Source organism: Chitinophaga sp. 22308 (assembly GCF_052045305.1).
GTDB classification, from domain to species: domain Bacteria; phylum Bacteroidota; class Bacteroidia; order Chitinophagales; family Chitinophagaceae; genus Chitinophaga; species Chitinophaga varians_A.
Genome location: NZ_JBQEOP010000002.1, coordinates 115,343 through 346,028, shown reverse-complemented (window position 1 = coordinate 346,028; position 230,686 = coordinate 115,343). Strand labels below are relative to the sequence as shown.

Genomic DNA, 230,686 nt, shown 5'->3' with positions numbered 1-230,686 from the left:
CACAGTCCGCCCGTATCGACTGGACCGGCATTATCCTCCTGGCCGTTGGCGTGAGCGCACTGCAGACGGTACTGGAACGCGGTGAAACAGACGACTGGTTTGAAGCAGCGTACATCGTGTGGCTGAGCGCCATCGCACTATTCGGCATCGCCGTTTTCATCTGGTGGGAATTACGTGTAGCCCACCCCGTAGTAAACCTGCGCGTGTTAAAAAGCAGGAACCTCAGCGTAGGCGCCATCCTCACCTTTATATCGGGCACGGGTATGTTTGCCTCCGTATTTCTGACGCCGGTATTTGCACAGCGGCTGCTTTATTTCACGCCGTTGCAAACAGGGATGTTGCTACTGCCCGGTGCTTTCCTCGCCATTGGCGGACTGGTGATCAGCGCCCGCCTGTTACAGCGCGGCCTGTCGCCGTTGTATCTTATCCTCGCCGGCATGAGCATGTTCATCCTCTTCAGCTGGCAAATGTCACAGTTGAACCAGAACGCCACCTCCACCGCCATCAGCGGCTCGCTGATATGGCGCGCGCTGGGCATGGCGCTGATGACTGTGCCCCTCACCACGCTGGCGGTTTCCTCACTGGCACCTGCCGACATACCGCAGGGAGCGGCACTCAACAACATGATGCGGCAACTGGGCGGCTCCTTCGGCATTGCCCTGATCAACACGTACCTGGCCAAACGCAATGCACAGCACCGTTACGACCTGGTGAGCCACCTCGATCCGTCCAACCCCGCCGTATACAACCGCCTGCACGGCTATACGCAGTTTTTCCAAAGCAAGGGCGCCTCCGCGTCACATGCGCGGCAACAGGCCGTGCAGCTGCTCGATCATAGCATCACGCGGCAGGGAATGCTGCTCAGTTTCAGTGATGCGTTCCTGGTGATGGGACTGGTATTCCTGGTTTCACTACCGCTGCTGCTGGTGGCATCTAACCGGAAGAAGAACAGCCGTCCGGTAGTGGCGATGGACCACTAACGTTATCCTGTACGGATTTTCGCCGGTCATACAAATTCATTATTTTGACGCCCGTCCGGCATTAACGCCGGTACGAAAACATCAACAATGAATAACAACCGGATGAAAACCCTCTGGCTGCATGTAGCCGCCATAGCGCTTTTTGCGGGCCTTGCCCTGCTCTTTTGCAGTCCCGTGCTGGAGGGAAAAGCCCTGTTCCAGTCAGACATGATGCACCACCAGGGCATGCAAAAAGAAGCGCTGGACTTTTACAACAAGACCGGAGAAATACCGATGTGGACCAACAGCATGTTCGGCGGCATGCCTACCTACGTGATCTTCACCGGTCCGCCGGTGACCGCCATCTGGTATCTCAACAAGCTGTTCACGCTCTGGCTGCCCAACCCGGCAGACATGCTGTTTGTCAATATGCTGGGCATGTACCTGCTGCTGTGCGTGCTCGATTTCCGTTACTGGATAAGAATCCTCGGCGCCATTGCCTATGGCTTTGCCACGTTCAGCGTCATCAGCATGGAAACGGGGCATATCACCAAAGTGATGGCCATGGCCTATATGGCGCCTGTTTTAGCAGGCATCATTCTCACCTATCGCGGGAAGTGGATGGCCGGCGCGTGTTTAACAGCCACCGCCACCAGCCTGCTGATTTATAACAACCACCTGCAGATCACATATTACACATTGATCATGGTAGTGGGGCTGGTGATCAGTACGTTTGTTTTTGCCCTTCGGGCGAAACAATTGCCCGCATTTTTTAAGGCTTCGGCGCTGTTGGCAGTGGCAGCCATATTGGCGATACTGCCCAATATGGACAACCTGTTGATATTAAAGGAATACACGCATTATACCATCCGCGGCAGCGAATCTGAACTGAGCGGCAAAGCCAAAGGACAGTCCGGTTTAGATGTGGAGTACGCCTTCCAGTGGAGTTATGGCCCAGGTGAAACGTTTACCCTGCTCGTACCCGGCGTGGTAGGCAATTCCACCGCGGAAAAGCTGTCTGTCCATTCCAACACCTACAAAGCCCTGACAACGCTGGGCGTACCCGCCGTGCAGGCAGAACAGCTGGCCAACAGCCGCCGGTGGCCGTTGTACTGGGCAGGGCAACCCATGACGGCCGGACCGGTATACCTCGGCGTCATCATCTGTTTGCTGACGGTGTTATCGCTGATGATCATCCGTAGTCCGCATAAATGGTGGTGGGTAGCTGTAGCAGTCTTCGCCATCCTGATCAGCTGGGGCCATAACTTCGCAGCTTTCAATAACTTCCTGTTCTATCATCTCCCGTTATATAACAAATTCAGAGCGCCTACCATGGCGCTGGTGATTGTGCAGGTAAGCTTTGTAGTGCTGGCCTGCTGGGCATTGCAGGAGCTGACGGACAACAAGCTGCCCAAAGCGCAGCTGATACAGGCCTTGCAAAAATCGGCCGTCATTACCGGCGGACTTGTTATCGGCGTGGCTGTTTTCGGGCCGTTCATCTATTCTTTCAGTGGTCCTAATGATGCCACCATTCTGCAACAGTACACACAGATGCTGGGCAGTAAAGAGGCGGCCAGCACGTTGATGGCGGCGCTCAGGAAAGACCGCAGCAGCCTGCTTCTCCGCGATGGCATCCGTGCGCTGGCCCTCATCGCGATAGCGTACGGAGTGCTGTGGGCCTATCTCAAAGACAAGCTGAAAGCCGCGCCTGCGCTGATAGTGCTCACTGCCGTTGTGTTGTTTGATTTGTTCCAGGTAGATAAAAATTATCTGAACGAAGAGAGTTTTATGAATCCTGACCGGCTGGCGACCTATATTTCACCGACTGCTGCCGATGAAAAAATCCTTCAGGACAAAACCCCTTATTTCCGGGTGCTGAACGCCACTACCAATCCGTTCCTCGATGCCAATACCTCATACATGCATAAGTCCATTGGCGGGCAAAGTCCGGCTAAATTGTGGATTTACCAGGATTTGATTGAACATCAGATTGCCAAAAACAACCGGGCGGTGCTCAATATGCTGAACACCCGTTACATCATAGCCTCCGACCCGTCAACCGGTCAGCCGGTAGCGCAGTTCAACCCGCAGGCGTTGGGCAATGCCTGGTTTGTGAGCGGTATCCACTGGGCCGCCAATGCAGACGCAGAGATGAGCGCCATGGACCATTTTAATCCGGCGGATACAGCGGTGATTGACCGCCGTTTCCAGGCGCAGGTAGGCAATCTGGCGCCTGGAAAGGACAGCAGCGCCGGTATTGTACTGACGAAATACAGTCTGAACGATCTACATTTCAGCAGTCACAATGCCCATGACGGGCTGGCCGTTTTCTCCGACATCTATTATCCCGCTGGCTGGAAGGCTTATATTGATCAGCAGGAAACGGATATTATCCGGGTCAACTATGCCCTGCGCGGGTTGAAGGTGCCTGCAGGCAAACATGACATTACGTTTGAATTCCGTCCGAAAACGTTTATCACCGGCCGCAGGATTGCCGCTATTTCTTCGTGGGTGTTGCTGGCCATGGTGGCCGGAGGACTGCTGTGGGAAAGCTGGCGCCGTCTCCGCCGGTAAAAGGTATGGCCGGGGAGGTGTTCCCCGGCCTGTTGTAGTCAGATTACTACGTCAGGACTTGTTGGAAGCATTGTTTTCGGCCAGCTGTTGCCGCGCCTGTTCCAGTTCAGCGATGGTTTTCTCCAGTGCCGCCGTACGTTCCGCCAGCAGGGCTTCCAGCCGGGTGGCCCGGATTTGCAGCAATGCCCGCTCCTGCTTTTCCACTTTCAGCTTTTCCGCCGCCAGTTTACGGGCAGCGGCCAGGTAATACACCACCGGATATACAAAGATCCCCACTAATACGCCCCGGTAACTCAACCTGAAAAGTGCCCTTCCCAGTGGTTGCTGGCGGATAGGCGCCAGGGGGAAATCTTCAAATGGCGAGAGATAATAAAAAGCCACAGAGACCATGGCAGCGATGCATAGCGTGCCGGCCAGTTTCAGCCAGCGGGGCACGTAGTGGGTTTGTACCGCATAAGCGGCCACCAGCCAGACAAGGAAACACCATCCGAAAATAATGGTTTGGGAACCTGTCAGATTCACGGGGTCATGCCACTGTCCTTCCCGCAGGCGGGCGCCCAATACGGAATTGGCCAGCAGGAATGTAATAAACAGTCCGGGTACCCAAAACCATGCTGTAGCACGGGTTGGCGTGCTGTCGTATTCGGTGGTTTGCATTATCGGCAGGTGTTTGACAAAGGCAAAGATAAACCCTGCCCGTCTAAAAAAGTAGCAGTGGTAGACACCACCGCCGTTTAAATGGATTATGTATTTGTTGAGATGGCGAGGCAGATTGTAGAAACAGTGCCTCACGCTGGTTTTAACCTTTGGAACTACTGTTCGGTGCCCATCCAGGCAAAAGTCCAGAGCAGCACCATAAAGAACACGAAAACAATGATGAACCATTTAAAGGAGCCGTCATGATCATCGTAAAAAGGATCTTCCATTGCGGTAATGATTTGAGGGAAATCATATGGCAGTGGACTGATTATTGGTATACCATAAGTGTTGAGAAAAAAATAGTCATTTTTATAAACTATAAATGCTATTTCATATTCACTATAGTCAATTTAAGAATAACAAACAGCAGAATAACCCCATGAGATGTATTTTCCCATCCGAAACATTCAGAAATGGCAAAAGGAAAAGATCCCAGGTTTGAGGCAGTGCGCACACTGATAGAAGGAGGTCAGATCAAGGACCTCAGAGGTATCTATGATATTATTCCAATGACCACCGTAGGAACGGCGGTAGGTATCCACAAGTCCACCCTGTACAAAAAACTGATGAATCCCGGGTTATTAAAAATTGAAGAATGTATTTTGTTAGCTAAAGCATTTGGGTTGACGCCACAGGTTATTATGACACTGGCGCTTAACCAGATGCATAAAAAATCCTCCTGAGCTTCCTGTTCCCTTCCAGATTTACGGTTACCTCCATCCAGACGTGTGTTTTGGTGAATAAAAGTCAAAAACGTAAACACAATATACGATTTTATAAACAATCAACCCAATTTCATAAACAGTAAGGGCAATAAAAATCAGAACTCAGTTAATTTGAGAAACTGAGCATCCTGCATGGAAATTCCAGAATCAAAACGACATACACTTTCCGGATTGATCAAAAGGGGTATCGCTGAAGCCGCGCTTCCGGTAAAGGAAAGAAGCCTGGACCCGGGCATTTATAACTTCGAAACGTTGCTGACCTATGTTAAGCATACCGAACTAACCAAAGACGCCGGTTTCAACAAAGCCACCCTTTCTAAAAAACTGGCCCAGCCGCAGCTGATGAAAATCGCCGAGTGCATGAAACTGGCCGCTGTCCTCTATGTGACACCTCAGGAAGTAATGACGCTGGCATTGAATGAAATCAGCCAGCGCCCTCCCAAAAAAGCCAAAGCAAAGAAAGCAGCGGCCAAAAAATAATTTCAGATAATTTCCCGATCAGGTATTACCGCAGGCCTGGTTTTACAGGCCAGACAATGTTTTAGACATGATAGTGGTGGGTTTCACCTCTTCCTTAAATCCATCCAGCTCCAGTCTTGTCTTCCCCGTTTTTACAAACCCGTTCCGCTCATAAAACCGGATAGCCGTTTCGTTGACATTTACTACATACAGTACAATAGCTGATTTTTGTTTATCCCTGGCAATCGCCTCTATCTTCTCCATCGCCAGTTTACCCACGCCGGTGCCCTTGGCGGCAGCCAGCATATAGATACGCTCCAGTTCCATTGCGTTAGAATAAACGGACGCCTGACCGGCTTCTTTCAGTTGGTCATTGAGTTTGACGAAGCCGGCAGGCTCCCCGTCCGCATAGATCAGGTAATAAGCGGTGCCTGGCTCCAGGATGTCCTTCGTCAGGCGGTCCACAGAAAAAGAGCCGTTCAGATAGCGCTCCAGCGCCGCGGCAGTTTCCCATTGATTGGTGAAATGTTGTGTATAAGCCGTTGTGCATACGTGATGCAGCAGTTCTACGTCTTTCAGTTCAGCTACGATAAGATCGACAGTCATTTTGTTATTTTTTATTTGATTATTTTCTCATTGAGCCGCGGGCCAATCCAGGCGAACAGGCCTATATCATGTGAATCATCGTTACGGCGATCAGCATCATAATCAGTTCATCATTGATAGAAGCCCTGAGGATGCGGAGCGCTTTGCGCATGTGTTGTTCCACGGTATTTACAGAGATGTGCAGCCGTTCGGCCACTTCCTTGTTGGAGAGTTGTTCTTCGCGGCTGAGGAGGAAAACGGCGCGGCACTGGTCGGGCAGTTGCTGGATTTTACGGCGTAGCTTTATTTCCAGTTCCTTTAGTTCCAGTTTGTCCGGCCCAATGCCGGACGCAGGCATATAATGCTCCCTGAGAAGCGCTTCCTTCTTCAGTTGCAAAAGCTGTTGCCGGTGATAGTTATAGATACGGTTACGGGTGGCAATAAAGAGGTAGTTTTCCAGGACAGTATTTTCGGGTAACCGTGACTGTTGGCGGTAGAGTGACAAGAACACGTCCTGTACCAGTTCCTGTGATGCTTCCATATTCCCTGTCTTTTTACAGGCCAGGTTCACCAGCCTGATATAATGACGGGCATAGAGCTGGTCAAAGGCTTTTTCATCGCCGTTTTGCCAGGACCGGAGCAGGGCTGTATCGGTATTTTCCGCGTGTGGTTCGATGGCTATACGATTTTTATCAAATCTAATAATTATTCACTTGTGTTTTACCCCTGTTATCTCCCTGCTTATCCTGAAAAAAAATTTCCCGATGGGATAACGGCAACAGATTAAATTGGTGTTATTTATTGTAGCCAGTCGCATCATTACCGCTATGGATGAACAAAATTTGTATGTACTGTTACAGAAATATAGTCAGGGCGCCTGTACTGAAGAAGAGCTGACAATGCTGGAAGGCTGGTACGCCACGCTCGGGCAGGACTTGCCTGATGAAGTGATAGACCCGCAAAGCGAGGCAGCGAAGCAACTCACCCAGCGACAGCTGCTGGCATTAAGGGCCCGGTTGTCGGCCGCGCCCGTGGCACCGCCACTGAAGGCGGTGAAGCTACGTACCATGGGCAAATGGTGGCGTTATGCCGCTATCTGGGCCAGCGTACTGGTACTGGTTGGTGCAGGCTACTGGTGGTACAGCAACAGCGACCGTACCACTGTCAGTGTACGGCGCTACGCTGACGGACAAACGAATTTTGACCGTTACCTGACATTGCCTGACGGCAGCACAGTGGTGCTGCACCGTGGCAGCCGCCTCGTGGTGCCGGAGCATTTCAACGGCCTGTCAAGGGAAGTGACGCTGCTGGGGGAAGCCTATTTCGATATCCGGTCCGACAGCCTGAAGCCGTTTGTCATCAATACCGGTCAACTGAAAACAACTGTATTAGGCACCGCTTTTAACATCAGCGCTTACCCGGAACAGGCGGAAATAACGGTATCGGTTACACGAGGAAAAGTAAAAGTGGAAGACGGCACTAAAGTGCTGGCCGTATTAACACCCGACCAACAAATCGTTTACAATATAAAAAATGCCGCAGCGCGCCAGGAAGCCGTGAATGCGGCAGCCCGGGCCAACTGGACCACCAACGAGATGGTTTTTGAAAACGCTACTTTTGAAACTATCGCTAATACACTCAGTAAACGTTATGAAGTGAACATACAATTCAGTGATGACGCTTTAAAACAATGCCCTGTCCGTGTATCATTTGCAGGTACCGAATCACTCGAAGAAGTCCTCGATGTGATCTGCGGAGTCAGAAACGCCACGTATCAAATAGAAAACGGCCGCGACGTGCTCATAAAAGGCAAAGGCTGCTAAGACGACGATAAAACACATCATTCAAAACCAAAATTGATAACGGTAAAAAGTTAAAAGGACAAAGTACGCCCTGTTTGCTAAATCAATTTAGCATTAAAATCAGCCACCAGTGCGCCGTTACTGATTCTATGCATCACTAAAATCTACATCGCATGAAACCACATTGATCACCATCAAACAACACGTTCTGAAGTAAAAAAACTTTTATCAGCCTGAAAAAGCTGACAGTCGAAACAGCACATCCTGCTGTTAACGGCTACCTATTTCCTAACAATTTTAAAAGAATGCCCGTTATGCACAAGTTCTTAGCTGTGACCACACAGCTGACTGCCACACTCTTGCCCTGTATGTTCCGCCAAGTCCGGCACATGGCAAAAACCATCACCCTGGCGCTGCTCAGCATCCTGTTACTGTCGTCCGTCCTCTCTGCCTCTCCCGGCAGGGCGCAGGACATCTCTACCAAACAAATCACCCTGACACTCAAAAATGAAACACTCAAAAGCGCGCTCGGTAAAGTGGAAAGCCTGTCAGGCTTCCGCCTCGCCTATCCGCCGGAACAGGTCAACCTGTACAAAAATGTCAGTCTGCCTAAAGCCACCCGCAGCGTTAAAACAACACTGGAACTGCTGCTGACTGACACCTACCTGCACTTCCGGCAGTCAGACAACATCATCATCATTTTTCGCCCGTCAGAACAAAACAGCCACACCGCGGATACCACGGTACGTCCGGCCCCCCAGGGCGGCAACGGTGCGATGCGCACCATTATCGGCTCGGTTATGGAAAACAAAACCAACGTGGTACTCCCGGGCGTTTCTGTACAGGTAAAAGGCACCAGCAGAGGCACACAAACACAAAGCGACGGCACCTACAGCATACAGGTGCCCGCCAATATGAAAACACTGGTGTTCTCCTTCATCGGTTATGAAACCAGGGAAGTGGAAATATCCGCCTCCAATCAAACCGATGTGACCATGATGCCCTCCAGCCTCGGCCTGAAAGACGTAGTGGTAGTGGCTTACGGTCAACAGAAAAAAGCTACCGTTACCGGCGCCATCGCTTCCATCAGCACCAAGGAACTGGTGCAAAGCCCCGTGTCCAACCTCACCAACGCGCTGGCAGGACGCCTTCCCGGTCTTATCACCACCCAGCGCAGCGGCGAGCCCGGCGTAGATGCCAGCAACCTGTACATCCGCGGCGTAGGCACGCTTAACGGCGCCTCCCCCATCATCATGGTAGACGGTATCGAAAGACCCATGGACTACGTAGATCCGAACGATATCGAAACACTCACCATCCTGAAAGATGCCGCCGCCACCGCCGTACTGGGCATGCGCGGCGCCAACGGGGCCATTCTCATCACCACCAAAAGAGGCAAGGCCGGCGCGCCCTCTGTCAATTTCCGCGCATCCACAGGCATCACCGAAGCCACCCGCCTGCCGCAATATCTCGGTTCCTACGACTATGCGTCCCTGCTCAATGAAGCACTGAAAAATGACGGCGCCCAGCCAGCGTTCACACAGGCGCAGCTGGACGGCTATAAAAGCGGGAAACTGCCCAACACCGATTATTATAAGTTCATCATGAAACCGTCCACTGTAGCACAGGGCAACCTCAACGTCAGCGGCGGCAACAACATCGCGCGTTACTTCATCTCCGCCGGCTACAACGTGCAGGACGGCCTCTATGCCCACACCAAAGAAAACCAGGACGGCTACACCGGCAACAATAACATGAAACGGTACAACCTGCGCGCCAACGTAGACGTTGACATTACTCCTGACCTGGCCGCCCGTGTAGACATTGCCGGTATCATGACCGACCGCCGCGATGGCAACAACTCCGCCAGCACCATCATGAACCTGGCCAACCGCATGGCGCCCATCTATCCGATCGTGAACCCTGACGGCTCCCTCTGGGGAAACGGCACCTTTCAGTCCAACATCCTCGGGGAACTATCACAGAAAGGATACCGCCGCTGGTATAACAACACCGTACAGGGAACTTTTGCCCTTACCCGCAAACTGGACATCATCACCAAAAACCTGACAGCCAAAGTTTCTTTCTCGTACGACAACACCAATTCGCCCTCTGCCTCCTATACCCGCAACTACGCCGTATTTGAACCACTGTACGATGCACAGGGCAACATCACCAGCTATAAACAGTCCGGCCAGGACACCAAAATAGACCCTAACGGTTCCTTCAACGGCGGCGGCGCCAACCGCAGCACCTACCTCGAAGCCACCGCCAACTGGAACCGGCAGTTTGGCCGCCATGAAGCCACCGCCATGGTACTCTGGAACCGCCGCCTCAACGAAAACGGGTCATCCATCCCGAGAGCATACCAGTCACTGCTCTTTCGCGGCACCTACAACTACATGCAGAAATACCTGCTGGAATTCAGCGCCTCCTACCAGGGCTCTGAAAACTTCCCCAAAGAAAGCCGCTACGGCTTTTTCCCTTCCATCTCCGCCGGATGGGTATTGTCTGAAGAACCATTTATCAAAGACAATATTTCAGCTATCAGCTTCCTGAAAATACGTGGCTCCTATGGTGAGGTAGGCAACGACCAGGCAGGCAGCGACCGGTTCCTCTGGTTCACATCCTGGGGTGGTGGCAGCCAGTATTATTTTGGCACCAATGCCAGTCAGGCCAACGGATGGCAACAGGGAGCCATCGGCAACCCCGGTGTGACCTGGGAGCGCGGCCGTCAGGCTAATATGGCCATCGAAGCACGTTTCTGGAACAACCTGTTGGGTATCTCCCTCGATCTGTTCACCCAACGCAGAAGCAAAATCCTCATCCGACGCAACACCCTCTCTGATGTATTTGGTCAGGACATCAAAGCACAGAACATCGGTATTGTGGACAACAAAGGATTTGAACTGGAGCTGAGCCACGAAAACACCATCGGCCAGGTGCATTACTTCATCAAACCCAATGTCACTTTCGCCCGTAACAACATCGTGTACCAGGATGAAGTGGCACGGGCCTATCCCTGGATGAAACGCACCGGTCACCCTATAGGCACCAAATTCGGCCTTATCTCTGAAGGATTTTTTAAAGACCAGGCCGACATAGACAACAGCCCTTTCCAGAACTTCTCCGCCTATGGCCCGGGTGATTTCAAATACAAGAAACTTACCGGCAAAGAGTACGACTTCATCCAGTCAGACTTCGATGAAACAGCTATCGGTTACGCCCGTACGCCGGAGATCATGTTCGGCGCCACACTGGGAGCCGCCTACAAAGGTTTCGACGTGTCCCTGTTGTTCCAGGGTGCTGCCCATACCGATGTAATGCTCAACAACGAAGCGGTGTATGAATTTTTCCAGGGCGGTAAAGTAAAGCCCTTCCACCTGGGCCGCTGGACACCGGAAACAGCTGCCACCGCCACCTATCCGCGCCTGCACAGTAATACCAACGGCAACAACCACCGGGGCTCTTCCTTCTGGGTAAAGGACGCCAGTTATCTGCGCCTCAAAAATGCGGAGATAGGTTACCAGCTGCCTAAAACCTGGGTAAAACAGGTGGGCCTCTCCTATGTTCGTTTATACGCCAACAGTATGAACCTCTTCACCTGGGACAAACTGAAAGACTACCAGGTAGACCCTGAAATCGGTGATGGTAACGGCGCCATGTATCCTATTCAGCGCATCTGGAATTTCGGTATCGATGTAAGATTCTAAAAAATGAACGTTATGCAATATCCATCTCTCTATAAAAAAATCATGCTCTTCTGTGTAGTGGCCACCCTTACTTTCAGCGCCTGCAAAAAAGGGTTTCTTGACAGGGCCGCCACCACCCAGCAACAGGACAAAGACATCTTCACCAATTTCGCGATGACAGACCAGGTGGTCAACAACCTCTATTCCCGGTTGCGCGGCGCCTATACGTACCTCGGCGGTTATTCCATGTCATCCGGCACAGACGAGGCCAAAGACGCCTCCAACTGGATGGCTTCCATGAGCTTTAACAACGGCTCCTGGTCCGGCAACAATAACCCTATCGGCAATACGTGGCGCGATAACTATGTCGCCATCCGTCAGGCTAACGCCATCCTGGAAGGCATTGCGCAGTATAAAACCCCTGACGACGCCAACAATCCCGGCTCGCTGGAGAACCGCATCGGTGAAGTATATTTCCTGCGGGCTTATTACCTGGCAGAGCAGGTACGTCAGTTCGGCGGCGTGATCATCGTTACCAAAACGATCGACCAGAACGACCAGAAAGCCCTTAACCAGCCACGCAGCGCCTACGACGCCTGCATCAACCAGATACTGGCCGACTGCGATGAAGCGATGAAACGGTTGCCTGTCAGCTATTCCTCCACGCAGATAGGCCGTGTCACCAAAGGTACCTGCCTGGCGCTCAAAGCGCGCATGCTGCTGTACAGCGCCAGTCCGCTCTGGGCCATCGCCGGCAAAAACGGATTCCTCGCCGATATCAGCTCCAACAACACCGCCTCCGACCCGGAAAAATGGCGCAAAGCCGCGGCAGCAGCCAAAGCAGTGATAGACCTCCAGACACCGCAGGGAGGTGTCGCCTACCGGCTGGAAAACACGCTGGCAGACAGGCAGACCATGTTCACCAGTAACACCCTGCTAAGCCCGGAAGTCATCTGGGTGCGGATGAAAGAAACCAACCAGGACTATGACCGCTACATTTTCCCTTATGGCAGCAACGGCTGGTCCGGTTGCGCTCCTACACAGAACCTTGTGGACGACTACGAAATGGCCAATGGCCTGCCCATCAGCGATCCTGCCTCCGGCTACGATCCTGCCCAGCCCTATGCAGGCCGTGATCCAAGGTTCTATACTGATATCAGCTACAACGGCGCTCCCTGGAAAGGAAGGAAAATAGAAACGTTTGAAAGAGGGAAAGACGAACAAAGCACACAAACAGACCATAGCCGTACCGGTTACTACTGCCGCAAACTGGCCAACGAAAGCATTACCATCAACCAGGGCCCGGGCCGCGATGTGCATGGCATCTTTTTCCGGCTGGCGGAGTTTTATCTCAGTTATGCAGAAGCACTCAACGAATACGATCCCGGTAATGCCGATATCACCAAATACGTCAACCTGATACGTGCCCGCGCCGGTCAGCCACCACTGCCCGCCGGACTGACACAGGCCGATATGCGTAAACGCATCCGTAACGAAAGGAGAATAGAACTGAGCTTTGAGAACCACCGCTTCTGGGACGTGCGCCGCTGGAAGATCGCAGAGAACACCGAAAAAACCATCTGGGGCATGAAGCCCATCGCCGATGCCACCGCACCGGGCGGCTACCGCTATGAGCGCTTTAAAGTGGAAGACCGGCTGTGGCGTAATGCGATGTACGTTATCCCCATCACCACAGACGAAACCCTGCGTAACACACAGCTAAAACAAAATGAGGGCTGGTAACATGAAAACGATCCGATTACTGATACTCAGCACTGGCCTGTTCATCCATGCATGTGCCCACGACAACAGCACTCCGGCACCGGAAGCCGCAACGATAGCCGTCACCACCGATTCCATCACCCGTGGCGACTATACGCTGGTGTTCATCAACCAGTCGCCGGCTTTCGACAAACAGGTGAAAGAAAGGATGATCAATACTTTCTTCACCGTGTATCCTGTGCTGGCCAACGCTTACAACCCTAACACGCTGAAGAAGGTCACTTTTGTGATAGACCCAGGTTATACCGGCGTGGCGGCCACCAGTGGCGGCCACGTGGTCTACAATCCCGAATGGTTCCGGCAACACCCCGGCGACATCGACGTAGTGACACATGAAGTCATGCATATCGTACAGGCGTACCCGGGAGGAGCCGGCCCCGGCTGGCTTACCGAAGGCATCGCAGACTATGTGCGTTACCGTTATGGCCTCGACAATACCGGCGCAGGCTGGGCCATGCCCGACTACAACCCGTCACAACGGTACGACAACAGCTACCGCATTACCGCGCGTTTCCTCGTATGGCTCGAAAAAAATGTCAACGATAAACTGGTTAAAACACTGGACGCAAGCATGCGGGGCAAAACCTATTCCGCCGGCATCTGGCAAGCCCAGACAGGCAAAACATTAGATGACCTGTGGCAGGACTACGCCAGCCGGCCAACTTTATAAATACCTGGAAAAATGTCATCCCGATTCATCGGAATGTAATGATGCACGTTTTACAACGCCCCGGGCTTCACGCCCGGGGCTATTATTATCCGGAACGCATAAATGCCCGCTGCAGCAGACGAAATAATAATCCCCCGATAACAATTTTGTTTGTTATATTGATACAGCAGCTCCGCAAGTGCGGACGGAGAACCCTTTATGAAAAAAACATATTTCATCTTACACTTTTCGGTGTTCATCGCCGCTTTCACCGGAATACTCGGAAAACTTATTTCGCTCAACGAAGGACTGCTGGTCTGGTACAGGATATTTTTTTCGTTTGTCTGGCTGTTTCTGATTGTGAAGTTGTTTAAGGTGAGTACTGCCATTACCACCCGCGAGAAACTGGATATTGCTAAAGTAGGTTTGCTGATCACTATTCACTGGATATTCTTTTATGGCAGCATCAAGTACGGTAATATTTCCATTGGGGCGGTCTGTTACTGTCTGACCAGTTTCTTCACTGCGATCTTTTCGCCGCTGATCAACAGGAAGAAATTCGCAGCCACCGAGTTGGTATTAAGCCTCTTTACCTTGCTGGGCATCAGCCTTATTTTTCATTTCGATGTGTCTTACCAGCTGGGCATCGCGCTGGGCACTGTTTCATCAGCGTTTGCCGCGCTGTACACTATTTACAATGAGCGGCTGGTAAAGCAATATGACAGTAAACTGATCAACTATTACCAGATGATGGGCGGCTGTATCGGCTGGGGTGTTTTATTACCGGTCTATCTCCATTACTTCCCGGTGAAAAGCGTTTTTCCCGGTATGGAAGACACCGTATATCTGTTACTGTTATCCCTGATATGCACAGTTGGGCTATACATCATGTTTGCAGAGTCTCTAAAGCGCATCCCCGCATTTACCGTGAACCTGAGTTTCAATATGGAACCGATTTACGCGATCACCGTGGCATTCCTGTTCTTTGGAGAAGGCAAGCAGGTAAATGGTGCGTTTTATGCAGGACTATTGCTGGTAGGTATTTCCGTTGTTTTGCAAACCATGATTTCTATCAGGCAGAAACGGCGGAATGCCGGTGTTTTAGATTCAATTCAACACATTAAATCCCAGGGCTAGAAGCCCTGGGACTATTATGCCTGCATATGCTTCAATAATTTACGTCAGCGCATATGCCGCTACAATATTCGTCAGTTGCAGGTTTGCCTCTTCGAGTCCTGTTAATAATTCCACCGGCAGTACACCCGTTGTTGTTAATTGGTGGTAGTAATCTATTCCTTTGGTGAGTTGTTCACTGAATGTGCGCAAATACTTTTGTTGTTGCGCGAGCGTGTTGTGCCTCCGGGCTTTTTCCAGTTGTTCTGTCAGGTAGTCCAGGTACAGTTTCAGTTCTGTGATGAACATATGCGGTCTTGCGTTTCCTTCCAGGATATTCCAGCGGCCATAGATATGATCGGTCATTGTTTGCAGCGACACTTCCTTGTTGAAATACGCGATGCCCGGGCCGGGGCAGATATTAACAGCGTGACGGCCTTTCACGAAAGGTTGTTCATATTCGATAGCGGCCGCATTGCTAAGGCCTACACATAAACATTCCTTTTCCAGCACAGCTTCCAGTTGCTCCGTATAGACATCCTCCGGCAGTTGGAGTGATTGCAGCTGTGCCACCTTGAGGCGCTGGTACTGACGGGAGGCGGTGCAGACAGGCTTTTCCGTGAATTCGGTATTAAATGAGAGATGTTTCTCCGTACAGGGGCTGCCTGGTTTTCCGGCCTGAATGCGCGCCAGTCGCTCTTGTTCTGCCGTGCTGCCTTTGAGATAATGGAAGCGGGCGCCCAGCGGAGAATGGTGGCTAAGGATGAGGTCTGCTGTGGTGGCCTCGCACAGGCGTTGACGGGTGTCAGCGTCTACAGTGGTGGCTTCGGGCACCAGTAGGAAAGGTGTTCCCCAACCGGTGCTGTCCAGTCCGTAGTAGGTATGCAGCAGCTGGTCTTCTGCGGCCGTGCCGATGCCGCCTTGTGCCGAGATATGTAATGGAGGTGGAGAGGTAAAGGTGGCGAGCCCTTTGTTTTCCAGTGCAGGATTGTAAAGCGCAAATAAGGTGTCGATGAGTTCCTGTCTGCGCAGTTTGAATTCTTCCATAATAGGGCCCATCAGTGTGCCATCTGACGGGAAGGCATGCCCGCCGCAATTCAGCCCGGACTCAATTCTGAATTCGCTGGCCCAGATGCCTTTTTTAGCGAGGTATTTTCCCTGTATCAGGGCAGAACGAAAATCGCTGACTTTGACGATGATTTTTTTGCTGAAGTTACCTGTTGCATCTGCATTGAATTGCGGACATTTTTCAAGGTAGTTGTAGAGGCGGGGATTCATGCCGGCAGAAAATACGATGGAAGAACCGGCCAGGTCACTGTTGACATACCCTCTGAGTGCGGCTATGGCGTCGGAGCCATCTGCGATGGGTTGCCCGTTTTTATCGAAGTTGTCTTTGTCTGTTTTGGTCATGATGTTGACATCGATGCTGCCGGGCCTGACGGCGTTGCGCAGGCGGTCGGCCAGAGTGGCCCTTTCTCCGGCGTCTGTGGTACTGGTCATTTGCCGGTACGTTTGTTTCAGCGGATGCTGTTCGGGCAACATCTCAAAATAGCGGACTATTTCGGAGCCGGCCTCAAAGGCTTTGTTTTTGAGCTGCGCCACCTGCTCCTTCACGATGCGGTTCACCAAGTTGAGATAATCAGTAATACGCCGCGCCCGGTAGTCCGGCTCCGTTGCCGGAATAGGCCGGTACGTCTCTCCTATTGTGGGATAATAATGGCTCCGCATCATTTCAATAAGCCGGTCTTCTATGATGGAAATGACAGAAGAGATGCCAAACCGCGCTACTTTAACGGGGCTGTCGATCGTATAAGCCAGTCCCATCACAGGTATATGGAATGTGTGCATGTTGATGAAATTGTTTCAGGCAGCAATATTAGTAAAAAAGGACACAAATATCCTTTTTTAAATGTACCTTTGCACAATTCTTACCAACAACAGACCGGAGATATGTTACAGCTGACGAAAATATTCAGTTTTGAAACGGCGCATGCGCTGCATGAATACAATGGAAAATGCAAAAACATTCATGGGCATTCCTATAAGTTGCATGTGACGGTACGGGGCAAAAACCATAGTGAAGACTACCTGCCAGCACCGGGGATACTGGTGGATTTTAAAGTGATCAAGGAGCTGGTGCAGCAGACGATCGTGCAGCATTTTGATCACCGCCTGGTCCTGTCGGCCGCCTATATGCAGGCCCATCCGGGTTGCAGCACACAGGAGAACCTGTGGGTGTGGGACATGGAGCCGTCCGCGGAAAACATGGTGTTGTATATGCAGCGGGCGTTAAGAGCGGTATTGCCCGGAGAGGTAGTACTGGCAGGCCTGCGGTTGTATGAGACGAGTGATTCCTATGCGGAATGGGTGCCGGCGGTTTGACCGGTACCTTATTTCTTATTATCTTGCGATCGTCATGATTTGATATTATGTTGTCGAAAACTGCTGAATACGCCCTGAGAGCAACGATTTATATCGCACTGAAAGGGTCGGAAGATAATAAGCTGGGAATTGAGGAAATTGCCCGGGGCATTGATTCTCCCAAATCATTTACGGCCAAGATACTACAGCTGCTCACGCAAAACAACCGCGTGATCAGTTCCGTGCGTGGCCCTAACGGCGGCTTTTTCCTGACAGACCGCGCCCGTAAACTGCCGGTAAAGGCCATCCTCGAGGCCGTAGAAGAAGAAAGCGTGATCACCAAATGTGTACTGGGACTTAAAGAATGTTCCGAAACAAGGCCCTGCCCCATGCATACCCAATACAAGGCCATCAAAAAACAGCTGAAACAGATGTTCGAAAAAACAGCTATCCAGCAGCTGGTAGACGAATTCAATAAAGGGAACTACTTTATTGATAACCTGAAAGGCGTCCGTAAACCCTGTTAACCCCGTCATTTCCCACCTCATACATTTTCTCGTTTCCCGATAGCCCCCCGTGGCATATCATGGTCCACTTTATATGTCCACTATCATGTCTTTTCCTGATTTATATCAGGTCAACTTTTTGGGCTGGTAGATCGAAAGGTGATAATTTTGTCTTTAGATAAGAACACCAACATCCTTTATTTTAAGACAGCACAGCCAAAGTTCCACAGCAGTTGTTGTTCTATCAATATGAATTGCTTAATACCTACCTGTTATGCATGGCATCATCATTTTCCAGTCTAAGTACGGCGCTACGCGTCAATACGCTGAGTGGATCAGCAAAGCGTTACAAATACCGGCAGTGGAAGCAGATAAAGTCACGCCGGCACAATTGTCTACCGCAGATTTTTTGATACTGGGCACCAGCATATACATTGGGAAAATGCTGCTACGCCCGTGGTTGCTGCAACATGAAGCCCAGCTGTCAGGCAAGCCGCTATTCCTTTTTGTAGTATGCGCCACCAAACCGGAGGAGGTGGAAAAGCTCAACGGCTATGTGGCACAAAACGTGCCGGCACCTGTCCTTACCCGATGCCTCCGTTATTTCCTGCCCGGTAAAATCAAATTCAGCGACCTTTCTTTTGCTGATAAGCTGAAAGTCCGCGCCGGCAGCTTCATGGCCCGGCTTACGGGCCAACAATTTGATGTATCAGATTTCAATCGCCTTGACGAAAAGCTCTCTGCTCCTCTTGTGAGAGATGTTCAACAATTCCATCAGTACCATTCCTGATATCTGAAAAAAAGGGGCCGCTGTCGGTTTACTGCGGCCCCCTTACACATTTATAGCAAACTATTCAACTGCTCCTGTAATCCCGGGTCTGATGGCCGTTTGGCCCTGGCGGAAACAATTTTTCCGTCCGGCCCGATCAATATAAATCTGGGAATAGCGTTGATATTAAAGTTTTTGATGAAATCCGCATTAAAATCGTTGTCTGTGATGAGCTGTTCCCCTTTCAGTTGTTTTTCCTTCACAAAGTCCTGCCACTTTCCTTTATCTGACTGGCGGTCTACAGACAAGCTGATGAAGTGTATGTTTTTTCCTGCGAATTTTTCCTCGATAGCAGTAAGAGCCGGAATCTCTCTTTTGCAGGGGCCGCACCAGGTGGCCCATACATCGATGTAGACGTATCTCCCTTTCAGGCTGCTCAGCCTTACTTTTGCGCCATGGACGTTTTCGAATTCAAAGTCAGGTGCGGGCTGGTTATCGCCATATTTTTTAAAGTTGTCGTATGCTTCGCTGATTTTCTTTTTGTAGACATCATTAGTCACCTCCGCCATAAATTTTTTATACACGGAATCTATATTGCTGACATCATTGCTCATTTTAATAACGCTGGATGCCTGAAGATATTGATAGTACCCGCGGATAAAGGGGGACGTTATTTTAGTGTCCACCACGTTGGCTTTTAACGCGTTCAGTTCTGCACCGGCCATTAACTCTTTCTGGTAAGTGGCGTACGTAATGTTGGCAATCTTACCGTCGAGTACATCGCGATAAGCGGCCACGTTGCGGAACCAGTCTTCGTTATTCATGTCCCAACCTTCGTACATCAGCGAATCGAGTATATGCTGTTCCTGTTTTGTCAGTTTCTTCAGGTGCATTGCATCGTAGGCAGTTCTGAACTTTACCGCCCGCATGGTGTCTTCTGGCTCAGGCGGTGTTTCCAGCAACTGTTGAAACGCGATGCGTTTTACTGAATCCACGCCGTAGTTTATCCACCAGTCCTGCGTGATGGTCTTTATCCGGAAGTCCACCGCGACCTTTTGTAGTCCGATGAAATAAGGGTTGCCTGATTTTTCCACTATTTTAGCCGCGGCCTGTTGCCAGGCATTCATTTTCTGCCGGAATTCGGGCAGGTCCCACATGTAAAAAGAATAGAGATAATCTTCCCCGGACATGGGTACATATGCTTTCAGCTGGTTGGCTACTTCCCGGATGAGGTTATTCTCCGTGCTGCCTTTTCCTTTGAAGCGGTAGCTTTCACCTTCCCCGGTTATTTCAAGGGCATAGCCGGGTTCGAGGTATACCGGGCCTATCTCGTCCAACTGATAAATGCCTTTAGGCAATTTGCCGGTGGCAAACGAAAATTTTCCGGTTTTGTCCACCGGCACTTCCAGTGTTTCCATTCCGGGCTGTGAGAGTTTCAGGCTTGTTTCCTGACCGGGCGGCAGTTTACCGCTGACCGTTGACTGGCTGAACGCTGGAAAAGCCGCGGCGGTGGCGGCTATGCTCAGCACAGTGTTTTTTAACCAGGGTTTCATAAAATGGCGTTTTATTAGCTTGGGTTAGTTGATGATCATACCAGGATTAAATTTTCGTACTCTTACCGGTATCTGGAACGTATAGTGCCTGCTGTTAGGTTCGAGAACTGCAATCACCGCGCCTGTTTCCCTGTTCACTCTTTTGACGGCAGGCATTCTGCCTTCGTGGTCCAGTCGTTTCATGTCCATCCAGCGTTGGCCGCCGAAAGCGAGTTCCCTGCGGCGTTCTGCCAGTACGATGTCCAGGGCCTCTTCCTGGGTAGTAGCTGTGGAAGGTGTAAACGCATCCTTTTCAATGCGGGCTTTCCGAAGGAAATTTACAAATTCCATGGCAGCGGGAATATTCCCTTTTCTGGCTGCTACTTCGGCGCGGGTCAGGTATAATTCCGGGAAGGTAATGCCGAAGTTAGGAGCTCCGGGGGTGATTCCCCTCATCAGTCCGTCCGGCGATTCCTTTGCCAGGTAACTGTATCGCAGATCTCCTTCCCGAAACAAACTTTTCAGGGTGTCAGCATACAGCATCCCGCCGGGCACCATATAATCATAACTACCTCGTTGCCACAAAATTTCAGGATTAAAATCAGTCACAGGGAAATCCTCCCAGCTTTGAAAATTATTGTAGTCCAGCAGTTCGTGCCTCGCTTTAAGGGCGCTGTCGGCAAACCGGTCTGCTTCCCCATAGTTGCCAATATACAGATATATCCTTGATAGCATACCGCAGGCTGCATATTTAGTACAGCGAAAGCGGTTGATGTTTTGTTCCGGTAACATGGTAACAGCCAGTTGCAGATCATGGATGACAGAATCGAGTGTTGTTTGCAGCGAGGAGCGCTGCGGCACCTGCGTTGTCACATTCGTGTTGGTTACCAGCGGCAGGCCCGGATCATTTTTGGCGGTGACCGGATTGTATGCTTTGGCAAAAGCGGTCAGCATGGTAAAATAGGCTTCTGCCCTTGCAGCCATTCCTTCTCCCAATATTTGCCGGCGCTGCTGCTCATTGCTTTCGGTGGCCTTCATCACGTTGTTGATGATGACATTGGCCCGGTAAATAATTTCATAACCGCTCCCCCATATGGCCGGGCTGATCTGGTCGTTGGCATCAATATCTGATCGCCAGTAATAGCAATTAGCCTGCATATTTTTTTCCTGCTCGTTGTATACACCATAATAGTCGTCTGTACTATATAAAAGCGCCTCCGGAAAACTGAATATCATGGTTTGTGAATTCAGCAGTCCTTCAAAGTCTTTCAGTTTTTCCGGGATGATGACCCCTTTGGGTTTTACTTCCAGGAACTTATTGCAGGAGATGCATACTGTTATCAGTGCGAGGGTCCAAATTTTCTTCATCATCAACAGTATTAGAAGTTAGTGTAAAAAGAAAAACTATAAAATGGTTCCACCGGCAGGCTGCGGACGCCCGTCACCCGGTCTATGGCTTCAGGGTCGATATCATTTCCGCTGAAGGTATAACGAAACATATTCTGCGCCTGTAACCGGAGCTGAGTGCGGTTCAATCCATTCCGTTGCAGGAAAGCCGATTTGACGTTATAGGTCAGTATCAGATCGCGAAGCCGGACATAGTCGGCCTTCCGGACGAACTTGTGCGCATAGGTATAACCATAGATGGCTGTGTAGTTAAATTCGCCAGGCTGGTTGTATTTCGGGAAGCCGGGCATATCGGTATACGTTTCATCACCGGGCTTTCTCCAGTAGTTGGCCGCTCCCTGCAATGGATAACGGTAGGTGGTAGTAACGTCATAGGAAGAAGGGGGTTGTATTCTCATCACATGGCCTCCGTAGTACATGAAAAGAAAAGAGAGATCAAAGCTGCCCAGTGAAAATTGGTTGTTCAGCCCCACCGCGTACTTGGGTGTAGCAGTACCATTAAAAACCAGATCTTCAAAGCTTACATCTACGATGTTATCGTCTAACCTGTTCATGACTTTTTTCTCATTGAGGCGGTTATACACAAATGGCTGGCCCAGTTCATTAAGCCCCCCATAATGGTAGCTGAACAGGGGATTAACAGGATACCCTTCCCTTAGCTGCGTTCCTGCTATCAGATCTACAGAAGCCTCACTTTCAGCGGCCATTACCTTTAATACTTTGTTATGATTAAAAGAGGCGGTGAGTTGTGTTTGCCAGTTGAAATGCCGGCCTTTTATGTTAATACTGTTCACCATCAGTTCCAGGCCGCTGTTGCGGATTGATGCTGTATTGGCACGATATGAATTAAAGCCGGTGGTAGGATCGGCAGACATTTCACCAAAAACATCCCTCGTGCTTTTATTGTAGATGTCCACCGAGCCGGAGATACGGTTATCAAACAACGCATAGTCAATCCCCAGGTTGAAATTGCGGGTTGTTTCCCAACGGATGGACTGATTTTCCGGCGATAATACAAGATACTGCGGCACTGCCACAGCCGGCACTGCGTTGATCCCGGCACCCAGCAACAAAAAAGGGCCACTGATACTGGAAGGCACATTACCATTAAACCCGGTGGCCATACGTAGCTGAAGATGATTAAGCCAGGAAACCGGCTGCATGAAATTCTCCTCATGTATGCGCCAGCTGACGCCGGCCGACCATAACGGTTTGTTTTTATAGGCAGGATCAGCACCGAAGAGATTGGATTGATCTATACGGAAACTGCCCGTGGCGATGTATTTATGATGGTAGATATAGGTTGCCTGTGCGTAGTACGACATAAACCTTCTGTCGAGGCTGGTTTCCCCGAAAAAATCTTCCGGGAAAAAAGTAGATGCCATCGTGCCGGTTTCACTGAATTCCGGGGCCTTATTTCCTGTTAGCGATTGTATGTTGACAGGTTTACTGATCAGCGACTGTCCATCATATCCAAAGTAGGAGCTTTTTACGCCGGACTCTGTCCGTTTCCGTTGCTCTATACCGGCGATGGCCGAGATATTATGTTTACCGCCATCAAAGTCCCTGTTCACATTTAACTGGCCACGGACCGTATAGGAAACACCTCTTATGTGGTCCAGTGTATAGATGTCCCCATCCGGAATATCGATATACAGCGGCTTTCCGGTGACAGGCTCTTTCCTTGCCCTGGTGTTGATCAGTTTACGGACAACATAAGCATCATCTGTCTTTAATACGCCGGAAGTTGTCAGCTGATTTTCATAAGCCCCTCCCAGGTCCAGCGAAAGCCATTTGGTTAACACTGTATTGAGCCTGCCCTGCAGGCGTATGGCCGACAGGTTGATTTTGTTGGTAGTGGCAAACAATTCTCCATAAGGATAATACAGCTGATCGTAGAGGCCATAGGCTTTTATTTTCTCGTTTTGCGCTACGCTCCGGGAAAAAAAAGCTTCTCGCTGGGGGCCATAAACTGAAGCGACGGGATTTCCCTGTTCATCGGTAAAACGTTGATGCGGCAATACGTCCGTATAGGGTACTGTGTTACCGCTTTTGTTGGCGCTATTGTTATACACCGCGCGAAAATCGAATGAGAACCGGTCGGTAAACTTGTACGTATTGGCGAAATTCAGGACGAAACGCTGGTTGTCAGCACGTCTTTCCACAGGTGTTTCCCCCACATAGTTAATGCCCAGGAGATAGGTACTTTTTTCGTTACCGCCGCTCACGTCAAAGTCAACCTGCCGGGCATACCTTGTCTGGTAAAAGAGGCGTTTATAGTCTGCCATGTTATTGTAGCCGGTGATACCGGCAATCCGGCGGTCAGCCTCTTCGGCTGTCAGCGTGCCTTCCTTTACCTGAAAAAGCAATTCATACACCGGATCAATCGGTGCGCCTGCACGGACCTGCCGGCGGGAATAACCATCGATGTTTACCCTGTCTTTCATCAACTGAGCATACTCCTGTGAGCCTGCATAGTGCAGGTAACCAAAATCCGGTTTAGCCTGCATGGCATAGGTTGCACGCAGGCTGAAAACCGGTTTGCCGCTTTTGCCCCTCCTGGTTTCGATAACAATGACGCCATTGGATGCCTGTACACCGTAGATAGCCGCGGCGGCGGCATCGCGCAGCACCGACACCGATATGATGTCATTCGGATTGATAGTAGTGATATCTATTTCGGTCGGAAATCCGTCGACCACTATCAACGGGCGTTTTACCGCATCAAAGGTAGATACGCCACGGATAGACAGTTCGCGGGATATGCTGTTGTACACCAGTCCCGGCACTTTCCCTTCCAGGCTTTCCAGGAAGTTACCGGTAACGGCTGTACGTTGGTCATAATCCTTTGCAGACATGGCGGTGGCTGCTCCGGACAGTTGTGATTTTTCAATTTTCTGATAGCCGGTAGACACAATGGCGATTTCTTTCAGCAGGCTGGTAGAAGCCTGCATGGTGATAGGGTACCAGGCGCCATTTTTCGGGGAGATGTCAACATGCACGGGTTGCCAGCCGATGGCAGTGGCATCCAGGGCTGTTTCCGTCCTGTCTACACGGAGCGTAAAGTCGCCTTCATTGTTAGTGGCCGCTGCATAACGGCCGGCCCTGAGCGTAACACCGGCCAGTGGTTCGTTGTAGTTGCTCAATACCTTGCCCCGTATCTGCCGCATGGAGTCACCGGGCAGAGGGACATCGTCTTCAGGCTGCAACTGCGCTATATTACCGGAATGTTTATTTTTCCGCGCCACAATGGTATAGTGGTTTTTATCTACATACAAAAACAACAGGTCATGGGGATAGAGGATGGCTTTCAACACCTCTTCCACCGGTTTGTTTTTCAGGTCAGAAAGATCAACGGTCGTAGTTTTGTTGGCCAGCAGGGACGCTTCATATACGAAACGGGTGCCAAGAGCAGCCGAAACCTTGTCCAGCGCCTCGATCAGCGACATCTTTTTTTGCGCCGCGGCAGACCACGTGACCAGAGACAGCAACAGCAGGAAACTACAAACAAGTAGCATTTTTCTCATCGAAAGGGAATGGTTAACGTTTTTTCTACAATACTATTTTCCGGGCCTGAACAGCAGCGTACTGTCTTCTTTATGGATGTCTATCTCCACATCCAGCATATTGGACAATATATACAATAATGTTTCAGTATTCTTTAACGGCAGGACACCATTGATTTTCCGGTTGGCGACAGCCGTGTCCGTCAGCACCACCCTATACCCGTAGGTATCTTCCAGCACCTGGACGATCTCTTTGACGGCCGTATTATGCAAAACCATTTTATTGTCCATCCAGGCCGCCGCTGCGTCCGCGTCACCGGGATGTTTAATGAGCAGGCGCTCCTGCTGGTGGTATTCCGTTTCCTCCCCTGGTTGCATCACCAGGCCTTCCACCTTGTTGGCCCCCACTTTGACCGTTCCGTTTTTCAGGAACACGGTTGTAATACCGCGGCGGTCTTTTACATTAAAAGTGGTCCCCAGCACTTCAACGTCTACCTGTCCGATGTGTACCAGGAAACGTTCGCCGGCTTTCAGCGGAAGATTGTCTTTCTTCAGATGCTGCACCTCAAAGTAGGCCTCCCCATCGAGCCATACCTCACGCGGGCTGTTTTTACGCCAGTGCCGGGCATACCGCAGGCTGGAGTTGCCATTGAGCGTCACTACGGAGGCATCTTCGAGGATGATCTGTTTTTTTGTTCCGTAGGCGGCGTACACCGTTTGCGTGGCGTTATAACGGTAGAAGTAATAGCCTATGCCAGCACCCGCCAGCAGCAGGCATACAGCGGCAGCAGCCACCCATCTGCGCAGCCCGATACGGCGCGCCGGCGTGGTCGCTGCGGTGTCTATCGCCTGTGAAATACGCTCCCATACCTCCTGCTCCGTTCCCGGCCGGGCATTCACCCTTTCGGCAGACAACAGGTGGCGCAACAGGAACACCGCTTTCCTGAACTCCCCGATATTGGGTGGCCGCTGCTGTGTCCAATCGTCCCAAAAGCGCACGGCGACCGGGTCATCGCCCTTCACATAAGCGAGCAGGGAAGCATCTTCCAGGAAGTCGTTTTTATCAAATTGATGATAGTCCAATACCTTTCTCTTTTAATTTTTTGACATACCAGGCATATAGGACAGCCACAACGGTTGAAAACACCCCACGCTTTTGAAAGTTTTTTTAGGTGGTAGAGAAATGATCAGGCTTTATGCTGCGCCAGCAACACCAGCAGGGCAGACACGGATATGTTCAATATGCCCCGCAGCGCTTCAATGGCACGGGCATACAGTTTATAGGCCGCTTTGACAGTGATTCCCATGACAGCGGAAATGTCTTCGTATTCCATTTCTTCATAGAAGCGCAGGTAAATGATTTCCTTCTGACGGGCGCTCAGTTTCTCCAGTGCCTCCAGCAGCTGCTTCGATTGCAGCCCTGCCGCCTCTTTTTTCACATAAGCCGATTCGGCTGAGAATGTCAGCCGGAAATCGTGGTGCGCTTCGTAAGGTATCACTTTGCGGACACCTGCCGGCTTCAGCTTATTGTAAATACCGCCCCGCAGGGCTATCAACAGATACAGACGCGGGTCGCGCGCTTCCTGCAAAGTGCTGCGGTTTGTCCAGAGTTTCACGAACAGGTCCTGGATACAGTCTTTTACCAGCTCCTCCTGGTCATGCAACCGTACCCCGTACTCATACAGCACCGGGAAATAATGCCGGTAGAGGGCGGACAAAGCGTCTTTATCCCCTTCCAGGAAAGATTTCCACCATGTAATAGGTTGAGCTGCCAGTTCGTTCATGATAAGCGGGTCGTTGTTAAAAGCGTCTCATCGCAGCCGGCTTCCGCATTTGGCAGGAAATGGTTAAATGGACATGGCGAATTTACGTTATGGGAGGGAAAAAACACACTACCAATTCGCCAGCGAATCCAGCGCGTTCCGAAGCTCTATCTTTTCCTTCGAGTAAACCATTTTTTGTGCTGTTATTTTCTTTGAACTGCCCACTTTCAGCATCAGGTTATAATCGAACTGTTCTCTCAGGAGTGAAACGTAGTTTATATTAATAAATAACCGGGATGAAAATACATTACGCTCTTTTAAAGAAATACCGCATCGCCGCCAGCGCCACCATGCCCGTTCCCGCCAGCAACCCGGCAGCCGCCAGCCACAGCCCCCACAGATACGCTTCCGGTGGCACTTTAAATATGCCAGGCATCCCCTGCATGAATAACAGCACCTCATTAAAAACCAGGGCGATAATAAACAAGATCATCCCCAGTCCGGCCAGCACCTTCATAGTGGTAAAATAACCCGCGTACAGCAGTTGGGCAAAAATATACAGCGTCACGAAGCCGAGCATCACCAGGTGCAGGTACATGATGATCACCGGGCGGTTGGTACAAACGGCATTGCCGATGGCCGGGAAAATCGTCAGCAGTTGCGCAAAGGTTTTCAGCGCAAAGGCAATCAGGGCCAGCGCCCCGATGCGGCGGGCCAGAGGATTGACGCTATACAACTCTCCTTTTACGGAGCGCGCCAGCTCCGCAAAACGCGCCAGTACAATCAACAGCAGGGTGCTGCCAACACCGGCTGCGATCCGGATCCCTACCGGCGGCTGATGCCAGAGATAAGAGAGAAACATCGCAGGCAGAACGGCGGCACATAATACCACCGCAAAACGATAACGGATTTTTTCCGCTGTCGCCGGTCCGAGGTGATGACAGAAGAGGGCAAAAACCGCCAGTGTGAAAAATCCATTGTATTGCAGGTGCAGGTACGTATATACGGCATCGTGGTACAGGACAGTGTCCCGCTGATGGTGGGCCATCATATAAGCCAGGTAAAAAGGGCCTGCGGCCGATAGGGCCAGCGATACCAGTGAACCGGTGGCCAGCAGGGTGACAGACCGCTCTGTGCCGGCTTTCAGCAGGTCACGGATAAAAATCACTTCAAAAACCCAGCAACAGATGATAAACAACGTCGAAAAAATAATGGAGAAAAGGGCATACCCCTGGAAAGGAAAACTTATCAACATACCCACGGACGTAATCAGCACACCGGCCAGCAAGCGGGGATATATCCGTTTACCGCTGTAAGCGGGAGGCAACAGGCGGTAGGTCAACAGGGTAAATAAACAAAGCGTTATCCATCCGCCGAAGGCGAAATGGGTATGGGCAAACAGCCAATTGCCGAAATGCATCCCCGGCAGAGGGAACAGGGTATTTGTCCGCAACAGTACCCCCAATAATGCCACGATCATCAGATTGACCAGGGCGATAGCGATCCACCTCCGTTCCACCTCCCCCGTATTTGCACGCTTCATATGCCAGCAGTTTTTTGACGGAGCAAATGTACAATAAAGACAAAAGCATCTTTTATAAAATAAAAATTCAGGCGGCTGTAGTGCTACCGCCGCCTGAAACAATACTACTGTCCTTTGCCCAACAAGCGCTCCAGTTGGGCATCGAGGGCTTCCCGGCTGGCTTCACTATTGCCTACCAGCTTCACCACAATTTTCCCTTCCCGGTCTATCAGTATTTTGGTGGGGAAGGCTTTGACGTCATAAGCTTCCAGCACACCTTTATCTTTGCCGGTACTGGCGTCGTTGTTCAGCACATTGAGCCAGGTCATCTGATCGGCGTCCATAGCTTTGGTCCAGTTATCTTTCCATTTAGCAGTATCTCCCCTTTCGTTGGACACGCCAAGGATTTCAAATCCGGCATCTTTGTAACGGGCATACACTTCACGCAGGTGCGGATGACTCATACGGCAGGGATAACACCAGCTGCCCCAGAAATCAAGCAATACCACTTTGCCTTTAAGAGAAGCCAGGGTCACCAGGTTATCATGCCGGTCTTTGAGCGCGACCGGTGGGGCCAGCATACCAGGTGCGGTTTCACGGGCTTTGGCTAACCGCCGGCCATAAACGGTCCCTTCGGGAGATGCTTTTAACGCGGGCAACATCCCTTCGTACAGCGGGCCAATTACTGCAGGATCTATTTTAGTACGGGTATATTCGTTCAGCAGTTTCAGCATGATACCGGTATGCGGATGCTCCTGCATAAACCGCAGCTTAGCGGTCTCCCGCTCGGCGTCGTTCTGGTAGGAGGCCCTCGTTACTTCCGCAATGGCTGCACTGTCCTTACGGTTATGGGCCGCTTCCCGCTTCGCCCCGTATTCTTTTTCTCCTCGCTGGTAAATGGCCGTCAGGAGGGCTTCTATGGCCTGCCTGTCTGCTTCGGCCGCACCACCGGTAATATGCGTTTCCCGCAGCTCGCCATCAGACTTTGCAATCAGGCTGGCGGCATCGAGATAGAAGCTGTGCTCATAGGGCTTCAGCAGGCGTGTCTGCTGGTAGTATCGGGCATCTTTGTCGCTTACCTTCAGAAACAAAGTAGCTTCTTTCGGATAGTCCACTTTCCCCTGAAAACGATAGGTGTTTTGTTGTAGCCGGCAGCTGTCCAGTATGGTCTTTCCCCACTGTTCATAACGCAGGTAGATATACGAATTAACTGCCAGTGTGTTTTTAGCGAGCGTTCCATGGAGGGTGAACGACTGTGCCTGCACGGAAATGGTGCCTATCAACGCCGCACCGAAGATGAGTGTTTTTGCCATAATTTATTTTTTAGTCATCATTCCGCGGCATATCCGGGTTGAACTGTAAAACGGCCAAAGGTATCTGTAAAGTATAACGGGCGCCATGTGGCGGCAACGTGGCGATAGCTTCATTATTGGCATCGTACCGGTATACTGCCGGCATCCTGTTCTCTGCGTCGAGGCGGCGCATATCCATCCAGCGAAGCCCTTTATAGGCCAGCTCCAACCGTCGTTCACGCATTACGAAACCCATTACTTCCACCCCATCGGTGGACGATAACGGCTGATAGGCTTCTTTTTTAATACGGCATTTACGGATATCGTTTACCTGTGCCAGCGCCTCCGGCAATCTGCCGGCACGGGCGGCCGCTTCAGCGATGATCAGTTTCATCTCCTCCACACAGGTACCGAAATTGGCGACAGCGCCGCTTGGGTTAAAAGCCACCACACCACGTTTAGGATAGGTGTAATCACCCGTGTTCTCGTAAAACAATTTCAGCCGCAGATCGCTTACATCAAACATCTTCAGAAAAGCAACAGTAGGATATTCCTTCAGGGAAGCGTTAGTCGAGTAACGCGCATACAAATCAAACGGTCGTATCGCCATATTGGGAATAGCGGATTTATTAGCAATGGTATTGTAATCCAATATTGCAGGCGGATTGTCCCCCATCGCCAGCCGTGCGTATTTTGCCGCCGCTTCATAACGGCCGGTATACAGATACGCGCGCGCCAACACGCTGTTGGCAGCCGTTACCGCACCCCTGAAGTGGTTGGCGGTATTATTGGCGGGCAAATCAGGAATAGCCGCATTGATATCACCAATAATACGATCATATATTTCTGCTACAGTGCTGCGCGGCGGCGTGGCATCTGAAATATCCACAGAGGTGACGAAAGGTACGGCCAGGTCTTGGGCTGCGGTGGCCACATTGTAGGGCTTTGCATAGAGGTTCACCAGGTAAAGATATTCGAAAGCCCTTCCCAGCAAAGCTTCTGCTTTGATACGCCGCCGGTCGCGTTCAGTACCGTTACCGGCATTGTCGATGCCGACCAGCACGGCATTAAAACGATAAATATTGCCATAGTGCCTCCCCCAGAAAGCCGGCGGCACTTTGGTGTCTGTGGAATATTGGGCATTCCACAGATAAATCAGGTCTTCCACTCTGTCCGGTGTTTTCGGTATCGTGGTCACATCTACGTCGTCTCCCAGCAGGTTCAGTTCCCGCGCGCCACTGGCGGTAAGGTCCTGGCTGTTCAGAAACAAATCATAGTCGCTCACGTTGGTCAGAATGGTCTTGCCGACAGGTGCTATATCAAGGTATTTTTTGCAGGAGGTGGCAGTGGTAAACAGTACAGCCAGTCCGCAGATGATCCATTTGTTGCGCATACGTTACTGTTAAAACATTAGAAATTGGTGAACAGGCCGATGGTATACGTCGGCACCAGAAATCTTCTGGCATAGCTACCGGTGGCCACACTGTAATTGTATTTATTGAGCCCTATCGTAGTGATGTTGGAGGCCTGTAACTTTAGTTCGAAGTTGGTAAAGCCCATCCGTTGTATGGCCGGCAACCTGCGGAAATTATAAGAGACGGTGACATCTCGCAACACAAGATATGCACCGTTGACAACCCTGGTGTTAGCATAGTTATACACATAAGAATGATAAGCATTATACAACCAGTAAGGGTAAAGCCCCATTACGTCTGTATGCTGTTCATCCCCTTTCTCACGGAAATAATTCTCTGCCCCTTCCAATGGTCTGGTAGTGCTGACATAAGGCGCAGGTATCCTGGTTTTAAATCCACCATAATAATCGATCATACAATACACATAAAAATTACCGATGTCGAATCGGTTGCTGATACCGGCGGTAATGACAGGAATACCGGGACCGTTATATTCCAGGTCACTGAAGCCCTCATCGAGCGCCGCATAGCCGGGTGTTTTTATTTTTCCGGCGCCGTTGTACATCAGTGGCAGGCCGTTGGTGTCCAGGCCGGCATAACGATAGCTAAATACCGCCCCTGCAGGATACCCCACTACATAATTGTTGGTCAGGTAATTATAGGAATACAGTTTGTTATTCACATACAGATCTTGCACTTTATTGGTATTGCGGGCCAGCGCGATGCCGGTATTCCAGTTGAACCGTTTCCGGGTGATCCAGTCTGCATGCAGGTTCAGCTCTATGCCCTGATTACTGATAGATGCGGCATTCAGTTTGGCGCTGCTGGCGCCTTTGGTAGGGTCCAGCTGGGCATCGGCCAGCAGGTCCACGCTGTTACGCTGATAATAATCCAAACTGCCATAAATCTTCCCTAAAAAACGGAAGTCCAGGCCGGTATTGAAGTTTTTCGTCTGTTCCCAACGCAGGGCGGCGTTCTCCATAGAAGCGAGGTTCAGCGCGGTGGAAGTAGGTGAGGTTCGTAAATTGGTGGCATACTTCGCTACGATCTGCGGAATGCTTGCTTTGGACGTGTTGCCATTAAAACCATAAGCCACGCGGAGCTTCAGCGCATCCACCCATATTGCGCCTTTCATGAATGACTCCTGGTCGAGGTTCCACGCAGCACCTACTGACCAAAGCGGTTTGTAGCGGAAACGAGGGTCGGTGCCAAACAGGTTGGACTGGTCTACCCGCACACTACCGGTCAGTGAATATTTACCCCTGAAGGCATATACACCGTTGAAATACCCGGAAACATAACGGTCTTCCTGGTAGGCTTTTCCAAAAAGCTTCTCATATATTAACGTTGGGTTTCGCCCGGCAAAATTGGAGACCCAGTAGCCTGTCAATATCTTGTTATAATCCACCGGTTGTTGTAACAGTGTTTGGTCGTTGTACCCGAAAGTGGCACTCGTGGAAGATTCCGCTACTACCTTCCGGTTTTCTGCTCCCAGAATGACGTTAAACGAATGCTCGTCGTGAACGATTTTATTGTAGTCCAGCTGCGCCCTCAGCGTATAGCTGACGGCGCTGACATTCTGCTGGTTGATGTAGCCTCCCTTTGGCACATTGAAGAGAATGCCGGTGGGCGTTTGTTCCGCATAGGCATTGACGTACTGACGCGCTTCTGAGGATTTTTCACTGGCATAGTGTTTCAGATCGGAACGGGAATTTTCATAGATACCACCGAATTTGAAACTGAATCCATGACCAATGCGGTAATTAAAATTAGCGATCACCTTATTATTCACCGTCCTGTTCCTGTCATTGATTTCGTTCATATTGACCAGGGGATAGTTCATGTTATCATACAGTCCCTTTTTAATAATAGTATCATTAAAAACCGGATTCATATTAGACCCTACGAAGATGGCCGCAGGGCTTCCATCAGCATTCCGGAATCGTTCATAGCCGTACACGTCCATAAAATCTGGCACCGGCGCCAGCAGACTTTTTGTTTCCAGGTAATCAGTAGTGAGTTCCAGTGAAAGTTTTTTATTAAAATTATAATTGGCCCGACCGGACAGCAGGAACCGGCTGTCGCTGTTATTCATTTTGGTGAACCGGTTGGCCGTATAGTTGGCAGACACATAGTAGGTGGCCTGCTCAGTTCCACCGGAGAGGTTCAGGTCATATTGCTGGTTGACCGCCGAACGGAGAAACAGCCGGCTGTAATCAGCGGCATTGTTATAGGCGCCTAATGCGGCGAAACGTTCTTCCAGCTGGGCTTGTGTAATATAACCTGCTTTTTTATCGAGGAGAATATCGAACCCTGGCTGGTATACATTGTAGGAGGTGCGGTACGCTGACCAGTCTGCAGGAATGTCAGCGCCATCTTTATAGGAATCGCGCAGGTAATTCAGGACAGCAGTGCTGGGTGCCAGGCGGTAAGTATTATATTTTTCTTTTCCGGTAACGCCCAGGGTAGTACGAAAAGCAAATTTTGTGCGGCCCAGCTCCGCCTGTTTCCTTTCAATGATAATTACTCCGTTGGAAGCGCGAACGCCGTAGATAGTAGCGGAAGCTGCATCTTTCAGCACGGTCACGGATTTGATTTCATTGGGGTTGATGGCGTCCAGCGTTAATTCCGTAGGGTAACCATCCACTACGATCAGGGGTTGTTTGTTCGCCGAAATAGTGGACAGCCCCCTGATCTGGAACAGCGAGTTTCCTTCAAACTGAATATCCTTATTGATCAGCACACCTGGCAGCTTGTTCTGGATACCGGACAAAAAATCAGTGCTGATGCGGGACTCATATTCTTTGGTACCGATGGCCGCAATGGCGCCGGTGCTCTGTTCCGGGCGGATACGCTGGTAGGCGGTGCTCACTTCCACCATGCCCAGACTGTGGCGCCCCAACTTCAACACCACTTCAGACAGGGAGGCCAGATCTTCCGCTACAAAAGTGCGGGGTTCATAGCCTACGCAGGATACCCGCACGCTGGCCCTGGCAGCCACATTGGGGAGGTAGTAGGCGCCGTTGAGGGTGGTCATGACACCGCTGGTGCCTGCAGCAATGGTCACATAAGGCAAAGTGGTGCCCTGTTCATTTTTCACGATACCTTTCAGCATCACAGTGCGGTCCTGCTGGCGCGCTGCCGGTGATATTTGTTTTCTGAACACCACCACTGCGTTCGGCAGGGCTTTGTACCCTAGGTCTGTGTCGAGCAAGAGCTGTTCCAGCGCATCGCCCAGCGGCTTAGCGGTACAATGAATAGACATGTCTTCCCAGCCTGCCACGTCATCGGCCGGGAAAGAAATTTTGCATCCGGCCTGCTTTCCGGCCGCTGTCAATATAGATGACAGGGACTGGTGATCAAATGACAGGCTGATGGTTTTCTGTAAGATCTGGGCATGGCCCAGGTGTACATGCAAGGCAAATAATAGCAACAGGCATACTCTCCTCATGGTAATAAGGCTTGGTTGATTTTTGAATTCCGTAGTACGGATGATTATAGCGTTGTGATAGTTACAGTATTGCCTGTAACGGAATAGGTATATCCAAGGGTAGTACAGACGATATCCAGTATATCGTTCAGTGATTCTGTCCCATAAAATGCATCAGTAATAGTGACGCGTTTTTCTTTGTTCACTTGTCTCTCAAAAGTAAAGTTGACCTGGTAACGGGCAGACAGCCGCTGACAGATTGTTTCCAGGCTGGTTTCATTAAACAGCAGGTCTTTGGCCATCCACTCCACTTTGGGTGCGATGTTCTCTAAAGTAGCCGGTATGGCTGGCTGGCGGTCGCGGCATATCAGCTCCTGGTTTTTTGTCAGCACGGCCATGATCTTGTTTTCCCGCTCCACCCGTACTTTTCCGCTTGTCACAGTGATGGTCACCTGCCGGTCTTTTCCGGCTGTATTGATATTAAAGGCGGTACCTAACACATAGGTATATACGTTGGCACACCTGACAATAAAAGGCTGGCGGGCATTATGACGGACATCAAAATAAGCTTCACCTTTTAAGATGACGAGGCGCGCGGCCTGGTTAAAGGAATCTGACAGTTCCAGCGTACTTCCGGCGCGTAACAACACCACGGAACTGTCTGGCAGTACCAGGTGCCGGTCGTAGCTGACTGCCTCGTCCGGCGCCGGCGGCAATAACGTCTGGTGCGACGTGGCAGCTGCCACCGGTTGGCGGGTATTGGTTACAGGCAATGGATAAAAGTACCGGGCAAGCAGGCATGAAACGGCGATAACGGCAGCAGCAGCGGCCACCCGTCTCCAGCTGCGACGGCCGCCAGCAACAGGCTTAAGCCCTGTGCGTTGCTGAAATATGGCATACTGATCACCGAGATAGGCATCCTCCGTTACCTTCCAGTGAGGCGCCTCAGGCGCACCTCCCAGGCTTTCATACCATTGCTGCAAAGCTTCCAGTTCAGCTTCGCTGCACTGGCCGGCATGATATTTTTCAAGTAACTGATGAAGCTTCTCTTGTTCCATATATGGATATGACGTAGCTGGACAACGCTACCGTTACCCTTTGTTCAAATATTTTTTATTCTAATAAAAACGATGGTATGGATGGATGACGAATGCCAACAGCGTTGCCGTTACTCTCCGTATATATTTTTTTTCGCCGGTAGATTTTTAACAAAAGATTTTATCTTTATCCCGCCACCGTTGATGCTTTGATTTGAATTATTTGAATTATTACGAAACACATAAGGACGACCAATCATTATTGTCGCTTTGGGAAAGCGGAGACGAGGCCGCGTTTGCCTCTCTGTACCGCAGGTATTTCCCACAGCTGGTAACGACTGCCTATCAGAAAACCAAAGACCGCTACACAGCAGAAGAACTGGCACAGGAAAGCCTGCTGGCTTTCTACTACAAAAAAGAATACCGTCTCGACAATGTGGCTGCCTATCTTCAGGTGATACTGCGGCACAAGACGTACGATTATTTCCGCAAAGTGCTGGTACGGGAGCAACATACTTCCCTGGCCGCGCAGCAACAGCCTGCCACGGTGGAAGACACCACCCAACAGCTATATAAAAGCGACCTGCTAAAAGCGCTGCAAAACAAGGTACAGGCCCTCCCCGATCAATGCCGTACCGTTTTCCTGTTGAGCCGCAACAAACATATGTCCAACCACGAAATCGCCGATACATTGGGCATCTCCGTCAATACCGTAGAGCAACATATGCGGAAAGCGCTCAAAAGATTAAGAGAAGGAATTGTTATTTTATTGCTGATTTCGCTGCATCCATAAAAAATGTCGTAATATACTCCCCTGATTGTCACGAATGCCCCGCTACGAATCAATGCACGGAATGTAATTTTATATATTATTCGTTTTACCTTAAAAATGTAATCCCATGGCATCTGCACTGAATCCTTACCTGAATTTTTCAGGCAACTGCGAAGAAGCGTTTAATTTCTACAAATCTGTTTTTGGCGGCGAGTTCCTTGTCGTTATGCGTTTCAGCGACAGCCCTCCGGAGTATGCACCAGCGGAACACGAAAAAAACAAAGTCATGCATGTGGCCCTGCCAATCGGCAAAGGGTCTATACTAATGGGCAGCGACGTACCCGAACATATGGGCGGCACCGTTACCAACGGGACCAACTTTGCCATCGCCATCACGGCAGACAGTGAGGCGGACGCGGACAAATTGTACAGCAGCCTGTCTGCCGGCGGAAATGCCTCCATGCCAATGGCCAAACAGTTCTGGGGCTCCTACTTTGGTATGCTGACAGACAAATTCGGCGTCAGCTGGATGGTCAGCTACGACCCGCAGCGCGATTAATTCCGGCAAACAACCGCTATCATATATAAAGTACAAAGGGCCTCTCCGGCGGAGAAGGCCCTTCTTTTTTTGGGGATATACCGGCTGGTTTCCCACCCGAAAAAAAAAATTAAAAAAAGTTGAAATACTGCTGACATAGGGCTGTCATGCCAGGGAAATAGTTTTGTATCATCATCAACGACAAAACACACACCCATGAACAAACAAACTATCCGTGGAGTAGCCACCATCAGCTTCTACGCAGCAGACCATGAAGCCGCCAAACAATGGTATACCCAATTACTGGGCATGGCGCCTTATTTTGACGTGCCTGGCTATGCAGAATTCCGCATCGGCGACTACCAGCATGAACTGGGCATCATTGACAGCCGTTACGCTCCTCCCGGTGCCACCAACGGTCCTGCCGGCGCGGTGCTATACTGGCATACCGATGATCTGAAAGGCACGCTGGACAAGCTGATTGCCCTCGGTGCCACTGAATACCAGCCTATCACCGAAAGAGGCCATGGTTTCGTGACCGCCTCTGTTACAGACCCTTTCGGCAACATTCTGGGCATTATGTACAACCCCCACTATCTGAATATCCTGGAGAGCAAGACAGCGGCAGCTGCCGGCACCTGAGACTCCTTCAACATACCGGCAGAACGGTCATGTCCATTCTGTCGGTATGTAGTATTACAGTTTAAAAGCCCCATTTTTTCATGGCGGCCAGGTCCTGCTTTACGGATTCCAGCGGGGTGAGCGATTGATAAGATTCCTGCTCTACAATAAAATAGCGGGTACCACCGGATTTGCGGCCCAGGTCTATCACCTCCTTCACCGGGATAACGCCCTTCCCTAATACAGTGCTTTCAAAGGCGCTGCCCATCTCCCCTTTACCGGAAGCCTTGATTTCATCTTTAACATGCATCAGCTCAAAGCGGCCGGGGTACTTGCGCATAATGTCCAGCGCCACGCCGCCCGCATGGTACATGTTGCCAATATCCAGCTGCTGGGCCACCAGCGCCGGGTCTGTATTTTCCAGGATCAGGTCGAACAGTTTGTGCCCGTTCAGTTCCTGACTGAACTCAAAATCATGGTTGTGGTAACCGAACTTCATGCCTGACTTACGGCACAGTTCCCCGCTTTTATTGAAAACGTCCATATAGGCCTTGAAATCATCATAATTCTTTCGCAGGCTTTCATCCAGCCAGGGACTGACAACAAATTTCTGTCCTACCGTGGCCGCATCTTCCACCGTGTATTTCCAGGCATCGGTGAAGTCTTTGGTGGCCGGGTCCCAGTGGGTGCGCCCAAGCACGGTATGCCCGCTGGGCATGGAAAGACCGAGATCTGACAAGACCTTCTTAAACTCCGTAGGGGCATAACCGTAAAATTTACGGTTCACGTAATTGGCATGTTCCACATTCCGGTAACCCATGGCCGACAGTTGTTTAAGAGTACCCAGCGGGTCTTTTTTCATATCCTCGCGGATAGAATACAACTGGATACCCATTACTTCTTTTTTAGCGCCCGCAGCCAGCAGCGGCCGGGACAAGAGCGTGGCCCCCGCCAGTGCCAGGGTACCTTGCCGCAGGAAATTCCTTCTGGAAATGTTCATGTTAGTATTGTTTAACAGGATAATGACGTGGAAACAAAAAGTTGTCCTGCCTAAAATACTCAATTCAATCAATTTTTCATAAAAAACAGCCGGCGCATGGGATATCCCATACGCCGGCTGCCATTGCTTATGAATAGGTTGCCTACAGTACTAACATACCCAATAAGTCGGAGGGCAGGTTTTGTGTTGCGTAATTGGCAGGGTGCGGTTTTGATCTCCGATCACCATGGTTTGGCTGAGGGCCGCAATTTTGAGTTTAGCCAGTTTCAGTTTGGCTGCTGGTTTCTTTTTCATAATTTACCGGTTTGAGTGATTAGAAATACTAACAATATATACTAACCCAGACAGACATAAAATCCCGTTTTTACGGGATTTTCCCTGCAAACTTACCGCGTGAACGAAAGCGGGCGCAGGATTGTTAATCCATTAACTGTCTGTTACATCTTTTAAATTATGACAAAAAAATTCCGGGAATCCCGTATCTGGAGAACAGTACGCATCACAGTACAACGCCGGTTCAACCTGAACTCCGACAAAGCCGATGAAGGGGAAGTGATCACCAGTATCACCAAAAGTTCAGAGTTCAAAGGTGCTAATCTATGGACATTGATATTTGCCATCTTTATTGCTTCCATTGGGCTCAATGTCAATTCCACAGCGGTGATCATCGGCGCTATGCTTATCTCCCCGCTCATGGGCCCTATTATGGGCATTGGGTTAGGCATGGGCATCAGTGACTTCGACCTGTTGAAAAAAGGCAGCCGCAACCTGCTTATCGCCACTATGATCAGCATAGCCACTTCCACCCTTTACTTCCTGATTACGCCCCTGCACGACGCACAGTCCGAACTGCTGGCACGTACCACGCCTTCTGTATGGGATGTGTTCATTGCTTTCCTGGGGGGCCTGGCTGGTATAGTGGCCGCCACCCGACAGGAAAAAAGCAATGTGATACCCGGAGTGGCCATTGCGACCGCACTCATGCCTCCGCTGTGTACAGCAGGTTACGGACTGGCCAATGGCAACCTGTTGTATTTCGCCGGCGCGCTTTACCTCTATTTTATCAACAGCATCTTCATCTGCCTGAGCACTTTCCTGATCGTTCGTTTTCTTCGCTTCAGAAAACGTCATTTTGAAGATAAAAAGTACGAACGGAAAGTATCCCGTTATATTCTCCTGATTACTGTCATTACTGTTACTCCCAGCGTCTATCTGGCTTATCGTATTGTAGACAAAAGTATCTTTGAAAACAATGCCCGGAATTTTGTCCGGGACGCCTTCAACTTTAACAACACCCAGGTGGTCAGCCGCAATTTCATCTACCAGCCTAAACAGCGTGAAATCAACCTGCTGCTGATTGGTGCGGAACTGGCGGATACGGCCATTGCACGGATCCGCGCCATCATGCCACAATACCATCTGTACAATACACAACTGATAGTCAGGCAAGGGCTCAATGCAAAACAGGAGATCGATTTCTCCCAGATCAAGGCCAGTATACTGGAAGACGTGTTCCGGCAGGACAGCAGCCGCCAGGTCAATGTGCCCGTTACCACGCCGCCGCCCCCGCCTGATCTTACCGGTGAGCTTAAAGTCCTTTTTCCCAATTGTCAATATTATGCCGCCTCCCCCATGGTATTCCGCTGGTCCGACAGCAATAACACGGACACCTGTATGGTGGTAATGGCGGGCTTCTCCCGGAAAATAAAACCGGCCGAAAAAATTAAAGTGCAGAACTGGTTGAAAACACGGCTGTCGGTTGACTCCGTTAAATTGGTCATACAATAAAAACATATATTGCCGGCGGGTTTGCACCGCCAATCTGTTAAAAAAATATTTTTTCAGGCAGATGTCCAATTTGATATTTTTCATTTGTTAAGGGGTGTTCCAAAACAATATTCCTGACAATTAAAACAGACACATCATGGACGAATTTATGTTGATTTTCCGCCACGAGGATGGCAAAAAAATCGCTTCTCCCGAACAAATGCAGATATGGATGAAAGCCACCATGGATTGGATTGGCGGCATCGCTGCACAGAACAAATTTGTGCTCGGCAACGGGCTGCTGTTTGATGACGCCCGTGTGGTGCATCACAACAAAATGGTCACCAACGGGCCCTTTGGAGAAATCAAGGAAACGCTGGGTGGCTATATTATTGTAAAGGCCGAATCCGCCGATGAAGCGGCATCGTTTGCCAAAGACTGCCCTATATTAGGCGGTGAAGGCAATACGGTAGAAGTAAGAAAAATTATCAGGGGAGAAGATATGCATTAACTTTATGTAACAGCTCCTGCCCCTGTATGGCAGGAGCTTTCCTTTCCGTTATGCAGCAACAGGAATTGATACCACATTTGTTCAGGACAGAGTTCTCCAAGATATCTGCTGTCCTTTGTAAATATTTTGGTATTGAACATATCGAACTGGCCGAAGACATCGCCAGCGAAACTTTTCTGCTGGCCATGGAAACATGGTCCTACAAAGGTATTCCGGAAAACCCTACCGCCTGGCTGTACGTAGTGGCCAAAAACAAAGCGAGGAATTATTTTGCGCGGGCCCATATGTTCCGCGAGAAAATCCTGCCCGAACTGAAACAAACAGCTGCCGTGCCTGCTCCCGAACCGGACCTCTCCGATCAGAACATCAGCGACAGCCTGCTACAGATGCTGTTTGCCATCTGCCATCCGGTGATACCTGCCGAAGCACAGATAGGCCTTGCCCTGCGCATCCTCTGTGGCTTTGGCATCGATGAAATTGCCAACGCTTTTTTGTCGAATAAGGAAACGATCAACAAACGACTGTTCCGTGCGCGTGAAAAACTGCGGACAGAAAAAATCGCCGTCGAAATGCCGGCTACCGCCGAAATACCCCAACGGCTAAACGCCGTGCTCACCACCTTGTACCTGCTGTACAACGAAGGATACTATTCCGAAAGCCAGGACGCCGTGGTCAGGGAAGAGCTGTGCATCGAAGCCATACGCCTCACCAAACTGCTGCTGAACAATCCGCTCACCAATACACCGGCGGTGAACGCGCTGATGGCGCTGATGTGCTTCCATGCTTCCAGGCTGCCGGCCCGCAAAGATGAAAACGGCGCGCTCATACTCTACCAGGACCAGGACGAATCGTTATGGAACCGGGAACTGATCTCCGAAGGCGCCTACTATCTGCACGAAGCCTCACAAGGCAGCTCCTTGTCAAGGTACCACCTCGAAGCCACCATCGCCTGGTGGCATACCATCAAGGAAGACACGCCGGAAAAATGGGACAATATCCTGCACCTGTACAACCGGCTGCTGCAGCTGGAATACTCGCCCGTGGCAGCGCTCAACCGCACCTTCGCCCTCTCGAAGGTAAAAGGTAACGCCGCCGCCCTTCCGGAAGCGGAGAAATTGGGCCTCTCCGGCAACCCGTATTATCATACGTTGCTGGGAGAGCTATACCACGGCATCGACAACCAGCAGGCGCTGCAACACCTGCAACAGGCATTGCATCTCTCTAAAACACAACCCGAAAAACAGACTATTCAACAAAAAATAGATCATCTCCCGATAACATGATGTTCCACAAAAAACGAGAACAGGTGCTCGCGGTAGGCATTGCCGATCATGAGCTCTTCATCGTTAATCCGCACATCCTGATGGTTCAGGCTTGTCACATGTCGGAAATTAACCACCACTGACTTGCTGATCCGTACAAAGATGTCCTGTGGCAGCTGTTCCAGCAAGGCTTTCAGATTGACGCCTACCATCAGTTTGCGATCGGAAAGATGCAAAACACAGTAGTCTTTGATGCCTTCTATATACCGGCAATCGCTGAATACGACACGGTGCAGCCGCCTGTCGGCCCGTACAAACACGTGGTCCTGTTGCAGGGCGGCCACCTCCTGCTGTTGCAGCTTCCGCTGCCTTTTCATGTCCGCATAGTCCTGCGCTTTCTGCACCGCCTGCGCAAAACGCGCCGCATGTACAGGTTTCACGAGATAATCGATGGCATTCACATCGTAGCTGTTCAGGGCATATTCAGCATAAGCGGAAGTAAAAATCACCAGTGTGTCCTGCGGCAGCTGCCGCGCAAAGTCCAGCCCTGAGCCACCCGGCATTTCCACATCCAGAAACACCAGCTCCACCGGGTTCAGTTCCATAAAATCCGCGGCTTTGTCAGTCCCGGAGAAACAGCCCAGCAATTGCAGGGACACGTCCTGTGCCGCCAGTAACCGGATTTTCTCACGTGCCAGCGGTTCATCGTCTATGACAATACAGTTCATATATTAAAGGTTAAGGCTACTGTATATACACCGTCGTTATTTTCCGTGCGCAACGTATGCTCACCAGGATATAACAGCGACAGCCGGCGGCATACATTTTTCAGGCCTGCGCCGCCATCCGCCGCCGTATAACGCGAGACAGGATTAACGCAGATAAAATGCAGCTTACCGGCATCAACGGCAACATGCAAATGAATATAGGCGTCACCGTTATAATCGTTATGTTTAACAGCGTTCTCTACAAAAGGCATCAGCAGAAAAGGGTGCAGCAATATGTCCTGTGCGCCGTCATCCACTGTGATACGCACTTCCAGCACATCATGCCGCAGCTGTTCCAGGTACAGGAAATCCTTCATGAAGTCCAGCTCCTGCCGGAGACAAACCTTATCGCTGCCCGACAGGTACAACTGGTAGCGCAGCAACCGTGACAGCGAATGCACTACCGCCGAAGCCCGGTGCTGGTCCGCATAAATCAGCGTATCAAGGTTATTGAGCGTGTTAAAGAGAAAATGTGGCGACAGCTGTTTCTTCAGGCTTTCCAGCTCCGTCTCCAACGCCGCCGTGCGCTGGTAGCCGGCCTGTACCCATTGCCAGAACAGCGGTATGGCTGTAGAAGCCGCCACCAGCGATAACATCATCACAAAAAACACCAATATGTCCTGTACATCACAGGGCGTAAAAAATTTACCAGCCTTCAGCATTGGCGCCAGCAAAGGTTCTGTCCAGACAGTGACGCCAAACAATAGGGCAATCAACGCCAATACCAGCACCGCATAAGCGTAATACCGGAAGCGCAGCAGCAACCGGGGCACCAGCACATACTGGTTCACATATGGCGCCGCAAGGATAAAAACAGTCGCCAGTGCTTTCATCAGCGGCTGCCATTGCGGCTGATAGTCATTCATGCCAACAATCATATATACTACCGCCGCAGGTATCAAATGTTGCAACACCGAAGTAATTTTTTTCTGCTGCCCCGCTTGTATTTCCATCATTATATTACCGCCGCCGGTGAACAAAATACCTCATCCGCCACACCAACCGGCTCATTTAGTCTACCAATAATACGCGGCCCACCCACTCCTACCCCTACGCCGGTATTGTTGCACACAGATGTCTGTTGAACGTAACTATGACCGGCTTTCTATAATACCGGTCAATCGCCAACATGATCTTTCTTTCATTTGCAAAAAAACATATGAGAAACTATTGCTTAGGGCTAGGGCTCCTGCTGGCCGTGTGTGCCTGCAAAAAAAAGGACAAAGACGACGCCACTCCTTCCGTGCCATTCAAAACTGAAAAAGTAGAAAAACAGATCGCTGTTATTACTGAACAAAAGAAGATCCCGGGCATCGCCGTCGCATTGGTGGGCCCGGACGGCATCGTCTGGTCTAAAATAGCCGGCATGGCCAACATCGAAAAAAAAGAAGCCATCACAGCGAAGACCGTCTTCAAAGTGGGCTCACTGGCTAAACCATTCATTGGCCTGAGCATTATGCGCCTGGTGGAAAACGGCAAATTAAACCTCGATGCTGACGTCAACGATTATTTGCCTTTTAAACTGCAGAACCCTTTCAACCCAACCAAAAAAATTACGCTGCGGTTGTTGATGTCGCACACCTCCGGTATTATAGACGCTGTATACCGCGACATGCTATTGTCTGATTTCCTGGTGCCTGGGAAAGACCATCCGATGGCGCTGTCGGAATATGTGCAAAGCATGCTCGATCCTTCCGGAAAATTCTATAATACCAGGAGCTTCATCGACGACCGCGCCAAACCCGTCTTCGGGTATTCCAATCTGGGTGCCGCATTAGCTGCCTACATTGTAGAATTGACCGTAAAGGAAAGTTTCGACACCTGGTCGTACCGCCAGTTCATTGCTCCGCTGGGCACTACCGCACTGGTATGGCACCTGCGTGATTACGCTACACAGCCATTCGCCCTGCCTTATGACGCCGACCAGCAAACACACGGGGATTACAGCATGGTAGATTACTGTACCGGCGGTCTGCACGCCAGCCTGAACGACCTTAGCACTTTTGCCAGGATGCTGGTGAACTATGGCGCCAAAGATGGCAAACAGATTATTGCCGCCGGCACTCTGGAAGCGATGGGCAAAGTACAATTCCCGGAAGCAGAATCAGTGTACGGCCTTTTCTGGCAGCACCGGAAAGTGGGCAACCAGGATATTTACGGCCACGGCGGCGACGTATACGGCAGTCATGCCCAGTTATATGTCAACTACGCTACCAAACGGGCTGTGGTGATGATGATAAATGGAGACTTTAAAGATGATGACGACGGGGACTGGAACAAACTACGGGATATGATGTTTGAGCTCTAAGCAGAAAGCGGCCGTCTCATCATAAATAAGGCGGCCGCTTGTTTACTGCCACGTTATTTTTTATGCTTGTTCAGGTATTCCTGGAAATCGCTCCACGCCCCGCCATTATAAACCTTCCTGAACCCTCTTTCTTTCAACAGCTTCTCCGCCTTTACGCTGCGGAGGCCATGCGAGCAAACCGTGATATAGGTTTTAGCTGTATCCAGTTCAATATACCGCTGGCGGATTTCGCCAAGCGACATATTAACGGCCCCTTCTATATGCCCCATTTTAAACTCCTGCGCTGTTCTCACATCCAGTATGATTGCTCCTGCTGCCACTAACCCATCGAGCCCCTTGTCCAGGGTATAGAACCTGTAAACCCTGTACCCAATATATACCAGGAGCAATGCGACGGCAATGATCATCCATCTTTTCATATTTTACTCAAAATTTTTTTATCTATATAAAAAGTACCGAAAGGAATAAAACATGCCAGGATCACTTTCCAGGTAGTGTCTTTAAACTTCCATTTATATTCCACGCCCACACTGATGGTATTGAATATGAAAAGAAGGAATAACAGGCCATGAACAGGCCCCATTAACTTTGTCAGGCCCGGCAAACCGGATGCATATTTTAAAGGCACCGCAATAAATAAAAGTATAAGCAGGGAAATACCTTCCAGGTAACTGATGATGCGTAGCCGTCCGATCGGCGTGCTGAATAACGATTTCATGTTTATCTGAAATATGGTCTGTTAGCAATAGGTGAAAACGGCCATGGTATGGCAATGAAAATAATAAGCAAGGCTACGGAATACCAAACCAGCATGGTTCTAAACCGATCTTTGTCTGTTGGCCTGCGCTTCGCCATAGCAGAACCGATAGTGACAATAATAATGGCAGTGAACATCAACAGGCCGTGTATCAAACCGAAGAACAGCAGGTCAAACGTTTCCTTTGCTGTACTGAAGTGTTTCCAGAAATATTGAATGACCGGGCTTTGAGAGTAGAGCGCCATGCCTGCCAGCAATTGTATATGTGCTATGGTGGCAGTCCAGTGCCTTACGGCATTATCACTTTTTGTAAAGACCGCGTTGGTAAAATATCCTTTGGCTGCTTTGCAGATGGCGATAATCAAACTTATTAACACCAGCCAGCGGATGATGGAATGAAGAAAAGTGAGCGACTGATACATATTAAACGGCCAGTTTTTTATTTTTTCTGAAGTAATTGAAAATACCGGGTGCGCCCAGGAAAAACCATACAGCCAATACCGGGTCGCACACTGCACATCCGGCTGATGACAAAGGCGCCATCGGAATGATAGGATTCCCGTATAAATGATGTAAAATATCATACACAGTGTGTACCAGCCACCCCGCTGCGATGTAGTGATAGTTTTTAAGACCTTTGTACGCGAGGAAGATCATAATAACGCCGAGTGGAAATTCATAGAACCCCAGTCCGCCGCTCCAGTAAGTAGCACCGGCACCGGCAATGATCAGGGCATTGATAGTTTGCCTATATTGTTCGCGGACCATTGACATAAGCGTTATAAAAAGCAAAGCGACTCCTACAGCGCACAGGGCGCCGGCCAGCGTGAAATGTGTCTCCATTGTCTGTAAGTTTTTTTGTCGCGGTAAAGGTATAGAAAAAAACATACCACATAGTATGTTTTTTGTCAAAAAAATTTATCGCAGGGTTTCCAGGTAGTTTTTTAATTGTTTGAGATAGACCTGGTAGACAGATTTGCTGTTTTTCAGTTTTCCCAGGTTCCTGATGCCCCAGTAGCCAGACATCATAAAAACCGCCACTTGTTCCCCATCCGTTGCTGAACTGATCATCCCATTTTTCTTACCGGTATCCACAGCATTGATAATGGCATGTTTCCACTGTTCTGAGAGATTGTTCAGCGCTTTGGTAAAAGCCTTGTTCCAGGGTGCCATTTCCTGCGTGAAGTTGGATGCCGGGCATCCGTATTCCACTTTCAGGAAATCATTTTTCATCAGGAGTTCATACATCATATCGTATAAAGCCTTCAGCGTATCGGTATTTTTCTCAAGCGGCTGTATAAAAGCTGCAGCAAACGAAGGCTTCAGCAGCTCGTTAATGATAGCCAGCCCCATTTCATCCTTATTTTTGAAATGGTAATAAAAAGCACCTTTTGTTACCTGGGTAGTGGCCAGTATTTCATCTATACTGGTAGTCTGATATCCCTGTACATAGATCAGTTCAAATGCCTTTTGTAAAATATTCAGTCTTGTTGCCTCGGCTTTTTTCATAAAAGATGCTGCTTGATAACGCAAAGAAACGAAAAAAGGCAGATTCTTTTAAAATTCCGCCAGCTGCGCTATTACGGCAAGAAATCCTACTTTTGCGTCATGTTACAGCAGGTCAACCAATTGCTCCGGAGAAAATATCCCTTTGAATTCGTCAGGCTCAACAGTATTCTTATTATCAGCATCCTGGTCAGCCTGATAATCTTTATTTATCAGCCTTTTGGCTTCAGCCAGTATCGGGGCAACAAACTGCTGGGCGCTCTTCCCTTTGGTATTGCCACTTTCGGCAGCCTGTTTTGCTGTAACTATATTCTCAAGGGAAAAATACTGAAACACCGTATTGGCAGGTGGACCATCTTTCACGAGGCGGTCTACATCCTCACCGTCTTCCTGGTGCTGGCTTTTTTCAATACGCTGATATTTCTTTTCTTTTTTGAAGACATCTATGCTTTCAGAAACGGCGAACTGCTGGTACGGCTGGAGATCCTGTTCCGGGTATTACTGATCACCGTCGCCGTAGGCATATTCCCGGTGACAGCGGTCATTGCCATACGCTACCACCGGGCCATGCGCCATCATATGGACAGTATCATCCGCAGCGATCAGCAGCTACAGGAAACCAACCCCTCACAGGAGCTGGTGTTCCCTTCTGCCAATATCACGGAAGCGCCGCTACAGATAAGCCTGCACGATTTTCTTTTCCTCGAAGTCGTGAAAAATCATGTGCATGTATATCATTATACAGACGGGCAGGTAACGTCAACGGTTATTCGTAACACCCTTACCACCATTCTTGAAACCGTACAGGCGCCAACGTTGTTCCGCTGTCATCGTTCGTTTATCGTGAACCTCACCCACATCAAAACCGCTACCGGTAACTCCAACGGCTATAAGATCATGCTAAAAGATTATGAGCATTATCCCATTCCGGTATCACGGAGTTTTGTGCCCGCATTCCAGGAAATTATCCACTAGTGGCAATTGTTTTGCCGTACATGCAGCAGCTCAGGCAGTCCCCAGGCCGGGGCCGCAGCGCTGGCTGGTTTAAAGTCCCGGAAAGTCTGTTCCAGCTGTTGCAGTTTATCACAAAAACCGCTGTTTGTTTGTTTCATAAAGGCTGCCATCAGGTTTTGGAAGATAGCCAACTGCAGCTGTGGCCGCGGGTTGGAGGGGTCCAGCCGGATCGCTTTTTCATAACCGGCCACCACCTCCCGGTAGTATTTCTGTCCGTTCACCGCCGGGTCCTGCGCTATCATGGCGTAATAATAGTATCCTTCCAGTGTGTATACCTCAGACGCATTGGCTTTGGCATTGCCTTTCAGCTGGGACAGCTTTTCGGCCGCTTCCTGTAACAGGTCCGCCGGTTTGTCGGTGTTCCTGCTCAGCACCAGTTTCAGGTCTAGATAAGCGATGTAATAGTCCGGCAGCCATTCTCCGGGGCACAGGCCCGATAATCGCTTTAAAGTATTCACATGATTATACACCCCGCTCATATCCTTTTCTTCTTTCACTTTGTTTAACACCAGCTGCAGCTGTTCTTCGCAGTTGATCGTGTTTTGGGCATAACCGGATATTGTCATGGTTAATAAAATCCAAAGTGCGAACATGTTTTTCATTTTTGTTCTTTTTTTAGGTTGATTAAAAACTGGAAACGTCGTAGGCGGAGCTGCTCTTCAGCGAGATGAACACTCCGATATAGAAAAAATTGTTGCGGGACGCCATCACCGGTGCGCCCTGGTAAACACCTGCAGCATCGGGCGACGGCGCATAGCGGTAACCGTAGGTATTTTGCCTTCCGGTAATATTGCCGCAGGAGGTATAGAGGATCACCTGCTTGCTGACCAGGAAAGTGAGATTGGCATCCAGGCTGAAATAGTCTTTGTCAACAGCATTGATATAGCCGTCGCGGTTAGGGTCGCGGTAAGGCCGCCCGCTGGCGTAGGTAGCCGTAACCCCGGCATAGGTTTTCAGTGCCGGGAAATAATACTTCCCTGACATGCGCGCATTGTGCCGTGAGGCAAACAGCGGCGTGGACATCACGGGAAAGTCCCGGTACAACCGCGCAGCATCATTATACGAATAAGACACGTTGTATTTCAGGTGCGGCACTGAAGACTCATCTGAGAAATACACGTCAAAACCGGTGCTTTTACCATAGCCGTTAGCGTGATACACCTGTTGCTGTAATAATTCCAGCTGGTCGTATTGTTTGTAATAGGTTTCTGCTTTGATGAGCCGGCCCTTGTATTCATAGGAGGCGCCCAGTATATAATGGGAAGCCACCGACTGTTGCATATTTTCATGCGGCGCTGCCAGCACGCTGTTGTCCGGCATTTGATAGTACCTGCCCCAGATGGCCGATACCTGGAAACGGTTAGCGAGATAGTTGAGCGAAACCCTTGGCGAAAAATTCCAGGCGCTGCTGAACTGCGCATATTCCATTCTTCCGGACGCATTGGCATACAGTCCCTGCAGCACGCGTACCTGGTTATCCACAAAGGCGGCATACAGCTGATAATTCACCTGCTGGTCCCGCAGCCGTTGCTGCAGCGTATCGTGATAAACGGCGCGGTAGCCACGCAGATACGCTTCCATACCGGTGCTAAGGCGGTAACCGGGCACGATGTTTTTCTCCAGCCTGGCTTTCAAGTGCAGCTCCTGTTCATTTTGATGGTAGCTGTCGCGCTGAAACCGCGCATTGTCATAACGGTTGTCCACATACGACCCGGCGGCGCCAAAGAACAGGTGGGTATTATGACGGGTCTTCGTTTTCAGTGTTGCGTTCAGGTAGTAGTTGTCCTGCTGCAGCCGGAAATCGCGCTGCGGAACATGATCGAGGGTATCAGCAAACGTACGGATGAAGGCGGTACGGTCATAGGCGGTGTAGAGTTTAAATACCCCTCTTGTGCCTACAGCGGTTTTATATTGCGCTTCCGCAGATAGTGACTGATAGGGTTTCTTCCAGGAGTAGCGGTCGGGCAGCACCTTGTTGTACAATGTGAGGTCGGTGAAATTCACATTGGCCGAAAGGGAACTTTTACGGAAAGCCACCGAACCGCCACCGCCGGCGCTCAATGGGGAGAAGTTAATGCCTGCCTTAGTGCTTCCGGCCACATCTTTGGTGTCCATAGGCAGCACGGCGGACAGCGCCTGCCCAAATTCTGATTCGTACCCGCCAAGGGAGAAATTGATCCCCTGGAAAAGAAAAGGGGAGAAGCGGCCGCGGGCCGGCATGTCCTGGGCGGTAATGGAATAAGGGCTTAATACGTGCATCCCGTCAATGAAAGTCTGGGTTTCGCGGTTGTCACCGCCACGGATATAGAGTTTGCCGTCCTCTCCCACTTTCTGGGTGCCTGGCAGCGACATCAGCGCGCCGTAGATATCGCCGTTGGAACTGCCTGTCATCACGACGTCCAGCGCATCCAGCTTTTCCAGGGTGCGGCTTTTTCCAAGACTGAAAGTGCTGGCCCGCACCACTACTTCTTCGAGGGCTTTCTCCCTGGGCTGCAATACGATCTTCAACTGCCCCATCTGGTCTACCGGCACGGTCAGCCTGAAATCTTTATATCCTATATAACTGGCCCCTAAGATGACGGTGCCTTTTTGTGTTGTCGCAAAACTGAATTTCCCGGCTTTATCGGAAGAGGCCCCGTCGAGGGTGCCGGTAATATATATGTTGGCGCCTTCTACCGGTTGACCTTTCACATCGATGACCATGCCGGTGATTTGCTGTTGCCCCTGGGCGGTCAGCCACATGCATAAAAAGAAAAAAAACAAACAAAAACTGCGGTACATATGTCTTGAATTTTGTCAGTGCCCCGTGATGAACACGACACAATACTAAACCATTACCAACTGGTTTTCATTTAGTTATGACGAACAACAAACCTTTGGGACGGATGACTAGGCCATGGGACGGGGTGTTACGCAACGGGACGGACGGAGCGGTTTTTCGTTTGTTAATCATCCTTGCAAAAGTGTTAATGAGTGTTAATCCGGCGTTGCGGGCATAGTGGCTTCAGCTATCTTTGCAGGATGGATTTCATTGTTAAACGGATATGGTGGATCACCATCCCTACCGCGCTGGCGGTGCTGGCCTTTCAGTTATACTGGCTTCGGACAGCCTGGCTGGGGCAGCAGACTGCCTTTGTGCAGGTGGTGTCTGACGGGTTGCAAAAAGCCTATGACCGTGCCGTGATCGGTTCCGTGAAACAACTTGAAGGCCAGCTACAGCGAAAAGACACCCTACGGGTTTCGCGTCATAAGCATACGTTCCAGTTCAGCGCCGGCAACGTCACCGATACTGTTCCCCTTTCAGACAGTACCGGCCAGGTGAAAGTGATCGCCCTTGACAGTAATCAAAAAGGAAACAGCACTGTATTTCAACAAAATTTCCGGCTACAGGACGTTGGCACGGACATGAACCAGTTCCTCGCCAGTATTTTTGCCTTTAGCAACATCGTTAAAATAGATACTGCCCTGCTGAATAAATACTACCGGGAAGAACTGGACAACCGGCATATCGCCCTGCCTTTTACCATTCGTATTATAGATAAGGACACCACTATTACGGCCGATGAGCACGTGGCCGTTATCCGTTCCACCTCCCTGCAATCGCGGCGGACCATCGTGGCGCAGTTCCAGGGCGCCGGCACCTTCCTGCTGGTGAAAATACTATGGCCGCTGGTATTATCATTCTTTATGATATTGCTCATCACCGGCTGCATATGGGTACTGTGGCGGATTATCATCCGGCAGAAAAAGCTGGAGACCATGAAAAACGATTTCATCAGCAATATCACCCATGAACTAAAAACACCTGTGGCCATTCTCACCGCTACCAATGAGGCACTGCTGACCTTCGGGGGCAGTAAAGACCCGGAAAAGACAGAGCGTTACCTGCGGCTGGAACAGGATGAGCTACATAAACTACAGGGGCTGTTAGACAACATCATGGCCCTCACCCGGCTGGAACATGACGACGAGCCACAGGAAGCCGCCAGCCAGGTATCTATCCCGGAGCTGTTGAAAACGGTCGGGGCGCGCTTCTCCGGGTTGCCCGGCGTACAAATACAAACCACCATACAGGTGGCCCATAACGAGTTGCTTACCCAGCCAGCCGCCATACGGACCGTTTTATCCAACCTGTTGGATAACGCGATCAAATACACGCCTTCGGCTGTTAAAAAGATAGTGCTGACCGTCACCGAGTTACCGCAACATTACCGGTTTACCATCGAAGACCACGGCATCGGCATCGACAAAGCCCATCAGCCGTACATCTTCGATAAGTTTTACCGCGTGTCACAGGGCAACCTGCATACGGTCAAAGGGTACGGGCTGGGTCTCAGCCATGTTAAAAGCCTGCTGGACAGGATAAACGGCACCATCAAAGTAGACAGCGTTCCAGGGCAAGGCAGCACATTTACCATTGAACTGGCAAAATGAGGAAACAACAGATAGGTTTATTGTTGGCGGCAAATAATAACCAGCGTTCCCGGACAAGGCAGCATATTCACTATTGAACTGGCAAAATGATGAAACAACAGATACGTTTATTATTGGTAGAAGATGAAACCGTACTCGCCGGCGTTGTAAAAGAAACGCTGGAGATGAAAGGTTTTGAGGTGATCTATGCCGCCGACGGACAGGAAGGCTGGCAGCTATACCGCCAGCACCGGCCCGATGTATGTGTCATCGACATCATGATGCCCCGCAAAGACGGGCTCACACTGGTACAGGAAATCCGTGCCACCGATACCCATACCCCGCTGATATTCCTCACCGCCAAAAGCGAAGTGCAGGACGTGCTGAAAGGTTTTCGCGCCGGCGCCGACGACTATATAAAAAAACCGTTCAGTATGGAAGAGATGATACTCCGCATTCATGCCCTGCTGAAACGCACCCTCGCCCCTACCGCACCAGCAACCCTCCCGGGCCAAGACCAAGATCAAGGCCAGGGTCTAAGTCAGGATCAGGGTCTAAGTCAGGATCAGAGCCGAGGGCAACATCAAAATCAAGGTCTGCATCAAAGTCAAGGCCAGCATCAAGGTGAGGTTCAGCGTCAAGGTGAGGTTCAGCGTCAAGGCCAGGACCAGGGTCAGCATCCAGGTCAGCACCAAATCAAACCGGGCCAGGTCCGGCTGGGCTGCTACCTGTTCGACTACCCCCGGCAGGAACTGCACCATGGTGGAGAAATACGACGCCTCTCCCAACGGGAAGCCGATCTGCTGAAAATGCTGGCCGACAATGTCAATAACATCACCTCCCGCAAAGACATGTTGCTCAGCATCTGGGGAGATGACAGCTTTTTCAACGCCCGCAATATGGACGTATACATCACCCGGATGCGCAAGTACCTCCAGCAGGACGGCAACATCCAAATCGTGAACGTACGCGGCCGCGGATTTAAGTTACTCGTCTAAATCTTTACATCCCCCGGTTATATTATTCGCAGGAGAAACAAAAAAATCACACCCCATAGAAAAAAAACATGGACTCATGTTCCATAGCCTGCTTCATCATTTATCAACCTGAATCCATCAGGACCTGTTCACAAGATTTTTTAACACTCATTAAGAGTATATACATACTCGTTAACCTATTCCCCGCCTGCAGCCCGGTAATTTTACCGCATGAAAAAATTGATGCGTTCCATATACCTGTCGGCCATCCTGTTATTGTCTTTCCAGATAACAATCGCCCAGCAGCACCGGCAACAAACACAAACCGGCGACGCTGCCACCGGGAAAACACTGGCCGGCGTATCTGTTAAAATTACTTCCCTCCATGATACAGCTGTCATTCGTACAGCCATGACCGATACACAGGGAAAAGTAACCTTCTCCCTGCCTGACGGGCATTATCAGCTGCATCTGCACAGCCTCGGTTATGCTGACAGTACCCTTTCCTTCAGTGTCCCTGCCGGACGGTTTCCCGCACTGCCCGCCACTATCGCGCTGCAAGCTGCCAGTATGCAACTGCAGGCCGTCACCATCAAAGACAATACGCCACCGGTACAGATGAAAGGCGACACGATTGAATACAACGCCAATAAATTCAAGACAAAAGACAATGCGGTGGTGGAAGAGCTGCTCCGCAAACTGCCCGGTGTACAGGTAGAGCGCGACGGCAGCATCAAAGCGCAGGGCGAAACCGTACAACGCATCCTCGTAGACGGCAAGGAATTCTTCGGCAGCGACCCCGCCGTGGCCACCCGTAACCTGCCCGCAGACATGATCGATAAAGTGCAGATACTGGACAAACAAAGCGATATGGCCGAATTCACCGGCGTAGCCGACGGCAAACAAACAAAAACCATCAACCTCGTCACGAAAAAGAACCGGAAACGCGGCTACTTCGGTAATGCCAGCGCCGGTGCCGGCACCATGGACCGCTACGAAGGTGGCGTCAACGCCAACAGCTTCCTCAACGACATGCAGCTGTCCCTCCTGCTGAAAGGCAACAATGTGAATAAATCCGGCTTCAGCGCGGCTGAACTGATCAAAATGGCAGGCTCCAATCCCGATATGTTCAACAACCTGCCACCCGCGGCGTTGTCAGAACTCATGAACATGAAAGGCGTGAAAATTACCGGCACACCCGAAGCCCTCGCGGAAATAGCCCGCCCCATCGGTCTCACCGATACCCGGTTCGGAGGCGTTAACTTCAACAACGACTGGAACAACGGGTTCAAACTGCGCAGCAGCTATTTCTTCAATGAAACAGATGCCCGCAACAACTACGACTACGCCCGGCAATACCGCCTGACCGACACGGCCTATAACTACCTGCAGAACGGCAACACCACCAACTACAACATGAACCAGCGTATAGACTTCACCGTGGAAACACCGCTAAACACCCATACTGCCCTGAAACTGTTACCGCATGCGGACCTGAACCATTTTAATAACAGCCAGGACCGCGCCTTCCGCTCCTATACCGCAGACGGCACTACCCTGCTCAATGACGGTAATCAAAACACGCACAGTAGCGGCGACAACCGTCTCGGCTCCATGGAAGTGCAACTGCGCCACCGCCTGGCAAAATCCGGTCGCACGCTGATGCTCACCGCCAAACCAGAATACCTGGAGAACAACACCCTCTTACAGAACCGGTCCAACAGTACCTTCTTTCATCTTCCTACAGGAGAAAAAGACAGCCACATCGATCAGCAGATGGCCAGCAAATCCAAAGTATCGGCCATCAGCGGAAATATCGTATATACGGAGCCGTTATCACGGCCATTAAGCCTTCAACTGGGGCAACAGCTGTACTACTCCGACGGCACGTACGACCGGCAAACCAGCAACCGCAGCAGCAGCGGCACATACGACGACATCGATCCGTTGTACAGCGATAACTACAACACCCGCAAATGGCAACAGACCACCAAAGCAGTGCTGGCCGGCAACTATAAGCGTTTCCGTTATACCGTCGGCGCCGGATGGCAGTATAGCACAATCTACGGGCACTCTGGCCTGAAAGGCTATACCATCGACCGGCAGTTCCGTACCTGGCTGCCGGAAGCCTATGCGGAATATAAAACCAACAACAAAGAAAGACTGATATTCCGCTACAATACAGTCGCTACTACGCCCGCCGTCAGCAATCTCCAGCCATTGACAGACAATACCGACCCGCTGTATGTACGCCGCGGCAATCCGCTGCTGGACCAGGAAAAGAGCCACCGGTGGTCATTATCATTCAACCAGGTGGCACCGTCCTCCGGTAATTCCATGTATGCCACCGCCGGGTTCAACTGGTACAGCAGCCAGGTCACCGACAGCACCAGCATCGATAAAAATACCGGTCAACAGCTGATCATTCCGGTGAACGTGCGGGGCAACTACCAGGCTAACCTCACCGCCGGCAAAAGCATCACCATTGCACCGCGCAACTCTTCGGTATCACTTGGCTTCACCGGCACCTATTCGCGCAATACACTGTATAATAACGGCGAAGCCAATAGTAACACCATCCTCACACTGGCGCCTGATGTACATGTCAATTACTATCCGGCAGACCGCGTCAGCATTAATGTTTCTGGCAGCGCCACCTGGAACAACCGCCGATTTGCTATCCGCAACGGGCTGCCCGAAAAGAACTGGCTGCTCAATTACAGTATCGAAAGCATTGTGGTACTGCCATGGAACATGACTTTCGAAACCAGCCTGGAAGGCTTTTCTGCCCTGGGCCTGGCAGCCGGGTACAACAACACCATCTTATTATTGAATGCAGGTATCAACAAAGAAATCGGTAAACACTTTTCACTGCAACTATCAGCAAAAGACCTGCTGAACAACAACGCAGGCATTAACCGCATTACCGGCAACGGCTATATCGAAGACCGCAAAAACAACGCGCTGGGCCAGTACTTCCTGCTCAGCGGCATCTATAAATTCAGACATTTTCCGAAATCCAAAAACAAGTAACAATGCAACGCACTCACATCATGCTGCTCATGACTTTCCTCTTCACCGGATTTACTGCCGCAGCACAAGACAAAACACAAGGTGTAATACATTATGACCTCACTATGTTCCTGCACGCTTCCCTTAAACCCGATCAGCTTCAGTATAAAGACATGATACCGGAAACGGCCAGCAGCCAGGAAGTGCTGTATTTTAAGGGTAACAAGTCGAAGATCAGCCGTCAGCAACCGGAAGAGCTGCATACAGAAGAAGGGGCCAATGTAAAAATCCAGATGGGCGATAACGAGATCGCATTTTATGAAGATGGCGCCACCGGCAAAGCCTGGGCGCTGGCAGAATCCGGCGGTAAAAAAACGCTCACACAAAAAGACCATCCCGAGCCGGCTAAAACCCGCACGGGCAACAATACACGCACCATCCTCGGTTTTGTATGCAAGGAAGTAAACGTGCAAAGCAAAACAGGCCCGCTTACTTTATGGGTAACACCGGACCTGCCTTTCAGAGGCGGCCCCTTGCACACCTGGACACCGGAAGGCGCCGTACTGGGCGTGGAGTCCAAAAAATTCAAAGCCATTGCCACAGCGATCAACTATGAACCTGTGAAAGAAGATGTTGTTAACATCCCATCGTTGTAAGTTTTAGATAGATGTAAAAAAAACAAAAGGCAGCAAATCATTGCTGCCTCTTTGTTTTTGGTTGCAAATGTACTTATCGCATTAGTTCGACCCATCCTTTGTATTTTCTTATACCTTGTTCGGTGCGCAGTTCCAGTATGTAATAATAGGTGCCTTCACTCAGTCCGTAGCCGTTCCACTTGTTGTCGTAGTTCTTGCTCTGGTACACCTGGTTGCCCCAGCGGTTGTAGATGTAGAGCGCCGAGCCCGGGAATTTGCTCAGTCCCGGTATGAAGAAGTTATCATTCTTACCATCACCATTCGGCGTTACCACGTTCGGAATGAAGATATCTTCCCCGGTCACCTTTATCGGGCCGATGACCGATGTATTGTCGCTGATATCGGGGTCTTTTTCATTGCCGCTGATGGTGGCCGTATTGGCGATGTCATCTGCGCTCATCAGTTTCACCGTGAAGGTAAGCGTGGCGCTGGCGCCGGCAGCCAGTTCCGGTATCTGCCAGTTGATGGTGGCGGCAGCAATATCGTATGTCGCCGTGCCTGCGCTGGCATTGAGCGTAAGCGGTCTGCCCAGCATGCTTTGCAGACGGTCCTGCACTACCACGCCGGTAGCCTTGTCTGGTCCGTTGTTAGTGGCAGTGATGGTGAACGTCAATACATCGTTCACACTAAACGGTGGTGTGCTGGTCAGCTGTTTCACCACTTTGAGGTTAGCGGATTTTTCCGTGTTGATGGTAACGATGGACGTATCCGGGATGCTCACGTCCGGCGGGCCGGTCACTACGGCGATATTGCGCACATTGTTACCGGGACCGGTGATCGTTACATCATAGCTCCAGGTGCGGGTTTCACCGGCCCGCAGCAGTCCGGCGTTCCATTGCAGCACACGGGTGGTGCTGTTGTAAACGATATTGCCGGAAGGCGGATTGCTGTACACCGGATCGCTGACAACGCTTGCCGGCGGCAGCGTATCCAGCACTACGACCGGGTTTACGCCGGCGGTGCCGGTATTACTGATCTGCAGCGTGTAGCTGATTACCTGTCCGATGTTGTAGGGACCGCTGGCCGGGCTTACGGATTTCACCACGTCCAGTTTTGATTTGGCGCGAACAAGCGTGGTGGCCGTGCTGCTGTTGTTAGTGCTGTCTTCATCTGCTGTGCCCGCAGGGGTGTTTACCATCGCAGTATTTTGTATGCTGCCAGGCGTTGTTGCGGTAGCGGTCACCTGCAATACCACTTTAGCGCCAACCGGGAAAGTGCCCAGCGTAGCATTCACGGTATTGCCATTTAACGCCGTCTGTACATTGGCCGCGCCGCCGGACACAGACAGTACCGTCACTGCCGGTTGTGTTAAAGCCGCAGGCAGTATATCCGTTACCGTTGCATTATCAGCGTTAGACGGTCCGTCGTTGCTGATGGTCAGTTGGTAGATAGCCTGGCTGCCGGTAAACACTTCCATCGGGCCTGTTTTCACCATGATCAGGTCAGTAGCGCTGCCGATGTTGCTTACCACTGTATTGGAAGGAACATCTTTACCTCCCATATTATTAAGTATGGCGTGGGCGGTGTTGCTGACACTGCCGGAAGGCGCATTCTGTGCCACCGTGCCCTTCACCTGGATGGTCAGGCCGCTGGTATCTGCTGCCGGCATATTCGCATTTACTTTCACATTACTGCCGCTACCAATGGCGCCGCTGTTGATAACCGTGCTGCGGAATGGCGCTGCGCTCCAGGTGACGTTGTTGAGCACAGACGGTATCAGGTCGGTAATATCCACATTGATAGCATCACTCGGACCACTGTTGATGACGCTGATGACGTAGGTCACCTGGTCGCCGCGTATCATAGTGGCCGGACCGGTTTTGCTGATCCTCACTGCCGACTGCGTCACCAGCCGGGTGGTAACGGTAGAAGATTCAGGCGTGGAGCCGGTTTCAGCCGGCGTCACGGTGGCGGTATTGACAATACTGCCACTGGCGTTGGCCGCCACATTGCCAGTAACGGTAACGACTATACTGTTTCCGCTGCCGGCCGGTATATCACCTGTCAGTGTGATGTTATTGCCGGTACCGGATGCCGGGCTTTTAATCACGGCGGTGCCGTTGCGCACCGCTTTCCAGCTTACCTGCGTAAGCGTGGCCGGCACCACATCTGTTACGGCGAAATTCACCGCATTGCTCAGGCCACTGTTGTTCACCAGTATTGTATAAGTGATCGGTTGACCGGCAGTAGCCGTAGCCGGGCCATCTTTCTGGATATGCAGTTTAGGCATGGCCGTTATAACGGTCTGCACCAGTGCTGACGTATCAGGCAGGGCACCGTTTTCTGCAGGTGTAATGATCGCGGTATTATTCAGCGTATCACGGAAGGACGGGCTTACCGTACCATTCACGGTAACGGTTACACTGTTGGAAGCGCCCGGCGGAATATTCACAGTGAGGCTCACCAGGTTGCCGGTACCGGTGGCGGCGCCAACGATCTGCGCATTACCTGCTGTCACGGCGCTCCAGCTCACGTTATTGACCGCCGCAGGCACCGCATCGAGAATATTCGCGTTGGTGGCCATACTGGGGCCATCGTTCTTCGCAATCAGTGTATACGTGATCGTTTGACCGGATTGTAATGCTGCCGGCCCGGATTTGGCGATCTGCACAGATGGTTTCAGTACTATTTCGGTTTCTATCTCAGATGAGTCGGGCTCATTGCCTGGTTCTGCCGGTGTTACAATACCGGTGTTGACAATCTCGCCGGAGAAAGTAGAATCCACCTTGCCCTGTATCATCAGCCGGAGCGTGCCGCCGGCGGGGATATTGGCCACTGCCTGTACATTATTGCCGGTTCCCGTAGCGCCGCTGGTGACTGTCGTTCCTGGGGTGGTGGACTGCACAGACCAGCTCACCTGTTTCACCATGGCAGGTACCTGATCGCTGATAACCGCCTGGGTGGCGTTGCTCAGGCCTTTATTAGTGATTTCCAGCCAGTAGCTGATCATTTCGCCGGCATTCAGTGCCTGCGGACCGCTCTTGCTGATGGTCAGTTCAGGGCGTTGCTCTACTACCGTGATTACCGGTGGTGTTACGACGGTAGGTGTCTGCGGGTCCGGAGAAGTGACGGTGGCCGTGTTGCTGATGGTATTGGTCGCATCGGCATTCAGGGTGCCGGTGACAATGATGGTGACACTGGCGCTGTCATTAGCCGGGATATCAGCAGTCACGCTGATCTGGTTGCTGCTGCCGGTGCCGCCGGCAGTAACGGTGGCGTTGCCGGTGGTGCTGGTGGTCCAGGTCACGCCGGTGATGCGGGAGTCGATCGTATCGGTGATATGCAGGCCACGTGCGAACGCAGGGCCGTTATTTGTTGCCGTGATCAGATAACTGATCTTGTCACCGGCAGTGATGGTAGCCGGGCCGCTCTTGCGGAGCTGCACGTCTGACTGTTTCGTCACAACGGTGTTGACCTGGTCATTCACGGTTGGTGATTCACTGCTGCCGGCAGAAGCCACGTTCAGCACATTGCCGGAGAAATCATCATTCAGTGTGCCCGTGATGGTGATAGCCACGCTGTTGCCGGCGCCACCAGGGATATCGGCCGTAGTGGCTACATTATTGCCAGTACCGCTGTATGGCCCGGTAACAGCCGCAGCACCGGTTACGACCGCCTGCCAGCTTACGTTTTCCACGGTGGCCGGCACCAGGTCGCTGATGTTCACGCCTGTTGCATCAGAAGGGCCGCTGTTGGTGACCACCACCTGGTAGGTAATGGTATTGCCTGCCTGCGCCTGCACAGGACCGCTCTTACGTATCTGCAAACCGGTATGACGGCCAACGGTGGTGGTGACCGTGCTGGTATTGTTGGCCGGGTTGTAATCGGTCACTCCGTTCACCGCCACATTTGCGGTGTTGACAATACCGCCGCTGGCAGCACTGCCGCTCACGGTACCACTGATATATACGGTGATGTAATTACCACTGCCGGCAGATAATTTACCGGGGATGATAATATTACTTCCGGCGCTGTCTATTTCCTGTGCGCCAATGACTTCCCCGGTGCCTGTTACCACAGCTTTCCAGGTGACATTGGTGATGGCAGCCGGTACCTGGTCGGTGATGACCAGTGACGGTGCGTTCATCGGACCAGCATTAAATATCTGCAGCGTATAATTTACCGTTTCACCGGCTGTCACCTGTTGCGGGCCGCTCTTCACGATGCTCACATCGGTGGACTGGTTAACGGTGGTGGTGATGGAACTTGTTTTGTTAGTACCTGCTGCCACCACCGCTGTATTGGTGAAGGTAGTATTGGATGTTGGGTTGACGATGCCATCCACCAGGATGACGATCATGTTACCGCTTCCCACAGGGATATCGGCAGTAGTGCTGATAGTATTATTATTGCCGGAAGTGGCTCCTGTTACGGTGGCAGTACCGGTCGCTGCTGCGCCCCATGAGGTAACCGTCACATCTGCCGGCACCTGGTCGGTGATCAGGGCGCCGGTAATATTGCCGGAACCGCCGTTGGTCACCACGATGCGGTAGTGGATGGAATCGCCCACATTCACCACGGCCGGACCGGTTTTCGCGATACGCACCACCGGATCATTGTCAGCCACAGTTGTCACTGTACTGGTATTATCCGACAGGTTCGGGTCTGTGATCGCGCTGCCGGCTGGCAGTGACACAGTGCCGGTGTTGATGATAGTGGTCCCATTTACAACAGCCGGACTGAGTACACCCGTTATCGTTACCTGCAGGATGCCATTGCCCGCCGGCAGATCGGCGGTAACATCCACATTACCGGTGCCACTGGCGGGTGTAATATTAGCTACGCCGCCGGTGCCGGTCACCACCCAGGTGCCGTTAAGCAATGTTGCCGGCAGTGCGTCCTGGATACGGGCACCCTGTACATTGGACGGCCCATCATTCTGCACCAGCAGGGTGTATTGCATCGGTTCACCGGCGCCCTGGTTGGCAGGCCCGCTCTTCACGATACGCAGGTTAGCCACCCGGTTGATGGTCGTTACCACGGAAGAAGTATCTCCCACCGGAGTGGCAAATGATGGATCATTGAGCGCGATGGCCACGTTCGTGATGTTCGGCAATGCATAGTCAGGATCTACTTTGCCATTTATCTGCACCGTAATTTTAGCGCCTGTGGCAACAGGGATGTTGCCCGTTACCTGTACGTCCTGCGTACCGGAAGCCGCGGAGGTCAGACTGGCGCCGCCTGAAGCAGTGGCTGTCCAGGTGGCGTTTAGTATGCCTGCAGGGATAGCATCTTTAATAGTGATGTTGTTGGCATCACTTGGGCCATTATTGATCACTTCCAGCGTATAGGCGATACTGTTACCCGCCGTGGTAGCAGCAGGACCTGTTTTATGAATTTTCAGGGCCGCCTTGCGGCTGATATTGGTAGATACATTAGAGCTTACCGGCGGCACATTAGGCTCTGCCGGCGTAGCTGTGGCGGTATTGGTGATCACCCCTGCAAAGTCGGTCTGTACCTTGCCCGCGATGAGGATGGCCACACTGTTGCCGCTGCCTGCCGGTATATCGGCCACCACATTCAACTGATTACCGCTACCGGTAGCGCCGCTGGAAATAACGGCCGTACCACTGGCGATGGCAGTCCACGTAGGATTGATGATCGTAGCCGGGATGGCGTCTGTGATCACGGCGGCCCGGGCGTCGCTGGGACCGGCATTTTCCACTTTTACACCATAAATAATATACTCACCGGCGCTCCAGTTGGCCGGCGCATTTTTCTGGATAATGAGTCTCGGCCGTTGGCTGATCACGGTAGTAATAGTATCGGAAACCGCTGGCGGTAACGCAGAAACCTGAGGATCGGCGGTAGCCACGTTTTTAATGGTGCCGGCAAGCGTTGCTGCCGGGATGGTACCGGTTACGGTTATATTCACGATGCCGGTTGTCACCGGAACATTGGCTATCACCTCCAGGCTGTTGCCCGTGCCGGCAGCGCCGGAGAGGATTGCCGCCCCGCCGGTGGCGGTAGCGGTCCAGCTGACGTTGGTGAGCAATGCCGGCAACTGATCGGTGATGACGGCGCTGAGCGCATTGGAAGGACCGGTGTTGGTTACGGTCAACAGATAACGCACGTTTTCACCGGCATTGGCCGTAGCCGGACCGGTTTTCACCACATGCAGCGATGGCTGTTGCACCACTGTCGTCACCACCGGTGCCGATACAGCTGGCTGGGCGCCTGCTTCTGAAGGTTGTGCCGTAGCAGTATTGGTGAAGGTGCCGGAGAAAGACGGATCAACAATACCGGTGATAGTCACCAGTACGCTGCTGCTGCCGCCGCCGGGGATGTTGGCATTCAGCTGCACCGCATTGCCGGTACCGGTGCCGCCGCTGTTGATCACAGCGCCGCCACTGGCAGTGGCAGTCCAGGTAGCCTGTGTCACCGCTGCCGGCACAAGGTCTTCAATAGCCAGGTTGTCCGCATTGGACACACTGGTATTGGTGACTGTCACGGAATAAGTGATACGTTCGCCTGCCTTGCGGGAAGCCGGACCAGCCTTGGTGATACGGATAGCCGGCAGTTTTTTCACCACTACGGTCTGTGTGGCCGTTACCGGAGGTACCGGCTCTGAAGGCGTGGCGGTGGCGTGATTGATGATATTGCCGGAGAAGCCAGGATCAGTTTTACCGGTGACGGTGATCAGCAGTTTGTTGCCGCTGCCCGCAGGTATATTGCCGGTCACCTGTACATTATTACCTGTACCGCTGCCGCCGGCGGTGACAGTGGCCAGTCCTTGTGCGCGGGCTGTCCATTGCACGCCGCTTAATGCGGAAGGTACCACGTCAGTTACCACCAGGTTCAACGCGTCTGAAGCGCCCACATTGGCCACTTCTATGGTATATGTGACGCTGTCGCCCGCCAGTACGCCATCCACGGCGGATTTGGTAATGGTCACCTGCGGCAGCCGTTTAACGACCGTTTGTTTGGTAGCGGTATCACCGGTGCTGCCGCTTTCGGAAGGCACTACGATGGCCGTGTTGGTCAGTGTCCCCGCGAAAGCAGGGTCCAGTTTTCCACTAACGGTGATCACTATATTATTTCCACTGCCGGCGGCGATATCTCCGCCGAGAGAGATATTATTGCCACTGCCATTGACACCGCTGGCAATAGTGGCATTACCGTTGGCCACCGCCGTCCAGGTCACCTGTTGCAGGGTGGCCGGTACCGCGTCTGTGATCTGCATGTTACGTGCATTGCTCGGGCCATTGTTGCCCACGGTAATAATATAGGACACCGAACTACCGGCAGTAGCGGTATCAGGGCCGCTTTTGCTGATAGTCAGCGCAGCTTGCGGCGTCACGGTGGTGACCACCTCATTGGAGGTCACTGGCGGGAAACCGGGTTCCGACGGGGTTACCACGGCAGTGTTACGGATAGGATAGTTTGTAGGCGGTAAAATGGTGCCTTGTACCACGATGCGGATAGTAGCTGTCGCCGCCATGTTGGCGGTCACGCTCAACTGGTTACCGGTGCCGGTAGCGCCGCTGGTGATATTGGCGGTGCCACTGATCACGCTGGCGGTCCAGCTGACATTGTACAGCGCGGCGGGGACCACATCGGTGATCGTGGTGGCAGTGGAATTGGAAGGCCCTTCGTTTTCCACATCTATCGTGTAAGAGATTTGTCCGCCCGGAATAGCTGTTGCCGGACCGTTTTTCACAATCGTGAGTTTCACGGTTTTCTGTACAGTGGCCACGTCGGTATCTGATACTGACGGCACGCCCGGTTCAGCAGGCGTAGCGGTGGCGGTATTGGAGAGCGTACCGGAATAATCGGCGCTGATAACGCCGGAAACACGGATGGTGATAATATTGGAGGACCCTGCTGGGATGTTGCCGGTCACCCTTATCTGGTTGCCGGTGCCGGAGCCGCCGGCAGTCACCGCGGCGCTGCCCTGTGCAGTGGCGGTCCATTGCACCTGTTGCACCGCAGCTGGTACTGCGTCGGTAATGACGGTACCTACGGCATCGCTCGGGCCGTTGTTGATCAGCGTGATGACGTACTGCACAGGTGTACCCGCGATGGCGATCACCGGCGTGGTGCGGCTCTTGTCTATCACCAGGCCCGGGGTGCTGCTGATAATAGTATTGGTGGTATTAGAGTTGACACTGCCTACGGACGTTTCGGTGGGCGTAACAGTGGCCACGTTGTCGATGCTGCCGGTGGCGCTGGCATTCACGGTACCGGTTACACTGATATATACCTTACCGGTATCGGCGGGCGTGTCACCACCGGGATAATCTGCCACGATACGCAGGTTGTTGCCGGTGCCGGTGGCACCAGAAATGATGGTTGCCTTGCCGGTGGCGGTGGCGGTCCAGCTAACATTGGACAGCTTCGAAGAAATGACGTCTGTCAGCACGGCAGCGCGGGCATCACCTAGTCCGGTGTTACGGGCAATGATGCCGAAAGTGATGGCTTCTCCCGCAACAGCCGTAGCAGGGGCGCTTTTCGCCACTTCAAAATAAGGTCGGCGTATGACCGGCACCGTTACAGTGGCGGTAGCCCCGTCAGGGTCAGGCACCACTGGTGATACTGCCGTTACGGTATTGGTCAGGTCCCCATCAAAAGAGGAATTGATTTTCCCGGATACGGTGATGGTGATGGTAGCGTTGCCGGTGGGGATATCTGCCGTTACATCAATATTGGTATTGGTGCTGTTGTTCTGGGTTATCTGTGCCGCACCTGTATTCGTCACGGTAACGCTGCTGGCTGTAAATCCGGCAGGCAGCGGGTCAGTGATCTTCACACCAGTGGCGTTGCTCGGACCGGCGTTGGTGATCACGATACGATATACGAGGGGTTGGCCGGCGATATAAGGGCCTTGCTCCAGTATTTCTTTCGTGGCCTGTATGTTAGCGCGACTAACATAGGTAATGGTCACCTGGTCGGGCAGCGGCGGACATACATTGTTAGTAATAGTCCACGCCAGCGTAGCGCTGGTATTGGGTGGTATGGTGATCGTCGTATGTGGGTCGTTTACATCTGCGATCACCGGGTTGCCGCTGATCACTACCCATTTGCCGGTGCCTACAGACGGTGTATTGGCCTGCATGTGGAAGATACCGGAATTGTACTGGGTAGAGTCTGGGCCGGCATCGGGCAGGGTGGTATTGCCATATTCGGTCACCTGTAAATCGGCGTATGACGGCGGACAGGCGCCGCTGGTGATGGTCCAGCGGAACACATAAGTGCCGGTTACCAGTCCGGACACGTTGGCGTTGGGCAACTGACGGTTGTCGAACGTAGCAATGCCCGGGCCACTTACCTGTGTCCAGGTGCCGGTACCGTTGACAGGCGTGTTACCGGTAAGGGTGGTATTGCCAGTGCCGCATAGTTGTTGATTGGGGCCTACAGCAGCTGTGGTAGGTGTAGGGCTGATATTCAGCGTAACCGGATAGGACGCCGAACAACCAGTGGCCTGATGTGTGAAAGTAAGGGTAAAGTGATAGGTACCCGGCGCCACATTGGAAGGGATCACCACATTGATCGGGGAACCGCCCAAAGTGGCGTTGGTAACGGGACTGAAGCCTGGCATGTCTGCTGACGTAATACTGAAGGCATTGGGATTACCGGATGTTACAGTATAGGGGATGCCGAATAAAGGAGTACCCTGGCATACAGGGTTCACCGCGCCTACGTTGACAACGATATTGGGATTGACGATGACCCGGAACGGATTAGAGGCGCCGGCACCGGAGCATCCGCTAACGGTGGCGGTTACCCGGTAATAGCGGCTGGCGGTGAGCGCGCCGGTGTTCAGGGTGGCGCCGGTCTGCCCGGGCACGGCGGTCCAGCCGCTAACGCCGTCAGCGCTGGTTTCCCAGGCATAAGTGAAGCCGGAAGTTGGGGTACCGGTACCTGCTTTGGGCGTAACGGTGGCCGTCAGCGTAGCACTGGTATTGTAACATATCGTAGAAGGCCCGCCAATGCTGGCGGTATAATCGATCACTTTCAGTTCTGCCGGGTTAGACACCACGCGGCAGCTAACGTTGTTCATTTCCGCCATGCCGCCCGCTGCCACCACACGGTATTCAAAACCTGCCTGGGCGTTGGGAACGCTGAACGTATACTGGTTGTTGCCAAGGTTGTTGATCACCCCACCATCATTGGCCCAGGTGGTGGTGCCCAACGCCCTTTTCTGTAGCTGGAAATAATAGTTGGAATAACTTCCGGCGGGGAGGCTTACGGAGAAACCACCGGTGCCGCCGGCACAAACCACGCCAGTAGTCTGACCGAAAGATATTGGAGGGCCGCAAGCCGCAAAGGCAATATCATCAAGCGCCAGGTCATTACCATTACTGTTGGGGGTATTACTGAAAATACGGAGGATCACCGCGCTGGTAGTAGACGGCATTTGAAAAATGCCCGCCTGCCGCACCCAGGTGCCTGGCGACTGATAGGGTACGGACCCGGTAGACACTGATGCAATCGGCGCACCATTGGGATTATTGGCATCCATGATATCAAAACGCAGGCTCGGCTGTGCTACACCGAAGGAGGGATTGATGTTCATGATCCAGGCGGAGAACTCAAAAGTGGTGCCTGCGCAAAGGCCGGTGATGGTGCGTTCATAGAACTTGTCGGGGGTGGCATTGGCATCCACCACCATACAAAAGCCGCGGCCGTCGGTACTGGTATGGTCCGGCCGGTCCACGAAGTAAGTATTATTATACCCCCGGGTGGTGTTACTGATGGTATACTGGCCGGGATAAGGGCCGGTAGGCCTGGACCCTACGCCGGGCGCGTAATAGGTGTAGGTGGTGATGCCTGCCGGCAGCGGAGGGCCCAATGTTGGTTTGACAGCCGAAGCCGCCTCGCCAAAGGTCTCCTTAAAAACCGGATCGCCTAAAGAGCCGGTACATTGCTGGGCTTTCATCTCATGCGTGGCCAACAGCAACAGCAGCACGCAACACAATTGTTTTACACAGGAAACAGCACTCTGAACATTTACAAAAATGGACAGCTTCTTTACCATAATAGCTGGGTTTGTACAATAACTTGGTTTCATTGCCGGGGGATTCCGACATACTTACAGCAGACGGGAAATAATGGCTTTTGCCAGGTAATAACAGGACAAAAAAAATCCTGCGAATGCCCGATTGCATCCGAAATAGTTTTGCTGCGCTATATGCATGTCGGTCCTGAGAATTCGGGGATGATACCTGCCACTACATACATCGGCTCCGCTGCAGTATCATTGCAAATACTACAACAGTAAAAAAGGGATTATGTTCAAAGGAGAGAATAAGTTTCCGGGGCTTAACGATTAACCATCAACGTGGTAATGACAGGTTTTCTGTTATGGGTAGTTTCCATTCCTGACCACTGTTCCGCAAAAGCGGTGTCTGCTGTTGAAAGGCCTGCGTGGCAAGGGTGTTCGGGATTATAAATAAACAGGTCAGGGGTGACAATGTACCCCTGACCTGTTATTGATCACAGGCTGAAGCCACCGTCGCAACGGAGGATAGTGCCGGTAGTGTTGCTGTTGCGCATCAGGAAGAGCACTGCTTCGGCGATGTCGGTGGCAGCAGCCACTTTGCCGGTAGGCAGCTGGTCGGCATAGGCCTTGAAGGTGTCTGCCTTGGCATCTGCCGGCAGGAAATCCCACCAGGGCGTGTCCACCACGCCGGGCGAAACAGCGTTGATCCGTAAGGGTTGCAGTTCTTTCGCCAATCCCGGCACCATCAGTTCAATGGCGCCGTTGATGGCGGCCAGTCCGGATGTACCGGGACTTTTAGCAGTGGCGCTGATGGCGGTGATCATGGTAATGCTGCCACCGGGCCGCATATAGGGCAGCGCCGCCTGTAAGGTTTGCAACTGGGGCCAGAACTTGCCTTCAAAACCGGCCCGCAGATCGTCCAGCGACAGGTCTTTGAACATACCGGCGCCTTTGGCGCCGCTCAGGGCAATCACCAGGTGGTCGATACTGTTTTGCGCAGCAAAGAACTGATCGAGGGCGGGACGGTCGTTACCGTCCACGACTGCCGTTGCTGCCACGGGAAAGGCTTTAGCCGCCTCCTGCAAACGTTCGGCAGCACGGCCGGTGATGGTCACATGGGCTTTTTCAGCGGTCAGTAAAGCGGCAGTGGCCAGTCCGATGCCGGAAGAACCACCGGCGATGATTATACGGGAATTTTCAAATGAAGCAGACATATTGTGTTTCTTTTATGCTGTAAAATTGGCGCATAAAAGACAGAACATCGTTAACCGGATGCTGCATAAAATTAACCGGATACGGCATTTTTTCTGAAAGTCAGCGGCGTAAGCCCCGTCTTCTCTTTAAAAAAGCGGTTAAAACCCGCAGGGTCGCTGAATTGCAGCCGGTCGGAGATACCGGCGATAGTGGTGTCCGTATAACGCAATGCCGCCTTGGCCTCCCGTACCAGCATGTCTGTAATGGCTTCAGAGGCGGTATGACCGGTATGTTCCCGGATAGCCCTGTTCAGATGGTTGGGCGTAACGCCCAGCATGGCTGCATAATCCGCCACTTTGCGTTTGGTGAGGAAATGTTCACTCACCAGTTTCCTGTAACGTGGCACGAGGTAAGCGGGCTTGTTATCCCGTTCGGTGACGTCGAAGCCCTGGCGCAGATAGCTGCGTTTCAGCTCCAGCAGCATCAGGTACAGGTACATCCGCACGGCTTTATCATGGCCGGACTGGTGCCGTTGCAGCTCTGCGTTCATCCGTTCGGCAAAATCCACGGTGATCTCCAGTTCTTCCGGCAACAACTGCATAAACGGCTCGCCGGCAAAGGCAAAGAAGGGAAATTCCACCGGGATACGGTCGGGCGCAATAATATCTTCCAGAAAACCAGGTTCAAACAACAGGTAATAACCAAAGGCATCATCGCTCAGGCCCCGCTTACTGAATATCTGCCCGGGGAAAGTGAAGCTGATGGTGCCATTACCATGAGTAAAGTCTTCCAGTCCCAATTGTATTTCAGTGGTGCCGCGCACGGAGATGCTGATACGGTAATAGTCCGATTTCAGTGGGCCCATTTGTGCCCGCACGCCTTCGCTGGAATACAGCTCAAAGCCCTTTATACGCGCGGACGGGGCGAGATTATTGTACCCAAACGCGGACGGGTTGCCGGGCACGCGGTGCAATTGCCGGGATTCTTCCAGGCCGTATTGCGGTATTTCTTTGACAGAGGAATGGGCAGGCATTTTTCAGATTATTTATACAGTGACCGGATAATATCGTCAATAGGCTCTTCTTTGCGGCGTTCAGCGAGCATTTTTTCCCGCTGCTTCACCAGTTGAGCAAAAGCGTCCCCTACTTCCATCAGTGCAGCCTTGCCGTAACGTTCCACCAGGATATCATCCAGTTTCCGGTGCCGGCCTTCGGCCAACAGTGGCCGGCTGCGGGCATGTACCTGACCGATGATGCGGATAAGCGCCTGTTTGTCTTCTTCTTCCACATCATGGTACAGGATATAGGACACTTTGAATAAACTGCTGCCTATTTTATGCAGCAGCGTATTCCCTTTTTCTGTAATGTTGATCAGCTTCGCACGCTTGTCGGCCGGATCGCTTTTCTCTGTAATAAGGGCCTTCTTTTTCATCCTGTTAAGGATGTCGATGCCGGTGGACTGTTCCATCATACAGAGACTGATAATATCTGTTTTCCTTGCTTCTTTTTTGTATTTGATGATATTGAGCAGATAAAACCATTCCAGTTCGATATCGGGCCACTCCTTCATCATGATTTTAGCATAGATGGTGTGCATGCCGCTCATCCTGCCAATCAGTTCAGAGATAAGGCCGTCCATGTCGGGCGCCGGGCTTTCTTTGGATTTGTCCTTCTTTTTCTTTGCCTGTTTCCGCAGGTATTGCGCGCAAAAGTCAGTCACGGCAGGCTTGTCAGCCTGACCGGCATATGCTTCCCACGCTGCTATCAGTTCCACTAAAGGAGTCATCTTTAGAAATATTTTATTGAAAAATCAGTTATTTTAAAATAAAACGAATTCGGTATAATTAAAAACGAATTCGTTGTTTTTGCAAGAAAAATGTTCTTTCTTTGTAAAGATAAAGAACGGAACCGTAATAAATCAGTTTATGCAAATACTACTCGAACAATTAATGTCCGACTGTCAGGCGGCACCGGTACAGGCCACGCCTGCACTCACCGATCTGGCGGCATTACTGGAAAGACATGCCTTGAATAAGTATGAAGATCCTGCCGGGTCAGCGAAACTGGCGCACCGGCCTGATCTGTCGGCGCTGCTGTTGACCGCTGCTGACGTGACCAGCCTTAAACATTTTCTGTTTTTTATGTTGATGAATTACCCCGACAGGGCTGCCGCAACAGCGCGTTGCCTGAAGAAATGCTACGACCCTGCATTAACCACCGGTCTGTGTCAGGCGATAGCACTCTACTGGCAGCAGGACGATGCCGCCACCACACAGCTCACGGATGCCATCAGCCAATCGCAGGGGTTTGGCCAGTTCAGCGAAACGGTGCTCACCTGGTTCAAAAAACTGGCTATGGAAGGTCTTCCGGAAACCAGGAAAGATATGGCCCAAAAATTTGCCTATTACCGTAAATTCTACCATGTACAACTTTAGTATCGTCGCCGTCATCATCAGTATCGCGGAACTACCGGCCCTGCTCATCGCCGACCTGCTGACAGAAACAGTCCAGCTGTTGCAGGAGCTTGGCTCAGCGCTCGCACCGCTGCCGCAAAAATAAAAACGGAAAATACAACGGGCCCGTTGTACCTCTTCCATCGCCTTGAAAGCCCTGTCAACACAGGCCCCATACATCTCACTATCGTTAAACGGAAACCGCCTATGGCCTCGTCGCCAGCAGGCACAGCACACACAATACGATACACAATGGCGTAAACAGCAGCATGTCCTTACGGGCGAACGGCGTTGTTTTTACCTTGCGGAAAAGGCCCACATATTTAAAATCGCCGATGGCCCGCAAGGCAAAGATGGCAGCGATGCCCCTGGTGGCCCATATCACCACGGTACGGTTTACCAGCTGGTCAAAAACACCGGTATTGGCAGTCAGCACCAGCGCAAAAAACAGCAACCCGAACGCCACGACAAAAGTGCCCGCAGCACCGGGGTTTAACATTGGCTCTCCGGCAGTATTGACTGGCACCACTTTTCCTATGCCCCAACGGCCGCCGAAAGCCCAGTAAAAATGTATAGCGGAAATAATTACGAAGATGGTGGCCGCCACCACAGCAGGTAGTAACATACGACAGGATTATACCGCAAATGTAGGTGTTACCGGTACACGCCCAACTGATAAATATCAGGATATTTTATTTGGCCAAGAGGTAATGAAGTCCGCCGAAACACAGGCTCATGCCAATCAGGTAAACTACGTTTAGCCGGTACCGTATCAACAGAAAAAGCGATAACAACATCCAGCACAAAGCGGAATAATCCAGGTTGCCGAATGTTACCCCACCGGGGAACAGCACATCTTTCCCCAGGAAGAGCGTCAGGTTCAGGATCACCCCTGTGACCGCAGCGGACACGAAGCCCAATACGCCGGCAATCGATTTGTTCTCCTGTGTTTTCCCGATCAGCGGCGCGCCGGCGAAAATGAACAGGAAACAAGGCAGGAAAGTATAAAAGGTGGTGGTCAGCAATCCGAGAGTGCCCATCCACAATGATCCGCCAAAATGATTATAGCCCGCCATAAAACCCACATAGGACAATACGATGATGAGCGGCCCCGGCGTGGTTTCTGCAAGGGCGAAACCATCTATCATCTGCATATTGCTTAACCAGTTGAGCTTCCCCACACTGAACTGCGCCACATAAGGCAGCACCGTATAAGAGCCTCCCACCGTCACAAAAGCCGTTTGCGTGAAGAAAAGCACCATGCCTTTCCAGAACCGGAAATCTTCCGCCAGCCAGAAAAAAAGCGCAAAAGGCAATATCCACAACAACAGCGCCACGCCTGTCTGTTTGCAGAGGCGCAGCATCACATTCCCGGTGGCCGGCGATTTCGTATATCTGTTGAGGTAATACCCCTGCTCTTCAGCCACCATTGCTTCTTCCTCACGACCGTCCTTTTCCACCAGCGAAGGCCGTATATAGCGCACCAGCACCGCTATGCCGATAGTACCGGCAATGATCGCCAGCAGGGACAAATTGAACCAGAATATGCCTATAAAGGCTGCTGCCGCCAGCACATAGTGCAGCGGCGTGTGCAATGCCTTCTGCCCCACCCTTATCATGGCCAATATAATAATGGCTACCACTGCAGGCTTCAGGCCATTAAACATGGCGTAAATCCAGGGCACGTTACCATATATCACATACATCATGCTCAACGCCAGCAGGATAAACATGGAGGGTAACACAAACAATATTCCCGCGGCCAGTCCGCCTTTTTTACCATGTAACTGCCAGCCCACATAGGTGGCCAGCTGCTGTGCTTCCGGCCCGGGCAATATCATACAATGGTTGAGCGCATGCAGAAAGCGGCTGTTACTGATCCATTTCTTGCGGTCCACCAGGTATTCATGCATAATGGCAATATGCCCTGCCGTACCGCCACAACTGATCCATCCCAGTTTAAACCAGAACCCTAGCGCTTCCCCGAAAGAAGGCCGCTGTTGTTGATTGTTCACATTCATATCTCTTGCATCGTTTTTTTCCAGTGGCACCCCAAAAAATCCCCTGCACCTGCTGTTAACAGATGTGGTGGAAACTATTCATATATTGTTACAGAAAACTGAGATTCATGCTGTATCCGCTGCCGTGCATGGCTTTTTTGAGCAGTTGTAAAGATACGAAAACCCCTCCCCTTATGCAACCCTTATTTCGCTATTTTTCGCTAATTTGCCGCCGATTCAACATTGTCATTCAAATTAACCCGCATGGAGAACCGTTTCGAAACGATTGTCAACGATATTACGACCGCCACCAGTCAACTGCTGCAAAAAATAAACGCTTCAAAAGACGCTGTCAGTATTGTCAAACGCACCACCTTACAGGCAGGCGTACACGATTATGCCCGCTTTTTTTACTACAAAGGCCAGGTACACTGTTTTATGGACGACGGCGGCAGTGACCGCCCCGATGTGAAATATGAAGGCACTGATTTCCCCAATGCGCCGCTTACCAAAGAAGAGATCGATCAACTGCTGCCATTGTTACAGGAGAAACTTACCGCGCTGTATCTCTCCTACGACGACAACCCGATACTCGACTATCAGTTTGAGATAGATGGTAAATTCAGGATAGACGATAAATTCTACCAGCTGCCGGTATTGAGGACCAGCAGCGAGGTAAAAAAAACAAAGCTCCGGCAGGCCATCGATCAATATCTCACCCAAAAAATCCATGAGGGACAATATCCTACCAAAGAACTGGAAACCTTTTTCCTGGCCAAACACCTGATCAACCCGGTATTATACCCGGAGACAGATGTACCGGGCGTCATCGCCATTTTTGAGAAAATCAGAACACTCAATAAACACAAGAAGGAATCCCAGCAACAACATCAGCACCATATTACCTACTCCCTGCGGAGATGGGCTGAAGATATATTTTTGCCGGTCTTTTACAATGTTCATAAACCCGCCTGGGGACTACCGGAATTTGCGTTAAAGGAAAGCCATGAAAGGTCCGCGCCGCCGGACAACCTGCTGGACCTGCTGGTGTATGCCGGTGTGAGCATCATCCGCTTTGAGCCTAACTACAGCCGCAGCACCGGCGTTGGCTTTATCGAAAAAGCAAAAGACCTGGGCAGCGCCAAAGCCGCCCAGGTCCTGAAAAAAGGCAGCGGCACCTTCAGCGATGCCGACATCCAATACAAGGACGCGGACGTGACCTGCACGGCCAACGACGTATTCGCCACCTTCGAAATCAACTTTAAAAACGAGACCGAAACGGCCTACGGCAAGGCGCTGGACTTTATCTGTCACCTGTTGGAGAAAGGCTTTCCACCGAGCTACGAAATCAAGTGCAAGTCCAAAGCAAAAAACCTGCTTCCCATTAAAGGCCTGGGCAAATCCGCCACACAACGTTTCTTCGCCAACGCGCTGCAATACCCTGCACTTTTCCCGCAACTGGAAAAATATGCACAACTGGCCATCCGCCATGAGTATGAATGGTACGAAGACGTGGAAGCGGAACAATGCGCGCGGCCCGGCACCTACGCCGTATTCGGACTGGCGCTGGCTGACGCCCGTTATTTCCCGTTGCTGCAACAGTACCTCGATACGGTAGATGATGAACATCAGTCTGTACAAAATCATTTCCTCGTGCAGTTCATACAACAGCACGGCATAAACGCCGGCACTATTCCCACCATCGTGGACGTACTGCGGTGCGCACAGGATATCAAACCTATTAAGGAATTAAAAGCGCTGGAAACGCCGGAAAATATGGAACAGCTGAAAAGCTATGTCAGGTCCCTTGAACTGGAGTCTTATGAAATAGACCACCTGTCGTGGTTTATCTGGAAAGGGAAGAAAAAACTGGAACTGTGATAAAAACCGGCACAGGGATTATAGCGGAATAACCTGTCTGATATCATTCAAAAAACATTCACTGGTAACGCTGTTCATCTTTGCTATAATCCCTGTGCCGGCCTTTATGGTACTACTTACCGCCAAGGGCGCGGTATAAGGCGATCACCGCCTGCCATTGTTGCAACTGATCATTGATACTTCCTATCTGTGCGCTCAATAAATTCTGTTCTGAAGTCAGCACGTCTGTGTAGTTGGTGCTGGAACTATAGCGCAGTAATTCTTTGGTGAAGTCCACCGCTTTTTCAAGAGATGCCAGTTGTTTTTCCCGGCTTTCTTTTTTCTCGGAAGCGGACGTCAGCGAGTAGAGGGCGTCCGACACTTCTTTTCCGGCTGTCAGCATGGTTTTGCTGAAGTTGTACAGGGCCTCCTGTTGCCTGGCCTGTGCGGTGGTTAGCCTGGCTTTGTTCAGGCCACGGTTAAAGATGGGCTGCGTTAATCCGCCCACCACGTTGCCAAACAGGCCGGCATCGGTGAACCACTGACTGAAGTCGAAGCTGGTAAAGCCGCCTGCGGTGATATTCAGCGATGGATAAAAGGCCGTACGGGCAACGTTGGTATTTTCAAAGGCGTTGCGGAAGGCGTATTCCGCTGCTTTTACATCAGGGCGGTATTGCAGCAGCTGCGCCGGAACACCTGTGGACAGGTCCTGTGGCAGCTGTTGCGTGGTGATACTGCCACGGGCAACAGGGCCCGGCGGCAGCGCCAGTAATATCGAAAGGGCGTTTTCTGTTTCCCGGATCTGTCTTTTAACATCGGGGATAGCCACCGCGGCGGCGTATTGGTTAGCTTCGCTTTGTACTACCGCAGCGCCGTTCACCACGCCGGCAGCTTTCAGCTCTTTCATACTGCTCACATCTTCTCCCCTGTAGGCCAGTGTTTGTTGCAGTACCAGCAGTTGCTGGTCCAGTGCCAGCAATAAATAGTAAGACGCCGCGATATCTGCTACCAGGCTGCTCTGTACGGCCTGTTGCGCGGCCACGGTGCCCAGCAATGCCGCCTGCGCCGCTCTTTTGCCGCTGCGCAGCTTACCCCATATGTCTGCTTCCCAGCTGGCGGCCACGTTCACATCATACTGCGTGGCGCTGTTGATAAGGCCATATCCCTGCGGGAAGGCCAGCCGGCTTTGTTTAACAGAGGCGTTGGCATTTACGTCAGGAAAGAAGGCCAGCTTACTTTGCTTCAGTGCTGCCTGCGCGGCCACTATGCGCTGCATGGCTATACGTAAATCGAGGTTTTCGCGGATACCGCGGGCAATCAGCTGCTGCAACAGCGTATCGGTAAAAAAGCTCTGCCAGGGCCTTGCTGCAATAGTATTGGTATCGCTGCCTTGTGTACCGCGGAACAGATCTTTAGTGTCCACCTCCGGTGACCGGTAAGGTTTGGTGATCCCGCAGGCGGCCGCCAGCGTCACGAGTGCCAGCAGCCAGATATATCTCTTGTGTATCATTGTTACTTTTTTATTGCTCAAAAATTAAACGGCCATTTCTTCCAGTTCCTCTTCCTGCTCTTCCAGTTTCAGATGAGGGGCACCACCGATGCGCTCCTGTAATGCCTGGAACATGACGAAGAGCGCCGGTATTACAAACACGCCGAACACAGTGCCGATCAGCATACCGCCGACAGCTGCCGTACCGATGGAGCGGTTGCTCAGCGCACCTACGCCGGAAGCCAGCATAAGGGGCAACAGTCCGAAAATGAAAGCGAATGATGTCATAAGGATGGGCCGTAAACGGGCCGACGCACCGGATATGGCAGCGCGTACCAGGCTTAACCCGCTCCTGCGGCGCTGTATGGAGAACTCCACTATCAGGATCGCATTTTTGGCCAGCAGCCCTATCAACATAATAAGACTGATTTGAAGGAATATGTTGTTGTCCAGTCCGGCCAAACGGGCAAAGGCAAACGCACCGGCCAGTCCAATAGGCAATGACAGCAACACGGCGAAAGGCAGGATATAACTTCTGTATTGGGCGCTCAGCAGGAAATACACAAACAACAGGCATAGTACGAAGATGAGCAACGTCTGGCTGCCGCTGGAAATTTCCTCCCTGGTAAGCGCGCTGAAGTCAAAGTCCGTGCCTCTCGGCAACGTGCTGGCGGCCACCTCGCGGAATGCCTTAATAGCATCACCGGAGCTGTAGCCTTTATTGGGAGCGCCTGTTACGGCAGCGGAGGTATACAGGTTAAAACGGTTGATGAACTCAGGACCGCTGGTTTTCCGTAACGTCAGGAAAGCAGATACCGGAGCCATTTCACCCTTGTTGTTACGGACGAATATTTTGTTGAGGTCCGCTTCTTCTGCACGGTAGCGGGGATTGGTTTGCAGCATGACTTTATACTGTTTGCCGAAACGGTTGAAGTCAGATGCATAGATGCCGCCAAGGTATCCCTGGAGGGTACGCAGCAGTCCGCCCACGTCCACACCGGCTTCCTTGCAATGCGCCACGTCCACCTGCACTTCGTACTGCGGCAGATTGGTATTGAACGGCGTAGCGGCGTACATAATCTCCGGACGTTTGTTCAGCGCTTCCATGAATTTATCCACGGTATTGCCGAAGTCTTTATAGCTGCCGCCGGTCCTGTCCAGCAGCTGCATTTCAAAACCGCTGCTATTACCAAAGCCCTGCAGGGTGGGCGCTGCAAAGAAGATGATCTGCGCGCCCTTGATACCGGCTGTTTGCGCAAATAGTTTTCCGACAAGGCTGTTGATATCCTGTCCTGGTTTGGTCCTTTCTTTCCAGGGCTTCAGGGCGATGAACATGGCGCCGTACGAACCACCGAAACCGCTGATGAGGTTCATGCCTGCCAGGCGGGAGGTCACCGCTACTTCCGGCATGGCCCGCGCGATGCTGTCTACCTGGTCAGCTATCCGGGTGGTTTGTTCCAGCGTGGATGCCGGTGGCAGGATAATATCGCCGTAGATGGCGCCGGAATCTTCATTGGGCACAAAGCCGGTGGGCGTGGTCCTCAGGAGGAACACCAGGATGCCGGCGAATACGGCGATAGCTCCCAGCGCCAGCCACTTGCGTGCGATCAGTAATTTTACAATGCGTATATACCTTGCCGTTACCACATTAAAACCAGCGTTAAAAGCGTCGTAAAAACGCTGTAACAGGCTTTTCTTCACGTGGCCGTGTTTGTCGTGCGGCTTCAGCAGGATGGCGCACAGCGCGGGGCTGAGCGTCAGCGCGTTGACAGCGGAAATAAGAATGGCCACCGCCAGGGTAAGGCCAAACTGCTTGTAAAATACGCCCGCAGAACCGGTGATGAACGTCACCGGTACAAACACCGCTGACATGATAAGCGTGATAGACACGATGGCGGTGCTGATTTCACTCATGGCATGCATCGTGGCTTTGCGTGCCGAACGCGCGCCCTGGTCCAGCTTGGCGTGTACCGCTTCCACCACTACAATGGCATCGTCCACCACGATACCGATAGCCAGCACCAATGCAAACAGCGTGAGGAGGTTAAGCGTAAAACCGAATATCTTAAGAAAGAAGAAAGTCCCGATAATGGCCACCGGCACTGCGATGGCCGGTATCAACGTGGAACGGAAATCCTGCAAAAAGATAAACACCACGATGAACACGAGGATAAACGCTTCGAAGATGGTCTGTATCAGCTTGGCGATGGAGGCGTCCAGAAAATCGTTGGCGTTGATGAAAACAGCCAGTTTCATGCCCGGAGGGAAATTGGCTTTTGCTTTTTCCAGTACTTTCTCCACCTGTTGGATCACCTCATGGGCATTAGAGCCGGCCGTCTGGCTCACGGCGCCGCCGGAAGAAGGGTAGCCTTGCGAGGTGAGGTCAGTAGCGTAGTTGAAAGCGCCCAGCTCCACATCGGCCACGTCTTTGAGGCGAAGCAGCTGCCCGTTGGCCGTAGCGCGGATGACTATGTTTTCAAACTGTTCCGGTTTTTCAAGGCGACCGGTATATTTCAATACGTACTGGAACGTTTTTTTACTGTTCTCTCCCAGCTTGCCGGGAGCCGCTTCGATGTTCTGTTCCGCGAGCGCGGCCACCACGTCATCGGGCACCAGGCCATAGGAAGCCATTACATCGGGGCGGAGCCAGATGCGCATGGAATAAGCCTGGTCGCTCCATACCTGTACGTCGCCCACGCCGGAGATTCTTTTCAGTTCGGGGAGGATGTTGATACGGAAATAGTTGTCCAGGAAGTTTTCATCATATGATTTGTTTTCGCTGTAAAGCAGGAAGCCGTACACTTCACTGTTCAGTTTTTTTGTGGTGGTGATACCGGTTTTGATGACTTCCGCCGGCATCAGGCCGGTGGCCTTGGCCACTCTGTTCTGCACGTTTACCGCCGCCAGGTCTGGGTCTGTGCCTTGTTTGAAGTTGACCGTGATCACCGCCGAGCCGTCGTTGCTCGCCTTGGAGGTCATATAGGTCATATGTTCCACGCCATTGATCTGTTCTTCCAGCGGGATGATCACACTTTTCATCACCACGTCTGCGTTGGCGCCCTGGTAATTGGCCGTCACTTCCACAGTAGGCGGTGCTATTTCAGGATATTGTGAGATGGGCAGGGAGACGAGCCCCAGCACGCCCAATATCACGATGATAATGGAGATAACGGTAGACAGTACCGGGTTATCGATAAATTTTTTAAGCATACGATCTTTTTTAAAAGGACAAAGCAGTAGCTACCGGTACCAGCGTGTAGCCGGTACCGTTTGTAATAAATCCGCGGGGCGATGATTAACGCGTAGCCATAGCAGCGGCCACCGGTTTTATTTTCGTCCCGTCTTTCAGGGAGCCGATGCCATCGGTGATGATCTTGTCGCCGGCCTGCAGGCCGTTGCTGACGATATAGGCGTCGCCGGAGGAGCGGTCGCTCACTGTGATTTCCCGGGAGCGGGCAGTGCCGGCGACGTCTACAGTAAAGACAAATTTTTTGCCCTGCATTTCATATGTTGCTTTAGCCGGGACCATGAGCGCGTTGCTGACTGGCTGAACAATGCGGATGGTAGCGCTGCTGCCGCTGCGGATGAGGCCTGCCTTGTTGGAGAAGACCGCACGCATGCTGATAGCACCGGTGGCATTATTGATAAGGCCACCGGTAGTTTCCACTTTTCCCTTTTCCGTGTATTCGTTACCGTTAGCAAGCACCAGTTGCACCGGTGGCAGTTGTTTCAGCTTAGCGTCCAGTGTTGTGTTGGCATCTGTACCGGCGAGGTCCAGCAGTTGTTTTTCCGTGAAAGAAAAATACACGTGCACATTGGCGATGTCAGAAAGAATGGTGAGCGGTTGATCGCTGTTAGGCGCCACGAGGCTGCCGATTTTATAAGGCAGGGTGCCGATCACGCCGTCGGCCGGACTGTAGATGGTGGTGTAGCCGAGATTGACGCGTGCGTTTTGCAGGCTGGCCTTAGTCTGGGCGAGTTCCGCTTCGCGGGCTTGCAGCGCCAGTTCAGCAGCTTCCAGCTCGTAGTTGCTGACGATTTCTTTTTTCACCAGCGGCGTTACTTTACGTACCTGCATGCGGGCGGTGTTGACAGCCGCTTCGGCGCTTTTGATGGCCGCCTGGGCGGTGAGCACTTCCTGTTCATATTGAGGCGCATTTATTTTAAAGAGAAGCTGCCCTTTTTTAACGGTGGCGCCTTCGTCTACCAGTATTTGGGCCACATAACCGTCTACTTTCGGCCTTATTTCTATGTTCTGCTGACCGCGTACAGTAGCGGGATAGTCCGTATGAATGGCCGTTTCCGATGCATGGAGCGTCAGTACGGGGTAAGGCTGCGGTTCATTGCCATAACCGGCTTCAGTATGGCCGCTGCTGCAGGCTGTCAAAACAGAAAGTGCCACTAGGGCAGCAGCGGGGAAAGTTAATGTTCGTTGCATGTTATCATGTTTTTATGATGCTCCGGCGCATAAAAGCATAGCGATGCCATTCCGCAGCAGCAGAGCTGCAGCAGTGTTGCTTGCCAGTCTTGTATGGGCATGGGAGTGAAGGCTGGTTACCCACGCCTTGTCAGTACAGGAGCGGATTTCCGGCCATTGAATTGTTTATCTGATGCAAAAATAGTAAATTTGTGAATAAACCAAATAAACACTTTGTTTATTATGAATAATATTTTACAGGAGAACGAAAGAGCGTTGTGGATATTGAAGACCAGGGGGCCTCAGCCTCTGACAGTAGTCGCCGAAGCCCTGAACATAACAGTGGAGGGCGCACGTTTTCAACTCCTGAAACTGAGCAGCGAAGGGCTGGTGGAAGCATCCAACGTATCTAAAGGAAGGGGCAGGCCACAGCAGATATGGTCACTGACCCAGAAGGGGAACAGCCGTTTCCCTGACTCACATGCGGAACTGACGGTGCGCCTGATCAACACCATCAGGGACACGCTGGGGCCGGAAGCGCTGCAGGCGGTCATCAATAACAGCAAAAAAGCGGGGCTGGACAAGTATCTGCAAGTCACCGGAAGCGAGAGCACGCTGGAAGGCAAAATCAACAAACTGGCCGAGACGCGGGACGCTGAGGGATATATGGCCACCTGGGAAAAAGACGAAGATGGGTATATGCTGATAGAGCACCACTGCCCTATCTGCGTGGCTGCGGAGGTTTGCCAGGGTTTCTGCTCGGCCGAGCTGGAAACATTCCGTGAGGTGATGGGTGAAGGAGCGGAAGTAAAGCGGGTGGACCACCTTTTGTCGGGCGCCAGAAGATGCGCGTACCGTATATCTCCCAAAGGGGAACAATGAGTTTATTGAGGGCTGGTATTGATTTTTAACTTATCTTGGCCGCATAGCAGCTTATGCCACGATGCTCCCGGCCAATAACATACAGGAATTGCAGCGCCGTATCAGCTTACACGACGACGAATCAGCCTACAAAGAGCTGTTCCTGCATTTCTATGAGCCGCTGGTACAATTTGCCGGTTCTTTTGTCCGCTCGGCACAAATCGCAGAAGAAGTAGTATCCGACGTATTTATTAATATATGGCAGGGCCGCCGGCGGTTGACGGAAGTCAACAATCTGCGGGTGTACCTGTACGTGAGCACCAAAAACGTGGCCCTTAAATACCTACTGCAGCAGCAAAAGAAAAACGCGCTTTCCCTGGATGAGCTGGAGCTGGACATGGAAAGCCCGCATTACAACCCTGAAGAGCAGCTGATCAGCGCCGAGCTGCTGGCAAAGTTTGAACAGGCAGTGAGCGATCTCCCGCCCCGCTGCAAAATCATCTTCAAACTAATTAAAGAAGACGGTCTCCGCTACAAAGAGATCGCGGAAATCCTGGACATCTCCGTTAAAACCATCGACAATCAACTGGCCATCGCCCTTGCCAGAATTGCCCGCGCGATCAATACCTCCCTGAAAAAACCGCAGCGGTTACAGCCTTAATTTTTTTTTATTTCCCTTTGGTAGATTTAGTGAAAAAAGAGATCCTGTAGGAAGAGCATCTTATTTCACGTTATGAACACGAGACGTATTTGGGAACTGATGGCGCGCAAACTGGCGAACGAAGCTACTGCGGATGAACTGCAGGAGCTGTCGGCGCTGCTGCGTGACAATCCTGACACAGAGCTGCCGGCGGGCCTGGTAGATGAGCTGTGGCAGAAAACGGCAGCAGCCACCAGTGAGGACTCAGCTATGGCTGCACACGACCGGCATATCAGCCGGATGCAGGCCATGGGCATCCCGATTGGCCATGTTCCCACCGAAACACCCACACTACTTACCGCCATACGGTCCCGCCGCCCCTACCTGTGGGCCGCCGCCATCTCTACCGGCGTCCTGCTTTGTATGGCCGCCTGGTGGTGGACATCTGCTAAAAAAAACAGCAACGCCATAACCAGCGAGGTGACCACCCGCAACGGTTCGCGTACCAGCATTCAACTGGCGGACGGAACACGGGTATGGCTAAACGCAGGAAGCAAACTCTCCTATAGCAAAGATTTTGGTAAAGGTGACCGGAGCGTAACACTCTCCGGAGAAGCTTTTTTTGATGTGGCCAAACAAGCAGACCATCCATTAGTTATTCATACGGAAACGATGGACATCCGTGTACTGGGCACCCGTTTCAACGTACGGTCGTACCCGGAAGACAAAACCACGGAAGCCTCTCTGATTACTGGTAGCATAGAAGCCATTGTAAAGCACAACGCCACCCGGATCATTCTTAAGCCCAGCGAAAAAATCGTGGTACTGAACCAGTTGCCCGCTGTTGCCCGCTCCGCCAAAGTGCAGACAGCCAAAGCAGAAACAACGGTCACGCTCAGCCATGTTTCTTATTACGCAGCACAAACCACTGCCATTACAGAAACATCCTGGATGGACAACAAGCTGGTATTTAAAGATGAATCGTTTACGGAACTGGCCCAACAGATGGAACGGTTTTTTGGGGTAAAAGTACGGTTCGACAATCCACAGTTGCAGCAACTTCGCTTTACCGGCATATTTGAGCAGGAAACCGTGCAGCAGGCGCTGAGCGCGCTACAGCTGACAGCCGCTTTCCGTTATGAGATACAGAACGACACCATCATTATCCACTGAATAATTTGACAACGTTATGAACACACATTTAATTAACAGCTCGTGATCCAACCAAAACCAAAACGGGAAATGCGCTAACATTTCCCGCCGAAGATTCAGCCTTATCAGGAAACTTGCCGACACGCCAAGCCGCAAGCTTCCATCACTTTCACCTCTAGATTTAAAAGTATGAAAATATCGCTAAAATTTAGGGACAGGTATTCCTATGCCCTGAAAAAAGCACTTGTTATTATGAAACTCACCACGTTATTATTACTGGCGTGTTTTCTCCAGGTATCCGCCGCCGTTAAGGGGCAGGCTACCATCACCCTCAAGCTCAAAAAAGCGGAGATCTCACAGGTGTTGAGTAGTATTGAACAGCAGGGTAACTACCGTTTTCTGTACAATAATGCCTTGACCGAAATCAGAAAAAAAGTTAATGTAGACGTCACCAATTCCGGGCTAGACGCGGTAATGAGTACGCTCTTCGCCGGCACTTCCCTGCGGTACAAACTGGTGGAAAACAATCTCGTGGTGATCATGTCACAGGAGATAAAAATCACCGGTAAAGTCACCAGCAAGAAAGATGGTTCGCCCATCCCCGGCGCTACCATCACCATAAAAGGGACCTCCAAAGGCACCGTGAGCGGCCCCGATGGCTCCTATACCATCACCGCGCCAGACAATGCCACCCTGGTGGCAAGCTTTATCGGCTTCACTTCACAGGAAGTGCCGGTGAGCAACCGTCAGCAGCTGGACATCACACTGGAAGAATCCGTGAGCCAGATGCAGCAGGTAGTGGTTGTTGGTTACGGCGTACAACGTAAAGTCGATATCACCGGTTCCATCTCCCAGGTAAAAGGAGACGAAATCAACAAACAGCCTGTCACCAACGCCATGAGCGGCCTGCAAGGCAAAGTAGCCGGTGTGCAGATTGTCAACGACGGCAAACCCGGCGGCGTGCCCACCATCAAAATTCGTGGTACGGGCACGGTATATGGCTCTCCCAGTCCGCTGTATGTGGTAGATGGTGTATGGTATGATGACATCAGTTTCCTCAATCCCGGCGACATCGAAAACATGAGCATCCTGAAAGACGCCTCCAGTGAGGCTATCTACGGTATGCGGGCAGCCAACGGCGTGGTGCTGATCACTACCAAAAAAGGACGTGCAGGCAAAACCAGCGTCAACTATACCGGTTACGTAGGCATGCAACGTGCCACTAACAAAGTGAAAATGGCCAATGGCAACGAATATGCAACCATCATCAACGAACTGAGCACTATTAACGGTAACTCGCTCCGCCTTGATCCTAACGCTTATGGTGCCGGCACTGACTGGTTTAAACAGGAGATGCGCAATGCCTTCACCACCAACCATCAGTTATCTATCAATGGTGGTACGGAGAAATCCAGCTATAATTTTTCCCTGAGTTATATGAAACAGGATGGTTTGATCAAAACCAATGATTTCTCCCGCATCACAGCGCGCCTGCAAAATGATTTTCAGGTGTTTGAACCATTGAAAATAGGCTACTCCGTTACTGCGGCAGCTTACAACAGCAACGATATTCCGGATGCTTACTTTCTGCAGCTGTATACTTCCGCCCCAATTGTACCGGTGTTTAATCCGGATGGCTCCTATGGAGATCCCGATAAACTGAACCTCGGTACCGGTGCAGGCAAAAACCCTCAGGCATCCCTGGACTTCTACGACCAAACCACCAAACGGCGCATGATCACCGGTAACGTATATGCAGACCTGCGTTTTGCCAAACATTTTGTTTTTCACAGCAGTGTAGGCGGCGAATATGGTGATAGTATCATCCGGAACTATACACCACAATATTGGGCCACTACCAACCAGTTCAACAAAGTGAGCAAACTGACCCGCACCACCGCCAGTCGCCAGAACTGGATTGTGGAAAACACCCTTACCTATGACAACAAATTCGGTGATCACAACCTGAAAGTCTTGCTGGGCCAGGCAGCGCAACAGCGCCGGTTTTACAAACTGATTGCCAGCGCAGATAATGTGCCCAATAACAACGAAGGCACTAAATACCTGCGCCTGGGCAATACCGACGGCCGTTCCGTGACCGACGAAGGTGAACTGATCAACATTGCTTCCTACTTTGGCCGCGTAAACTATGCGTATAAAGATAAATACCTGCTGACAGCCTCTATCCGTGCTGACGGCGCCTCACAGTTTTCTCCGGGCGACCAGTGGGGCTACTTCCCTTCTGTAGGCTTAGGCTGGGTACTTAGTGAAGAGCCATTCATTAAAAACACCGGTATTTTCGACAACCTGAAACTGCGTGGCAGCTGGGGCCAGGTGGGCAACGCTTCCGTTCCGCCTTCCCTCTCCATACAGCGGATCAATCAATTACCTTATCTGACAGCCATCTTCGGTGGCGGTGTTTATACCGGCGCAAGCGTCACGTCACTGGTCCCTCCTGCCCTCTTCTGGGAAAAATCTGAAGGCATTGATGCGGCCATTGAAGCCAGCGTGTTAAAAAACAGATTGTATGTAGAAGCCGGCTTCTATAACAAAAAAACACTGTCGGCCATTTTCGATGTACCGATACTCATGTCGCTGGGTACGCAGGATTCCAAGATGACCGCCAACCAGGCTACGTTCCGTAACCAGGGCTGGGAGTTTGCAGCAAACTGGAAAGATCAGACAGAAAGCGGTTTTGGTTATTCCATTGGCGGTAACTTCAGCATCAACAACAACAAAGTACTGGAAGTCAGCAATACAGACTACCCCATCTATGGCGGTGGTGACGCATCTACCAGCGGTGGCCTGCTTACCCGTACCATCGTGGGCCAGCCCATTGGCCAGTACTTTGGTTACCAGGTAGACGGTGTTTTCCAGAATGCAGCAGAAGTAGCTGCTTCCGCGCAAAAATCAGCCAAACCAGGTGATTTCAGGTATCGCGATATCAACAACGATGGTATAATAGATGGCAAAGACCGTGTACCTATCGGTAATCCGAATCCTAAATACACCTACGGCATCAATACCAGCTTCAATTATAAAAACTTCGACCTGGCCGTGGAATTCCAGGGTGTTGCCGGTATTGACGTATACAATGCCAACATCGCCTTACGTTATGGCAACGAAAACTTTACCAAAGAGTTTTTTGATAACCGCTGGCATGGCGAAGGTACTTCCAACACCTACCCTTCTGCCAACGTAGGCGGCGGACAGAACTACCTGCCCAACACCTTCTTTGTGGAAAGTGGTTCTTACTTCCGTATCCGAAATATACAACTGGGCTACACAATGGCTAAAGCCATCGCCAACCGCTGGGGCATGCAGAACCTGCGCTTCTTTGCAAGCGCCCAAAACGCGTTCAACTTCTTCCGCTACCGTGGCTTCTCGCCTGAAATTGGTGGTGTCCCCACCAGTCAAGGTATCGACAAGAGTGTTTATCCCCTGTATGCCACCTACAATTTCGGTGTAAACGTGACCTTCTAATTTAAAGACGATGACCATGAAAAGAAATCACACACTATATATAAAACGTATTGCCAGCTTTGCATTACCAGTGCTGCTGGCCATTACCGCCGGCTGCGGAAAAAGTTTTCTGGATGTGCCACCCCAAGGACAACAACCGGCAGAAGTATTCTGGAAAACGGAAGCCGATGCCACCAAAGCTGTTAATGCCATGTACGCCAACCTTCATGAGTGGCGCCAGGTAGCCTTTGCAGCGTTGGCCGTGGAAGACCTGGGCTCCGAAGAAACAGAGAAAGGCAGCGATCCCAACGACGCCAGCTTTCTGAGCAACTTCGATAACTTTACAGTAACTGCCTCTGATGGCCAGGTGGCTGACTTCTGGAAAGGACAATACCAGGAAGTTAACCTCTGCAACCAGGTACTGGACAGCGTGCCCAAGATCGACATGGACGATGCCCTGAAAAACCGTTACCTGGCAGAAGCCAAATTTGTACGTGCCTATGCCTACTTCCGGCTGGTGCGCGCCTATGGCGATATTCCACTTAGGCTACATACCCCGAAAGGTCCGGAAGAATATAACCTGCCACGTACTCCCAAAGCGGACGTGTGGGCAGCCATCGAAAAAGACCTGACAGAAGCTGCAGCCGTATTACCGCCCAGCTACGGCGCCACCGATCTTGGTCGTGCCACCAAAGGCGCTGCCCTGGCCTTACACGCTAAGGTGGCCATGTACCAGAAAAAATGGCAGGACGTGTTTACCTACACCAATCAGGTAATGGGCCTGGGTTACAGCCTTTTCCCCAACTACGAGAAACTGTTCCGCATTCCGAACGAGAACTCCGTGGAATCCATTTTTGAAATACAATGTCAGACCATCATCGGTAACAAAGACGCCTCGAACTCTCAGTATTCTCAGATACAGGGCGTTAAGAGCCAGCCCGGTGGCGGATGGGGCTTTAACACTCCTACGCAGGCGCTGGTAGACGCCTATGAGCCCGGAGATCCGCGTAAAAACGCCACCATCCTGTTCAGAGGCACCATCACCGCTGAAGGCGACAGTGTTAAAAACGTAGGCATCAATCGCCGCTTTAATTACAAATCATATGTGCCTTTCACCCAGTGGGTATCGGGCTATAACGAAGGCGCCGACCAGAACGTACGCGTGATCCGTTATGCAGAAGTACTGCTGATGAACGCCGAAGCTGCCAACGAATTAGGCAACAGTGGTCAGGCGCTCAGCTCCCTCAACGCTGTAAGAGCCCGTGCACGCGCCGGCAACAACGCCATCCTGCCCGATGTGACCACCACCGACCAGGCACAGCTCCGCCTCGCTATCTGGCACGAAAGACAGATAGAACTGGCCATGGAGCGCGACCGCTTCTTTGATGTGATCCGCCAGGGAAGAGCGCCACAGATATTCGGACCGCTGGGCTTCAAAGCAGGCAAAAATGAACTGATGCCTATTCCACAGGTGGAGATCGACCTCAGCGTCAACAAACTGACGCAGAACCCGGGTTACTAATCGTTAGCGAAACCATGCCATGAAACAAATCACATCAACGATCATATGCCTGATATGCCTGCTCGCCTTTGGCGGGCAGGCACAGGTAAAACAACCGTCCATTAAAGCCGATCTGCAGATCCGGCAAAACCTGAGCGACAGCGCACTGCTGGACCTTGTTCAAAAACAAACGTTCCGTTATTTCTGGGATTTCGCCCATCCGGTTTCCGGTATGGCACGCGAACGCAGCAACAAATCATTCGACTATGGTGATGAGGTAGTGACCACCGGCGGCACCGGCTTCGGTGTCATGGCCATCGTAGTGGCCACGGAAAGAGGCTGGATCACCCGCGAAGCAGCCGTAGACAGAATGCTCAAAATAATTAACTTCCTCCGTAAAGCTGATCATTACCACGGCATCTTCCCCCACTGGCTCAACGGCGCTACCGGCAAAACAATTCCGTTCAGCCGCAAAGACGATGGCGGCGACATAGTAGAAACATCCTTCCTCTTTGAAGGACTGCTCACCGCCCGCCAATACTTCAACCGTGACACGCCCAAAGAAGAAGAGCTGCGCAACAAAATCAACTGGACCTGGAGAGAAGCGGAATGGAACTGGTACACCCAGGACGGACGCAACGTGCTGTATTGGCACTGGAGCCCCAACAACGGCTGGAGCATGAACCATGAAATCAGGGGCTACAACGAATGTCTGATCACCTACATCCTCTCTGCCTCCTCTCCTACCTATGCCATACCAGCGTCCGTGTACCATCACGGATGGGCCAACAACTACTATTTCCGCAACGACCGTACCTACTTCGGCATCAAACTGCCATTGGGAATGGATTACGGCGGACCGCTGTTCTTTACACACTACTCTTTCCTGGGCCTCGATCCGCATGGATTAAAAGACCGCTATGCCGACTACTGGGAACAGAATAAAAACCATACGCTCATTAACCGCGAGTATTGTGTGCAAAACCCGAAAGGCTTCAAAGGCTATGGCTCCAACGCGTGGGGACTTACCGCCAGCGATACGTACAACGGCTACGATGCCCATTCTCCCGAAAATGATCATGGCACCATAACGCCTACCGCCGCATTGTCTGCCTTCCCTTATACACCGGAATATTCCATGCAGGCGCTTAAACATTTCTACTATCAGCTGGGCAATAAGATCTGGAGCGAATACGGCTTTACCGATGCCTACAATGAAACGCAGCAATGGTACGCCACCTCTCATCTCGCCATCGATCAGGGCCCTATCGTAGGCATGATCGAAAACTACCGCAGCGGATTATTATGGAAGCTGTTTATGAGTTGCCCGGAAGTACAAGCGGGATTAAAGAAACTGGAGTTCACCAGTCCACATCTGAAATAATAAGTCATGCTGAATTTACCACGTATACTGACAACGCTGCTGTCATGCCTGCTGTTACAATCAGCCTACGCACAACAAACCACCTACTGCAATCCTGTTAATGTGGACTATGGCTACTGTCCCATTCCCAACTTCACTGAATGGGGCAAACACAGGGCCACCGCAGATCCGGTGATTGTCAACTACAAAGGCGATTATTACCTCTTCTCCACCAATCAGTGGGGTTACTGGTGGAGCCCGGACCTGAGCCAGTGGCATTTCGTATCACGTAAATTTCTGAAGCCATGGCACAAAGTATATGATGAGCTCTGCGCACCCGCCGTATGGGTCATGGGCGACACCATGATGGTATTCGGCTCCACCTATAGCAGCAATTTTCCCATCTGGATGAGCACCGACCCTAAAGGCAACCAGTGGAAAGAAGCCGTAGATTCTTTTCAGGCAGGTGGATGGGACCCTGCTTTTTTCCTGGATGATGATGGAAAACTGTACCAATACAACGGCAGCAGCAACCGCTATCCGGTGTACGGCGGAGAAGTGGACCGTAAGACTTTACAATTGAAAGGTGCCCGTAAAGAGCTGTATCTCCTGGAAGACCAACGCTATGGCTGGCAGCGGTTCGGAGAATACATGGACAATACCTTCCTCGATCCTTTCATCGAAGGCGCCTGGATGACGAAACATAACGGAAAATATTACCTGCAATACGGCGCCCCCGGCACGGAGTTCAGCGGTTATGCCGACGGCGTGGTAGTAGCCGATAATCCGTTAGGTCCCTTTACACCTCAGGCCCACAACCCATTTTCCTTCAAGCCCGGTGGCTTTGCCCGTGGCGCAGGCCATGGCAGCACTTTTCAGGACAACAAAGGCAACTGGTGGCACGTCTCCACTATGGTTATCTCTGTAAAAAACAGTTTTGAAAGAAGGCTCGGTTTCTGGCCTGCCGGCTTTGATAAAGATGATGTGATGTATTGCAACACCGCCTTCGGTGACTACCCGCATTATCTCAACAGAGGCAGCAACACCCGTTCCTTTGACACCGACAGTCACACCTTTACCGGATGGATGTTGCTCAATTACAACAAACCGGTAACCGTTTCGTCCACGCTGGGCGGCTATCTCGCCAACAACGCCGTAGATGAAAACATCAAAACCTACTGGAGCGCCGCCACCGGCAACAAAGGCGAATGGCTGCAAAGTGATCTCGGAGAAGTCAGCACCGTTCACGCCGTGCAAATCAACTATGCCGATCAGGATGCCCCCTTTCTGGGCAAACAGACAGACATCTACCACCAGTATCTGATCTATTATTCACAGGATGGAAAAAAATGGCAGACGCTTGTCGACAAAAGCAACAACCGCACCGATGTGCCTCATGATTATGTGGAGCTTCCTCACCCGGTAAAAGCCCGGTACATCAAGCTGGTCAACGTTCACATGCCTGGTGGCAAGTTCGCTGTCAGCGGACTGCGTGTGTTCGGTAAGGGCAACGGTCCCATTCCTGATTCCGTAAAATCATTCGTGGTGCTTCGAACGGAAAAGGATAAACGCAGCGCCTGGATCAAGTGGCAACCGGTAGATAATGCCTACGCCTATAATATCTACTTTGGCGTTGCACCTGACAAATTGTACAACTGCATCATGGTGCATAATGCCAATGACTATACCTTCAAAGGGATGGACAAAGAGCTGCCCTACTATTACAGCATTGAGGCTATCAATGAAAATGGGGTATCTCCCCGGACAGCACCGGTGGAGGTAAAATAGTCTTCATAAAAAAGCGAGGGGAGATCACATAATGTGCTCTCCCCTCGCTTTTTAAATACAGATACTTATTTGATTTCAGCATCCATCTCCTGGTTGCCTCTTTCCCAGATTTTATACTTTACAGAGAAACCTTTAGGCACGTACACTACAATTGGCAGTTTGCTGTTGTAGCGTACCAGTTTGGTGTCGGCAATAAATTTGTCCTGCAATGTTTTATCAGGACAGGCCATCAAGGTAGATCTTACCTTACCGGCAGAGGTGTACTGATAATAAGTGTAGCCCCAGCCTTTTACATCTTTGGCGGCCCAGCTGCCGATCAGTCCATGGTGGTTACAATCCACCTTCATGGTTTTACCAGCCATAATTTCCACCTGGTAATTGTCTTCTGCATCTTTGGCTCGCAATTGGATCACATAGCGCTCTACGCCTTTCCAGGCTTTGGGAAATGGTTTCAGCTCTTTGTCCTGTGAATGGACAGCAGTCATGCCGGCACCCCACAGCAGCAACAGGAGAATAATGTGTTTCATACAGTAACGTTTTATGATAGGTTAACAGCCGGGAAGTGGAATTGTTTGGAAATTACTTCCTCTTCTTCACAGCAAGTGGCTTGTGCCTGAACCCCTGCGCAATGGTTAATATATCTTCATCAAGGGCCACTTCTATTTTAGCGATCGTTTCGCTGGTAAAGTTATGAACGCCCGACATCCATTTACTGATTTCAGATTCTGACTTACTGAGCATTCTGGCTAATTCCGCCTGCGAAATGCCTCTGTACTCCAATATCTCCAGAATCCGTTGACTGATAGCAAAGGATAGAACTACTTTTCGTTTAAGTTCAGGGGGAGTACTTTTACTGACCTTGTCAAATATGGGACTTCTTTTTTCCATAACTGATTTGTTTTTATAGGCCCTCAAATGTTATTATCAGATCTCCTCCTATCTTCGGTATAAGTCTGTTATACCTGTCATATCCTAGCTCTCCCCACCTTATCTTCTCTCTAAAGGCCTGTTCAAATTTCTTTAATAACCTCCAATGAGGTAAACAATCGGGACTATCAGAAATTTTTTGAGAGGATTTTATTCCTCCATTTCCTAATATGATACAATTATTGTTCAATCGTATACAGTACAATCTGATATCCGATTCTCTCGTTGGAATCGCGTGGATGGGCCCCTCCGGGCGAAAGCGGCCTTCCCATGCTCCATAAGTCGCAAATTCTTCCAGAACAGTCGTTATAATTCCAAGACTGTCACTAAAATCGCTTCCATCAAACCTGGAATAAAACTTCTCCGTTTCGCTCATTGTGTCATCATTGACAAAAAAAGTAAACGCAACCATTTGAGGCCCGGTCAGCCATTCAACCAACCGGCAATTAAAATACTTCACTTTTAAGTTAAGTTCAAAGTTAATAAATTATCTGCTTAAAAAGTGAAATGCCAATAAAAACCTGATTTATAACCAATGGTACCTAACACATATGTAATGCACCACTGAACAGAAGGATAAGCGCAGCAAAAATAATCTTTCGGATTTGTCCAAACGTTAACCAGGTGTAAACGGTGTAAAAAATAAAAAAGCCCTGCTGCCATCAGGCAACAGGGCGCTTATGCTTAACAATCCCCCTTTATTTCATGAATATTTTTCTGACAGCATTGTTGTACTGGTCCAGCACATAAATGTTGCCGCTTCTGTCCACATGGATACCGTTCATGTTTTTGAACAAGGCTTCCGTGAGTGTACCGTCTTTGTACCCTGCTTTGAAGGAGTCAAAAGTACCACCGGCGCCGGTTACTGTTTTAACCGTACCGGACGGGGTAACATACCGGATACACATGTTCATGTTATCCACAAAAAAGATATTGCCGGTGGAAGGGTCAAGGACTGTACACAGCGGGCTGCCGAGGCGTGCCACGGGCCCATTGCCATCGACAAACCCGGTTTCAAAAACACTGCCGCACAAATACCTGCTCGTTCCTGATGCAGGCGCCACCACGATGAATGGGTTGTTATAGTCACCGCCTGCGTAGTACAGGTTGCCCAATGCGTCCAGCGCCATCTTGTCCGGAACAGTATGGGGGAAAGAACTGAACTTGGTCAGTGAGCCATTGCTTTCGCTTTTATACACCCCCTGGTACATCTTACCCACGTAGATAGCCCCATTGTTGTCCACTGCCAATGCGCCGGACAGGTTATCGAGTATTGTCAGCACAGTAGTTACATTACCGGCTGGCGTGATTTTACGGACATAATTCCGCTGACCGATACCTTCCAACACATAAATATTGTCATAGATATCCGCAGTGATAGTTCGCGGATTCTGAAAGAGCGCTGTGGCCAGCGGGCCGTCCTGATGGGCGCTGACGGTGCCCCCGGTATAGGTGCTCACGGTACCGTCAGGCGAAAGTTTCTGCACCTGCTGCCCCTGCAGGAAATACAGATTGCCGTTCCGGTCGCCCGTTAATCCGGTAGTGCCTACAAACATACCTGTACCGGGACCGCCGGCTAACGTCATCACACCGGCATGTCTGAATACGGGCCCGATAGCATCCAGGCTGTTCACCTTCACGTTGACGGTACCAGTGGAAACCGTGGCCGGTGCTGTCACTTCGAGCGTAGTGGCAGTAGCGCTCAGCACGGTGGCAGGCACGCCATTAAACGTCACAATGTTGTCCGCAGGGTTAGTGCTGAAGCCTATACCGGCAACGGTAACGGTTGTACCGGCCAGCCCGTTGTCGGGCGAAAGGCTTGCTACGCCAAGGTTCTGTTCCTTGAACTGAGGACCGCCTGTTTCCTGCCCGTTGACCCATACTTTCATATTGCCCGTTCCGGCACCCACCGGGATAGTTACCAGCAACTCCTTGTCAGTGGCCTGCTTTACAACGCCGGCAATGCCATTAAACATCACATTGTTTTCATCAATTTCACTGCTGAAGTTAGCTCCGGTGATGGTCACTTCTTTTCCGGCAGGACCGCTCAAAGGCGCTACTGTTGCCAGTACCGGAGGAGGGATCACCGTAAACACGGGGCCGACAGTTTTTTGCCCGTTGATGGTAACCGTCAGCGGGCCGGTGGCCACATCATCCGGTGTGGCCACCACCAATTGTGTAGTCGTGGCGCTGATCACGGTACCGGCTTTTCCATTGAACGCGATAGCGTTGTTGGCCGCCACCGCGTTAAAGCCTTCACCGGTGATCGTCACTTGCGTGCCCTTACCCCCTTTCAGTGGCTTGATTTTGCTGATATTCTGGAACAGGAACGCGGGACCGTTCACCTCTTTTCCATCTACCATCACTTTGATGGTGCCGCTGCCGGCAGATACAGGCACGGAAGCTATCAACGTGGTGTCGTTCACGGATGTGATGGTGGCCTCCTTTCCGTTGACCAGCACCTTGACCGGCGCATTGATGCTGCTGAAACCTTCTCCCAAAATCACTACGTTGGTACCGGCAGGACCATTAAGCGGACTGACGCCACGTACACTCAGGTCCTGATAAGTATAAGTACCCGCTTCCAGCTCTTTGCCATTGGTTTTAACAGACAGTTTACCACTATTGCCACTGGCCGGCGCCAGTACGGTCATTACCGTGTCGTTTACGTCCAGCACGGTCGCTGCCGTCCCGTTAAACGTCACTTCATTGTCTTTCCGGTTAAAACCGGCGCCGTTAATGGTAACGATAGTACCGGCCTTTCCGCTGTTAGGCCAGAAAGAAGTGATGGAAGGCGGTATGTCCATCCCTTCATCCCGGTTTCTTTTACAGGCCGTCAACAACAGCAGCCCGCATAAAAAATATAGCAATGATTTCATGGTCATCATTTTTAGAATGAATATCTCATCCCGAGCTGCACCTGCGCACGGGAGTTAAAAAAGTCTATCGCGTAGGGCTTTCCCGGATTTTCGTACTGGTACACAGGATAGTTGCCCGGGTTCTGTTTCGCCGGGAAAGCCGGTGTCAGGCCCACGCTGGCGGTAGAATTGAACGTATTGGGAGAAAAATAGGCCCTGCCCCAGGTTTTGTTCAACAGGTTGGTGAAGTTCATCACGTCAACGGAGAAGGTGATAAACTGGCCGTTAGGATCTTTCGAGAAATGGAACTCCTGCGCAAAGTGCAGATCTGCCTGAACGTTCCAGGGCGTACGACCGGCATTGCGCTCTGTGTATTGACCACGACGGCCACGCAGGTATTTATCACCCTCAATATAATCGTTGAAAGCGGCGGCCTGAGAGGCGGCAGTAACCGTCTCCCCTGCTTTATTGGTATAGTCCTGAAAAAACTTCACCGCATCGGCAGCTTCGGGAATATACACGAGGCTCACCTGCTGTGGCAGTCCCTGAATACTGTTGTTCACAATGCCATAGGTGAACGGGCTGCCCGACTGCGCAGTGGCAAACAAGCTCAAAGTACTTATCCAGCTGGTGTTCCAGCGGCGTACATATTGCAGGTTCAGCACCAGGCGGTGGCGGATATCAAAGTTCGAATAAGCCAGTCCAGGATTATTGGGATTGAGCGCCTGGTTCAATTGCCAGTTGCTCTCCATAGAATTGCGGATACCGTTGGACACGTCTTTGGACTGCCCATAGGTATATGCCAGCGATGCGTACAATCCAAAAGGAAAGTTGCGGTTAACGCTGCCGGTAAGGCTGTACCGGTATCCTTTACGGGTATTGCTCAGCTGATAGGCGTTGGAAAAATGCGGGTCTACAGCACCACTGAAAACAGGCTGCTGTTTCGTACTGTCGTAACCGTAATAACGCGGATTATCTTTGATATTGATCTGTTGGAACATCACATCTTTCAACGTTTTAGTGAGAATACCTTCTACCGTGAATTTGTAGCCGTTCCCGGTGGTATAGTCTACAGCCAGGCTGGTACGCCATACCTGCGGCATTACGAAGTTGTTATCAATCACGTCTACCTGTGTTTTACCTGCCATGCGATTGTTGATGACCGTACCATTGCCGGCAATGAAGTCGGCTATGCCGTTCTGGCCAGGCTTCACTGCATCGGTACCGGGCACAAAAACTTTTGCATCTGCTTTCTGGTCAAAAGAACCGTAGTTGATACCGTTGTTATAATAAGCGTAAGCCAGCCATGCGAAAGGAATACGGCCGGTAAACAGACCGGTACCGCCACGCAGTATCAACTGCTGGTTGCCCAGCCAGTCATACCGGAACCCCAGCCGTGGGGACACCTGCACTTTGTTCAGATAGTGATTGGTGATACGGTTCAACGGCGTATAGGCGTAGGTGGTGCCAAAATAATCATCCGTATAGGCATTACGTGTTTGTTCACTCAGGGCTGGTGCATTGGGCAACATGGTATAATCAGCACGTACACCGGGTATCAGCTTCAGTTTTTCTGTCACCTGGATTTCGTCCTGTACATAGGCGCTGAGCATGTTTACATTGAAACGTGCTTCCGGGTTGGCCAGGATATAATCGCGGCTGTTGTTGGTAAAGTTGTAACTGCCGCGTACACGGTAAGGAATGTTGTTCAGGTAGTCATCGATGCTGAGATAGTCTACGCGACCATTCCAGCTGTTCACAAAGCCGTAATCGATATGATAAAATTCATTGTGGGTACCGAAGAGCAGGGTATGCCTGCCTCTCCGCAAGGTGAGATTGTCCGTCACCTCGATGGTGCGTTGTTTCATGTTGAAAATAGACGCTTCCCTGTCGGTGCCCCAGTAGATGGTAGTACCGGGTGCGCGGCCCATGATCTGCACTTGCGGCAAGGCAGGATTGGACGATGGGTCACGTTTATCGTGTACCGTAGTATAGCCTATGATCAGGCTGTTGGAGAGACGGTTATTGAAACGTGTTTTCAGTTCCGCCACGGTGGATGTCTGGTTATTGGTCTGTTCGTAGGCCATACTGCTGAAACGGAAATCCTGCTGGTCGCGGTCCATGTTCATCGCGGAAGAACGGATAGTATTATTGCGGACAGACAGCTGGTTCCGATCATTGATGTTCCAGTCGAGACGATTGAAGAACTTCACGGATTTTGACCAGGCGTTGTAAGCGCCGGCAGTACCGGGATCTGCGTCTTTGCCGTAACGTGCGATGGTGGCGTTGCGGATATCTTCTGCATCTTTCGTGCTCAGGATGTGGGCTGTTTCCTGGCTGCCGGCCAGCAGCTGCGCCGGGTCCCGGCGATGGGTGATTTCTTCATTGGTAAAGAAGAACAATTTGTTTTTGATGATAGGAAAACCAACGCGCACGCCTGCCTGGTAATCATAAAAATCTTTGTCCATTTTACCGAGATGCCCCACCTTGTCTTTCCCGGTGATAGCGGCATTGCGACCGAAACCGTAAATGCTGCCTGTCACTTTATTGGTACCGCTGCGGGTAACGGCGTTAATACTGCCACCGGTGAAGTTACCGATCTTTACGTCGAAGGGTGCGAGGTACACCTGCATGTCTTCAATAGCGTCCATAGACACTGCGTTGGTGCGGGTGCTGGAGCCGGGCATGCCGGAGCTGCCGGTGATGCCGCCCATGGAGGGACTGAAGCCTATCGCGTCATTGTTGATGGCGCCGTCGATGGTAACATTGTTATAACGGAAATTGGTACCGGCGAAAGAGTTGTCTTTAGAGCCTTGCGGTACAAGCTTAGTAATGTCCGTGATACTGCGGGAGATAGTGGGCATATTGGCCACCTGCAAGCGGCTGATATGTTGTCCTGCTCCGAAGGTATTGGCTTTGGCGCCAGTACGGGTGGCTTTCACCTCCACTTCGGAGAGTTGTTTGCCTTTGTCTGCGAGAACAAAATTGAGTTGCAGCGGTTCACCGAGACGGATCGTAAAACCATCGCGGGACTGTGTTTCCATGCCCATCATGCTGACGGTAATGCTATACGGGCCGCCTATACGAAGACCGGGCAGATAATACCGGCCATCTGCGCTGGTGACGGTGCCATATTTAGTACCGGAAGGCAGATGCACCGCCAGTACGGTAACACCAGGCAGTTGCTCCTGCTTACCGTTGGTGATACGTCCGCTCCAGGCACCGTTAGTTTCCTGTGCGTATCCTCCCGACGCCATCATCAGCAAAGGGAGTAAGAGTATAATGTAGAATACCTGCTTCATGTTAAGCTTTGTTGGATTTATTGATTTTCACTCAGCACGTTGCTGATTATATGCAGCACGCCATTTCCTGCCAGCACATTGCTTTTAAGGATGTTGACCGGGGAAGTGTTGCCAGATCCCTGGATGGTGATACCGGTATATTTCACACCTGTCTTCAGCAGTTGTACGGTGATGTTACTGCCGTTATACATGGCCTGTTCACTTTTATCGGTATCATCAGTGGTGAGCACATAGTCATAGACAAAACGGCGACCCGGAAAAAAGGAATACCCCAACATCCGTTGCAGCACAGCGGGATCTGTTTGTCCCACGCTGTCGGCCGTAGGAAAGCCTTTGCTGCGGAAGGCGCTGTTGGAGGGCGCAAAGAAAGTATAGACTTTTTTAGAAGCGACCAGGTCTTTCAAGCCGGCCTGCTGCAGTGCTACGTTCAGAAAGGTAAGCGTGGTATCTGCGGCAATGGCATCGGACAATGTCTGGTTCACCAGTGGTTGCAACACTTCGCTCATCACCTGTATCAGCCCATTGCTGGCCGGTAGGTTATAGGAGATAACAGGTGTGCCGTTGATGGTCAGCACCGTGTCTTTACCTTTTACCCAGCGGGTGGCGTACATTTTAGCACCGGAGGCGGTGGTCAGCTCCTGGTTAAAAGCGAAAGGCAGTTTATTCAGCTCCCAGGTGCCGCTGAGCACATGATAGGTCATCATATGGTTCAGCGTGGATGACCGCTCCTGCAATACAGCGCCGACATTGGCATAGCCGGCTTTAATAAAGGCGTTGTTGTCCGGCACCAGTACCGTAAGCGGCCCTTCACCAGCTAATTTGGGCCCATAGCCGGTACGCTCGATCACTGCATTGAAACTGGAGAAGTTAAATATATTGTCTGCGATCACGTAGGTGATACGATTGCTCAACTGCTGGTCCGGCGCTGTCTTCTCATCCTTGCTGCACGCCGTCATTAACAACAATAGCAAACCGGTATAGAATATTCTTTTCATAATTGTTTGTTTTAGGGAGATGAATGACTATGGCATGAACAGTCCGTCGTTAACAACATGGACCACGCCATTCAACAGGCAGATATTTGTTTCCGCGAGTGGCAATCTGGCAGCAGCAGTGCCGAGCCGCCTTACGCCCAGACCTGTATTGCCGGCAGCAAAATCAAGCCGGTATATCATAGGCGCATAGTTATACACGGCCCCTGTCCTCAGCATCATACCAGAGACACTGCGGTTGACCATCAGCTCATTGACGAAATACACCGGGTAGATTTTCTTCGTACCGTTATAAGCGGCAACAGTGCCGGCATAATCCATACGATTTGGCAGCAGGATCGAATCCATGGCGGTAGTGGGATAAACGTAGTAGAATTTATCATCATAGCCAGGATCGCCAATAGGCAATGACTTGTAACTATACTGGCGTATATCCTCTGCCGTATTAAAACCGCTTTTGTGGAATGCCTCGTTAGTGGGGACAACCAGCGTAAACTGCCCTCCTGAGGAACCCGTGGCGGAAAGTACCGGCATGTTCAATAATGTCGTGTTCCAGGGGTCTTTATCCAGGTAGAGGCTGTCGTTGATACGGCAGGCTTCCAGGTAAAGACTGAATCGTTCATCAGACTGCAGAAAAGACAGCATATCCTGCACCGGCTTTTGCAATACCTTATCTGTCGGGTAAATAGTGGCCGTGGTGCTTTCAAGGGCCTGCCCCCATTTGCTCACCGGCTGTCCGTTGACATAAAGGCTGTCATGGTATACACCGGCAAACAGCATATACTGATAAGGAGGATAACCTTCAAATCCGGGCAGTTCGGCTTTCAGCAGTGTTACCATGGGAACATTACCGATCACTTCTGCAAGAGAAGCCGGATGTATCTGATTGGCGCTGATGTGGAAAGACAACAGGCTGTCCAGCTGTTCCGGCGCAGCCTGATTGATTTTTTCCATCGTCCATCCTGCCTGTTCAAATGCCTTGTCTGTTGGCGCAAAAATGGTGAACGATATCGTGGCCGCTGCGTCCAGGCGGGCATCTATCTTCGCCCGTTTCCAGGCTGCTTTAAAATAGGTATAGGGAGATTTTTCCAAAGTCTCTTTCAAACCCAATACCGGTCCGGTGTAAGGCACCGGCTCACCGACAGGGTCCGGTTCAATATCCTGCTTGCGGCAGGCGATGGTCAGCACCAGCAGTACAGGTAAGCAGTATCTCAACAGCTTGCCTGGTATGTTAACAGCGGTAAAAAATTTCATTTTCAATCAGCTTTAAAACGGTTTGTGCTATTTGCGTAAAGTGGCGGGGTCCAGTAACAGATCATCGATACGATGCACCAGCCCATTGCTGGTCAGCTGGTCGGCCCCGATGGCAAAACCCTTCCGGTAATGCAGCGTAGATGGCCCGTTGGTGCTGAAGTTCTGCTGTATCACGTCCATCATATTGATCAGGACATTCTCAGAATTATCGTACCAGTTGTACTCATAATAAGGCTTGATGGCAAAATTCCCGACGTTGATCATGGAAGAGATAGGACCATAGGTACCGGAAATCTGCACCCAGTCGGTGGAGAAGATACGTTTGGACTTTAACGCCAACGGATATATGTTAAAGGCGACCGCCTCGTATTTATCCGGGTCCAGGCGCGCCGCACTGTCTGCCGTGATATTGTATTGGCGAAAGGCGTCGTTGTCCGGCACAAATACGGTAAACGGCCCTTTGTCTTTCAGTCCGTCCCACAGCTTACAGCGCTTCATCACGGTGACAAAAATGGACAGGCTGGTGTCTGCCTGCAAATATTCCTGGATGGTTCCCGGCCTGTAATTAAGCGGCTTGCGGATAACATGCACCACACCGTTAGACAGTGCCACGTTGCGTTTAGAATCAGGGTACACCAGGGCGCCGTTCACGAAAACATTTCTTTTGTCAGGCGGCGTATAAGTCGCGCCGGGATTGCCGGACGACGACACAAATATCTCTGAGCCCGCCAGGGTCATATATTTATTGCCCATCTGCAATGGGAATTCGGAGATATACTTACGGTCTTTGAACACATGGTACTTCACCATTGTACGCAGGCTTTCCGGGTCCATGGCATCAAAATCAGCCGGACTGGTAATGCCTATATCATTAAAAGCCTTGTTGTCCGGAACGAAGCAGGTGAAAGGACCGGGCTGGTTCAGGCTGTCCAACAGACCCGCTTTTTGCAGGGCTGCAGCAAACAGGCTGAGGTCATAGTTATTGTGAATAAACTCCCCCATAGCACGGGCAGGAGCGGTGTCCCTCGGAGGTGTCAGATCATCTTTCTTACATCCTGTCATCATCAACAGGAAAAAGAAAAACAAACAGGACAAAGTATAATATCGCATAATCATCTTTTTTAAGGCCTGCTTAGTACACAGGTGGTTCATACTTACGCTGGATGGTCATCAAATAAAATTTACCATTGACATATTCGATAGTGTTGACAGTGGCGAAAGACCGGTTTAAATACTTGCCGGAACGGATGGTCACCACCATACCGGTGAGGAAATCCGCCACCGTGCGATAGGCGACATCACCGGGCATACCGGCAGGCCCTATCCGCAGCTCGGAGAAGCGCCCGTTGGATTCGCCCATATATTGTATAAAAGGATTGTTCTCGTAGGTATAGGCAGGTGACAGAAAGGTAAAAGTCTGCGCCATCCTTCCGTCGTATATCTTATTGGCAGTGGTGTCCGGGAACAGCGGAAAGCTGTAATACGGATGTACGGCCGGGTCATGGGAGCGCACTACCTTGTCCATCAGTACACCTATATGACCTGCAACAGGTAAGGGACGGTTCTGTTCATTGACCTTGCCCAGTGAATAATACACATTCATGGTGTCCCGTATCTTCAGGTTAAAGACTTCGGAATTGTTTCGCAATTTTCCGCGTTCAAAAAATCCTGAAGAACTGAGGTTATAGAAATTGACATATACCATCGAATCAGAAAAAGGCTGGTTGATAAATGTCTCCTTCCGTACATAGATACCCGGTGTTTTGGTATCTACATCTTTTTCCAGTACGTGCATGGTATATACTTCCCTGCTACCGAAGTCAATGGTGGTATCAATGATGACCTGGCTGCGCAGGTCTTTCGGCAGCTGAAAGAAGGGCACCTCGCTGATGGGACGGCTGATGAACATCACGCGGTGTTTGCCTGCGGGCACCTGTGCCCAGCTGGACAGGTCGTAGCCATTGAGCACTGGGCCGGCCAATACTTTGGCACTGCCGGGATACTCTGTCTGAAACAGTGTGGTGTTGACCGCATCCGGATAAGGCCTTGCCCATGCGGCGCGTTTATCGAGGAAATCACCGGTAGCTTTGGCGGCAACGGGAATTCCACCTGCATCCAGCTCAGGGTCCAGCAGGAACGTGAGGAACGGTTGCGGCGCTTCCTTGTTGTCAACAGTGATATTATAGTCCAGGTTATTGAATATCCGCAGGTAGGCCGGCTCGGCAATGGTAGTGTATTCCGTTTTCCGGCAGGCCGCACCCACAGCTATCCACAGTAAAAGCAAAAGGATAATTCTGTTATTCATGTTACTGATTATGTTTGATAATGATCATCCGGGCCTTTTCGCTTCCCGGCTTGCTGGTATTGAGGTTGCCGATCAGTGCCACGGTATATACACCGGTTTCGCTGATGGGCGAACGTCCGGCAGGATACAGTTCCGGGCGGGCGATAAAATCACGGCTCCGCAGTGGTGTAACCTCCCGCAGCCAGTTGCCCGGTATCACATTTTCCGCAGAGGCATAGGCCAGCACGCTTTGATAAAAATTGGCATCCAGCATCACGTAAGGGTTCTTCACCATCGGGACGCCCAGTTGCAGGCGCTGACCAGCAAGCGTAGTACCCAGCACCTGCCCGTCATCTGTTGTGAAAGTGGCTTCCGGCAGATCAGGACAGAAATTCATAAAGCGTATCCAGCTGGGGAATTCGATTTTAGTAGTGCTGTAGCTGCCATCTTCCGTGGCGCCGGAATAAAAGCTGTTGCTCAGGTTATTGGCCACTATGCTGATCGCCGCTTTACCGTTTTTTTCATATACCCATATCGTATTATTATCACCCGGTATCAGCGATACCGTACTGTCGGTCAGCGCCGTGCCGGCGGCGTCGGTCACTTTTACCACATGCGTGCCCGTTATATATGGTTTAAAAGCGGAAGCTGCTGAAAAAGCGAGGGCATTGCCCAGCATATTTCCATCCACCGATACGCTGACAGATTTGCCAGGTAGTACATTGATAGCCTGTAACCGGGCATAGGTATTGTTTTGCGGCTCTGCATCAGCGATGATGCGGAAAGCATTGTTTTTGCCGGGATAAGTTTCGCCGTTGTCACTACCGGTAGGATAACGGAAAGTGGGCTGATCGGCTACCACAATGGTATACACACCCCCTGGCTGATAAGTCTTTAACGGTGCGAAGGTCAGCTTGCTGTCCACAAAACCGTTTACACGGGGCTTGGCTTTTACGCCAGGTAACATGATGGTGCCCGTCGGTGGGTTGATCACGTTGAACTCCTGCGTGCTGCCTCCTACGCCCGGCACCATCTGACCGTCCATGGCCATTACTTTCAACTGGTAAGTGCCGTAAGGCAGTTCCACATATTCGGAATACTGTCCTACTCCAATATTATCCAGTCCGGCTACTGTTGTGCCATCAGCCCACACTACCCGCATATTGCCGCCGAAGGCTGCGCTGGAAGAGCTGAGGTTCAACAGCCGCACTTTACAGTGCTCCGGGTTCGCCGGCGGTGATACTGAGCGGGGAATAGCAAACAATGAATCCGTCAATTGCCCGGTATTAGGCGCGAAATAAGTGAAGTAATAATCCACCGGATGGTTAAAATCATCCTTCGCCACAAAACCTCTGGTCAGCGCCAGCGAGAAACTACGTACAAAGGATGCAAAACGTATATCCTTCACCGTTCCATCAGCACTAACAAGTTGTTGCGGGATGGTATAGGTAAGGCCCATACGGCCCGTTTCCGGGAAAAAAGGCGTGCCCTTCGTGGTGTTTTCATCATAGTAACCCTCATAATTGGGCAACATAAAAGCAGACAGCTGCTTTCCATTCACCATCAGCTCCGTGGCCCCGCGCAGGTTCACAATACGAACGCTGGAAGCTGCATCGGCCTGCGGATTAACGCGGTTGTCATACGTAAAGTCCTCTTTTTTGGTGCAGGACGTTAATACGCCGGCACTCAACAGGTACAACATCACCGTGTGTAAGCATCTTTTCATTGTATTCAGATTAGCTTGTTTCAGTTAGTATTTACAGGGTGTAGCTCAGTCCCAGCATGATCTCGGTACCGCGTTTATAACTGCGGCGGATATACTCTTTTCCGTAGTATCTGCCACCGGTGTTGGGATTGGCATACACTTCCTGCAACGGACGGTCCAGGATGTTTTTGGCATACCCTTTAAACATCAGGCGTTTGTAGATACGCTGGCTCAGCACGAAGTCCAGGACAGGATTGGGCCTGGTGTACAGGTCAGGCGTACCATCGAGGTTCACCTGTATCAATCGCTCTCCCACCATGTTGAACGTTGTAGTCACATCGGTACCTGACTTGCTGTTGAAATAGTTGAGGAACACGTTAATGGAATAAGGGGCCTGTTCAAACAACGGACTGTTGGACGGCGCGCGGCGGTCCAGTGCCTGTGAGGCCTGCATTCTTTCTGCTGTTTTTTTGATTTCGCTTTGCGCAAGCAATAGGTTGGCGCCCAGGTTAAAGTGGTTGAGCGCCGGCACCAGGGTGCCCAGATTCTTTACAGCTTCCAGCTCTATCCCGTATACGCGCCCTTTGTTAGGATCGTTCTGGAACTCAATAGCGGGGAACTCCGGGAAACGTGCATCCAGACCGGAAGTCTGTTGTTTATATACTTTCGTCAGCTGGTTATCGATCTCTTTATAAAAAACAGAAGCAGACAACACCTCTCCTGCGGAAGGAAACCATTCCCAACGGAAATCGTAATTGGTGGTCAGCTGGTTTTTCAGTTTCGGGTTGCCTACTACCAACGCAAACTGGAACGGATCGAAGTCAAAAACGTTGGTCAGTTCCCGTAGTTCCGGACGCGCCAGGGAATTGCTGTAGCCCAGGCGGAAATTCATTTTCTTGTTCAGTGTATAAGTCAGGTTAGCAGAGTAGTAAGGCTTGTAATCTGTTTTGTAGATAGAGTTGGGTTCGGTATATACCAGGTTCACTTTGTTGCCGTCTTTGTCGGGCGTACTGATGGAGGGATCGAGGAATACGCCGGAAGTGTCTACCGCGGCCTGGATGTCTGTCAGCTCGAAACGTACACCGCCCGTGAGCCGCAGGTTGTCCGTCAGGTGCAGGTCGAGCATGCCATAGAAAGCGCGTGTTTCATAAAACCCTTTATAGTTGTTGGGGGATTTCTGGATATTATACAGGAAACCACCGACAACAGGCTGGCCTTCGGGATTGTAAGCAGACGGCGGACGCACACCTATACGGTCATAACCTACGAGGCGGTTCAGGTCACCATTTACTTCATACAACGGCAAAGCCTTGTTGGCGGAGTAATTGGAGCCAGGCAGGAACAATACGTTCTCTGTGAATTCGCGCTTGCGGTGCAGATAGTTGGCACCTGTTTTAAATTCCTGCCTTAGCCCCGCCACTTTAAAAGGAATGGTCAGATCAGCTTTATAGTTATAGTTTGTTTCATGCAGCTTACGGAAACGGCGGCCGTTAGGATCGGCCTGGATAATGCCGTAAGGGCCATAGCCATTCACGTAGCCGGACACCAGGGAGTACAGGTCCGGGGTATACGCCCAGTCATAAGTGCCGCCCGGCATCTGGGTAGGCTTCTGATAAGCGCCGCCACCAACGGGTTTGTAGTCCGCCAGGTTCACAAAACGGTAATCCGGATCATCCTGACTGGAAGAGGAAGTAGCCAGGTTATAACTCAATCGCGGGCTGTATTCCCCTTTCAGGAACTTGTGTTCACCCTGCAGGTTAAAAGTATTAAGGGTACGGTAGCTCTGTTTGAGGGAGTAGATGATATTGGAGACGGTGCCTGGCAAGCCGGTATACTCATATGCGCCATAGAGGTTGGTGGCTTTGGTTTCCGCGCCACGGCTGCCCAGGTACTGCATGCTGATTTCATGCTGCGGGTTAAAGCGGTATGCCAGTCCGCCCAAAAATCCATAGTTAAGGGTTTGAACACCGGTATTCTCTTTATATGTGAGATACTTTCCCAGATGAATATTATTTGGGGTGATATAGTTCGGGATGATCCGCGGGCTGTACACATCGTTGCTACCGGTGAGCACCCCCTGGTAGATGCTCCACTGGTTGAGCTCTCCGCCGTGGATATCTGTTACGCGGCTGTAGTAGTTGGCGCCGGCAATGATACCTACCTGGTGTTTTTTAAATACTTTGAAGTTGTTACCGTAGGTGAGTGCATACTGCTGGTTGAGCGGTGCCGATTTATATTGTGTGGTCAGCACGGGATCAAACTGATGCATGATGCGGTTAATGCGTGCAGCCTCGGCCTGCATGGCAGGATCGTTGCGGCTGAAGGCGATTTTGTCCTGTATCTCGCGCAGGCCGTTGGGGTATTGTTTGGCGAGTGCCTGGAATTCGTCGCTAAGGCCTTTGCTTTTGATTTTTCCGCCGAGGAAACCACTTTCACTGTTATAGAAACTGTTCATTTTTCCACCGAGGCCTACCTGTGTATTGAAGCCGCTCTGGATGGTGATATTGAACGTTTCACGGTCAGGGATGGATTTTGTTTTCAGCTCTACGATACCGGCGGAAGCATCTGCCGGTTTATCGGGCGTGCTGCTTTTATAAACGGTGATATTGTCCAGCAGGCTGGAAGGCACCAGGTCGAGGGGGATAGCGCTGCGGTCCGGATCGGAAGATGCGAGGCGTACGCCGTTGAGTTGTCCTATCACGCTGCGGTCGCCGAGGCCGCGGATGGCCACGTATTTCTCATCGGTGATCGTTACGCCGGACACACGCTGCAAAGCCTGCGTGGTGGTGATACTGGCGGTTCTTTCGATGTTCTGTGCGGAGATACCGTCGGATATCACGGCCGCGTTTTTACGGTCGTTAAGCAGCGACGCTTCCGTATTGGTACGGCGACGGGCTTCCACCGTTACGCCGCCGAGTGTTTTGCTGTCGGGCTGGATATGGATGTCCAGCGCTTTGCTGGCGCCTACTTTCACCATTTTGGTGGCATAGCCCACGAAGTAGACCACCAGTACGTCCACGGTGTCTTTTACTTCTACGGTGAAGCGGCCGCCGGCATCGGCGGTGAGATGATTACCGTTGCTCTGTACCAGTATCTCTGCACCTCCGATAGGCATGTTCTTTTTAGCATCTCTAACGACACCGCTTACAGTGCGCCATTTGCGGGGCGTTTCCGTTTTGGGCTGCGCTTTGCGGATGACGATCTTTTTATTGTCGGCCATTTCAAACTCCAGGCCGGTGCCCTGCAGCAGGTACACCACCACTTCCTGTACGCTTTTGTTGTCGAAGCCGATGTTGTATTTTTTGCCGGTGGCATTCACTTCGGCCGGGTTGTAAAAGAAAGTGACGCCGCCGCGTTGCTGCACCATTTCGAGGCAGCGGACCAGTCCTTCGTTTTTAAAGCTGACACTGATCTTTTTAGCCAGCGCGTTGTCCTGGGCGGCCGCTGTTGTCAGGAAACTCAACACCAGCGCAAGGCTGCACACCCATCTCCACCCTGTCTGTTTTAATCCCGGTAAAATTTTTTCCTTCATTCGTTTTGATTGTTTTTTGAAAAAGATCCCCCGTTACCACCGCTGGCGCGGTGGTGTAAACAGGTGAGTGTTTTAGTTTTAGCTGTTAGTTGCTGATGTTTATTGTTCCGTCTTTATGTTTCTGAATGGTCAGCCGGTAAGACAAGGCGATCACTTTCAGCATGTCCGGCAAAGGATCGCCGGCATCGAAGGCGCCGGTAAATTTCAGCTGACGGATGCTGGTATCGCTGACCTGTATTTTTACTTTGAACAGATTTTCGATTTCGCGGAAGACTTCCGATAGGGACGCATTGTTAAAAACGAGCTGCTTGGTGGTCCACCCGAGGTCTGCCTCATGATGACGGTTGATGTTCACGACGCCGCCGGCTTCATCATAAAACAGTTCCTGGTTGGCCGTCAGCTGTGTGACGGGGAAGCCTTTTGTTTCGGCAGAAACGGCCACGCGGCCTGTTTTTACGCTTACCCTCGCCGCCTGTACGTGGCTGCTGTCGGTCATCACAAAGGAGGTGCCCAGTACCTGTACCTGCAGGTGCGGGGCGGTAATGGTGAACGCTGCGGAAGGGTTGTGTGTAACAGTAAAGAACGCTTCCCCATTGAGCCGCACCTGGCGTTTTTTTCCACGGAAATGACGGGGATAGCTGATTTCGCTGCCGGCATTGAGTACCACGACGGTGCTATCCGGCAGTACGACCTGCTTTACCTGGAAAGCGCGTGCGGTAACTGTTTCCAGCGGTACGGGATCTATAGCGTCGAGGATATCGTACTGGTATTTCCAGGCGAGGGAAGCGCCGCCCAGCAGCACGATACAGGCGGCCGCTATGCTGCGCATTTTTGAAAAACGTATAACCTTTCCTGTTGGTCCTTCGTTCATTTCAAGGCGCAGGCGCTCCAGCACTTCCTGCCGGTAAACTTCGCTTTGCGGAGAGGCGGGTGTTTGCCGGGCTTCGTCCAGCGCTGATCCATACCATGTTTCTATCAGCGCAGTTTCCTTACCCGAGGCATTTCCTGCCAGGTACCTGTTGATGATCCGTTTTAGTTGTGCTACATTCATAATGACCGTATATCAGGCGCTCCATGCCTTCGGGTAAAAAACTGAACTTCTCTATCTATATGTTCCCGGGAAAGAGGGTATTGTCCCGTTCGGTCAGGTTAAGGAATTATTAACAAACAAAAAGATCGGCCAGAACAAGGGCAACAGCAATGTGGTGGCGGAGCGTCTTCAGCGCGATGTGCAACTGGTTACGGACGGTTTTTTCGGATACGCCCATCCGTTCAGCTATTTCAGCGATGGACAGCTGCTGGCGACGGCTCAGCAGAAACATTTCCCGGGTGCGGGGCGGCAGTGTTTCCAGCTGGGAGGATATCTCATTAAAAAGGTCGGATTCATGAAGTTTATGCCAGATGCTGTTGAGCACCGGCAGGTAATGTTCGTGTACCCGGTCCAGGTGTTCGGGTTTGTCGAGTATTTCCTTTAGCCGTTTCAGTGACTGGTACCGCACGGCCTGTAACAGGTAATGTTGCAGGGAACCGGTGATCTCCAGTTGTTCCCTTCTTCCCCACAGGGAGATGTACACCATTTGCACCACGTCCTTGGCGTCGTCTTCTGATTTGAGTATGCGTTCTGCTAATGCGTACAATAGCTGCCAGTGCTTGTTGAAACAGGTTTCAAAAGCCTTTTTATCGCCATCCTTGATCTGTTGGAGCAACTCGAAATCTTCACGGGTTTGCATGAGCAACTGCTTTTTTTGACATTGCCCTGCAAAGTAAAGCAATCCGTTTTCGGGGTTATTTTAATTTAATGTTATCAATTATTTTTACCAAGCGATGCTGTAACTCTGTCGTTTTTAAATACAATTAAAAACAATGTGATAATTTTTCAGTCGGTCGATGGAGGGAATAATCAATACCTGCGTTTATGATACAGAGAGTTAATTGATTTATTGTGCCAAAGCAACATTTACCTACGCCTGTATTTTCACTGTCCGTCGCCAACCGGCTGCCATCTTGGTTTCAACGTCCGCTGACAGTGACTGTACTGTATTTCATCGGTACGCTGGTATTGTTTATCCAGTCACTGGCGACACAGCGATATAATAACTTTATTATTTTCCGCAGCTCGTGGGACCACATGCTGCATCATATGCCGTTATATCAACTTTATCCCGATACCTATTTCGACTATTTTTTATATCACCCTACTTTCCCTATACTTTTTGCGCCACTGGCCATTTTACCGGTCACGCTGGGGCTTTTTATCTGGCTGATGGGCAGCGCCGGTCTTTTTCTGTACGCCCTGCGTCAGTTGCCGGTAGCTGCCAACAAGCGCTATATCATCAGCTGGCTGCTGTTGTTGGAGCTGTTGAACGCCATCCAGTCCTCGCAGACGAACCCCATCATGGCAGCGCTGATGTTGCTCACCGTGATTAACCTGGACCGTGGTAAACCTATGCTGGCCGCGCTGTTCACTTGTATTTGTTTTTTCATCAAAGGATATGGCGCCATTACCGGCCTGGTATTTCTTTTCTACGACAGGAAGCTCACCTACCTCAGTTACTGTGCGTTGTTTGGCATCATCGGCACCCTGCTGCCGCTGGTGGTGATGTCGCCGGCGGAGCTGTTACAGGCTTATCATGATTGGTTTAAGCTGATCACGAGCCCTGTCATTCTGGAAGACGGTTCCGTACGCGGAATGATCTATGCGATGCTGCATCTGCCACAACAATCCGGGGGCATCATCGGGAAGACCGTTACCGCACTGGCTTTTTCAGGCCTCGTGTCCGCACTTTATTTTGCCTGGAAAAACAGGCCGTTGCACTATCACTGGATCATTGCAGGCTACCTCCTGCTCTGGGTGGTATTGTTTAATCAAAGTACCGAATCACCTACCTATATCATGGCGGTGACCGGCGCCGTGGCCGGACTGATGATGCTGCCCGAACGGCCGCTGTCTGTCATCCTGCTGGGACTGCTGGTGTTGGTCACCTCCCTCTGTCCTACTGACCTCGTGCCTTCCTTCATCAACAAGGTGGCCGTAAACTATCAGCTGAAAGCGCTGCCCTGCCTGCTGGTGCTGCTGTATTTTCAGTATTACCTGTGTTTCACTCAACCAGATGATACTTCGCGGCAGCAGCTGGCCGTATAGGCGCTTGTCCCCGTTTTACGGCGCTCCTGTACTTTACTTTTTTATGTCCGGCGGAACGGCTTACTTTGTCCGGTATGAAAAAGCTGACGCCTTTATCACCTTACTGGCAGTGCCAGCTGGCCGGCTGGACGATCGCCGCCCTTTACTGGGAGGTGGACGCTTTTCTGCGCAGCCCGACTTTTAGCTACTCCTTTGCCGCGCTCAATTTCGTAGCGGACATCGGCGTCAACATATTGCTGACGCATAGCTACCGCCGGCTGGCGCTGCAACACGACTGGCATCTGTTGCGCCCCAAACCATTGATGCTGCGCATTATTCCTGCCATCGTAGTACTGGCGCTCTGCTTCGCCCTCGCGGTGACACTGCGTTTCTACTGGTTGGGCTCTCATGAACAAACATTTTTCCGGTACCTGCAAACCAACAGCCAGGTGCCATTGATGACAGGCATCCGTACCATGGCTATCTGGGTGCTCGCATGGCACCTTTATCATTATGCCCGGCAACAAAATGCGGCCGCGCGTGAAAACGCCCGGTTACAGCTGCTGGCAAAAGAAATGCAGCTCGACAATCTCACGGCTCAACTCAATCCGCATTTCTTTTTTAATTCGTTAAACAATATCAAATCACTGGTGCTGGAAGATCCAATGCTGGCACGCAGGGCCATTGACCTGCTCTCCGACCTGCTGCGCAATGCGTTGTACAAACGGTCCGATCAACTAGTGACGCTGCAGGAAGAACTGCAACTGGTCGGCGATTACCTGGAACTGGAGAAACTGCGTTTCGAAGACCGGCTGCAGGCAGATATCCGTACTGACCCTGCACTGACAGGCATTGCCGTGCCACCACTTAGTATTCAGACGCTGGTGGAAAACGCTATTAAACACGGTATCGCACATAGTATAGCAGGCGGTTGCGTCACCATCAGCGTCGCGAGGAACGGCGATCAGATCTGTTTGTCGGTACAAAATCCGGGGGTATTACAATCGTCCGTTTCCGGCGGGCTGGGCATCCGTAACCTGCGCGAGCGGCTGCTGCTGCAGTTTCAGGGGCGTGCCTCTTTTCACATAACAGCGTTGCCGGAACTACAGGTATTGTCTGTTATTTCCATCCCGTTTGTGGAGCTATAATAAAACAGCATGCAAAAGATACAGGTAGTGATCATAGACGATGAACGCGCCGCCCGGGAAGAAATCAAACGGGCGTTGCTGCCATACACCGATTATGAAGTGGCGGGAGAAGCCCGCCACGTGCCCGAAGCCCTGGCGCTCGCTAGGGATATACAGCCCGGCCTGTTGTTCCTTGACATACAAATGCCTGGCACCAATGGCTTCGAGCTGTTGGCCCAACTCACGAATGTACCTGACGTTATTTTTACAACAGCCTATGACACTTACGCCGTTCAGGCTTTCGACAGCAATGCGCTGGACTATCTGTTGAAACCTTTCCGTACAGAACGGTTTGCACAGGCCATGGAAAAACACCGCACCAAAGTGCGGGAACGGGCGGCATTGTCCGGCAGCACGGTACCCGACAAACAGTTATTCATCAAAGATGGCGATCAATGTTTTTTCCTGCGGCAAAACGATATCTACCTGATAGAGTCGGTGAACAATTACGCCCGTATCTGGTCAGCCGACAGGCAGGCGTTGATCAAAACCTCGCTGAACCAGCTGGAAGAGCGGCTCGATCCCGCCTGTTTTTTCCGGGCCAACAGGAACCAGTTGGTGCATGCCCGTTATATCACCGATATTACGCCTGTCGACGGAGGCCGGCTGCAGCTGATTATCCGCGGAGACATATCCGTCATCGTGTCCGGCCGGCAGACCGTTCGTTTCAAACAGTGGAATAAAATGTAATCCTCCCTTTAATACTTTATAAGATGATTTTCAAGAGACTTATTCTCCTGCCGGCATTGTTATGCCTGTACGGGAACATCATTGCACAGTCCTTTGTATTTCCGCGCGAAGCCGCCACCCATCCGGAAATCCTCGCCCGCGAAATGCCCGTCCTGGCAGCAAAATTGCTGCCACAGCTCCATCCCGGGCAAGATACCTGGGCTTACCTGCAACAGTTGCTGATGGTGCAGCTGACCGCCCGGCAATATGCCGCTGCCCTCGCCACCATTCAGCAGTACCGCGATGCCTATGCGCAAAGTGATCCCGAAAAAGCAGCCGTGCGGTTTATTCAATACGAAAGCTATGCGCATGCCATGCAGCGCAGACAGTCCACGGATGAAGCCTTCCGGGAATCGTTCCGGATATCACTGTCACGGCTGCACGCCAACAGCAGGTATGACATTGATAACTGGTATACCGCCGATAGCGCCTTCCTGACCGCCGATCTGCATCGGCAGTTGGCCCAGCAGGCCGCACAGGACAGTATTTCCCTGCCAGACGCCATACAGCTGTGCCGGCGGTATACCGCATGGCAACTGATGCCCCGTATTGCCGCCATGGCCGCGCCGCTGTTACGGCAGGTGGACCGTGACCACTACCTCATCCGCGACAGCCTGCTGATAAATACACGCGATGGCGCCCGTGTGTCTGCAATAGTAGTGAGGCCCAGGCGTCAGCAGGGACCGTTGCCCGTTATCTTTTTCTTCACTATCTACACCGAAGTGGCTAATCTCACCATAGCCAAAGAAGCAGCCGACAAAGGTTATGTGGGCGTAGTGGCCAATACCAGGGGAAAACGCCTTAGTCCGGAAGCAACGGAGCCTTACGAGCGTGACGGCCATGACGCCCGCGACGTGATCGACTGGATCAGCAGGCAGCCCTGGTGCAATGGCAGCATCGGTATGTACGGCGGCAGTTACGTAGGCTTCACGCAATGGGCGGCTGTCAAGGATGGCGTGCCGCCTGCGCTGAAAACGATTGTGCCTTCCGCCGCCGTGGTGCCAGGTTATGACGTGCCAAAAGAAAACAATGTATTCATGAGCTTCGTATATCCGTGGATACCTTATGTGACCAATAACAAATTCCTGGACAATGTAACATACAACGACCGGAACCGCTGGCGCAATATGCAGTTCAACTGGTATCACAGCGGCGCGGCCTATCAAACGCTGGACAGCGTGGACGGCACGCCCAATCCCATTTTTCGCCGCTGGCTGAAACATCCGGCTTATGATGCGTACTGGCAAAACATGACAGCTTATAAGGAAGACTTCTCCCGGATCAACATTCCCATACTGAGTACTACCGGTTACTTCGATGGCGCGCAAATCGGCGCCATGTATTACTTCCGCGAGCACCTTCGGTACCACCCCAACGCAGAGCACTACCTCGTTATCGGGCCGTTCGACCACCTGGGCTGCCAGCATGTACCGGCCCCTTACCTCAACGGCTATACGTTAGACAGTGTGGCACGCATCAGTATCCATCAGTTGATTTACCAGTGGTTTGACCACATCCTCAAGGGCGGCCCCAAACCTGCGCTGCTGAAGGACCGTATCAATTACCAGGTAATGGGCACCAATCAGTGGAAACATGCGGCTTCCCTGCAGCAGATGAACAATGATACACTGACGTTTTACCTGGCGCCGCAACAGTTGTCACAACGACCACCTGCTGATACAGCATTTATTTCACAGCAGGCAGACCTTTCCGGCAGGAGCGGTCCGTTTACAGGCAACTACATTCTCCCCAGCCTTATCAATAACAGCATCAATACGGCCAATGGCCTTGTGTTTATAAGTGAACCATTGCCGGCTGATATTTGCATCAACGGGTCTTTCTTTGGCCAGCTGCAGGTCATCCCTAATAAAAAAGATATAGACCTTGGTATCAACCTGTATGAGCAAACGCCCGACGGGCGGTACTTTCAGCTTTCCTATTTCCTAGGGCGGGCCAGCTATGCCGTCAGCCTGGAAAAGCGTCACCTACTGACACCAGGCAGCATCAATGATATTTCGTTTAGTAATACCCGTATGATCAGCAAACGATTATCAAAAGGCAGCCGGCTTGTAGTGGTGATCAATATCAACCAAAATCCGTTTGAACAAATCAATTATGGCACAGGGAAAGATGTCAGCGAAGAAACGATTAACGATGCCGGTAAGCCGGTGAAGCTGCGGTGGAGAAATGACAGCTATATTAAAATTGGTATCTCACACTAGAAAAGATCACTTGACAAGAATATATTTATTGTAAAATTTTTATTTACAAACAATTTGATATAATCAAAATAAAATATATTTTAGTGTCCGACAGTAACAGACCCAGTTTGTAAACCATAAAAAACGAGGAATAATACATCACACATAACAACCTATGAAAAACAGTTACCAGGCCACGGGCATGGAGGTTACCGTTTTTGACTATTATCAATAAGCGAACTATTCAATTATCAAATCACATACATAACAACCTATGAAAAAACAATTACTCGCACTGGCGGGCATCGCCGTATTGTTTGCAGCCTGTTCCAAAAAAGATGATGCACCTGCTGAAAACCCACTCACCGGCCTGCTGAAAGGCATGTACAGCGTAACAGACACCAGCCGCATTGAATACAACAACGACAAAACCGTATCCAAAATATCCTACGGATGGATCGATGGCACAGATGTTGGCGGCGGTATCACCACCGTGAAATACGCTAACAACAGGGTATCTGAAATCTGGGAAACCACTTACGCGGAATCAAAAGTATTTGGGCCGAACGAACTGGTTGCCCAATTTGTATATGTGGACAACAAGATCCAAAAGATCATCAATCCGGCTAAAACCAACGACTACCTATACTATGATTCTGCACGTTATAATGCCAGCGGAAAAATTGAGAAAGTATTCAGTATCGGTGGCATGAAACCCAATATCTATAAAAATAGTACAGACTCCATCGTGTGGACAGGTAACAACATTACCAAGGTAATACATGAGAGCTTCTATTTGCAGGATGGAGTTGAGGTGCTTGGCTCTACCTATACGGACACCTACACGTTTGACGACAAACCAAACTGGCAGGGGCCTATCGGAGCAGCCGGGATGGAAGGCGGTTTTGCCCCAGAAGCGCTCAATGCCAACAACATCCTGACACATACAAGAACGCAGGAAGGACAGGCCGACCGTACCAATACGTATGCCTACGAATACGAGAAAAACAAAGTCATCAAAAGAACAGCTACCTATGTGTTTGACCAACGTGCCGGTACAGAGGTATCAGTTTTTGAATACTATAAATAATTAAGATCACCATCAAACAAAAGAGCCGTAGCATCTGGCTACGGCTTTCTTGTTTATGCATTGCGCCATATTTCCAGCAGCGAGTAGTTGCCGTCTGGTTCAAACCGGATCTTTTCAAATCCGGCCTTGGTGAATTTGGCTTTAATATCATCAATATGGGCAGTCCAGGCCTTGCCACTATCCATTATCCGAAACCATTGCAGGGTTTTGATATGCATGATATCGCCCAGGTGTTCCAGTTTGGAACAATCGGAAATATCCAGCCGTTCCAGTTTGGAAAGATGCTCCAGACCTTCCAGCGACACCAATTTCTTATTCCACTTGATTTCTGCGTCACAGAGCTGGCGATACCCTTTTAGGCCTTTAAAGTCCTCGTGTTTGCCCTCCATCCAGCCGGCAAACTGCAGAGAATCTGAGCCTGCCAGATTGAGTGTTTCTACGGCATCTGCCTTATAGAGGAAAAGGTTTTTCAGATGGTGGCATTTTCCGATTTCGGCGGGGTCCAGCTTTTTATTGCCCAGTGTAATTGTTAGTGTGGTAGAAAGACCCGGGAAGCTGTCTGCGTAAAAGTCAGACACCACTCTTCCGAGGTCCAGCAGCTGAATGTGTTTCAGCACAAGTGATTTATCCCAGTTCACTTTAGGCTTGTTATCGCTCAACACGCCCACCTGCAATGCTTCCAGGCTGGGAGGCAGATCTTCCGCCTTCAGATGTGGTACAAACCATGAAGGGATGATCAGTGTTTTGAGATGCGGCAGAGTAGCTACTACCGGTGGTATTTTAGTGGTATTAGTATCGTCAGGCCACAGCTCCAGGAAATCAATATCAGCCAGTTTGTTTTTTTCCACAGCACCCCATTCCAGGCCTCTGTCTTTGTATCCTTTGAACTTCTCTTTTTCCGCGGTATGCAGTGTTTGTCCCATTAGCCAGCGGGGTGTGCCCGAAGGAATAATTTTACCGATATAACTGATAGGCATTCCTGATTTATTTAGATTAAAACTTTTATTCAGTCCAGTCTGCGCCGGCCAGATCGCGTTCTCCCTGGAATTCTTCCACCCGGTGTTCTGCCGCTGCGCGGATGGAGTTTTGTGACCCGTTCATTTTAGGCACGTTGCCGTTTTCGTCCATTACTTCCTGCTCAAAGCTTCGCAGCACGTGGTTTTTAGCTCGCCCTTCGGCGATAGGCACCTGACTGAGATCTCCCATATCCACTTTTTTGATGGTGAGCGTTACATCATCTCTCATTTTACCATCGGCATCAAACAACATCTCCGTCGCCTTTTTGTGTTTCTTTTCTCCACTGGCCAGCCTTTCCAATAAATTGTCAGCCGATCCGGTGTATACCTTTCCATCATGTTCGATATGATATACCCCCGGACCTTCCGGTACGCCTGCCGCCCTCAGTTGCGCCTTGCGGCATTCCAGGCCAAACGCATCGATGAAGGCATTGGGATCTTTTACGTAGGCGTACAGGGTAGCGCCATTTCCCAACAGTCCCAGTGGGTCCTGGCTGATGTACTGCCCTTCTTCCGGGCTGTAATAACGGAAACGGTTATAGTACAAACCGGTCTCTGCATCTTCATACTGTCCCTGAAAACGGAATGGTATAAAGTCCTTAGCTCCTTCGAACTTACGCACATTCCCATAAATATCCAATTCAGCTGCCCATATTTTCGTACCCTTGCTGTCATAGGCTTCACAGGGGGTTCCCAGATGATCTGTGATAATAGTGTACCGGCCTGTTGCCGTGAGTTTAGCCGCAGGGCACATCGTTCCCTCATCAAACACCCAGGTGACAAGGCTTTCCGGTGGCACTGGCTCAGGACGGTCTATTACCAGTTCTCCATATTCGTTGATCGCTGACACCGGTTTTTTAGACAGCGGATAAGACCATTCATGCAATAATTTGTTTGTATCCCAAACATACCGGGTGACCTGTCCGTTAAAAATCTTTTCTGTTCTGCGGCCCAATGCATCATACCGGAAAGAAACTGTTTTCTGGTCCGGGCGCAGCACTGTTTTCAACATACCATTGGCATACCAGTCGTACTCCCAGGTTTCCGGTGAGCCTGATGCGGTGACTATCTTTTTACGCAGATACCCTTCCTGATCGTAGGTGAAGCGGGCAGTGTCTGTTTCCTGTAACCTTCCACCGTCACCGTATTTACGGTCCTTCCGTGTTTGCGTTTTATACAGGTTGCCACCCTTGTCGGGCAGACGGTAATCGTAACTACCATCTTCATATTGTGCCCAGACGAGGTAAGACGATTCATCATAACCATAATTGACAGTTCCCCGTGTCCGTGCGTCCAGCAGCTGTTTAAGCCGTTGGTTGGTGTCCCAGTGGTATTGCCGGTGCCGGGTGATGTTTCCGTTACTGTATACCTGATGAATATCCGGTGTTCCTGCAGCGGATGAACCGGGATGGTAAGTCCAGCAGCTCTTAACGCCTCCCGGTAATATGCGTTCTGTTTCCAGGCCCAGCAAATTACGCTGGATATGCGCTATCCATGGATCATTGTCCGTTGTGTCAGCCGATATGCCCGTGAGCGCGCCAAAGCTGTCCCACTGCATTTTTATATCTGCGCCCAGACTGCTTTTCAGTGCTATCCGTTTACCGTCAGTATTATAGCGGTTGTTAATGACGCAACCGTCTTGCCACTCTGTGATGATATTGCCGACACCATCTCTTTCGAAACGTACCACACTATTGTTATTGGCAGCCTCAATGATTTGGCCGTTGCGGTTGTAGTTGAAAGTCTCCCAGCTGCCATCGCTCCACTCCACACGCGACAAATCCCCGTTGACGCTATATTCAAAACGCGTCCACTGGTTACCCGGCCGATGCACCTGAACAACACGGCCGGCACTATCACGTTCAAAGCGGCGGACCACTCCGTCGAATCCGGTTTCTGACACCACCTGCCCTGCAACGTTACGGGCAAACCGGTAAGTTTCTCCCTGTGCGTTCACGATGGCCATCAACTGTTCATCGCGGTTATAGACATAATGGGTCTTTTTGCCGTTTTCCTCGCGCTTTTTCAGGCTGCCCAGCGCAGTGTATTCATAATATACTTCATGCTGTTTATCCCTGGCCGTCACCACTTCTTCGTAAGCATTGTATTCCAGCTGAATATGATTTCCGTCCGGCAGCCATACATCCGTGGTACGGCCCAGTGCATCATAACGGAACCGCTGCAGCTCACGGAATGGATTGGTTACCGTCAGGCATTGTCCCCAGGCGTCGTAGCTCCACTCACTGTGGGAACCATCGGCCATCGTCACACTTTGTACGTTGTAGTCCTCATCGTAGGTGATAGTGGTAGCACTATCGTTTTCTTCCTCAATACGTCTTAACAAATGTTGTTCATTATACCGGTAGATCCGTATGCGCCCATCTTGTTCTGTGATGGTATGCAAGAGGCCGGAACCGGCATAATAAATAAAAGTACGGCTGTTCCCTTCGGCGTCGGTGACGCTGATTAGTTTGCCCTGCTCATCGTAGATAGCCCTTGTTTCCGACCCATCCGGTTTTACCATACCCGTTTTCAGTCCGTTGTCATCATACGTATAGCCGGTAACGTTACCTTCCGCATCAATTACCCGGTAAATTTCCATGTCGGGCGTGTATTCATAAAATGTGGAATTGCCTAAAGGGTTTTTTATCTGATGTACTACAAAATCCGGTGTATAATAATAGGTGGTGATGTGTCCCTGTGCATTGGAGACTTCGTTATAGCCTGCTTTGGGGTTATAAGTAATAAATCCTTCCAGTACGCCGCCATCGCCGAAAGAATGAATACAGCGCTGTTGCCGGTCATATTCCCAGTAAAACGAAACTCCATCGCGGCCGGTCTTCTTCACCATCAAATGGTCACGATAGGTAATATGGGTGGTCTGGTCCAGCGCGTCCGTAATGGTCAGCAGGTCGCCATTTTCGTTATAGGCATAACGCACCAGTACTTTCTCTTCCCCACGATGACGGCCGGTGACACTGAGGATACGGCCCCTGTCATCGCTGGTCATTAGCAGATGCCTGCCGGCGCTGTCAATAACGCGCAACAGATGGCCGGACGCATTGTAATGGAAACTTATCAGAAAACCGCTTTCTGTACTGATGCTCATCAACCGGTATTGTTCGTCCTGCGGATGTATCTTACGGAAGATACAGGTATGACGGTTATCCTGTTGGAACAATGCAAATTCATCGGAATGGGTACGTGTAAGTTGCAATCTTTCATGCCGGTTGTAATCCGTATCACCGGCAAAGGGCAGCATGTCAAATACAGCAGTGCGGCCATCTCCCAATAATACTGCAGTAGCGCCTTCATTCGGCAATTCCTGCAGCCGCATGTCATATTTCAGATGGGTGCCATGCCCCAGCAATCCTTCAAAAGGACTATCGCTATTCCATGATCGCTCCCATTTCAATGGGATAGGCCCGGGCAACTCAAAGTCGGTATAGTCGTAAATAACAATGCCCTGCACCAGGTCCACCGGTTCCAGTCCTTTTTTACACAGGAAACTGCTGAGTTTATTGCTGCCTATTTTTTTCTGTAGTTTATTGTTAAACTTTGTCAATGCCTTTTTTCCCAGTTTCCCGGCACCTTTCATCAACGCCCCGAAACCAAACGACATAATGAGGTTCAACAATACTCCCGCCCAATCCGGCACAAAAGGCCCTCCCACCATTACCGGTTTCCCGAAAGACAATGGAATAGCATAAGAGGTTGGGAGATACAGGCTGGGGATGGGAATAAATTTTTTTCCCGGCTGCAGTGACAGCGGCATCCCTATATCGTTGCAGGTCATCAACATATGCCCGGATGGGCTCATCAGGTTGCCTTCCACCTTTACTTTTTTGCTGCCGAAAAAATTCACCGAATCATGCCCTATCATGGGAGCCAACAAAAAAGGGCCACCCATGGGAATATGAAAGAGAAATACCAGCATTCCGCTGGTGTCGCTCTTTCCTCTTGGTACATGATTAATCTTTGTAGAAGCCCCCATAAAGGGGATGTAGTCCATGGGGTCCACCACCAGCCCTATATACGGATGAGGCAGCGGCACAGGAAAACCTAACAGGATAACAATGTGAATATCCAGCCCCAGGACGGGCGTAAAGTGTTTATTTGTGACTAACATCGATATGGTTTGGGGGCCACTTTCAGCTGACCGGATTGAACAAAATGGTTTAACCTGACTCTTATGTATAAATATAAGAAATCCTAACCAGGATTGGTACGTCCGGAGTAACAAATTAACTATCTGATGATATAAGCAATTTCCCCTGTTTACCTGAAAATATAAATTTTCACCGGTTAACCAGAAAATGAACAATACGACAGACACTGCCTGGCGTAGTCGTTATTTTCAGTGTATGCGTCCCCGTAGCCAACCCGTCGCCCAGCACCAGGTACCATGGCAGATAAAGGCTGCGGCTCCATTGTGTGCGGGTATCCAGCTGTTGCTCCGCCTGGCCGTCAATACTATACCGGATAATACCCGCATCGGGACCTGACAGCAGCGCCACGCCCACCGCGCGGCCGGTGAAAGGCAGCTCCAGAGAGGCCTCCGTAGTGCCGGACACCAACATAGGCACTTGTACAAATCCAGGGCGGGTATGCACCTTGTCTGAGGGTTTCCAGGATTCATCCACCACAAAACCTTGCAGATGATTGGCTATATGTACGTCCACGTAGTGGCCGCCGGCATAGTTGAACGGATCTGTCGCCCGCGGCATTTTCGCGGCCACTGACTTCTCCGGCACCGGCCTGTTGAACGCGCTGTCCAGCAACTGCCGGATGGTATTGAAATAAATCTCCTGTCCAAATGGCGACGGATGCAGGTCTTTAAAATCCTCCTTCCAGGAGAATTCGCCCGCATCAATACGGGTGGTGACTTCCTTCGCCAAATTGACAAACGGCAGCTGGTAACGTCGGGCCATCTCCTCATGCAGCGCCACTTCTGCCGGTATTTTCCCGGCGCGGTAGTCCGTCATTTTATCTTCATCCACGAAAGCCATCAGTACAATATTCATACGCGGATTAGCCGTAAGCGCATGGCGAATAATACCTTCCAGCGCCCGGCGCTGCATCGTTGCCGGCGTACCATTCACCTTGTCATTCACCGCTGCTTCCACAAAGAGCAGGTCCACCTGGCCTTTGTCCAGCACGTCCTGCTGTAACCGGAAAGCATGCGGCAGACTGCCCAGCGAAGGGATACCGGCATTCAGCAGGGTGAAAGCCGTGGCCGGATATGTACGGGCAAGATAATCCCCTACCCTGCCGCGCCAGCCTTCCATATTGGTAATGGAACCGCCCAGAAAAGCCACCGTAGCCTGCTTACGGGCACTGATCCGGTACCAGGCATTATCAAGGTTGCCATAGCGGACAATAAAAGCTTCACTTTTTAACTGTGCCCACGCAGGAAGCATGGCCACTAATGATAACAATAGCAGAAATATTTTTTTCATAACGGAACATTCTGCCGCCAAGATAATCAATCAATCCCAGGGCTAAGGCCCTGGGCTACATTTTGTGGATGTTCTCTGATGTAATACTTTGTCACATAAGATTTTCTATTGCAGTCCGAAGCTATATTCTGTGGCCATTTCTCTTTGCAGAAGCACTTCCCGTTACTTTAGTACGCTGCAACCAGGCGAACCACTTATTGTAGCCCAGGGCTTTAGCCCTGGGAATTCCGGCATTTTTCTGAATTTGAATATTAATTTGATTTAGCTATCTTAAAGCTGCTAATGCTGCCAACAGCGATGATGTAATTTCATGGACCTGATATGAACAACCTGCCTGATGATGCTGCAATGATGACCGGCCTGTGCCAGGGCGACAGAGCGTCTTTTGTACTGCTGTATGAACAGCATGCCGGCGAGTTATATCGTTACATTTATCTTTTTATCCGTTCCCGTGAAGATGCGGAGGATATCCTTCAGAATGTTTTTACCCGTATCTGGATGAAACGGGAGACCCTGGGAGAAGTCCGTTCCATGCGCAATTTCCTCTTCCGTGTTGCCCGCAACCAGGTGCTCAATTATTTCCGCAGCGCCAAGGTGAAGATGCGGGTACAGAAACTGATGGCCACTGAAGATGCCGCCGAAAACGCCGACGCTGGCGAGCTGCTGCAATACAAACAATATTATGAACTGGCCAAAGACGCTATCAATAAACTGCCTAAACGCCGGCAGGAAGTATTTCGCCTGAGCCATGAAGGCGGACTCAATACGCACGAAATTGCCGACCAGCTGCATATCTCTTCTTCCGCGGTGAAACAACACCTCTATGCCGCTTCAGACTTTATCCGCGATTATTTGCAGAAACACGGCGATATCACCGCTTCCCTCCTGATTTTCCTGACACTCTTCGACAATTGTTGCTGACGATCGGCTTCTTAAAATCCGTCCACCCCACCTACTTATCTTGTAGGCATACTTTAAATACGATTTAGGTATCTCGCTAAGAATTAAAAAATTTTTTTTCTAACTGACCTGTCTTATTTTGGGAGACGCGTGTCTTACTAACAGCTGTGCAACCAAAATGTCGCTTTATGAACAATGAAGAAGCAGGCCTCTTCGTAAAAAGATATGCTGCCGGGACCGCCACCCCTGAAGAACATGCGGACTTTGAGCAATGGATATACGAACAACCACTACAGGAAGTACAAAGCCTGCTGGATGAATATACCCTGTTGCTGGAACAGCATCCTATATGGCTGCCTGCCAACCGGGAACTACTGGAACGCATGTTGCGTGAACTGGACCTCCAGCAACCGGCCAGGATAGTTCTTTTGCCATGGTGGAAAAGAAAACGTACGCTCGCCGCAGGCGTGGCCCTTCTGCTGGCCGCCACCGGTTATGCGCTGTGGCAGCAGACTGCTTTCCGCAAACAGTCCCTGATGGCGGCGGCAACCATTATCCCCGCCGGCAGCAGCCGCGCTACCCTGCAACTGGCAGATGGCACCACCATTGAGCTGGACAGCACCGGCGCGGCAGGGGCCATAAAGCCCAGCCACGTGTTGAAAATAGCGGCCGGGTTACTGCAGTACGATCCGCAGCAACAAACCGCCAACACCGTATTTAATACCCTTTCCACGCCGCGTGGCGGGCAATACCGGCTGCTGCTACAGGATGGCACACGGGTATGGCTAAACGCAGCTTCTTCGGTCCGCTTTCCGGTAGCGTTTAACGGTAACGCCCGTACGGTGGAAATCAGCGGTGAAGCATATTTTGAAGTGGCGCCGCAGGTGAACAAACCCTTTATCGTAAAAGCAGGCAACATGCAGGTCAACGTGCTGGGCACTCATTTCACCGTCAGCGCCTACCCGGACGAAAATCAGGTACGCACCACCCTCGCAACAGGCAAAGTGGCCGTCACCGCCGGCAATAACACCCTGCAACTGTCACCCGGCCAGCAGTCCGTACTGCCTAAAGGCAGCGACGCCTTCACCCTCCGCACAGTAGATACCGAACAGGAAATGGCCTGGAAAGACGGACGCTTCATTTTCAACGGCAACATCCGCGACATCATGCCGCAACTGGAACGCTGGTATGACATACAGGTGGAATATGAAGGCAATATCAGTAACCAGGCATTTATAGGAGATATTTCACGGAATGAAAACCTGAGCGAAGTACTGAAAATACTGGAGCTCACAGGAAACATACATTTCAGGTCGGTTAACAGAAAGATTATCGTATCACCGTAAAAACAGCATATCGTATCAACCAAAATTAACAACATGTAATTCCATCAGAACAGGATAACCGAAGAAAAACCCAGACGCGGTCGCAACGCGTCCGGGGAAGTATTGCCCGGTCTTAATCCTTCATCAGTGGACTGAATGAATTCTTAACACATTAAACCAAGCGTACCAAATTTATGCTTTTTAAACAAAAGGTCAAACGGGGTATGCAGGCCACCGGCTTGCCCCCCACAATTCTGCTGTTTATGAAACTGACGCTCGTCCTGATGATCGCAGCTACCTTACAGGCCACCGCCGGCGCCTTCGGCCAGCAGGTGACACTTCACCAGAAAAACGCCTCCCTGCTGGAAGTGCTGAAGTCTATCCGCAAACAAACCGGATGCAGCTTTATCGGCGACCGCCAGATGCTGCAACGCACACACGGTATAGACGTCACCGTGACCAACGCCACCCTGGAAGAGGCCCTGAAAGCCTGCATGAAAGAGCTGCCCCTCAGCTGGTCGGTGGTAGGCTCCACCATTATCATCCGCGAAAAGGAAACGCCCACGCCTGTACGTAACCCGGCAGTGGCAGACTCGACTATCGTTATCCGCGGAAAAGTTACTGACAGCAGCGGCATGTCACTGCCTGGCGTGTCCGTTACCCTGAAGTCAGACCCCAAAAAAGGTGTACAAACAGACGCAGGCGGTAATTTCACCATGCGCATGCCCACGAAAGATGTCCTCGTCTTCACGTACATCGGCTTCGACAAAAAAGAAATACCGGTGGCCCGTAGTGGTATCATCACCACTGTCCTGGACCCGGTAGACAGCAAACTGAATGAAGTGGCCGTAGTGGCCTACGGCACTCAGAAAAAAACCAGCATGGTAGGCGCTGTCACCACCATCAATCCTAAAGAACTGAAAGGCCCCACCAGCAACCTCACGACCATGATGGCCGGCAGGCTGGCAGGTGTGATATCTTTCCAGCGCAGCGGAGAACCCGGCCGCGACAACGCCGAGTTCTTCATCCGCGGCATCACCTCCTTCGGTAGCGGCAAGGTAGATCCGCTCATCCTCATCGACGGCATGGAAATGACACCTAACGATCTCGCCCGCATCCAGCCGGATGACATCGCAGGCTTCTCCATCCTGAAAGATGCCACCGCTTCTTCGTTATACGGCGCCAGGGGAGCCAACGGCGTTATCCTCGTTACTACCAAGTCAGGCCAGCTGGGCAAGACAAGGTTTAACGTACGCGTTGAGAACTCCACCTCTTCCAATACCCGCAACTTCAAACTGGCAGACAACATCACCTATATGAAACTGGCCAATGAAGCTGTCATCACCAGGGAACCGCTCACCACCAGGCCTTATACACAAAGCCAGATAGCTCATACTGCCGCCGGTGATGATCCGTATGTTTATCCCAACAATAACTGGATCAATGAACTGGTGAAGAACACGACCAACAACCAGCGCTACAACCTCAACCTCAACGGCGGCGTGGAAAGAGCGCAATACTATATCGGCGCCACCTACAACATCGATAACGGCGTGTTGCGCACCATCAACGATAATAATTTCAACAGCAACGTTAAAACACGTAACTACGAAATACGCTCGAACATCAATATAAAACTTACTCCTACTACCGACGCCGTGGTCCGTACTTCCGGCAGGTTCTCCGACTATAACGGGCCTATCGGAGGCGGTGGTGAAATATTCCGGCAGGCCATGAGCGCCACGCCCGTGCGCTTCCCGGCCTACTTTCCCGCCAGCTTCGCGCCCGATGAAAAACATCCGCTCTTTGGCAATATGAAAGCCGATGACGGCAGTTTCTATACCAACCCCTTCGCCAACGCGGTGTCCGGCTTCCAGCAGGAAACATCTTCCACGCTGATCGCACAGCTGGAACTGAAGCAGAATTTCAACTTTGTCACCAAAGGGCTGTCAGCCAGAATGATGGCCTATACCAAAAGGTACTCCTTCTTCAACATGAGCCGGAAATTCAACCCGTTCTACTACAGCGTCAGCATCGACCCGGAAGAAGGCCTCCGTGGCCTCACCCTGCTCAACGAAACACAAGGCACGGAATACCTGAACTACAGCCCCGGCGACAAGCAGGTGACCACGTTCACTTACATGGAAGCAGCAGTGAACTATGATAAAGTGATCAACGACCGGCACGCTATTAATGGTATGCTCATCACCATCCTCAACAACCAGCTGAGCGCCAATGCCGGCTCCCTTATTGCTTCGCTCCCACGCCGCAACCAGGGCGTATCCGGCAGGTTCACCTATGCATATGACGACCGCTACATGATGGAATTTAATTTCGGCTACAACGGCTCCGAAAGATTCGACAGAAACCACCGCTGGGGCTTCTTCCCGTCTATCGGCGGCGGCTGGACCGTCAGCAATGAGGCGTTTTTTTCCGGCCTGCTGCCTGTCGTATCACGGCTGAAACTCCGCGCCACATATGGGCTGGTAGGCAATGACCAGATCGGCAACAACGACGATCGTTTTTTCTATCTCTCTGATATCGATCTCGGTGGCGGTAACGGCTATACGTTCGGTGAGAATTTTACAGAAGGCAGACCCGGCGTCCGTATCAACCGTTATGAAAACAAAAACATCACCTGGGAGAAAGCCTACAAAACCAACCTGGGCTTCGAACTGGAGCTGTTTAAAACCCTGCACCTCGAAGCAGATTTTTTTCATGAACGCCGCACCAATATCCTGATGTCGCGCGCTTATATCCCCACTACCATGGGACTTTATGGCACCCCGCAAGCCAACGTCGGCATCGCTGAAGGCCGCGGCGTGGACATGACGATGGAATATAAACGCAACTTCGGCAAAAAGACCTGGCTACAAGTACGGGGCACCTTCACTTATGCCACCAGCAAAATACTGGTCAATGAAGAACCGCTGTACCCCGACCAGAACAAGTACCTCTCCCGCGTTGGTTATCCTATTGCACAAACGTGGGGCCTCGTGGCCGAACGTTATTTCGTCGATGAACATGAAGTGCTGAACTCTCCCCGGCAGAACTACGGCAAGTACATGGCCGGCGATATCAAATACAAAGACATCAACGGCGACGGTCAGATAACCGATCTCGACAGAGTGCCCATCGGTTATCCCACTACACCGGAAATCAACTACGGCTTCGGTTTCACCTTTGGATACGGCGCCTTCGATATTAGCGCGTTCTTCCAGGGCTCCGGCCGTTCATCCGTCTTCATCAACCCCGGCGCCATGGCGCCCTTTATCACCGGCCACTATGGCTCATCTCCAACAATGGACCAGCATGGCCTGCTGCAGGTCATCGCCGACGACCACTGGTCAGAAAACAACCGTGACCTGTACGCCTTCTGGCCACGCCTCAGCTACAGCTATCAAAACAATAACCTGCAGACTTCCACCTGGTGGATGCGCAACGGCGCCTTCCTCCGCCTTAAGACCGTGGAGCTGGGATATACCCTCCCGCCGCGGGGACTGAAACGCTACGGCCTCAGCCAGCTGCGCCTTTATGCCAACGGCTTCAACCTCCTCAGCTTCAGCAATTTCAAACTATGGGATGTGGAAATGGGAGGTAACGGTCTCGGCTATCCGGTGCAACGGGTGTTCAACGTAGGCGTGAACCTCGGATTCTAACGCTAAATATTTGTCACATGAAGAAAAACTTTCTACACAGCATATACGGAATAGTCTTCACCGCGGGCATGCTCACCACCGCCTGTAAAAAACCGTTCCTCGATATCGTTCCGGACAACGTGGTAACGCTCAAAAACGCCTTCTCCAATAAAACGGAAGCAGAAAAATACCTGTACACCTGTTACGGCTATCTCCCTGATGCAGGACCAGTTTCCAATATACTGTTCTTCGGCGCCGATGATATGTGGACCTATTATGAAAACAATTACTTCTATCAGTCGCCCTGGAAGATAGCCCGCGGCGAACAGAACATCGTGAACCCATGGGTGGATTTCTGGAACGGTAACAATCACGCCAGGCCTTATTTTAAAGCTATCCGCGATTGTAACATCTTCCTGGAAAACATGATGGAAGGTGAATCCTACAAACATATTTCCTATCTCAGCCCCGATATGCAGAAACGCTGGATAGCAGAGGTGAAATTCCTCAAAGCTTATTATCACTTCTACCTGTTACGCATGTACGGACCTATTCCCATCACCGATAAAAGCCTGCCCGTTTCCGCTACGCCGGAACAGGTAAAAGTAAAACGCGATCCTGTCGATAAAGTGGTGGACTACATCACCCGGCTGCTGGACGAGGCCATACCTGAACTGCCCGCCGATATCACCAACCGTGGCACGGAGCTGGGGCGTGTCACCAAACCCGCAGCACAGATGCTGAAAGCCAAACTGCTGGTACTGGCTGCCAGCCCGCTGTTCAACGGCAACCCGGACTACTCCGCTTTCAAAGACAAAGACGGTCAGCTGCTGTTTAATCCTGATTATGACGCCGCTAAATGGGAGAAAGCCGCCGCCGCCTGCGAAGCAGCCATACAAACCTGCGCCAGCACAGGCATCCGGCTGTATGAGTTCACCGATCCTTTTGTGAAGATATCCCCGGCTACGGCCACGCAAATGAGCATACGCGGCAGCGTCACCGAACGATGGAACACAGAAACGGTATGGGCGCTCTCCGGCCGCGTGGACAATGTGCTGCAAACCTATTCCATGGTGGACCGCATAGATCCCACCTTCCCCAATCCGACGTACCTGAACTCCTATATGGCGCCTACGATCAAGATGGCGGAGACATTCTACAGTAACCATGGCGTTCCTATCAATGAAGATAAAACGTGGGACTATGGCCGGCGCTATGAACTACGGACAGGCACCTACGCAGACAGGCTGAACATACAGGAAGGCTACACCACCGCACGGCTCAACTTCGACCGCGAAAACCGCTTCTATGCCTGCCTCGGTTTCGATGGCGGCCGCTGGTTCATGCAGAGCAATGCCTCCGATGAAAACGCCTGGAACGTGAAGGCCAAATTCGGACAGCCGCAGGGAAAAGTGTCTGATCAGTTCTACTCTGAAACCGGCTACTGGCCCAAGAAACTGGTGAACTGGAAATTTACGCAGACCAATAACGCCTATACCACCGAAAGTTACCCCTGGCCCGAGATGCGCCTTGCAGACCTCTACCTGCTTTACGCAGAAGCCCTGAACGAAACGGGCAAAGGAACGGAAGCCATTACCTGGATCGACAAAATCCGTAAACGCGCCGGCCTCGACGGAGTAGTTAACTCCTGGGCCAATTACTCCACCAGTCCGGGTAAATTCTCTACCAAAGAAGGTCTCCGCGACATCATACACCAGGAACGTATGATAGAACTGTGCTTTGAAGGATCACGCAACTGGGACCTGAGAAGATGGAAAAAGGCAGTCATATACGAAAACAAACCCGTACTGGGATGGGATGTGAACCAACGGGTGGCCAGCGAATACTATCGCCCCCGCGTGCTGTTCCAGCAAACTTTCGTAGCACCGCGGGATTATCTCTGGCCGCTCCGCGAATACGATCTCACCGTAAATACCAACCTGGTTCAGAATCCCGGCTGGTAAACCATCATCCTCTACTAATACATGCAACTTATGAAACGATATCTCTTCTTAATACTCGCTATCAGTTGGCTGTCCGCCTGCAAGGAAGAAATAATGAAACCTAAGCTCGATGACCCCACACCGCCGGAGAATGTAACGAAGATAACGGAAACGCCTACACCGGGCGGCGCCAAACTTACCTACGTATTACCTTCCAACACCAACCTGCTGTATGTGCTGGCGGAAGTCTCCACCAAACAAGGGCTGGTCCGTCAATTTAAGGCCTCCTATTATACCAACAGTTTACAGATAGAAGGCCTGGGCGATACTTCCCCCTACGAAGTGAAACTGTATTCCGTCAACAAAAGCGAGGTACGCTCTTCACCGGTGTCTGTCACCATACATCCGCTGGAACCGCCTTTCACGGACGTATTCAAATCTTTTGCGATGATCGCTGACTTCGGAGGTGTGAACCTGAAGTTCAGCAATCCATCCGGTTCCGAACTGGAAATAGGTTTCTGTGGCCCTGACTCCGTCAATAAAAAGCTTGCCTTGCTGGACACGTATTTCTCCGCCGCCAAAGACGGCAATCATACGTTCCGTGGCCTGCCGGCCGTCAAAGCCCGCTTCGGTGTTTTTATCCGCGACAAATGGGGCAACACTTCCGATACCCTGTTCCGGGAGCTGACACCGCTGTTCGAAAAAATGCTCGACAAGTCAAAATTCAGAGAGATCAAATTCCCCGGCGACGGCCCCGTGTATACGACCGAATGGAACATCGCCACCCGCTTCGTCTGGGACGGCAAATATTCCTCCACGTTCGACAGCCCCTACGACGGCAACGGCAACAACTGGCTTAACCTCTCCACCAACGGCACTACAGACGGCACGCCCATCCATGTCACCATCGATCTCGGGCAAACAGCGCACATCAGCCGTTTCCGCCTCAACAATTATTACCGCTTCATCAATAAAGCCATGCGCAAGTATGAACTGTGGGGCAGCAACAATCCATCCGCCGATGGCAGCTGGGACAGCTGGACCAAAATACTTTACTACGAACAGGTAAAGCCTTCCGGGCTGCAGGGTGAACAATACAACGACGCGGATGCCGAAGTATGGCTGCGTGGCGATATGGCCAACTTCCCCGACGGCATGCCTGCCTTCCGTTACATCCGTATCAAATGCCTGGAAAACTGGATGGGCAATGGCAATCTGTGTTTTTCCGAAATCACTTTCTGGGGAGATACCCAATAACGATCAAAAGTATACCACATGAAAAATCAATCCGTCTTATTATACCTGTTGTGGGGCATGATGATCTTCGCCAGCTGTTCTAAAATGGACGCTTACCTGGATATCGCCGGGCGGCAGGAAATATCCTACACCGGCCGCGTAGACTCACTGAAAGTATTGCCCGGCGATGGCCGGCTGCTGCTCACATGGCTGCTCATCTCCGATCCCAAGATCACCGGTATCACCATTTACTACAACAGCAAAAGAGATTCTGTGATCATGCCCGTCAAAAGAACACAGGGCATAGATTCCATGGACCACCTGTTCAGCAACATGCCGGAAGGCTCCTATAGTTTTGAAGTGTACACCTGGAACAATACCGGCTCCCGCTCTGTGCCCGCTTATATCACAGGACGTTCTTACGGCACTATCTACAAGAACAGCCTGCTGAACCGCGCGCTGACCAACGCCGTCATCAGTGAGGGCGATGCTGTGCTCAGCTGGGGACTGGCAGAAGAAACCGTTACCGGTATGGAGGTGACCTATACCAACAATGCCGGTTCCACTATCACGGTAAAGGAGCCGCGCACTGCCGGCAGCACCACATTGAAAGATTATAAGCCCGGCAGCAGTTTTTCGTACCGCACCTTATTCCGTCCGGACACGCTCTGCATAGATACGTTCTATACTACCGCCGTTACCCGGACACCACTATAACCATTATTCACTTTTAAACCGGCATATTATGTTAAAACTATCATTACTGTTGACAAGCCTGGCCTTCGCGGTATCTACGGCTTCTGTTACTACTTCCTGCCAGAAGGTACAAATGGTGGCATCTCCGGGGGGAGAAAAAAACACCGTCATGGCGAAGCCCAAGCCTCAGCCAGCACCCGTCTTCTATATTTCCGACCTGGCGTTGATCTACCAGGGTGGCATCCACCGGCTGCCCTGGACAAAAGACCAGCTCAGGCCTTACGTTTACCGCACCACCGGTACCGGTGCCACAGAATGGCTGTTCGATGGCTTCCTGTTCATCGAATTCACAGACGGCATGGGCCATGAGTATGCAGAAGGTTATGAGCCCACGCCCGCCGGCAAAACAGAATGGCAATGGCTGCTGGACCGCAACTTCGAAGCCGGGAAAGCGCTGCACGCCCTCGATGATGAACTGGACAGCCTCGCACAACTAAACGTGAAGCCTGCACGAAAAAGAAGGGTGGTATTAACACTGCCTGAACCTATCCGCAGCCTGAGCAACTGGGGCGACCTGAACGGCAAAACGCTCAATTTCGCAGACAGCGCCGACAGAGTGGCCGCCTGCACCTGGTTCGTGGAAACAGCCATAGCCAAATGGCAGGCAGCCAATTTCAAACATATTGAACTGTCAGGCTTCTACTGGGTAGCAGAACAAAATACCGGTGCGGTGGAGATACTGCCTACCGTGGCCAATATGCTACACAACAAACAACAACGTTTTTACTGGATACCTTACTACGGTGCCGCAGGCGCGGCCAACTGGCAATCCATGGGCTTCGATATCGCCTATCAGCAGCCTAACTATTTCTTCGATCTGTCGTCACCGTACTCTATCCTCACCGGTGCCATCAACTTTGCCAAAACCAATAAAATGGCGCTGGAAATGGAATTTGACGATCGTCTGATGACCCAGGCCGGCTATCGCCAGAAGTATACCGACTATATGAACGAATTCGGTAAAAGCGGCGCCTGGAAGAACCTTCCTGTGGCCTATTACGAAGGAGGCGGTGCCTGGCTGAAAATGTGCGGCAGTACAGATCCCGAAATAATGGGGCTGGTAAAAAGACTCTCTGACACAATTGTAGTCAGACAAAAAGCGGCAGGCAATTAACAGTGAATTAGTCTCGTCCCTCAGTCATACCTTCACAGTGCAAGCACCCGGTCATCCTGTATGAACCGGGTGTTTTTAATAGCGCCGGGGCCGAAGAACCTGTATTGCAGCCCTATAATATCTGTGGCTGCACCGGGGCAGTCCATTTCATATGCCAGTTTTTCGTTTACCCAAAACCTTAGTCGCCGGCCTTTTCCTTCCACTTTCAATGGCACCCAGTTGTCGAGGTCACAACCGAAGCCCGAGAGATCGGCTGCTTTGCTGGAAACACTGCTGCCACGGCCATACAGCTGCAAGTCGCCCACGCAGCCTTTGGGGCATAGCGGCACCACGATCACATCGTCCTTGCACAACAGCAGCACCTGCACCAGTTGACATGCAGCGCTTTTATCGTTCTTCGGATTTTTGATCATCGTTTCAAATACAAAATGATCGTTTCGTAGCGGGCCCATGTCCTGTACGTTCACAAAACGCACAGGCGCCGGTTCCGGCTGGTCATAGAGGTAGTATTGCTGTAACAGCGGTACGTCGACCGACAATACGCTGTCACGCTGAAATTCGTCTTTTTTGAAATACACCGGTACCGGCGATGTCTTTTCACACAAAGCCACCCAGCCTCCGGAAGTAATCAACAGATCATGCGTCTTTACGATCTGCTCTCCCACCATCAGCTTCGCTTTAAAATAACCCGGTGTGTAATAGATGGCAGAGTATTGATGTTTGTCTTTCGGCACGGCCACTTTGCGGCTTACATCCCATGTCTGGGCAATAAACACGGTGTCATCGCCAGCTGCGGCCGCATCATAGTTAAAGACAACAGAATTGGGCACGCCTTCGCTGACCATCTTGTTACTACTGAACTGATAGGCAGTAGTATTGATCTTTTTCACCGGCTGCCGGCCCCGCCACCACCATACAGCGCCGGCTATCAGCAACAATAACAGCACCCACCATGTATACCACCTGTGCTTTTTATCTTGTTGAGGGAGATCACTTGATATTGAATGATGATCTGTTGTGGATATATCTTCTTTAGGGAGATGATTTTCTGCGGATACGTTTTCCGCCACAGGAAGATCGGCCTGCTGTTTAAAATCCCGCCAGTCTTCATACCCGGCAAAACGTGCGATCGTGTTCAACGTCGTCATGGCCGGCATATGTTGATAGGAAAGTTTGCCCCACAGTCTTTTCAGCGTAGTCACGCTTAAGGATACACCCGTCGCTTCCTGTATCTCCACGCTGAGTTTATCAAAGTCGTACGTGGTCCATTCGCCGGAACATCCCCGTTTCAACTTTGTTTCCACCTGTTGCAGGCACAAACGTATATAGTAATTATCGGTATTGTTTTCCATTTAAAAACAGCTACTTACAAACTTGCACACACTTGCACCAACTTGTTGGCGCTTTGAATCGCCGTTAAGTTACTCATTATTCACTTTTGCCGCATGTGAATTTCAAATCCAAAAATCAACAGATCATGACAAGAAAAATCACCGGTATGGTGCTGCTGTTTATCAGTATGCAGGGAGTAGCGCAACAGATACCTTTAAAAGAAAACAGATGGGAATTTGCACCTGACAAAGTCCGGTTTCTGACCCACCGGGACATGCCTGCCATGCAACTGACAGCGCCCGACAGCCATGCCTTGCTGAAAGGCCCCGACTTCACCGACGGCACCATTGAATATGACATCGAACCACTAGGCGATGATTTTTCATCGATGTATTTCAGAAGGGCCGATGCAAAGGAAAAAGAATGCTTCTATATCCGCACTCCCTTTGCCGGACAGCCCCATGCGCCGCAAGGCGTGCAATACGCGCCCTTCATCGATGAAGTCAATCTGTGGGACCTGCTGTACCAGTTCCAGGGCAACGCCCCTTTCGACAAGGGGAAATGGAACCACGTGAAGCTGGTCATTTCCGGAAGACAAATGCGGGCATATGTCAATCATCAACCTGTATTGGCTATTCCTTACCTCGAAGGCAATACCGATCGCGGCGCCATCGCTTTCGGCGGGCAGGCCTATATCGCCAATCTGGTGATCAGGCGCGGCGACACAGAAGGGCTCTCCCCCGTCCCCGGCGTCGACCCTACGTTTAATGATCCCCGTTACCTCCGCAAGTGGCTGGTCAGCAAACCCGATAGCCTGCCGCACGAACTGAACATCCTTACCGGCCTCCCCAAACAAACCACCTGGGATACCATCACCGCCGAAAGACGCGGCCTAATCAACCTTACCCGTCAGTTCGGTAAAAGCCACACGCGCCGCATCGTATGGCTGAAAACCACCATCCAGGCCCAGGCTGCGGGCATGAAAAAAATCAGCCTCGGCTTCAGCGATGATGTATGGGTATACGTTAACGGTCAACCGGTGTACCTCGATAAAAACAGGTACGGCACACCGCTCGCGAAAGTGCCCGCCGGACGCTGCACTCCCGACAATACTTCCTTTTACCTGCCACTCAAAGCCGGCAATAATGAACTGGTGATCGGTGTGGCCAATGATTTCTTCGGCTGGGGCCTCATCGCCCGCATGGACGACCTGGACGGCATACAACTGGAATACTGATGCACCCTCCTTCCGCCAATAAAGAAGGCTGGCCTTTTACAGGCCAGCCTCACACAGCATAATTGTTACGTACCTCTCTATGCGACCGCAGCTTTCGCCGCTTTTTTAGCAGGTGCCGGCCGCGGCTTTTTCTTTTTACGCCCCCACCAGATCAGGAAACCGGTGACGGGCAACGTAGCGCCAATAAGGCTGCCAAAGAAAGCCAGGAACTTGCCCGGCAGTCCCATGATGCTGCCTACGTGAATATCATAGTTCATGCGCCGCAGTTTGGTCCCGAAGCCTGCTTCTTCATACCGTTGCGCATATACGCTGTTGTCTTTTATTTCCGCCAGTGTATAACGGTCAAATGCGTACCGGATATTATTGTAATACTGGCCCTTGCTGGGGTAAACAATCATCGAGATCACCGATGCCGCTTTGGCCGTATCCGGGAAACCCATATAAAAACCCGTGGCACGGGGGTTTTTAGCCGCTACCTCATACCAGGTTTTATCCAGCGCTTGTGGCAAGGTGAGGTGGCTGTTGACCGCCTGAGTACTGTCGGATTTCAGCTCCGTATATTCCGGCAGCGGTTTTCCTCCGGCAGTTACCCAGTATAGTCCTTTGCTGAACCATTCCAGTCCCCAGACCATACCGGTAACGCCTATGGCAAACAAAAGCAGCAGCGCATAAAAACCCAGTACATTGTGCAGGTCATAGTTGACCCGCTTGAAACTGGCTCCCCACTTGATCTTAAAGCTCTGTTCCCGCGTGGCCTTCGTCCATTTTTTGGGCCACCACAGCACCATCCCTGTTACCAGTGTGATCACAAACACCAACGTGCTGTAGTTCACAATAGGCCGGCCTATCTTATATGGCATCCACAGAAAACGATGCCCGTTCAGTATCCAGCGGAAAAAATCCACTTCGCCCTCTTTACGGGTCACTTTACTGACGATATCACCCGTGTAGGGATCAAGCTTCAATGTAGAACCGCTGCGGCGGCCACCTACATTGACCTCTATCACCCTGCCTTCCCGGTAGATGGCGTAACTGGCAGCTTTGCCCGGGTATTCCCGCGCGGTTATTTCCAGGATACGCGATGGCTGTATCACCGGCGCATCCCGCTTTGCGATCTTCGTCTCCGGCTCCAGCCATCCGGTGATCTCTTCATTAAATACCCAGATGCAGCCCGTCACGCACACAATGACCATGATAATACCGGAAATGAGCCCCAGCCAGAGATGCAGCCAGGCAGAGATCCGGTAAAACAACGACTTGTTCTGTTTCTTTTGCAATGTCTTTTTCATAACGGCGGATTAATAGATCATTTTAGTGATCGCTGTGATAGTACCACCTTCGACTTTCATTCCCGGTATTAACATGCCTGATGCGATGTCTATCTTATATATCTGGTTGCCGGAGGGCGTGTTCAGTCCGATGAAAGCAGTCTTCCCGTCGTCAGACAAAGTATTGTTGTTATAAGGTGCAGAAGTACTGATAACACTTTCCGGCGCACCTTTCGCCCACTCAAAGGTCTGGCTGGCCAGGTCCACTACGGCCAGTTTCAGGTTACCACTGAAGGCGCCGGGTTTATCGTACATCATCAGCAGCATTTTATTGTTGGCCAGGTACATCTGGGCAGAGATGTTATACCCTCCGGATTTCTCCCGCACATTAAAGAAATAGGACTGGTCAAATTCCGTAGTACCGTTCAACACACGCACAATAGCGGATGGTTTTGTAGAAGTATATTTTGAGCCGTTCTTCGCAGATGCCGGTGAATAACCATACACATCGCCTTTTTCGGTGACGGCCAGTCCATTGTTGAAGTAATTTCCGATAAAGCTGGTGCGGTTGTCACGGATTACTTTTTCCAGGTTGAGGTCAGGATAGGAGAATACGGCGATCCAGCTGCTATCCGGATAAGCAGTGCCGAAGGCATCACCGCAGCAACCTTTGATGCTCATATAGGGCGCAAACACTTTATTGCCTACCTGCGTGGCCCATGTGAAATGCGCGCGTTCGCCATTGGCCGCCAATTGCACAATGTTCACCTGCTTCTCCCCGTTCACCCTTGACTTCAACGCGTCAATGCGGTAAAAGGATGCATTCTCATTACCGGAACGGGGCACCTTCATCAGCAACAATTCGTCCTGCACTTTGGCCAAGACCTGTACAGTTTCAGCCTGGAAAAAGCGGGTCATCACCAGTTTACCTTCCTGTGTGAGGCGATAGGTGGTCACATCCCCGGGATTGCCTTGCCCATATAACAGGCTAAAGAAACGTCCCTTATGGGTGAGATAATAACGGTAAGAACCATCCTGCTCTTTACCATTGCCACTGGTGGAAATAGAACCGCCGCTTACGTCCTCTGCTGTCAGCAGGTAGTCGGCGATACCGGTAGTACCTACAGGCGTGGCCGTTATAATATATTTGGTTTTGCCCTGCGGCTCATATTCTTTGAAATCCTCTGTACTCAGGGTATCGTCCTTATCACAGGCGGACATGGAAAACACAATGCCTGCCGCCAGAAACAAATATTTGCTGATTTTCTTCATGACTGTTTATTTAACCGCTGTCCTTATTAATTTTTATTGAAAAAGTATCTCACCTTGGCGTAGAATGCCCGTCCTGGTTTCTGCAATGTGAAGTTGTCATACAACCGGTTATCAGCCAGGTTCTTGCACTCCACTGCGATGTTGTACCTGCCGTTGGCAAGACTGTACACCAGGTTCACATCCTGGCAGAACTGACGGGGAATTTCCAGCTTCTCATCGCCCTGGCTGGGCCATGACAGGTAATATGCATGTACATACAGGAAATTGTAGCCCAGTGTCAGCGTATTGCCTCTCTTCAGCACATTATGGAAAAAGAGGGACGCGTCCGCATTACCAAAGAGGTAAGGCATATTGGGAATACGGTCACGGTACAACGGACTTTGTTCTTTCTGACCGTCTTCAAAACGGGTGTTGTTACGCAGGTTCTGGTAGGTCATGTTCACACCTGCGGTGAACAGTTGTTTGTAAGAGTAACGTACTTCTCCGTCCACGCCCAGGTTGGTCACGTCCGCCAGGTTACCGTTGGTTTGTTTGGTCTGGTTGGGGTTCAGCATAGGCCGGATAAAGTCTTTGGCATCACGGTACAGCAGGTTCCCATCAAAACTCAGCCGGTGATCTTGCTGTATATTCATCTGATAACTGATACCCAGGTTGTAGTTGTTACTGCTCTCCGGCTTCAGGTTTACATTACCTTCCAGATTGATCAGGTCACCAAATAATTCTTCTGTTTCAGGAAGGCGGTAGCTTTTTTCGTAGGAACCCTTTATCTGTAGGGAGGGTTTGATAAAGTAGGTAGACGCCACGCCATAGCCTACTTTATTGAAGCTGCTTTCCTGTTTGCTGTAAGCCACATCGCCCCAGTTACCGGACGGATTGTAGCTTTGGGAATAGCTGTTGCGTTGGGCATAGTTCTTTACAAAAACAGAAGTATTCCATTTTTCGCTGTAGTCAAACTTGTAGCCCAGGCCAATTATATTCTTGCGTACTTTCTTTGGCTGGTCATATTTTTCATCATTGGGAAACAGTTCATCCTTACCGGAACGGCTAAACGTACTGAACACGTCGTTCAGGATGAAGGAATGACGCTCGCTAAGCTGGTAGCTGAGATTGGCAGTGGCCAGGCCGTTATTGTTACGGAATTTATACATAGACCGTTCACGCTCGCTGCCTTTGCCGTTGTACTGTTTGTACTGCTGAAACCAGTTGTAGCGGCGGTACATGGTGTCGATGTTCTGTTCGTATCCCAGGTTGTAGTTGCCGGTAAGGCTGAAGTTGAGGCCTTTGATGAACATGTCTTTCACCTGGTATTTAATACTTGGCATAACGATGTCGCCTCTACGGTGCCAGTCCCCGAACACGCTGACCATACGGGCGCCTGTCTGTATCTCTGAGTAGTTTTTTCCCAGGGTGATGCCCACCAATAGTTTATCAGCCCACTTTTTGCCCACCACACCTACGTTGGCGATCACGGTTTCGTTATGATAAGTATCATGGAAACGCCTGATATGTTGTTTAGGGTAATAATCGCCGGTATTGATATCCGCTACATTGACCCATACCTTATAATTATTATCGGAATAGTTCTGGAAAGCGTTGAGCTGCACGGTGAAGCCGCTTTTGGAGGTATAGCCGGCATTGAGCGTGGAGCGGTGTGTGTTAAAAGATCCGAAGGAATAAGAAACGTCCACATAAGTGTTGCGGTTGGTGTTGGTCACTATATTGATAGCGCCGCCCAATGCGTCAGCGCCCAGCCAGATAGGTACTACACCTTTATAAACTTCCACTCTTTCCGCCAGGTTGATCGGGATATTGTTCAGCTGGAAAGAGGAACCAAAGTTATCCATTGGCACGCCGTCCAGGAAGAACTTCACCTGCCGGCCGGTAAAGCCGTTCAGGGAAAAATTCATGCGGGAGCCAAGGCCACCGGTTTCGCGTACTCTTACACCGGAAACACGGTCCAGCGCGTGTGACAGGTCAAGCGTGGAGTTATAGAGTTTTTTTGCATCGATGGCCGTTACATTGAACGCCTGCCTGTTCACTTCCTGGCTGGCAGAGCGGCCAATCACCGATACGGCGTTGATCTCACTGATAGCATTTTCCAAATCGATATTCAACTGCAATTGTTCACCTTCTTTCAGCGTCAGTTCTTTCTTTTGGCTTTTAAAACCTACGGCAGATATCAACAGCGTATGTTTGCCCGGATGGATGTTTTTAATATGATAATAGCCTTCCATGTTGGAAACAGCATAGGCGGTGCCATGCTGCACTTTGATGGACACGCCCGGCACAGCCGAGCCGGACGCATCTTTCAGCTTTCCCCTGATGCTGCTCTGTGCGTACAGGAGTAGGGATAAAATACTTAAAAAGCCTGTCAGTAGAATCTTTTTGATGTGCATTGTTTATATGTTGTTAGTTCGTTTCGTTGGGTACAGGCAATACGATGCCGGACGGGAATTCCCGCCTTTCTTAACGATACATGATTGTCTGGTCAGTGTCCGGAGCTACATTTCCGGAAAAGAATGTACAATGTGTTATAGGTAATCGACCGGATGCAAAAGTATCTCACGAAAAATGAAATCATTTTCGATATCAGGAAAAATTACGGCCAGTATTTTTTCCGCATTGCGAACAGCGGATAAAAGGTACCCGGAAAAAAATGTCCGTATCTGAAGATTTTTGCCCTTATTGTCCGGCATCGTGATTCATTTGACATTTGTGTCATCAACGATAAAAACTATATAGCGATGACAACAGCAACAAAGAAAAAAGTCAGTGTAATAGGATTGGGAGATATGGGCGCGGCACTGGTACGCTCCTTTCTTCAGCAGGGACATACCGTGACCGTCTGGAACCGCAGTGCCACCAAAGCAGCACCACTGCAGGAAGCCGGTGCCCTCGTAGCAGACAGTGTCACAGCAGCCATTGCCGCCAGTGAGGTAGTTATCTTCTGCGTGACTAACTATCCCATCAGCCGTACGCTGCTGGACACGCCAGGGGCAGCCGCCGCACTGAAAGGAAAACTGTTTGTGCAGCTCTCTTCCGGCACGCCGCAGGAAGCGCGCGAGCTTGACGCCTGGGCCACGAAGGAAGGCATCACTTACGTTGACGGCGCCATTATGGCTGTACCGGACCAGATAGGCCGGCCTGACACTGTGTTTTTTATGTCCGGTAACCACGAAGCCTATACGCAAAGTGAAGCCACATTAAAATCCGTGGCGGGCGCAATGCAGTATATGGGCACCGACCCCGGCGCCGCCTCTGCATGGGACATGGGCTTCCTCTCTGTGCTCTTTGGCGCCATGAGCGGATTTTTCCATGGCATCAAACTTTTCGAGTCAGAAGGACTGACAGCTGCCGCATTGGGTAATATGATCGCGCAACTGGCGCCGGCGTTAGGTGAAATGCTCAAACAGCAGGGTGACATCATTGCATCAGGCAACTACAAGGTAAACCATAGCTCGCTGGGGCTCTGTGCAGGCTCGATGGACATGTTTATCCAACATGCCAAAGAAGCCAATATATCCACGGAAGTGCCCACCTTTATTAAAGGCATCTTCCAACGCGGCGTAGACGCAGGTTATGGCAGTGAACACGTGGCAGCGGCCTACAAAACCTACTAGGTACGTCACATCCTCTTCCACACGTTTCCCAAAGCGGTGAAATATTGTTAATATTGTAAGTATGCAAAACAATACCAATCGCTTTAGTAACCGTGTGGAAGACTATGTAAAATACAGGCCACACTATCCGGAAGAGATGATCACCTACCTGGAGCAACAAGCGGTACTGCAGCCGGGCATGCTGCTGGCCGACATCGGTTCCGGTACCGGTATATCTTCACAACTGTTTCTGCAAAAAGGATACACGGTACTGGGCGTGGAGCCCAACAAAGAGATGAGAGAGAAAAGTGAGGAACTACTGAAAGACTACCCGCAATTTAATGCTATAGACGGCACTGCGGAGCATACTACCCTTGAAAAACACTGTATCGATGTGATCGTCGCCGGACAGGCATTCCACTGGTTCAACCAGGAAGCTGCCAACACAGAGTTCCGGCGCATCCTGAAAAAGAACGGCCATGTGCTCCTCGTCTGGAATGAAAGAATGACCGGCTCCCCTTTTGAAAAGGCCTATGAGCAACTGATAGAGCGCCATGGCAAACAATATAAAGAGCTCAATCACCGGAACATAGATATTGCCGTGATAGAAAAGTTCTTCCACCCTTCCACCGTAACACTCACGGAGTTCGCCAACAAACAGGTGTTCGATTACGAGGGACTGGAAGGCAGGCTGCTGTCATCTTCGTATATGCCATCCCGGGAGGATGAACGATATCCGGCACTGGTGGCTGATCTTAAACAGCTGTTCGACCAGTTCCAGGAAGATGGGTATATCACCATTCATTATACCACCCGGATGTACTGGGGACAGTTGTCCTAATCTATAACTTCGGATAGATGACTAACAAGATTCCTTTTTTAAAAGATGATCTGTTGCTCGAAGATAGCTGGGAAACGCTTTCCGTGTCAGACATCGATGCCTTGTTCCCTGATCATTTTAATGGCGGGGAGGACTTTGTGAGCTTCTGGCTGGCGGCCAACGGCGGGTATTTCACCAAAGGCTGTGTGTTTTACCGCGATCATTTTTATGACGTGTCCCAAGACGGCTACACCGATGTGGAAATTGAGTCTTTCTATTTTATTCCGCGGCATGCCGGAGATGATTCTCCCGTGCTGCTTTCTATCCCGGATGTTCGGGAAAAAAGAAAACGCTACTCCGCTGGCATGAAAAAATTCTGCGAAACGCATCTTCCTTTTGCCGGTGATGGCGGCGACCATGATTATTGGCTGGACTTAAAAACCGGGGTTATCAAACTGATGATACCGGAAGAAAGTGAGGAGGCGATATTGATAGCTCCCTCTTTCAAAGACTTTTGCACCTATCTTCAAGCTTCACGCAGATAAAAAACAAAAGGTGGCCGATAGCCACCTTTTGTTTTTATGTTGCATCTCAACCAGGTTGTTCTACGCTAAAGCCGTACTTACGGTAAATAGCCTTTGCTTTGTCACTTACCAGGAAATCCATGAAATCAGCCGCAGCCTGCTGATGTGGCGCATTTTTCAGCTGTCCGGCCATATACGTGGCCGTTATATTATGTTTATCTGGAATAGTGATCAACGACACCGGGTGACCGATCATCTGTTGATACCAGGCTTCAGAATACCATACCGGCGCAGCGTCGCTCTGGTGATAGAGTATCCGCATGGGTGACTGCCGGTGGTGGATCTGTGTCAGGAAAGTGGTGCTGTCCTTTACTTTAACGTCCATGATCTGGTGCTTCAGCTGTTCACCGCCCGCTTTCACATAAGCCTCTTCTATCCTTTTGCCGATGCCTTCCCAGGCGGGATTGGGCATGGCCACCCGCACACCAGGCTTTGCGAGGTCGGCCAGGCTGTTCACGTTCGCCGGATTGCCTTTAGGCACCATCAGCGCCAGTTTGTTATAGGCGTATACTTCCGTCCGGCTGAAGCGGTCTGTCATAGCGTTGATACGTGTTTTACCGGCGGTGTACACATCAGGCTTCAGTGTTATCCGCATATTGCCCAGCGTCAATGAGCCACCTTCTATCTGCTGCGCCAGGATACCCGGTGGCAGCGTTTCTGCAAACACGCGCTGATAAGCGGGGTACTGTTGTTTGAATGCCGCCAGCAGTTCATCGATGCACATAAACTGGTTTCCGGCAAAAAACACCACCAGCTGCGGGTCGTTAATATCACCATACAGATCGGGCACATTGTCCACGCCGGGCACGGTAAACATTACCTTGCTCTCCGGCGGCTTATTCCACGGCGGATCGAAGCGGTGGTCTTGCGCATAGGCGCTATGTGTCAGTCCTGCCAGCAGCAGGACGGGAAAAAACAATCTTTTCATCAGCATTATGGTTTAACGACAGACCAGCCTTCGGCCTGACGGATGATCAATTCTCCATTGCCGCTGGGCACCAGTGCGATGAAGTCATACAGCTGTTCTTTCGGAATTTTTCTTTCCTCGAGGGTGTTCTGGCATTGCGCCACAATTACGCCGCGGCCTACCAGGGCTTTCAGCGCCTCTTCATACTCGCTGCCTTTGAGATAGGCGTCAGTACCGGCAGAGAAGGCCACCAGTTCTATTTGCAGCTTGCCTTTGAGACGCGGGTCATTCAAGGCGTTATTGATATTGCGGATGGCTTTCTGGATTACTTTAGGATCGTTCTTGTCAAGCTGATAGATGGCGTGGTACTGCTTCTGTTTGGCCACAGCGCCGGTATATTCGCGGTTTTTTCGCAGCTGTGCGTCGGTCGTTTGTGCGTAACCGGTATACATCATCATCATCAGTGGAACTACAAGGAATTTCTTCATATCTGGGTTTTTATTTTGTGCGTTGTTGTGCTTCCTTTATCGGTTGGTAAGGACCAAATTTATGTTGCTCCTCCGAAAAAGTGTCGGTGTAAGGTTTGAAAGGAAAATCCACGGGCTTTTTCGCCACTACTTTCCAGTCGTTGTCCTGGTTAAGATGTGGCCGGGGCCGGCTGTTGACAAACGCCGCCACGTCCCATGCTTCTTCTTCTGAAAGCAGCGGGTTGTGGTAATTGGTGCCCAGCGGCATATTGTTATACACGAAGCCCGCGAAATTACTTAAGCGGTAAAGTCCTGCACCGTCGTTATAACTATGCGGTCCCCATAAAGGCGGATAGCTATACCCCGGACCAACCGGGCTGGGCTGTCCTTCTCCTTCTTTACCATGACAGCTGCTGCATTTCTCTTTGTACACCAGCATACCGGCGGAAGGGTTGGCGCTTCTGTCGAGATAGGGCAGCTTCATGATGCTGGTGCCTGGTGGCCTGACGTCTTTCGGCACATCTTCGCCCAGCCATTGTATGTAGGCGTAGATGGCCTGCATCTCCCGGCTGCCGGTGTCCGGCGCATGACCGTTAAGGCTCCTTTCAAAGCAGTCCTTCACACGGTCGTAGATAGTCTGTACGCCGTTGTTGCGTGCCCGGAACAACGGGTACGTGGCATATACCTTGCCGAAGTTGTTGCCATAAGGGACCGTACCGGCCTTCAGATGGCAGTTCTGGCAGTTCATGCCATTGGAGATCTGCGCAACGGCGCCCTGCGGTCCCAGGTATTGCGCGGTGTTGGCGATCAGGTCGTGGCCATATTGTATCAGGCGGCCACGCTCTGTGGAATTAGGTATCTGGCTGCTGGCTGAGCCACTCCAAACATTTTCCGGCTGGTGGGTCGTAAGCCAGGCGGCGTAAGCCTCGTCATCTTTTTTCTTTTGACGACGGGCGCTGATACATTCATTTGCTACTACGAGGCCGGTAGTGGCAAAAAGCAAAACGGGAATCCAGTCTTTTTTCATTGTACTATAGTTTCCGAACACAATTCAATAGCTCAAAGATAATAGCAGCCTCAGAGTTGTTATCATCACAATTGATTATCATCCATAACCGAAAGTTATAAAACCGATAATACATTTCAAAACCGCAAGAAACGGGTTTGTGACGAATGGCAGCCGTCCTACTTTTGTAATGATATAATCACGACATATGAGCAACATCATCAAACGGCTGGAAACACAGGACTGGAAAGACATTACAGCAACGCTGCACGACAAGGGGTTTTGTGTGGTGGACCATGTGCTGACAGAAGAAGAATGTAACCAGCTGATCAGAAATTATGCTTCGCCCGACCTGTACCGCAAAACGATCGTCATGGAGCGCTACCGTTTTGGCAGCGGGGAATACAAGTACTTTAAATATCCGCTGTCCACGCTGATCACCGCGATACGGCAAACGGTATATACGCATATTGCCCCTGTGGCCAACAAATGGATGGACGTCCTGCAAACAGGAAAGACTTTTCCGGACACGCACGAAGCACTGCTGCAACAATGCCAAACCGCCGGGCAGGACAAGCCCACGGTGCTCATCCTGAAATATGGCGCCGGTGGTTTTAATACGCTGCACCAGGACCTCTACGGCGATATTTATTTCCCGTTACAGATCGTGCTGTTCCTGAATGAGCCTGGAGAAGACTATACCGGCGGCGAGTTCGTCCTCACCGAACAAATCCCCCGGGCACAATCAAAAGCCAATGTATTACAACCCCGGAGAGGCAGCATGCTCATCTTCACTACCAACTTCAGACCTGTGAAAGGCAGCAAGGGCTATTACCGGGTAAACATGAAACACGGCGTCAGCCCGATCCATAACGGTAACAGGCATACGCTGGGCATTATTTTCCATGACGCGTTATCCTGAGGCATTATGTTTTATCATGCAGCAATGGGAAAGAGCGCTATGGCGCGCAACCGGCAGATATGCCGGCTCAGGCAGGAAGGGCGGCTGACGCTGGGCGGCAACCGCAGGCTTAAAATATACGGACTGCTCTCCTGCCGTTCCGGCAAAAGAATGCTAACCGGCAACAGGGTATTTTTTTCGGGAGAAACAGAAGCACTGGCACATGGATACCGGCCCTGCGGACATTGCATGCCGGAAGCCTATCGCTGCTGGAAAACACAGCAGGGCTAACTGGTTTTCCGGTAGTTCCAGATGGCCCAGCTATTAAGCACTACCGCAAAACCCACGAGGTACAGGAACTCTTTCTGCACATCGGCAAACGCACTGCCTTTGAGCACAATCATCCGTACTACTTTCACAAAATGTGTCACCGGCGTCAGCGCAGCGATGTCCTGCGCCCAGCCAGGCATACTGTCCACCGCGGTAAACAGCCCGCTCATCAGCATAAAAATCATCACAAAAAAGAAAGCCACAAACATCGCCTGCAACTGGCTATCGGTATAGGTAGATACCAGCAGGCCAAACCCCAGCAACGCCACCAGGTACACCGCGGCAAACAGGTACAGCAACGCGAAACTGCCCACCGGCCATATACCGTACACTACCCGCTCCACTGTGAGCGCCAGCGTAAACACCACCAGTCCCATCACCCAAAATGGAATCAGCTTCCCAAGGATAAACTGCCATTTTTTAATCGGCGTCACATTGATCTGCTCAATCGTCCCCATCTCCTTCTCCCGCACAATATTCAACGCAGAGAGAAAACCGGCGATCAGCGTCAGCAACAGCACCATCACCGCAGGCACCACGTAGAAGCGGTATTCGGCCAGAGGATTGTACCAGTTGGAATACGTGATACCGATATTCATGCCTTTGCCGGGAACAAATTTCCCACCTTCGTTCAACCGGACATGCTGGTTAAAATCAGCGATAACGGTCAACAGGTAACTACCTCCCAGCGCAGCCTTGGTACCATTGATCGCGTCAACGGACACGCCTATATGCTGTTCATTTTCCCGCACCAGGTTACGCTCAAATCCCGGCGGAATCTCCAGCACCACATCGGCCTGTTCCCTTTCAATATATCCCAGCGCCTCACGGAAAGAAGGCGCCGCCGCTATAATCCGGAAATAACCTGAAGCACCTATTTTGTTGATCAGCTGTTGCGACCAGGTACTGTGATCGTTGTCCACCACCGCCAGGTTCACATGCTTCACATCGAAGTTCATGGCCAGTGGCAGGATGATCAGCTGCACCGTCGGCATCACCAGCATCATGGCCAGGATGGTCTTGTCACGGAAAATCTGCCGGAACTCCTTCTTCAGAATGAAACGCAGCACCTTCATGACAAACGGATTTTGAAGTTCTTTAATGCAATGGAAAGCGCGGTCACCGTCATCCCCAGCAATACCGCCGTTTCCTTCCAGATATAGGAGAAGCCCAGCCCCTTCAGCATCACCGCCTTAATGATCAGAAAATACCAACGGGCGGGCACTACGTAGGAGATCATCTGGAAGATCCATGGCATATTCTCCAGCGGAAACATAAACCCGGTAAAAATCAGCGTGGGTATCATCATGCCCATCATCGACAGCAGCAGGGCCGTTTGCTGGGAGTTAGTAGTATTGGAGATCATCAGCCCGATAGATAAACAGGCAATGATAAACAAAGTGCTCACCAGGAACAGTAAAATGATGCTTCCCTTTACTTCCACATGCAACACAAAAACAGCCAGTATCAATATCAGCGTAAAGTTGGCCAGCGACAACACCAGGTAGGGCACCGCCTTTGCCAGCAATACCAGCAAGGGCTGAAAAGGCGATACCAGCAGTATTTCCATGGTGCCCAGTTCTTTTTCGCGCACCACCGCTACAGAGGTCAGCGCCGTGCATACCAGCATCAGCACCAGTGCCATTACGCCGGGAATGAAGTTCAGCGAACCGTTTCCCTCTTCGTTGTACAACATGCGTTGCTCCGGGATAATCCTGTACGGCAGCTGCGCGCCCGGACTGATCTCACGCTGGTAGGCCGTGAGGATGGTCGTCAGGTAGTTGATCACCGTTTTGGCCATATTGGGGTCGGAGCCGTCTGTCAGCACCTGCACCTGCGCCTGACCGGCATGCTGCAGGTCGTTACCAAAACCGGCGGGGAAAATCAACGCACACTTGGCAGTGCCCTTTTTAAAAGCCGTGCTTACCGCGTCATAGTTGACCGCTGATTCATCGACAATAAAGTAGGAAGAGGATTTTATCTTGTTGATGATCTGGGTGGAATTTACATCCCGCGCCTGGTCTATAACGGTGAGGGTTATATTTTTCACTTCACTCGTCAGCGCAAAACCGAACAGCACGATCTGTACCACCGGCAGGCCAAACATGATCAGCAGGGTGCGTTTGTCCCTGAACACGTGAAAAAATTCTTTCCTGATGAATACCAACAGCTGTTTCATATCATCGTTTTAATCGGCCGACCTCTTTGCGCCGCGGGCCAGTTGATAAAATACTTCATCCATGGAAGCAGCCTGGAACCTGGATTTCAGGTTTCCGGGCGTATCCAGTGCCTCCACTTTCCCGTCTACCATTACCGTAATCCGGTTGCAATACTCCGCTTCATCCATGTAGTGCGTGGTGACGAACACCGTGATCCCTGAAGCAGCCGCTTCATAGATCATGTCCCAGAACTGCCGCCGGGTGATGGGATCTACGCCGCCGGTAGGCTCATCCAGGAAAACGATCTGCGGGTTATGAAAAATAGCCACCGAAAAAGCCAGTTTCTGTTTCCAGCCTAACGGCAACGAGCGAACGAGTTTTTTCGCTTCCTGCGCCAGTCCCAGTTTATTCACCAGCTGGTCGCTGCGGCGACGTATTTCTGCCGGGGACACGCCATATACGCCACCAAAAAATTCTATGTTCTCCACCACCGTAAGGTTTTCATACAGGGAGAATTTCTGGCTCATATAACCGATGTTCTTTTTGATGGACTCCTGTTGTTTGTATACATCAAAGCCGGCCACCATGGCTTTACCGGAGGTAGGATACGACAGTCCGCACAAAATACGCATGGCAGTGGTTTTCCCCGCGCCGTTGGCGCCGAGGAAACCGAATATCTCCCCTTTTCTCACGTCGAAGGATATATGATTAACGGCCACAAAATCGCCGAATTGTTTAGTCAGTTCTTCGCATACGATCACCTTGTCATTCATGGCTGCGCATTTTGTTTTTCATTCATGAGGCGGATAAAACTGTCTTCTATCGACGGACTGATTTTTTTTGCTTCCACCTGTTCATGTCCTTTTGCAGCAAGGCTTTGCTGCCACTGCTGCAAATCACGGCCGGTATCTTCCCTGAAAGTTACGTGTACATATTCGCCAAAGGCGTAACAGCTGTCGATGGCCGCATCTTCCCGCAGTGATGTCAGCAGGCGGTAGATATTGGCCGCTTTCACCGCATATAGCGTTACCGGAAAAGTAGCGATCACATTGGCCGGTGTGTCCACTGACATGATTTTTCCGCCCTGCATGAGCGCGATACGTTCACAGAGCACCGCTTCATCCATGTAAGGCGTAGACACCACGATGGTGATGCCCTGTTGTTTCAGTCTGCGCAGCATTTCCCAGAACTCTTTGCGGGACACTGCGTCCACACCGGTGGTAGGCTCATCGAGGAACAGCACTTCCGGCTTATGCACCAGCGCACAACACAGTGCCAGCTTCTGTTTCATGCCACCGGACAGTTTGCCGGCACGGCGGTCGCTGAATGGTTTTATCTGTTCGTAGATATCGCGGATAAGGTCGTAATTGGCTTCAATGGTAGTACCAAAGAGCGTAGCGAAAAAGTGCAGGTTCTCTTCCACGGTCAGGTCCTGGTACAGGGAAAAACGGCCGGGCATATAGCCTACGCTGCGGCGGATGGCTTTGTAGTCTTTCACACAATCCCGACCGTTGACAGACGCAGCGCCTTTGTCGGGCAACAGCAGCGTGGTCAGGATGCGGAAGATGGAAGTCTTGCCGGCGCCATCAGGGCCGATCAGTCCAAACAGCTCACCTGCGACCACTTCCAGCGATACATCGTCCACCGCCAGCACTTTGCCGGCTTCATACGTTTTGGTAATATGGTCCAATACGACTGCGTTCATGTTGCTGTTATTGATGGATCAGCATTTCACCATACATGCCTATTTTCAGATAACCGTCATTTTTCACCCTTACCTTGATCGCATATACGAGATTGGCCCTTTCATTTTTTGTTTGAATGGTTTTCGGGGTGAACTCTGATTTATCCGAAATCCAGGTGATGGTGCCTGGATAACTCTTGTAATCTTTTTTCCCCTGGTCAATACGTACCTGCACCTCCTGCCCCAGTTTGATATTAGGCAGGGTGATGCCCGTCACGTAAGCTTTCAGGTACAATGTATCGATGTTGGCGATTTTGTATAATGGTTTGCCCACCGTGGCCATCTCCCCTTTCAGGGCGTAACGGGAAAGTACCACGCCGGCCACGGGATTGATGATCTGGCCTTTGCGTACCTGCTCTGCAAACTGCGCCATCGATTTTTCCAGCGGCACCTGTTCACTGAGGATAGAGCGGTTCTGTGTAGCGATGTTTGAATTATAGAGATTACGTTGTTGCCTGGTGACGTTCAGTTGTTTCTCCAGCTGGTCCACCTGTGCGTTCATATCGTCCAGTTGCTTTTGGGTGGCAGCATCGCTTTTCACGAGGTTCTCTGTTCTTTTTCTTTCGTGGTAGAGTTGTTGCAGCTGTGCTTCCTGTACGACCAGCTGCCGTTCTACCAGCAGGGCTTGTGGCTGCGGGTTGTTGGTTTTCTGCCGCAGGGCCTGAATGGAAGCCTGTACCTGTTGTTGTTGCAGCGCCGGGATGGTCACATCGATCTGACCGATCACCTGTCCGACGTTGAGTTTATCGCCTTCATTCACCGGGAAGGAAAGTATTTCGCCATTCTGTTGCGCAGATACGATCACTTCGTCCGCTTCGAAATTGCCGGAGGCGTCATATGCCGGTTTGCCGTCCCCGCAGGCACTTATCATCATCACGGCGGTTGCTGTCCAAATGAGATGGTATTTCATGTTACAAGAAATTAATCAGTTCCCGGAAGTGTTTTTATAGTTGTATTGTGCCTGTAGCAGCTGTATTTCGTGCAGGATACGCGACTGTTTGGCCAGGTTCTCTGCGTTTACCTGTGAGATGTATTCGTGTACGGTGATCACGCCATTGTCCAGCTGGGCCTTGGCAGATTGCAATACGGCGGAACGGAGGCGGATCGCTTCATCATCCTGCTCCATCAGGGCGGCGTACTTGTCCACGTCCTCCTGTTGTAGCTGCATAGTCAACGTAGTGTTGAGCAGGAATGTTTCCCGGTTGACATCTACCATATGCCGGTTGATGTCTAACAGGCGGCGGTTGTTTTTAAGGGAGTAGAGGCTGCCGAGCGACCAGTTGAGGCGTATGCCGCCCATCCACCAGGAACCAAAATCGTTGCTTACAATATTGAGGGTGGGCCGTCCATAGCCGCCTTGCAGAAAGGCGTTCAGCCTGGGGAGGTAGGCTGATTTCAGCTGCCGCTCCTGCACATCGTATGTTTTTTGCTGATAGTCGTATAATGCCAGTTCGGGGCGACGGATGCCTTCAGCCGGGCGGGCCGCGTCCGGATATGCCAGTACGGCACTATCGCTTAACGGCTGGTGGATGAAGGTCGCCAGCATTTTCAGATAGGCTTTACGGTTTGCGCGGAATTCTGTTGAGGCCATATCGGCATTCACTATTTCCGCCTGTAGCTCCGCTACGTTGCTCCTATAGGCGACACCGTTAGCCAGCGCCGCTTTCATTTTGTCGGTCGTGCTTTGGAGGTTGCTGCGCCGCAGCGCGTTCTGCCGGAGCTGCGCGTCCATGAGCAGCACCGCAAAATAAAGCTGGGTAACCCTTTCGCGGATAGCATAAAGGCTGACTTCCAGGTTCTGTTGCTGTACTTTTTCGTTGGCAAGGCTGGCTTCCTGCTGATAGCGGGTGACGCCGCCGTCATAGATTTGCTGGGATAGCTCCCCCTGTAAGCGGTATTGGTCTTTACTAAGCTCCGGTGGATGCAGGCCCGGGACAGGCGGCAGCACCGCTGCGAAGTTCACCACCTCCGACTGGTAAGAGGCTTGCCCGGACACGGTCAGCTGCGGCAGGTATAGCTTACCGGCATTGGCAACAGTATAGCGACTGGTACGGGCTATCAGATCGTACTGTTTGATGAGCGGATAGTTCTGTCTGGCCAAGGCGTAACATGTTTCGAGGGTCAGCGCCTGTTGTTGCTGCGCCTGTGCCGTCAGCCCGGCCAACATCATGATACAACCCAGCAGTTTACATACTTTCATGATGCATGATTCGGTTTGAATTATTGTTTTAAAAAACTGTTCAATCCATCTGCAAAAAAAGGGGCGGTTACCCCAACATGCCTTTCAGCCATAACGGGATCAGCTTTCTACGTTCATTCATCAACGTTACGAACTCTCCGTCTTTCACCAGCTCGTTGCGCTCCAGGAGTGGCCTCGCCAGAAAAGGCATCACCACCAGCCCTATTACGTTCATCATAATATGCACCGGGTGAACAGATAATTTACCTTCTTCTTTCATGGCAAATAATTGCCTGAACAGGTCCGACTGGAACAGTGTGTTCTGCTGTGCATAACGGGTAAACATATCATCTCCCGTAATCACCTCATTGACCAAAAACAGGGGAAAATCGGGGTTTTCCAACAGCAGGTCAATATAATAGTTGACCGCCTTGGTGATCTTCTCCGGGATGCTCAGCTGTTTATCATTAAAAAAGGTACTGATCTCAAATACCAGCTTTTGCACAGCTTCCGCCATCACCACTTCAAAGAGTTTCTCTTTACTGCGGAAATAGTAATTGACCAGCGACAGGTTGATATCCGCCTCCGCAGCGATATCGCGCACCTTCGTGGCCGCGAATCCTTTACGGGTAAATACTACCCGTGCTGCTGCCAGTATTCTTTCTTCTGTGCTGGCATCCTGTTCCTTTTTTCCTGCCATATACCTGATTTTACCATAAAGCTAAAGCAATAAATTGAAAATTGAACAACTTTTTAAAACAACTTTTCAAATTACAATCAAAGAAGCCACAGCAGCGATCCTACAGAAAAAACCACCATCCAATTAATTTTAAATCTCCAGAAAAACAGCCTGAATCACATCGTAGCCCAGGGCTTCCGCCCCGGGACGGGATCACGTTCGTTTCTTCTCCTCTTCATTGCCGGTGCCCCGTATTTCCCGCTTACGGGTAGATTGTCCCAGTTTGTAACTAACGGAGAGGCGTATATGACGGTTCACCTGAAAATGGGTAAACGTCTGCGGGATGTAGTTCACTTCAGACCGTATGACACTGGCACTGGACCGGAACAGGTCTGCCCCGTTGAGCGCAATGCTCATGCGGTTTTGCAGGCAGAGGGCTTTAATGCCGAGGTCCATATTGTAGTAGGTATTGGATTTGCCATTATGGTCCACTTCGGGGAACTGGCACCAGAAATTGAGCGCCACCATCAGTGTTTTGTCTTTATTAAGCGCAATATTATTATTGGTGGCCAGGTATACGCTCATGCCATCAATATCAGGGATATTGGGCAGCGCGCTGCGGGCGTCGGTATGATAACCGCTCACCTGGTTAATGCTTTCCAGCCAGGGCAATGGCTGCAGCGTAGCGCTGGCAGAGAGGCCATAGCGGTATATCTTCAGGAAGTTTAACGGTGTGGTATATACGGTATGATCATCCGGCATGGCCAGGGTGATGCGGTTAAAGCCGTTGTTGGTGATATTCAGAAAAGCTGCGGCAGTAAAGCGTTCGCGCCAGTGATGCGACAGCTCGAAGTTGCTGTTGTATTCCGGTTGCAGGTAAGGGTTGCCTTCCAGGTAGCTGTAGGCGGTGGTCAGCGACTTATAGGGGTTCAGGTCCCAGAATACCGGCCGGTTGATACGTTTACCAAACGTAAAAGCAAAATGGTTATCATCATTGTAATTCCAGGCAGCGGAGAAAGACGGGAACAGCTTCACGTAATTGTTGTTCATGGTTTTGTCCTGCACATGGGAAACCCCTTTTGTCTGTGTGGCTTCCATACGCAGGCCGGCATTCAGTTTCCATTTACCCGCTTCTTTAGATGCGGTGGCATATACCGCCTGCGTATTTTCCGTATAGTCGTATTCGTTACTCAGGTTGTTATCATACTCCATTTCACCATGGAGATTTTTATAATAGAAGACGTTGCTGTAGTTATCAATAAAGCTCAGTTTTCCGCCGAAGGCGTAGGCAGCAAAGGTGGTAGGCCAATGCAGGTCGGCTTTCAGGGTGTAAATATTGATGGCCTGTTTGTTGGTGTCAAAATATTTGGTGGTGCCGTTGGCAATGGCATCTCCTTTTCCGTCATACCGTTGACTGACGAAGTCTGACTGATCGGTACGGTAGTAGTTGAAATAATCGGCATCGACAGACAGCTGTCTGCCACTGGAATCCAGCTTTGTCACCAGGTGCAGGTTCAGCCCTGTGCTCCAGGCTACCGGTTGATAGGTCGCAAAAGTCCGCAGCAGCGAATCGAGCTGCCCGCGGGTGTTATACACCGGGTTGTTCACATGGTCATCACCAATGTAGGCGGTACGGGCGCCGCTGTAGTTAAATCCGATGGTGGTGCGGTTACTTATCTTGTAGTCCGTACCCAGCACCAGGTTGAGATTACGGATTTTATAGTTGCCGGTGTCCGTCTGTGACCAGAACTGATTCGGATATTGCAGGTCTATGCCGAAGCCTTCCAGGAAGCGGCCATGTTCGTAGTTGGCATTGCCATAGAACGACCATTTATGGGTATTGTAGCTGAAATTGCCACCTACCGCCGCTGTGCCGTAGTTAGTCACCCCATACAACGGTTTAAAACCGTAGTCCGACAATTTGCCGCTGGCCTGGATTTCCCCGCTGAAGCCCTGGTTCCTGTCACGCCGCGTAACGATATTGATCAGACCGGCATTGCCATCTGCATCGTAAGCGGCCGACGGATTGGTGATCACTTCCACGCGGGCTATCTCTCCTGCTGACATGGACTTCAGGTACCGTTGCAGGTCTTCCCCTGCCAGCGGGATAATCCGTCCGTTGACCATCACCTTCACCGCACCTTTGCCGGCGATGGCGACCAGGTTGTCTGTCACCCGTAGTCCCGGCACCCGGGCCATTACCTCCAGTCCGTTGGCGCCGGCAGCACTCACGCTACTGGTCACATTGTAGATCACACGGTCTGTCTTCCGCTCCACCAGCGCTTTCTGTTGCACAACAGAGATCTCCGACAGCTGGCGGACTTTAGGCGGAAGCACCGTATCTTTAGAGGGTTGCTGGGCGTGGGCCAGTACAGGTGTTATCAAAAGAAATTCAGCCAATAGAAAAAATGGCAACAGGTTTTTAGTTCCGGGCATGGTTGATAGTGGTTATTAAGAAAAGCGGTGGCTAAAGATATAAAAGTTATATAACTTGCTACCCATAATGTGAAATTCAACCAGTCAAGGAATAAGGAAAGTCGCCATGAACATTGCACACGAACTCAAAAACATCTTACCTGATAATCGTATCAAGTCCAGGTATATAGATCTTATCTCATATGCCTCAGATGCAGGCTTCTACCACCTGGTGCCGCAGGCGGTGGTACAACCGATCGGTGAAAAAGAGATCGTGGCGTTGTTTCGTTTTTCGCAGCAGCACCGGATTCCGCTGGTATTCCGTACCGGTGGCACCAGTCTTTCCGGCCAGTCCATCACTGATGGCATCCTGGTAGACCTCAGCCAGTACTGGAATAAAATACAGATAGAGGAAAACGGGCAGGCCGTGCGTGTGCAGCCGGGCATCACCGGGGCTATGGTGAACACCTATCTGAAAAAACACGCCCGCAAAATCGGGCCTGATCCGTCCAGTATCAACTCCGCCATGATGGGCGGTATCCTGTCCAACAACTCCAGCGGCATGTGTTGTGGCGTAGCGCTCAATTCCTACCATACCACGCGCTATATCAAATTTATCCTGCCTGATGGCAATACCTTCAGTACAGAGCATAAAAATGATTATGCCCGTTTTGAGATGGAGTGTGCGCCGCTGTTTGTAAGCCTGGCTGATTTCCGCGACCGGATCGCCGCAGACCAGGCTTTACACGACCGTATCCGCCAAAAGTACCAGACCAAAAATACGGTAGGCTATGCGCTGAACGCTTTCATCGACTATCACCATCCACTGGACATCATGGCCCACCTGCTGATAGGCGCCGAAGGCACCCTGGCGTTCATCGCCGAAGCTGTGATGGACACTGTGCCGGACTATGCCTACAAATCCACCGCGCTGCTGTATTTCCCGACCATCTACGCCGCCTGCCAGGCTATTGTGCCGCTGACCAATGCCGGCGCCCTGATGGTGGAGCTGATGGACAGGGCTTCCCTGCGCGCCGTAGAAGATATGGACGGCATGCCCGCCATCGTGAAAACGCTGCCCGAAACAGCTGCCGCGCTGCTGATAGAATTCCAGGAAGAAACGCAGGCCGCCCTCGACGCCCGTGTCAACGGTTTCATGGCTTCCGCCACCAGTCTTGATATGTCCGAACCGCCGGTGTTCACCACCAACCCGGCCGAGCAGGCTTTCTTCTGGAAAGTGCGTAAGGGGCTGTTCCCCGCCGTAGGCGCCGTTCGCGCCAGCGGTACCACCGTTATCCTGGAAGACATCGCATTCCCGGTGGCCAAACTCGGCGACGCCATCCTCGATCTGCAGAAGCTTTTCGTTCAATACAATTATCTCAACGCCATCATCTTCGGGCACGCAAAAGATGGCAACATCCACTTTGTTGTTACGCAGTCGTTCAACACGCCCGACGAAGTGACCCGCTACGAGCTTTTCATGCAGGACGTGGTGGCGCTCGTAGTCAACAAATACGACGGCACCCTCAAAGCAGAACATGGCACGGGCCGTAATATGGCGCCGTTCGTGGAAACAGAATGGGGCGGCGACGCCTATGAGATCATGAAAAAGGTCAAAGAGGCCGCCGATCCGCATAACCTGCTCAATCCCGGTGTGATCATCAATCCCGATGCCCGCGCGCATCTCAAGCACCTGAAGGAGCTGCCTACCGTAGAAGAAGAGGTGGACCGCTGTATCGAATGTGGCTACTGCGAACATAAATGTCCCAGTCGTGATATCACCACCACGCCCCGCAGAAGGATCGTTATCCGCAGGGCGCTCAAACAATTGCAGAAAAACGGCGACAAGGCCAATTATAAAGTCCTCCTGGACCAGTACCAGTACGATGTGCTGGAAACCTGCGCAGTGGACGGCCTATGCGCCACCGCCTGCCCGGTAGACATCAATACCGGCGATCTGGTGAAACGCCTGCGCCGGGAAAACCATTCGGCTACGGCCAACAAGTTCGCGCTGCAGGTGGCCAAACATTTCAAAACTGTGGAATGGGCCGCCAGGACAGCCATTCAGGTCGGTACCGGCATTAACCAGGTATTTGGCGCCAAGGCGATGACCAACCTTACCAAAGGCATCCGGAGCATTATTCCTTCCGTGCCGCTGTGGTCCACGCAGCTGTCACCTGCGCCTAAGCTGAACATCCTTCAGCCGCGGCAGTCTGCCGATGCCTCCATCGTATATTTCCCGGCCTGTATCTCCCGTATGCTCGGCACCTACGAAGGGAAATCCAAAAACCTCATGGAGACCTTCCTGAGCGTATGTGACAAAGCCGGTATCTCCGTAGTCGTTCCTGATAACCTCAGCGGTACCTGCTGCAGCCAGATCTTTTCTTCCAAAGGATATAAAGATGCGTACCAGCATACCGCCAATCATATCATCGACAAGCTGTGGGACGATACCCGTCAGGGCACGCTGCCGGTAGTCATCGATGTCAGCTCCTGCGCTTACACCCTGCATCATGTGCGCCCTACACTCACAGATGCCAACAAACAGAAATTCGATCAGCTGCAGATCCTTGATGCCGTAGACTTCCTGCATGATTTCGTGCTACCGAAAGTAACGGCTGTCAACAAGAAAAAAAGTATCGCGCTGCACCCGGTGTGCTCACTGGAGAAAATGAAGACCGGGCATAAGTTTGTCCGTGTAGCACAGTTTTTTGCAGAAGAAGTGATTGTGCCTAAAAACGCAGGATGCTGTGGCATGGCCGGAGATCGCGGGTTCTTGTTTCCCGAGCTAACGGCGTCGGCTACACGTCCTGAGTCAATGGAAGTGAAATGTAACGAGCATGATGGATATTATTCTTCTACGAAGACGTGTGAGATCGCGATGTCTGCGGCGGTGAAGAAGAATTATGAATCGGTGTTGTACCTGGTGGATGAAGGATTGTAGAAATTTTTCTCTTATAGAAAGGGCTTGCAGCGCTGCAAGCCTTTGTTATTTTATGATACTTTTTCTCTTAATACAACATCTGTATTACCATCGCTACCTACTTCCAGTATTAACTCCCAGTTTAATTTTTCAGCGATCCTGGTTAACAAATCCACATAGAAGGCTTCATTTCCAGGGTCCGCTTGTGACCCTACCACGGCGATCAAAGTAACCCATTCACTATTAAAATCCTCCTCCCGGCCATAGTTACCATTACTTGAATTAATGGCTGCAACGGTCATCCATGGGAATCCTTCCATATTAGTGAACTGTTGATTACCGATACGTCGCAGTTCTCCCATAGCGCCCAACACGCTGAGTACGTCACTGGTCAACATTTTCTGGCTATAGGTATCATCAGCTCTTAATTCGTAATACCAATACATCGTTTTGGGTTTAGTCCGTAAGCACCTGACATACTAACTTTAGCATTCAGCTTCATCAGCGCCACCGTAAAGTTATCATTTCTTTCACAAAGGAATTGTTTGTCATGAGTTGGCGGAAATAGTTCAAATAAAAATCGCCAACCGCCAAACATAAAATTTATGCTGACGATTGACGACTTTCCACATTCTATTTCACTGCAGCAACTATTGAAACATATTTGAAGTGAATAGATTTTCCTGTTAGATCGACTCAAAAAAGCAACAGGCGGTGTACATGTATAAAAAAGGGAAAATAAGCTTCTTAAAAAACATCTCACAGGATATGCAGGCTTCCCATGCCTGAGCTGTTATATACGCCTGCGCCGGCATCTGCCAATAGCTTCAGCGCCTGCCCCGCGCCTTTGACTTTGAGCCGGAAGTTAGTGTAGCCGCGGATCTTCGTCTCCTGTGGTGTATCAGCCTTAATAGTCACCAGCCGTGATTTGGGTGGTTTTTCCATCATCACCACTTCTACGCTGACCGGATCAAACAGCGTGTCTGCCTGGTCTTCGCCGTACATAGTGATAAATTTCTCACGCCAGTTATGCACCAGCTGCGTCACGAAATCAGGATGCTGTGGCGACAGGAAATCATAATATCCCCGGTCGTTTTTGGTGCCGCAAACCAGCGGTGAGAACGGCTGCAGCAGGATTTCCCGGACTTCCCTGTCCGAAATGTTTTCCAGCGGCGTCGGCGTGGGATGTACTTCTGTCACGACAAACGCCGCCTGACTGCGACGGTCGCCGATTTCAATGGTTTCATCGAGAAACAGCCCCCGGATAAAACTTTGGGCAGCCTGCGGCAAATGAAAAGAGATCATGAACATCGCCTCATCAGTGAGAAAACGGAAACGGTCTCCTTCAATGCGAAAGGCTGTACGGATCTCTGAAAAAGAAAACAGTTTAAATACTTTGAGGGAGCCGGGACGGGAATATCCTCTGTCATGGAGGAAAGCTGCATATGCTTCATCCGCCTGGTGTAATATCTTAAAAATCACTGCCGATAAGGCGTAAGGGTAATTAATTGGAATGACGGCTGCTGGTTGAGTGGCTTTTAGCTTAATTCGGAAACGCATGTTTACAAATGAATAAATGATGACTGTTGCAAACAACAACACGAACAATACAATCAGTTTTCTGAACTACTAACTGCCTTAGACCCCAATAAGTACTATCAACCCAACAAAAAAAATGCAGCCGTGGGTGAACGGCCTCCTTCAACCCCGGCTTTTCACCCCCCTGGCGGGCAGATCCCAACCTCGTATTATGGCCCCGCTCCCATTAAACTGCGGAATTGCTGCGGCTAATTAACGTCACAGTCTTAATTTTAGGTGCGTCCTGTTTTGCCCTGCCAACTATCCCGGCCTTATTCGAGCCAACGAACGAGCAGATTGATCCGTGAAGACTGTTTACCACCGGTACAGGTTATCAAAGCACCCAAAGCACGCGTCCACCTCCGCTTTTTAAACACTTAAATATTCAGTTTTATGGAAACAACAACACTTCCGGGGCTGTATTGCCCCTTCCCGGGAAAACTCAATCCTTTGGTTGAAAAAGCCGACCGTCATACGGCCGCGTGGGTCAGGAAATTCGGGCTGGACAGCGGCAACGGCCAATGGCAGCTCTACCAGGAACAGAAATTCTCCTGGATGGTGGCCCGCATGTTCCCCAATGCCAACCTGTTCAGGCTGTCTGTTGCGGCCGATTTCAACACCCTGCTTTTCCTCTGGGACGACGAGATAGACCGTATCACCCTCAACAACCCCGGCGGCTTTGAAGCCCTCGCCGGTAAAATGATCGGCGTACTGAAAGGCAAATATCAGGCGGTGCCACAGCAAGACCCGCCCCTGCTGCTGGCCATGCAGGACATTTGGCTGCGCATGGTACAGATAGGACCGGCCGACTGGCAACAACGGTTCACCACCAGTCTCCACGCCGCCTTTATGTCCAACAGCTGGCGCATGCAACATGTGACCTCCACGGATGATATCACATTAGAAGATTATATGCTGCATCGCCCGGGTATTGGTGGCGCCAACTTCTTCCTCGACCTGGCCGAAATTATGGAAGACGTGTTCCTGCCAGCGTCCTGGTATGCTGACTCCCTGATCAAGGACCTGGGCCTGCTTACCAGCAGGACCATCTGCTGGGCCAACGATCTGTTTTCCTATACCAAAGAACTGGAACAGGGAGATGAACTGAATCTGGTGATGATGATCAAAAACAAAAAACAGGTGTCGCTGGAGCAGGCAGTCCACGAAGCGGCCGCTATCCATGATGACGAAATCAGGCAATTCCTGCATACGGCAGATGTGGTGCTGTCGCTCAGCTCCGGACAGGATTATCCGTTGCTGGACCGCTATATCCTTATGCTGGAACATATGATGGAAGGGAATATCTCCTGGAGCACGCGCGATACCAGCCGTTATGGCATTGCCCGGACCAACTACGAATTACGGGTTACCAACTACTAGTGGTCCTATGCCAACTACTGCTTATGTGAATTTGTAAGACGGGGCTCAAATTTGACCATTAACTCATTGAGGGTTTTCAGATCGATAGGTTTGGTCATAAAATCATCGGCGCCGGCTGTGAGCATCTCTGCGATGGATGCTTCGGCCGCGTCGCCGGAAACGATGATCACGATGGCATCCTGCGTTGCGGGGTTTTCCCGCAGCGCCGCCAGCGTGGCTTTGCCGTCCATTCCCGGCATATGGGAATCCAGAAAGATAATGTCAGGATGTGTGCCGACAGCTATTTTCAGCCCTTCTTCGCCGCTGTAGGCCGCGGTGGACAGGCATTCCATCCGTTCCAAAAAACGGCAGAGGATCATATTGCTCATCTGGTTATCATCCACCACCAATGCCTTTACACCGGGAAATGCACGGAGCGTGATGTTCCTGTTCACCGGAACAGCCGGCGCCGGTGTTTCTTCTACCACCACCATCGGGAGGCTGACGGTAAATACAGACCCTTCACCGGCTTTACTGGTCACGGTAATGGTACCACCCATCAGTTCCACGAAACGCTGTACAATCGGCAATCCCAGCCCGGTACCACCGAAAGCATGCTGCTCAGACACATACGGTGAAAAAATAGTCGACAGGCGGTCAGGCGGGATGCCTTCGCCGCTGTCTTTCACCATCAGCTGCCATTGCCTTCCATCGGGCCTGATCTGTACGGTGACCGTACTGTTTGCATGGGTGAACTTGATGGCGTTAAACAACAGGTTGTTGAGTATCTGGGTTAATTTGATCTTATCTCCCTCCACCCGCGCAGGCATCTGAGGGTCTATCTCCAGCACAATATTGACATCCCTCACATTGGCGATGTACTGGTAGATAGCTGTTGCTTCGCCGGCCCAGTCCCGCACGTTAAACACACCTGTTTCCAGCTGCGGCGCCACGCCTTCCTGCTGCCGGAAATGTTCCAGGTTGTTGTTGAGGATCTGCAACACATTATGCGAGGCCGAATACAAATGCTCGATAGAGGCTTTCAGCTCAGCCGGATACAGATCGCTTTTCTGTACCTGCATTAACAGGTCCTGCGATATGCCGTACACCGCGTTAAAAGGGTTCCTCATTTCATGGGAAGTTTCCATCGCCTGACGCCTTGTGGCCTTGTCAGCCATTTCCAGCTCGGTGGCTTTCCGCTCCAGCTGTGCGTTTTTACGCCGCAGCGTACGTACATATAACGCAAAAGTGATCACGTCCAGCACCAAAATGGCCGGGATGGTCACCCAACGGATGAGGAACTGCTCTTCCACCGTCAGCGGCAGCGGTTCTATGAAATAGTAGTAGTAATTCAGTTCGCACAATACCAGGCATATCACGGAGATGGCTATACTGAATTTTATCAGTAGCGGTTTACCATGAAACACCATCAATGCAGCGCCCAGCAGGAAAAAAAACAGCAGGTACACTTCTGTTACCATGCCCAGCAACGCACTGAAATAAACGATGGAAAGGTTATGCACACAAGCCGTCAGGATGGCTGCTGTATTATGCCACCTGAAATGGTTGAGCATAAGCACCACCACAAACAAAAGGGCTTCTGCGTAAGCGGGTATCAGGATCTCCAGGTTACTGGTAAGATAGTAGATAACAGTGCCGAAGATCAGACAAAGAGCAATTGATGCAAGACTGAGGGTGTTGATGATACTGACTCGTTTCTTCTCCTCTCCTTCCAGCTGGGCAGTCCCGGTATGTATAATTTCCCGTGCGAGCAGCACGGGGTGGAACAATCTAAAATAGGTCATTGGGATATCGGTTTGCTGAGCACATTCTCCACGGTGAACATCACATGCTTGATTTATTCTGTTACGAAATTAATCACAAATCGCCGTATAAAGATAAAATGTATTTTTGCAATATATTTTTATCTTTCGATGAATAAATTACTGATTTTTTTGCTCTTTTTAGCATTCGCGCCACAGATTGCCAAATGCCAAACTTACAAAGCCCCTACAAGTACCAACGCAACATTTCTGGGCACCGTTAAAGGTATCAGTTACACCTATCAGAACGGCGTTATCACCGTTAAGAATAACGGCCGGTACAATATCGGTATCCTGCGCATCGCTGCAGAATCTACGGCTGACAAAGAACTGTACGGCGTAGCCCTCTTTGAAGACGGGCTGGATAAGGGGCAAACACTGAAAACCACGGTATATTTCACCCGTGGCCTGGATAATGATAAGGAAATTCCCCTGAAGGAAATCGATGCCCAAAAGCTGGTGTTCTGGATTGACAAGGCCACCAGGGCGCAATAGGCATATTAACGGCTGCTCGTTTTACCCCACTCATCGCGATAAACCAGGATGCTTTTCCATTGAATCCCGGAAGAACGCACGCTGCGGAGCCACTCCGTGGCATCTGCAGCCCTGACGACCTTAATGCCGGAAATCTCCGCTCCCTTTACGTCATCGAGGAAGAGCGCATACCGGCCGTCCTGTTTCTCATAGCTGAACGAGCTTTCCCTGACCGTCAATCCTTCCACATGGCGCGCCCACAGCCCGTACGAAGGCTGGATTTTCAGGTTTGAAACATTGTATTGTCCCACGCCAAGCTCCGGTGGCCGGTTGGCCGTATCTGCCAACGGACGCCCCCCTTTGTCGGTAATGTGTACATCGTTAAAAACAACATTCCGGATGTAACCGGTATGACGGCCATCCGGCAGGGTGAAGTCCAGTCCGCCTTCCACATCACCGGATGCCGGCAGGCCATAACCGGCTATGATGGAGGTAGACCGGCTTTGTGAGCCATCGAACGGCTTCCAGCGGATACCATTGCCGAAAGAACTGCCGCTGTACACTTCCGAGATATCTATACTGTTGACAAGGATGTTTTCCACCTGTCCGATGCTCACGTTCTGCACCAGCAATTCCGTACGTTTCCGGTCTTCTTCCCGGAAGGTGTATTTACCCACGGTAGCGCCGATGACCCGTCCGCGGTTGGAGATGGAGATAAAAAACGGCGCCGTAGTGCGCTGCATGCGGGAACGCCGGTTCACCGGACCGGTATGCCCGCAGTTGAGGTGGATGTCTTTCACATGGCCTCCGTCATTCGTGGAGATGGAGAACCCGGCTTTATTAGCGCCCAATACGTATATATTGTCCACGCAGATGTCCATGATATCGTCCGCTGTTTCAGAGCCAATCTGGAAAAGATTGCAGTTCGTGTCGCCGATCACGTTACGTACCCTGTAATGCCGCGCCGGACGGGTAAATCCGAGAGAGCAGTCAGATCCTGGCTTGATGATATCATCCGAACTGACGCGGGAATAAATATTCCTGACCGTTACCTGGTTACAGCCCATAAAATCGTAGATGTCCCGTACGTTGGTCTGGTCCATTTTCCCGAAATAGGTATCATGTACAAAGAGCGTGTCTGTACCGGTGGCCAGCAGCACGAAATGGCCGGCGCGGTCTATCTGTAGCATGTTGCTGTCATCAGCTGTATCCAGACCTTCATAGTAAGGCATGTCTTTGGTAAAATCGTACCACAGGTCATTATCCCGATGAATGCCGCCTATCTCCACATTGGTGCATAGTTTCAGCGAGAACATCTTATCTGCGCGTTTGTCTGGCTGGTTGTTCATCACTTTGTCGCTGGTGACGAGGTTTCCGTTTCCCGTAATAAGGCCGTTGCCGATGATTTTGATGTTGTCCAGCCGTTCGCCGAAGAACATGGCATTGTGAAAGTAGTGATGCCCGACGTCTTGTTTGGTGAGGTAGTTTTCCGGGTCTTCGTAGGGACCGGCGTCTGTCGGAGAAAGGCCGGAGCGGTAGGCTTTATCGCTGAACCAGGTGGTCTCCGGTGCATCTGCGCCCTTCAGCGCCCGGATCGTTGCCTGCCTGCCGATATAGAGGTACACGTTGCTTTGCAGGTGTACCGTACGCACGTTGTAGGTGCCTTCGCTGAAAAGCAGTGTGCCGCCACCGATGTTATGGACGAAGTTGATAGCCTCGTTGATGCGGTCCGTATGATCGGTAGTATCGCTGCTCTGCACGCCGAAGTGTTTTACATCCAGCAGGCCGGTATAATAACCGGCGATATTGGAACCGCCGCCTTTGAATACCAAACGGAAATGATACAGCTGGTCCTTCCGTAAGCCCGTAACCGTAGCAGTGCCATGTTCCGCGTCTATTGTGGCTTTCGCGGCCGACCAGCGGCGGCCGGTGTCTGTAGACAGTTCCATCGATACTTTGGCAGCACCGTGCGGCGTCCAGCGGAACTGCGTCTGTGTATAGTCATTGGAATGTTCATGATAAGGTTTGTCTTTTATCAGCACTCTTTTAAAATCGGAGATGTTGTTCGTTACCCAGAGGGAGGTTGTTTCTCCTGCCAGTCCGGAGCTGGTCAACACGGCGGGCTGCGACGTGGTGCAGGCAGCGCTGATGAAATACCGGCCGGTATTTGCCGGTGTTACATCATGTATTGTCAGGACGATGTCCGGCCCGTTCGCCGGGCGCAGGTCCAGGTGGCGGAGCGTGAGGGTATTTCCATTACCTGAGATGACGGCTTCGCCCGCACGTGTATAGGAATAACGGGTGCCGGTGCGGCCGATAGATTGATGGGGAAGGTCCTTTAGCAGTACGGCGCCACGGCCTATTATGTTGACCGTGGTATTTTCCTCCGTGATGTTAATGCCTTCCGGGAATTTTATCACTACCGTGGCATCCGGGCTTCGCTGGCCGGCGATATAATGCAGCGTGATGGTGTTTTTTACCTGCGCCGTTATTGTTGGTCGTTGTAGCTCCAACCGGCCGGTGAGGGCTTGTTGTTGCGGCAGCAGGTAGTAAGTCGTGCTGCCTCTGGCGTTGGTAAGTGTGAAGCGGTCGCCTGCCGCGATAGTGCCGGTGTCTTTGGGTTTTCCATCCGCTCCTGTGATCTGGCGGCTGTATACGGCTACGTTGGTTTGCAGTTCTGCTAACAAATGCGCTGCCGTAGTGGCGGTGCTGACCAGGCCTTCGTTGGCTTTCGTATCTACGGTGTAGGCGTAGGTGCTGCCGGTAACGACTTTTATCGTGTCTGCGGAAATAGCAGCGATGTGCGGGGATATTTGGCGGGGAATGGCGCGGGGTAGCGGCAGCGGGATGGTCGCGTTGCTATTGGGCTTTCCCGGGCCATTGGCCGCCATGGTGGCCGTTGTACTGAGTATACTTACACCTACTAGGAAGAGTATTTTTTTCATAACGGAAGGGAATTGGGGTTAAGTTACGCAATCGATTGAAATTTTTATAATTTGAGTTTAAAAGAAGGGGATTGACGGCTTCTGTTCTCCGGCAATTGTTGTTTTAATTGGACGATACGGGAGTCGAAACTACACCAGCGTTCCGTGTCAATCAATATCAGAAATAGTATTAGTTGTACCTTCAGGAATTAACACCAATCCTCCATCATGAAAATATCACACCTCGACCACCTCGTCCTTACGGTCGCCGACATAGAGGCCACCTGCCGCTTCTACCAGGAAATCCTGGACATGGAAATCCAAACCTTCGCCAATAACCGCAAAGCCCTCAAATTCGGCCAACAAAAAATTAATCTGCATCAAAAAGGAAATGAATTTGAGCCGAAGGCTACACATCCAACACCCGGCTCGGCGGACCTCTGCTTTATAACGGAAACACCTATACGCGAAGTAAAAGAGGAACTGATCAATAAAAATATTCCCCTCCTGGAATCAGAAGTAAAGAGAACAGGCGCCAACGGCCCTATCATCTCTGTTTACTTCCGGGACCCGGACGGGAACCTCATCGAAGTGAGCAATTATCTGTAATAGCTAAATATCCAGCTGCCGCTGGAACTCTTCCAGGAACAGCCCTACATGGTATCCGTCCATCAGTGCATGGTGCACATGTACAGACACCGGCATCATCATCTTCCCTTCTTTTTCGGTCATCTTACCGAAAGATATTTTAGGGCAACTGTCTTTAAAAGAAAAACTGCGGGCATGTGATAATGAGGTGAACTCAATCCATGGCATGGAAGAACAGTGTACTACGTTTTCTCCCGATACCGCAGGCACCAGCCCGGTGCTGTTCCGCACGCTTTCTGCTTCTTCTCCTGCGGTGGCTGCGAAGGTCTTAAAATCGGCATGGTACGGAAAATAGGCAAAGCCGAAAGTACCGTCCGGCCGGTTGATGGTAGGCGAAGGATCGATATGGTCATATACCCACACCTCTTTATCGATGATACGGTAGCGGAACGGTTCTATAACGTTCATGGCTACCATGGCTTTATGCAGGTAGTACAGGAAAAAGGAATACCCGTTTGCCTTTGATGCAAAATACGCACGGGTACAGTCCACGTTTACGCATACCCCAAAGAAAGGCTCCTCGAACTGACTAAAAAACTGAAAATGGTCTTTTCTGGCCCAGGTGTTGATGTCCAGTTGTTGTTTCATGACAATAGTTTCGGCAGTATGGCCGTAATGTTTTCAAATGAATAAAATCTTTCGTCTTTCACTTCTCCTTCCACTACTTCATGTGCCCATACGGTATGATAAGGAATGTGAATGGCATGCCCGCCGATGGCCAGCACAGGTAAAATATCTGATTTGATAGAGTTGCCGATCATCAGAAAACCTTCCGGCGGACAGTCCAGGTGACGCAACAGTTTGCGGTAATCTTTTTCCTGTTTGTCGCTCATGATTTCGATATGATGGAAATAGTGTGCAAGACCGGATTTATTGAGTTTCCGTTCCTGGTCCAGCAGGTCGCCTTTGGTGGCCACTACAAGGCGGTATTTGCCTTTAAGCGCTTCGAGGACATCCTTCACACCGTCCAGCAGTTCTATGTCTTTATTCAACTGCTCTTTGCCATATTCAAGCACTTTAGCAATCAATACCGGATTGGCGGCGTTCTCCGTTACGCGCAGGATGGTTTCTATCATCGCCAGCATGAATGCTTTTACGCCGTAACCGTACAGCGACAGGTTCTGCATCTCTGTTTTAAACAGCTCCTGCTCTACGGTATGATGCGGCAGATAGTCTTCCAGCAGGCCGCAGAATTTGTTCTCTACTTCCCGGAAATATGGTTCATTGACCCATAAGGTGTCATCAGCGTCGAAGGCGATGGTTTGTATGCCTTTCATAAATTCTTAAAATTTCTGTAAAATTAATAGCTTCAACTGCGAAAAAACGGGACATTTGTCCCAGCTCATCATGATACATACCAATCGCGCAATATTAACATTCATTGAAAACCAGCTGACGGAAGCCGAGAAAAAGGACCGGGTATTTCTACAGTCATGGCCCGCCGGCAGCCACCTGCTGAAGCAGGGACAGGGCAACAAGTACGTCTTCGTACAACAGACAGGGCTCTCCAAAGTTCACATCACGGAAGACAACGGGAAGGATTTTATTGTCCAGTTTTTGGGAGAAGGGGAACTGCTGGGAGAAATTGAAGTGATTCAAAAGACACCGAACCTGACCACCGTGACCGCCCTCACGGAAGTAACCGCCTGGTGTATCACCACCGATTATTTTGCCTACCTGATCACGCATAACGCGGAACTGAACAGGCTACTGCTGTTATCACTCGCGCACCGGCTGAATCAGACCTCCGCCCGTGCCTCCTATCAGCAGGTTTACCCGGCGGAATATGCCATGCTGAAATTGTTGTCTGTCCTGGCTACCCAACAGACCAGCTTCGCTAAAAAAGACCTGGCCGATTACCTGGGCGTATCGGTGAGAAGTTTTAATCGCTCCCTCAAACAACTGCGGGAAAGAAGTATTGTTCACCCAGATAGCTTTGACCTGTATATTGAAAGAGATGTGTTTGAACGACTGATGCGGGAATACGGGGAATAAAAAACCCCGGCGGGAGGCCGGGGTCGGATATATGTCGCTTAATATTTATCCAGCAACTGTTTCATCGACGATACAATTTCCGGGTATTTACCCGCCACATTGTGTTTTTCACTGTTGTCCAGTGTCAGGTTATACAACTCCACTTCAGGCGTTTTGCCTTTTTCCGCAGTAGCGATGCGCAGTTTCCAGTCACCGAGGCGAACGGCCTCCAGTTTACCGAGCGCGCTCAGATAAAAGAGCGGTCTTTGCGGCAGCTGTGGCTGCCGGCCGGTAATATGTCCCCAGCAATTGATCCCGTCCAGGTTAGCGGGCAACGGCTGCGTATAGCCGGTAGCGGTAGCCAGCGTGGGCAAAATGTCATTGATGATAAAAGGCTGGTCCCCTTCGGTGCCCGCAGGGATACGGCCCGGCGCCCAGGCAATGAACGGCTCACGGTGACCGCCTTCATAGGTATTGGCCTTACCTCCCCGGAAAGGGCCGGTGGAGCCATGGTCCCACGGTTTTACGATATCACGCTGCAACATGCGGTCGGGCATGGCGTTCCATGGGCCGTTGTCACTGGTGAACATCACGATAGTGTTCTTGTCCAGCTTCAGCTGACGCAGCAAGGCAATGATTTTTCCGATACAGGCGTCCTGCTGTTCAATCACATCGCCGTATAGCCCTGCCCGTGACTTGCCTGCCCATTCCTGCGGAACGGCCAGCGGCGCATGCGGCATCGGAAAAGGCAGGTACAGGAAAAACGGCTGGCTGCTCCTGCCGGCGCGGTTGATGTAAGCCAGCGCGCTGTCGGTATACCAGCCCATCAGTTTACTGTAATCCGGTTTTTCGATGACACGGGTATTATCATGGAAGACGGCCAGCGTGGTGTCTGTGTTCACAAAAGGCGACTGGTAATCGTGGCTGTACAGCATGCCGAAAAAATGGTCGAAGCCATGTGACAGCGGACGGCTATTGGCCTTATCACCCAGGTGCCATTTGCCGATCATCATGGTCTGGTAATGATTGGCCTTAAACATTTTGGCGAGGGTGAAAATACTGTCTGCCAGCGCGTGACTGTCACCCGGCGCTACGGCATAGGGCATGTTCACTTTATCAGGATAACGGCCGGTCAGCAAAGAAGCGCGGCTGGGCGTACAAGACGGTGCAGACACCATAAAGCCGGTGCTGTGGAAACCCTCTTTAGCCAGGCGGTCCAGCTGTGGTGTCCGGATCTGCGGACTGCCATAGCAGCTGGCATCGCCATAACCCATATCATCGGCCAGGATAAAGATCACATTAGGCTTGCGCTGCTGGGCGGGGAGCTGTAAGGACAACAGCGCCGGCAGCAGCCATAAAAACGTTTTCTTCATTGTTGTACTGTTTTCGTACTGCGAATTACATATTTTACCACAGAATTTCCGGAGAAATTATCCACGCAGGAAGCTGGCCAGATAAGGGGCGGTGCGGCTGCCCTTCGCTTTGGCCACCGTGGCCGGCGTACCGGCAGCGACAATACGACCGCCTTCTTCACCTGCGCCGGGACCGATATCGATCACCCAGTCACTGGCAGCCACCACCCGCATGTCATGCTCCACGACGATGACGGTATTGCCGGCATCCACGAGCCCTTCCAGCTGGGCAACGAGTTTTTCCGTATCGGACGGATGCAGGCCGGTGGTGGGCTCGTCGAGTACATACAAGGTGTCTCCTCGTCCCATACGTTGCAGCTCCGTCGCCAGTTTAATACGCTGCGCTTCGCCGCCCGATAGCTGCGTGGCCGGCTGACCGAGGCGCAGATACCCCAGCCCCACTTCCCGCAGCACACTGAGCGAACGGTGTATTTTCGGATCATCGGCAAAGAATTCGTAAGCCGCATCTACCGTCAGCTCCAGCACCTCCGCAATGTTTCTGTCTTTATAGACCACCTCCAGTGTCTTCGCATTGTACCGGGCGCCATGGCAGGTAGGACAAGGCGCATAAACACTGGGCAGGAACAGCAGCTCCACCATCACAAAACCTTCACCCTGACAGGTTTCACAACGTCCTTTCGCTACGTTGAAGGAAAACCTGCCGGCATCATATTTACGCGCACGGGCTGTCTTCGTGTCCGCAAACAGCTTCCTCACATGATCAAACAATCCGGTATAAGTGGCCAGGTTAGAACGGGGCGTACGGCCAATGGGTTTCTGGTCTACCTGCACCAGGCGCTTGATGTGTTCCATGCCCCCGGTGATGTGTCCTCCCAGCGTGATGGGCGCCGGTTGGTCCAGCCCATCCCCTTCTTCCGTTTCAGCAGCGAGGTCCATGCCCAGCTGCGTGGCCACCAGCTCCACCAGCACCTGGCTGACAAGGCTGGACTTACCGGAGCCGGAAATGCCCGTCACGGTGGTCATACAGCCTAAGGGAAATGCAGCGGCCAGCTCATGGAGGTTATTGCGTGTCACGCCCTCCAGTTGCAGCCAACCAGCTGGCTTGCGAATGGAACGGGGTACTGTCTTTTCTTCCGCGAAAAGGTATTCGCGCGTACGGGAGGCTTTCACAGCTGCCAGCCCGGCAGTAGGGCCGCTATACAGAATATGCCCGCCATGCTCGCCAGCAGCGGGGCCTACGTCCACGATCCAGTCTGCATGCCGGATCACGTCCAGATCATGCTCCACCACAAAGAGAGAATTGCCGGAGGCTTTCAGTCTTTCAAGGGCACGCAGCAGGGCGGCGGTATCCGCAGGATGCAGACCGGCAGAAGGCTCGTCCAGCACATATACTACACCAAAGAGATTAGAGCGTACCTGTGTGGCCAGTCTTAACCGTTGTAGTTCACCGGGCGATAACGTAGGCGTGCTGCGTTCCAGGAGAAGGTATCCAAGCCCCAGGTCCAGCAACACCTCCAGCCGCCCTACCAGGTCTGCTGCAATGCGTTGGGCCACGATGGCCCTTTCCGGGTGATCGGTGTTGTTATTGACTTTCCCTTCCCCGTAAGGACGCATCAGTTCCGTCAGCCGTGACAGCGGCAGGCGGGCAATCTCCCCGATGTCCATACCCGCGAAAGTCACCGACAGCGAAGCCGGCTGCAGCCGTTTACCATGACAGGTGGGGCATTCCGTACTCACCATGTACTGTGATACCCTTTTCTTCATGGAAGCGCTTTCTGTATTGGCAAACGTATGTAACACATAACGACGGGCGCCGGAGAAGGTGCCCATATAGGAAGGTTCTACTTTTTGTTTGATGGCCCGCTTCACCTCTTCATGCGTGAAACCGGGATATACCGGCACCACAGGCTGTTCTTCGGTAAACAGTATCCAGTCGCGGTCCTTTTTGGGCAGCTCTTTCCATGGTTTGTCCACATCATAGCCCAGTGTGATAAGGATATCGCGCAGGTTCTGACCATACCAGGCGGTAGGCCACGAAGCGATGGCGCGTTCGCGGATGGTCAGCGTATCGTCTGGCACCATAGAGCGTTCCGTCACTTCATACACCCTGCTCAGGCCGTGGCATTGCGGGCAGGCGCCGGCCGGTGTGTTGGGTGAAAATGCTTCCGCTTCGAGGTGTGGTTGCCCTTTGGGATAATGCCCGGCCCTGGAATAAAGCATACGCAGCAGGTTGGACAAGGTGGTGACGCTGCCTACCGAAGACCGCGTAGTGGGCAGTCCCCGCTGTTGCTGCAACGCCACGGCCGGTGGCAGCCCGGTGATTTCATCCACCTCTGGTACTGACATCTGATGAAACAACCGGCGTGCATACGGCGATACTGATTCCAGGTAACGACGCTGCGCCTCTGCGTAGAGGGTACCAAATGCCAGTGATGATTTGCCCGAGCCTGATACGCCGGTAAACACCACCAGCGCATCTCTCGGTATGTCGAGGTCTACATTTTTGAGGTTATGCTCGCGTGCCCCGCGTACACGCAAAAATCCTTGTTGTTCTGGTGATGCAGGGTTTCCTGTTGTTTTTTGCATGATTTGGGCGCACAAAGACTGTGCCCGCTGTGGTCATCCGCCAAAAACATAATGAATAAAGTTTCCAGCAAAAAGGCTAACGTTCAGGGCGGGGCAGGTAACAAAAAAGTCACACGTTCATATAATAAATCATCAACTTATCCTGTTTATATTGCAGCGTTATCACCAAACAACTGTTATGAAAGATTTATCCCTGTTCATCCTGCTAACAATATGCGCTACAGGCATGGCCTGTAAAAAAGACACGACCGGCGGCAAACCTGCTACTCCCGGCTATGAGGCTGTGGATAAAATACTGGATGATTCCGTACCGGTGAGGTTCGGCGGAAAGTGTTATACCGTTATTCATGTTGATGGAAAGGAAGTATATACCCGGAGCTATGGCGGCTTTGACGGCAATACCCGGCAACTGGTCGCGTCCTGCTCCAAATGGCTGTCAGGCGCAGTAGTCATGAGCCTCGTAGATGAAGGGAAACTAAAGTTGACAGATACCGTAGGGAAATTTCTGCCGGTATTTACAGCCAACGCTAAAGGAAATATTACGATCGCACAACTGTTTTCCCATACTTCCGGATTTCCCGGCAGTTCTGCGCAAGGCTACGAATCCAATCCGGCATTGACAATGGAAACGGCCGTAAATGCCATCGCACAGAATGTGGCGTTGGACAACCCTCCCGGCAAGGTGTTTTATTACGGCGGTGTCAGTATGCAGATAGCAGGACGCATCTGCGAAGTAGTCAGTGGTAAAAGCTGGAGTGAGCTGGCTGCCGCGAAAATATTCATCCCCTGCGGGATGACCAGCACAGATTACGGTATCAGCGCCAACCCTCTGGTGGCCGGCGGCGCGCGCAGTACCGCCAACGACTATATGAAATTCCTGGACATGCTTGCCAATAAAGGAGTGACCACCAACGGCACACGGGTGCTCAGCGAAGCGGCGGTCACCGCGATGGAACAGGGTCAGATAACCGGATCAACAGTGGGGTACAGTCCTTATCCGCTGGCATGGCTCAACACGGCCAATTTTTACGGCATCGGCAACTGGCGTGACTATACCGGTCCCGGCGATGTGATCATCGAAAGCAGCAGCCCGGGCGCCTTTGGCAGCGCTCCATGGATCAATTACCCCAAAAAGATAACGGGCATGATCTTCACCTTCATTATCAATGACGGCTATCTCACTACGGCCCCCACTTATATCAAAGTGAAGACCACAGTGAGAAATATCGTTCAGTAAAACAATTACTTGTTAACGGCCAGCTTTTTAACGGTTTCCCTGGAAGGAAGCCTGTACCACTCTTTAGCGTATGGTTTTAGCAGGTTGCCGGCAGCAGCAGGTCCCCAGGTACCGGATTCATAAAAATGTAACTGTTTGGACGGTGATTTCTTCCAGGCATCGAGAATAGGCATCACCACTTTCCAGGCAGCTTCCACCTGGTCGGCACGCATAAAGAGCGTGGCATCGCCCTGCAGCACGTCCAGCAGCAGCGCTTCGTACGCTTCCGGGAGCGACTCCGTATAGGCTTCCTGGTAAGTAAAGTCCATCTCCACCGGTACCAGCTTCATTTGCAGGCCTGGCACCTTGCTTTCAAACAGCAGGCTGATTTCCAGCTCCGGCTGTATGCTGATGATCAGCCTGTTGGGAACGATGTCGTCTTTGAAGATCTTATGCGGTGAATCCTTGAACTGCACCACGATCACGGAAGACTGCCGCGCCATGGACTTGCCCGTACGCAGGAAGAAAGGAACTCCCTCCCAGCGGGGGTTGTCGATCATCATCTTCAGCGCCACGAATGTTTCGGTAGTCGATTCCGGTGATACCTGCTCCTCCTGGCGATAAGCGATTTTGGGCACATCGTCCACCTCTCCGGCGGTATATTGTGCCCGCACCACATTTTTAAATACCTGTGGCGTGGTAAAAGGACGGATATTTTTCAGCACTTTGGTTTTGGCATCACGGATAGCTTCGGCCTTATAAGCGCCGGGGCATTCCATGGCCACGATACACAGCAGCTGCATCAGGTGGTTTTGTATCATATCGCGCATGGCGCCGGCAGCGTCGTAGTAGCCGCCGCGTTTGCCCACACTCACCTGTTCGGCTACACTGATTTGTATATGATCGATGTAGTTTTTATTCCATAACGGCTCAAATACGAAATTGGCGAAACGGAACGCCATAATGTTCTGCACCGTTTCCTTGCCCAGGTAGTGATCAATTCGGTATATCTGTTTCTCTGAAAACCGTTTGGTAAGAAAGCGGTTCAGTTTCTTCGCAGTGTCCAGGTCGGTACCGAACGGCTTTTCCACCACTATGCGGTCATGCACTTTATTGCTGCACAATTTGCGGGTGTACAACGCTTCGGCGATCACTTCTATAAACCGTGGCGCTACAGCGAAATAAAACATACGGTTGCCCCGCTGCTTGCCGCTTTTCTCAAAGTCTTCCACTTTTGATTTCAGGGAGACATAGGTTTCTTTTTTGGTGAAATCCCCTTGCAGATAACTGATACGTGCGGCAAAGTCGGCCCATTTCGACGGTTCCGCCTTGCCATTGCGACTGAATTCATTCACACCGGCAAGCAGGTCGTTTTTAAATGCAGCTTCATCTACTGTCTGAAAATCCACACAGAAGATCTCGAACAAAGCGGGAAGATGGTTCTCTATAAACAAATTATACAGCGCCGGGATCAGCTTACGACGGGTAAGATCGCCCTTGGCGCCGAAAATTGTGATGGCGGCAGGATATGCTTTTCTAGGTTTCATATCCTGAAAGTAGTCCATTTTCAGGAGATGCCCGCAACAGTTTTACAGTCTGGCGGATGAGTATCACGTTTTTATATTCCTATTTTTTTTCTTAATAAAAACATAGTTTTTAAAATAATTTATAAATATTATATTCATCTCCTGGTAACAATTCCATCGCTCATGAAAACACATGTTATACTGTTATTGGCATGCCTGGCGGGCAGCCTTGGCCTGGCGGCCCAAACACCCAAAACAATTACTTTACCGAAAAAAACACTACAGGATAAGATCAAGGGCGGATGGGCCGGACAAACCATCGGCGTCACCTTCGGAGGCCCCTATGAATTCCGGTACAACGGCACCTTTATCCAGGACTACCAACCGCTGGAATGGCACAAAGGCTACGTAAAAGAAGTGATGGACAGCTTCCCCGGCCTGTATGATGACCTGTACATGGACCTCACCTTCGTAGACGTGATGGAACGCCACGGCCTCGATGCACCGGCCGACTCCTTCGCACAGGCGTTTGCCCATGCAGGTTATGTCCTGTGGCATGCCAACCAGGCGGCCCGGTACAACATTCTTAACGGCATCCGCCCTCCTGCCTCCGGCCACTGGCAACACAACATGCACGCGGATTGCATCGATTACCAGATAGAAGCCGACTACGCCGGCCTGATGAGCCCCGGCATGCCCAACACGGCTTCCCGCATCAGTCATAAGATCGGGCATATCATGAACTATGGCAACGGCTGGTACGGCGGCGTATATGTAGGCGCCATGTACGCACAGGCTTTCGTCTCCAACGATATCAAACAGATTGTGCGTGACGCGCTGCGCGTTATTCCGGCCAGGAGCAAGTTTTACCAGTGCATGTCCGATGTGATACGCTGGCACCGGCAGTATCCGGACGACTGGCACCGCACCTGGTTTGAGCTGCAAAAGAAATGGTCTTCCGACGTCAGTTGCCCGGACGCCATCTTCAACCCGGTGAACATCGACGCTACGATCAACTGCGCCTACGTGATCATGGGATTACTGTATGGCAACGGCGACTACGCCAAAACACTGGAAGTGTCTACCCGCGCAGGCCAGGACGCGGACTGTAATCCTTCCACCGCCGGCGGTATCCTGGGCACCATGTTAGGATATGAAAAAATCCCGCAAAAATGGAAAGACGGGCTGGCAGGAGCAGAAGACATCGACTTTAAATATACCACCATCTCACTCAACAAAACCTATGATATCAGCTACCGTCACGCATTGGAAAATATCAAACGGAATGGCGGAAAAGAACAGGATGACAACGTGATCATTCCGCTGCAAACACCCGAAGCAGTGGCATTTGAAGAGAGTTTCCCCGGCCTGCTTCCTACTGATAAAAAAGAGTTTCATGTCAACGGCAATGAGATCACACTCACAATAGAAGGCAATGGCTTTGTATTAGGCGGCTATGCCGCGAAGAAAAGGGAAGTGGCCGACCATGTCATCACCGCCACGGTCAGCATCGATGGTCAGGTGGCTGACACCATCCGCATGCCGACCAACTACCAGCTACGCAAAGATGAAATCTGCCACCGGCTGGACCTGCCTGCTGGTAAACACATCATTAAAATACAGGTCACCAATCCGCATCCGGATTATGAACTACGTACAGGCTATTACGTGACCTTCCTGAGAAAGTAATATTATCCGCCGATCAAGCGGGCAATGGCAAAGGCACAGCCTGCAGCGATGGTACCGATAACGGCTACACGAACGCCGCCGAGCAGGGGATTCAACCCGGTGAGGCGGCTCTTGAAATAGCCGAAAACGAAAAGGCATATAATGGTGATCACGGCGGAGATCTTCAACCCTTCCAGGCCGTCGTTGACAAAGAAATAGGGCATCAGTGGTATCAGTCCGCCTACGATGTAGGACATACCGATATTGAGCGCGCTTTTAGTGGCCCTGCGTGCATCCGGTTTTTCCAGCCCCAGTTCATACTTCATCATAAAATCGGCCCAGCGGTCTTTGTCGGTGATCAGTTCCGCAGCAGCTTTCTGCTGCAGCTCCCGGCTGAGGCCCAGTTCTGCGAAAAACGTTTCCACCTCTTCTCTTTCTTTTTCGGGAACGGCTTCTATTTCTTCATATTCCCGTTTTAGTTCACTGTTGTAGTGGTCCTGCTCCGTTTTACCGGCCAGGTACCCTCCCAGGCCCATGGCAATGGAGCCTGCCGCTATTTCCGCCAGTCCGGCGATCACAATGAGGTTCACATCTTTCACCGTGCCGCTGAGGCCCGCTGCCAGGGCAAAAGGTACTGTCAGTCCGTCGGACATGCCGATCACGATATCACGTAACAACTCAGAGCCGGTGAAATGTTTTTCCTGGTGTGTCATAAAAATGAAGCTGTTTGAAAAGAAGGAGCTATAGGACAAAAGTAGTCTGTCTGTCCCAATAATCTCCTCTGCGGTTCGATTTTTTATCGGGTATCAATTTCCAAATATGATTATCTTTGCCCCGTTAGTCATTTATGAAGAAGGCCACTGCAATATTTCTTTTACTGGTGTACCTGTTTGGCAGTACCGATGCCAGCCAGTTGCTCAAGTTCCCGTTGCTGGTGGAGCATTTTCGGAAACACAAGCAGGAAAATACCCATTTGACCCTGCAGGCGTTCCTGAAACTGCATTATGTGGATGAACAGCCTTTTGACGATGATTATCTGCAGGACATGCAGCTGCCGTTCAAAACACCGGACATTATCTGTATGACACTTCCCACTGTAGGCCCACCCGCGCCGGTCACCCTGTTTACTCCTGTGATAGAACTGCCCCGGGAAGATTACCTGGTCATCAACGACGGGCCTCCCCCCTACCGGCTGCCGGACATCATTTTACAGCCTCCCAAATCCTCATCAGCGCCCTTGTCCTGATATAACTGAATGATACAGGCTACTGTACCCTGCGCAGCGTTTTACGCCGCAGCATGGTCTTTTTTCCTGATGCCTGAACTTTTTCTGTCCTCCCCGGGTTAAAAAACGGGCGTACAACACTGTTGTGCTGCCTTGCGGGGAATACCGGAAAACGTATCATTCTGCATTCGTCAATTTTTTAAAGTTTACGTTTTGTTAAACAGCATTATCCATTTTTCCATTAAAAACAAACTGATCATCGGTTTGTTTATGCTGGCGCTGATTGGATGGGGAACCTATTCCGTTACCCAACTGCCTATCGACGCGGTGCCCGACATCACCAACAACCAGGTACTGGTCATCTCTTCTGCCCCCAGCCTGGGAGCACCGGACGTGGAACGTCTTATCACCGTTCCCATTGAACAGGCCACCCGTAATATTCCCGGTATTATCGAACAACGCAGCTTCTCCCGCTTTGGATTGAGCCTTGTCACCATCGTCTTCAATGACCAGACAGATGTTTACTGGGCCAGGCAACAGGTGAGCGAGCGATTGATACAGGTGCGCCAGCAAATACCGCCAGGTATTACTGAACCGGAACTGGGGCCCGTTACCACCGGCCTGGGCGAAGTGTTCCAATATGTCGTAAAGCCCAAGCCCGGCTATGAAGGCAAATACGACCTCACCACCCTGCGCGATATACAGGACTGGACCGTGCGGCGCCAGCTCCTTAGCACCGAAGGCGTGGCCGATGTCAGCTCATTTGGCGGTACCGTCAAACAATATGAGGTGGCCGTCAACCCCGACAAACTGAAAAGTTACCAGATCACTATCTCCGATGTGTTCCGCGCCCTGCAGGAAAACAACCAGAACACCGGTGGCGCCTACATCGAAAAAGGGCCTAACGTACTGTTTATCCGCAGTGAAGGCCTTGTTCAGGGACAGGAGGATATTGGTAATATCGCGGTAAAAAGGATCAACAACGGTATCCCTGTCCTCATCCGCGATGTGGCCACCGTGAAAATAGGCACTGCTATCCGTTACGGCGCCATGGTGTTCAACGGTGAAAGTGAAGTGTCTGGCGCAGTAGTGATGATGCTGAAAGGGGAAAACAGCAATAAAGTCATCAAGAATATCAAAGAGAAGATTGCCGCCATCGAAAAAACACTGCCTGAAGGTGTGGCCATCGAGGCCTTCCTCGACCGTACCAAGATGGTGGACAACGCCATCTCCACGGTAGAACGCAACCTGCTGGAAGGCGCCGCCATCGTGATCCTGGTATTGGTGATCTTCATGGGCAATATCCGCGCAGGCCTCATCGTGGCCTCCGTCATACCGCTGGCCATGCTGTTCGCCCTCATCATGATGAACCTGTTCGGCGTAAGCGGCAACCTGATGAGCCTCGGCGCGCTGGACTTCGGCCTGCTGGTAGATGGCGCAGTGATTATCATCGAAGCAGTGATGCATAAGCTCACACGCGGCGCCACGCTCAGCGGCGTAAAACAGCTTACGCAGGAACAGATGGACGAAGAAGTGGAGTCTTCCGCCAAAACCATGATGAACAGCGCCGCTTTCGGCCAGGTGATCATCCTGATCGTATACCTGCCCATCCTCTCGCTGCAGGGCATCGAAGGCAAGATGTTCCGCCCCATGGCAGAAACCGTGTCCTTCGCTATCCTCGGTGCCTGCCTGTTATCACTCACCTACGTGCCTATGATGGGCGCGCTCTTCCTCAACAAAAAACTCAGCCATAAAGAAAGCTTCGCAGATAAAATGATGACACGCATCAAACGTATCTACGATCCGCTGTTGCAGAAAACACTGCGTATTCCGATGCTGATCGTTAGCGTGGCGGTAGCGCTCCTGATCGTGGCGGCGTTTATCCTTTCCCGTATGGGCGGCGAGTTCATCCCCCAGCTGGAAGAAGGCGATTTTGCGGTAGACACGCGGATGCTGACCGGCTCATCACTCTCCACCACGATAAAAGGCACCAGCCAGGCTGCCCAGGTGCTACGCAAACAATTTCCCGAAGTGGAAAAAGTAGTAGTCAAAATCGGTTCCGGCGAGATACCTACCGATCCCATGCCGATGGAGGCGGCAGACCTTATGGTGATCCTCAAGCCCAAACATCAGTGGACCAGCGCCTCTTCCTTCCCTGAGCTGGCCGGTAAAATGAGCAAGGCGCTGGAAGCAGTACCGGGTATCAATACCGGCTTCCAGTTCCCGGTACAAATGCGTTTTAATGAACTGATGACCGGCGCCCGTCAGGACGTGGTCTGTAAAATATTTGGCGATGATCTCGATTCCCTTGCTGCCTATGCCGATAAGATCGGCGCCGTGATCGGTACCGTAAAAGGCGCGAAAGATCTTTATGTGGAAACCGTGACCGGCATCCCGCAGCTGGTGGTCAACTATAACCGCGAAGCCATTGCCCGCTACGGCGCTTCTGTCAGCGATGTCAACAACACCATACAGGCCGCCTACGCCGGCGCCGCCGCAGGACTGGTATTTGAAAACGACCGGCGTTATGACCTCGTGGTACGTATGGACGATCAGCAGAAACAGGACCTGGACGAAATCAGTAACCTCCAGGTGGGATTGCCTAACGGGGAACAGGTACCGCTGCATGTACTCGCTGATATCAGCATCCAGGACGGCCCTTACCAGATACAAAGGGAAGATGCCCGCCGCAGGATCACCGTCGGTTTCAACGTGCGCGGCCGCGACGTACAGAGCATCGTAAAAGAACTGCAATCCAAAGTAGGCAAACAGATCAAACTGCCTACCGGCTATTATATCACTTACGGCGGACAATACGAGAACCTGCAGCATGCCACCAAAAGACTCAGTATAGCCTTGCCCGTTGCCCTGCTGCTGATATTCCTCATGTTGTTTTTTGCCTTCCGTAAATTAAAATACTGCCTGCTGATATTTTCCGCCATCCCGCTGTCCGCTATCGGCGGCGTATTCACGTTGTGGCTGCGAGGCATGCCTTTCAGCATCTCCGCCGGCATCGGTTTCATCGCGTTGTTTGGCGTGGCAGTATTAAACGGGATTGTATTAATCGGAGAAATGAACCAACTAAAAATCAGTGGTATGACCAATATCCGGCAGATTATCGTACAGGCCACCCACGACCGGTTGAGGCCCGTACTGATGACCGCCACCGTGGCCTCCCTTGGCTTCCTGCCCATGGCCCTCAGCACCGGCGCCGGCGCGGAAGTGCAACGTCCGCTGGCCACTGTAGTGATCGGCGGACTGATCACCGCTACCATGCTCACGCTGGTAGTGCTTCCCGCCCTCTTTTTATTATTTGAAGAAGGATGGAAAAAACCGAAACCGGCTGCGCTGATGATACTCCTGCTGGTAGCAGCCCCCTCTTTGCTGAAAGCACAGGATGCCCGTCCGCTGACGTTACAACAGGCCCTTCAGACCGCGCAGCAACAGAACCTGCAACTGAAGCTCAACCAGCAACAGGCGGCCTATTATGAAGCCATCACGCGCAGCAGCACTGATCTGCCCAAAACCTCGCTGGCGGCTGAATTGGGAAGCGTCAACAGCGCCATGTTCGATAATAAATTCACGATATCGCAGGGCTTCTCTTTCCCCGCTGTCTACAAACGGCAACGACAGGTATACGAAGGCGAATGGCAACAGGCCAAACTGCAGACAGCACTGCAACAGGCAGAAGTAGCACGCCTCGTGAAGCTGGCCTATCTTCAGTTGCAATACCTGAAAGCCAAGAAAACATTACTGCAAAAAACAGACAGTATCCTTTCCAGTTATTCCAGGGTCGCCAAAATCCGCTATGACAACGGCGAAAGCAATCTCCTGGAAAAAGCGACGCTCGATAACCAGTCGCAACAGGCCCACATACAACTGGATATGATACAGTCTGACCAAAAAACTGCCGTCACCCAGCTGGGCATGCTGCTGCATGAAACCACGGCCAACATCGATCCGGTGGACAGCCTCTCCAGCGCCGTCGTGCTGTTTGACAGCACCACGCTGCAACAACACCCTTTTCTGCGCGCCTATCAGCAACAACAGCAAGTCAGCAACAGCAGAACACAACTGGAAAAAGCAAAACTGCTGCCCGACTGGAATCTCGGCTATGTGAACCAGTCCTTTATCGGATGGCAGTCAGACAAAAACCAGGTAGAACGCTACTACGGCGGCGGGCACCGCTTCTCTGCCGCACAGATAGGTATTGGCATTCCCATCTTCGCGTCGGCGCAGAAAGCCCGTATCAAGGCAGCGCAGCAAATGCAGGCCAGCGCCGCTACCGCCACAGAACTGGCCACCGTACAGCTGCGCACACAACTGGAACAAAACTGGAACGACTATCAGAAATACCAGCAGGCGGTCCGCTACTATCAGCAATCAGCCCTGAAACAATCCGATATCATCATCCAAACAGCCAATATCAGCTATAAAAACGGCGAAATAGGGTACATCGAATGGAGCACCCTCATCAGCAACGCCATCGCCCTGCAAAGCCAGTATATCGATGTTTTGAAGGAACTGAACACCCGGAAAACAGAACTGGAATATTTATTACAATTCAATCAGCAATAGCATGCGGAAGATATTCATATACATCGCCATCACCGGCTTCCTATACGCCTGTAACAATAAACCGGCAGCAGAAAAAACACCGGCGGAAAACAAACCAGCAGCGGATAACAACACCGTTACTCTCGACAGCGTCCAGAAAAAAAATGCGGGCATCGTACTCGATACCGTACGGATGGTCAATATGCACGCCACGCTCCGCGCCACCGGCACCGTAGACGTGCCGCCGCAAAACCTTATCTCCATCAGCTTCCCGATGGGCGGCTACCTCAAAAGCACGCGCCTTCTGCCCGGCAGCCAGGTGTCCAGGGGAGAGACGATCGGCACCATGGAGGACCAGAGCTATGTGCAGCTGCAACAGGAATACCTGACCGCCAAAGCCAATATGGAATACCTGTCGGCCGATATGGACCGGCAACGCACCCTCAGCGAAGCAGATGCTATCAGCAAAAAACGATATCAACAGGTGCTCAATGAATATAAAACCGCACAGGTAACGCTGAAGTCTGTCGGAGAAAAGCTGCGTATCATCAACATCAACCCGGACAAACTCACGGTAGGCAATATCTCGCGTACCGCGCCGCTCTTCTCTCCCATCAACGGTTACGTCACCAAAGTGAATGTTAACATCGGCCGTTATGTAATGCCTTCTGATGTGATGTTTGAACTGGTCAACCCGGAAGACATCCACGCAGCCATCACCGTGTTTGAGAAAGATATCCCCGCCTTCCACAAAGGCCTGAGAGGTAAAGTGACGCTGGTAGACAGGCCCGATAAAGTGTACGATATTGAAACCATCCTCGTCACTAAAAACATCAACGACAACCGCAGCGGCCTGATACACTGCCACTTTGAAAACCCGGGACACGACCTGCTGCCGGGCATGTTCCTCAATGCCACCTTTGACATGGACAGCCAACAGGCGCTCGCCGTACCGGAAGACGCCGTAGTGCGTTATATGGGCAAAGAATATGTGTTCACCACCAAAGATGGCAACAGCTTCACGCTGGTACCGGTTAATACCGGCCTGAAAGAAAGTAAAATGGTGCAACTGCTGCCCGGCGGTAAAGACCTTACCAATGAGAAGATTGTGACAACAGGCGCCTATTCGCTGTTAGGGAAACTGAAAAATACCGGCGAAGGGGAAGAGTAGTAAATTTTCGATTCTGGAATTTTTTGATGTTGGGATTTTGGTGGATGATCACCAAAATCCCAACTTTATTTTAGGGAGAAACGACATTACTGCAACAGCGCGCCCAGCGAATAGTCTTTACCAGCTTCGGTATTAAGCACCACGATCTGATCGCGGTAACGCACCTGGCAGCCACCGTTTTTGGTGGCATGCAGCGTAGCTGCCGCCAGGCGGCCGTCTTTCCACGACATATTCACCACAAAACCGCCACGGGCACAAAGGCCGTTGACCGTCCCGTTTTTCCATTCCGCCGGCAGCGCCGGTAACAACGTCACCATATTTTCATGGCTTTGCAGCAGCATTTCGGCGATACCGGCAGTAGCGCCGAAGTTACCGTCTATCTGGAATGGCGGATGCAGGTTGAATAGGTTGCTTGCTGATTTATGTGCCAGGATGATATTAAAGGCCTTTAATGCTTCGGGGCCGTTTTTCAGGCGCGCCCACATGTTGGTCACCCAGGCGGCGCTCCAGCCTGTCTGTGCCCCGCCGTGTTGCAGGCGATATTCGAGCGATTTACGTGCTGCGTTGACATATTGCGGTGTCTGGGCTTCATTGAAGGCAGATCCGGGGTACAGGGCATATAAATGCGACATATGCCGGTGTCCTGGTTCTTTCTCGGGGTAAGGTTTGGCCCATTCCAACACCCTGCCGTCTTCACCTATCTGCGGTTGTAACAGGTTGTTTTTAGCTTCGCGCACTTTGTCCAGGAATGGGTCCGACTGTTGCAGCACTGTGGCGGCCTGTAATACGTTGGTGAACAGCTCCTGTATCACTTCCTGGTCATGCGATGGCCCCATGCTGATGGTACCGTTGCTGCCGTCCGGCGCTTCGAAAGCGTTTTCCGGTGAAGAAGCCGGACCAGACACCAGTTTGCCGGTCTCCGGGTCTTTCACCAGCCAGCCCAGGTAAAAACGGGCGGCTTCGCGCAGTGTGGGATATACCTTACGCAGATAGGCCGTATCGCGGGTGAAAGCAAAATGTTCCCAGAGATGTTCGCAGATCCATCCGCTGGCGCCGGCAGTAAGTCCCCAGGAAGGCTCTTCACCCGGTGAGGTAAAACCCCACACATTTACGATCGGGCTGACACACCAGCCACTACCGCCAAACTGTACCGCGGCCGACCGGGTAGCCGGTTTTTCAATGCCCTGGATAAAGTTAGTCAGCGACAGATGCAACTCACTGAGGTTGGCCACTTCCGCCGGCCAGTAATTCATCTGCACGTTGATGTCGGTATGATAGTCGCCGTTCCAGGGGGCGAGTGTTTTGTTGGCCCATATCCCCTGTAAATTAGCCGGCAGCGTGTTTTTGCGGGCAGAAGAGATGAGCAGGTAACGGCCGTACTGGAAATATAATTCTGTCAGGTGGTTATCGTTGCCCGTTTCTTTTATGCGTTGCAACCGTACATCGGTTGGGATATCGTCTGTAGTATCATCAGACAGTTGTATCGCAACTCTGTTAAACAGGCGCTGGTAATCTTTTACATGTGCCTGTTTCAATTGCGCGTAAGGCTGCGCGGTAGCGGCTTGCAACGCTTTGGCCGTCAGGCCGCTGAAATCGCGTCCTTTATAAGTGGGATAGTTAGGCAGATAATCCGTGGATGCAGCCAGGTACAATATCACTTCGTCAGCATTCTTGACGGTCAACTGATTGCCGGTGTACGTTACCTGTCCGCCTTTGTTGCGCGCTTGCAGGCGCGCCATGTATTTCATGCCATCGCCGCCTTTACCGTTGTTTAAAGCCCCGGTCATTACGAGTTCATGGCCGCTTGCTTTTGTGGTAAACCGTTCGGGGCGGTCCATGGTAGCGGAAAAACTGATGGCTCCTTTTTTGTCGGCCGACAGTTTTACGGCCAGTACATTGGCGGGCGCGCTCACAAAATATTCGCGGGTATAATGCACACCGTCCTGTTCATAGCTGACACGAACAGTAGCATCGTCTAGTTGCAGGCTGCGCCGGTAGCCGGAAACAGCACTGCTTTTACCGAAATCCAGCCGCAGGTCGCCCAGCGTCTGATAGGAACCGAAAGGCACGTTGGAGCCGTTGCCATGACCGGAGCCGGCGCCTTTGCAGATCTGTGTTTTATTGGTAAGGGCCGTAGCTTCTTTAAACTTGCCCTCGAAGAGAAGCTTTCTTATTTCGGGGAGATATTTGGCTGCCTCGGGATTGTCATTATCATCGTTGCTGCCATTCCATAACGTCTTTTCGTTTAGCTGTACCCGTTCCTGGTTGACATCGCCGAAGACCATGGCGCCAATATTGCCATTGCCCAGTGGCAGGGCCTGTAGCCATGCCGGATCATCTTTCCAGGGAGAAGTGCCGTCTTTCGCGGTAGCGCTGGCAGGGGAAGTGTACCACAGCTTCATCGGACGTTGCTGTGCGAATCCTGTGGCGGTGGTTGTAGCCGCCAGCAGGCAGGTGATCAGGTATTTCATATGCGCTGCAGTTTACATGCTATGGACGAAAGATAATAATATTATCGGCTATCCGTATGCCTGTAACAAGCTGTTAACGCCACTAATCGTATTTTAATGCCGGAGTAACGGTATTTTAACTTTTTCGCGCCAATTCTATGATTTAAATTGACGGACAGAAAAGGTTGGTTATGGCAAACGAGAATAACAAATCACCACACATCCTCAATACCTCCAGCAACCTGCTGGGGTTTTGTCTGATAGTGCTCACCTCCATCAAGGTGGCACATTTTAACCAGGTCACTATTATCGATGATATTACGGGGGTGGCAGCTATTTTGCTGACGGGCAGCTGTATATTGTCTTTTCTGTCAATGCGCTCGAAACAGCGAAGGAGAAGTGAAAAACTGGAGGAAGCTGCGGATTACATCTTCCTCCTGTCTTTGGTATGCATTAGTCTAACGATTATTATCGTTTCATTTAACCTGCTGGCTTAACAGCTTATTTTTTGTCTTTAATACGGTAAGAGTAACCCAGTACCACTACACCTGCACCGGTGTTGTTTTCACCGTTTTTGGTGTCTTTCTGGATTTTCACGAAACCGTAGTTGCCACCACCTTCAATGAAGATAGCGCTTCTGCTGTTGACATGGTACGCTACACCTACCTGACCGGAGATACCAAAGTTGGCTTTCTTCAGGTCATCTTTGATGTTCTGGGTATGGTTGAAATCCACAGCAGGGAAAGGCAATTGTTGTGTGTGCGCTTCGTCCAGGTAGATCGGGCTGCTGCCGCTGGTTTCATTTTTACCGTCCAGCAGGAAGCTCACAAACGGACCCGCAGCTACATACACGTCCCATTTAGGACTGAAGCCGAAGTGGTATTTGGCCAATACCGGCACCATCAGGTAGTTGAACTTGGCAACGCTTTTATATGTTCCATACAGATACTGAGGAACAGGTTGGCCCTGCTGTTGAAAGAAACCTGCCATTTCCGGAGTTGGTGTAAAGCCCTGGTTACCGTCTTTTTTACCACCCTGCGCAGAATATCTGATTTCAGGCTGAATAGAAAAACGTTTGGTAAGGTGAAATTCTGCATGTATGCCTGCGTCCAGCCCCAGTCTGGAACTCCAGCCGCTATTAATAGGATTGGATGAACTGCCGGAAGTCAGGTTAGGGATACTTAAACCAGCCTTTGCACCGAGATCAATTTGTGCTTTCGCAACGAAAGGAGACAGCGCAGCCACTGCTATTACGGCAACGGCTAAACGTAATTTTTTCATAAGGTTTTGTTTGTAAAAGAATAGTTTCCCGGTAGCATTCTATACCGGTTGATCATATAAAGCTACGACTATAGGATTAATTACAAACAATATTTTTGTTAATCACCCAGACAAGCCAGAATGGCATCTATTACCCTCCGGGTATCTTCGGGGTCTCTTACGGCCACACAGCGAACGCCGGCCTGCAACGCCGGGTAATCGTTTCCCCCTTCAAACAGGGCGTCTCCTACAAACAACATCTCTTCAATAGTGACATGCAACGTATCGCGCAGCTTACGGATACCATATGCTTTATCTATACCTTCTTTCGTAATATCAACAGATGTCATGCCGCCAAGATTAACAGCAAAGCCAGGAATCAATTTATCAAGTATCTGTTGTATCTTCTTTCGTTTGGCGAAATCAGGGTCCCATGTTTTTTTGGCATCTACGGGCGCTTCCTGTCCCAGCGCTGACCATGTGATCTGGCTGCCACGGTCTTCTATCTGTTCACCCCAGGTTTTTTCTACGGCATAACCCGCTTCACTGACAGCAGTTTGCAGTGATTGGATAATTTTCGTTTTTTCTTCTTCGGTAAAATTTTCTGCGTACAGCAACTGCCACGACTGCTGGTAATGATAAAACTGCGTGCCACAGGTAGGCAATATGTACAACGCGGTGAGACGCGCTTCCGGCGGCAACAGCCGCAGCACCTGCTTTTCAAACTGCTCCCATTTGCCTCCGGAAATAATGGCCACCTGTGTTATCTGTGTCAACCGCGACAACAGACCGGCCATCGCTTCGTCAACAGGTGACTTGCTCACCGCCAACGTCCCGTCCAGGTCAAACACGATCAACTTTTTCATGCTGCAATAGTTTACGCGATTTTTCCAACACGTTGTCTACGGTAAATCCATAGTGTTTGAACAGTTCTTTTGCCGGCGCACTGGAGCCAAAATGGGAAAGACCGATCATCACGCCTCTTTCACCGGTCCATTGTCCCCATCCTTCCGGTGAACCCGCTTCTATTGCCACACGGGCTTTCACGGCCGGCGGCAGTACCTGGTGCCGGTAGTTCTCCGACTGCTCGCTGAACAACTCCCAACTAGGCATACTGACCACCCTGGCGTCAATATTTTCTTCCCACAGCTTTTGCTGGGCATCAAGTGCCAGCTGCACTTCTGAACCGGTGGCGATCAATATCAGCGCGGGCATGTCTCCTTTTTCCTTTGACAGGATATAGGCGCCCTGCTGTAAGCCGCGGGCACTCCCTGTTTTGGTGCGATCGGTAATGGGCAGTTTCTGCCGCGTCAACACCAGCATGGTAGGGCCTTTGGTGCGGGCAATGGCCGTATGCCAGGCCCAGGCGGCTTCATTAGCGTCCGCAGGCCTTATCACACAAAGATGCGGCATGGCGCGCAACGATGCCAGGTGTTCTACAGGCTGGTGCGTGGTGCCGTCTTCTCCCAGTCCGATACTGTCATGCGTCATCACGTAAATCACGGGCAGCTCCATAATACAGGCCAACCGGATAGCGGGCCGCGCATAGTCCGTAAAAATGAAGAAGGTAGCGGCGTAAGCCCTGACGCCACCGTGTAACTGCAGCCCGGAGCTGGCGGCGCACATCACATGTTCGCGTATGCCCCAGGCGATATTGCGGTTTTCATAATGTTCTTTGCTAAAATAACCGGATGATTTGATCATCGTCAGCGTGGACGGCTCCAGGTCGCCGCTGCCGCCCATCAGCCAGGGCAGCTTCCCCGCTACGGCGTTCAGGAATGCGGCAGAGATTTCCCGCGTGGCCTTGGGACCGTCTTCCGGTTTGTATACCGGCACATCTTTGTCCCATCCTTCAGGCAGCGCCTGGGCAACGTACTGCTGCAACAACGCATATTCGCCGGGATATTTGTTCTGATAATCTTCCTTCAGCTTTTCCCACGATTGTTCGGTATCCTTCCCTTGCTCAATGACCTTTTTCATGTACACCCGCACATCTTCGGGCACATAAAAATCTTCATCCGGTGGCCAGCCGTAAAATTCTTTGGTGAGCTTTATTTCGTCAGCACCCAGCGGTGAGCCGTGCGCTTCAGGCGTATCCTGTTTATTGGGGGACCCATACCCGATATGGGTACGCAGCAGGATCATGGAAGGCTTGTCTGTCACCGCCTTCGCGGCCTCGAAAGCAGCTGATATGGCTTCCAGGTCATTCCCCCTGTCGCCCTGGTCCTGCACATGCCAGTGGTATGCCTCAAACCGTTTGGCCACATCATCGGAATAGGCCAGCGATGTATTACCTTCTATCGTGATATGATTATTATCATACAAACATATGAGTTTACCTAAGCCCAGGTGGCCCGCCACCGAAGCGGCTTCATGAGAAGCACCCTCCATCAGGTCGCCATCACTACAGAAAACATAAGTGTGATGGTCAACGATCTTTATATCGTCTTTATTAAAAACAGCAGCCAGGTGCGCTTCGGCCATGGCCATCCCCACAGCGGTCATAATACCCTGTCCCAGCGGACCGGTGGTAGTCTCTATGCCCGGCGTAAGGCCATATTCGGGATGTCCTGGCGTATTACTGCCCCACTGCCGGAAAGCCTTGATATCATCCAGTGAAATATCATAGCCGGTGAGATGTAATACCGCATATTGTAGCATCGAAGCGTGGCCATTGGACAACACAAAACGGTCGCGGTTAAACCAGTCCGGCTTCCGTGGATTATAACGCAGATGCTTCGTCCATAATACAAATGCCGCCGGCGCCAGTGCCATCGGCGTGCCCGGATGCCCTGAATTCGCTTTCTGTACCGCATCCATTGCCAGGCAACGAATGGTGTCAATACACTTTTCTTCGATGGTCATAGCTTTCATGTTATGTTTTTTAGTGGAGAGGGTAGGTAGGCAAAGCCACAAATAAAGTACCAACTGACGTAAATCATCCGCCGGCTGACTGGTATCATTTACCACCCTTACAGACCGGGGTACTTTTGTGTTGTCAAAACAATGATCCTGACCACTAAAAATATTCAGCCATGAAACAGACATTCAGAAAAGAACACGACTTCCTCGGAGAAAGAAAAATAGATGACACCGTATTTTATGGTATCCAGACATTAAGGGCCATCGAAAACTTCCACATCACCGGCGTGCCCGTTTCCCGCGAACCGGTGTTCATCAAAGCCCTGGGCTATGTGAAGAAAGCAGCGGCCATGGCCAATATGGAACTGGGCGTACTGCCCCGCGAAATAGGCGAAGCTATTATGAAAGCCAGCGACCGGCTCATCGCCGGTGAACTAACAGACCAGTTCCCTACCGATATGATACAGGGCGGCGCCGGCACTTCTGTCAACATGAACGCCAATGAGGTCATCGCCAACGCGGGACTGGAATATATGGGCCATCCCAAAGGAGCATACGAATACCTGCATCCCAACAATCATGTCAACTGCTCCCAGAGCACCAATGACGCCTACCCTACCGCCATGCGCATTGCCTTGTACCTGAAAGTCAATGATCTCCTAACCTCCATCGATCTGCTGCAAAAGTCTTTCGGCAAAAAGGGAGTGGAATTTGCCAACGTGCTCAAAATGGGACGCACACAGTTGCAGGACGCCGTGCCGATGAGCCTCGGCGCTGAATTCAACGCTTTCGCCACCACGCTGCGGGAAGACGTACAACGCCTGCGCGAAATACAGGCGCTGCTGACAGAAGTCAATATGGGCGCTACCGCCATCGGTACCACTATCAATGCACCGGCCGGCTACCCTGAACTGGTGACCCAATACCTGGGCGAAATTACCGGATTGCCGATCGTGCTGGCTACCGACCTCGTGGAAGCCACTTCCGATACCGGCGCGTTTGTACTGCTGTCCGGCATGCTGAAACGTACCGCCGTAAAAGTGTCCAAGATATGTAATGACCTGAGGCTGCTGTCTTCCGGACCACGGGTAGGGCTAAACGAAATCAACCTGCCACAGCTGCAGCCCGGTTCTTCCATTATGCCAGGCAAGGTAAACCCGGTCATCCCGGAAGTAGTGAACCAGACAGCCTATTACGTTATCGGCAGCGACCTGACCATCACCATGGCCGCAGAAGCAGGCCAGCTGCAGCTCAACGTGATGGAGCCGGTGATCGCTTTCAGCCTGTTCAATATGATCACCTATCTGCAGCATGCTTTTGATACGCTCCGCCTCAAATGTGTGGACGGTATCACCGCCAACGCAGACGTTTCCAAAGCAATGGTGATGAACAGCATCGGCATCGTTACAGCGCTGAACCCGTTGCTGGGCTACGAAACCTGCGCTGCCATTGCGAAAGAAGCTTTAAAAACAGGCAAAACCATCCATCAGATAGTAGTAGAAGAGAAAGGATATATCACAGAAGAACAGTGGAATGACATCTATTCATTCGAGAACATGATCCATCCGCACGGCATTTACACAAAAGCATAACTAAAAATGGAAAGCCCGGGAACAGTAACGTTCCCGGGCTTTCCATTTTTATTGTCAGCTCTTATTTGATCTCTTTCAGCATTTCTTTCACAGCAGTTTCCAGCTGATCATCTTTGCCGGCCAGGAAGTCCTCATAACGCAGCGGCACACGGATATCCGGTTCCACTTGCAGGTTTTCCGTAGGACGGCCCTCTTTACCGATAGTAGCGATCATCGGAATACCAAATACCAGCGTAGGATCTATTTGTGTTTCCCACCATACGGCAGTACCGGTGCCCGGAACAGGCATACCAATGAGTTTGCCCAGTTTACCCTGTTTGTAAACATATGGGAAGATAAACGCATCACTGTAGTTGCCTTCGCTCATGAGCACGCAGCTGGGGCCCTGCCACTGGCCTTGTGGCTCACCGCCCTTCACCAGGTTGCCCTGGGGCGCAAACTCCAGGTATTTCTTGCCGCTGAGGAAGTTGTACAGATCATCGTGCAGCCATCCGCCGCCATTGAAGCGGGTATCCACGATCAATGCCTGTTTGCCTCTGTTTTTACCCATCACTTCGTCGTATACGGAACGGAAGCTGGCGTCGTTCATGCCTTGTACATGTACGTAGCCTACTTTGCCGCCACTGAGTTTGTCTACCAGCTTACGCATGTTGTTCACCCAGCGTTTGTACATCAGGCCACTTTCTTCGCCGCGGTTGATAGGTTTCACGGTTTCTTCATAGTGTTTGCCGTCTGCATCGGTGAAGCTGATCAGGACATTACGTCCTGCTTTGCGGTTGAGCTGTTCTGCCCAGTCTCTTTTGGCAGTAACGGCTTCTCCGTCAATTTTATCGATCACGGCGCCGGCTTTCATTTTGCTGCCAGCTCTGTCAAATGGTCCACCGGCAATAATTTCGTCTACTTTCAGGCCGTCTTTGGTGAAACGTTCATCAAACAGCAGGCCGAGGGAAGCAGTCGCGTCACCATCGGGGCGTACCGGAGAATAACGGCCACCGGTATGGGAACCGTTCAGCTCACCCAGCATTTCGCTGAGCAGCTCCTGGAAGTCGTAGTTATTGCTGATATGCGGGAGGAAACGGGCATAAGTGTCATGGTACATTTTCCAGTCCATGTTGCGGATGGTAGGATCATAGAATTTCTCTTTCACCTGTTTCCATGCATGGTCCAGGATGTATGCACGTTCGCCGGCCTGGTCCAGCAGCATCTCAGAACTGATGCTGATAGGCGTGATTTTGCCGGAAGCGGCATCCACTTTCACTACGCTGCCTCTGTTGCTCACAAAGAGGGAGTTGCCGTCTTTGCTCAGTTCAATGCTGCCGGGTGAGCCACCCAGTTTAGCGAGGATTTTGGTATCGCCGGTGCGGGGCTCTGTTACCCACAGGTCGTAGCCTTTTTCAAAAGAAGCGGTGTAATACAGCTTACTGTTGTCTTTGCTCATCACATAGTCGCTGATGGAAGCGCTGTTGATGGTAAGGCGCTGCTGGCGGTTTTCCAGGTTATTGAAATCCGGGCGGAAATCTTTTTTAGCGGCAGCAGTATCTTTTTTCGTGGCCGTGTCTTTACCGCCTTTCTTCGCGTTGTCTTCCTGGTCTTTCAGGAGATTAAATTCATCTTTGGACAGTTTGTATTTGTCGTAAGTTTCCTGGTCAAAGAACACCGCGTAGATATCTGTTTCGCGGCTGCCCTGGCGTGCCAGTGATTTACGGCCTTCACGGCTGCTTTCCCATGTCATCATTTTGCCATCGGCGCTCCATTTCACGTTGCCTTCACCAAAACCGCTGCTGATAGGTCTGATAGGTTCACCTTTTCCATCAACCGGGATGATGGAGGCATTGCTGGTGAACGCATACCCGCCCTGGTCTTCCACTACGATCCACTTGCTGTCGGGGCTCCAGGAGAAGGTCCAGTCGCCATCGGAATAGGAGTGGTTATGGCCTTTAGGCAGCAGTACGCGGCTTTTGCCGGAAGCGATGTTGAATACTTTGAGGATGTTACGGTCTTCCACATACGCTATTTCTTTTCCGTCAGGAGAGAACAGCGGCTGGAATTCTTCCGCGGCGGTAGCGATGAGCGGCTCTTCCTTCAGCACGGTGGCAGCGAAGAAATAAGGCTCTTCTTTACGTTCGATGGTGCTTTGGTAGATGTCCCAGTTGCCGTTACGTTCAGCGGCATAAACGAGGCGTTTGCCATCAGGGGACCATTGCACCATTCTTTCCTGTTGTGGTGTGTTGGTCACTCTTTTGGTCATGTTGCCTTCCACGCTGGTCACAAATACTTCACCGCGGGCCACGAAAGCCATTTGTTTGCCATCGGGGCTCATCGCGAATTCAGTCACGTTACCGTTAACCGGCAGCGGTTTCTGTATGCCGTTACGGCCATCATTGAAGATGCGCACGTTTATTTTCTGCGGCTGGGCGCCTTCTTTCAGCGTATATATTTCACCGTTATAGGTAAAGCAGAAAGTGTTGTTGGCGGAGCGGGACAGGTGACGTACCGGATGTTTGTCAAAACGGGTCAACTGTTCCATTTTACTTTTATCTGTCAGCGATGATTTGAACAGGTTCTGGGAGACACCGTCTTTTTCGCTCAGGTAGTAGACGTTGTTATCACTGCCAAACAGCGGCTCACGGTCTTCCCCTTCAAAAGTGGACACCTGCTGATAGCTGTTTTTGTTGATGTCATACACCCAGATATCGCGGGTAACAGAAGACACATGATGTTTACGCCATGGGTCTTCATAACCTTTGCGGTCCTGGAAGATGATCTGATCGCCTTTGCTGTTGTAGCGGGCAAATTCAGCACCGGCAGCGCTGACCAGCATAGGACGGCCGCCTGATACCGGAACGGTGTACAGGTTGTCGAACAGGCGGTAGCTAAAGCGGATGCTCTGGGCGGGGGCATTACGCGCCGAGCCGAAAAGCACCTGTTTGTTGTCCGGTGTAAAATCGTAGGGATAATCCGCGCTGCTATTGCTCGTGAGCCTTACGGGCGTACCGCCTTCTGCCGGCATCACAAAAACATCGAAGTTACCGTAACGGTCACTCGCAAAAGCGATGTATTTACCGTCATGGCTCCAGACAGGCATCATGTCCTGTGCCTCATGAATGGTAAGGGGAACAGCAACGCCGCCGTTGGCGTCTACGCGGTAGATATCTCCTTTATACCCGAAGGCGATGGTCTTCCCATCCGGGGAGATGGCAGGATAACGCAGCCAAAGCGCGTTCTCCTGGGCATAGGTGGCAGTGGCCATCAGCCAGGCTGCACAGGTGAAAAGCAATTTCTTCATAAGCTTTAAAAGCGATTTGTTGTTTGGTCAGTAAAGCAAAATAAAAAAAAGCGGGGGGAGTTCTTCCTAATTAATGATAAATGGCACATTCAGGTGATGGTCAGTGGTAGGCGATTTCCTCCAGCCTGCCGGGCTGCTGCAAGGTAATGCTGCTGCCTTTGATGGCAATCAGCTTTTCACTACGGAATTCACTCAGGGTGCGTATCAGCGATTCGGTGGCGGTACCGGCCAGCGCGGCCAGCTCATCACGTGCAATATCAATGGTATAGTTGGCGGAACGGTCTGCCTGGTATTTGTTGCGCAGGTGTATCAGGGCGCTGGCCACTTTCTTGCGCAAGGTGTTGTAGGCAATGCCCAGCAGGCGCTCTTCTTTTTCGGTGACGTTGCGCGCCAGCAAACGGACGAAACGCTGTATGATCAACGGGCTGTGATCGAACAACGCGATAGCGTCGTCTCTGGGGATCAGGGCTATCTCGGCATCTTCCATTACTACAGCGGTGGCTTTGTAGGTCTCTTCTTCCAGCAAGGCGATGTAACCGAAAAAATCACCGGTATTATACAAACCGATCACCAGGTCTTTCCCGTCTTCATGGGTTTTGACCGTCTTCACTTTTCCCGACATGATGTAATACAGGTACCGCGGCGTACCGCCTTCCCGGTATATTTCTTCGTGCGCGGCGGCCCGGATGGTATTACGGCCTTCCAGGAAGCGGGTTATCACCGACTTAAAATCATTTTCCGTTTCCGGCTGATGTGCATATAACAGCTCTTTTTTCTTTAACCGGTTCACGATGGTCTGCACCAGGTCGTGGCTGGTATAGGGTTTCACCAGGTAATCGTCGGCGCCCTGGTTCATCACCGTGCGGAAAGCGTGTGGTTCATACTTGTCTGCCAGCATGATAAAAGGCACCGGCAGAAAACGGGTGTCTTGCCGCAGGATGTCCAGGACCGCCGGCCCGTCGGTACCTTCCATGGCCATTTCGCAGAGTATCAGGTCCGGCAGGTGCAGCCGGGCTGTTTCAATGCCGTTTTTACCATTGGAGGCCGAAAGTACTTCGTAGCCCTGTAATACCAGCATATCGCGTATAGCTGTGGCCGCAGTTTTTTTGGTCGAGATCAGTAAGATGGTATGCATACAGTTTGATTAACAACTGACGCCCGGCATTGTTACGCCTCCAAAAAAATTGTGGGCGACCTTGTCCAAATTGCGGGCAACCTGTTCGTCACTGCATTAAAATATACTGATGAGAAAAGACAAATTCATTTATTGGGCCACAACTGTCGCTATTGCACTGATTTCCGCCGGTGGCGGCCTCGGACTGCTCACCTCCTCTTTTATGATCCGGACTGTTGACCTTATGGGTTATCCCGCATATTTCAGGGTGGAACTGGCCATTTTTAAAATCATTGGCGGCATTGTATTGCTGCTGCCGGTAGCACGGCGCGTCAGGGAATGGGCGTACGCCGGACTGGGCATCAATGTGCTCTCTGCTTTCGTGGCTTTTGCGGCTATCCACGGAACGCCCGGCCAGTATATATTTCCAGTGGTGGCGCTGGTGCTGTTGATTATTTCTTATCGCTACTTTAATAAAATTAATACGCCGACAGGCGCTATCGCTTAATACTTCCCCGCAAATCTTTGCTGAATAAGCAGGCCACTCCTCCCCGGGCTATAAAGCCCGGGGTTAATTTGTTTGCCCCTTTCTCTCCTTTATTTGTTTAAACACTTATTAATTTTATTAAACTTTAAATCAATTTTATTAAAAATTGATTTAACTTTGTTCAACAATGAAACAGATAAAAAAATCTTTGCCTCTTTCCTGCCCCAGCTGTGCCTCACCGCTCAAGGTTACGTCCCTGGCCTGTGAAGCCTGCGACACCACGGTATCCGGCAGCTTTGAGCTACCGTTACTGGCGCGCCTGTCGGCAGATGACTTACAATTTGTGATTGATTTTGTAAAAACCAGCGGCAGCCTGAAACTCATGGCGCAGCAGCTGGGCCTGAGTTACCCGACAGTACGCAACCGGCTCGATGACATTATCGCCAACATAGAAAAGATTGAAAAAAATATAAAAATACCCTGATGAACACCTGGTTATTACGTCCGTTTACCTACATCGCCGGCGGCAAAGCGCTGCTGGCAGGATGGGTCATCATGCTGATCACCTCCGTGGTGGCTTATTTCAGCAAAACCCATTTCGATGGCGCCATTGATGCGCATATCGGTTCCACTGTTACGCCTTATTATATTTATCTACTGGAGACGCTGATAGCCTGGGGATGTATGGTGCTGGCCTGTTATGCAGCGGCCGCCCTCTTTGCGCGTACCTCCTTCCGCCTCATTGATATTGCCGGCACCCTGGCCCTCGCCAGGGCCCCGCTGTTGCTCGCCGCGCTGATCAACTTTGCCATGCCGGCCAGAGTAGACCCTACTGCTATTGACCCGATGGTGATAGTATTTGCACTGATTTGCCTGCCCGTCTTTGTCTGGATGTTGGTACTGATGTACCAGGCGTTCAGTATCTCCGCCAACCTGAAAGGCAACAAAGCGGTGATCATATTTATCGTTACGCTGCTGGTAGCGGAGGTAGTCTCCAAGTTATTGATGCAATTCACCCTTCCGCTCATGTTATCCTGATTTTTAAAAAAACGGTATGAAAAGAATTTGTTTACTGACAACCCTGTTGCTGTCTTTTTCTCCGGAGATAGCAGCGCAGGCAGATTACCCCACTGCTGCCGCAAAAATCCAACGCTACTACAACCGGCAGCTGGCCGACAGCCTCTATGGCATGTTTGGCAATTCCATCAAATCTGCATTGCCACCGGACCAGACCAGGGCCATGCTCTCTCAGCTGCAAAATCAATTGGGCGATATGATGCGCCTCACCCCTACCGGCGGCGATGCCAGTTACCACACCTGGAAAGCGGATTTCGCCAAAGGCACCCTGACAATGATCCTCGCGCTGAACACCGGCAATCAGCTGGAAGGATTTCGCTTCGTGCCTTACCAGGAGAAAAAAACAGCAGAAAACGAAGTGGACAACTATAACCTGACGACTACCGACGCCACAATCCGCGGCACGCTCACCCTGCCGGTAAGTAACGGCCCTGTACCGGTAGTATTGATTATTGCCGGCTCTGGTCCCACTGACCGCGACGGCAATAACAACATGGGCCTTAAAACCAATGCCTATAAGATGCTGGCGGCAACCCTTCAGGCTGATGGCATCGCCTGCGTGCGCTACGACAAAAGAGGCGTAGGCGCCAGTGCCACCGGAAAACCGGAAACAGACATTTCGTTTGAAGGCACCGTCAACGACGCCGCAGGTTTTATCAAAATGCTGAAAGCTGACAAACGTTTTTCCCGCGTTATCGTGGCCGGCCACAGCGAAGGTTCCATGATCGGTATGCTGGCCATACAACGCAGCGCCGCCGATATGTTCATTTCCATCGCCGGCGCAGGCGAACCAATCGATATCATACTCCAGCGGCAACTGGCCGCACAATCTCCACCGTTGGCGGCCAAGGCGAAAAATATGCTGGACAGCCTCAAACAGGGACATAGCGTGGTGAATACAGAACCGGCATTACAAAACTTGTTTTACCCGGCCGTACAACCTTACATGATGTCATGGGTAAAATATGATCCTGAGAAGGAAATCGGTAAGCTAAAAATCCCCGTACTGATCATACAGGGCAATACAGATGCACAGGTAAGCATGAAAGACGCGCAACACCTGAAACAGGGCGCCCCCACCGCTCAACTGGAGATCATTGACCAGATGAACCATGTGTTGAAAGACGCTCCGGCCAGTGGCGGCATCAACGATATTACCTATGCTGATCCTACTAAACCGTTGAGCACACAGTTTGTAAAAGATGTAAAAAACTTTATCAAAAGCAGGTAAAATTATTTTTCCCGTGAACTGTGTTTACGCATCTCCTCAAAAAAAGGCGTCCTGCGTTCTTCCACGCATCTCAGCGCATACAGGTACAGCGCCGCTGACCAGGATTGCCAGTTCTGTCCTTTAGGCAAGCCATTCTGCGCGCGCAGCCATTCGTTGAATCCATATTCCAGTGGCTGCGCGTGCGACGGTTTTACTGCATGCGCCAACGCTATAAGTTTTTTCTCCGCCAGCTGGTATTTGCCTGCGGCCACTAACGCCGCTATATACACGCCGCAGATAAAAGGCCATATGCCACCATTATGATAATCGCCGGGCATATTAAATTGCTCGTCCCGCTTCCGCCAGTCAGGATCACCAGGCTGTACAAAAGGGAAAAAATTGGGCGGCAGCTCAGAAGCCAGGTCTCCTTTTTCCCGCATCACCGCACATTCTGCCTCAATCCACGCAATCATCCGTTCTGCCCTCGATGGTGAGGCGATGCCTGTCAGGATAGCGAGACTGTTGCCCAGCAGGTCAAACCGTTCGCTGCTATAAATTTTATAAGACCAGCAGGCATAGTAAGGTTTGTTTTTCACGGTGAGACCTTCGTGTACATGCTTGTGCATAAAGTTGCAGGTAATTGTAAAATGCCTCATCTCCTGCAAAAACGTGTCGGCACGCTGATGCCGGTCAAACATGCGCAAGCCGGCATACACCAGTGTATTGACGTATAGTCCATACCCCAGCACCCATTGTTCATCGCGCCAGTCACTGGTAGGTAATTGAGCCACCAGCAGCCGGTCAGACGGACTTTGGTAATACAGCCAGACGAGCGCTTTCTCCGCTGCCTCCTGCAAATAATCTGTCTCACCTGTAAGCTGCCGGTAGATGCTGATCCCTACGAGGAACAGCGGCGTAGTATCGCTGGCGCCGAGGTTTTCAGCGTCATGCGCCAGTGAAGGGATATGCCCGTGTTCCGTCTGGTTGTGCGCCAGCGCGTCCAACACCTTCCGCATACTGATGATCAGCTGCTCATCGCCGGAGACAGCAATGCCAAAGAAGGTGAACACCATATCGCGGGTATAGGGCTCCGGATAAGCCCAGCCGGCAGTGCGCGGTAAACCGCCAAAAGGCCCGCGGCGGTTATGATGCAATACCTCCAATGCCGCTTTCCTCGCCTGCTCCACTTCTTCGGTAACGGTATACTTTTTCATACGATACCCAGTTTTTCATGTACTATCTGTAAAAAACGACGGGCCACCACCCGATAGTCAAAACGCTGTTTCACCCGCTCTCTGCCGGCGGTGCCCATCTGTATCCTTAAGTCCTTGCTGAGCAGCAACTCACGCAGGTGCCCGGCAATATCCGCTGCATTGGCGCGGTAATCCACCGTGCGTGGCTTATCAAACACCACGATGCGCCGCTTGTCAAAACCTGATTCGGTGCCTACTTCCACTTCCTTCAGCACTACTTCACGCTCAACGCCGGCCAGCAATGCTGTTTCCCCGTGTACGAGCGTATCCAGCATGCCCATCGCCCGGAGGCTCACCACCGGTTTGCCACAGGCGCCGGCTTCTACCTGTGTCATGCCAAAACCTTCCAGCCGGGAAGGCGCGGCATAGATATCACAGGCGCTTATCAGGTAAGGCATGAAGTTGCGTGATATTTTATACTGTGTGTAAATTACCCGCTGATCTATGCCCAACTGTTTTGCCAGCTGCATGTCCGCCTCATTCTGGCAATTGGTGCGTTCCTGCGGCCATACCTTGCACACGTATTTCCAGGGCGGCATCTGCCCGTTGAGCTGCGCCAGCGCATGCATCACTTCCTGCGCACCTTTAGAGGCGGCATCACCGCCAATGGTCAGTATCATCAGCTCATCGTCACGGATGCCCAGCGATTCCCGTACAGCGGCCACTTTAGGATCTGACGCACTGAAAGGACGGAAACTGTCCGTATCACAGCCCACAGGCAACACTTCAATATCACGGCCGCTGATGCCGTCACGGACGTACATTTCCTTTACCCAGTTGGAGGTGACCAGTATCAGCGGCAGCGTGTTGAGCACGTCCTGGTAATTGGCGATAAAACCATCGGCCACCAGCCAGGGCACAGCGGTACAGCCAAAATGCTGCGGATGCAGCACCAGGTGCGGGATATATCCCCAATAGCCAACACCCGTGACCACGTCCGGCTTAAACCACCGGTAATACCATTCCTTTTCCTGGTTGGATTCGTAATGTACAGCGTGAACATCCACGCCCAGTTCTTTCAGGCCTCTGTATAGCAGGTCTCCCTGTGTGGCCAGCCCGCCGGGGCCGGCCGGATAATCGTATAACACAAGTACTTTCATGGCAGGATACGGTTTCTGTTCAGCCATTGTGCCGCCTCCGCTACCGTGCTGAACGTCCGGAACGCTTCTGCGGAAGGGGTGATCTTCGCTTCCCAGCTATCGTGACTAAATCCATATATATCGGTGATGATTGTTTTTTTCTGTTGATAGATGTCCGCCGGCAACGGCAGATAGATGTCCGCCGTGGGGTCTGCCAGCGGGAAACGGCTGCGGCCGGCGTCATCGTAGGCAAAGAACCACAGCTCCGGTGATGACAAACGCTGCTGCTCCCACAGTTGAAATACCGCTTCGCTGACTTCCTCATGGCGGCGGTGCCTGGTATATTCCCCGGCAATGTTGTGGGTAATGATCAGGTCAAACTGTGTATATGGCAACAGTTGCAGTACCTGTTCCGCCACGGCCGGAATGGGCAATGGGGTTTGTTCCGGTCCGTCGTCCATGTCCGCCATGCTCCCCGTGACGCCCAGCGCCTGTAATACGGCCGCGAAGCGGGGCGCCCTGTCTACGTCGCCAGCCCGGCAGATACAGGCCACAAAACATTCCCACTCAGGATGGGCCAGCAGTGTGCCGCCTGCCCACAACGTTTCATCGTCCGGATGCGCCACGATGACGGCCACCTTTTTGCGTCTGGAGAATTGCATGGTTCGTTCTGATGTGGTATACAGCTGAGCAAGGCATCAAGAAACGTACCTGAACGCAACAGGCTCGCCTCATTTTTCGGTGATAATACAACTATCATGTTAACACTCATGCCTACCGGGGTTTTCCCCGATAACATTTGATTAACCATGAATTAATCATATTGATTTTAAATTTGTCCGGACTTTTTTTGGTTAGGACATCTACCATAAAAAAATCAACCAAACTGGTGGCTTAACCCATCTGCTGTATGACCCAAAACCAACCATTTTCCGCTGATACCGGAAAACTACAACGTTATGCAACCATAGCTGCGTCTCTCGATGAGCAGCTCGACAGTATGCTCCGACGGGGAGATCTGACTACCTTCTCCCTAGACAAACTGACGACAACGCCACTGAAAGAAGTCAGCCAATGTTATCCGCAGGCAACAAAGCCAGTCAGCCCAACATGCGATTCCTCTACAACAGCGGGCCAGAAAGACGGAATATCCTGTCAGCCTGTGGAAGAGCCATCCTTGTCCAGGAACTGTTTACCTCCGCCCGCGGCGCATAACAAGCCTTCTGCCTCCCCCTCCCGGGACCCTATGCTTCGCTGGCTTTCATTGGTATGTGAGCAGTTGCTGTCTTTACATACCATCGTTCCCCTGGTGCAGAAAATCAGGCAGGGCGCAGTCATTTGGTATATCAGGGACAATATGGCCAACAGCATACAGACAAGTATGTCTGCCCCTCGGCAGTCCATCGGTTTCCGCAACAATAAGGCCCGCGAGCTGGCCTATCGTCGCAACAGGGTAATCCACCTGCCGGTATTCCCCAACATTGTGTTACCTATACGCATTATATTTCGTACCTTGAAACTGCACCCCGACGATGGCAAGGATGGCGATGGTGATAATATTCCAGTCATCAGGAATAATTATCACTAACACACCAAACTTGCTAATAATGCTTCTAAGAGAAAAAATCATACAGATGGCAAACGACGCCATCGCCCGGATGGAAGCGCGTCCCGACAGAAGTGAGGAAGACAACGATATATTAGAGTTACTTCTGATACTCCGGGACGGAGTAACAGAAGTGAGTTCCGAAGAGGCGCTCGACCAATGGCTTGATTTTATGTGGAAAGTGCTGACTGATCTGGGATTTTCATATTGAAACAACGACCATGAACTTTGGAAAAGTCATTAAAACGCTGAGAGAGCAAAAACAACAGAACCAGCGCGATTTCGCTGATTACATTGGCATTAGCCAAACCAGCCTCTCTTTAATTGAAAGCGGGAAAACAACACCTACTGATGCGACCCTCGACAGGATCGCTGCCCGGTTTAATACCCGGAAAGCCTTACTGGTAATGGCCGCTATTGAAACAGAGAAGGACCTGCCACCCAAAACAAGAAAGCGGTTTAATGACCTGTTTCCCTCTTTCGAGGAAGACATATGGTCGTTGATACTCACTAAATAAACGTAAAAGGAGTAGCAGGGGCGCTACTCCTTTTTACATTATATCTTCAGGCCGACCATCTCCCGGTACGCACCATGGTGACTGACCGACGCCGGAGAGACTCCTCCGGCACCACTGATAAAAGGCACGCCGTCGTCATCTTTCTGCAACGTTTCCGCCGGCTGCAACCGGTACACCACCCGCGGCCACCAGCTTCCCGATGCCACCGCCACCGTATGCAGGCAACTACCGCTGACCACCGTACGAAAAGGAAATACCTTGTCAGCATATTGAATGAAGCCTGTATCCACTCCGGAAAGCCGTACTTCATATTTCAGCGGTGCATAAGCCCGCTCCCGGGTATCGCGGTGAATGATCTTATATGCCGCTTCCTTGGCGCTCCACAGCAGCCATACCATGCGATGCTGATCAACAGCCTGCGCTATTAGTTGTTGTTCTGCCGGAGAGAACAGTTTATCCAGATAGCCCCGTCTCCGCCAGTTGCTTTCCACTGCCGCCAGCTGCAGGTCTATCACATCATTGCCGATCATGGCGTGGCGAGCTTGTTTTCCACTACTTCCATGGCAGCACGCACATTGATCATCTTTTCCATGGAATCGTTATCGATCACGATATTAAATTTCTCTTCCACGTCCAGCACCACGTCCACCAGGTTGGCCGAGTTGATTTTGAGGTCACGGATAAAGTCCGTGTCTTCATTCAGCGTAGCCAGCGCTTCGGGATTTTTGGTATAAGGCGCCACCACTTCTTTGATAGTGGCCATTAAAGCTGTTTTATCCATGATATCAGTATTTGTATTTTTTTAAAATGATACAGGCATTTACATCGCCAAACCCGAAGCTGGCCTTGGCGATTACCTGAAGGTCTTTATGTACCAACTGCTGTGGTATTTTCTCCCGGGGCACGATCGCGGCAATCTCCGGGTGCAGGTCTTCGCTGTTGATATTGGGAAACAGAAATCCCTGTTGCAGTTGCAGCACCGCCGCCACCAGCTCAATACTGCCGGATGCGCTCAGGCAATGCCCCACCATACATTTCAGCGCGTTCAGGTAGGGGAACTGCTCCCCGCTCCTGTTCAGCGCCAGGCTCCAGTTCATTACCTCCGCGGCATCTTTGCTGGTAGCTGTCAGGTGCCCGTTGATCGCATCAATGTCATCCGGATGAATGCCGGCGTCCCGCACGGCTTCCCGGATACAACGTTGTACCGCTTCACTGTTGGGGGCCGTCATACTGCCTTCATTGCGCTGACCGCCTGAGTTCACATGCCCGCCGGCGATCTCCGCGTAGATGTGCGCGTTCCTTTCCAGGGCGCTCTCCAGCGATTCCACCACCAGTGCGCCGGCACCTGCGCCGGGCACAAATCCGGTAGCGCTGGCGCTCATAGGCCTTGAACCTGCCGCCGGCCGGTCGTTGTTTTTGAAGGTGCAGACTTTCATGGCATCAAAACCGCCCCATACATAAGGGCCGCCGTCTGTTGTACTGCCCGCCAGTATCCGACGGGCTTTGCCGGCGCGGATACGGTCATAGGCCATCAGCACGCTTTCCGCGCCGGTGGTACAGGCCGATGAATTGGTGGTCACCTGGTTGCCCAATGCCAGTTTACCGCCCAGCCATGCGCTGATGCCGCTGGCCATGGTCTGCGCCACTACGGTACTGCCTAAACGCCGTACCTGCAACTCGTCCATACGGTAAATAGCTTCCCGCATTTTATCAACACCGGAAGAACCGGTGCCAAATATCGCCCCGCTGTCCCAGTCCGGATGCTGTATGTCGTTACCTGCGGGCAAACCGGCGTCATGCCATGCTTCCATGCCGGCCATCACGCCGTACAGCACCGCTCCGCTGTTGAAGCCTTTCAGCTCCAGCGGCTCAAAATACCGCAGCTTCATTTCTTCTGTCACTTCGGGCGTGCCGGCTATGCGGCAGGAAAAATCCAGTGCTTCCAGCTGTGGATCGTAACGGATGCCCGATACGCCCTGCCGCACCGCTTCGGTAAAAGCGGGGACACCTGTTCCGTTGGGAGCTACCACGCCCAGCCCTGTTATCACTACTCTGGTCATCATTTACAAATTATGATCAGCAGGGTTGATGATCATGCCCGCTATCTCTCCACCACTCACTTCTTCTCCTTGCGCATTGGTCATCGTCACCCGGCATTTCAGTTTACCAAAACGGAAATATAGTTTTTCGCCGGTCACCGTCACCTTTTCTCCCGGTAACACCGGCCGCATAAACTCAACATTAGTGGAGGTAAGCCCGAAAGTCATGCCCTCCGGGCCTCCCGTGAGATAGATACCCAGGCACACCAGTCCTATCTGCGCCATCACTTCTGTCAGCAATACGCCGGGGGTGACCGGATATCCTTTAAAATGTCCTTTGTAACAATCCATCTCCGGCCGGAAGGTAAAACTTCCTGTCACCTTCTGTTCATCAATATCTTCCAGTGTATCAACAAACAAAAAAGGTTCCCCGTAGGGTAATTTTTCCAGTATTGTCGTTATCGTCATAAATCCGTTTACTGTATATGTGCGCCTCCGTCTACGGGGATAACGGCCCCGTTCACCCAGGCGGCTTCGTCTTTACATAAAAGGTATACTACGTCCGCCACATCGTCCGCTGTGGTCAGCCGTCCAAACGGACTGCGGGCAATGCTGTGCTCCAGCAGCTGCTCATGGCCGGGTATCATCCGCAACGAACGGGTGTCTGTCACGCCCGCCTGTATACAATTGGCCCGGATGCCGTATGGCGCAAACTCCAGTGCTATGCTACGGCTCATCGCCTCCAGGGCCGCTTTGGCGGCTGATACGGCCGCATAATGTTTCCAGGCGCGATGGCTACCTTCGCTGGTGAACGACAGCACGCGCGCGTCCGCGGCAAAAAGCTGCTGCTCCCATATGGCACGTGTCCAGTCGTACAAACTCACCGCCATATGTTCCAGCGTGATCATCAGGTCGTCCGTTTGCAACGCCGGCGCAGTTGTCATGCCTTTCAAAGTGCCTTTGGCCACACTGTGCAAAAGACAACGGACACGCCCCTCCGGCCCCATCTTTTTCCGCAGCTCTTCCAATACCAGCGTGCGCCGCTCTGCCTGTGCCGCATTGATGTTAAATGCCAGCACCTGCACGCCGGTGGCACGCAACGCTTCAAAAGCAGTATTGACGGCGTCCATCTCTACGCCTGCATTACGATGCACAATACAAAGGTGCATGCCATGCGACGCCAGCCTGTACGCAGACGCCAGGCCCAACCCGCTGCTACCGCCCAGCACCAGTGCCCAGTATTGTTTGGACGCAAATTCTTTTACCATTGTAATAATATTCTTTGTGCGGAAAATCCCGGCCCGAAACTCAGCATCAGCCCTTTGTCTCCCGCCGGCACCCCCCTGTCGAGGATACGCTCCAGCACATATAACACGGTGGCGCTCGACATGTTGCCGTATAACCGCAATACTTCTTTGGTATCGTCAATATTTTTCCCTGAGCCGGCAAAGAGCTCTTCCACTGTCTGAATAATTTTTCTTCCTCCCGGATGGAAGATCAGCTGGTTCACTTCTTCAATGGAAGTGCCATGGCGCGCCAGGAAAGGATGAACAATATCCCCGAAATGCGACGCTATCTCTTCCGGCACAGCGATGTCCAGCACCATCTGTAAACCGGAGTTGGACAGATGAAAACCCATCAGGTGCGTGGCATCATAAAAATGGTACATCTCCGTTCCCACAATGGCCGGCCCGGGGTCTTCCTCATGTGACGACAATATCACGCAGGCGGCGCCATCACCGAAGATGGCCGCACTGACAATATTGGCCATGGAAAAATCCTGGTGCTGGAAAGTGGCCGTAGGCGACTCCACCGCCACCACGGCCGCCCGTTTCCCCGGATTGGCCTTCAGGAACTGGTAAGCGTAGATCATCCCGGAAACTCCGGCGGCGCAGCCCATCTCCGTCACAGGCAAACGCACAATGTCCTGCTTCATCTGCAACGTATTGATCAGGTAGGCGTCCATAGACGGGATCATAAAACCGGTACAGCTGACAGTGATGATAAAATCGATATCGCCACCCCTTAAACCAGCTTTGTCCAGCGCGCCCTGCAGGCAACGCCGGCCCAGTTCCGTGCCCTCGCGGATATACAAATTGTTTTTTTCTTCGAAGGAAGTGGCGTTGAACACTTCTTCCGCATTCATGATAGAATACCGTTGGTCAACCGCCGCGTTCTCAAAAATTTTTTTAACCTTTCTGATAAACCGCTCGTCTTGTCCTGCCAGCCATAAGTCCAGGTACGGCATAATTTCACTGGTAGGCCTGGTATATGGCGGCAATGCCTTGGCTACTGATTGAATTTTTACACTCATAAATTAGATATGATCCATTGGTAACGGAAAGCCCATTGCCAACGGAGGCTTTGATGCCTGATATTTAGTTTTTTTGACAGTTGTACCAGCTCCGAACGTTTGAACCCGCGCATGATGGAGGTAAGGCCATCATAACGGGTCATTTCTTCGAGGCGCAGCGTATAACATAACAGCTGAAAAAGCCGGTAGGCGATACCACTGCGGTGCAGGTCGTTGACCACGATGCCGGCAGTGGCGCTGCGGCGGAAACGTTGCATCAGCGCCAGTATTTCCTGGTCTGTGAAATGATGCAGCGTGAGTGTCAGCAGCAGGATGTCTCCTTTCATTTCGGGAAACGGCCCTTGCGTCACATCGAAGCAGTGGTAACTGATTTCCGGATATGCGGCCGATAACTCTCCTGCCAGCCGGATGGTGAACGGATTGGCGTCGATGCCTGCCAGCTGCAGGTTCCAGTTTTTTTTGCGGCCATGTGCGGCCAATGCCCGCAGCATATCACCGTTGCCGCAACCGATGTCCACGATGCGCACCGTTTTGCCTGCCGGCAGCTGACGCATCAGCATATCTACGCCTTTTACCGTGATACGGTTGCCTCCCAGGCGCCGGTTGATCTGTGCGATTTTTTCCAGCGCCCGCTGCAGTTGTTCCCCTTCCATGGCAAAATCGTCCATGATCTCTGGTGCCAGTATACGTTGTCTGGTATCGGGCATAAATTCATTTTAATATTCTGTTATTTGATCATTTAACTGTTCTAATGGCTGTATGTGTTCATGACCGGACCGTTAAATGGCAAAATCTTTTGGTCGTCCGTGTGTTTGCCTGATGATAAATGGCAGCACTGCCGGCAGTGAAGCCATTTGTTGCACCAGCCAGGTGGACAACCTGTCTTTCAGGAACAGGTTATTCAGCAGTCTTCCCATTTTCATACGGCGGCTAAATGCTTTGTCCCATTCCCTTGCATAGTCGGCTTCCATACGGCTACGGTCATACGATGCGTCGTTACAGAAGCGCAGTACCGTTGTGGCCGCCAGGCGGGCGCTGTGGATGGCCATGGCCATCCCGTTGCCGCACAGTGGATGGATAAGGCCGGCAGTATCTCCCGTCAACAGCATATGTTGTTCCACTTTTGTCTTCTGTTCAAAAGAAATCTGGCTGATAGCCAGTGGCTGATCAAACAAAGGACGGCTATTATTAAAAATAGTTTCCAGGTGATGGTTTTTGAACAGCACGGCTTCCCGGTGCTGGTCGATATCGCGGTAACGGCGGAAGCTGTCCATCTGTACGAGGTAGCAGATATTGAGCGTGCCTGTTTCAGTTTTGGAGACGCCGCAGTAGCCGCCGGGAAAGTTATGCAAAGCCACCTGTCCGTCGGGGAACGGCCCTTCGTAGTGCCCTTTTACCGCCAGCCATGGTGCAGGCTTGCGGAGGAAAGAACGGGACAGCCGCTGGTCGAGGGTGGAGCGTTTGCCAAAAGCGCCCAGCACGACCGTGCCGGTCAGTGGTGCATGTGATTTCGTATAGACCATGCAGTGGTCGCCCTGGTATTGCACGTCCGTCACCGTATCGGTGATCAGTTGTGTGCCGGCGGCCAGTGCTTTGCGTAACAGGAAGTGGTCCAGTGTGTACCGGCTGACGCCGAAGCCGCCGAGCGGCAGCGGGGCCGTGATGGTTTTCCCGTTGGCCGCCGATAACAGCAGGCTGGAAATGTCCGCCGGCGCCAGTTCAGCAGGATCGGCGTGTAGCCATTGCAGGTATGGCAGCACTTCATTGGAAATATATTCTCCGCAGACTTTATGTCTGGGGTAGGTATTTTTTTCGATCAGGGACACCCGCAGTCCGGCCCTGGAAAGGTGGATAGCGCTGGTAAGGCCTGCCAGGCCGCCGCCGATAATGATAATATGATGCTCTAAGCCCATGTACATTAGCAATATACGACATATTTAACAGTGCAGTTGCCGTTTTGCCGCAGTGGGCCGAAGCAGGAGGTCAGGGAGAGCGGGAAGCGTTACGGGAAAGGACGTCTGTTACCGGTGCTGTGGGCGAAGTATTTTTGGTGCTGATGATGATCACTTTACCGGATATCTCCCAGGAGCAGTGGAGCGGCTGGAGGATTTCATCGAGCAGGCTGCGGAGTTCCGTGCCGGTTTGCTGAAGGGATACTTTGGCATCGTAAGGGGTGGTGTTGCTGCCAAAGAAGCGGAGGCCGGTTTGCTGGCTGATTTGCCGGAAGACTTCCCGGAGCGGGACGTTACGGACATTGACGCTGACTTTTATTTTCTCCGCCTGGTTAGACGAGCTATGGGGTGAGAGGGAGAAAAGCCAGAGGATAAGCAAGTGTGTCTTCATATATATTAAAGAGGGAAGTTTGGAATGGTGAATAGCTAAAGGGGTAATACCGGGCAAGGGTTTCAGAGAGGTCTTTCATCAAGTCAAAAAAACAATTCATAATCTAAACGCGGTGAACGACAAAAAGTACCATCGGCCACTATAAACTGCGCCCTGTTGTTAACAAGTCACCGGTAATAAATTCATGCTTTACAAATGCTTAACAATCTGTGATGGTTGCGGTTGTTTCGCCGATAACAGAATATCTTAATTTGGTAACAATATATTAACCTGGAGTTAATATTACACTTGTAACTGTTCTGAAGACCCCTTTTCATTTTCATTCCCGGACATAACCATTGGCAGATACAGGAGAATATTATTTATTGACAGGTAAGCTATGTTAAACTCATTATTCAACAGGGGGAAAGTACGATGGAACCTTACACTGATGCACAATTGGTAGCAGACCTGAAGGTCGGCAGCGAGTGGGCATTCACCCAGCTTTACAATCGTTATTACAAACGGCTGCACATAGAGGCCAACTACATCCTGAAGGATGCGGAGGAAGCGGCTGACGTGGTACATGACGTTTTGATCGTGATCTGGAACCGGCGCGACAAGCTGGTGGAAAATCTCCATCTGAAAAGTTACCTGGCCACCTGTGTGCGCAACAAGTGTATGGACCGTATCCGGCGCAGTGTGGTAAAAGAGCGTAATGTACATCAATATATGAGCCTGAAGGAGCTGACCGTTTGCGTTAATCCCATGGAACGAAAGGAACTGTCGCTTCAGCTGGCCACCGCCATTAATGCGCTGCCCCTGGCCCAAAGGGCCGTTTTTGAAATGTCATACATGGAAGATAAAACGCAACGGGAAATTGTTGCGGAAAAAAACCTCTCTCTCCAAACGGTGAAAAATCAAATGAGCACTACCCTCCGTATTCTCAGAAAAAAACTAAAATCTTCCCGTGACCTATAGTACTTTTTGTCGTGAACACCGTTAATAGGATAACATCCCATTCAAATGGATTATGAAAAAATCAGAGACCTTTCTTTGGATGAGCTGCTGGGAATGATCAGCGAGGAAGACAAAACCTTTCTGCAAAGCGCCATCAGGGAAGATCTCCAGGCACGCAATATCTGGGAGGGCATCCAACGTGAACGTTCCCGGCTACTGGCTGATGCAAGCGAAAGCCATGATCAGCATCCCGTTGAAGAGGTACTGGCAGACCTCAACAAAGGGAACAGGCTTCGTCTTGTCAAAAAAGCCGGCAGCATTGCCGCAGCCTGCCTGATCGCCCTCACGGGAAGCTGGTACCTGTTCAAACATGCGGCCAGGCAGCCACTGGCAGCATTACAGGACAGTTCCGTCCACACTATCCGCCTGGTAACGGCTGAAGGCAAAACCATTGACCTCAGCAACGACTCGGCAGGCATCCGCGTGGGCAACACCGTATTAAACAACACACAACATACACTCAGCTTCGATGCCAGCCACCAAAGCGGTACCGGGATTAACACCCTCACCGTGCCGGCAGGCAAGGACTACCACCTTTTACTGGCAGACGGCACACAGATACAACTGAATGCCGCCACCACCATCAGCTTCCCGTTCACTTTTCCGGGCAAAACCCGCGAAATAACCATCGACGGGGAAGCCTACCTCCAGATTGCCGCCAAAGCAGACCAGCCCTTTATTGTGCACCTGCCCGGCAATACTGTCAACGTACTGGGCACCGCCTTTAATATCAATACCTATGATGCAGGCCTCGTGAAAGTAGCACTCGTGGAAGGCGCAGTGAAAATAGCCACCGGCAGGGAAAACGTTGTCCTTAAACCCGGCTACGAAATCACCAGCAGCCACAACGGCGTCACCAAAGAAGCATTCGACGCTGACAAAGTGCTGGGCTGGCGCACAGGGGTGTATACCTTCGAAAACGCCTCCCTGCAGGAACTGGCCCCCGTCATACTCCGCTGGTTCGGCGTGACCATCGCCCTGGACAACCAAAGAGTCAGCAGCAGACGCTTCTTCGGCATTATTGACCGGAACCAGCCCCTGCAGGCTTTCCTCCATAACCTGGAACGTGCAGACGGCATCAAATCCAGATATGACCAGCAAGGCGTCCTCCATTTTGAATAGGCCCATGAACTGGCACTATCCCCCAAAACCAACCAAAATACACGGCTGCGGCCTGTAAGCACCCGCATAACGTATATTATAGACATCGATTATCTAGTTATTATTAACCGACCTGAACATGTTACGACAAATCAGCGTTGCATTCCTCGTTTTGGGATGCTCCACCCTCAGTATCCTCGCATCCGGCCAGACGGCGGCATCCTGGAAAATGAAACCGTCCCCTCTCCAGACAAGATGGGCCAAAGAAGTCAGTCCCTCCAACGCCCTGCCCGAATACCCCCGGCCACAAATGGTACGGCCCAATTGGGAAAACCTCAACGGCATCTGGCAATATGCCATCACCAGCGCCGGCGACCAGACACCGCCCGCTTCGTTCAACGGCGAGATACTCGTTCCATTCCCACTCGAATCAGCCCTCTCCGGCGTACAGAAAACCTTGCAGCCGGACCAACGCTTATGGTATAAAAGAACTTTCAATAAACCCGCCGCTAAAGGAAAAGACAGAGTACTGCTGCACTTCGGCGCAGTCGATTTCGACGCGGCCGTTTTCCTCAACGGTAAAAAAATCGGCACCCACACCGGCGGCTACACCGGCTTCCAGTTCGATATCACCGACCAGCTGAAAGACAAAAACAATGAACTGGTCGTGTCTGTACTGGACCCAACCGATGCAGGCGACAACCCGCACGGTAAACAGGTGCTGCAGCCCCGCAATATCCTCTACACCGGCAGCAGCGGCATCTGGCAGACCGTTTGGCTGGAAACAGTGCCGGCGGTGTATATCGACGGACTGAAAATGGTGCCGCAGGTAGACCAGCAACACCTCGACCTACGCGTAAACACGCCTGGTAACGCTGCCGGCTACACCGTGGAAGCCGTGGCATCCTCCAACGGCGCCGCGGTAGGCACCATCAAAGGCAAACCCAACACAGATCTGCAACTGCCTGTTCCAAACGCCCGCCTCTGGTCGCCCAACGAACCGTTCCTTTACAACCTCACCGTAAAGCTGCTGTATAACAACAAAGTTGTCGACACCGTTGGCTCTTACTTCGGCATGCGTAAAATAGAAATCAAAAAAGACGAGAACGGACAGGAACGTATCTTCCTCAACGGAAAATACACCTATAACCTCGGCGTGCTAGACCAAGGCTTCTGGCCCGACGGGCTGTATACCGCCCCCACCGATGACGCGCTGAAATTTGATGTCCTCGCCATCAAATCCATGGGCTTCAACACCATCCGCAAACATGTGAAAGTGGAACCCGCCCGCTGGTATTATCATTGCGACAAAGAAGGCATCCTGGTATGGCAGGATATGGTTACCTGTCCTAACAACAGCGCGGACGCCCGTAAGAATTTCGAAAAAGAAAACGCGGCTACCGTGGCCCAATGTTTTAACTCCCCCTCCATCGTTTGCTGGGTACTGTTCAACGAGGGCTGGGCGCGCTATGACCAGCAACGCCTCACAGAAACCATGAAACAGATGGACCCTTCCCGTATCATCAACGGCCACACCGGCGAAAACTATGACCGGGAATCACCCAAAGACCCCAACGAAAAATGGAAAAGCAGCGACCTGACAGACATACATGATTACCCCGGTCCCGGTATTGCCCCTGCCCTCCCCGGCAAAGCAAGAGTACTCGGCGAATGGGGCGGTGTGCAGGTAAAAACACCGAACCATCAATGGAATGAAGCCGACGGATGGGGTTATATCTCCATCCCTGCCGCTGCCTTCGCACGCAAATACGGCTTCATGAACAAACACCTGAAAATATTCGAAGAAGAAGGCCTCAGCGGCTCTATCTATACAGAACCATTTGACGTGGAAACAGAAGAAAACGGCCTGATCTCCTATGACCGTGAAGTGATCAAAGTACCGGTGGTCCAGTTGCGCCAGATACACAGCGCCTTCATTCCGCCTACCAGCGATGTGGCCGCCGCCTTCATCGTTAAAGACATCGACACCACCAATCCGGACAACCAGTATGCTACCATGCTCGACGCCTACAACAAAGGCAAAAAAGACGGCCCGTTCCTCCAGCAACTGGCACAAATGGCCCTCCGTGTAAATGACAAGCCCAACGCAACTAAAATATCCGATGACTATATCGGGCAGATGAAAGCGCCACTGACACGCAGCCAGATGGCATTCATCAATAAATTCACTACCAGCAGCCGCGACAAAGGTTTTGCGCTACTGATGGACAACCGCGACCAGATCAATAAAACCCTTGGTCAGCGCCAGGCCGACGCAAGACTGATGACCATCATCTACAGCGAAGAAATCAAACCTTATGTACAAGACGCTGCCGCCCGCCCCGACTGGAATAAAATAGAAGCAAAAACCAAACAATATGGCGCCCCCGGAGAAGAAATATTCCTGCGCGCCAAAACGATCCATCTTCTGAACCAGAAGGACTGGGACAACTTCGCCGCCACTGCTGACCAATATGTGGGCAAATGCGCCGCGTACATCGCGCCGAATGAACTAAACACCTACGCATGGACCGTCTTTGAAAATATCTCTGACCCAACGCATCTCAACAATGCGGCCAATTGGTGCCAGCACCTGCTGAAAGCAGACAATAACCCGGCCTACATAGACACTTACGCTAATGTGCTGTATAAAGCCGGTAAAAAAGACGACGCCATCGCCAATGAAGAAAAGGCGGTGGAACTAGCCCCCTCCAGTGATAAAAAAACATATCAGGATATCCTGGATAAAATGAAAAAAGGTGAAAAAACATGGAAATAAAATGAAGCCAGCAGCGGCATATTATGAGATGTCATTGCTCGCCGCTGCTCATTTTAATGTCCAACCCTTCCTGGCAGACTACGTGATGGTACATACCCTTTTCCCATTGTGCCAGGAAACAGCAGCCGGTTACATGTCACAGGGCGCACTCAGAAGGTTACTGCTTAATACCCTCGGGAGTTTTCAGGTGAAACAGGAAAAACACCAGCTGCTGCTGACATTTGAAAACGGCTATACCCTCGCCCACTATAACAGCGATATCACCTGGACCGATTTTTTCGCAGGTGGATGTATACCGTTTGAAGGTCCTGTTCTCAATAAGATAAGGGCGCAATACAAGGACTGGGGGATGACTGAAAACTGACCAACATTACTCATTTTGGCGACCATGATCATAACAGAAGCCTGCATTGTGTGTACAATGCGGGCTTCTTCTTTTTTATAACCGGCCATTTTTTTATTGTAGTTTTAATTCGTTAATTCCGTTTGCCCGTTAATCACACGCCATGAATACCACTTTACGCAACGCCACGCCCACGCAACTTGAAACTGCCATCGCGCAAAATCATTGTGAATTATTCCTCCTCGACGCCCGTATCAAAAACGGCATCATACACCAGGAAGAGGGCCTTTCCTGGACTTACATTGAAGCAGAAGGCAGCGGCACAGTTCTCTTTCCTGCACTGTCTGCCGACACCGCAAAGCTGAACGATATGATGGACTACTATCAGGCCCATCCCTCCCGTAATCTGGGTTGCTGGTCACTTAACCCGCCGGCGACACCGCAGCTGGACGTACTGCTGCTGGCCCGTGGATTTCAGCCGGGATGGCAACCCTGCTGGATGGCGCTGGACCTTCAAAACATCAACACCACCTACGTATCGCCGGAAGGGCTGCATATCACAGCAGACAACACCACGCCGCTGCACACCATTAAAGAACTCCCCTACGCAGCCAACAACAATAAAGGAACGACCGGCCTGCAACAGGAAAGCCCGGAGCTGGTGCAACGTTTTGTCGCCACGTTAAATGGCCGCATTGTAGCACAGACACTGTTGCTATTTGGAGGTGGCGTAGCAGGCATTTACAACGTAGGTGTGGTGCCGGAGGCGAGGGGCCGCGGCATTGGCAAGGCTATCGTGAACGCCGCCTGTATACATGCCCGCGAAAAAGGATATCATTACGCTACGCTGAATGCCAACCCTATGGGCAGGCCCATATACGAGCAATTAGGCTTTCAATGGATCAACGACGGACTTACCTGGTGGATCACAGACGACCGGCTGCAAACCCGTCCGCCTGGCGCTGAAGAGATAGCGCTGGCAGAGGCAATTGGCAAAGGCGATATCACTGCATTACAAGCCTTCGCTGGCGCCGACCTGAAGGCGCCCCTCTGCAATGGCATGCACCTCATGGACCTGGCGGTGCATTGTCAACAGCCGGCTGCTGCTGAGTGGCTGATAGCGCATGGTGTTGCCTGTGGCGCGCTGGACGCCTGGAAACTGGGCTGGAAAGACCGTACCGCGGCCCTGTTGGCGCAAAGCCCGGGCGAAGTGAACCGCCTGTACGGGGATTTTCAGTATACACTATTACACGCGGCAGCTGAGAAAAACGATGTCGCATTGGCGCAACTGGCCATCTCTGCGCAACCCGACCTGGAGATCAAAGACGCCATACATAAAGCCAATGCGCTGGACTGGGCCGAATATTTCGACAGAAAAGAAATCGGGGATATGATCAAAGCATTTAAGTCAGCATAAACCGCCTGTCATTCCGCGCTGGCACTGTCTTCCAGGTTATTCACATTAACGGGAACGGTACCACGATAAGTGATGCCGATACCATATGGATCGCAGATCCGGAACCGGCCGTGGGCAAACCGCATAAACCATTCCTCAGCTTCATAAAAAGTAATTTCCGGAAATTCCAACGGAAACTCGCTGATGTCCACATCCAGCCAGGCACGCTCTGCCGGGGTGATCCCGTACGCTTCAGGATCATTGGCCAGCGTCTGTTGGATAAATGTCAATGACTTTTCAATGTACGCTCCCACGTTGGCAACGATCTGTTCTGTAAAGCCGAGCATGTCGGGCGACAGTTGTGCTTCTTTTGTGATGAGATAAACCGGCACTGTTCCGGTGAACAGCGGATGCTGCAGCGTAATATCGCCTTTCCAAAAGAACTGGTCGTCCGGGGCGGCTTCTGCCTGAAGTAGTCCGAAGGCGGATTGATACGTTGGAAGGGGGTTAGTCATGGCTCAAATATAAAACATCAGGCCCAAAACAACGACAGGGAAAAGGTACGTTGTCATCTCCCCACATCAGGCGAATCAGTAAAAATCATGGTCGTCACAATCATAGCCAGTCTTCCGGCACATCTGCCAGTTCCTGTACCACGTTGAGCGTAGGCAGAAAAGTAAACCGCAATTGTAGTTTATTGATGGCTGTCAGCAGGCGGCGAAGCCAATGGGCAGAGCCGGCATCCACAAAATCGAAAAGTTCGGGATAAAAACGTTGCATGCCCAGCAGATAAAAGCCGCCATGTTGCGCGGGGCCGATGACCACCTGGTTATGTTTCAATGCGGCAAAAGCCTCTTCCAGCAATTCAGGAGACAGGTGCGGGCAATCCATGCCCACCATTACCACTTCCTGGTAACCAGTGGCAAATACCAGGTTAAAAGCCAGAGACATCGATTCACCAGCATCGTTGCCCAGTTTAGGGAAAATAATATATTCCTCCCACAAGCCGTAATCAGCCATTTCTTCCAGCACTACATACTTGTCCATATTGATATAAGAGGCTGTTTCCTGCGTATGGTTCAGCAGCTGGTGGAGTATTTCACGGGTTTTAAAGTCTCCGACAGAGTCTTTGAGACGGGTGTGAGCAATGGTAACTTCCTTGTCTCTCGCAAGGACGATCAGTGCCTGATTAAACGCTATCATAAAATCCAGGGTTTAAGGATTTAGCACTAACAATTTACGGCATTTCAGGGGGAAAGGTTGTCCCAAGATTGTTAATAAGAACATTTACCCCTTGTAATAATTGTTAATCTTCTCATAATAACCCGCGATTAATGTATCCCGCCAGCCTATTAAAATCCGGCAAAAACAGTAAATTGTCCGATATTTGTTACCCTATTTCAACTTTTTATGAAAGTTTGCATTGCAGAAAAACCAAGTGTGGCCAGGGACATAGCAGAAGTAATCGGTGCGAAGCAACGTAAAGACGGCTACTACGAAGGCAATGGCTACCAGGTGACCTGGACTTTCGGCCATTTTTGTACACTGAAAGAACCACATGATTATTACGAACAATGGAAATTCTGGCGGCTGGAAGACCTACCCATGATACCTCCCAGTTTTGGTATCAAACTGATAGAAAATAACGGCGTACAAAAGCAGTTTAAAGTTATCGAGCAGTTGGTACAACAATGTGATGAAGTGATCAACTGCGGTGATGCCGGCCAGGAAGGTGAACTGATACAACGATGGGTGCTGCTCAAAGCGAAATGCACTGCTCCCGTCAAAAGACTCTGGATTTCCTCTCTCACGGAAGAGGCTATACGTAATGGCTTTCAGCAGCTCAGGGATGCCGGTCAGTACGACAATCTCTATGCCGCCGGCAGCGCCCGCGCTATCGGCGACTGGCTGCTGGGCATGAACGCTACCCGTCTCTTTACCAAAAAATTTGCCGTGGGTAAAACGGTACTGTCCATAGGGCGGGTACAAACCCCTACCCTGGCCATGATCGTTGCCCGGCAGAAAGAGATCAATGCCTTCGTGTCGGAAGATTATTGGGAACTGAAAACGGTGTACCGCGACACGGAATTTACCGCCGCCATCGACCGCCTCGGCAGTGTGGAAAAAGCGCAGAAAGGGTTGGCCTACTTACAGGAACATCCGTTTGAAGTGACATCCTTCGAGAAAAAAGACGGCAAAGAAGGTAATCCCCGCCTGTTTGACCTCACCTCACTGCAGGTGGCCGCCAACAAAAAATATGCATACTCCGCAGACGACACCCTCAAATACGTGCAGAACCTCTACGAGAAAAAACTGGTCACCTACCCGCGCGTAGATACCACCTACCTCTCGGAAGACCTGCATCCCAAAGTAGCCGGCATCCTGCAGGACATGACGCCCTACGCGGCGCTCACTGCCCCGGTGCTGGCCAATCCCATCCCTAAACTGAAAACCGTTTTTGACGATAAAAAAGTAACGGACCACCATGCCATCATCCCCACAGGCGTGCATCCCGGCGGCGGACTGCCACCGGAAGAAAAAAGGATTTACGACCTGATCGCACGCCGCTTCATTGCTGCGTTCTATCCGGAGTGTAAAATATCCAACACCACCGTACTGGGAAAAGTAGGCCAGGTACCGTTTAAAGTCACTGGTAAACAAATCATTGAGCCAGGCTGGAAAGAAGTGTACGCCAACGATACCAGCATCAAAAAAGAAGGCGAGGAAGAAGAGAAATTTATTCCGGACTTTGTGGTAGGAGAAAGCGGTCCGCATACGCCCCGCATCCATCAGGGCAAAACATCCCCGCCCAAAGCCTTTACGGAAGCCAGCCTGCTCCGCGCAATGGAAACGGCCGGTAAACAGGTGGATGATGAAGAAATGCGCGAACTGCTGAAAGACAACGGTATCGGCCGTCCTTCCACCCGCGCCAATATCATCGAAACGCTGTTCCGCCGCAAATATATCGACAAAAGAAAAAAGAACATTTTCGCTACACAAACCGGTATCGACCTGATTGACACCATCCAGACGGAGCTGCTCAAAAGCGCCGAACTGACCGGCCAGTGGGAACGCAAACTGCGCCTGATCGAGAAGGGGGAATATGCCATGGACACGTTCAAAGATGAACTGATCTCCATGGTGACCGATCTTACCAAAGAAGTGAAAACGGCGAGCTATAAAACCATTACCATCGCACCGGATGCGCCGCCGCCATCAGCAGACAAAGAAGAGAAACCGAAAAAAGAACGTAAGCCAAGAGAGAAAAAACCGGTAGACCTGGCGGTGCTCAACTGTCCCAAATGCAAGGAACACCAGCTGATAAAAGGCAACAGCGCCTACGGCTGCGCCAACTTCAAAGTATGCGGCTTTAAAATTCCGTTTGAGGTAAAAGGGAAAAAACTGACCGATAAACAGATACAGGACCTTGTGACGAAGGGGAAAGCCGGCAAACTCTCCCTGACAGCCACTTTTGAGATACAATAATATGGCAGCCCCGGGGCTTCGGCCCGTGGACCCGGGGCTACCATATGAATTAATAAGCGGTGCCTACGGTTGTCGCTTTCCACGCTTCCACGTCTTCTTTAATTGCATTGATTTTAGTATACACCAGGTTATACGCATCTTCACCCAGGAAGAGATGTACCGGCGGATTCTCCACTTCGCTCACCTCGATAAAGGCTGCTGCGGCTTTTTCCGGATCACCAGGCTGATTGTGGTTGATTTCATTCTGGTGACGGGCGAGTTGCTCCCTTACCTGCGTGTAGTCTGCAATAGGCGTTGTAGGTACGCCGAGCGAACTACCAGCGAGGAAGTCAGTCCGGAAATACCCGGGAGAAACAATGGTCACATGTATGCCGAATGGTTTTACTTCCGTGGCAAGAGACTCGGAAAGACCATCCACTGCGAATTTGGTAGCGCAGTAAATACCAAAGCCAGGGAAACTTCCGATGAAGCCGGCAATGGAAGACACGTTGAAGATATGCCCGGATTTTTGCGCGCGGAAATAAGGCAACACTTTACGGATGACATTGAGTGTACCGAAAACGTTGATATCAAAATTACCGCGTGCTTCGCTGTCAGACAGTTCTTCGATGCTGCCAGCCAGCCCGTAGCCGGCGTTATTCACCACCACGTCTACACGTCCAAAGCGCACGACGGTATCTGCCAGGGCTTTCGCTACGCTGGCTTCGTCAGTCACCTGCATGGAGAGGGGCAGGAAATTATCGTCTGTAGCTATTTTGCTCAGCTCATCGAGATTGCGGGAAGTGGCTGCCACACGGTAACCGCCGGCCAACAGTTTTTTTACGAGGTCGCGACCCAATCCTTTGGAGGCTCCGGTCACAAACCATACTTTTTTGTTGCTCATAAGATGTTTAACTTTTTATGACAACAAAATTAGTGGCGGCGGAGATGCCGGTTGTTACGCCAGACAAACGAATGATTGCAAAAATCAAACAATCCGAAATCCGGTCGGCGTCATGCGGGTATGTTTGCGGAAGAAGTTGTTGAAGTGGGACGGCTCTTCAAACCCAAGACTGTAGCTGATTTCAGACACGTTCAGGTCAGTATGGCGGAGCAATGCTTTTGCCTCCGTCACGATTCTTTCCGCAATATGGGTGGTGGTGGTTTTACCCGTAGTTTCTTTTACGGCCCGGTTGAGGTGGTTGACATGCACTGACAGTTCCGCGGCGAAGTCGCTGGCAGAACGCAGCCGGAACAGCTGTCCCGGCGTTTCAATAGGAAACTGCCGTTCCAGCAGTTCTATGAACACGGCAGTAATTCGTTCGTTGGCATTACGGTGCTGGTAAAGCTTCTCCGAAGGCTCCATTTTCATGACCAGGTGCAACATCTCCATGAGATAATTACGGATCAGGTCATATTTTCCCCGGTAATCACTGTTGATTTCATTCAGCATTTTAATGAACAGCCGCTCCACTTCTTTTTCCAGTTCCGTAGTAAGCCGGTAAGAAGGCTTTCCCTGCGGGTGGAACATGGGCAGGTCCCTCAGCGTATGCCGGCCCATCTCTGTCAGAAAAGATTCACGGAAGATACAGAAGTAACCGCTTGCCTTTTCCTTGGACAACTGTTCCCACGCATAGGGCACCTGCGGATTAAAGAACAGCAGGTTTCCGTCTTCTGTCAGTATGCTTCTGTCGGCATAATGGTAAATGAACTTGCCCCGCAACAGGCTTATCTTATAAAAATCCCGGCGGTTGTATGACATGCTGGGACTTGCAGGCTGACAATCTTCCATCCGGAAAACATTAAAATGCCCGATGTCCTGCTGGAGATTATCAGGAATACAGTGAATTTTCTCGTGATAGAATTCTGTGATGGTTTGTGCTTTTGCCATAACGCTAAGTTACGAAAATCAAACATCAAATCTGCTACCGTCGTATTCCGGGTTGGCTCCTTCGCAGGTGGTAACAAACCCGCTCACTTCCACGGCCAGGTCCAGCGCCGCCGGTACCGGGCGTCCTTTCAATATTTGGGACAGGAATGCGGCCAGGAAGGAATCGCCACTGCCCACGGTGTCTTTTACCGTCACCTGCTTGGCCGGACGCCCGAATTGCCCGTGCCCGTCCACATACACGGCCCCTTTGCTACCGCGGGTGATGATCAGCTGCGGTACGCCGTAACGTTGCATCACGATACGGGCGCCCTCTTCCGGCGTGTCAAAAGTATCTCCTGTTGCATGCAGCACCAGTTGTAGTTCTTCTTCGTTCATCTTCACCAGGTCGACGCGGCGCAGCAGTTCACGGATAGTGTTCATATCGCTGTGAGGCGGACGGATATTGATGTCCAGCACCTTGTAGGGAGCTGCGTCCAGCAGTTTCCATAAAGTTTGGCGGGACACTTCGCTGCGGATGGCGAGGCTGCCAAACACAAAAGCGCCGGAGCGGCGTACCAGTGCCTCCTGCTCCGGTTGCCAGGCAATAAAGTCCCACGCCACTGGTTTCAGGATATCGTAATGCATTTCATGATTGGCGCCCTGCGTGGCCTGTACGGTGCCGGTAGGCTGCTGCGTGTCCAGCTGTAACATGTCTTCCGGCACCTGCCACTGCCGCAGGATTTTCCGCAGCGCTTCTCCGGCTTCATCGGCGCCGGTGCGACTGATAATATGGCTGTCCATCCCGAGACGGGAAAGGTGATAGGCTACATTGAAAGGGGCGCCGCCGGGCTTGCGGACGCCGTTGGGAAACACATCCCAGAGTATTTCTCCAAAGCATACGGTAACAGGCTTCATGCAAATTATTTTAGAAACAGTGACCGGGAAGATACTACTTTCTGTTATTCGCGGAATAGTTTTTCCAGTCCTGCCAGCGCCGCTTTCATGTTGATACCCTTACCCAGTACAGGTTTGAAGATATCGCCCTGTTCCCGTGCACGTGCTACGGCGTTATGGATAGTAAAATCTTTCATGGTCAGCCCTTTTTTCACTTCTTCCCAATGCAGCGGCATAGACACTGTGGCGCCGGGTTTGGGCCTCAGCGAATACGGCGCCGCTACCGTGGCCTGTGGCCTGTTCTGTAAAAAATCGATGTACATTTTCCGCTTGCGCCGGTTAGTAGCGCGTTCTATGCTGGTCGTTTCCGGCAGGCGGCCATGCACCAGCCGCGCGATGATACGGCCGAACTCCTTGGACTGTTCATAGGTATACTTCGCGCCCAGCGGGATATAGATATGCAGCCCCGTAGAACCGGAAGTTTTACAGTAACCGGGAATACCGGCGGCATCCAGGATTTCATGCGTCACCTGCGCCGCTTCTATCACCTGGTCAAAGGTGGTCTTGTCAGGGTCGAGGTCAATGATGCACCAGTCAGGATTTTCCGGCTTACGTAGCCGGCTGCTCCAGGGGTTGATTTCAATGCATCCCAACGATGCCATGTACAACAATGTGGCCTCGTTCTCGCCTACGAGATATTCTTTTTCGCGGGGCTCGTCACTGCTGTGATAAGGGAAAGTAGGTACCCAGTCGGGCGCTTTGCCGGAAACATCTTTCTGATAGAAACTCTCTCCGTTGATGCCGTTGGGGAAGCGGTTGAGCGACTGCGGCCGGTCTTTGATATAGGGCACTATAAAAGGCGCCATCTGATAGTAGTAGTTGATCATATCCCGTTTGGTGATCTTTTCACCTGGCCAGTAAATTTTACTAAGATTGGTGAATTTGAGCGCATGGCCGTTGATGGTGCGAACCTGTGTTTCTTCTCCGGGATTGAGCAGTGTCTGCCGGACCTTGGCTGCTGCCGGTTTCAGCGCCTTTTTAAGGGTGGTGCTTTTTGCAGCTGCATTTTTCGTTTGTGCTTTGGCGTTAGTCGTTTTTATTTTAACCGGTTTCTCGGTTGTTACCTGTGTGGGGGTTTTATCTTCCCGCATGCCTTCGAAAGAGGGATGGCGCATCACTCCATCGCTGGTCATTTCGCGGAAACTCACCTCACAGATGAGCTTTGGCTTCAGCCATACGGCGGCAGCCTGTGGCGGATTGGGCCTAAAGCGGGAGGGTTTGTTCACATCGGGGATAACGGCGAACGGGGATTTTTTTGTTTCCAGCGATGTAAACTGCTTCATCATCTCCTGCTGTTGGACAAGGGAAAAACCGGTACCGATCTTTCCGGTATATTGCAGTTTACCGTTTTCGTATACCCCTACCAGTAAGGAGCTGAACGGTTTGGAGGAGCCTTCATTTTTCGTATAGCCACCGATGACCACCTCCTGGCGGTTGCTGGTTTTTATTTTGAGCCATTCACGGGTACGGACGCCGGGGTGATAATGACTGTCCGTCTTTTTAGCCATGATGCCTTCCAGTTTGAGTTTTTTGGCCTGTTCGAAGAAATCGGTACCATCTGTTACGAACCCTTCGCTGAAGCGAAGGATGTTGTTGTTGACCGGCATCAGTTGCTGCAATAGTTTTTTCCGTTGCATAAGCGGCAGGGAGGTAAGGTCTTTCCCATTGAGCCAGAGGATATCGAAGAGATAATACACCAGCTGGCCGTCTGCCTCGCTGCGCCAGTCCTGTAGCTGGCTGAATATCGTGTAGCCTTCCTCGTTGATCACTACAATTTCGCCATCTACTACCGCATTAACTTTCCATTGTTGCAACGCCTGATGAACGGGATAATATTTTTCATCGAAGGACTTGTTATTACGCGATCTTAGTTCCACTTGGCCTTTCTCCAGAAAAGCCAGGGCGCGGTAACCATCCCATTTTATTTCGTATAGCCATCCGGGTTCGTCCGTAGCGGTGGCTGCGAGGGTAGCCAGCATGGGCGTAGTATTGCCGGGTTTGGGCATTATTTGTTTACCGGAAGTTTTCTGAGCGCACATATGCAGCAGAGTTTATGACTTTCGCCGGTTGTACAACAGGGCTCCGGTAGCCACCAGTGTGATCACGCCGGCCAGTATGAGCCACTTGGGAACGCGGGCCGCCGGCACATATTCCACGCCGTTAACCCCTGCGACGGCGGATTCTTTCACGTACCTTCCACAGCGGGGCTTTGCCTCCGACTTGAAGTGATCGGCGATCCATTGCAGGCGTTGTTGCATAGCGGCGCCATACAGCGGGCGGCCATGGCCGGTGGCGGCTATTTCCGGCTGCAGTTCCGCTAGTTTCTTCACGCTGGTTTCAGCGGATACCCAGTCGGAGGTGAAATATTTCGGCGGACCGGAAACATGTTTTGTCTGCATCATGGTGCTGCTGAGGGCTTCTGCGCGGGTGGTGACGAAAGCGTCGCCGGCGAGCAGCAGTTTATCCTCTTCCCGGAAAAGACTTATATGACCGGGCGTATGACCCGGTGTTTCGATGTAACGCCAGCCATCCAGACCGGGAATGGTTTTATCTTCCGGCAATAACAGCAGGTGACCGTTGAGGTCAATCGGGTCTGTAGGAAAAGTCCAGGACATCATGGTCATTATGCCGCCGCCGGCGCAAGGGTCTGGCGGCGGATAGGCCGACCGGCCGGTGAGGTAAGGCGCTTCCAGGTAATGTGCATATACCGGCACTTCCCATTCCCGCAGCAGTGAGGGCAATGCGCCTACGTGGTCAAAGTGGCCATGCGTAAGCACAATCGCAGAAGGTACAAAGTGCGGCGCAAACAATTGCCGGGCGGCCCTTTTGATTTTATAAGCCGATGTACGAAGTCCCGCGTCTACCAATACCCATGAGCGGGTACGGGCATTCTGTACCAGGTACATGTTCACAAAAAGATCGCGGATACCCCATACGCCCGGCGCTACCTGGAACCATGCCCTGTCTGCCAGCTCTTCGATGTTGGTAATGTTTTCCATAATATGGCTTTTGGAAGTAATTACCACAATTCCCGTTCCTGCAATAAAGCATGAGCCTGCCAGGTTTTAACAAGCCAGTATAAACGGACCTCCGTCATCCCGGAACTTTCTTTCGCTGCTATGTACGGGCACATCATTGATAGCCGCAAACCGGCGCTGCATGAGGCCGTAGGCGTCGAATTCCCATAACTCGTTGCCATAGGAACGGAACCAGTTGCCTGCTTTATCATGCCATTCGTATTCAAATTTCACCGCTATTTTATTGTCGGTAAAACTCCACAGTTCTTTCTTCAGGCGATAGTCCAGCTCTTTTTCCCACTTTTTGGTCAAAAAAGCGACCACTTCTTCCCGGCCGTTGATAAACTGGTCACGGTTGCGCCATTCCGTGTCAATAGTGTATGCTTTGGACACTTTCTCCGGATTACGGCTGTTCCAGGCATCTTCAGCCATCTGTACTTTCTGCAGGGCTGTTTCGTGTGTAAAGGGAGGAAAGGGAGGTCTCTGTTCCATGGTTTTTGTTTTTTGATTTAAAATTACAGACAGACCGATCTGTCTATTTTTAGTAAAGATAGGATTTATTGTGAATTGACAAAGGAAATTTTTTGGGGAGGATAGAAAAATGGGCAATAGATAATCAGGGAGTAATTATTGAATCGACGGAAACGGATTTCAGGGCGTTAAAGAAAAACTAATGAATCAATGGCAATAGACTTTAGGGTATTATTAAATCATTGGAAAGATGATTTTTAATCCCTAAAAAGCAACCATGAAAAATTGGAGAAATCGTCTTTAAAAATATCAAAGAGAAATCATCATACAAAAATCAAAAAAAACCAGTAGAGACAACTACGTGTATACCTGGGGAAGCGACCGTTGCATGGACTGAATATAGCCACGGTCAACCATTATAGCGATTGCTCTGTTATAACCCGCAGACAGTTTTAACAACTCTTTATCTCCTCTTCAGCTTGCTATATCTAAAAATTCGACTAATTTAAATTTGGATTTGACAGACCTGAGCCACACATTTTTTCATCCACCGTTTTGATAATACGCCAAATATGCAATTAGAAAACGTCTACATCACCGCCGCCGGTAAATATCTTCCCGGCGAGCCTGTCCACAATGATAAAATAGAAGAATACCTGGGAACGATTGGCGGCAAGCCCTCCCGCAG

General features: G+C 51.3%; 179 protein-coding genes (2 of these 179 cut by a window edge). 78 read left to right on the top strand and 101 right to left on the bottom strand.

The window, feature by feature from the left end:
- Both ACTJJS_RS08115 and ACTJJS_RS08110 read left to right on the top strand, forming a co-directional pair.
- A protein-coding gene (locus ACTJJS_RS08115) for a DHA2 family efflux MFS transporter permease subunit (protein WP_440663249.1) crosses the window boundary here: on the top strand, nucleotides 1-980 show its 3' portion. It extends 559 nt beyond the left edge of the window; only the last 980 of its 1,539 coding nucleotides appear in the window; its start codon lies beyond the left edge, outside the window; the stop codon is at nucleotides 978-980.
- Between the two features lie 87 nt (nucleotides 981-1,067).
- The gene (locus ACTJJS_RS08110) at nucleotides 1,068-3,533 is read left to right on the top strand and encodes a YfhO family protein (protein ID WP_440663248.1); all 2,466 of its coding nucleotides are present in this window, start codon (nucleotides 1,068-1,070) and stop codon (nucleotides 3,531-3,533) included.
- Nucleotides 3,534-3,584: 51 nt separating this feature from the next.
- Here the strand turns inward: ACTJJS_RS08110 and ACTJJS_RS08105 are convergent, their stop codons facing one another.
- Entirely contained in the window at nucleotides 3,585-4,190 is a 606-nt protein-coding gene (locus ACTJJS_RS08105; protein WP_440663247.1) for a hypothetical protein, read from the bottom strand.
- Between the two features lie 455 nt (nucleotides 4,191-4,645).
- Between ACTJJS_RS08105 and ACTJJS_RS08100 the strand changes: the two genes are divergently transcribed.
- Both ACTJJS_RS08100 and ACTJJS_RS08095 read left to right on the top strand, forming a co-directional pair.
- The gene (locus tag ACTJJS_RS08100; RefSeq protein ID WP_168872431.1) at nucleotides 4,646-4,915 is read left to right on the top strand and encodes a hypothetical protein; all 270 of its coding nucleotides are present in this window, start codon (nucleotides 4,646-4,648) and stop codon (nucleotides 4,913-4,915) included.
- 174 nt (nucleotides 4,916-5,089) lie between these two features.
- Entirely contained in the window at nucleotides 5,090-5,437 is a 348-nt protein-coding gene (locus tag ACTJJS_RS08095) for a hypothetical protein (RefSeq protein WP_440663246.1), read from the top strand.
- A gap of 42 nt (nucleotides 5,438-5,479) precedes the next feature.
- Here ACTJJS_RS08095 and ACTJJS_RS08090 read toward each other — a convergent pair whose 3' ends face one another.
- Entirely contained in the window at nucleotides 5,480-6,022 is a 543-nt protein-coding gene (locus ACTJJS_RS08090) for a GNAT family N-acetyltransferase (RefSeq protein WP_440663245.1), read from the bottom strand.
- A gap of 61 nt (nucleotides 6,023-6,083) precedes the next feature.
- The gene (locus tag ACTJJS_RS08085; RefSeq protein WP_211092717.1) at nucleotides 6,084-6,644 is read right to left on the bottom strand and encodes an RNA polymerase sigma-70 factor; all 561 of its coding nucleotides are present in this window, start codon (nucleotides 6,642-6,644) and stop codon (nucleotides 6,084-6,086) included.
- A 184-nt stretch (nucleotides 6,645-6,828) separates the two neighbouring features.
- On the opposite strand from ACTJJS_RS08085, the gene ACTJJS_RS08080 reads away from it, so the two are divergent.
- From ACTJJS_RS08080 to ACTJJS_RS08060, 5 genes are all read left to right on the top strand, one after another.
- Nucleotides 6,829-7,824 carry a FecR family protein gene (locus ACTJJS_RS08080; RefSeq protein ID WP_440663244.1) on the top strand — a complete coding sequence of 332 codons (996 nt, stop codon included), beginning with the start codon at nucleotides 6,829-6,831 and terminating at the stop codon, nucleotides 7,822-7,824.
- 293 nt (nucleotides 7,825-8,117) lie between these two features.
- Nucleotides 8,118-11,516 carry a SusC/RagA family TonB-linked outer membrane protein gene (locus tag ACTJJS_RS08075; RefSeq protein ID WP_440663243.1) on the top strand — a complete coding sequence of 1,133 codons (3,399 nt, stop codon included), beginning with the start codon at nucleotides 8,118-8,120 and terminating at the stop codon, nucleotides 11,514-11,516.
- 12 nt (nucleotides 11,517-11,528) lie between these two features.
- Entirely contained in the window at nucleotides 11,529-13,238 is a 1,710-nt protein-coding gene (locus tag ACTJJS_RS08070) for a RagB/SusD family nutrient uptake outer membrane protein (RefSeq protein ID WP_440663242.1), read from the top strand.
- A gap of 1 nt (nucleotide 13,239) precedes the next feature.
- A complete protein-coding gene (locus ACTJJS_RS08065; protein ID WP_440663241.1) occupies nucleotides 13,240-13,947 on the top strand; it encodes a basic secretory protein-like protein in 708 nt (235 codons plus the stop codon).
- Between the two features lie 198 nt (nucleotides 13,948-14,145).
- Complete coding sequence (locus ACTJJS_RS08060; RefSeq protein ID WP_440663240.1) at nucleotides 14,146-15,063, top strand: DMT family transporter; 918 nt, start codon at nucleotides 14,146-14,148, stop codon at nucleotides 15,061-15,063.
- 39 nt (nucleotides 15,064-15,102) lie between these two features.
- Here ACTJJS_RS08060 and ACTJJS_RS08055 read toward each other — a convergent pair whose 3' ends face one another.
- Nucleotides 15,103-16,887, bottom strand: a complete 1,785-nt coding sequence (locus ACTJJS_RS08055; RefSeq protein WP_440663239.1) for a hypothetical protein — start codon at nucleotides 16,885-16,887, stop codon at nucleotides 15,103-15,105.
- A 69-nt stretch (nucleotides 16,888-16,956) separates the two neighbouring features.
- Between ACTJJS_RS08055 and ACTJJS_RS08050 the strand changes: the two genes are divergently transcribed.
- The 3 genes from ACTJJS_RS08050 to ACTJJS_RS08040 all read left to right on the top strand — a co-directional run bounded on the left by ACTJJS_RS08050 (nucleotide 16,957) and on the right by ACTJJS_RS08040 (nucleotide 18,696).
- The gene (locus tag ACTJJS_RS08050; protein ID WP_440663238.1) at nucleotides 16,957-17,421 is read left to right on the top strand and encodes a 6-pyruvoyl trahydropterin synthase family protein; all 465 of its coding nucleotides are present in this window, start codon (nucleotides 16,957-16,959) and stop codon (nucleotides 17,419-17,421) included.
- A gap of 47 nt (nucleotides 17,422-17,468) precedes the next feature.
- Nucleotides 17,469-17,927: an RrF2 family transcriptional regulator gene (locus tag ACTJJS_RS08045; RefSeq protein WP_168872420.1), complete on the top strand. Its 459-nt coding sequence runs from the start codon at nucleotides 17,469-17,471 to the stop codon at nucleotides 17,925-17,927.
- A gap of 253 nt (nucleotides 17,928-18,180) precedes the next feature.
- The gene (locus ACTJJS_RS08040) at nucleotides 18,181-18,696 is read left to right on the top strand and encodes a flavodoxin domain-containing protein (RefSeq protein ID WP_440663237.1); all 516 of its coding nucleotides are present in this window, start codon (nucleotides 18,181-18,183) and stop codon (nucleotides 18,694-18,696) included.
- 50 nt (nucleotides 18,697-18,746) lie between these two features.
- Here the strand turns inward: ACTJJS_RS08040 and ACTJJS_RS08035 are convergent, their stop codons facing one another.
- The 10 genes from ACTJJS_RS08035 to ACTJJS_RS07990 form a co-directional block, all read right to left on the bottom strand.
- The gene (locus ACTJJS_RS08035) at nucleotides 18,747-20,228 is read right to left on the bottom strand and encodes a TlpA family protein disulfide reductase (protein WP_440663235.1); all 1,482 of its coding nucleotides are present in this window, start codon (nucleotides 20,226-20,228) and stop codon (nucleotides 18,747-18,749) included.
- 24 nt (nucleotides 20,229-20,252) lie between these two features.
- Nucleotides 20,253-21,578 (bottom strand): RagB/SusD family nutrient uptake outer membrane protein, encoded by a 1,326-nt coding sequence (locus ACTJJS_RS08030; protein WP_168872411.1) that lies wholly within the window; start codon nucleotides 21,576-21,578, stop codon nucleotides 20,253-20,255.
- Nucleotides 21,579-21,586: 8 nt separating this feature from the next.
- Nucleotides 21,587-25,141, bottom strand: a complete 3,555-nt coding sequence (locus ACTJJS_RS08025) for a SusC/RagA family TonB-linked outer membrane protein (RefSeq protein ID WP_440663234.1) — start codon at nucleotides 25,139-25,141, stop codon at nucleotides 21,587-21,589.
- Between the two features lie 33 nt (nucleotides 25,142-25,174).
- A complete protein-coding gene (locus tag ACTJJS_RS08020; protein ID WP_440663233.1) occupies nucleotides 25,175-26,203 on the bottom strand; it encodes a FecR family protein in 1,029 nt (342 codons plus the stop codon).
- A gap of 104 nt (nucleotides 26,204-26,307) precedes the next feature.
- Nucleotides 26,308-26,904 carry an RNA polymerase sigma factor gene (locus tag ACTJJS_RS08015; protein ID WP_168872408.1) on the bottom strand — a complete coding sequence of 199 codons (597 nt, stop codon included), beginning with the start codon at nucleotides 26,902-26,904 and terminating at the stop codon, nucleotides 26,308-26,310.
- Nucleotides 26,905-27,190: 286 nt separating this feature from the next.
- A complete protein-coding gene (locus ACTJJS_RS08010; RefSeq protein WP_440663232.1) occupies nucleotides 27,191-28,426 on the bottom strand; it encodes a hypothetical protein in 1,236 nt (411 codons plus the stop codon).
- A 104-nt stretch (nucleotides 28,427-28,530) separates the two neighbouring features.
- Complete coding sequence (locus tag ACTJJS_RS08005) at nucleotides 28,531-29,718, bottom strand: redoxin family protein (protein ID WP_440663231.1); 1,188 nt, start codon at nucleotides 29,716-29,718, stop codon at nucleotides 28,531-28,533.
- A 10-nt stretch (nucleotides 29,719-29,728) separates the two neighbouring features.
- The gene (locus ACTJJS_RS08000) at nucleotides 29,729-31,090 is read right to left on the bottom strand and encodes a RagB/SusD family nutrient uptake outer membrane protein (RefSeq protein WP_440663230.1); all 1,362 of its coding nucleotides are present in this window, start codon (nucleotides 31,088-31,090) and stop codon (nucleotides 29,729-29,731) included.
- Nucleotides 31,091-31,107: 17 nt separating this feature from the next.
- Nucleotides 31,108-34,563 (bottom strand): SusC/RagA family TonB-linked outer membrane protein, encoded by a 3,456-nt coding sequence (locus tag ACTJJS_RS07995; protein ID WP_440663229.1) that lies wholly within the window; start codon nucleotides 34,561-34,563, stop codon nucleotides 31,108-31,110.
- A 44-nt stretch (nucleotides 34,564-34,607) separates the two neighbouring features.
- Nucleotides 34,608-35,600 (bottom strand): FecR family protein, encoded by a 993-nt coding sequence (locus ACTJJS_RS07990; protein ID WP_440663228.1) that lies wholly within the window; start codon nucleotides 35,598-35,600, stop codon nucleotides 34,608-34,610.
- Nucleotides 35,601-35,802: 202 nt separating this feature from the next.
- On the opposite strand from ACTJJS_RS07990, the gene ACTJJS_RS07985 reads away from it, so the two are divergent.
- The 3 genes from ACTJJS_RS07985 to ACTJJS_RS07975 all read left to right on the top strand — a co-directional run bounded on the left by ACTJJS_RS07985 (nucleotide 35,803) and on the right by ACTJJS_RS07975 (nucleotide 37,531).
- Nucleotides 35,803-36,372 carry an RNA polymerase sigma factor gene (locus tag ACTJJS_RS07985; RefSeq protein ID WP_168872402.1) on the top strand — a complete coding sequence of 190 codons (570 nt, stop codon included), beginning with the start codon at nucleotides 35,803-35,805 and terminating at the stop codon, nucleotides 36,370-36,372.
- 106 nt (nucleotides 36,373-36,478) lie between these two features.
- Nucleotides 36,479-36,910, top strand: coding sequence for a VOC family protein (locus ACTJJS_RS07980; protein ID WP_440663227.1), 432 nt, complete (start codon nucleotides 36,479-36,481; stop codon nucleotides 36,908-36,910).
- A 195-nt stretch (nucleotides 36,911-37,105) separates the two neighbouring features.
- Nucleotides 37,106-37,531, top strand: a complete 426-nt coding sequence (locus ACTJJS_RS07975; RefSeq protein WP_440663226.1) for a VOC family protein — start codon at nucleotides 37,106-37,108, stop codon at nucleotides 37,529-37,531.
- Nucleotides 37,532-37,592: 61 nt separating this feature from the next.
- Here the strand turns inward: ACTJJS_RS07975 and ACTJJS_RS07970 are convergent, their stop codons facing one another.
- Together ACTJJS_RS07970 and ACTJJS_RS07965 are read right to left on the bottom strand one after the other, a co-directional pair.
- Complete coding sequence (locus tag ACTJJS_RS07970) at nucleotides 37,593-38,510, bottom strand: sugar phosphate isomerase/epimerase family protein (RefSeq protein ID WP_440663225.1); 918 nt, start codon at nucleotides 38,508-38,510, stop codon at nucleotides 37,593-37,595.
- A gap of 150 nt (nucleotides 38,511-38,660) precedes the next feature.
- Nucleotides 38,661-38,804, bottom strand: a complete 144-nt coding sequence (locus tag ACTJJS_RS07965) for a hypothetical protein (RefSeq protein WP_168872398.1) — start codon at nucleotides 38,802-38,804, stop codon at nucleotides 38,661-38,663.
- A 159-nt stretch (nucleotides 38,805-38,963) separates the two neighbouring features.
- Between ACTJJS_RS07965 and ACTJJS_RS07960 the strand changes: the two genes are divergently transcribed.
- The 3 genes from ACTJJS_RS07960 to ACTJJS_RS07950 all read left to right on the top strand — a co-directional run bounded on the left by ACTJJS_RS07960 (nucleotide 38,964) and on the right by ACTJJS_RS07950 (nucleotide 42,071).
- Nucleotides 38,964-40,298, top strand: coding sequence for a TIGR00341 family protein (locus tag ACTJJS_RS07960; RefSeq protein ID WP_440663224.1), 1,335 nt, complete (start codon nucleotides 38,964-38,966; stop codon nucleotides 40,296-40,298).
- 136 nt (nucleotides 40,299-40,434) lie between these two features.
- The gene (locus tag ACTJJS_RS07955) at nucleotides 40,435-40,788 is read left to right on the top strand and encodes a YciI family protein (RefSeq protein ID WP_078667623.1); all 354 of its coding nucleotides are present in this window, start codon (nucleotides 40,435-40,437) and stop codon (nucleotides 40,786-40,788) included.
- A gap of 26 nt (nucleotides 40,789-40,814) precedes the next feature.
- Nucleotides 40,815-42,071, top strand: a complete 1,257-nt coding sequence (locus ACTJJS_RS07950) for an RNA polymerase sigma factor (protein ID WP_440663223.1) — start codon at nucleotides 40,815-40,817, stop codon at nucleotides 42,069-42,071.
- Here ACTJJS_RS07950 and ACTJJS_RS07945 read toward each other — a convergent pair.
- A complete protein-coding gene (locus ACTJJS_RS07945) occupies nucleotides 42,053-42,778 on the bottom strand; it encodes a LytR/AlgR family response regulator transcription factor (RefSeq protein WP_168872396.1) in 726 nt (241 codons plus the stop codon). The two genes, ACTJJS_RS07950 and ACTJJS_RS07945, sit on opposite strands and share 19 nt — an antisense overlap.
- The gene (locus tag ACTJJS_RS07940; RefSeq protein WP_440663222.1) at nucleotides 42,775-43,773 is read right to left on the bottom strand and encodes a sensor histidine kinase; all 999 of its coding nucleotides are present in this window, start codon (nucleotides 43,771-43,773) and stop codon (nucleotides 42,775-42,777) included. The genes ACTJJS_RS07945 and ACTJJS_RS07940 overlap by 4 nt, the downstream gene beginning before the upstream one ends.
- Before the next feature lie 203 nt (nucleotides 43,774-43,976).
- Between ACTJJS_RS07940 and ACTJJS_RS07935 the strand changes: the two genes are divergently transcribed.
- Entirely contained in the window at nucleotides 43,977-45,125 is a 1,149-nt protein-coding gene (locus tag ACTJJS_RS07935) for a serine hydrolase domain-containing protein (RefSeq protein ID WP_168872394.1), read from the top strand.
- A gap of 53 nt (nucleotides 45,126-45,178) precedes the next feature.
- On the opposite strand, the gene ACTJJS_RS07930 is transcribed toward ACTJJS_RS07935, so the two are convergent.
- The 5 genes from ACTJJS_RS07930 to ACTJJS_RS07910 all read right to left on the bottom strand — a co-directional run bounded on the left by ACTJJS_RS07930 (nucleotide 45,179) and on the right by ACTJJS_RS07910 (nucleotide 47,391).
- A complete protein-coding gene (locus tag ACTJJS_RS07930; protein WP_440663221.1) occupies nucleotides 45,179-45,544 on the bottom strand; it encodes a rhodanese-like domain-containing protein in 366 nt (121 codons plus the stop codon).
- Entirely contained in the window at nucleotides 45,541-45,843 is a 303-nt protein-coding gene (locus tag ACTJJS_RS07925) for a DUF3817 domain-containing protein (RefSeq protein ID WP_168872392.1), read from the bottom strand. The genes ACTJJS_RS07930 and ACTJJS_RS07925 overlap by 4 nt, the downstream gene beginning before the upstream one ends.
- 2 nt (nucleotides 45,844-45,845) lie before the next feature.
- Nucleotides 45,846-46,304 (bottom strand): hypothetical protein, encoded by a 459-nt coding sequence (locus ACTJJS_RS07920; protein ID WP_440663220.1) that lies wholly within the window; start codon nucleotides 46,302-46,304, stop codon nucleotides 45,846-45,848.
- 1 nt (nucleotide 46,305) lies between these two features.
- On the bottom strand, nucleotides 46,306-46,725 hold the full coding sequence (locus ACTJJS_RS07915) for a DUF6010 family protein (RefSeq protein ID WP_440663219.1): 420 nt from the start codon (nucleotides 46,723-46,725) through the stop codon (nucleotides 46,306-46,308).
- Nucleotides 46,726-46,800: 75 nt separating this feature from the next.
- Entirely contained in the window at nucleotides 46,801-47,391 is a 591-nt protein-coding gene (locus ACTJJS_RS07910; protein ID WP_440663218.1) for a TetR/AcrR family transcriptional regulator, read from the bottom strand.
- Between the two features lie 99 nt (nucleotides 47,392-47,490).
- Between ACTJJS_RS07910 and ACTJJS_RS07905 the strand changes: the two genes are divergently transcribed.
- Nucleotides 47,491-48,363 (top strand): LytR/AlgR family response regulator transcription factor, encoded by an 873-nt coding sequence (locus ACTJJS_RS07905; protein WP_343743934.1) that lies wholly within the window; start codon nucleotides 47,491-47,493, stop codon nucleotides 48,361-48,363.
- Here the strand turns inward: ACTJJS_RS07905 and ACTJJS_RS07900 are convergent.
- Nucleotides 48,360-49,004: a hypothetical protein gene (locus tag ACTJJS_RS07900; RefSeq protein ID WP_440663217.1), complete on the bottom strand. Its 645-nt coding sequence runs from the start codon at nucleotides 49,002-49,004 to the stop codon at nucleotides 48,360-48,362. The two genes, ACTJJS_RS07905 and ACTJJS_RS07900, sit on opposite strands and share 4 nt — an antisense overlap.
- 22 nt (nucleotides 49,005-49,026) lie before the next feature.
- Complete coding sequence (locus ACTJJS_RS07895; protein ID WP_440663216.1) at nucleotides 49,027-51,183, bottom strand: TonB-dependent receptor; 2,157 nt, start codon at nucleotides 51,181-51,183, stop codon at nucleotides 49,027-49,029.
- A gap of 240 nt (nucleotides 51,184-51,423) precedes the next feature.
- Here ACTJJS_RS07895 and ACTJJS_RS07890 point away from each other — a divergent pair, with 240 nt between their 5' ends.
- The 4 genes from ACTJJS_RS07890 (at nucleotide 51,424) to ACTJJS_RS07875 (ending at nucleotide 57,460) form a co-directional block, all read left to right on the top strand.
- Complete coding sequence (locus tag ACTJJS_RS07890) at nucleotides 51,424-52,836, top strand: sensor histidine kinase (RefSeq protein ID WP_440663214.1); 1,413 nt, start codon at nucleotides 51,424-51,426, stop codon at nucleotides 52,834-52,836.
- 86 nt (nucleotides 52,837-52,922) lie between these two features.
- The gene (locus ACTJJS_RS07885) at nucleotides 52,923-53,813 is read left to right on the top strand and encodes a response regulator (protein WP_440663213.1); all 891 of its coding nucleotides are present in this window, start codon (nucleotides 52,923-52,925) and stop codon (nucleotides 53,811-53,813) included.
- A gap of 210 nt (nucleotides 53,814-54,023) precedes the next feature.
- On the top strand, nucleotides 54,024-56,825 hold the full coding sequence (locus ACTJJS_RS07880; RefSeq protein WP_440663212.1) for an outer membrane beta-barrel protein: 2,802 nt from the start codon (nucleotides 54,024-54,026) through the stop codon (nucleotides 56,823-56,825).
- A gap of 2 nt (nucleotides 56,826-56,827) precedes the next feature.
- On the top strand, nucleotides 56,828-57,460 hold the full coding sequence (locus tag ACTJJS_RS07875; RefSeq protein WP_440663211.1) for a GLPGLI family protein: 633 nt from the start codon (nucleotides 56,828-56,830) through the stop codon (nucleotides 57,458-57,460).
- Nucleotides 57,461-57,533: 73 nt separating this feature from the next.
- On the opposite strand, the gene ACTJJS_RS07870 is transcribed toward ACTJJS_RS07875, so the two are convergent.
- From ACTJJS_RS07870 to ACTJJS_RS07855, 4 genes are all read right to left on the bottom strand, one after another.
- The gene (locus tag ACTJJS_RS07870) at nucleotides 57,534-68,477 is read right to left on the bottom strand and encodes a gliding motility-associated C-terminal domain-containing protein (protein ID WP_440663210.1); all 10,944 of its coding nucleotides are present in this window, start codon (nucleotides 68,475-68,477) and stop codon (nucleotides 57,534-57,536) included.
- A 458-nt stretch (nucleotides 68,478-68,935) separates the two neighbouring features.
- The gene (locus tag ACTJJS_RS07865; RefSeq protein ID WP_440663209.1) at nucleotides 68,936-69,655 is read right to left on the bottom strand and encodes an SDR family oxidoreductase; all 720 of its coding nucleotides are present in this window, start codon (nucleotides 69,653-69,655) and stop codon (nucleotides 68,936-68,938) included.
- Nucleotides 69,656-69,726: 71 nt separating this feature from the next.
- Nucleotides 69,727-70,668, bottom strand: a complete 942-nt coding sequence (locus ACTJJS_RS07860; RefSeq protein ID WP_440663208.1) for a helix-turn-helix domain-containing protein — start codon at nucleotides 70,666-70,668, stop codon at nucleotides 69,727-69,729.
- A gap of 8 nt (nucleotides 70,669-70,676) precedes the next feature.
- Nucleotides 70,677-71,420: a MarR family winged helix-turn-helix transcriptional regulator gene (locus ACTJJS_RS07855; protein WP_440663207.1), complete on the bottom strand. Its 744-nt coding sequence runs from the start codon at nucleotides 71,418-71,420 to the stop codon at nucleotides 70,677-70,679.
- A 139-nt stretch (nucleotides 71,421-71,559) separates the two neighbouring features.
- On the opposite strand from ACTJJS_RS07855, the gene ACTJJS_RS07850 reads away from it, so the two are divergent.
- Both ACTJJS_RS07850 and ACTJJS_RS07845 read left to right on the top strand, forming a co-directional pair.
- On the top strand, nucleotides 71,560-72,069 hold the full coding sequence (locus tag ACTJJS_RS07850) for a hypothetical protein (RefSeq protein ID WP_440663206.1): 510 nt from the start codon (nucleotides 71,560-71,562) through the stop codon (nucleotides 72,067-72,069).
- The gene (locus ACTJJS_RS07845; RefSeq protein WP_440663205.1) at nucleotides 72,056-72,193 is read left to right on the top strand and encodes a hypothetical protein; all 138 of its coding nucleotides are present in this window, start codon (nucleotides 72,056-72,058) and stop codon (nucleotides 72,191-72,193) included. Before ACTJJS_RS07850 ends, ACTJJS_RS07845 begins: the two co-directional genes overlap by 14 nt.
- A 99-nt stretch (nucleotides 72,194-72,292) precedes the next feature.
- Here ACTJJS_RS07845 and ACTJJS_RS07840 read toward each other — a convergent pair whose 3' ends face one another.
- Together ACTJJS_RS07840 and chrA are read right to left on the bottom strand one after the other, a co-directional pair.
- Entirely contained in the window at nucleotides 72,293-72,712 is a 420-nt protein-coding gene (locus ACTJJS_RS07840) for a DUF3995 domain-containing protein (protein WP_440663203.1), read from the bottom strand.
- A gap of 67 nt (nucleotides 72,713-72,779) precedes the next feature.
- Entirely contained in the window at nucleotides 72,780-74,108 is a 1,329-nt protein-coding gene (chrA, locus tag ACTJJS_RS07835) for a chromate efflux transporter (RefSeq protein ID WP_440663202.1), read from the bottom strand.
- A 243-nt stretch (nucleotides 74,109-74,351) separates the two neighbouring features.
- Here chrA and ACTJJS_RS07830 point away from each other — a divergent pair, with 243 nt between their 5' ends.
- On the top strand, nucleotides 74,352-75,968 hold the full coding sequence (locus ACTJJS_RS07830; RefSeq protein WP_440663201.1) for a DUF6138 family protein: 1,617 nt from the start codon (nucleotides 74,352-74,354) through the stop codon (nucleotides 75,966-75,968).
- Between the two features lie 112 nt (nucleotides 75,969-76,080).
- Here ACTJJS_RS07830 and ACTJJS_RS07825 read toward each other — a convergent pair whose 3' ends face one another.
- The 3 genes from ACTJJS_RS07825 to ACTJJS_RS07815 form a co-directional block, all read right to left on the bottom strand.
- Nucleotides 76,081-77,457 (bottom strand): efflux transporter outer membrane subunit, encoded by a 1,377-nt coding sequence (locus ACTJJS_RS07825; RefSeq protein WP_440663200.1) that lies wholly within the window; start codon nucleotides 77,455-77,457, stop codon nucleotides 76,081-76,083.
- A gap of 24 nt (nucleotides 77,458-77,481) precedes the next feature.
- Entirely contained in the window at nucleotides 77,482-80,646 is a 3,165-nt protein-coding gene (locus ACTJJS_RS07820; protein WP_440663199.1) for an efflux RND transporter permease subunit, read from the bottom strand.
- 85 nt (nucleotides 80,647-80,731) lie between these two features.
- Nucleotides 80,732-81,874, bottom strand: coding sequence for an efflux RND transporter periplasmic adaptor subunit (locus ACTJJS_RS07815; RefSeq protein WP_440663198.1), 1,143 nt, complete (start codon nucleotides 81,872-81,874; stop codon nucleotides 80,732-80,734).
- 222 nt (nucleotides 81,875-82,096) lie between these two features.
- On the opposite strand from ACTJJS_RS07815, the gene ACTJJS_RS07810 reads away from it, so the two are divergent.
- From ACTJJS_RS07810 to ACTJJS_RS07780, 7 genes are all read left to right on the top strand, one after another.
- Nucleotides 82,097-82,735, top strand: a complete 639-nt coding sequence (locus ACTJJS_RS07810) for a helix-turn-helix transcriptional regulator (protein ID WP_440663197.1) — start codon at nucleotides 82,097-82,099, stop codon at nucleotides 82,733-82,735.
- A 61-nt stretch (nucleotides 82,736-82,796) separates the two neighbouring features.
- A complete protein-coding gene (locus ACTJJS_RS07805) occupies nucleotides 82,797-83,375 on the top strand; it encodes an RNA polymerase sigma-70 factor (protein WP_168872370.1) in 579 nt (192 codons plus the stop codon).
- A 72-nt stretch (nucleotides 83,376-83,447) separates the two neighbouring features.
- Nucleotides 83,448-84,527, top strand: coding sequence for a FecR family protein (locus tag ACTJJS_RS07800; RefSeq protein ID WP_440663196.1), 1,080 nt, complete (start codon nucleotides 83,448-83,450; stop codon nucleotides 84,525-84,527).
- 168 nt (nucleotides 84,528-84,695) lie between these two features.
- Nucleotides 84,696-87,989: a TonB-dependent receptor gene (locus tag ACTJJS_RS07795; RefSeq protein WP_440663195.1), complete on the top strand. Its 3,294-nt coding sequence runs from the start codon at nucleotides 84,696-84,698 to the stop codon at nucleotides 87,987-87,989.
- 16 nt (nucleotides 87,990-88,005) lie between these two features.
- Entirely contained in the window at nucleotides 88,006-89,490 is a 1,485-nt protein-coding gene (locus ACTJJS_RS07790) for a RagB/SusD family nutrient uptake outer membrane protein (RefSeq protein ID WP_440663194.1), read from the top strand.
- A gap of 19 nt (nucleotides 89,491-89,509) precedes the next feature.
- A complete protein-coding gene (locus ACTJJS_RS07785) occupies nucleotides 89,510-90,853 on the top strand; it encodes a glucoamylase family protein (protein ID WP_440663193.1) in 1,344 nt (447 codons plus the stop codon).
- 6 nt (nucleotides 90,854-90,859) lie between these two features.
- Nucleotides 90,860-92,620, top strand: coding sequence for a family 43 glycosylhydrolase (locus ACTJJS_RS07780; protein WP_440663192.1), 1,761 nt, complete (start codon nucleotides 90,860-90,862; stop codon nucleotides 92,618-92,620).
- 65 nt (nucleotides 92,621-92,685) lie between these two features.
- Here ACTJJS_RS07780 and eco read toward each other — a convergent pair whose 3' ends face one another.
- The 13 genes from eco to ACTJJS_RS07715 form a co-directional block, all read right to left on the bottom strand.
- Complete coding sequence (gene eco, locus ACTJJS_RS07775; protein ID WP_440663191.1) at nucleotides 92,686-93,147, bottom strand: serine protease inhibitor ecotin; 462 nt, start codon at nucleotides 93,145-93,147, stop codon at nucleotides 92,686-92,688.
- A 52-nt stretch (nucleotides 93,148-93,199) separates the two neighbouring features.
- The gene (locus ACTJJS_RS07770) at nucleotides 93,200-93,508 is read right to left on the bottom strand and encodes a helix-turn-helix domain-containing protein (RefSeq protein WP_343743913.1); all 309 of its coding nucleotides are present in this window, start codon (nucleotides 93,506-93,508) and stop codon (nucleotides 93,200-93,202) included.
- 13 nt (nucleotides 93,509-93,521) lie between these two features.
- Nucleotides 93,522-93,923: a hypothetical protein gene (locus ACTJJS_RS07765; protein WP_440663190.1), complete on the bottom strand. Its 402-nt coding sequence runs from the start codon at nucleotides 93,921-93,923 to the stop codon at nucleotides 93,522-93,524.
- A gap of 322 nt (nucleotides 93,924-94,245) precedes the next feature.
- A complete protein-coding gene (locus ACTJJS_RS07760) occupies nucleotides 94,246-96,426 on the bottom strand; it encodes an IPT/TIG domain-containing protein (RefSeq protein ID WP_440663189.1) in 2,181 nt (726 codons plus the stop codon).
- 11 nt (nucleotides 96,427-96,437) lie between these two features.
- Nucleotides 96,438-99,707, bottom strand: a complete 3,270-nt coding sequence (locus ACTJJS_RS07755; protein ID WP_440663188.1) for a TonB-dependent receptor — start codon at nucleotides 99,705-99,707, stop codon at nucleotides 96,438-96,440.
- Between the two features lie 17 nt (nucleotides 99,708-99,724).
- The gene (locus ACTJJS_RS07750; protein ID WP_440663187.1) at nucleotides 99,725-100,702 is read right to left on the bottom strand and encodes a fasciclin domain-containing protein; all 978 of its coding nucleotides are present in this window, start codon (nucleotides 100,700-100,702) and stop codon (nucleotides 99,725-99,727) included.
- 27 nt (nucleotides 100,703-100,729) lie between these two features.
- On the bottom strand, nucleotides 100,730-101,953 hold the full coding sequence (locus ACTJJS_RS07745; protein ID WP_168872358.1) for a fasciclin domain-containing protein: 1,224 nt from the start codon (nucleotides 101,951-101,953) through the stop codon (nucleotides 100,730-100,732).
- Nucleotides 101,954-101,980: 27 nt separating this feature from the next.
- Nucleotides 101,981-103,063, bottom strand: a complete 1,083-nt coding sequence (locus ACTJJS_RS07740; protein ID WP_440663186.1) for a fasciclin domain-containing protein — start codon at nucleotides 103,061-103,063, stop codon at nucleotides 101,981-101,983.
- 22 nt (nucleotides 103,064-103,085) lie between these two features.
- Entirely contained in the window at nucleotides 103,086-104,258 is a 1,173-nt protein-coding gene (locus ACTJJS_RS07735; RefSeq protein ID WP_168872356.1) for a hypothetical protein, read from the bottom strand.
- A gap of 1 nt (nucleotide 104,259) precedes the next feature.
- Nucleotides 104,260-105,963 (bottom strand): hypothetical protein, encoded by a 1,704-nt coding sequence (locus tag ACTJJS_RS07730; protein WP_440663185.1) that lies wholly within the window; start codon nucleotides 105,961-105,963, stop codon nucleotides 104,260-104,262.
- 31 nt (nucleotides 105,964-105,994) lie between these two features.
- Complete coding sequence (locus tag ACTJJS_RS07725) at nucleotides 105,995-109,474, bottom strand: TonB-dependent receptor domain-containing protein (protein ID WP_440663184.1); 3,480 nt, start codon at nucleotides 109,472-109,474, stop codon at nucleotides 105,995-105,997.
- Nucleotides 109,475-109,559: 85 nt separating this feature from the next.
- Nucleotides 109,560-110,525, bottom strand: coding sequence for a FecR family protein (locus ACTJJS_RS07720; protein ID WP_440663183.1), 966 nt, complete (start codon nucleotides 110,523-110,525; stop codon nucleotides 109,560-109,562).
- 109 nt (nucleotides 110,526-110,634) lie between these two features.
- A complete protein-coding gene (locus ACTJJS_RS07715; protein WP_440663182.1) occupies nucleotides 110,635-111,204 on the bottom strand; it encodes an RNA polymerase sigma factor in 570 nt (189 codons plus the stop codon).
- 212 nt (nucleotides 111,205-111,416) lie between these two features.
- Between ACTJJS_RS07715 and ACTJJS_RS07710 the strand changes: the two genes are divergently transcribed.
- The 5 genes from ACTJJS_RS07710 to ACTJJS_RS07690 all read left to right on the top strand — a co-directional run bounded on the left by ACTJJS_RS07710 (nucleotide 111,417) and on the right by ACTJJS_RS07690 (nucleotide 117,802).
- Nucleotides 111,417-112,616, top strand: coding sequence for a glycosyltransferase family 87 protein (locus ACTJJS_RS07710; RefSeq protein WP_440663181.1), 1,200 nt, complete (start codon nucleotides 111,417-111,419; stop codon nucleotides 112,614-112,616).
- A 74-nt stretch (nucleotides 112,617-112,690) separates the two neighbouring features.
- Nucleotides 112,691-113,743: a sensor histidine kinase gene (locus tag ACTJJS_RS07705; RefSeq protein WP_440663180.1), complete on the top strand. Its 1,053-nt coding sequence runs from the start codon at nucleotides 112,691-112,693 to the stop codon at nucleotides 113,741-113,743.
- A 9-nt stretch (nucleotides 113,744-113,752) separates the two neighbouring features.
- Entirely contained in the window at nucleotides 113,753-114,472 is a 720-nt protein-coding gene (locus ACTJJS_RS07700) for a LytR/AlgR family response regulator transcription factor (protein WP_440663179.1), read from the top strand.
- 23 nt (nucleotides 114,473-114,495) lie between these two features.
- Nucleotides 114,496-116,733, top strand: a complete 2,238-nt coding sequence (locus ACTJJS_RS07695) for a CocE/NonD family hydrolase (protein ID WP_440663178.1) — start codon at nucleotides 114,496-114,498, stop codon at nucleotides 116,731-116,733.
- Nucleotides 116,734-116,986: 253 nt separating this feature from the next.
- Nucleotides 116,987-117,802, top strand: a complete 816-nt coding sequence (locus ACTJJS_RS07690) for a hypothetical protein (protein ID WP_343743905.1) — start codon at nucleotides 116,987-116,989, stop codon at nucleotides 117,800-117,802.
- Between the two features lie 53 nt (nucleotides 117,803-117,855).
- Here the strand turns inward: ACTJJS_RS07690 and ACTJJS_RS07685 are convergent, their stop codons facing one another.
- The 3 genes from ACTJJS_RS07685 to ACTJJS_RS07675 form a co-directional block, all read right to left on the bottom strand.
- Complete coding sequence (locus ACTJJS_RS07685; protein ID WP_440663177.1) at nucleotides 117,856-118,779, bottom strand: hypothetical protein; 924 nt, start codon at nucleotides 118,777-118,779, stop codon at nucleotides 117,856-117,858.
- Between the two features lie 25 nt (nucleotides 118,780-118,804).
- The gene (locus tag ACTJJS_RS07680) at nucleotides 118,805-122,947 is read right to left on the bottom strand and encodes an RHS repeat-associated core domain-containing protein (protein WP_440663176.1); all 4,143 of its coding nucleotides are present in this window, start codon (nucleotides 122,945-122,947) and stop codon (nucleotides 118,805-118,807) included.
- 169 nt (nucleotides 122,948-123,116) lie between these two features.
- On the bottom strand, nucleotides 123,117-124,277 hold the full coding sequence (locus ACTJJS_RS07675; RefSeq protein WP_440663175.1) for a GDSL-type esterase/lipase family protein: 1,161 nt from the start codon (nucleotides 124,275-124,277) through the stop codon (nucleotides 123,117-123,119).
- Between the two features lie 321 nt (nucleotides 124,278-124,598).
- Between ACTJJS_RS07675 and ACTJJS_RS07670 the strand changes: the two genes are divergently transcribed.
- The 7 genes from ACTJJS_RS07670 (at nucleotide 124,599) to ACTJJS_RS07640 (ending at nucleotide 135,189) form a co-directional block, all read left to right on the top strand.
- The gene (locus ACTJJS_RS07670; protein ID WP_440663174.1) at nucleotides 124,599-125,198 is read left to right on the top strand and encodes an RNA polymerase sigma factor; all 600 of its coding nucleotides are present in this window, start codon (nucleotides 124,599-124,601) and stop codon (nucleotides 125,196-125,198) included.
- Nucleotides 125,199-125,365: 167 nt separating this feature from the next.
- On the top strand, nucleotides 125,366-126,523 hold the full coding sequence (locus ACTJJS_RS07665; RefSeq protein WP_440663173.1) for a FecR domain-containing protein: 1,158 nt from the start codon (nucleotides 125,366-125,368) through the stop codon (nucleotides 126,521-126,523).
- Between the two features lie 242 nt (nucleotides 126,524-126,765).
- The gene (locus tag ACTJJS_RS07660) at nucleotides 126,766-130,161 is read left to right on the top strand and encodes a TonB-dependent receptor (protein WP_440663172.1); all 3,396 of its coding nucleotides are present in this window, start codon (nucleotides 126,766-126,768) and stop codon (nucleotides 130,159-130,161) included.
- Nucleotides 130,162-130,178: 17 nt separating this feature from the next.
- Nucleotides 130,179-132,104, top strand: a complete 1,926-nt coding sequence (locus ACTJJS_RS07655; protein ID WP_440663171.1) for a RagB/SusD family nutrient uptake outer membrane protein — start codon at nucleotides 130,179-130,181, stop codon at nucleotides 132,102-132,104.
- 30 nt (nucleotides 132,105-132,134) lie between these two features.
- Nucleotides 132,135-133,340, top strand: a complete 1,206-nt coding sequence (locus tag ACTJJS_RS07650; RefSeq protein WP_440663170.1) for a DUF5000 domain-containing lipoprotein — start codon at nucleotides 132,135-132,137, stop codon at nucleotides 133,338-133,340.
- 18 nt (nucleotides 133,341-133,358) lie between these two features.
- The gene (locus ACTJJS_RS07645; protein ID WP_440663169.1) at nucleotides 133,359-134,036 is read left to right on the top strand and encodes a DUF4998 domain-containing protein; all 678 of its coding nucleotides are present in this window, start codon (nucleotides 133,359-133,361) and stop codon (nucleotides 134,034-134,036) included.
- 28 nt (nucleotides 134,037-134,064) lie between these two features.
- Nucleotides 134,065-135,189, top strand: coding sequence for a DUF4855 domain-containing protein (locus ACTJJS_RS07640; RefSeq protein ID WP_440663168.1), 1,125 nt, complete (start codon nucleotides 134,065-134,067; stop codon nucleotides 135,187-135,189).
- Nucleotides 135,190-135,221: 32 nt separating this feature from the next.
- On the opposite strand, the gene ACTJJS_RS07635 is transcribed toward ACTJJS_RS07640, so the two are convergent.
- On the bottom strand, nucleotides 135,222-136,541 hold the full coding sequence (locus tag ACTJJS_RS07635; RefSeq protein WP_440663167.1) for a hypothetical protein: 1,320 nt from the start codon (nucleotides 136,539-136,541) through the stop codon (nucleotides 135,222-135,224).
- 125 nt (nucleotides 136,542-136,666) lie between these two features.
- On the opposite strand from ACTJJS_RS07635, the gene ACTJJS_RS07630 reads away from it, so the two are divergent.
- A complete protein-coding gene (locus ACTJJS_RS07630) occupies nucleotides 136,667-137,758 on the top strand; it encodes a hypothetical protein (protein ID WP_440663166.1) in 1,092 nt (363 codons plus the stop codon).
- 77 nt (nucleotides 137,759-137,835) lie between these two features.
- Here the strand turns inward: ACTJJS_RS07630 and ACTJJS_RS07625 are convergent, their stop codons facing one another.
- From ACTJJS_RS07625 to ACTJJS_RS07615, 3 genes are read right to left on the bottom strand one after another with little or no spacing between them, the layout of a single operon-like run.
- Nucleotides 137,836-139,047, bottom strand: coding sequence for a PepSY-associated TM helix domain-containing protein (locus tag ACTJJS_RS07625; RefSeq protein ID WP_440663165.1), 1,212 nt, complete (start codon nucleotides 139,045-139,047; stop codon nucleotides 137,836-137,838).
- 9 nt (nucleotides 139,048-139,056) lie between these two features.
- The gene (locus ACTJJS_RS07620) at nucleotides 139,057-140,298 is read right to left on the bottom strand and encodes a DUF4374 domain-containing protein (RefSeq protein WP_440663164.1); all 1,242 of its coding nucleotides are present in this window, start codon (nucleotides 140,296-140,298) and stop codon (nucleotides 139,057-139,059) included.
- A gap of 26 nt (nucleotides 140,299-140,324) precedes the next feature.
- A complete protein-coding gene (locus tag ACTJJS_RS07615; RefSeq protein ID WP_440663163.1) occupies nucleotides 140,325-142,694 on the bottom strand; it encodes a TonB-dependent receptor in 2,370 nt (789 codons plus the stop codon).
- 270 nt (nucleotides 142,695-142,964) lie between these two features.
- On the opposite strand from ACTJJS_RS07615, the gene ACTJJS_RS07610 reads away from it, so the two are divergent.
- The 3 genes from ACTJJS_RS07610 (at nucleotide 142,965) to ACTJJS_RS07600 (ending at nucleotide 145,262) form a co-directional block, all read left to right on the top strand.
- Complete coding sequence (locus tag ACTJJS_RS07610) at nucleotides 142,965-143,918, top strand: NAD(P)-dependent oxidoreductase (protein ID WP_440663818.1); 954 nt, start codon at nucleotides 142,965-142,967, stop codon at nucleotides 143,916-143,918.
- Between the two features lie 61 nt (nucleotides 143,919-143,979).
- On the top strand, nucleotides 143,980-144,738 hold the full coding sequence (locus ACTJJS_RS07605; RefSeq protein ID WP_440663162.1) for a class I SAM-dependent methyltransferase: 759 nt from the start codon (nucleotides 143,980-143,982) through the stop codon (nucleotides 144,736-144,738).
- Between the two features lie 17 nt (nucleotides 144,739-144,755).
- On the top strand, nucleotides 144,756-145,262 hold the full coding sequence (locus ACTJJS_RS07600; RefSeq protein WP_440663161.1) for an SMI1/KNR4 family protein: 507 nt from the start codon (nucleotides 144,756-144,758) through the stop codon (nucleotides 145,260-145,262).
- 46 nt (nucleotides 145,263-145,308) lie between these two features.
- On the opposite strand, the gene ACTJJS_RS07595 is transcribed toward ACTJJS_RS07600, so the two are convergent.
- The 3 genes from ACTJJS_RS07595 to ACTJJS_RS07585 are packed head-to-tail and all read right to left on the bottom strand — an operon-like array spanning nucleotide 145,309 to nucleotide 147,702.
- Complete coding sequence (locus ACTJJS_RS07595) at nucleotides 145,309-146,229, bottom strand: molybdate ABC transporter substrate-binding protein (RefSeq protein WP_440663160.1); 921 nt, start codon at nucleotides 146,227-146,229, stop codon at nucleotides 145,309-145,311.
- A gap of 5 nt (nucleotides 146,230-146,234) precedes the next feature.
- Nucleotides 146,235-146,696: a DsrE family protein gene (locus ACTJJS_RS07590; protein ID WP_440663159.1), complete on the bottom strand. Its 462-nt coding sequence runs from the start codon at nucleotides 146,694-146,696 to the stop codon at nucleotides 146,235-146,237.
- Between the two features lie 10 nt (nucleotides 146,697-146,706).
- A complete protein-coding gene (locus ACTJJS_RS07585) occupies nucleotides 146,707-147,702 on the bottom strand; it encodes a c-type cytochrome (protein WP_440663158.1) in 996 nt (331 codons plus the stop codon).
- A gap of 187 nt (nucleotides 147,703-147,889) precedes the next feature.
- Between ACTJJS_RS07585 and ACTJJS_RS07580 the strand changes: the two genes are divergently transcribed.
- On the top strand, nucleotides 147,890-148,603 hold the full coding sequence (locus tag ACTJJS_RS07580; protein WP_440663156.1) for a 2OG-Fe(II) oxygenase: 714 nt from the start codon (nucleotides 147,890-147,892) through the stop codon (nucleotides 148,601-148,603).
- Nucleotides 148,604-148,627: 24 nt separating this feature from the next.
- Nucleotides 148,628-148,873, top strand: a complete 246-nt coding sequence (locus ACTJJS_RS07575; RefSeq protein WP_440663155.1) for an Ada metal-binding domain-containing protein — start codon at nucleotides 148,628-148,630, stop codon at nucleotides 148,871-148,873.
- Here ACTJJS_RS07575 and ACTJJS_RS07570 read toward each other — a convergent pair.
- The 8 genes from ACTJJS_RS07570 to ACTJJS_RS07535 all read right to left on the bottom strand — a co-directional run bounded on the left by ACTJJS_RS07570 (nucleotide 148,870) and on the right by ACTJJS_RS07535 (nucleotide 158,109).
- Complete coding sequence (locus tag ACTJJS_RS07570; protein WP_440663154.1) at nucleotides 148,870-149,988, bottom strand: ABC transporter permease; 1,119 nt, start codon at nucleotides 149,986-149,988, stop codon at nucleotides 148,870-148,872. The genes ACTJJS_RS07575 and ACTJJS_RS07570 overlap by 4 nt on opposite strands.
- Nucleotides 149,985-151,091 (bottom strand): ABC transporter permease, encoded by a 1,107-nt coding sequence (locus tag ACTJJS_RS07565; protein WP_440663153.1) that lies wholly within the window; start codon nucleotides 151,089-151,091, stop codon nucleotides 149,985-149,987. Before ACTJJS_RS07565 ends, ACTJJS_RS07570 begins: the two co-directional genes overlap by 4 nt.
- Nucleotides 151,092-151,100: 9 nt before the next feature.
- Complete coding sequence (locus tag ACTJJS_RS07560; RefSeq protein WP_168872327.1) at nucleotides 151,101-151,844, bottom strand: ABC transporter ATP-binding protein; 744 nt, start codon at nucleotides 151,842-151,844, stop codon at nucleotides 151,101-151,103.
- On the bottom strand, nucleotides 151,841-152,776 hold the full coding sequence (locus ACTJJS_RS07555; RefSeq protein WP_440663151.1) for an ABC transporter ATP-binding protein: 936 nt from the start codon (nucleotides 152,774-152,776) through the stop codon (nucleotides 151,841-151,843). The genes ACTJJS_RS07560 and ACTJJS_RS07555 overlap by 4 nt, the downstream gene beginning before the upstream one ends.
- A 7-nt stretch (nucleotides 152,777-152,783) precedes the next feature.
- Nucleotides 152,784-153,725, bottom strand: coding sequence for an HlyD family secretion protein (locus ACTJJS_RS07550; RefSeq protein WP_168872325.1), 942 nt, complete (start codon nucleotides 153,723-153,725; stop codon nucleotides 152,784-152,786).
- A gap of 15 nt (nucleotides 153,726-153,740) precedes the next feature.
- A complete protein-coding gene (locus tag ACTJJS_RS07545) occupies nucleotides 153,741-155,015 on the bottom strand; it encodes a TolC family protein (RefSeq protein WP_440663149.1) in 1,275 nt (424 codons plus the stop codon).
- A gap of 67 nt (nucleotides 155,016-155,082) precedes the next feature.
- On the bottom strand, nucleotides 155,083-155,694 hold the full coding sequence (locus ACTJJS_RS07540; RefSeq protein WP_168872324.1) for a TetR/AcrR family transcriptional regulator: 612 nt from the start codon (nucleotides 155,692-155,694) through the stop codon (nucleotides 155,083-155,085).
- Nucleotides 155,695-155,886: 192 nt separating this feature from the next.
- Entirely contained in the window at nucleotides 155,887-158,109 is a 2,223-nt protein-coding gene (locus tag ACTJJS_RS07535) for an outer membrane beta-barrel protein (RefSeq protein ID WP_440663146.1), read from the bottom strand.
- A 106-nt stretch (nucleotides 158,110-158,215) separates the two neighbouring features.
- Between ACTJJS_RS07535 and ACTJJS_RS07530 the strand changes: the two genes are divergently transcribed.
- Nucleotides 158,216-161,032 carry an FAD-binding and (Fe-S)-binding domain-containing protein gene (locus tag ACTJJS_RS07530; protein WP_440663144.1) on the top strand — a complete coding sequence of 939 codons (2,817 nt, stop codon included), beginning with the start codon at nucleotides 158,216-158,218 and terminating at the stop codon, nucleotides 161,030-161,032.
- Nucleotides 161,033-161,082: 50 nt separating this feature from the next.
- Here the strand turns inward: ACTJJS_RS07530 and ACTJJS_RS07525 are convergent, their stop codons facing one another.
- A complete protein-coding gene (locus ACTJJS_RS07525; RefSeq protein ID WP_440663142.1) occupies nucleotides 161,083-161,457 on the bottom strand; it encodes a hypothetical protein in 375 nt (124 codons plus the stop codon).
- 313 nt (nucleotides 161,458-161,770) lie between these two features.
- On the bottom strand, nucleotides 161,771-162,571 hold the full coding sequence (gene cas6, locus ACTJJS_RS07520; protein ID WP_440663140.1) for a CRISPR-associated endoribonuclease Cas6: 801 nt from the start codon (nucleotides 162,569-162,571) through the stop codon (nucleotides 161,771-161,773).
- A gap of 411 nt (nucleotides 162,572-162,982) precedes the next feature.
- On the opposite strand from cas6, the gene ACTJJS_RS07515 reads away from it, so the two are divergent.
- Complete coding sequence (locus tag ACTJJS_RS07515) at nucleotides 162,983-163,969, top strand: terpene synthase family protein (RefSeq protein ID WP_440663138.1); 987 nt, start codon at nucleotides 162,983-162,985, stop codon at nucleotides 163,967-163,969.
- 14 nt (nucleotides 163,970-163,983) lie between these two features.
- Here ACTJJS_RS07515 and ACTJJS_RS07510 read toward each other — a convergent pair whose 3' ends face one another.
- Nucleotides 163,984-165,753 carry an ATP-binding response regulator gene (locus tag ACTJJS_RS07510; protein WP_440663136.1) on the bottom strand — a complete coding sequence of 590 codons (1,770 nt, stop codon included), beginning with the start codon at nucleotides 165,751-165,753 and terminating at the stop codon, nucleotides 163,984-163,986.
- A 150-nt stretch (nucleotides 165,754-165,903) separates the two neighbouring features.
- On the opposite strand from ACTJJS_RS07510, the gene ACTJJS_RS07505 reads away from it, so the two are divergent.
- Entirely contained in the window at nucleotides 165,904-166,266 is a 363-nt protein-coding gene (locus ACTJJS_RS07505) for a hypothetical protein (RefSeq protein WP_168872318.1), read from the top strand.
- 5 nt (nucleotides 166,267-166,271) lie between these two features.
- Here ACTJJS_RS07505 and ACTJJS_RS07500 read toward each other — a convergent pair whose 3' ends face one another.
- Nucleotides 166,272-169,190, bottom strand: coding sequence for an endopygalactorunase (locus ACTJJS_RS07500; RefSeq protein ID WP_440663134.1), 2,919 nt, complete (start codon nucleotides 169,188-169,190; stop codon nucleotides 166,272-166,274).
- A gap of 207 nt (nucleotides 169,191-169,397) precedes the next feature.
- On the opposite strand from ACTJJS_RS07500, the gene ACTJJS_RS07495 reads away from it, so the two are divergent.
- On the top strand, nucleotides 169,398-169,778 hold the full coding sequence (locus ACTJJS_RS07495; RefSeq protein WP_440663132.1) for a VOC family protein: 381 nt from the start codon (nucleotides 169,398-169,400) through the stop codon (nucleotides 169,776-169,778).
- Between the two features lie 3 nt (nucleotides 169,779-169,781).
- Here the strand turns inward: ACTJJS_RS07495 and ACTJJS_RS07490 are convergent, their stop codons facing one another.
- Complete coding sequence (locus ACTJJS_RS07490; RefSeq protein WP_440663130.1) at nucleotides 169,782-170,405, bottom strand: CatA-like O-acetyltransferase; 624 nt, start codon at nucleotides 170,403-170,405, stop codon at nucleotides 169,782-169,784.
- Nucleotides 170,402-171,094, bottom strand: coding sequence for an HAD family hydrolase (locus ACTJJS_RS07485; protein ID WP_168872314.1), 693 nt, complete (start codon nucleotides 171,092-171,094; stop codon nucleotides 170,402-170,404). Before ACTJJS_RS07485 ends, ACTJJS_RS07490 begins: the two co-directional genes overlap by 4 nt.
- A gap of 55 nt (nucleotides 171,095-171,149) precedes the next feature.
- Between ACTJJS_RS07485 and ACTJJS_RS07480 the strand changes: the two genes are divergently transcribed.
- Complete coding sequence (locus ACTJJS_RS07480; RefSeq protein WP_168872313.1) at nucleotides 171,150-171,812, top strand: Crp/Fnr family transcriptional regulator; 663 nt, start codon at nucleotides 171,150-171,152, stop codon at nucleotides 171,810-171,812.
- A gap of 38 nt (nucleotides 171,813-171,850) precedes the next feature.
- On the opposite strand, the gene ACTJJS_RS07475 is transcribed toward ACTJJS_RS07480, so the two are convergent.
- Together ACTJJS_RS07475 and uvrA are read right to left on the bottom strand one after the other, a co-directional pair.
- Nucleotides 171,851-173,164: a sulfatase-like hydrolase/transferase gene (locus ACTJJS_RS07475; RefSeq protein ID WP_440663128.1), complete on the bottom strand. Its 1,314-nt coding sequence runs from the start codon at nucleotides 173,162-173,164 to the stop codon at nucleotides 171,851-171,853.
- A gap of 57 nt (nucleotides 173,165-173,221) precedes the next feature.
- Nucleotides 173,222-175,750 carry an excinuclease ABC subunit UvrA gene (gene uvrA / locus ACTJJS_RS07470; protein ID WP_440663126.1) on the bottom strand — a complete coding sequence of 843 codons (2,529 nt, stop codon included), beginning with the start codon at nucleotides 175,748-175,750 and terminating at the stop codon, nucleotides 173,222-173,224.
- Between the two features lie 178 nt (nucleotides 175,751-175,928).
- On the opposite strand from uvrA, the gene ACTJJS_RS07465 reads away from it, so the two are divergent.
- Complete coding sequence (locus ACTJJS_RS07465; protein ID WP_440663125.1) at nucleotides 175,929-176,987, top strand: serine hydrolase domain-containing protein; 1,059 nt, start codon at nucleotides 175,929-175,931, stop codon at nucleotides 176,985-176,987.
- 5 nt (nucleotides 176,988-176,992) lie between these two features.
- On the opposite strand, the gene zwf is transcribed toward ACTJJS_RS07465, so the two are convergent.
- Nucleotides 176,993-178,513 (bottom strand): glucose-6-phosphate dehydrogenase, encoded by a 1,521-nt coding sequence (gene zwf / locus ACTJJS_RS07460; RefSeq protein WP_168872308.1) that lies wholly within the window; start codon nucleotides 178,511-178,513, stop codon nucleotides 176,993-176,995.
- Nucleotides 178,514-178,675: 162 nt separating this feature from the next.
- Between zwf and ACTJJS_RS07455 the strand changes: the two genes are divergently transcribed.
- A complete protein-coding gene (locus tag ACTJJS_RS07455) occupies nucleotides 178,676-180,181 on the top strand; it encodes an ADP-ribosylglycohydrolase family protein (protein WP_440663123.1) in 1,506 nt (501 codons plus the stop codon).
- Nucleotides 180,182-180,183: 2 nt separating this feature from the next.
- Here the strand turns inward: ACTJJS_RS07455 and ACTJJS_RS07450 are convergent, their stop codons facing one another.
- Nucleotides 180,184-180,873, bottom strand: a complete 690-nt coding sequence (locus ACTJJS_RS07450; protein ID WP_168872306.1) for a VIT1/CCC1 transporter family protein — start codon at nucleotides 180,871-180,873, stop codon at nucleotides 180,184-180,186.
- A 134-nt stretch (nucleotides 180,874-181,007) separates the two neighbouring features.
- On the opposite strand from ACTJJS_RS07450, the gene ACTJJS_RS07445 reads away from it, so the two are divergent.
- The 3 genes from ACTJJS_RS07445 (at nucleotide 181,008) to ACTJJS_RS07435 (ending at nucleotide 187,113) form a co-directional block, all read left to right on the top strand.
- Nucleotides 181,008-181,406 carry a hypothetical protein gene (locus ACTJJS_RS07445; RefSeq protein ID WP_440663121.1) on the top strand — a complete coding sequence of 133 codons (399 nt, stop codon included), beginning with the start codon at nucleotides 181,008-181,010 and terminating at the stop codon, nucleotides 181,404-181,406.
- Between the two features lie 192 nt (nucleotides 181,407-181,598).
- Entirely contained in the window at nucleotides 181,599-185,963 is a 4,365-nt protein-coding gene (locus ACTJJS_RS07440; RefSeq protein ID WP_440663119.1) for a CusA/CzcA family heavy metal efflux RND transporter, read from the top strand.
- A gap of 1 nt (nucleotide 185,964) precedes the next feature.
- On the top strand, nucleotides 185,965-187,113 hold the full coding sequence (locus ACTJJS_RS07435) for an efflux RND transporter periplasmic adaptor subunit (protein WP_440663117.1): 1,149 nt from the start codon (nucleotides 185,965-185,967) through the stop codon (nucleotides 187,111-187,113).
- Nucleotides 187,114-187,199: 86 nt separating this feature from the next.
- Here ACTJJS_RS07435 and ACTJJS_RS07430 read toward each other — a convergent pair whose 3' ends face one another.
- Entirely contained in the window at nucleotides 187,200-189,584 is a 2,385-nt protein-coding gene (locus ACTJJS_RS07430; RefSeq protein WP_440663115.1) for a glycoside hydrolase family 95 protein, read from the bottom strand.
- A 170-nt stretch (nucleotides 189,585-189,754) separates the two neighbouring features.
- Between ACTJJS_RS07430 and ACTJJS_RS07425 the strand changes: the two genes are divergently transcribed.
- Nucleotides 189,755-190,060, top strand: a complete 306-nt coding sequence (locus ACTJJS_RS07425; RefSeq protein WP_440663113.1) for a hypothetical protein — start codon at nucleotides 189,755-189,757, stop codon at nucleotides 190,058-190,060.
- 4 nt (nucleotides 190,061-190,064) lie between these two features.
- On the opposite strand, the gene ACTJJS_RS07420 is transcribed toward ACTJJS_RS07425, so the two are convergent.
- The 3 genes from ACTJJS_RS07420 to tkt form a co-directional block, all read right to left on the bottom strand.
- Nucleotides 190,065-190,844, bottom strand: a complete 780-nt coding sequence (locus ACTJJS_RS07420; RefSeq protein WP_440663111.1) for a porin family protein — start codon at nucleotides 190,842-190,844, stop codon at nucleotides 190,065-190,067.
- 98 nt (nucleotides 190,845-190,942) lie between these two features.
- On the bottom strand, nucleotides 190,943-191,689 hold the full coding sequence (locus ACTJJS_RS07415) for an HAD-IIB family hydrolase (RefSeq protein WP_440663109.1): 747 nt from the start codon (nucleotides 191,687-191,689) through the stop codon (nucleotides 190,943-190,945).
- Nucleotides 191,667-193,697 (bottom strand): transketolase, encoded by a 2,031-nt coding sequence (gene tkt, locus ACTJJS_RS07410; protein ID WP_440663107.1) that lies wholly within the window; start codon nucleotides 193,695-193,697, stop codon nucleotides 191,667-191,669. The genes ACTJJS_RS07415 and tkt overlap by 23 nt, the downstream gene beginning before the upstream one ends.
- A gap of 161 nt (nucleotides 193,698-193,858) precedes the next feature.
- On the opposite strand from tkt, the gene aspA reads away from it, so the two are divergent.
- Nucleotides 193,859-195,277 carry an aspartate ammonia-lyase gene (gene aspA / locus ACTJJS_RS07405; RefSeq protein WP_440663105.1) on the top strand — a complete coding sequence of 473 codons (1,419 nt, stop codon included), beginning with the start codon at nucleotides 193,859-193,861 and terminating at the stop codon, nucleotides 195,275-195,277.
- A gap of 61 nt (nucleotides 195,278-195,338) precedes the next feature.
- On the opposite strand, the gene ACTJJS_RS07400 is transcribed toward aspA, so the two are convergent.
- Nucleotides 195,339-198,563, bottom strand: coding sequence for a S41 family peptidase (locus ACTJJS_RS07400; RefSeq protein WP_440663103.1), 3,225 nt, complete (start codon nucleotides 198,561-198,563; stop codon nucleotides 195,339-195,341).
- A 100-nt stretch (nucleotides 198,564-198,663) separates the two neighbouring features.
- Entirely contained in the window at nucleotides 198,664-199,698 is a 1,035-nt protein-coding gene (locus tag ACTJJS_RS07395; RefSeq protein ID WP_440663101.1) for a cyclic nucleotide-binding domain-containing protein, read from the bottom strand.
- A 109-nt stretch (nucleotides 199,699-199,807) separates the two neighbouring features.
- On the opposite strand from ACTJJS_RS07395, the gene ACTJJS_RS07390 reads away from it, so the two are divergent.
- The 4 genes from ACTJJS_RS07390 (at nucleotide 199,808) to ACTJJS_RS07375 (ending at nucleotide 202,472) form a co-directional block, all read left to right on the top strand.
- Nucleotides 199,808-200,185, top strand: a complete 378-nt coding sequence (locus ACTJJS_RS07390) for a DoxX family protein (protein WP_440663099.1) — start codon at nucleotides 199,808-199,810, stop codon at nucleotides 200,183-200,185.
- A gap of 166 nt (nucleotides 200,186-200,351) precedes the next feature.
- On the top strand, nucleotides 200,352-200,648 hold the full coding sequence (locus ACTJJS_RS07385; RefSeq protein ID WP_168872293.1) for a DUF2089 domain-containing protein: 297 nt from the start codon (nucleotides 200,352-200,354) through the stop codon (nucleotides 200,646-200,648).
- On the top strand, nucleotides 200,648-201,202 hold the full coding sequence (locus ACTJJS_RS07380) for a hypothetical protein (RefSeq protein ID WP_343743858.1): 555 nt from the start codon (nucleotides 200,648-200,650) through the stop codon (nucleotides 201,200-201,202). Before ACTJJS_RS07385 ends, ACTJJS_RS07380 begins: the two co-directional genes overlap by 1 nt.
- A gap of 16 nt (nucleotides 201,203-201,218) precedes the next feature.
- Complete coding sequence (locus ACTJJS_RS07375) at nucleotides 201,219-202,472, top strand: alpha/beta fold hydrolase (RefSeq protein WP_440663096.1); 1,254 nt, start codon at nucleotides 201,219-201,221, stop codon at nucleotides 202,470-202,472.
- Nucleotides 202,473-202,474: 2 nt separating this feature from the next.
- Here the strand turns inward: ACTJJS_RS07375 and ACTJJS_RS07370 are convergent, their stop codons facing one another.
- Genes ACTJJS_RS07370 through ACTJJS_RS07360 form a run of 3 tightly spaced genes read right to left on the bottom strand, consistent with a single transcriptional unit; the run spans nucleotide 202,475 to nucleotide 205,445 of the window.
- Nucleotides 202,475-203,665: a glycoside hydrolase 100 family protein gene (locus tag ACTJJS_RS07370; protein WP_440663094.1), complete on the bottom strand. Its 1,191-nt coding sequence runs from the start codon at nucleotides 203,663-203,665 to the stop codon at nucleotides 202,475-202,477.
- Entirely contained in the window at nucleotides 203,662-204,804 is a 1,143-nt protein-coding gene (locus ACTJJS_RS07365) for a glycosyltransferase family 4 protein (RefSeq protein WP_440663092.1), read from the bottom strand. The genes ACTJJS_RS07370 and ACTJJS_RS07365 overlap by 4 nt, the downstream gene beginning before the upstream one ends.
- Complete coding sequence (locus ACTJJS_RS07360; RefSeq protein ID WP_440663090.1) at nucleotides 204,801-205,445, bottom strand: PIG-L deacetylase family protein; 645 nt, start codon at nucleotides 205,443-205,445, stop codon at nucleotides 204,801-204,803. Before ACTJJS_RS07360 ends, ACTJJS_RS07365 begins: the two co-directional genes overlap by 4 nt.
- Before the next feature lie 248 nt (nucleotides 205,446-205,693).
- Here ACTJJS_RS07360 and ACTJJS_RS07355 point away from each other — a divergent pair, with 248 nt between their 5' ends.
- Genes ACTJJS_RS07355 through ACTJJS_RS07345 form a run of 3 tightly spaced genes read left to right on the top strand, consistent with a single transcriptional unit; the run spans nucleotide 205,694 to nucleotide 206,907 of the window.
- Entirely contained in the window at nucleotides 205,694-206,371 is a 678-nt protein-coding gene (locus tag ACTJJS_RS07355; RefSeq protein WP_440663088.1) for a hypothetical protein, read from the top strand.
- A gap of 19 nt (nucleotides 206,372-206,390) precedes the next feature.
- Complete coding sequence (locus ACTJJS_RS07350) at nucleotides 206,391-206,600, top strand: hypothetical protein (protein WP_440663087.1); 210 nt, start codon at nucleotides 206,391-206,393, stop codon at nucleotides 206,598-206,600.
- 10 nt (nucleotides 206,601-206,610) lie between these two features.
- Entirely contained in the window at nucleotides 206,611-206,907 is a 297-nt protein-coding gene (locus ACTJJS_RS07345) for a helix-turn-helix domain-containing protein (RefSeq protein WP_440663085.1), read from the top strand.
- A gap of 38 nt (nucleotides 206,908-206,945) precedes the next feature.
- Here ACTJJS_RS07345 and ACTJJS_RS07340 read toward each other — a convergent pair whose 3' ends face one another.
- The 9 genes from ACTJJS_RS07340 to ACTJJS_RS07300 all read right to left on the bottom strand — a co-directional run bounded on the left by ACTJJS_RS07340 (nucleotide 206,946) and on the right by ACTJJS_RS07300 (nucleotide 213,603).
- A complete protein-coding gene (locus ACTJJS_RS07340) occupies nucleotides 206,946-207,437 on the bottom strand; it encodes a 4'-phosphopantetheinyl transferase family protein (RefSeq protein WP_440663083.1) in 492 nt (163 codons plus the stop codon).
- On the bottom strand, nucleotides 207,434-207,688 hold the full coding sequence (locus ACTJJS_RS07335; protein ID WP_168872284.1) for an acyl carrier protein: 255 nt from the start codon (nucleotides 207,686-207,688) through the stop codon (nucleotides 207,434-207,436). The genes ACTJJS_RS07340 and ACTJJS_RS07335 overlap by 4 nt, the downstream gene beginning before the upstream one ends.
- A 4-nt stretch (nucleotides 207,689-207,692) precedes the next feature.
- Nucleotides 207,693-208,970 (bottom strand): beta-ketoacyl-[acyl-carrier-protein] synthase family protein, encoded by a 1,278-nt coding sequence (locus ACTJJS_RS07330; protein ID WP_440663081.1) that lies wholly within the window; start codon nucleotides 208,968-208,970, stop codon nucleotides 207,693-207,695.
- A complete protein-coding gene (locus tag ACTJJS_RS07325; RefSeq protein ID WP_440663079.1) occupies nucleotides 208,971-209,414 on the bottom strand; it encodes a 3-hydroxyacyl-ACP dehydratase FabZ family protein in 444 nt (147 codons plus the stop codon).
- Between the two features lie 8 nt (nucleotides 209,415-209,422).
- Nucleotides 209,423-210,214, bottom strand: a complete 792-nt coding sequence (locus ACTJJS_RS07320) for an SDR family oxidoreductase (RefSeq protein ID WP_440663077.1) — start codon at nucleotides 210,212-210,214, stop codon at nucleotides 209,423-209,425.
- Nucleotides 210,208-211,260 (bottom strand): type III polyketide synthase, encoded by a 1,053-nt coding sequence (locus tag ACTJJS_RS07315; RefSeq protein WP_440663075.1) that lies wholly within the window; start codon nucleotides 211,258-211,260, stop codon nucleotides 210,208-210,210. The genes ACTJJS_RS07320 and ACTJJS_RS07315 overlap by 7 nt, the downstream gene beginning before the upstream one ends.
- Nucleotides 211,257-211,967 (bottom strand): methyltransferase domain-containing protein, encoded by a 711-nt coding sequence (locus tag ACTJJS_RS07310; protein ID WP_440663073.1) that lies wholly within the window; start codon nucleotides 211,965-211,967, stop codon nucleotides 211,257-211,259. Before ACTJJS_RS07310 ends, ACTJJS_RS07315 begins: the two co-directional genes overlap by 4 nt.
- Nucleotides 211,968-212,039: 72 nt before the next feature.
- Nucleotides 212,040-213,173: an NAD(P)/FAD-dependent oxidoreductase gene (locus ACTJJS_RS07305; RefSeq protein ID WP_440663071.1), complete on the bottom strand. Its 1,134-nt coding sequence runs from the start codon at nucleotides 213,171-213,173 to the stop codon at nucleotides 212,040-212,042.
- A gap of 70 nt (nucleotides 213,174-213,243) precedes the next feature.
- Entirely contained in the window at nucleotides 213,244-213,603 is a 360-nt protein-coding gene (locus ACTJJS_RS07300) for an STN domain-containing protein (protein ID WP_440663069.1), read from the bottom strand.
- Nucleotides 213,604-214,017: 414 nt separating this feature from the next.
- Here ACTJJS_RS07300 and ACTJJS_RS07295 point away from each other — a divergent pair, with 414 nt between their 5' ends.
- The 5 genes from ACTJJS_RS07295 to ACTJJS_RS07275 all read left to right on the top strand — a co-directional run bounded on the left by ACTJJS_RS07295 (nucleotide 214,018) and on the right by ACTJJS_RS07275 (nucleotide 220,242).
- Nucleotides 214,018-214,563, top strand: a complete 546-nt coding sequence (locus tag ACTJJS_RS07295; protein ID WP_440663067.1) for an RNA polymerase sigma-70 factor — start codon at nucleotides 214,018-214,020, stop codon at nucleotides 214,561-214,563.
- A 45-nt stretch (nucleotides 214,564-214,608) separates the two neighbouring features.
- Entirely contained in the window at nucleotides 214,609-215,724 is a 1,116-nt protein-coding gene (locus ACTJJS_RS07290; protein ID WP_440663065.1) for a FecR family protein, read from the top strand.
- Nucleotides 215,725-215,842: 118 nt separating this feature from the next.
- The gene (locus ACTJJS_RS07285; protein WP_440663063.1) at nucleotides 215,843-218,482 is read left to right on the top strand and encodes a sugar-binding domain-containing protein; all 2,640 of its coding nucleotides are present in this window, start codon (nucleotides 215,843-215,845) and stop codon (nucleotides 218,480-218,482) included.
- Nucleotide 218,483: 1 nt separating this feature from the next.
- Nucleotides 218,484-218,846: a hypothetical protein gene (locus tag ACTJJS_RS07280; protein WP_440663062.1), complete on the top strand. Its 363-nt coding sequence runs from the start codon at nucleotides 218,484-218,486 to the stop codon at nucleotides 218,844-218,846.
- Between the two features lie 142 nt (nucleotides 218,847-218,988).
- Nucleotides 218,989-220,242 carry a GNAT family N-acetyltransferase gene (locus ACTJJS_RS07275; RefSeq protein WP_440663061.1) on the top strand — a complete coding sequence of 418 codons (1,254 nt, stop codon included), beginning with the start codon at nucleotides 218,989-218,991 and terminating at the stop codon, nucleotides 220,240-220,242.
- Nucleotides 220,243-220,250: 8 nt separating this feature from the next.
- Here ACTJJS_RS07275 and ACTJJS_RS07270 read toward each other — a convergent pair whose 3' ends face one another.
- Together ACTJJS_RS07270 and ACTJJS_RS07265 are read right to left on the bottom strand one after the other, a co-directional pair.
- Nucleotides 220,251-220,736 (bottom strand): hypothetical protein, encoded by a 486-nt coding sequence (locus tag ACTJJS_RS07270; protein WP_440663060.1) that lies wholly within the window; start codon nucleotides 220,734-220,736, stop codon nucleotides 220,251-220,253.
- 100 nt (nucleotides 220,737-220,836) lie between these two features.
- Nucleotides 220,837-221,424, bottom strand: coding sequence for a TIGR04282 family arsenosugar biosynthesis glycosyltransferase (locus tag ACTJJS_RS07265; RefSeq protein WP_168872270.1), 588 nt, complete (start codon nucleotides 221,422-221,424; stop codon nucleotides 220,837-220,839).
- A gap of 207 nt (nucleotides 221,425-221,631) precedes the next feature.
- Here ACTJJS_RS07265 and ACTJJS_RS07260 point away from each other — a divergent pair, with 207 nt between their 5' ends.
- Nucleotides 221,632-223,707 (top strand): DNA topoisomerase 3, encoded by a 2,076-nt coding sequence (locus ACTJJS_RS07260; protein ID WP_440663059.1) that lies wholly within the window; start codon nucleotides 221,632-221,634, stop codon nucleotides 223,705-223,707.
- A 49-nt stretch (nucleotides 223,708-223,756) separates the two neighbouring features.
- Here ACTJJS_RS07260 and ACTJJS_RS07255 read toward each other — a convergent pair whose 3' ends face one another.
- The 6 genes from ACTJJS_RS07255 to ACTJJS_RS07230 form a co-directional block, all read right to left on the bottom strand.
- On the bottom strand, nucleotides 223,757-224,590 hold the full coding sequence (locus ACTJJS_RS07255; RefSeq protein WP_440663058.1) for an oxidoreductase: 834 nt from the start codon (nucleotides 224,588-224,590) through the stop codon (nucleotides 223,757-223,759).
- Between the two features lie 84 nt (nucleotides 224,591-224,674).
- Nucleotides 224,675-225,577: a helix-turn-helix domain-containing protein gene (locus ACTJJS_RS07250; protein WP_168872267.1), complete on the bottom strand. Its 903-nt coding sequence runs from the start codon at nucleotides 225,575-225,577 to the stop codon at nucleotides 224,675-224,677.
- Between the two features lie 18 nt (nucleotides 225,578-225,595).
- Entirely contained in the window at nucleotides 225,596-226,471 is an 876-nt protein-coding gene (locus tag ACTJJS_RS07245; RefSeq protein WP_440663057.1) for a carbohydrate kinase family protein, read from the bottom strand.
- 44 nt (nucleotides 226,472-226,515) lie between these two features.
- Complete coding sequence (gene ligD / locus ACTJJS_RS07240; protein ID WP_440663056.1) at nucleotides 226,516-228,549, bottom strand: DNA ligase D; 2,034 nt, start codon at nucleotides 228,547-228,549, stop codon at nucleotides 226,516-226,518.
- A 12-nt stretch (nucleotides 228,550-228,561) separates the two neighbouring features.
- The gene (locus tag ACTJJS_RS07235; protein WP_440663055.1) at nucleotides 228,562-229,509 is read right to left on the bottom strand and encodes an MBL fold metallo-hydrolase; all 948 of its coding nucleotides are present in this window, start codon (nucleotides 229,507-229,509) and stop codon (nucleotides 228,562-228,564) included.
- A gap of 66 nt (nucleotides 229,510-229,575) precedes the next feature.
- The gene (locus ACTJJS_RS07230) at nucleotides 229,576-230,019 is read right to left on the bottom strand and encodes a nuclear transport factor 2 family protein (protein WP_440663054.1); all 444 of its coding nucleotides are present in this window, start codon (nucleotides 230,017-230,019) and stop codon (nucleotides 229,576-229,578) included.
- 551 nt (nucleotides 230,020-230,570) lie between these two features.
- Here ACTJJS_RS07230 and ACTJJS_RS07225 point away from each other — a divergent pair.
- Nucleotides 230,571-230,686, top strand: partial view of a beta-ketoacyl-ACP synthase III gene (locus ACTJJS_RS07225; RefSeq protein ID WP_440663053.1) — the start only. The gene runs 1,771 nt beyond the window's last position; 116 of the gene's 1,887 nt are visible here — the first part of the coding sequence; its start codon is at nucleotides 230,571-230,573; the stop codon falls past the right edge of the window.

Coding starts and splice junctions, on each gene's coding strand:
- ACTJJS_RS07915 (WP_440663219.1), bottom strand. CDS start 46,725: ATGGAGACACATTTCACGCTGGCCGGCGCCCTGTGCGCTGTAGGAGTC.
- ACTJJS_RS07780 (WP_440663192.1), top strand. CDS start 90,860: ATGCTGAATTTACCACGTATACTGACAACGCTGCTGTCATGCCTGCTG.
- ACTJJS_RS07890 (WP_440663214.1), top strand. CDS start 51,424: ATGGATTTCATTGTTAAACGGATATGGTGGATCACCATCCCTACCGCG.
- ACTJJS_RS07935 (WP_168872394.1), top strand. CDS start 43,977: ATGAGAAACTATTGCTTAGGGCTAGGGCTCCTGCTGGCCGTGTGTGCC.
- ACTJJS_RS07730 (WP_440663185.1), bottom strand. CDS start 105,963: ATGAAAAGATGCTTACACACGGTGATGTTGTACCTGTTGAGTGCCGGC.
- ACTJJS_RS07565 (WP_440663153.1), bottom strand. CDS start 151,091: ATGAAACAGCTGTTGGTATTCATCAGGAAAGAATTTTTTCACGTGTTC.
- ACTJJS_RS07920 (WP_440663220.1), bottom strand. CDS start 46,304: ATGTATCAGTCGCTCACTTTTCTTCATTCCATCATCCGCTGGCTGGTG.
- ACTJJS_RS07725 (WP_440663184.1), bottom strand. CDS start 109,474: ATGAAGGAAAAAATTTTACCGGGATTAAAACAGACAGGGTGGAGATGG.
- ACTJJS_RS07680 (WP_440663176.1), bottom strand. CDS start 122,947: ATGTTAGTCACAAATAAACACTTTACGCCCGTCCTGGGGCTGGATATT.
- ACTJJS_RS07270 (WP_440663060.1), bottom strand. CDS start 220,736: ATGACTAACCCCCTTCCAACGTATCAATCCGCCTTCGGACTACTTCAG.
- ACTJJS_RS07700 (WP_440663179.1), top strand. CDS start 113,753: ATGCAAAAGATACAGGTAGTGATCATAGACGATGAACGCGCCGCCCGG.
- ACTJJS_RS07335 (WP_168872284.1), bottom strand. CDS start 207,688: ATGGATAAAACAGCTTTAATGGCCACTATCAAAGAAGTGGTGGCGCCT.
- ACTJJS_RS07925 (WP_168872392.1), bottom strand. CDS start 45,843: ATGAAATCGTTATTCAGCACGCCGATCGGACGGCTACGCATCATCAGT.
- ACTJJS_RS07500 (WP_440663134.1), bottom strand. CDS start 169,190: ATGAAAAAAATACTCTTCCTAGTAGGTGTAAGTATACTCAGTACAACG.
- ACTJJS_RS07310 (WP_440663073.1), bottom strand. CDS start 211,967: ATGCCCGATACCAGACAACGTATACTGGCACCAGAGATCATGGACGAT.
- ACTJJS_RS08070 (WP_440663242.1), top strand. CDS start 11,529: ATGCAATATCCATCTCTCTATAAAAAAATCATGCTCTTCTGTGTAGTG.
- ACTJJS_RS07820 (WP_440663199.1), bottom strand. CDS start 80,646: ATGCTTAAAAAATTTATCGATAACCCGGTACTGTCTACCGTTATCTCC.
- ACTJJS_RS07260 (WP_440663059.1), top strand. CDS start 221,632: ATGAAAGTTTGCATTGCAGAAAAACCAAGTGTGGCCAGGGACATAGCA.
- ACTJJS_RS07315 (WP_440663075.1), bottom strand. CDS start 211,260: ATGAGTGTAAAAATTCAATCAGTAGCCAAGGCATTGCCGCCATATACC.
- ACTJJS_RS07560 (WP_168872327.1), bottom strand. CDS start 151,844: ATGAATGACAAGGTGATCGTATGCGAAGAACTGACTAAACAATTCGGC.
- ACTJJS_RS07230 (WP_440663054.1), bottom strand. CDS start 230,019: ATGGAACAGAGACCTCCCTTTCCTCCCTTTACACACGAAACAGCCCTG.
- ACTJJS_RS07430 (WP_440663115.1), bottom strand. CDS start 189,584: ATGAAATACCTGATCACCTGCCTGCTGGCGGCTACAACCACCGCCACA.
- ACTJJS_RS07875 (WP_440663211.1), top strand. CDS start 56,828: ATGCAACGCACTCACATCATGCTGCTCATGACTTTCCTCTTCACCGGA.
- ACTJJS_RS07285 (WP_440663063.1), top strand. CDS start 215,843: ATGTTACGACAAATCAGCGTTGCATTCCTCGTTTTGGGATGCTCCACC.
- tkt (WP_440663107.1), bottom strand. CDS start 193,697: ATGAAAGCTATGACCATCGAAGAAAAGTGTATTGACACCATTCGTTGC.
- ACTJJS_RS07395 (WP_440663101.1), bottom strand. CDS start 199,698: ATGCATACCATCTTACTGATCTCGACCAAAAAAACTGCGGCCACAGCT.
- ACTJJS_RS07320 (WP_440663077.1), bottom strand. CDS start 210,214: ATGGTAAAAGAATTTGCGTCCAAACAATACTGGGCACTGGTGCTGGGC.
- ACTJJS_RS07495 (WP_440663132.1), top strand. CDS start 169,398: ATGAAAATATCACACCTCGACCACCTCGTCCTTACGGTCGCCGACATA.
- ACTJJS_RS07845 (WP_440663205.1), top strand. CDS start 72,056: ATGTACAACTTTAGTATCGTCGCCGTCATCATCAGTATCGCGGAACTA.
- ACTJJS_RS07435 (WP_440663117.1), top strand. CDS start 185,965: ATGCGGAAGATATTCATATACATCGCCATCACCGGCTTCCTATACGCC.
- ACTJJS_RS08105 (WP_440663247.1), bottom strand. CDS start 4,190: ATGCAAACCACCGAATACGACAGCACGCCAACCCGTGCTACAGCATGG.
- ACTJJS_RS08065 (WP_440663241.1), top strand. CDS start 13,240: ATGAAAACGATCCGATTACTGATACTCAGCACTGGCCTGTTCATCCAT.
- ACTJJS_RS07765 (WP_440663190.1), bottom strand. CDS start 93,923: ATGAGCGAAACGGAGAAGTTTTATTCCAGGTTTGATGGAAGCGATTTT.
- ACTJJS_RS07515 (WP_440663138.1), top strand. CDS start 162,983: ATGGAAACAACAACACTTCCGGGGCTGTATTGCCCCTTCCCGGGAAAA.
- ACTJJS_RS07965 (WP_168872398.1), bottom strand. CDS start 38,804: ATGAAAAAGAAACCAGCAGCCAAACTGAAACTGGCTAAACTCAAAATT.
- ACTJJS_RS07900 (WP_440663217.1), bottom strand. CDS start 49,004: ATGAAAAACATGTTCGCACTTTGGATTTTATTAACCATGACAATATCC.
- ACTJJS_RS07690 (WP_343743905.1), top strand. CDS start 116,987: ATGAAAAAACAATTACTCGCACTGGCGGGCATCGCCGTATTGTTTGCA.
- ACTJJS_RS07600 (WP_440663161.1), top strand. CDS start 144,756: ATGACTAACAAGATTCCTTTTTTAAAAGATGATCTGTTGCTCGAAGAT.
- ACTJJS_RS07555 (WP_440663151.1), bottom strand. CDS start 152,776: ATGAACGCAGTCGTATTGGACCATATTACCAAAACGTATGAAGCCGGC.
- ACTJJS_RS07245 (WP_440663057.1), bottom strand. CDS start 226,471: ATGAAGCCTGTTACCGTATGCTTTGGAGAAATACTCTGGGATGTGTTT.
- ACTJJS_RS07795 (WP_440663195.1), top strand. CDS start 84,696: ATGAAAATATCGCTAAAATTTAGGGACAGGTATTCCTATGCCCTGAAA.
- ACTJJS_RS07870 (WP_440663210.1), bottom strand. CDS start 68,477: ATGGTAAAGAAGCTGTCCATTTTTGTAAATGTTCAGAGTGCTGTTTCC.
- ACTJJS_RS07355 (WP_440663088.1), top strand. CDS start 205,694: ATGACCCAAAACCAACCATTTTCCGCTGATACCGGAAAACTACAACGT.
- ACTJJS_RS07805 (WP_168872370.1), top strand. CDS start 82,797: ATGCTCCCGGCCAATAACATACAGGAATTGCAGCGCCGTATCAGCTTA.
- ACTJJS_RS07525 (WP_440663142.1), bottom strand. CDS start 161,457: ATGTATTGGTATTACGAATTAAGAGCTGATGATACCTATAGCCAGAAA.
- ACTJJS_RS07380 (WP_343743858.1), top strand. CDS start 200,648: ATGAACACCTGGTTATTACGTCCGTTTACCTACATCGCCGGCGGCAAA.
- ACTJJS_RS07625 (WP_440663165.1), bottom strand. CDS start 139,047: ATGAAAAAGACATTGCAAAAGAAACAGAACAAGTCGTTGTTTTACCGG.
- ACTJJS_RS07865 (WP_440663209.1), bottom strand. CDS start 69,655: ATGTCTGCTTCATTTGAAAATTCCCGTATAATCATCGCCGGTGGTTCT.
- ACTJJS_RS08100 (WP_168872431.1), top strand. CDS start 4,646: ATGGCAAAAGGAAAAGATCCCAGGTTTGAGGCAGTGCGCACACTGATA.
- ACTJJS_RS07325 (WP_440663079.1), bottom strand. CDS start 209,414: ATGACGATAACGACAATACTGGAAAAATTACCCTACGGGGAACCTTTT.
- ACTJJS_RS08015 (WP_168872408.1), bottom strand. CDS start 26,904: ATGAACGAACTGGCAGCTCAACCTATTACATGGTGGAAATCTTTCCTG.
- ACTJJS_RS07785 (WP_440663193.1), top strand. CDS start 89,510: ATGAAACAAATCACATCAACGATCATATGCCTGATATGCCTGCTCGCC.
- zwf (WP_168872308.1), bottom strand. CDS start 178,513: ATGAAACCTAGAAAAGCATATCCTGCCGCCATCACAATTTTCGGCGCC.
- ACTJJS_RS07810 (WP_440663197.1), top strand. CDS start 82,097: ATGAATAATATTTTACAGGAGAACGAAAGAGCGTTGTGGATATTGAAG.
- ACTJJS_RS07465 (WP_440663125.1), top strand. CDS start 175,929: ATGAAAGATTTATCCCTGTTCATCCTGCTAACAATATGCGCTACAGGC.
- ACTJJS_RS07755 (WP_440663188.1), bottom strand. CDS start 99,707: ATGAAGCAGGTATTCTACATTATACTCTTACTCCCTTTGCTGATGATG.
- ACTJJS_RS07235 (WP_440663055.1), bottom strand. CDS start 229,509: ATGGAAAACATTACCAACATCGAAGAGCTGGCAGACAGGGCATGGTTC.
- ACTJJS_RS07905 (WP_343743934.1), top strand. CDS start 47,491: ATGTTACAGCAGGTCAACCAATTGCTCCGGAGAAAATATCCCTTTGAA.
- ACTJJS_RS07825 (WP_440663200.1), bottom strand. CDS start 77,457: ATGATACACAAGAGATATATCTGGCTGCTGGCACTCGTGACGCTGGCG.
- ACTJJS_RS07705 (WP_440663180.1), top strand. CDS start 112,691: ATGAAAAAGCTGACGCCTTTATCACCTTACTGGCAGTGCCAGCTGGCC.
- ACTJJS_RS07735 (WP_168872356.1), bottom strand. CDS start 104,258: ATGAATAACAGAATTATCCTTTTGCTTTTACTGTGGATAGCTGTGGGT.
- ACTJJS_RS07760 (WP_440663189.1), bottom strand. CDS start 96,426: ATGAAATCATTGCTATATTTTTTATGCGGGCTGCTGTTGTTGACGGCC.
- ACTJJS_RS07645 (WP_440663169.1), top strand. CDS start 133,359: ATGAAAAATCAATCCGTCTTATTATACCTGTTGTGGGGCATGATGATC.
- ACTJJS_RS07390 (WP_440663099.1), top strand. CDS start 199,808: ATGAGAAAAGACAAATTCATTTATTGGGCCACAACTGTCGCTATTGCA.
- ACTJJS_RS07635 (WP_440663167.1), bottom strand. CDS start 136,541: ATGGAAAACAATACCGATAATTACTATATACGTTTGTGCCTGCAACAG.
- ACTJJS_RS07945 (WP_168872396.1), bottom strand. CDS start 42,778: ATGAACTGTATTGTCATAGACGATGAACCGCTGGCACGTGAGAAAATC.
- ACTJJS_RS07265 (WP_168872270.1), bottom strand. CDS start 221,424: ATGATAGCGTTTAATCAGGCACTGATCGTCCTTGCGAGAGACAAGGAA.
- ACTJJS_RS07250 (WP_168872267.1), bottom strand. CDS start 225,577: ATGGCAAAAGCACAAACCATCACAGAATTCTATCACGAGAAAATTCAC.
- ACTJJS_RS07885 (WP_440663213.1), top strand. CDS start 52,923: ATGATGAAACAACAGATACGTTTATTATTGGTAGAAGATGAAACCGTA.
- ACTJJS_RS07685 (WP_440663177.1), bottom strand. CDS start 118,779: ATGCCTATCAGTTATATCGGTAAAATTATTCCTTCGGGCACACCCCGC.
- ACTJJS_RS07475 (WP_440663128.1), bottom strand. CDS start 173,164: ATGAAGAAAACGTTTTTATGGCTGCTGCCGGCGCTGTTGTCCTTACAG.
- ACTJJS_RS07860 (WP_440663208.1), bottom strand. CDS start 70,668: ATGCCTGCCCATTCCTCTGTCAAAGAAATACCGCAATACGGCCTGGAA.
- ACTJJS_RS07425 (WP_440663113.1), top strand. CDS start 189,755: ATGGCAAACGAGAATAACAAATCACCACACATCCTCAATACCTCCAGC.
- ACTJJS_RS07665 (WP_440663173.1), top strand. CDS start 125,366: ATGAACAATGAAGAAGCAGGCCTCTTCGTAAAAAGATATGCTGCCGGG.
- ACTJJS_RS07940 (WP_440663222.1), bottom strand. CDS start 43,773: ATGATGGAAATACAAGCGGGGCAGCAGAAAAAAATTACTTCGGTGTTG.
- ACTJJS_RS07290 (WP_440663065.1), top strand. CDS start 214,609: ATGGATTATGAAAAAATCAGAGACCTTTCTTTGGATGAGCTGCTGGGA.
- ACTJJS_RS07970 (WP_440663225.1), bottom strand. CDS start 38,510: ATGAACATTTCCAGAAGGAATTTCCTGCGGCAAGGTACCCTGGCACTG.
- ACTJJS_RS07620 (WP_440663164.1), bottom strand. CDS start 140,298: ATGAAGAAAATCAGCAAATATTTGTTTCTGGCGGCAGGCATTGTGTTT.
- eco (WP_440663191.1), bottom strand. CDS start 93,147: ATGAAACACATTATTCTCCTGTTGCTGCTGTGGGGTGCCGGCATGACT.
- ACTJJS_RS08045 (WP_168872420.1), top strand. CDS start 17,469: ATGTTGTCGAAAACTGCTGAATACGCCCTGAGAGCAACGATTTATATC.
- ACTJJS_RS07370 (WP_440663094.1), bottom strand. CDS start 203,665: ATGAAAAAGTATACCGTTACCGAAGAAGTGGAGCAGGCGAGGAAAGCG.
- ACTJJS_RS07930 (WP_440663221.1), bottom strand. CDS start 45,544: ATGAAAAGATGGATGATCATTGCCGTCGCATTGCTCCTGGTATATATT.
- ACTJJS_RS07740 (WP_440663186.1), bottom strand. CDS start 103,063: ATGCGATATTATACTTTGTCCTGTTTGTTTTTCTTTTTCCTGTTGATG.
- ACTJJS_RS07670 (WP_440663174.1), top strand. CDS start 124,599: ATGAACAACCTGCCTGATGATGCTGCAATGATGACCGGCCTGTGCCAG.
- ACTJJS_RS07770 (WP_343743913.1), bottom strand. CDS start 93,508: ATGGAAAAAAGAAGTCCCATATTTGACAAGGTCAGTAAAAGTACTCCC.
- chrA (WP_440663202.1), bottom strand. CDS start 74,108: ATGAATGTGAACAATCAACAACAGCGGCCTTCTTTCGGGGAAGCGCTA.
- ACTJJS_RS07510 (WP_440663136.1), bottom strand. CDS start 165,753: ATGACCTATTTTAGATTGTTCCACCCCGTGCTGCTCGCACGGGAAATT.
- ACTJJS_RS07280 (WP_440663062.1), top strand. CDS start 218,484: ATGAAGCCAGCAGCGGCATATTATGAGATGTCATTGCTCGCCGCTGCT.
- ACTJJS_RS07960 (WP_440663224.1), top strand. CDS start 38,964: ATGACAAAAAAATTCCGGGAATCCCGTATCTGGAGAACAGTACGCATC.
- ACTJJS_RS07590 (WP_440663159.1), bottom strand. CDS start 146,696: ATGAAGAAATTCCTTGTAGTTCCACTGATGATGATGATGTATACCGGT.
- ACTJJS_RS07595 (WP_440663160.1), bottom strand. CDS start 146,229: ATGAAAAGATTGTTTTTTCCCGTCCTGCTGCTGGCAGGACTGACACAT.
- ACTJJS_RS08040 (WP_440663237.1), top strand. CDS start 18,181: ATGCATGGCATCATCATTTTCCAGTCTAAGTACGGCGCTACGCGTCAA.
- ACTJJS_RS08095 (WP_440663246.1), top strand. CDS start 5,090: ATGGAAATTCCAGAATCAAAACGACATACACTTTCCGGATTGATCAAA.
- ACTJJS_RS07605 (WP_440663162.1), top strand. CDS start 143,980: ATGCAAAACAATACCAATCGCTTTAGTAACCGTGTGGAAGACTATGTA.
- ACTJJS_RS07490 (WP_440663130.1), bottom strand. CDS start 170,405: ATGAAACAACAACTGGACATCAACACCTGGGCCAGAAAAGACCATTTT.
- ACTJJS_RS07275 (WP_440663061.1), top strand. CDS start 218,989: ATGAATACCACTTTACGCAACGCCACGCCCACGCAACTTGAAACTGCC.
- ACTJJS_RS07675 (WP_440663175.1), bottom strand. CDS start 124,277: ATGAAAAAAATATTTCTGCTATTGTTATCATTAGTGGCCATGCTTCCT.
- ACTJJS_RS07910 (WP_440663218.1), bottom strand. CDS start 47,391: ATGAAAAAAGCCGAGGCAACAAGACTGAATATTTTACAAAAGGCATTT.
- ACTJJS_RS07830 (WP_440663201.1), top strand. CDS start 74,352: ATGGAGAACCGTTTCGAAACGATTGTCAACGATATTACGACCGCCACC.
- ACTJJS_RS07575 (WP_440663155.1), top strand. CDS start 148,628: ATGGGAAAGAGCGCTATGGCGCGCAACCGGCAGATATGCCGGCTCAGG.
- ACTJJS_RS07715 (WP_440663182.1), bottom strand. CDS start 111,204: ATGCAAACCCGTGAAGATTTCGAGTTGCTCCAACAGATCAAGGATGGC.
- ACTJJS_RS07640 (WP_440663168.1), top strand. CDS start 134,065: ATGTTAAAACTATCATTACTGTTGACAAGCCTGGCCTTCGCGGTATCT.
- ACTJJS_RS08055 (WP_440663239.1), bottom strand. CDS start 16,887: ATGCACACATTCCATATACCTGTGATGGGACTGGCTTATACGATCGAC.
- ACTJJS_RS07295 (WP_440663067.1), top strand. CDS start 214,018: ATGGAACCTTACACTGATGCACAATTGGTAGCAGACCTGAAGGTCGGC.
- ACTJJS_RS07375 (WP_440663096.1), top strand. CDS start 201,219: ATGAAAAGAATTTGTTTACTGACAACCCTGTTGCTGTCTTTTTCTCCG.
- ACTJJS_RS07300 (WP_440663069.1), bottom strand. CDS start 213,603: ATGAAGACACACTTGCTTATCCTCTGGCTTTTCTCCCTCTCACCCCAT.
- ACTJJS_RS07855 (WP_440663207.1), bottom strand. CDS start 71,420: ATGACTCCTTTAGTGGAACTGATAGCAGCGTGGGAAGCATATGCCGGT.
- ACTJJS_RS07580 (WP_440663156.1), top strand. CDS start 147,890: ATGAGCAACATCATCAAACGGCTGGAAACACAGGACTGGAAAGACATT.
- ACTJJS_RS07800 (WP_440663196.1), top strand. CDS start 83,448: ATGAACACGAGACGTATTTGGGAACTGATGGCGCGCAAACTGGCGAAC.
- ACTJJS_RS07345 (WP_440663085.1), top strand. CDS start 206,611: ATGAACTTTGGAAAAGTCATTAAAACGCTGAGAGAGCAAAAACAACAG.
- ACTJJS_RS08035 (WP_440663235.1), bottom strand. CDS start 20,228: ATGAAACCCTGGTTAAAAAACACTGTGCTGAGCATAGCCGCCACCGCC.
- ACTJJS_RS07535 (WP_440663146.1), bottom strand. CDS start 158,109: ATGCCCGGAACTAAAAACCTGTTGCCATTTTTTCTATTGGCTGAATTT.
- ACTJJS_RS07455 (WP_440663123.1), top strand. CDS start 178,676: ATGAAAACACATGTTATACTGTTATTGGCATGCCTGGCGGGCAGCCTT.
- ACTJJS_RS07750 (WP_440663187.1), bottom strand. CDS start 100,702: ATGAAAAGAATATTCTATACCGGTTTGCTATTGTTGTTAATGACGGCG.
- ACTJJS_RS07365 (WP_440663092.1), bottom strand. CDS start 204,804: ATGAAAGTACTTGTGTTATACGATTATCCGGCCGGCCCCGGCGGGCTG.
- ACTJJS_RS07695 (WP_440663178.1), top strand. CDS start 114,496: ATGATTTTCAAGAGACTTATTCTCCTGCCGGCATTGTTATGCCTGTAC.
- ACTJJS_RS07995 (WP_440663229.1), bottom strand. CDS start 34,563: ATGAGGAGAGTATGCCTGTTGCTATTATTTGCCTTGCATGTACACCTG.
- ACTJJS_RS08005 (WP_440663231.1), bottom strand. CDS start 29,718: ATGGCAAAAACACTCATCTTCGGTGCGGCGTTGATAGGCACCATTTCC.
- aspA (WP_440663105.1), top strand. CDS start 193,859: ATGAAACAGACATTCAGAAAAGAACACGACTTCCTCGGAGAAAGAAAA.
- ACTJJS_RS07650 (WP_440663170.1), top strand. CDS start 132,135: ATGAAACGATATCTCTTCTTAATACTCGCTATCAGTTGGCTGTCCGCC.
- ACTJJS_RS07790 (WP_440663194.1), top strand. CDS start 88,006: ATGAAAAGAAATCACACACTATATATAAAACGTATTGCCAGCTTTGCA.
- ACTJJS_RS07840 (WP_440663203.1), bottom strand. CDS start 72,712: ATGTTACTACCTGCTGTGGTGGCGGCCACCATCTTCGTAATTATTTCC.
- ACTJJS_RS07745 (WP_168872358.1), bottom strand. CDS start 101,953: ATGAAATTTTTTACCGCTGTTAACATACCAGGCAAGCTGTTGAGATAC.
- ACTJJS_RS07360 (WP_440663090.1), bottom strand. CDS start 205,445: ATGCAATTCTCCAGACGCAAAAAGGTGGCCGTCATCGTGGCGCATCCG.
- ACTJJS_RS07615 (WP_440663163.1), bottom strand. CDS start 142,694: ATGCACATCAAAAAGATTCTACTGACAGGCTTTTTAAGTATTTTATCC.
- ACTJJS_RS07660 (WP_440663172.1), top strand. CDS start 126,766: ATGAAACTGACGCTCGTCCTGATGATCGCAGCTACCTTACAGGCCACC.
- ACTJJS_RS08090 (WP_440663245.1), bottom strand. CDS start 6,022: ATGACTGTCGATCTTATCGTAGCTGAACTGAAAGACGTAGAACTGCTG.
- ACTJJS_RS07585 (WP_440663158.1), bottom strand. CDS start 147,702: ATGAAAAAAGACTGGATTCCCGTTTTGCTTTTTGCCACTACCGGCCTC.
- ACTJJS_RS07350 (WP_440663087.1), top strand. CDS start 206,391: ATGCTTCTAAGAGAAAAAATCATACAGATGGCAAACGACGCCATCGCC.
- ACTJJS_RS08010 (WP_440663232.1), bottom strand. CDS start 28,426: ATGAAGCGTGCAAATACGGGGGAGGTGGAACGGAGGTGGATCGCTATC.
- ACTJJS_RS07655 (WP_440663171.1), top strand. CDS start 130,179: ATGAAGAAAAACTTTCTACACAGCATATACGGAATAGTCTTCACCGCG.
- ACTJJS_RS07485 (WP_168872314.1), bottom strand. CDS start 171,094: ATGAAAGGCATACAAACCATCGCCTTCGACGCTGATGACACCTTATGG.
- ACTJJS_RS07530 (WP_440663144.1), top strand. CDS start 158,216: ATGAACATTGCACACGAACTCAAAAACATCTTACCTGATAATCGTATC.
- ACTJJS_RS07450 (WP_168872306.1), bottom strand. CDS start 180,873: ATGACACACCAGGAAAAACATTTCACCGGCTCTGAGTTGTTACGTGAT.
- ACTJJS_RS07950 (WP_440663223.1), top strand. CDS start 40,815: ATGGCAGGAGCTTTCCTTTCCGTTATGCAGCAACAGGAATTGATACCA.
- ACTJJS_RS08030 (WP_168872411.1), bottom strand. CDS start 21,578: ATGATGAAGAAAATTTGGACCCTCGCACTGATAACAGTATGCATCTCC.
- ACTJJS_RS07445 (WP_440663121.1), top strand. CDS start 181,008: ATGAAGAAGGCCACTGCAATATTTCTTTTACTGGTGTACCTGTTTGGC.
- ACTJJS_RS07955 (WP_078667623.1), top strand. CDS start 40,435: ATGGACGAATTTATGTTGATTTTCCGCCACGAGGATGGCAAAAAAATC.
- ACTJJS_RS07255 (WP_440663058.1), bottom strand. CDS start 224,590: ATGAGCAACAAAAAAGTATGGTTTGTGACCGGAGCCTCCAAAGGATTG.
- ACTJJS_RS08110 (WP_440663248.1), top strand. CDS start 1,068: ATGAATAACAACCGGATGAAAACCCTCTGGCTGCATGTAGCCGCCATA.
- ACTJJS_RS08075 (WP_440663243.1), top strand. CDS start 8,118: ATGCACAAGTTCTTAGCTGTGACCACACAGCTGACTGCCACACTCTTG.
- ACTJJS_RS07330 (WP_440663081.1), bottom strand. CDS start 208,970: ATGATGACCAGAGTAGTGATAACAGGGCTGGGCGTGGTAGCTCCCAAC.
- ACTJJS_RS08060 (WP_440663240.1), top strand. CDS start 14,146: ATGAAAAAAACATATTTCATCTTACACTTTTCGGTGTTCATCGCCGCT.
- ACTJJS_RS07990 (WP_440663228.1), bottom strand. CDS start 35,600: ATGGAACAAGAGAAGCTTCATCAGTTACTTGAAAAATATCATGCCGGC.
- ACTJJS_RS07385 (WP_168872293.1), top strand. CDS start 200,352: ATGAAACAGATAAAAAAATCTTTGCCTCTTTCCTGCCCCAGCTGTGCC.
- ACTJJS_RS07570 (WP_440663154.1), bottom strand. CDS start 149,988: ATGAAGGTGCTGCGTTTCATTCTGAAGAAGGAGTTCCGGCAGATTTTC.
- ACTJJS_RS07400 (WP_440663103.1), bottom strand. CDS start 198,563: ATGAAGAAATTGCTTTTCACCTGTGCAGCCTGGCTGATGGCCACTGCC.
- ACTJJS_RS08025 (WP_440663234.1), bottom strand. CDS start 25,141: ATGAGAAAAATGCTACTTGTTTGTAGTTTCCTGCTGTTGCTGTCTCTG.
- ACTJJS_RS08000 (WP_440663230.1), bottom strand. CDS start 31,090: ATGCGCAACAAATGGATCATCTGCGGACTGGCTGTACTGTTTACCACT.
- ACTJJS_RS07540 (WP_168872324.1), bottom strand. CDS start 155,694: ATGGCAGGAAAAAAGGAACAGGATGCCAGCACAGAAGAAAGAATACTG.
- ACTJJS_RS07550 (WP_168872325.1), bottom strand. CDS start 153,725: ATGAAATACCATCTCATTTGGACAGCAACCGCCGTGATGATGATAAGT.
- ACTJJS_RS07545 (WP_440663149.1), bottom strand. CDS start 155,015: ATGAAAGTATGTAAACTGCTGGGTTGTATCATGATGTTGGCCGGGCTG.
- ACTJJS_RS07420 (WP_440663111.1), bottom strand. CDS start 190,844: ATGAAAAAATTACGTTTAGCCGTTGCCGTAATAGCAGTGGCTGCGCTG.
- ACTJJS_RS07340 (WP_440663083.1), bottom strand. CDS start 207,437: ATGATCGGCAATGATGTGATAGACCTGCAGCTGGCGGCAGTGGAAAGC.
- ACTJJS_RS07880 (WP_440663212.1), top strand. CDS start 54,024: ATGAAAAAATTGATGCGTTCCATATACCTGTCGGCCATCCTGTTATTG.
- ACTJJS_RS08080 (WP_440663244.1), top strand. CDS start 6,829: ATGGATGAACAAAATTTGTATGTACTGTTACAGAAATATAGTCAGGGC.
- ACTJJS_RS07980 (WP_440663227.1), top strand. CDS start 36,479: ATGGCATCTGCACTGAATCCTTACCTGAATTTTTCAGGCAACTGCGAA.
- uvrA (WP_440663126.1), bottom strand. CDS start 175,750: ATGCAAAAAACAACAGGAAACCCTGCATCACCAGAACAACAAGGATTT.
- ACTJJS_RS07630 (WP_440663166.1), top strand. CDS start 136,667: ATGACAAGAAAAATCACCGGTATGGTGCTGCTGTTTATCAGTATGCAG.
- ACTJJS_RS07305 (WP_440663071.1), bottom strand. CDS start 213,173: ATGGGCTTAGAGCATCATATTATCATTATCGGCGGCGGCCTGGCAGGC.
- ACTJJS_RS07815 (WP_440663198.1), bottom strand. CDS start 81,874: ATGCAACGAACATTAACTTTCCCCGCTGCTGCCCTAGTGGCACTTTCT.
- ACTJJS_RS07850 (WP_440663206.1), top strand. CDS start 71,560: ATGCAAATACTACTCGAACAATTAATGTCCGACTGTCAGGCGGCACCG.
- ligD (WP_440663056.1), bottom strand. CDS start 228,549: ATGTGCGCTCAGAAAACTTCCGGTAAACAAATAATGCCCAAACCCGGC.
- cas6 (WP_440663140.1), bottom strand. CDS start 162,571: ATGCGTTTCCGAATTAAGCTAAAAGCCACTCAACCAGCAGCCGTCATT.
- ACTJJS_RS07975 (WP_440663226.1), top strand. CDS start 37,106: ATGAACAAACAAACTATCCGTGGAGTAGCCACCATCAGCTTCTACGCA.
- ACTJJS_RS07720 (WP_440663183.1), bottom strand. CDS start 110,525: ATGAATGTAGCACAACTAAAACGGATCATCAACAGGTACCTGGCAGGA.
- ACTJJS_RS07895 (WP_440663216.1), bottom strand. CDS start 51,183: ATGTACCGCAGTTTTTGTTTGTTTTTTTTCTTTTTATGCATGTGGCTG.
- ACTJJS_RS07415 (WP_440663109.1), bottom strand. CDS start 191,689: ATGAAAAAGTTGATCGTGTTTGACCTGGACGGGACGTTGGCGGTGAGC.